Origin of the sequence: Nesterenkonia pannonica (genome assembly GCF_019575955.1) — a bacterium.
Taxonomy (GTDB): domain Bacteria; phylum Actinomycetota; class Actinomycetes; order Actinomycetales; family Micrococcaceae; genus Nesterenkonia; species Nesterenkonia pannonica.
The window spans coordinates 1365474-1586695 of record NZ_CP080575.1 but is presented as its reverse complement, the minus strand read 5'-3'; the positions used below and the strand labels follow the sequence as shown (position 1 = coordinate 1586695).

The window sequence follows — 221222 nt, the reverse complement described above, 5'->3', positions numbered from 1 at the left end:
GCTCCTCCAGGCTGGAGACCTCTCCGCGGGTTCGGACGATCACGGTCAGGGGCCCCTGGCGCCGGGTGCGATGAGATCGACGTGCTCCGCGCCTGAGAAGTCCCAGCCGAAGACGGGCGATTCGGTCAGAGCCTCCACCGCCAGAGGCATATCGGAAATGGGTATGACCTCGTGCTCCCGATGGGGATGCATACCCAGCTGACCCTCTGGGGTCACGGCGAAGTCCGCGCGTGTGCGCCAGTGCAGCCCGTCGCTGGAGCCGTCCAGGGCTGTCACCCGGGGCTCTCCCTCGGCGGTGAGATGGTCTCGGTCGAACCCGCCCAGCAGTGTTCGGTCGAGGGTGAGGTCGCCGATGCGCGCGAGCTGATCGCGGAAGACGTGGGCCTTCAGGCGTCGCTGATGGGCAAGGCTGATGTGGCCCAGCTCCGCACCACCCACCGGCAGAGCTCCGGAGGCGTGCGCCGTGTGGGCATCGGCAGCTGGCCAGGGGTGCGTGCGCCGATGCTCCGAGCGCTCGATCACGGACACCGCGTCGGCCCGCCAGAACTTCGCGGACGCTCCCCTTGGGTCACCGCTGCTCGAACGGTCTCTCCCGGAATGGCATGCCGCACAAACACGACGCGCCCCTGGTGCCGGGCGACGCAGTGACCGCCGTGGGCCATCGGGCCCACCTCAAGGGTGAGCAGGTCAGTCACGGACGGGCTCGCGGTCATCGCGTGCGGCCGAACCTTCGTCGGTGTCGGCTGCTTCTCCTGCGGACTCAGGCCGTGTGATCATCCAGCCCAGCCAGAGGCCGAGGGCCCACAGAGGCACACCCATCACCAGACGCGAGGTCCCCAGCGGGCCGAAGGCATCGGCCACGTAGAGCGGAACCTGAACTGCGAAGCGCGCGACCATGATGGCCACCAGGATCCAGGTGGCCAGTGCGTAGCGACGCCTGAGATTGGCCTGATGGCGCCACGCGACCCCTGACCGCGGATGAACCCGAAGAGCAGCCCCACCACAGGCCAGCGCACCGCGATCGAAATGACGAATGCCGTGGTGTAGACGACGTTGACCAGGATTCCTAGAACGTAGAAGTCACGGGCCTCCCCGGTCTGCTGCGCGACGAGCGCACACAGTCCCACTCCCACTATTCCGGAGACGGACTGGACGAGCGTGCCCCGCTGGATGAGCCGGGCGATCCCGAAGGCGCCGGCCACGAGCAGTGAGCTCAGCAGGGCTGGGCCCAGCTCCTCCGTGAACAGGAAGACAAGGAGGAAGGCGGTAGGCGGGAGGGTTGCTTCAGCGAGGCCTCTCCACCCGCCGAGGGAGCTCCACACCTCAAGGGACCCGTCGTCCCGGGCGTGCAGCTTGGAGGCCGCCTGGGCAGACAGCTGCTCCCCCACCTCATCGGCGCGGCTCTTATCTTCGTCGGGCGTCTCCGCCTGTCGGCTGCTCTGCTGATCCGCCATGGTCAGTTCTGCGCGTTTCCAGGTGATCCGGGGTGCACTCCGTTGGTCGGCGTCGCATTGCCTCGCTGTCCGGCCTGTCCTCTGCGGGGCACACGCACGCGCTTTGCGCCCTCGGGAGGATTCAGCGGAAGGAGCTCACGAGGGAAGGGGCTCGTCGCCGCGGTTGACGACCAAGTGGGAGAACAGCGTCTCGACCCCGGCTGCGGCCTTCCGGTCAATCGCCCTTTGCCTCCGATCACGCCGCGCAGGAACCAGCGGCGACCTTCGAAGCCGATGAACCGGGCAGCTCGCCAGCCCTGCCTGCCGTCCTTCAGAGTGGTGGGCACCCGGGCGTGCAGCTCCTTGCCGAAGGGTCCGTCGACGTGCTTGGCCCGCCCCTTCTGCTTGACGACCGACTCCTCGATCTGGCTTCGGACGTGATCCCATGTTCCGCCGGACTTCGGCGCCGAGAAAGCCTGGACCTGCAGGCTGGCCTCGCCGATCCTGATAGTCAGCGACACGATCTTCTTCGACTTCTGGTCGATGTCCAGCCGTACCTGCTGGTTCTTCACTCCTGGCACCAGGAGCGAGCCGAAGTTGATGTATCCCTTCGTCGACGTCAGGTCCGAGACGTCGCGCGGTGTCCGTTCGGAGAGGATCGACGCTGCCCGCTGAGCACCTTCCTCCCCGGCGGCAAGCTGCTGAGGGTCCGGCGAGGACACCACATCTGCGTCATCGTCAGGACGCCCGGCATCAGCCTCTGTGATGTCCACCTGGTCGGCGGGGTCCTCGGCGTCGTGGGCGAGGGCCTCCCTGATGGTTGCGGGTTTGTTGGCCGAGTCTTTGCTCTTCCTGCCGAAAAGCGCCATGGTCTCTCCTTCGCTGTATGTCTCTGCCTGGCCGTTCTGTTCGGCCGTGAAGCGTGTGGTCAGCGTCCGCTGGAGCCAGAATCCGCCTGTTCCCCGCTCGCTGCCGGGCAGCTCCTCGACTGTCCTGAAGACTGCCTGGCCTACGCGCTGAAGCACCAGCTGGGCGATGCGGTCTCCGCGGGCCAAAGCCGCAGACTCTGCCCTGTCGGTGTTCAGGAGGAGGACCTTGATCTCACCGCGGTAGCTGGCATCGATCGTCCCTGGCGCGTTGACCAGCGCGATGCCGTGCTTGGCCGCAAGGCCGGAGCGCGGGTGGACGAGGCCTACCCACCCTGGGGGGATGGCGAGGGCAACGCCTGTCGGCACCATGCGCCGCTCCCCGGCTGCAGAACAATGTCTTCCGTGCTTCGGAGATCCGCGTAAGCGTCGCCCTCGGACGCATAGGAGGGCGGAGGAAGCTCAGAGTCCAGGAGGCGGAGCGGGACGTCGACGGCGTCGTACGGGGTGGTCACAGGAATGAGTCTACTGGCCGAGGCGAGCTGATCGTCGAGGAGATCGTCAGCGCCGGGCTCAGAGTGTGCCGGGCGATGCAGTCCGGCCGGACTCTGCCGCACCGGCGAGGGCCGATGCCAGAGCCTCGGGCTGGCGGGTGGATACGAGCCAGTACGGCGTCGGGTCCTTGGGATCTGTGATCTCGGCCGTCAGGACCGAGCCGATCCAGCCTCGCACGCACTGGTAGGACCGCGCGTCGAAGCCCGGTCCCAGCTGATTCCGGGCCGCGTCTCCGGTGTGGCCGACGATTCTGCCCAGGTGCTTCCGCTCGATGCGGGCGCGACCCGCGCGCAGATGCGTCTCTGTCACCTCCACCCGGGGTGGTGATGATGAGCGCAAAGACGCATAAGGCGATGCCTACGATCATCGCCAGGACGCCCCAGAACACATCGATCGGGAAGAAGATGGTCGAGAAGCTGGCCCCGATGATCACAGCTGCTGTCCAGAGCCACCAGGCTGGCCAGAGCTTCTCCGAGTAGATCGGGTCCTCGGGCATGGGTGCTCAGGCCTCGCAGTCGGCGCAGATCAGCACGCCGTTGCGCTCCACAGCCTGGGAGCGGTGGCGGACCAGGAAGCATGATCCGCAGGTGAACTCATCGGTCTGCGCAGGAAGGACGCGTACCTGGAGCTCCTCGTCGGAGAGGTCGGCTCCGGGCAGCTCGAATCCTTCCGCCGCCTCCGCTTCGTCCTCATCGACGACGGCGGACTGACGACTGCCGGAGCGGTTCTTCAGCTCCTCGATGGAGTCTTCGTTGGACTCGTCGTCGTTCTTGCGCGGCGCGTCGTAATCGGTAGCCATATCTGCTGCTCCACTCGTGAGTCCGGACGCCCCGCACAGGTCGGTGCACCGGTGGGGGACACTTCAGGTCGCACAGATTGTGTCTTATGAGCCGTGCAGGGACAAATCCATTCTGTCAGGGGCGAAATGAAGGGACGCCGGACGGCCTCAACCTCGGCTTGAGCGGCTCAGGTGTGGGCTGCGCTTGGCGGAGTATGGTGGCCCATCAGGACGGTCTGCCCGCGGAGGCGGCCGTGCCTACACCAGTTATTGCACGCCTTCATGGGGAGGTCCGTTCAGGATGCAGCAGCTCCGGATAGTCGGGGTCGAGTCGCAGCAGCGCCCCGGTCCTACTGCTCTCTGACAAGGACGGCGTCGAGTACAGCGTGGAGATCAGCGAAGCGCTCCGCGCAGCGGTGGGGGCACCGGCGCCCATCGTGCCGCGCGGGTTGAGGAGCCCGGAGCCTTCGGGCCTCGAGAGATCCAGGCGCGCCTCCGAGTAGCGCCTCTGTCGAGGAGGTCGTGGAGGCAAGCGGCCATGATCGTGAATATGTCATCCGCTTCGCAGGACCCGTGGCCGACGAGCGGGCCTTCCACGGTGCTCGAGCTCGAGCCGCTGTCATTGCCCGCAGCTCCTCATCGGAGAATCATCGACTGGCCTTCGGCGACGCTCCGGCGACGCTGGAGGCGATGGTGCGCGTGAGGCTGCGCGCAGTCGGCGCTCCCCTGGAACGGCTTCGTGGGACGCGTGGCGCCGGGAGGACGGTCTCTGGACGGTCAGCTGCGACTTCGATCTGGACCCGGCGACGGCTCACTCCGAGAGCGTGGGCGAGCAGCCGCCACCCTGTGGAGCTACGACCCGACCACCCGTGCCCTCCATCCTCAGAACAAGTGGGCTGAGGCGCTCTCCTCACTTCCTCGGGATGCCTCGCGCAGGCAGCCGGGCCGTCGACTGGCTGCCGTGGAGGAGCCTTTCGACGTCGATTCGGCGTCGGCTCCGGCTTCGCGCAGGGTTCCTGATGCGGGGGCAGGCCATGAGATGCCTGCAGGCGCGGACGCGGAGGACCTTCTGGACATTCTGCGCGCGCCGCGGACAGAGACTCGGCACCGACGAAGCCGCGGACGACAAACTGGCGACCCTCATCACGCGTGATGAGGAGGCGACTGAGGCGCCGCGGCTGCAGCCCGTCGAACCGGTGGAGGATGAGGATCCGGAGGAGCACGTCACCGAGACCCTCCCGGGCCTGGACGAGATCCAGCGACGGGGAGGGTCCGAAGAAGCTGGTGCGACTGAGGCCGAGACCGGCTCCGAGGCTGAAGTAGGCCTCAGGTGCTCAGGACGTCGACGCCTGGGGCTTCAGCTACGCAGATGATCAGGAGACGACTCCTGGAACGGCCCGGGGCGGACGCTGGTGCGGAGGCAGGCACGGAGGCGGACGACGCGCCGAAGCGGGGCCGGAGGAAGAGCCGTCGTCCTCGATGCCGAGCTGGGACGACATCCTCTTCGGCAGCAAATCAGACTGAGGCCGGTGGTCAGACGGGGGTCGTAGGGTCGAAGGTGCGGCCTGTGAGCTCCAGGAGAGGAACCTTCCTCTCCAGCTCTGTGAGCGATCCGTGCTGGCCGACCATCTCGCGCACTCCTTGGCCGCTGCGCCTCGTGTCGAAGAAAGCGATGTCATCGCGCGCCGCGATGATGACATTTCCGATGCGCGGCAGGGCCGTGTCGGTCACGGGGCCGAACCATCCCGCGTCGACGGCTTCCTGACGGGTGAGCACCCAGGCGGACTCTCCGAGGGCGCGGCGCCATAGGTCGGCGATCTGCCCCGGATCGGCGTGGGGAAGCGTGTGCAGGTACATCATCCGTGGGTCTCCGGCTGTGTGCTCGACTCCCCGAGCAGGTCCTCGCGCTCTGCGACGTCTATGCCCGCAGCGTGCGGCACGTCGACCATGCCGTGGTCCGCCGTCAGCAGCACGGTCGCCCTCTCGCCGAACCGCTGCGCCAGCTGCATGCTGAATCGCTCGGCCGCGGCGTTGAGTCCCTCAAGGTATTCGCGCCAGCGCGGTGAGGCTGTTCCTTCTCGGTGGCCTGTTCGGTCGAGCTCGTCGACGTAGAGGTACACCAGCAGCGGGGTGGCTAAGCCCGCGCCGAGTTCCCTGACTTCCGGTGCCCGCCGATCCAGTCGGCGGCGGCGGCGAATCGATGCTCGATGCGCTCAGCGCCCCGGAACTCTCCGCCTGAGAGTGATGCGCGGGTCAGCTGGGAGCTCCGGAACTGCGGCCGTGAGACGGTGAGGACCTCAGCCCCCGCGGACTGCGCCCTCTGGAGCACCGTGGGATGGGGCTGCCAGGATGAGGGGTCGAGGTCGTCGGGCCAGCCGCTGAGCATGTTGACCACGCGCCCCAGATGTGGGGCGTAGAGGTCGTAGCCGAGCATTCCTGTCTCCCCGGGGTGAGCCCTGTGCCGAGGGAGGTCAGTGAGACGGCCGTGGTGGCTGGAGCCCCCACATCCAGGGTTCGGGCGCTTCGGCCGCTTCGCCAGGCTGAGGCGAGAAAGCGTGCGTGCCCGGTGTGCCGAGCCAGGTTGTCGTCGCCGAGCCCGTCGACCATGACGACGACGGCGATGCTGGACTCGGGAACTCCGAGCCGGTTCTCAAAGCCCTCCACGCCCAGAGCAGCGGCTGCGGACGTCATGACGTGTCGCAGGTGGGCGCCGGCGTAGTCGGGCGGAGCCGGAAGTGCGGTGGCCATCAGCGGGTCTGGTGCACCTGGGCCCGCCGCAGGGCCCGGACGAACGCCCGGGCCTCCCGGACAGCTGTGTCGCCCTCGGCCGTAGAGGCGATGCGCAGGGTGATGTCCTCGGGAGACACGTTCCCTGTGTCGCCGTGATCAGCCATGCACTCCGGGTTGCCGCAGTCCGCAGGCATCGTGTCGAGCCGAGCGCCGCCGGACCAGTTCATCGTCAGTGTGACTTCGACCAGGCCTCGGTCCGGCCGGAAGTTCTGGGGGCTCCTGTGGACTTCGGAGAGGATCACTGAGCCCATTCGGGCCACCGGCACCACCTCTGTCGAAATGCGCGCCACAACCTCCCCGAGCTGCGTCTTCCGCCGTCGTCGTGGGCGAAGTTGGGATCTTCGTCGGCGTCGTGATCGTCCAGGTGTGCGACGACCACCACATTGTCGGCCAGGGCGAGCACGGTGATGTGGCGGTGGACCTCCTCCATATCGAAATGGGTGTCCACGTGAACGATCTGGTGGCTCGCTTCACGTCCGTCGAGAGCCTCGGCGACCGTGTGGTGCACCAGGTCGGGGTAGAAGCCGCCTCGATCGATAGCCTCTTTGAGGCTCCGGGTCAGAGTCATAGAGGCCATCGTATCGCCGCCGCTCGGCCCCGAGGATCTGCGCTGAGCAGAAAGGGCGCGCCAAGTTCGCTCCGGCAGGGGGCATTCTGGATAATGGCGGGGTGCTTCAGACCCGACCAGCCTCCTCCCCAGCCGCACGCTCCATGCGCATGGGAACGCCACGTTCCACCACCGCAACGCTGCCCTTCTCTCAGTGACGGAGGTTGAGGCGCCGGTCGTCGTATCGTCCAAGGATCTCGACGCACGCCTGGCCGACGCCCGCAAGCGGCTGAAGCTTCCGGCAGGACTGCTCCAGCGCGTCGCCGGGGTCCGGGCGCGGCGCAACTGGCGCAGCGATGACGAGGTCCGCACGGGCACCGTTGAGGCCGCGCGCCGAGCGCTGAAGGCGGCTGGGATATCCGGCGAAGACGTCTCCGTCATGATCAACACCTCGGTCACTCGGGAGCACTTGGAGCCATCGGTGGCGGTAGGCGTCCATCATGAGCTGGGCCTGCCGAGCTCCGCGATGAACTTCGACATCACGAATGCGTGCCTGGGCTTCGTCAATGCTATGACGCTGGGCAGCTCGCTGATCGATGCGGGCCAGGCGCGCTATGTCCTCATCGTGAATGGAGAGGACGCTCGCCGAGTGCAGGATGCCACGATCGAGCGCATCAACACCCTGGAGCACGTGGCCCGCGACGACTTCATGAAGGAGTTTGCGTCGCTGACGCTTGGGTGCGGCGCCGCCGCAGCGGTGATCGGGTAAGCGGACGAGCATCCGGAGGGTCACCGGATCAAGGGCGGAGTCACGCGTGCGGCCACGCAGCACCACGAGCTCTGCGTCGGCGACCATCGGGGTATGTTCACCGATGCCCGAGGCCTTCTTGAAGGCGGCCTGGAGCTGGTCATGGACGCCTGGGAGGACGCTCAGGAAGACTTCGACTGGAACGGCATGGATTCCTATGTGACCCATCAGGTCTCCCAGCTGCACACGTCGTCGATCATCAAGGCGGCGAAGCTGGACAAGAAGAAGGTGCCCGTCACCTACCCGGAGCTGGGAAACGTGGGGCCCGCATCCCTGCCGATCACGTTGGCGAGGGAGGAGGCCGCAGGCCGCCTGGAGAGGGCTCGCGCGTCCTCTGCATGGGGTAGGGTCGGGTCTCAACACAGCAATGGTCGAGATCGAATGGTGAGGCACTGATGGCGAGCTTCCCTGGTGGCGCAGCATTCCGGCTGCCTCTGCGCGGCTGCCCTTCAAGACGCTCACCGAGACTCCCTGCCGGGGCTCGACCCCGCCTGGTCGCGGCTCGTGACAGCCAAGACCGACGACGGGGAGCACACCTTCCACGTCCTTGACACGGGCCCTGAGCTCGCTGCCCGGGGATTGAGGCCACCGGCACCATCCTGGCTGTGCACGGCAACCCGACCTGGTCATACCTGTGGCGCAGCGTGCTGGCGGCGTCGCTGCAGCAGGCACGTCCCGGCCACGCGTGGAGAGTCATTGCGCCGGATCAGCTGGACATGGGGTTCTCCGATCGCCTCGAGCACACTGAGCCTCCCTCCGCCTTCGCCTCCGGGTATCGGCGTCTCGAGGAGCGGCTGGGGATCTTGACGGGCTCATGGACGAGCTCGACGTCGACGTCTCACATCCCTTGGTGACCCTCGGCCACGACTGGGGCGGAATCATCTCCTTGGGTTGGGCCGTCCGGCACAGCAACGTGGTCGACGCCGCCGTCTCGCTCAATACTGCGGTCGATCACCCCTCGGGCGAACCGGTTCCATGCGCGCTGAGGGCGGCAATGTCCCCTGCGGTGCTTCCTTCGGCCACCGTGCTCACAGATGCGTTCCTGCGCACGACGTTGGCCCTCGCCGCACCTCAGGGATCGGCCAAGGGGCTTCCTCCGGAGGTGGCTGCCGCGTACCGCTCCCCTATGTCTCCCGACTGGGTCGAGGCGGCATCGGAGGATTCGTGGCCGATATTCCGGCGCTGGCGGCACACAGCTCCAGGACGGTTCTTGAGGAGATCTCCAGCGGTCTGAGCGCCTGGGACAAGCCGACGCTTCTTCTGTGGGGGCCCAAGGATCCCGTCTTCCGGGATCGCTATCTCGCCGACCTGCGTGAACGCGTCCCGCACGCTGACCTTCACCGCTATGAGGGTGCGAGCCACCTTCTCATCGAGGATCGAGACCTGACCGGCCCGCTCTTTCAATGGTTGGGGATGTCTTCGGCGCATCTCACGCACCGGCTGAGCAGCGCCAGTCCCCTCCCCGGCAGGTGAGGTCACCCCGCTCCACCACCAGCTGACTGAGCTGACGTTCACGTGGCGCCGCACCGAGCCTGCTGCGGTCGACATGACTCGCAGCGGCGAATCCGTGACCTGGGGTGAGCTTAGGGAGAAGGTTGAGGCTCTGGCCGTCGGCCTGCACGAGCAGGGTGTTCGACGCGGGGACCGTGTGTCGCTGCTGGTGCAGCCCGGCAACGATCTGACCGTCATTCTGTATGCCCTGCTCCGCCTCGGGGCGGTGGCTGTGGTTGCTGATGCTGGGCTCGGAGTCAAGGGTCTGACGCGGGCAGCACGCAGTGCGCGCCCCGCGTGGGTGATCGGTGCGCGACCGGGTCTGGCGGCCGCGCGTGCGCTGGGCTGGCCGGGCCGCAGGATCAGTGTGTCGGCCCTGTCCGACCGCCAGTCCGCCCTGCTGGGCACTGAAGCGTCCGTGGAGAGGCTGCTGCGACGTCACGCCGGCGCGCTTCTGGATCAGGTGCCGCGTCCTGAGCCCAGCGATGACGCCGCGATCCTCTTCACCTCCGGCTCAACAGGGTAGAGCCAAGGGCGTGCGATACACCCATGCGCGGCTCGGTGCTCTGGTGGCCCTGCTTCGTCAGACCTTCGACGTGAAGCCGGGCGCCTCGCTGATTGCAGGCTTCGCTCCCTTCGCTCTGCTGGGTAAGCCATCAGGGCCACCTCGGTGACGCCGGACATGTCGGTGACCAAGCCCGCGACTCTGACCGCGTCTGCGGTGGCTGATGCTGCCCTGGTAAGCGAGGCGACGATGTTCTTCGGATCCCCTGCGGCACTGCGGAATGTGGTGGCGACTGCCGGCGACCTGTCGGCGAAGCAGACCAAGGCGCTGAGGCACATCAGGCTTGTCCTTTCGGCGGGCGCACCCGTGCACCCGGACATTCTCGACTCGGTGCAGAGCATCTTCCCCTCAGCGGAGATTCACACCCCTACGGCATGACCGAGGGTCTGCTCAAGCGGACATCACGCGCGATGAGGTGCACGAAGCGATGTCCACAGGCCAAGTAGGCGTCTGTGTGGGCCGACCGGTGAAGGGCGTCCGCTTCGCCGTGGCGGCTTTGGATGAGCTGGGGAGGCCCTCTGAGGAGCTCAGCGCCCCGAGGATGCCGTCGGCGTATTGGGCGAACTGGTGGTCTCCGCCGCTCACCTCAAAGCGGGCTACGACAGGCTGTGGCACACCGAGCGTCGGTCGTCCCGCGATGACGCCGAGGGCTGCGCTGGCATCGCACGGGCGACGTCGGCCACGTCGACGCAGCTGGTAGGCTGTGGATCCAGGGCCGCCTGCAGCATGTGATGACGACAGCCGAGGGTCCCTTCGGCCCCGGCGTGGTGGAGACCCCGTCGATTCGTTGGACGGCGTCGCCCGCTCGGCCACGGTCGGGGTGGGGCCCGAGGGCGCCCAAGCTGTCGCAGTGATCGTGGAGCCGGAGTCCGGCGCCTCTCTCTCGTATGGGTCCTCGCCTCTGGCCTCGCCCGAATTCTCAGCCCGCGTGCGCGAGATTTCCCCCTCGCGGTCTCTGCGGTGCTGGTGGTCGAGGAGCTTCCACCGACATCAGGCACAACTCGAAGATCGAACGCGGAGTCCTCGCAGAGTGGGCCGAACGGGTCCTGGCGGGAGAGAAGGTGGGTTCGCCATGAGTCCGGCATTTGCTTCTGAGCTGCCTGTGGGCTCCCGAGTGCTGGTGACCGGCGCTTCGGGGCTGCTGGGACGCAGCGTCGCCCGTGGGCTCATCGAAGCGGGCTTTGAGGTGCGGACGTTCCAGCGGTCCGCGTCCGGCGTCGATGGGGCCGAGGACGTCCGAGGTTCGCTGACAGAGCCGGTCGATGTGGCGTCTGCTGTCCACGGCCAGGACGCTGTGGTCCATATGGCGGCCAAGGTGTCGGTCTCCGGCAAGCACGAGGACTTTGAGAACGTCAATGTTCGCGGCACGGACACACTCTTCGAGGCTGCCTGGGGCGCCGGGGTGGAGCACGTGCTGCACGTGTCCTCCCAAGTGTGGCGCATGCCGGTTCGTCGCTGATCGGGGCCGAAGCAGGGCGCCCGGATCCTGAGCATGCTGAGGGAAGCTACGCCGTGACGAAGGCGCAGGCTGAGCTGATCGCCGAGTCCTACGCCGAGGTGGGCATGAAGGTGCTGGTTCTGCGTCCTCACCTGGTGTGGGGTCCCGGCGACGGTCAGCTCACCAAACGGATCGTCGATCGTGCGCGCTCAGGAAGGCTTCCGCTGCTCGGCACGGGCGCGCCGCTGGTGGACACCCTGTACATCGACAATGCCGTGGATGCGTTCGTCGCGGCCTCCGACGCCTGCCGCAGATTGCCAAGGGGCCGGTGGAGGACCGCAGGCTTGTCGTCACCAACGGCGAGCCGCGGCCGATCGGTGAGCTTCTGGCGGGCATCGCCCAGGCCGGTGGCGCGAAGGCTCCCTCTATGAGGGTTTCGCTAAGCTGCGGCGAAGGCTGCTGGCTGGGTGGTCGAGAAGCTGTGGGCTGCCACGGGTCCGCACGCCGATGAGCCGCCTATGACCCGTTTCCTTGCTGAGCAGCTCTCCACAGCACACTGGTTCGATCAGCGACGCACGCGTGCGATCCTGGACTGGACGCCGCAGATCACCCTCGACGAGGGGCTGGAGCGCCTGGCCCGTCATGTGCGGCGAACTGGGCAGGTCCTCTGATCCTCAGGCCGTGACGAGGATTCCGTCCTCGTCGCTCCACAGCGTTGCTCCGGGACGGAACGTCACGCCTCCGAAGCTGAGGACCGAGTCCGCTTCTCCTACGCTCTGCTTGGCCGACTTCCTCGGATTGGTGCCGAGCGCACGGACTCCTATCGTCAGCTGCGACAAGGCGGTTTTGTCCCGCACCGCACCGTTGATGACCACTCCAGTCCAGCTGTTCGCCAGCGCGGCCTCGGCGATCATGTCCCCATCAGGGCAGACTCGAGCGACCCGTCTCCGTCGACCACCAGCACGGCGCCGTCACCCGGACCGTTGAGGATGGACTTCAGCAGGCCGTTGTCGCGATAGCAGCGCACGGTGCGGATCGGGCCGGTGAAGCGCTGCAGACCTCCGAGGTTCTGCATCTGCAGGGCAGGGACTGCAGGGATTCGTCCTCATCGTAGAGGTCGCAGGTGCTGAAGTCTGAGTTCATGGCTTCCCTTCTCGACGTCTTTGTCGTACCCCGCATATTACATACGACGCTCAGTATCTGGAGATCACCCGGCGTGGAGAATCGGTGCGCTGGTCCGGCTCGCGCAGGTGCACCGACGCGTGAAGAACACGGACCCCCTCCGGCGAGGCCAGCAGAGGAGTGAGCTCCAGTCGCGAGACTTCCGAGTGGTTGTCCTTCAGCGAGGCGATGCGCTGAACCACGTCCTTGACTGACTCCATGTCCACGCGGGGCAGTCCGCGGTGGCCTGTCAGCTTGACTGCGGCCTTCGGTCCTGTGACGAGCTGGTCGAGGTCCTGATCGGTCATCGGAGGGACTGCGTACGCCCAGTCCTGGAGCAGGTCGGACGCATCGCCCGACATGCCGAATGACACAACGGGTCCGATGAGCGGGTCCTCGAGTCCACGGACCGTGCAGGCCTGCCCGGTGGGAGCCATCGCCTGAACCTCCAAGTCAGGCTCATCGGCAGCATTCGATCCTGTCAGCGGCGCCAGTGTGCGGCGCATCTCGACGACAGCGCGACGCAGGTCCGCCTCGTCCTCCAGTCCGAGCTGGACTCCCCGAGGTCGAGCCGCTGCCTCAGGTACGGATGCGTCGTCTTCAGGGCCACAGGGAACCCGATTCGGCGGGCGGCATCGCAGGCCTCGTCAGCTGTGGCCACCCGGGCTGCACCCATGAGCTCGATTCCGTAGAGGCCGAGGAGCTCCTGCGTCTGCTTCTGATCGAGCAGGGTCTCCCCCTCTGCAGGGACCCAGTCGGCGATGAGTGCCTCTGCCGCGCGGTAGGCCGCCGAACCCTCCAGCCCCTCGGGCACGACGGGCTCGCCGACTCCGCGCTCGCGCCAGGTGCGGTAGGCCGCGATCTTGCTGAGCACAGTCACCGAGCGTGTAGGCGAGGAGAAGACAGGGACTCCCTGCTGCAGGGCACCGTCTTCGATGACGGGTCCGGCGTTGCCGATGAAGTTCAGAGGCACATGCGGATCAGTGACCCCGATGAGGACATGACCATGGGCTTCGTCTGCTGACGTGCTACGTCGGAGATGGCGCGATAGAAATCATGCTGCGCGCCGGGGATGGTGGGCTGCAGGCAGAGCGCCACCGCGTCGACTGAGTCGTCGTCGAACTGCGCCTGCAGCGCCTGCTGAAGGGCGGCTCGAGCCTCGTCCTCAGTGCCTTCGATGCACAGGTCCGGGTCCACGCGGGTGGGGTCGAGCCCTTCGGCTTCGGCGGAGTCGGCCAGAAGTCGGCCCATGGAGGGCGAGTTGGTGAGGATGCCGAGTCGCGGGTAAGCGGGTATGGGCTGAGTGGCGAGCACTTGGAGCACGTCCATGAGCGAGTCGCTGTTGGCTGTCTGGATGACGCCCGAGCGTTCGAGCATGGCGTCGACTGCCGCGGGCGGCGCCGCGGTGGTGCGTGTCTCATGGCCGGGAGGCACCCGCACACCCATCAGCTCCGACTTTGAGACGACCACGGGTTTCGCCTGCGAGAGTCGTCGGGCGATTCGCACGAATTTTCTCGGGTTGCCGAAGGATTCGAGGTGGATGCCTACGGTGCGTGTGGCTGAGTCGTCTTCGAAGTGCTGCATGGCGTCGTTGCCGGATACGTCGGCCCTGTTGCCTGCCGAGATCGCCGATGTCACACCCAAAGAGCGTCTTTGAGCCTGAGCTATGAGGGAGAGGCCCATGGACGCCGATTGGCTGAAGATTCCGGCTCCTCCGCGGATGGGCATCTGAGGCAGCCGCGAGGCGTTGAGCCGCACGTCGGGGTCAGTGCTGATCAGTCCCATGGACGCCGGGCCGACCAAGCGCATTCCGTAGCTGCGCGCCAGCCGGACGAGTTCGCGCTGATGGTCTCCGCTGGTCTCCGTCACGATCAGCACGCCTTTGACGCGGCCCGGCCGCAGTCGGTGACGGCGGCGATCATCCGGTCAGGCTCGGCGGCGATCACCGCGAGATCAATCTTTGGCTCAATGTGGTCCAGCATCGAACGCGACGACGCATCGTCGTCAGTTCGTTCGTACGCTTCGGGGCTGACCGAGTGCACGCCGCCTGTGAACCGTGCCTCCATGAGGTGATGGAGGAGGTGGTAGCCCACGGAGCCGTAGAGCCGGGAGCTGCCGATCACCGCGACCTGCTGCGGATTCAGCAGCTGAGCCACGCTCTGAGCCTCGGCCCGATGCTCCCGTGCTTCCATGACCTGGCGGGAGCGGTCATTGGGATCGATGCTGAAGCCGACGAGTATGACGTCCTCCTCGAAGCTGCGATCGATCTCGTAGCCCGCCTCATGGAACACGGAGAGCATCTTCCGGTTGGCGGGGAGGACTTCCGCTGAGAAGCGGGTGAGTGCGCGCTCTCGGCCTGCCGCGGCGAGGTGCTCCAGAAGGATGGAGCCCACGCCCCGCCCCTGGTGCGCGTCGGAGATGTAGAAGGAGACTTCTGCCTCGTCAGTGGAGCCGATGCGGTCATAGCCGCCCACACCGATGATGTCGCTTTCGCCGGAGCGGTCAGCCACCAGAACGACCAGGCAGACCCGATCCGCATGGTCGACGTCGGTGAATCGCTCCAGCTCAGCAGCTGAGAGGCTCGGCTTGTAGGAGAAGTAGCGCAGGTATCGTGACGACTCCGACTGCTCCGCGTGCATCCGCTGAAGCCGCGGGGCATCCTCCTCCCAGACAGGGCGCAGCTGCGCCGCAGCGCCGTCGCGCAGGACGACATCGGCCTCCCAATGGGCCGGATATCCACGCCGAGCTGCCGTTGAACCCATACGATCAACTGTAGCCGCCGCCGCCGCGGCGTCATCGTCTGCGATGATCGAACACGCCGAACCTGAGGGATCTGAAGCACCAGCCTATGGCCCGCCGCAGCACTGAGACCGCACCCCGGTGACCCCGGAAGACAACATCACCGACATCGACGTCTCTTCGGAGATGGAGACCTCATTCCTCGAGTACGCGTACTCGGTGATCTACTCAAGGGCCCTTCCCGACGCAAGGGACGGCCTGAAGCCGGTGCAGCGCCGCATCCTGTACATGATGTCCCAGATGGGTCTTCGCCCCGAGAAGGGTCATGTGAAGTCGGCGAGGACCGTCGGTGAGGTGATGGGCAAGCTCCATCCCCACGGCGATTCCGCCATCTATGACGCTCTGGTGCGCATGGCGCAGTCCTGGGCGCTGCGCCTGCCGCTGGTGGACGGCCACGGCAACTTCGGGTCCCTGGATGACGGCCCGGCCGCTTCGCGCTACACCGAAGCGCGTATGGCTCCCGCTGCCCTGGCGATGACCGCGGACCTCGATGAGGATGTCGTGGACTTCGAGCCCAACTACGACAATCAGCTCACGCAGCCGTCTGTTCTTCCCAGCGCATTCCCCAACCTCCTGGTCAACGGGGCCAGCGGCATCGCTGTGGGCATGGCGACGAACATGGCCCCGCACAATCTCCGGGAGGTGGTGTCGGGGCCAAGCACCTCATCCTTCACCCCGAGGCGACGCTCGAAGAGATGATGGAGCTGATCCCCGGCCCGGACTTCCCCGGAGGCGGACGCATCGTCGGCCTGAACGGCATCCGAGATGCTTACAGGACGGGGCGAGGGTCCTTCAAAGTCCGCTCGAAGACGCGTATTGAGCAGGTCTCCCCCGGCGAACCGGCATCATCGTCGATGAGCTTCCCTACATGGTGGGGCCCGAAACGGTGATCGAAAGGTCAAGGAGGCGGTGCAGGCCAAGAAGCTCGCGGGGGTGTCGGATGTTCTGGACCTGACGGACCGCAAGCACGGACTGCGCATGGTCATCGAGCTCAAAGTGGCTTCAATCCCCAGGCGGTCCTCGCGCAGCTGTACAAGCTCACGCCTCTGGAGAACAGCTTCGGCATCAACAATGTGGCTCTGGTGGACGGGCAGCCTCGCACCATGGGCCTGCTCGAGCTGCTGCAGGTCTACGTGGATCACCGCATCGACGTGGTCCGGCGTCGCACAGCGTTCCGCCTCTCCAAGCGACGGGACCGTCTGCATCTGGTCGAAGGGCTGCTGATCGCCATCGTGGACATCGATGAGGTCATCCAGATCATTCGTGCCGCTGAGGACGGACCTACGGCGAAGCAGCGGCTCATGACGGTCTTCGATCTCTCCGAGGCGCAGGCTGAGCACATCCTGGAGCTGCGGCTCAGGCAGCTCACTCGCTATTCGACTCTCGAGCTGGAGAAGGAGAAGCAGCGGCTTGAGGAGGAGATTGCACACCTCGCCGCGATCTTGGACTCTGAGGAGGTCCTGCGGACCACTGTGGCTGACGAGCTCGACAGCATCGCCGACAAGTACGGCGACGAGCGTCGGACTGAGCTGGTGGAGACGGAGGACGCGGAGCCTGTGCCTGCTCTCACATGCGGCCAAGGGTGAGGATCCTGAAGCCGCGCTGCGGATCCCGGACGCTCCGTGCTGGGCTGTGCTCTCCACCTCCGGCATGCTCGCTCGCACCGCTGATCGTGCGCAGCTGGTGCATCCGGGACGGCGCAGAAAGCACGACGCGCTGAGCTCGCTGGTCCCGGCGACCGCTCGTGGGGCAGTCGGCGCCATCACCACGGCAGGTCGGATGATCAGGCTCTCTGTGATGGACATGCCCGTTCTGGAGGTTGCAGGCGGCACCATCAGCCTGAACCAGGGCGGAAAGGCGAAGGACTATTTCAGCCTGGCGCGCGGGGAGCAGGTGGTCGGGCTCGTGCCGCTTGAGAAGGTCTTGGCGGTGGCCACGGCCCAGGGGCGCATCAAGCGGATCAATCCTGACTACCCGGCTAACCGGGATGAGTGGGAGGTCATTGCCCTGAAGGAGAAGGACACGGTGGTGGCTGCCGTCCCGTCCGCTGATGAGTCCGACCAGATGGTTCTGATCACTGCGGGCGCTCAGCTGCTCAGATTCGGCGCCGACAAGGTTCGTCCCCAGGGGCGCACCGGCTCGGGCATCGCGGGCATCAAGCTCGCGCCGGGCGACGAGGTGATCGGCTTTGGCGCCATCCCCGCTGCCGTGGCCGATGCTCCCGGTGCCGCGGTGGTGGTGACGGCGGCAGCCGGTGACGGCACCCTGGAGGGCCTGGAGAGCGGGACGATCAAAGTGTCTGAGCTTTCTGAGTTCCCCATCAAGGGCAGGGCGACGGGAGGTGTGCGGGCACATCGGTTCCTGCGCGGCGAGGAGCGCCTGATGCTCGGCGCGGCCGTTCTTGCGGCTCCTATGGCTGCGGACAGCTCGGGCTCCGCGCGCACACTCCCGGCGGAGATGGCCAGGCGCGACGCTTCGGGCGTGGCTCTGGAGCAGCGGATCACCGCGGTGGCGTCGAGTCCTGAGGCGCTCTCATCGGTCTATGCCCCGAGGCATAGGTAACATTCGACACACTTTTACTACAGAGCGTAGAAGAATGGTGATTTCAGCAGTATCGTAGTAGTGCGTTGCTGAAAGGAGCACCGAATGATGGCCAGTCTCGGCGAACTTGAGCGTCAGGTGATGACATTGCTGTGGGACACGGGCTCCCAGCTGTCGGCCAACGATGTGCGTGATGAGCTGGATGACGCCCTCGCTGTCACCACAGTCCTCACGGTGCTTTCCCGTTTGGAGAAGAAGGGCCTCGTCCGGCGTGACCGCGGGTCTCGCCCCCACCGCTACACGGCAGAGGCTTCACGCGAGGACCACACCGTGGAGATGCTCAACGAGGTGCTCGGCCAGGCCGGTGACCGCGAAGCGGTCCTCGCTCGGTTCATCGGTGGCGTTTCGGAAGAGGAAGCGGCTGCGCTGCGCCGCATTCTGAGCTGACGCACGGCCCTCACCTCAGCAGATAGAATCTTCGCTCAGTGGAGATTCTTGCCCTTGGCCTCGCCCTTCTAGCCGTTGCCCTTGCTGTGCCCGTTCCTATGCTCCTTCATGAGGCGCTTAGCCAGGGCACGCTCTCCATGGGTCTGGATGGTGCTCTGGCAGGCTATTGCGCTGAGCGGCGGACTGTCCATGGTGGGCTCGCCGATCATCTACGGGCTCTCGCCGTTCGGATCATCGTTCCCGGAGGCAGTTGGGACTGCGGTCGAGGCTGACCACCGCAGAGGACTACGAGGCCCTGGCGGCCATGGATGTCCACCCCTGGCACATCTTCGCTCTCTGCCTGGGCCTTGTGCTGGGGGCCATCTGCTGCTGACTCTGGCCCGGACGTTCTACCGGGTGCGCAGGGCCCGAGCGCGTCACCGCCAGATGGTTCAGCTCCTCTCGACGCCGCTGCGCTCCCCTCCTTCGGAGAGATGACGAGCGTTCCCGACTTCGATGCCCAGGTGATCGAGCACGACGCTCCCCTGGCCTACTGCCTTCCCGGGCGGACGAACGCTTAAGCTCGGTGACTGTGCTCTCGCGAGGCCTCCTGGACCAGCTCACCGATGCTGAGCTTGCCGCGGTGGTCGCGCATGAGCGGACGCACCTTCGTCAGCGGCACCACCTGCTGACCATGGCCTTTGAGGCGTGGTACCGCGCTCTCCCTGGCTTCCGACGACCCGCTACGGTCGTGAGGCCGTTCTGGAGCTCACCGAGATGCTGGCCGACGACGGTGCGTTGGCCGAGCACGGCAGTGATGTGCTTCTGCGGTCCATTGCCACCACAAGCACCTCAGGCGACGGAACGCGGGCCGATCTTCAGCCAGGCGCTTCGGGACTCATCACCGGCATCAGGCTGCAGCGGCTGCTCACGCGGCCCCGTCCTCTGGCGTGGCCTGCGTCAGTAAACCTGCTTGCGGTGAGCGCTCTGCTTCTCGTGGGGCCGACGACGCTGATCCTTGTCAGCTGACTGCACAGTCTGGCGGAGGCTCTAGTGATCGGGGCTGTCGGACTGCTTTCGTTCGTACCGCCAGGCGAAAAGACCGATCACGGTCCATATGACGGCGAAGAGGCTCAGAAACACCGGGGCGAAGCTGAGCCCCAAGTCAGGGTGAGGTTCAGGAGCACCATTCCGAGCGCCCCCAGCCCGAAGAGGACCGCGAGGGTGAACAGGCGCCGCACTTGGCTCTCTTGGGGCGGGGCTGCTGCGTCATGATGATGTCTCAGGTGTTGTTGGCCAGGAAGTCCTCAGCGCCGCCCACCAGCTCCGTATGGGCCTGCTCGAGACCCTCTCGGTTCACGATGGAGGCGATCTCGGCCGCGAACTCCTCAACGGTGTAGAGGCGGTAAGCCGCGTCGCGGCGGGCTTCGAGAGCGCCGGGCTGTGCCCGATCAAGGAGGGTCGCAGTGATGGTGCCTTCGATCATGTCGCCGGAGACCACTGTCAGCGAGACGCCCTTCTCATCGAGCTCAGGCGTCATCTCCCGGAGGGCATCCTCACCAGCGCGCTTGGAGCGGGCCACGGGCTCGTATGCGTCCATCGTTGCTGTCTGGTTGATGAAGTGGGCCTGGTGGCTGGTGACGAACACAATCTGGGAGCCGCGCGGCATGACCTCAAGTGCGGTGCGCACCAGGTTCACCTGCGCATCGCGGTTGAGCATGAGCGCGTAGTCCTCACCCCGGTCGGACTCCATGCCCCGGACGCGTTGAGGATGAGCAGGTCGAGACTGCCGAAGTTTTCGACGGCCGCGTCGACAAGAGCCTGTGCTCCCTCGGCCTCGGTGATGTCGGCCTGGACCGGGACCGCGCGGCCGCCTAAGCCTCCTCAATGCCCTTGACAACCTTCTTGGCGCGCGGCGCCTTGGCGCGATAGTTGACGACAACGCCTGCGCCGCGCTCTGCCACGAGCTGAGCGGTGGCGGCGCCGATGCCGCGGGAGGAGCCGGTGATGACGGCTCCCCTGCTTAAGCGAGATCCTGTGAAGTCATGCGATCAGTCCTTTCGAGATTCTGTCAGTGACCCATGCCGAGGCCGCCGTCGACCGGGATGACGGCCCCGCTGATGTAGGCGGCGTCGTCGGAGCCGAGCCAGGCGACAACTTTGGCGACCTCTTCGGCTTCGGCGAACCGTCCGGCAGGGATGGACTCCAGGTATTTCTTCTGGGTGTCCTCGTCCAGTGCATCAGTCATGTCCGAGCGGACGAATCCGGGCGCCACCACGTTGGCTGTGATTCCGCGGCCGCCCAGCTCTCGAGTCAGGGACCTGGCCATGCCCACCAGGGCCGCCTTGGAGGAGGCGTAGTTGATCTGCCCGGGCGTGCCGTAGAGGCCCACGACGGAGCCGATCAGCACGATTCGCCCCTTCTTCTGCTTCAGCATGCCCTTATTGGCGCGCTTGACGACGCGGAAGGCTCCGGTGAGGTTGGTGTCGAGAACCTCGGAGAAGTCGTCCTCGCTCATACGCATCAGAAGCGTGTCACGAGTGATGCCCGCGTTCGCAACCAGGACCTCGACTGGACCGTGGGCCTCCTCGACCTGTTTGAAGGCGGTGTCGATGCTCGCAGAGTCGGTCACATCTGCTGCGACCCCGAGGGCTCCCTCCGGGGCTTCGCCGCTGCGTGTGGTGACGGCGACCTTGTCGCCGTTGGCGATGAAGGCTTCGGCGATCGCCCGGCCGATGCCGCGATTTCCGCCGGTGATCAGTATGGATCGATCGCTCATGTGTCTCCTGCTTCGTGTCTGCCGGTCTGCCGGTGCTCACCCTATCGGGGCCGCAGGGGTGAGCGGTAGAATAGGACGGATGTCAGAACCCGTTTACTCCGTCACCGACGCGCCGATGCGCCACAGTGTGGAGCAGAGATCACGGATGGTGGCTTACACCGTCCAGATGAGCCTGCGCATGGTGTGCTTCCTGCTCGCGGGTCTTACAGCGGTGGTCTGGCAGTCATGGTGGGCCGCCGTCTTCGTCGTCGCAGCCATTATTCTGCCCTACACCGCGGTGGTCGGCGCCACGGCCAGCGGGGATCGGTACCTCAGGGCTGCCCGCGAAGGCGTTGATCCGCAGCGGCAGCTGACCGCGGAGCATGAGGAGCCCGAGGATGAGCCCCGCCAATGGTGGGAGGAGCAGCCCGAGGAGCCCGTGGGCGTGCAGAGCGGGGACACAGTCATTGAAGGTGAGATCGTTTCCGGCGAGGTGGAGAGGGTGAGCCGTAATGGATCTGCTGGGCTCCCTCTCGTCTGGCGCTGAAGGCCCTCAGGCGCCGGAATGCTCCCGCAAGGGATGCCGCGAATCTGCCGCGTGGAAGGTTCTGTGGAACAACCCCAAGATTCACGACGCAGAGCGTCGCAAAGTATGGCTTGCATGTGGCGAGCATAGGGAATGGCTGGAGCAGTTCCTGCAGGCTCGGCTGTTCTGGCGATCCACTGAGCCGCTTGAGGCTGAGCCGTCCCAGGCTGTCCAGGGACTCAGGAGTGACGGACTTTCGTCAGCGGTATTCGTTCTTGGCCTCACCCACCTGGATCGGGTGGTTCGCGGTCTGCATCCTCTTCATGGTGGTCTGCTACTTCTTGGGCCAATGGCAGTGGGACCGCAGAGATGCCGCATTGGATGAGATCGGGACCATCCAGGCCAACTACGATCAGGACCCCATTTCCTACTCAGAGGCCCGGGACATCTTCGCCTCTGCTGATGAGGACGATGAGTGGAAGAGCGTGGAGCTCGTCGGCGAGTATCTGGCGCAGGACCATCTCTTCGCCCGCAACCGTGCGAACTCCGGGCAGGTCGGCTACGAGCAGGTCGTGCCCTTCCGTGAGGCCTCGACGGGTGACGTGGTGATCATTTCCCGGGGCTGGCTTGCCCCGGGAAGCGAGGACGGATCGCTGCCTGCGTCAGAACCCTGAGCCGCCGAGCGGGCAGGCCGAGGTGACGGTGCGGATCAAGCCCGGCGAGCCTGAGATCGGCCGTGATGCGCCCGAGGGCCAGCTGGCGTCCATCGAGCCTGACGAGATTGAGGATCAGGTCGGCTACAGCGTCATGGGCGGCGCCTACGGAGAGATGTCATCGGAGTCTCCGCAGTAAGCTGAGCAGCCCCGAGGGTTCGCTCGTCCCAGCGTGGATGAGGGACCGCACCTGGGCTATTCGATGCAGTGGATCGCGTTCGGAATGCTCAGCTTTGTCGGCTGGGGCTATGCGGCCCGTCTGCAGGCCCGGAGCAATGACGTGGCCTATGCGGAGGAGGACGACGGTGAGCTGCCTGCGGGCATACCTAAGCGTGAGGTTCTCAGGCGCGCACGGGCCGAGCGGATGCGTCAGCAGGGACGCCTGACGGATGAGGATGCCGAAGACGCCTGGGTCGACGAGCATATGGCGGGCCGGTGAGGACGGGCCTCACTCCAGCTGGATGAGGTCCTCGTACTCCGCTGTGTAGAGGTCTTCGACGCCGTCGGGAAGCAGCACGACGCGTTCGGGGTCGAGCGCTTCAACGGCACCGGGGTCGTGGGAGATGAGGACGACCGCGCCTTCGTAGGTCCGCAGCGCCGCGAGGATCTCTTCGCGGGAGGCTGGGTCGAGGTTGTTGGTCGGCTCGTCGAGCAGCAGCACGTTGGCCCTGGAGGCCACGAGCGTGGCCAGGGCCAGGCGCGTCTTCTCGCCTCCTGAGAGCACTGACGCCGCTTTGCGGTGTCGTCCCCGGAGAAGAGGAAGGATCCGAGGATCTTTCGCTGATCTGTGTCGTTGAGGAACGGTGCTGCCGTCTTCATGTTCTCCAGCACGGAGCGCTCGGTGTCGAGGGTGTCGTGCTCCTGGGCGAAGTATCCGAGCTTGAGCCCGTGACCGGAGATGATGTTCCCGGTGTCGGGCTCGGCGGTTCCTGCGAGCAGCCGCATGAGCGTTGTCTTGCTTAAGCGCCGTTGTATCCGAGGATGACGACGCGTGAGCCGCGGTCGATGGCCAGATCGACTCCGGTGAAGATTTCGAGGGAGCCGTAGGACTTCGAGAGAGATTCCGCCATGAGCGGGGTCTTGCCGCAGGACTGGGGCTCTGGGAAGCGGATTTTGGCGACCTTGTCGGTGGCCCGCTCTCCTTCGAGGCCGCGCATCATGCGCTCAGCGCGCTTGAGCATGGATTGGGCGGCAGTGGCTTTGGTCGCGGTGGCCTTCATCTTGTCGGCCTGCTGCCGCAGCTGGGAGGCCTTCTTCTCCGCGTTGGCGTATTCGCGCTTGCGCCGGGATTCGTCCTGCTCACGCTGGACGAGGTACTTCTTCCAGCCCATGTTGTAGACGTCCACCGTTTGGCGCATGGCGTCGAGGTACAGAACCTTATTGACGGTGTCTTCGATGAGGTCGACGTCGTGGGAGATCATCAGCACTCCGCCGGGAAGTTTTTGATGTGTTCGCGCAGCCACGTGATGGAGTCGGCGTCGAGGTGGTTGGTGGGCTCATCGAGCAGCAGCGTCTCGGCTTGGGAGAACAGGATGCGGGCGAGCTCGACGCGTGGCGCTGACCGCCGGAGAGCGTGTGCAGCGGCTGGGTGAGGATGCGTTCAGGGAGGTCGAGGTTGGCGCAGATGGTTGCTGCTTCGGCCTCGGCGGCGTACCCCCGCCTGCCTGGAATTCGTCCTCGAGCCGGGCGTAGCGCTTCATGGCCTTCTCTTGGACGGCCCCGTCCTCTGAGGCCATGCCCTTCTCTGCCTCACGCAGCTTCGTGGTGACCTGGTCGAGGTTTCGGGCCGAGAGGATGCGCTCGCGCGCGAGCTGGTCCATGTTCTCGACCTTGGGGTCCTGGGGCAGGTACCCGATCTCTCCGCGGCGTTCGACTGTGCCGTCGGTGGGCTGCCCGGCTCCGGCGAGGATGCGGGTCATGGTGGTCTTTCCCGCCCCGTTTCGGCCGACGAGACCGACTTTGTCCCCTGCGTCGATCCGGAAGGAGACCTCGTCCATGAGCAGGCGCGCGCCGACGCGCAGTTCGAGGTTGGACACGCTGATCAAGGGTTCTGCTCCAAGGGGTTGTTGAGGGTGCGGGAGGCCCGTGTCAGTGTACCGGGCTGGGGTTGGTGCGTTCCGGGCACGACAGCGGCCCGGTCCCTGTCGGGAGCCGGGCCGCATGTGCGCGGTTTCAGTGTGAGGCGTGGAGCCTGATCAGATGTTGAATCCGAGGGCCCGCATCTGCTCGCGGCCGTCGTCGGTGATCTTCTCGGGGCCCCATGGCGGCATCCAGACCCAGTTGAGCCGCCATTCGTCGACCATGGTGCCGATGTTCTGCCCGACCTGCTCCTCGAGCACGTCCGTGAGGGGCATGCGGCGGTGGTGAGTGTCATGTCGATCACCAGCGCGCCGTCCTCCTCGTAGCGGAGGCCGTAGAGCAGTCCGAGGTCTACGATGTTGATGCCGAGCTCGGGGTCGATGACGTCTTTGAGCGCCTCTTCGACGTCCTCAAGCGGCGCCTGTGTTGCGGTGTCAGTCATGTACCGCTCCTTTCTCTGCATTCAATCCTGCGCGTCATAACGATGTCGCACAAGGGTTGATTCCTCGTTGAGGGAAATCAGGCGGCTGCGAGGAACCGGTCGTAGCCGTTGGCTTCGAGCTCGTCTGCCAGCTCGGGGCCTCCCTGCTCGGCCACTCGACCGTCCACGAAGACGTGGACGTAGTCGGGCTTGATGTAGTTGAGGATGCGCGTGTAGTGGGTGATCAGCAGCGTGCCCATGCTGTTGCTCTCGTGGGCGCGGTTCACGCCTTCGGAGACCACGTGCAGGGCGTCGATGTCGAGGCCTGAGTCCGTTTCGTCCAGGATGGCGAACTTGGGCTTGAAGAGCTCCAGCTGGAGGATCTCCACGCGCTTCTTCTCACCGCCGGAGAAGCCTTCGTTGACGTTTCGGTTGGCGAAGTCGGCATCGATCTTGAGCTTCTCCATGGCGTCCTTGACCTCTTTGGTCCAGGTGCGCAGCTTGGGCGCTTCGCCTTCGATGGCGGTCTTGGCGGTGCGCAGGAAGTTGGTCATGGTGACACCGGGAACCTCCACGGGGTACTGCATGGCCAGGAAGAGTCCTGCCTGGGCCCGCTCGTCGGGTCCCATCTCCAGGACGTCCTCACCGTCTAGGGTGATGGAGCCGGAGGTGACCTCGTACCGGGGTGGCCTGCGATGGTCGAGGCCAGGGTGGACTTGCCGGAGCCGTTGGGCCCCATGATGGCGTGCTTCTCACCTGAGGTGATGCTCAGGGTGACGCCCTTCAGGATCTCTTTGGAGCCCTGCTCGGTCTCGATGGAAACGTGGAGGTCCTTGATCTCAAGGGTAGACATGTGAGTGTCCTTTTCTGTGTCTGGGCAGTGTGCGGGCGACCGGGGATGAGGTCAGTTGCCGTGGATCTTGAGCTCGTTCTCGAGGTCCTCCTGGAGGAGCCTCTTCGATGGCGGGCACGCCGATCTTCTGGATGATTTCGTGGAGGAATCCGCGGACCACCAGCTGACGGGCGATCTCTTCGGGGATGCCGCGCGCCATGAGGTAGAACAGGTGGTTCTCGTCGAAGCGTCCGGTGGAGGATGCGTGGCCTGCGCCGTCGATGACGCCGGTCTCGATCTCCAGGTTGGGCACGGAGTCCGCTCGGGCGCCGTCGGTGAGGACCAGGTTTTCGTTCTTCTCGTAGGAGTCGGTGTTCTCTGCCTCTTTGCGGATGAGAACGTCGCCGATCCACACGGTGCGTGCCGTCTGCCCTTGGAGCGCGCCCTTGTAGAGCACGTTGGACTTGTTGGACGGCGAGTTGTGGTCCACGAAGGTGCGGTGCTCGATGTGCTGGCCGGAGTCGGCGAAGTAGAGCCCGTACATTTCGGCTTCGGCGCCTTCTGCGGCGTAGCGGAAGTTGACGTTGAGCCGGACGATTTCGCCGCCGAGGCTGATGGCCACGTGCTTGTACTTCGCGTCGCGTCCCACTTCGGCGTCGTGCTGGCCGGTGTGGATGGCGTCGCTGTTCCAGCGCTGGAGGCTGATGACTTTGAGGTCTGCGCCGTCACCGACTTTGATCTCGACGTTGCCGTTGAAGATCGCGGATCCGCGGTGCTCGAGGACGATGGTGCCTTTGGCGTGCGCGGCGGCTTCGAGGACGATGTGGCTGTTGGCCCGTTTGCCTGCTTCGACTCCGGTGATGTCGACGCGAATGGGCGCTTCGATCTCGGTGTCGGCGGGGATCTGGATGTAGAGAGCTTCCGGCGTCTGCTTGGAGGCGATAGCAGCTGCGCGGTCGGCAGGCTGCAGCACGGATCCGCGGGGGCTGGTGTCGGCGGTGAGGATGACACTGCAGCGGTTTCGGGGCGGAGATCTGGTAGTCGACAGGAGCGCCCTCGGTGGGGGTGTCTTCGAGGACTGAGGCCAGCTTCTTCAGCGGTGAGAAGCGCCACTCCTCTTCCTGCCGGTGGGCTGCGGGTAGTCGGCGGGGTCGAAGCTCACGGTGCGCTTGGCGCGCGAGCTTACGCCGGAGGTGATCTCCTGGCTTTCGCCGAGGCCGCCGTGGCTGTGGCTGTCGTCCATGGTCTCGGCGAGGTTCTCGCCCTCTTCGGTGAAGCCCGGAATGGAGATGCGGCGTTCGCCGACGTCTACTCCGGCGACTTTCTCCTCCTGCTCGGCAGGGGTGTTGGTCATCGTTTTCTCTTCCCTCTGTGGTGTGTGTTGACGCGGTGTCAGGGGTGAGGACTGAGTGAGCCTCTCACAGCTCGTCCGCGGCCCCAAGGGTGGGACCGCGGACAGCGTGTGATGGGGTCGTCAGCCCACTGAGCCTTCCATCTGCAGCTCGATGAGCCGGTTGAGCTCAAGGGCGTATTCCATGGGCAGCTCACGGGCGATGGGCTCGATGAAGCCGCGCACGATCATGGCCATTGCTTCGTCCTCTGCCATGCCGCGTGACATGAGGTAGAACAGCTGGTCCTCGGAGACCTTGGAGACGGTGGCCTCGTGTCCGAGGGTGACGTCGTCCTCCCGGATGTCGATGTACGGGTAGGTGTCGGTCTTGGAGATGGTGTCGACCAGCAGCGCGTCGCAGACCACGGAGTTCGCTGAGTTCTTAGCCTCCGAGTTGATCTGGACGAGTCCGCGGTAGGAGGCCCGCCCCGGAGCGTGCCACTGACTTGGACACGATGCTGCTGGAGGTGTTGGGGGCCATGTGCACCATCTTGGAGCCGGTGTCCTGGTGCTGACCTTCGCCTGCGAACGCCACCGAGAGGGTTTCGCCCTTGGCGTGCTCACCGGTGAGGTAGACGGCTGGGTACTTCATGGTGACCTTGGATCCGATGTTGCCGTCGATCCACTCCATGGTGCCGCCCTGGTCCACCACGGCACGCTTGGTGACGAGGTTGTACACGTTGTTGGACCAGTTCTGGATGGTCGTGTACCTCACGCGGGCGTTCTTCTTCACGACGATCTCGACGACTGCGGAGTGCAGTGAGTCAGTGTCGTAGATGGGTGCGGTGCAGCCTTCGATGTAGTGGACGTAGGAGTCTTCGTCGGCGATGATCAGCGTCCGCTCAAACTGGCCCATGTTCTCCGTGTTGATGCGGAAGTAGGCCTGGAGGGGATCTCGACGTGGACGCCCTTGGGAACGTAGACGAAGGAGCCGCCTGACCACACGGCGGTGTTGAGGGCGGCGAACTTGTTGTCGCCCACGGGGATCACGGAGCCGAAGTACTCCTCGAAGAACTCGGGGTGCTCCTTCAGGGCGGTGTCGGTGTCCATGAAGATGACACCCTGCTCCTCCAGGTCCTCGCGGATCTGGTGGTAGACCACCTCTGATTCGTACTGGGCTGCCACGCCGGAGACGAGGCGGTCGCGCTCTGCCTCAGGGATGCCGAGGCGCTCGTAGGTGTTGCGGATGTCTTCGGGGAGGTCCTCCCAGGTGCGTGCCTGCTTCTCAGTGGAGCGCACGAAGTACTTGATCTGGTCGAAGTCGATGCCGGAGAGGTCCGCGCCCCAGGTGGGCATGGGCTTGCGGTCGAAGTACTTCAGGCCCTTCTGGCGGAGCTTGAGCATCCACTCGGGCTCGCTCTTCTTGCCGGAGATGTCGGCGACCACTTCGGTGCTGATGCCGCGCTTGGCGGCGGCGCGCGGCGTCGGAGTCTGACCACCCGTACTCGTAGCCTTTGCCGAGGTCTTTGAGCTCGGGGTTGGACTCGAGGATCTCGGAGATGACTCCGGGGTCGTCGGTGTTCTTGAGGTCTCTTCAGCCTTCTGAGTGTCCGTCATGACAGCCTCTCTTGTTGACGCGGGGAGATTACGATTCGCTTCCGGCCGCCCCTTCTGGGTGCGGCGGTGGTCTGTGGTCCCTGTTCTGCACGGGCTCTGCGTTCAGCAGCGAGCTTCTCGCGTCCGACCGGGACGTGTGTTGTGCATACATGTGCTCCCGCGGCCTGGGTTGAGAGCCGCCGGACATCGACCTCCAGCAGTCGGGAGATCATGGCGGTCTCTTCCTCGCAGAACACCGGATGGGCGGCGGCTATTTCCCGGACGGGGCAATGACCTTGGCAGAGTTGGGTGGACTGCATGGCCAGAAGGGGTTGTCGCGGCCCACAAGCCGGGTGAAGCCGGAGAATCCGTCGTCGTTGAAGAGCTCGGCGAGCTTCTCGGAGCGTTCGTCGAGGTCCTCGATGCTGCTGAGCTGCTCCCAGTAGCGGGCCTCGAAGCCGGAGAAGTATTCCTTGGCGAGGTGCGTGCCCCGTAGGAGTCGGCGGCCGCTTCCTGACGGGTATCGATCCCGGCTTGGTCCACGGGCGTGAGCTGAGGGTCGGCTCCTGCTTCTGCGAGTGGCTCGCCGGAAGCGTGCTGGTCCAGCACCTGGAGAGCGGCCCGGACGAGGTTCAGGTAGTCGTCGCCCAGGATCTGCTGCCCGCGGGAGGACAGCACGTAGCGGCGCGAGGGCCGTCCGGCCGCGCGCTTGGATCCTGTGACGGTTTTGATCTCGACGATGCCCTGCTCGGTCATGGCGTCGAGTGTTAAACGGACCGCTGCGGGGGTGAGGCTGAGCTTCTTGCCGAGCTGGGCCGCAGAGATTGGCCCCTCCTCCACGACGAGCTGCAGAACCCGCTCACGGGTGGACCCGTCCGCTTCGGGCGCGAGGGTCTCCGCTGCTGGCGCTGGAGTGCTTAAGCTTCCGATTGCATAAGTCAATTCTGACCTATTCGCATCTGCGGCACCAGCAAGGCAGGCCTTAGTGGTGGCCTTCAGCGCGTCTCCGCCCGGTAAGGTCTGCTCACCACCGGATTCTTCTGGGAGTGCATCCGTGATGTCTGCGCTCCCCGCCCTGACATCCACGTCTCCCCTTGGAGGTGATGGTTCCGGCTTCAGCCGGTATGTCCGGGGCAGCATCGTCAGTCATGGCGGGGTCATATGGGAACCAGCCGTAGGTCAGAAGAGTCGGAGGATGTATACGCGACTGTGGCCCTGGTCGCCGCGGACGGCAGGATGTGCTCGCCTCCGTGGACTTGTTCCTCGCCGAGACTGGGTCATTTCTGTCCCAAATGTGCCTGTGTGGGGACCCATTCCGGCTGGGAACTGAGCGAATCTGGCGAGGTCTAAGGCTCCGGCGACCCGCAGGCATCTCCAACCCTCGGCCGGACCACCCCATGCCTCGGGTCCCAGAACGTCCGCCCCAGGGGACTATCTGTCAGTAGAAGGGCAAGGAGACTGAAATCATGCCAGCGCGAAAATTCGCTCCCCGATTTGCAGTTGTAATGCTGGGAGGGAGCGTTGGTTACCTGCTTCTCAAAGTTCTCCTGCCCAACACCAACTGGGCCCCGGCTGACGTACTACCAGCGCTCTTCATCATTTTCCTCGGTGCGCTGGTCAATGCCTGGAGTCGGCCGCCAAGCAGATGCTCTGCGGGTGCGGGAAGAGAACGGAAGTCCCCTACCGAAGGTGTCAAGATGAAGCATACAAAGACAACTAGCCGCAGCCTGGCCGCAGTCCCGCTGATATCAGTCTTGGCGGTCCTTTTCGGAGGTCCGCCTGCCTATGCAGGCGCGGCAAGCGCGAAGCCCGAAACCCAGCAGACCTCCACCGAGACCCTTTCAGAAGAGCAAACATTCAGCTCCGAAGAAGTACACCTCTCGACAGCGGACTTGGCATCGATCGAAGGGACCTTAAGGACACAGGAGCTTCATACACCGTCACTCAGTCTGATGGCACTACTTTTCACGAGTATTCGCTGACTGACGGAAGCGTCTTCGGCATCTCTCAGAACGCTTCCGCTCCTCCCACTGAACCGGGGCACGTCACGCCAGATCTGAGCTTCGGCGACACAGATCAGGGTTCTACATTCTGCTCAATCAAACAGACCAGAGCGCGATTAGAGTGGCTCAACAGCTGTCCTGACCGCCTCAATCTGTGCCATTAACGTGGTGGCTTGCGTCGTGGCATCTGGTGCTATTGCGTCAGCCAGCGAGTACATACGCGAAGTTGGAAGCTGTCCGGGCGGGCGAAACCTCCGCATTGATGTCCAGGTTGGGGCGGAGCACCGGCCCCAACTGGGGCGCGTTGCGTCTAAGATCACGGGCTCAGAAATCAACGCTCGCGTCCCAACTTCGGCAGCGCCCTTCCGCAGAGCGAGTCACGGCCACTCGTGTTGAACGGCAGGAAGAGGGATGCTTGCTAAGACGCTTCGAATACGCGGAAATGGGCGCATGCGTTGGGCGCCAAGGTCGTTATAGCGGCAATTCAAGCAGTGCTAGATATGGGTCTCCGCGTAGGCCCAGGACAGCGGCGAAGGCTGGTTCAGTCTTCATACCGCTGCTCTTCAGCTGCCGAATCTGTTCGCGGAACTCCTCACCGTGTCGGGTGAGCAGCACGTATTCAGCCACTAAGTGCCTGAAGGCCCGCTGTTTCCTGACGGGAGTGGGTTGGATGAAGAATTCGATCGGGTATGTCCCCATGGTGAAGGCTGCGCACCACGCACCTGCTTCACGGCCATGTGCCCACGAGCTGAAATCGGACCGATGGGAGAAGCAGGTCGTGAGGTCATCGCGAACCTTCGCGGGCTGGCTGGTCGATATAAGGATGTCAGGTCGGAGTTCGGGAGATCGATGTCCAGCGGCACGGTGCCTGCTAGGGCCCATTCCTCGACCTGCGGCATCGAATCGAGGGCAGCTGGTCAGAGTCCGGGCAGCGCGCTGCTGCCTGCTGTTCCCCTTGCGCAGATAGTCACTGGTTAAGAGCTGTCGCTCAGCCTCTGCTGCAGTCATGCAGGGTGCCTCAGTCATGCGGGGTCGCTTTCAGGGAAAAGAACAGCCTCGGCACGGGCGCCATGAGTTCAGGGCCGTTGTTGCGCACATTGCCGACCTCGGGGCCGACCGGGTGAATCTCCCAGAGGCGTGCCACCTCAGGCACTCCCCGCGCACTTCGTCGAGAAGCTCTTCCAGCTCTGTGCTGGTGGGCTCGCCGGGCTGAACCCATTGGTCGGCAAGTGTGGGCGTCATAGCCAGTGGGGTGCGGTCGTGCAGGGCACCGAGCTCACGCAGGACTGCGTCATCAGCTGTGGGTGCTGGGCCGGTGAGAATGGTGGTGGAGACGATCGTCTCCTCTCCGTCCGTCCAGCTCTCCCAGAGTAGGCGAACAGCATGAGAGAGCCGTCGGCGGGTCTGATGAGGTGCGGGGTCTTCGTCCGCCCCTCGGTGCGCCATTCGTAATAGCCCTCGGCTGGGACGATGGCGCGCTTGCGCCGTACTGCGGAGCGGAAGCTGGGTTTGGTGGTGACGGTTTCAGAACGGGCGTTGAAAGTTCTTGAGGAGAAGGTTCTGTCCTTGGCCCACGGGGGCAGCAGTCCCCACCGGGCGGGGCCGAGGCGCCTCAGGATTTCTCCGTCGACGAGGGTTTCCACAACGATGGGGACTGTATCGGTGGGTGCGATGTTCCAGCTGGGCTGGTGCTGGTAGTCGGGGTCGTGGTCGGCGTGGAGTGCGGCGGCGAGATCGCCGGTGGCTCGAGCTTGGACGTAGCGGCCGCACATGCTGTCAGCTTACGTGTCAGGATCTGGTTCTACTCTTGTTTCTATGAGCGCTGAGACTCTGGAGACTGGGCAGCAGGTGCGCACCGCACAGGTGTGGACCACTGCGGGTGGTGCCCCGCTGAAGTTTATCTTTGAGGATCGCCGGTTTGTGGTCTGTTCGCGGCCCATTTTTGGATCGGCCGCCATGAGGGTGGTGGACCAGGGTCCGCCGTCTGCCGAACCGACGCGGCGAAGCTGCTGGAGCGCCCGATGTACCAGGTCAGGCCAAAGATATAGACAATGGCGAGATCCTCACCTTCGACCTCGAGATCAGCGAGGCACGGGAATGGGCCGTCGATACGGTGCGCCCGTGATCTGAAGTCTCACGTCACCGGTGGTCGCGGTTTCGCCTGTATGTGGCCTTCTGGTCGGACCATTCGAAATCGGGCACATACGGGCGAAGGTACTCGCGGAGGTTGTGATCGCACACGTAGACGAATGTTCCACGGCGGCCGCGAGTGAGCAGAACGTAGTAGACATTGCGGACCCACTCGAGGAGCTCCTCAGGAGTCCAGTCTCGTCCCTTCTGCTTATTGCGATAGATGGCCCGCTTGTCGAAGAAGCTGCTTCGGTCGAACCATAGCGAGTCCTCATCCGGGTCGTATCGCAGATCGGGGCCGATGATGACCCCGGCGTAGTTGAGGTCATAACCCTGAAGGGTATGGATGGAGCCGACCTCCTCGAGCGAGCCGGGTGAGTCCACCCAATCCTTCACTCGCGAGTTCCAGCGCGCCTGGTAGTCACCAATGCGGATGTCGGTGAGCGACCCGTCCTTCTTGCTCACCCACTCCCACGCGTAGCCCGCTGCCATGCGGGCGAGCCCGAACTCCTGATTGCGTTCACGGATCACGTGGTGCATCTGCGCCGGATCCTCGAACATGGTGAACTCGTAATCGCTGCCGAAGCGTGTGGGATGACGAGGGGTTCTCCGCCGACGAGCGACTTGATGTACTTGATGTAGTCGTTGCCGCCGAGGACTCGCATCTGGGAGCGGAGCCTGTGGTGTTTGCCCTCCCCCTCGGCTTTGGCAATGACGCCGCGAAGGTGCTCCTGGGCAGGTCCGAGGCGTGAACGGTCTGCGACAGATCAGCAAGCAGGATCTGGTGGTCGCTCAGCCGCTGCACAGTCCAGCTGCGTCTTAAGTGCCCCGTCGGGCTCATCCCCGAAGAGTCGACTGTTGATGTCGCGGTAGGTTCCGTTCAGCGGGCCCGACGCTTGCGCAGCTTTCTGAGAGAGGCGATGCGTCTCGTCGACAACGAGCAAGGAATAGCGGGTGTCGGAGTTCCCCACTGTGAAGGGACTGACCACCATGTCCGCACGGAGATGCGGGATTCGCCGGAACACCCGTTGTATCGATTCGCGCAGCGACTGCTGAGGACTACTAGGCCGATCCGTTACCGGTCTCCAGGAGGGACCTGATGGCCAGCCGGTTCTCTCGGGTGAAGAACTCGCTGAACTCTGACCCTTCACCTTCCTCCTGCACGGGATCGGTGTCAGCAGCTGTGCCGATGTCTACGAGCAGTTTGAGGAGGAAGACTGCGACGATTGTCTTCCCCGTCCGGGTCTCCTTCGACGACGATGGAGCCTGCCGCGGTCCTACCGCTGAGACTTCTCAGCAGCAGCGAGACAATGTCTCGAACAGCTCGTTCTTGGTTTTCCTCAAGTGATTTGAACGGGGAGAGTTTGTACAGGTCGTCGTTTTCGATCTCTTCGATGCTCTTGCGAAAGATCTCATGCTGTCTGAGCTGATCGAAAAGCTGGCCGCGGAATCGAGCTTGGAAGCTGTTCTTGCCGTGGTAATTGCGATCGACAATGCCGTCATTGCGATTAAGCAGGTGGTACTTGCCGTCTCCCGCGAGGTGTTGGATGAGGAAAGCCTCAAGATCCAGGGCGGCCGACTTGTTGAACTCGTCGTCAAGATGACGCGCGACTCTCTGGCGCGTGAACCATGCAGCGCCCTGAGCTTGGTCTTCTCATGGTTGGCGTAGTGCTGGCTGATGCGTTTGGAAACATTAGTGGATTCGCCGACGTAGATGGTGCGGTTCTGCTCGTTCCTGATCAGGTAGACGGTAAGCCAGTTCTGCAGGCGGGTTCCTTCTTCGCGGAGTTTGTGCTCAGCCCCAGGAGCAAAGTCGAAGGAGATGATGTCCAGGGTTTCCGACGTCTTCGTCATGGCGACCCCAAAAAGGTCGGGGCAGGCTGGCGCAGATGCGCCGCATCCTCGCCGTCATCATTCTGTCAGCCTACCCGCGGCGTACGCCGCTCAGCGCGACATTGGCTGTTTCGGTCGTCAGGAGGCTTCCTGGTCGACTGCGACGATGACGGATTTGGTGCGTGTGTAGGAGGCCAGCGCTTCAGGCCCTGACTCCCTCCCCATCCGGAGTCGCCGACTCCGCCGAAGGGCACTGCCGCATCGAGCATGCCCCAGCCGTTGACCCAGACGATGCTTAGGCGTCGAGCTTCGCCGAGACTCTGTGCGCGCGGCTGATGTTCTGCGACTGGAGCCCGGCCGCGAGACCGTAGGGGTGCTGTTGGCGAGCCGAATGGCCTCCTCCTCCGTGCTGAATGACTGCACGGTGAGGACCGGCCCGAACACCTCTTCCTGGATGATTGGCGCGTCCTGGGGAAGGTCGGCGAGCACCGTGGGCTCAAGTAGAAGCCGCCGTCCTGCTCCAGGCGCGAACCTCCGGTGATGAGCCGCCCGCCCTGATCCAGCGCCTGCTGGATCTTGGCCTCGACGCCTTCGAGCTGGGACCTGCTGATGAGCGGGCCGATCACGGTTCCGGGGTCGCTGGGTCGGCCGACCGGAACGTGCGGCACGGCGCCTTCCAGAATGTTCAGGACCGCTTCGTAGGCGGACTCTTGGACCAGGAGTCGGGTAGAAGCCATGCAGAACTGGCCGGTGTTGAAGATGAACCCGCTGATGGCTGTGTTGACCGCCGCCTCGAGGTCCGCGTCTTCGAAGATGATGTTCGGACCGTTGCCGCCGAGCTCCGCGACCACAGGCTTCAGGTGCTCCCCGCGGTCCGTGCCACCTGGCGGCCGACAGCGGTTGAGCCGGTGAACGCGATGGCGTTGACGTCAGGATGCTCCACCAAGGCCGCACCGAGCTCCGGGCTGGGCCCAGTGAGGAGGTTGTATACCCCATCAGGCACACCCGCCTCCTGGAGGATGCTTAGGCGAGCAGCTGAGCGGTCTGCGGAGTCTGGGGTGCGGGCTTGTGGACCACCGTGTTGCTTAAGCCGCAAGTGCGGGGGCGATCTTTGAGCAGCTGAGGATCAGAGGGAAGTTGTAGGGGCTGATGGCTGCGACAACCCCGTGGGGTTCGCGGCGAGTGTAGGCCAGCGCCGGAAGCGGAGTGTTCCTGACGGACCCATCGAGCTGCTGGGCAAGCGCCCCGTAGTACTCGAAGTGGTCCGCGGCGTTCGGTACGTCGATGTTCCGCGCAAAGGTAATGGGTTTGCCGACGTCGAGGCTCTCCGCCTGGGCGAGCTCCTCGGTGTGCTCACGCATCAGGGATGCGGCTCTGAGCAGAATGCGGGAGCGCTCCCGCGCGGGCATGCCTGACCATCGCTGGTCGTCGAAGGCTGCGCGTGCTGCTCGCACTGCCGTGTGTGCGTCAGTAGGCGAGGCGGCTGCGGCCTGGCCGACCACCTTGCCTGTCGCGGGGTCTTCTACGTCGTAGGCCGTCCCTTCTGCCGGGGCGACCCATTGTCCGTTGATCAGAGATTGTTCCGGATGTTCCCTTGCTCTGACACGATCGGGCTCCTCACGCGAAATGTGACTTGGATCATAGATCTGCGGTCGAGGGGCTACAAGAGTCGTTCTTATCCTGTGGGACTCCTCTCCGCGTGTTGCCGCAGCAACGATGAACACACGTATGCCCCCGATGCGAATGAGCTCCTCATGTCTGGTCACGTAGATGCTGTGGTGCTCGATGTGCTCGAGACTCTGCTCGACCTTGCCCCATTGGAGAACGGCTCGAGGAGGTGGGATAGCATGCTTCCATGTTGGAACCGTTCATTATGCGGTTCCAACGGCTGGAAGGTGAGCTTGGCGAAGTCTTCCTCGCGCCGGACGTTCGGGGCGACGACCTCGTTGACGTGGTCGATGGGCTGCTTGCACTCTGACGCACACGCCGCTTCGGTCCAGATCAGTCTTCGGACGTTCTATCGCTGGCGGACAGAGACGCACGAAAAAGACCCGCCACACCGGGCGGGTCTTTTTCCAGATTAATGGAGCATATCGGACTCGAACCGATGACCTCCTGCATGCCATGCAGGCGCGCTACCAGCTGCGCCAATGCCCCATTTTCCTGCTTGACTGCTTCAGCATCTCTGCGTCGGCAACCCCTATATATTACACCTGCTCAGAGCCGGGAGCCAAATCAAGGTCCACCACCGGCACGTCTGCGTAGAGGCGGTCCAGTCCATACAGGGAACGCTGCTCCTCGTTCTGAATGTGGACCACCATGTGCCCGTAGTCCAACAGCACCCAGGTCCCGGAGTCCTTGCCCTCACGCCGCAGAGGCGAGGCCGTGCTCCTGCTTCACCTTCAGCTCAATCTCATCGGTGATCGCATTGATCTGCCGCTCCGACGGCGCAGAGCAGATCAGGAACGCATCGGTGATGCCGAGCCTCTCCCCACATCCAGGCCGGAGATATTCGTCGCCAACTTCTCCAGACGCGGCGTGCGCCGCGGTCCGCAGTTCAGCAATCACATTGTCAGGAACAGTCATCACACCAAGCCTCAAAGCACCACAGTAAACAGAACAACAACGGCGGCTGCGAGCAGCAGCGCCAGAACAATCACCAGCCACAGCATCACGTTGGGACGGTTCGCCTCCTTGGAGGTCTCATCGACGAGCTTGTCGATATCAAGCCGTGGGCCCCGCGAGCTTCGACCGGTTCGATGCTGCCCGACGGCAGCTCCACGTAGTCGTGCTCGGAGTCCATGGCATCGCGGACCGTCTTGGAAGCAATGACGTCGGACTCCGGGGGTGGTGACGACGCCACCGCCGCTCCTCGGCCTCCCTCGCTTCGCGCTCCGCCTGCTCCTGACGCAGACGCGCCTGGTTGGCCTGCATCGCCTTCGCGGCGAAGGCCTGCTGGCGGCGCAGCAGCTCAGGGTCCACGTTCTCCGGATCGTCGTGGAGCTTGATCTCGCTGGTGAGCTCATCCAGCTCTGCGAGCATGTCCTCATCGAGCCGGGGAATGCTCGACGTTTCCCGCAGCAGGCGCCGGGCCCGGCGCGATGCCGGAATAGGGGCGACTTCACCGCTGTCGGCCTGCGGGTACGTGATCAGCTCTGTGGAGGCACCGGAGTCAGGCTCATCGTTCGCCTCCGGCTCGGAGGAGTCCTGCTCCTCGAAGCTCGGCACGTGGTCGATGTCACCGAGGCCCCAGGTGTCCTCGCCGAGAGCATCGGCGACCTCTTCTTCGGGCCGTGACTGGTCCGGCTCCGCGGGCTCAGGCAGCGGCGCCTCGGGGCATCTTCCGGAGCTGCCCAGGAGGTCTCCTCCTCAGCTTCGTCATCGTCACGCTCCGCCGGTCGGGCTGGCCGAAATGAGACCCCGAGTAGGAAGGTGCCGCTTCGGTCTGCTCCTCGTCGGGCCATTCGGCGTCGTGCGCCACCTGCTGGACAGGTGCAGTGACGTAGTCGCCGGGCTGAAACTCCTGAGTGGCTTCGGGATCCTCATCCAGTGGACGCTCCGCCTCGAGCGCCTCCTCGGAATCGGCCTCCTGAGCCTCCCGCTCTGCCTCCGCCAAGTCACCGGCGGCGGGATCCTCCATGGTCTGCACGTCGCCAGAGCGTGCGGGCCAGTTCGTCCTCACCGGCGTCGTCCGGAACCCCAGGCACCTGCGCCTCCACAGATGCCTCAGGCTCCGGCGCTGCTGTCGCGTCCGTCTCCGGAGGTCCAGCTCGTCCGCCGCCGCGTCAGCCTCTTCGAAGGCGCCGCGGTGCACGGCCAGCTCGGCCTCACGACGGCGCCGCAGCTCCTTGCGGGAGACCGGCAGATAGCGCTCACGGAGATTGTCTCCGCCGCTGATCTGCTCGGGGATTGAATCACTCATCGTGACGCCTCCTGATCGTTTTGGTCCATGCTATGCCCCACTGCGTCGCTGGAGGGGCACCATGGGCGTGTGTGGCCGAGTCAGGGCGGTACAGCCTGTGCTTCGCGATGTACTGAACCACCCCGTCGGGCACCAGGTACCAGACCGGCTTTCCCGTTTCGGCACGCTCACGCAGGTCAGTTGAGCTGATCGCCATGGCCGGAATCTCCATCAGGGACACCTGGTCGCTGCGGCCCAGATCCGCGTTGATGTAGCCCGGCCTGCTCACCGATACGAAGTGAGCGAGGCTCCACAGCTCCTCGACGTTCTTCCACGACAGGATCTGGGCCATCGCGTCGGCCCCTGTGATGAAGAAGAGCTCGGCCGTCGGATACATCTCGCGGAAATCGCGCAGCGTATCAATGGTGTACGTGGCTCCGCCGCGGTTGATGTCTGCCCGGGAGACCGTGAAGCGCGGATTGGACGCCGTGGCGATGACCGTGAGCAGGTACCGGTGCTCCGGAGGCGTGACGTCGCGCTCCTGCTTCTGCCACGGCTGCCCGGTGGGCACGAAGATAACCTCGTCGAGGCCGAACTCCGCCGCAACCTCGCTCGCAGCGACGAGGTGACCATGGTGAATGGGATCGAACGTCCCTCCCATGATCCCCAGTCGAGGTAGGCTGCCCGGGTCGGGAGTGGTGGAGGTGTGAGCCAAGCTGGTCAGTGACCATGCGGCCTCGGGGTCAGCCTGAGGTGAGCGGTTCTTCTGCGCGAAGCTCAGAGCCACCAGCATAGCCAGCATCAGGAATGCGAACATCAGGATGCCGAACCAGAGTAGGCATGAACAGCGCCTCGCTGTGCTCCTCGGCGAGCAGGGTCAGAACAGGAAAACTCATGGGCGCTAGTCTACCCACATCGCGGACCTACGGACGGATCTGACCCTCGCCGCGCAGAATCCATTTGGTGGTGGTCAGCTCGCCCATACCCATCGGACCGCGGGCGTGGATCTTCTGAGTGGAGATTCCCACCTCGGCGCCCAGTCGAACTGACCGCCGTCGGTGAACCGCGTCGACGCGTTGACCACCACAGCGGCTGCGTCGACCTCCGCGATGAACTTCTCTGCGCTGCGCACCGAGTCGGTCACGATGGCTTCGGTGTGGCCTGTGGAGTATCGAGCGATGTGATCGATGGCCTCATCGAGTGAGGAGACCACCCCGACCGCCATCTCCAGGCCCAGGAACTCGGTCGAGAAGTGTTCGCTGCTGACCTCGTGGACCTCGCCGTAGTCGTTGGGCGAGACCAGGTCGGGGCCGTAGTCCGGCAGCCACTGGCGGGCACGGGGGTCCACATGGAGAGTCACCCCGCGCGGTGCAGCGCCCGGAGCGCCTCGACGGCCGCTCCTTCGGCGCCTTCGTGGATCAAAGGGTCTCAGCGGCATTGCAGACGCTGGGCCGCGACGTCTTTGCATTCATCGCGACGTTGCGAGCAATGTCAGGGTCCGCACTCTCGTCCAGGTAGACGTGGACGTTGCCTTCGCCGGTTTCGATGACGGGGACCCTGGCGTTCTGCACCACGTGCTGTATGAGGTCGCTGCCGCCGCGGGGAATGAGAACGTCGACGCTGCCTCGGGTATTCATCAGGGCGGTGGCGCCCTCCCGGCCGTACTCGTCGATGGACTGCACCGCGTCCACGGGAGCTGAGCAGGCTCGGAGAGCATTGCGAATGATGCTCAGGAGCATCTCGTTGGTGTGGGACGCTGCGGAGCCTCCCCGGAGAATCGCGGCGTTGCCGGACTTCAGTGCCAGGGCGGCGATGTCCACGGTCACGTTGGGCCGCGCTTCGTAGATGACTCCGATGACGCCCAGAGGGACAGTCGTCTGGGTCAGCCTGGCGCCGTTGGGGAGGTTCGGCCGTTCAAGACACGTCCGATGGGGTCTTCCAGGGCCATGACGTCCTCGACGGCCTCCGCCAGAGCCTCGATGCGAGCCTCGCTGAGCTGGAGGCGATCCAGCAGCGGCTTGGAGAGCCCGTTCTCACGCCCCTCCTCCAGATCCTGCCGATTGGCTTCGACCAGTGAGGCGACGGACTCGCGGAGACCGCGCGCGAGGGCAAGGAGTATGCGGTCCTTGTGCTGACGGTCCATGGAGCCCAGCGGACGCGCACCTTCTCGGGCGCGACGGCTCACCTCGGCGACGCCCTGGGTGACCTCGGTGCTCAGCTCGTCGGACGTCTCGGCGCTCATACGCTCCTCACTCGTGCCATGTCATCAGTATGGACCACTGCCCGCTCGTAGTCAGGGCCTAGCTTGTCGGCCAGCTCTGCCGTGGACCGGCCCATCATCTGGGGCAGCTCCTCCGCAGAGTACCCGGTGACGCCGCGGGCGTGAACCGTTCCGTGGGCATCGACCACTTCAATCACGTCGCCGGATTCGAAGTCGCCCTCCACGGCGGTGATGCCTGCGGCAAGGAGGGAGCTTCGGCCTACAGCGACAGCTCGCACCGCTCCCTCATCCACCACGATCCGACCCTTCGTCGATGCGAGGTGAGCGAGCCATGCGGTGCGCGCACCACGACGCCGACCCCTGGGGTGGAAGAACGTGCCGACCTCTTCTCCCGCCAGCAGCCTGGGGGCGTTCTTCGCGGAGGTCAGCATCGCAGGAATCCCGTGGGCCGTGACGATTCGCGCCGCCTCCACTTTGGTGACCATGCCCCCGGTGCCTACAGCCAAGCTCGGCCGCGCGGGCCGAGGTGACACCTGTCAGATCCTGCTCCCCGCGAACGTACCGAAGGGGACTGCCGCCCTGCGAAGGTGGGCCGTCGAACAGTGCGTCGACGTCGGAGAGCATCACCAGGGCGTCGGCGTGCAGGAGGTTCGCGGTCAGCGCCGCGAGTCGGTCGTTGTCGCCGAAGCGGATTTCGGCTGTGGCCACCGCATCATTCTCATTGACCACGGGCACAGCGCCCAGGGCAAGCAGCTTCTCCAGGCTGCGCAGCGCATTGGTGTACGTGGCCCTGCGGATGAGGTCCTCCACTGTCAGCAGGACCTGAGCGACCGGTGAACCGTGGCGCGCGAACCCCTGCGTGTAGTGAGCCAGGAGCAGGCCCTGTCCCACAGCAGCGGCCGCCTGCTGCGCCGCCAGGTCGGTGGGGCGGCTGGGCATGCTCAGCGGCGCCAGTCCGGCTGCGATCGCACCCGAGGAGACCAGCACCACTTCGGTGCCGCCGTCTCGCAGCTGCTGGCAGGCGTCGACCAGGTGCAGCAGCGCCTCAACGTTGATTCCGTCATCGACGGTGGTCAGCGATGAGGAGCCCACCTTGATCACGATGCGGCGCGCCGCGGGAGCTCCGCCGCTGAGCTCACCACGCCAAGCAAGCTTGGTCCTCACCGAGACTCCTGCTCGTCATCTTCGGCGTCGGGATCCCAGTGGCTGTACACCACTTCAGTGCCGCTGGTGTCGTCCTGGTCGTAGAACGCGGCCATCTCCTCGCGTGTGAGGGCCTTGGCCGCACGACGATCGGCCTGCTCCTGCTTCTTCTCGGCGCGAGTGGGCCTGTGCAGGTCGTCGAACCTCACGTCGGTGCCGCGCGGACCGGCGAGGTGCTCGGCACCGGCTGCCATGGTGGGCTCCCAGTCGAAGACCACCCCGTCGTCGTCGGAGCCGATGACGACTGAGTCACCTGGGGCGGCCCCTGCTTGAACAGCTCGTCCTCGATGCCGATGGCCGCCAGACGATCCGCCAGGTAGCCGACTGCCTCATCGTTGTTGAAGTCCGTCTGGTGAATCCACCGCTCGGGCTTTGCGCCGCGCACTCGCCACAGCGGTGCCGCGTTCTTCTCCTCACGGGAGATGCTGAAGCCCTTCTCGTCCACCGGCTTCGGTCGAACCGTGACCTGGACGAGGGCGTGCTCGGTCTCGCGCTGGGCGCGCGCGGCCTCCACCAGTTCGGCCATGGCAAAGCCGAGCTCGCGCAGGCCTTGGCGTGCCACTGCGGAGACCTCGAAGACCCTCCAGCCGCGCCCTTCAAGCTCGCCGCGGACCATCTCGGCCATGGCCTGGCCGTCCGGAAGGTCCGTCTTGTTCAGGGCGATCAGCTGGGGCCGCTCGTTCAGCGGGAGGGACTCCACGCCGTAGGACGCGGATCCGGTGATCGCGTCGGGGGCGTACGCGGCCAGCTCTTTCTCGATGGCGTCGAGGTCCCCAAGGGGTCACGGTCGGTTTCGAGGCTGCCGCAGTCAGGACGTGGACGAGGGCTGCGCAGCGCTCCACGTGGCGGAGGAACTGGTGGCCCAGCCCCTTGCCCTCGGCGGCGCCAGGGATCAGTCCGGGCACGTCAGCCACGGTGAATCGGGTGGGTAAGCCTCGACGACGCCGAGGTTGGGGACCAGGGTGGTGAACGGGTAGTCGGCAATCTTGGGGCGGGCCGCAGACATCGCGGCAATGAGGCTCGACTTGCCTGCCGAGGAAGCCCACCAGGGCGATGTCGGCCACGGACTTCACCTCGAGCTCGATCTCCACCTGCTCGCCCGGCGTCCCCAGCAGCGCGAAGCCGGGGGCTTTGCGCTTCTTCGAAGCCAGGCGTGCGTTGCCGAGCCCGCCGTGTCCTCCTTCGGCGATGCGGATCCTGGAGCCGATGCCGACGAGGTCGGCCAGCACGTTGCCTTCGCGATCTTTGACCACGGTGCCCTCGGGGACGGGGAGCTCGAGGTCTCTCCCTTGGACCCGTGACGGTGGTCGCCCTCTCCGACGCCGCCGTTGTTAAGCGCGCCGGTGCGGCCGGTGGTGGTAGTCGAGCAGCGTGGTGGTCTGCGCGTCGGCGACCAGCTCGACGTGCCCGCCGTCGCCGCCGTCGCCGCCGTCAGGGCCGCCCAGGGGCTTGAACTTCTCTCGGTGGACGGAGACGCATCCGTGTCCGCCGTTTCCGCCTGCGGCGTGCAGGACCGCGCGATCAACAAAATGCGCCACTGGAACCTCCCGTCGACGAGAATCCTCGTCTTGTCACAGCCACCTGCTGGTGCGCTGACCTTACGTGCCTGAACAGGGCGTCAGCCCTGAAACACCGAAAGCCCCGCCAGCCGTGTGAGCTGCGGGGCTTTCGGTGTGTGGTCAGCTCTCACTGACCGGTTGGCCGCTGATTCTGATCAGAGGCCGAGACCAGCACTGCCGCTCAGGCGGCTGCTGGAACGATGTTGACGACCTTGCGGCCGCGACGGGAGCCGAACTCTACGGATCCGTCTGACAGGGCGAAGAGAGTGTCGTCGCCGCCGCGTCCGACATTGCTGCCGGGGTGGAACTTGGTGCCGCGCTGGCGGATGAGGATCTCGCCTGCGTTGACGGTCTGGCCGCCGAAGCGCTTGACGCCCAGTCGCTGGGCGTTGGAGTCGCGACCGTTGCGAGTCGAGCTCGCACCTTCTTATGTGCCATAGCGTTTTGCCTGCCTCTCGCTTAAACCTGTGTCAGGACGATTCTACGGCTCAGGCCGCGATATCGGTGATCTTGACCCGCGTGAGCTCAGAGCGGTGGCCCTGGCGCTTGTGGTAGCCGGTCTTGTTCTTGTACTTGTGGATGACGATCTTCTGGCCGCGCAGGTTGCCCTGCACCTCGGCCGAGACCGTCACCTTGTTGAGCTCGTCAGCTCCGGTGGTGACCTTGTCGCCGTCGACCAGCATCACTGTAAGCAGCTGAATGGTGCTGCCTTCCTCGGCGTCGACGCGGTCAAGGGTCACCAGATCTCCGACGGAAACCTTTTCCTGGCGGCCGCCTGCGCGGACAATCGCGTACACCACTTGGACTCACTTCTCTCGTTGAACGTGCAATAAATACGTGCGCGGAGCGCACAAAAAGACTTTGGGCGCAATAGCACCAGCCGTCAATCCTACGCGGTTCTACTCCGATTTGCCAATCTCATCGGCGGACACGCCCACTCCGAGCATCATCGGAGCGGTGTCAGCCTTGGCCGCCGACTTCTCATCGGCGCTCTTCTGGGGAGCTGCGGCGGAGAAGCTGGCACTCTGCTGCTCCTTCTCCGCAGACTGCACCTGGTGCACCTCTCCCCGGAGCCCTGTGCCGACCCCGCCGCGCGACGGCGACGTCGAGCAGGTGCACTGCGCCGCGGCTGCTCGCTCCGCGAGGCCAGCGCCTCCTCCAAGGAGTCGAGGGAGGAGGTCTTGGGCTGCTCCGCAGGCTCCTCTGCGCGCTTCTGCGCGCCGGACTTCTCACCGCGCGGAACCTCGACCGGCTCGCCGCCGATCTTCAGCGTCGACTGCCCGCTCTTCGCCTGATCCTCATTCTTGGAGCTGCTGGGCGTCCGCCGACGGCGCCTGCTCGTCGTTCTTCTCGGACTCACCAGCTCCGGCGGTGGCCGCGGCGACCTTGGCCATGCCCGCGCTCGCCCGCTCGAGCTTCTTCAGCTCCCTGGGGTCGGTCTGCCGCCCGGAGTCGTCGTCCTTCTTGGGCTTGTTCTTGCGCTTCTTGGACTTCTTGCTGCCGTTGGACCGCTGCTCGCCCTGCGAGTTGAAGGCGGGCTGGTGGTGGATCGGCTCCTCGTGGGTGACGATGCCGCGTCCTGCGCAGTGCTCACACTCAGAGGAAGACCTCCAGAAGCCCGGTGCCCATGCGCTTGCGCGTCATCTGCACGAGGCCGAGCGAGGTGACCTCGGCGACCTGGTGCTTGGTGCGGTCCCGGCCCAGGCACTCCACCATTCGGCGAAGGACCAGGTCGCGGTTGGACTCCAGGACCATGTCGATGAAGTCGATGACGATGATCCCGCCGATGTCGCGCAGCCGGAGCTGGCGCACGATCTCTTCGGCGGCCTCAAGGTTGTTCTTGGTGACCGTCTCTTCGAGGTTTCCGCCGGAGCCGGTGAACTTGCCCGTGTTGACGTCGACCACGGTCATCGCCTCGGTGCGGTCGAAGACCAGGGAGCCGCCGGACGGCAGCTTCACGTTGCGTCCGAGGGCCTTGTTCAGCTGCTCGTCGATGCGGTGGTGGGCGAAGATGTCCTGCCCGTCATGCTCGGCGGGGTCCCACTTCTTCAGGCGGTCCAGCAGGTGCGGCGCCACGTAGGTGACGTAGGCCTCGACGTTGTCCACGTCTCGTCGTCCTGGATCTCCATGGAGGAGAAGTCTTCGTTGAAGACGTCGCGGACGACCTTGATGGTGAGATCGGGCTCGGCATAGAGCATCTCAGGGGCCAGGACCTTGCGGTCGTTGGTCTGGTCCTGGATGGAGTCCCACAGTGCGCGAAGCCTGTTGATGTCGTTGGTGAGCTCCTCCTCGGAGGCGCCCTCAGCGGCGGTGCGAACGATGACCCCGGAGTTCTGGGGCATGTTCTCCTTCAGGATCTTCTTCAGCCGCGACCGCTCCGTGTCCGGGAGTTTGCGGCTGATGCCCGTCATGGATCCCCCTGGCACGAACACCAGGTAGCGTCCGGGCAGGGAGACCTGGCTGGTCAGCCAGGCGCCCTTGTGCCCGACAGGGTCCTTGGTGACCTGCACCAGGACGGAGTCGCCGGACTTCAGGGCGTTCTCGATCTTTCGGGGTGCGTTGCCGATCTTAAGCAGACTCCCAGTCCACCTCACCGGCGTAGAGCACGGCGTTGCGGCCGCGTCCGATGTCGACGAAGGCAGCCTCCATGGAGGGCAGCACGTTCTGGACTTTGCCGAGGTACACGTTGCCGATCAGGGAGTCCTGGGTGGTGTGCGAGACGTAGTGCTCTGCCAGCACCTCGTCCTCCAGCACTCCGATCTGGATGCGTCCGTCGCGGTGGCGCACGATCATCTTCCGGTCCACGGACTCCCGGCGGGCCAGGAACTCCGCCTCGGTGACGATCCCGCGACGGTTCGACTGACGGTTCCCGCGTCGGCGCTGGCGCTTGGCCTCGAGCCGGGTGGAGCCTTTGACGGAGAGACCTTGTCCGAGGCGTCGGAGCTTGCTTCGCGTCCGGAGCGCACCCGGGTCACGGTGTGGCCGTCCTCGTCCTCGATCTCCATGTCTGAGGAGCCGCGGCGCCGCTTGCGGGTCCGCCGGACTACAGTGCCGCTCTCATCAGTCGACTCGGCGCGGGCCTCGTCGTCGGAGCCGGAAGAGCCGTCTGCGTCGGATGAGTCAGACTTCTGCTCAGAGCGGTCGCCCCCGCCCGAGGAATCGTCATCAGGCCCTGCGATGACTCGTCGGCGCTGCGTCCGCGGTTGCGCCCTCCCTGCGGCGCTTCCGCCGGGACCTCCTGCCGCCGTCGCCGCCGGAGTCGGCGTTCGACCGCTGGGAGGACTCCTGGTCTGAGTCGTCCTCGGCATCGTCGCCGTCGTCGTGGGGCTCCGGCTCAGGCTCCTTCTCCTTCTTCGGCGTCCGCTTCACGGACGAGAGGTCAGGGGCCTGGAACAGGACGTCAGAGGGTCTTCGGTAAGCTCCGGGTCAGCGGGCCGCTTCGGCGACGCGTCCGCCCCAGGGTGACCGGGCTCAGGAACGGAGAATGGGCTGTAGACCTCCTCCGCCGTCTCGGCGGAGGATTCTGTGGAGTTTTCGTTGCTCATGGTGGGCCAATGCATTTCCGCCGACCTCCAGCGGAGCCACACTCAACGCCGGACGACGGCTCTGTCTCGTCCTTCGAACGCCCGACCTGCTCCTCCCCGGGCGCTGCCTCCGCTGTGTGAGGCGCGCTCTGCGCGAGAGCCCGATGCCGGACTATGGTCTGCGCAGCATCTGCGGCGGCGACTTGCTCTGTGGCTTTCCGTGCGTACCTTCGTTCTGGTGGTTCACGACGGGCGCCTGCCGCAGCTCTGCATTCAAAGCTTTCTCAAGGATCAGGTGTGGTCTGCCCTCGATGTCTTTCAGTATGGCACATGCACATCTATGACCAGGTGAACGGCATAGCATGGGGCATGTCGCATCTTGTGAAGGACCGCGCCTACGGGGTGTGGCTGCTGGTCAGCGCGCTCGTCGGAGCTGCGGCCAGCTTCCTCCTCCTCCATGAGCGGGTGATGCTGTGGGGATCCTGACCACGTCACGGCCTGCGATGTGAACCCGTGGGTCTCGTGCGGCGAGGTGATGAACGCCTGGCAGGCCTCCACCTTCGGATTCCCGAACATCTTTCTGGGCGTCGTCGGCTTTCCCTGATGGTGCTCGTCGCGGTGACGATCCTTGCCGGAGCGAAGCTCCCGCGCTGGTATCACTGGGGCGTGCAGGCCGGGGCGACGTTCGCCTTCGGCTTCTGCATCTGGCTCTGGTACTCGGCCGTGTATGTCATAGGGGTTCTGTGCCCCTACTGCATGGTCGTGTGGTCGGCCGTGATCCCTCTCTTCGTGGTCGTGACGACCCGCAACATCCTCACCGGGGTGATTTCGGTGCCTCCCCGCGTCCGCGAGCTCACGGCAGCGTGGTGGTGGGCACTGGTGGCTCTGGTCTTCCTGGGCGCCTTCGCGAGCATCGTGATTCAGTTCTCCTGGGCGTTCACCGGCTGAGCAGACGCATCGGCTGATCGTCCCCGTCAGCGGCGAGGCGCGTCTCACAGAGGAAAACGATCGAGTCGGTGGCGGTGCCAATGGTTGAATGGGATTTTCAGGCTCCCCGCTCAAGGAGAACACCGTGCCTCAGACCGTCAACGCAATCGTCGCTCTCACCAAGAACGCACCGGCCACGGTGGAGAAGATCGTGATCCCTGATCCCGGACCGGGAGAAGTGGTCGTCGACGTTCTCACCTGCGGGGTGTGCCAGACCGACCAGCACTTCCAGCAGGGTGAGGTCGGGGACAACTTTCCCTACCTGCTCGGCCACGAAGCCACTGCCCGCGTCTCCGAGATCGGTGAAGGCGTGACCAACATGTCCGTGGGCGACAAAGTCATTCTGAACTGGCGTGCCGTGTGCGGCGAGTGCCGCGCATGCCGGAAGGGTCAGCTGCAGTACTGCTTCGACACCCACAACGCGTCCCAGAGGATGACGCTGGAGGATGGCACTGAGCTCGAGGCCGCCCTGGGCATCGGCGCCTTCGCGGAGAAGACGCTCGTGGCCGCCGGACAGTGCACCGTCGTCGACGACGTGGACGAGGCCTCCAACGCCGCGGTGGGGCTGCTCGGCTGCGGGGTGATGGTAAGCATCGGTGCTGCCATGAACACCGGCGAGGTCAAGCGCGGCGAGTCGGTGGCCGTCATCGGTGTGGGAGGCGTGGGCACCGCAGCGGTCGCAGGTGCGAAGCTCGCAGGTGCCACAAAGATCATCGCCGTGGACCTGGACCCCGGAAGCTGGAGACCGCCCGCAGACTCGGCGCCACCCACACCATCAACTCCGGGGAGACAGACGCGGTCGAAGGCATCCGCGAGCTGACCGGCGGCTTCGGCGCCGACGTCGTCATCGACGCGGTCAGGGTGCCCGCCACCTACAAGCAGGCCTTCTACGCCCGGGACCTCGCCGGGCGGGTCGTGCTGGTCGGCGTCCCCGACCCCTCCCTCACCTTGGAGCTTCCCTGCAGGACTTCTTCAGCCGGGGCGGCTCCCTGAAGTCCTCCTGGTACGGCGACTGCCTTCCCTCCCGCGACTTCCCCATGCTGGTGGACATGTATCAGCAGGGTCGTCTCGACCTCGACGCCTTCGTCACCGAGAGGTCCGCCTCGAAGACGTTCAGACCGCCTTCGACACCATGAACCGCGGCGAGGTACTGCGGTCCGTGGTCGAGATCGACGCCTGAGATCAGCAGCCAAGCCGCATATGCAGCACCACCACTACGGATACGAGAGGACGACCTCATGAGCGCACGCATTGAGCACCTGGAGACCTCCGGAACCTTTTCCCTGGACGGAGAGACGCACAACGTGGACAACAACGTGTGGTTCGTCGGCACGGAGGAGGAGGTCATCATCATCGACCCCGCGCACGATGCCGACGCGGTGGAGAAGCAGGTGGGCGGCCGTCGGGTCGCAGCGATCCTGCTGACCCATGCCCACGACGACCACATCCGACAGGTCCGGGATGTCCAGTCCCGCGTCGGCGGCGACATTCACCTGAACTGGGACGACAAGGTCCTCTGGGAGCAGGTGTACGGAGATGCTGAGCCCGAGGTCAAGATCGCCGACGGAGACACCTTCACCATCGGCGAGACGGTCCTGACGGCCATTCACACACCTGGCCACTCCCCGGCTCCACGTGCTACTACGCAGAGAATCTCGACGGCGAGCCTGTCCTCTTCTCGGGCGACACGCTGTTCAACGGCGGCCCCAGGGGCCACCGGGCGCTCCTACAGCAGCTTCGAGACCATTGTGGATTCCATCAAATCCCGCCTGTTCGAGCTCCCGGATCAGACGCAGGTCAACACGGGGCACGGGCCGTCCACCACCATCGGCACGGAGAAGCCCAACGTGGAGGAGGCGCTCAAGAGCGCCGAGTGATCTGACGCTCCCGCGGACCCGCCCGGGTCTCCTTACGCATGACGCGTGGGGGCCCGGGCGTTTCTGTGTCTGGGGCCTGGTCAGCCGATAGGTTCGAGCACGTTCCAGTATGTGCTGTACGTCTCGAGGATGGCCTGTTCGACGCTGTGGACGGTGAGCTCGGGGTTGAGCTCGTCGGCTGATCCTGCGGTCAGCGGGTCCCACTCCAGCCCGAGCGCGTCATACACCTCGGCGAGCACGCGCCGGATGCGTGGGCCGTCTTCGATGACGATGGAGGTGGAGAACAGCCACCCGCTGGCCACCTGTCGCTGGGCGGTGCCGACCAGCTTCAGCCGGACGTCGGCCTGGTCGGGTGGATGCCATGCACGGAGTGGTCTCCGTAGCAGTACTCGGCGGGAAGGGGCGCCATCACGGCATCCAGTCCGGCGTTCTGCAGCGCGTCGGCGAAGAGCTCTCCGAATGCCACGAATCGATCTTGGGATTCGCGGATGGGGTCTGCGTCCGGCTCGATGTGGTCCACCACGAGGACCCGGGGCTGTAGGCGGCTGCCCGTCCTCCGGCTCGACGGACGAGGGCTCGAACCCGAGGGCGCGGCTGCGGCGTGCGGCTTCTTCGAAGCCGGGGAGCTTCGCGTCCCGCTGCCCGAAGGCGACGGTCGGCTGGGGCCGGTAGATGCGCAGCATCGGCCCCACGTCTGGCTCGCGTGTGCTCTGCAGCAGGTCGAGGGCCCGCTGGAGGTCTGCTTCCGCGCCGAGGCTCGAGGTCTGCCGGATCAGCTGCAGCTGGGGGCCGCGGGGGCACTGCGGCGCCCCGAGCGGCCGTTGTCGGAGGAGCTCATCGGCGTGCGTGCGGGGTTGCGGCGTGCAGGGCGTGCCACCCACAGTGGGCTCAGGTGCTTCGCTGGTGGAGTGGATCGCTGTCACGCCGCACGAGTTTACCCATAGGCGCAGCACCTCAGCGGCAGATATCGGTCGCGGCAGGTTTAGAGAGCCGATTCTATGGAGTCGGCAAGGTCTTCAGGTTTGGTCTGAGGTGAGAACCGTTGGACGACTTCCCCATTGCGATTGATCAGGAACTTGGTGAAGTTCCATTTGATGGATTCCGCCGAGGAGCCCGGAGCGCTCGTCCTTGAGCCATTGGAAGAGAGGGTGCGTGTGCTTGCCGTTGACGTGCACCTTGTCGAACATCGGGAAGCTGACCCCGTAATTGACCTGGCAGAACTCCTCGATGTCACTGCTGTCCCCGGACTCCTGGGCGAAATCGTTGGAGGAAGCCCAAGATGGTCAGCCCCGATCGCTGTAGGTCTCGTGGAGCTTCTGCAGGCCTTCGTACTGCGGCGTGAGGCCGCACTTGGAGGCTGTGTTGACCACCAGCACCACGTCACCGTCGAAATCGGCGAGCGCTCGGTCCTCTCCCTGCAGAGTCGTGGCGGTGAAGTCCGTGAGCTTGGTCATAGGTCATTGTCTCACCCGCACCACTTTGAGGCACGGACTCCTGTCTGCCTCATAGGCGGGGGCTGCGGGCATCCCGTGACGCGGCACAGTCCGTCCCTCTCAGGTCAGGGAGCATCTGGCCACTCGTCATGGTCGTAGAGCGGCTCCTCCTCGCTCTCCTCGCCCTCCAATTCGGCGAGGGCCTCTTCCATCTCTTCAGGTGTTCTCGGGATGTCGTCCTCCGCAGGTTCCGCAGAGCCTGGGGGTCGCTCCACCACTGAGGCGAGGTGACGCGGAGCGCAAACCGCTCCCCGCTGTCGTTGATGCGCAGCTCTGCCCCGTTGGCGTGCTCGTAGTCCGTGGCAGGTTCGACGAACGACGCAGCTGGCTCCCATCCGGAACCGGTGAGCGCTTCATGAACCTGTTCGAGAACCTCATCGTCCAGGGATATGTCCTTGGAGAAGTGAAGGGACAGGTAGTAGATGTCGAATCCGGTGGGTGAGCGCTCCGCGTCGTAGCCGTCCAGCCGGGCCGTCGCCTCCCAATCTTCCGCGGAGACCGCCTCCCGCACAGGCACCACTGATTCTTGGAGCTCGAGGTATCGGGACTCGTAGCGCTCACGCTGCTCGTCCGTCGACAGCTGACGCACCACGGTGGGGCGGTCCCCGGCGGCGTCCTGCTGGGATGCGCTGTCCGCTGCGGCGATCACCACGCCCAGAGCAGCGAGCGCCGGCGCTGCAGCCACGGCCGCGTACCCGGCAGCGAGTCCGAGACGCACCTGGCGGGGTGGCCTCTTCGACGCCGCACTGACCAGAATCGCCGCCCAGCTGAAGATCAGAACAGCGAGAGCAACCATCTGAAGAGTGTCCTGGCTTTCGTGCGAAAGTCCGACCGGGAGCATATGGGTGAGCAGCGAGGGGACAGGGCCATCGGTGACGTCGCGAAAGGTCAGGATGATCGGTATCCATGACCACCAGTGCAGGATGAGCAGCCACAGCATTCCTGCGGGCGCGGAGGTGTGCCCGGCCCGCCGGAGCAGCATTCTCGGCAGTGAGCCCAGCAGTCCCGCCCCGCCCACGATCACCGGTGACAGGAGAAGAAGCACCAGAGCGTGCCACCCTCCCCCTGGAGGCGATATTGCAGGGAAGAAGACGATGAGCACGGGCATACCCCAGCTCATCAACGGCCACAGGCCCCAAATGGCGTCCGCGAGGCCTTGGGAACGAGGAGTGTCCGTGCGGCGCTCGGACTCAGGCAGGGCTCTCTCGTCCATGCCTCCGGACTCTATACGCCGAGGGTGCTGGCAGTGAGCTCTTCGTCACTCACGCAGGTCGAACTCTGTGACCGGAATGTCTTCCAAGCGCCAAGGGTTGACCCCGACCTGCCGGAGGAACCAGTCGGTGCCCTCATGCTCGCCCGGTGACTCCAGGGTCAGCTCCTCGCCCCCAATATCTGGATAGACGAGGTAGGCGACTGCCGAGTCACCTTCGTCATAGTCCCGGTAGCTGCCGAAGAGCACGTCGGTGAGCCGGTGATAGTCCCGACCTGAGACGTCGGACTCTTCGGGATCCTCTTCGTCGACCTCCACGTCGGTGACGAAGTACCGCAGCGGTTCGCCCCAGTGGTCCCCTGCCACCAAGTACGGCAGGTCCACTGAGCCGACCTGGCTGACACCAGCCCGGTGCGCTCCTCCGGCCCCAAGGGCGAAGGGCCAGTTCAGGTTCGCGCCCTCCTCGGTCGCCTCGGCCCGGATGCCCGCCACCATCAGGCCATCATGCCGCTCCAGCGAGTCCACGCTGAGAATGACCTCTTCGTCGGCATGGGGACCCCTGTCACCGGCGTTGACGGTGATGCTCTCGTCAGCAGTTCCGACTGGTCCTTCCGGTTCAGGAAGCTCTCCCTCCACCGCCCGCTCGTCAGGCTCGGTCACCGTGGTGAAATGCAGCTCCACTCGTCGGTTCATGGCACGGCCCTCGTCGGAGCTGTTGTCCGCGATGGGCTCGCGGAAGGACTCCCCGTAACGGATACGTCGTCGAAGGCATCGAGGTCGGCGATCTCCTCGAGCTGATCGTGCACGGCCTCGGCTCGCTCCTCCGACAGGGCCTGGTTGTACTCCTCGTCCAGGACGTCATCGGTATGCCCGACAATCCGCAGCTCTCCGCCCTCGGTGCCGGCCATCTCTTCCGCCGCCGTCTGCAGCGCCTCCTCCGCATCGGAGGACAGATCCGAGGAGTCGACGTCGAAGAGCACGTCGGAGGGAGGCTGACGGTCGTCTCATCCCCTTCGATCTCGACGGTGTACTCGGGGTATCACGCCAGCTCACCAGCTCATGGCTCTGACCGGCCACATCCGAAGGGTCGAGGCTCTCGTCGGTGGAGTTGGCCTCGTCCAGATCTCCCTCCATCACCGGGACGTCGGACACCAGGCCGAAGTGCGGCAGCAGAACGCTGACAGTATCGCTCTCGGGTGCGGCGAAGACGCCGTACCAGTTCAGGGTGTCGCCTGGTTCCGCCCGCCCTGCAGCGCGGTCACCGGAGGAACCGGACGCAGCAGCGATGCTCCCTTCGCCCTGCTCCGTCCTGGCCAGCTCGGCCACCGTCATCGCGTCCGGGTCGATCAGTCGCACCTGGCCATAAGCTCGGCTGCCGTCGGCCACTCCGGCTAGGCCGTGGAGGACGTTGATGGTGCTCAGCGTATCCTCGCCCTCCTGGTAGTCGAAGTCCATGGAGAGGGCCGCAAGATCACCGTCGCGCACCACTGGGCCGATGACGGCCTCCAACGTCACATCGCCTGAGAGGCTGCCTCCGTAGTGCGGGAAGAAGGTCGCCGATGCGGCCACGCCGTCAGCCTCCGCGGTTTCCGGGTCAGCAGGTTCGACGCTCTCCTCCGTCTCCTGGCCCTCGGCCTCGTCCTGCTCGCTCTCCCCTGTGCCCTCCGCGGGTTCGGGACTGCCGGCGGGATCTGCATCTTCGAACGAGGCCTGCTCCTCAGAGCCGCAGGCTGAGAGGCCCAGAAGTGCTGCGAGTGCGGCGGCGCTGATCGTGGCGGACTGGTTCTTACGAATCATCGGTCCTCTTCTCATGGCTCGTTCCGTGGAGGCCACCACGGGGTGCTGCCCATGAGTCGCCCGCAGCGGCGAAAAAGTTGCATCCGACTCGATGAATATAGCCGCATATCCACAATGATGGCCGTCATCGAACCGATATAGCCCCTATTGACCAAGGTGTTTGAGCGGCCTAATCTGAAACGACTCCGGCGCTATCCGCAGGGCACAGACCATATTGGACGCGCACGAACGCCTCTGACACATGCGCATCAGTAAGCTATATGCGCTGCTGCCGAAGACGGTCCCGCTCCCCGACCGTGAAAGCCAGCATCATGCCCGTCATCTCCGTCACCACAGACTCTGAGAACCTGACGATGAACGTCGTCGCTGACTTTCCCGTTCCGGTGCGTCGACTATGGGATGGCTACGCCGACCCTCGCCAGATCGAGAGATTCTGGGGACCGCCGGGATACCCAGCAACCTTTACCAGGCATGATCTCTTTCCCGGCGGGCGCAGCGAGTACTTCATGACGGGGCCGGACGGCACGCGTTCGTTCTACTTCTGGGATTTCCTCGCCGTCGAGGAAGGCCATTCTTTCGAGGTGCAGGACGGCTGGACCGACGAGGATGGTACGCCCTCGTCCGACATGCCATCGGTTCGGGTGCTGTTCGCACTCGGCGAGACGCCGGACGGCTCACGGCTCACCAGCACCGCCACCTTCCCTCCCCGGAAGCCATGGAGAAGTTGGTCTCTATGGGTGTCGTCGAGGGCACAAAGGCTGCTATGGCTCAGATAGACCAGGTCGTCTCGGACCCGGTGACCTTCGCCCCGGAAGGGCACTCGAATGGACCCTGATAGGGGACGATCGGGTTCGGATCACCAGGGTGCTCCGCGGCACTCTCCAGCAGGTATGGCACGCCCACCACGACTCTGAGCTGATACGCCGATGGATGTATGGGCCTGAGGGCTGGTCCATTGCCGAGTGCACTCCAGCCGTGCACGTCGGCGAGCACTACCGGTACGTGTTCGAGCCCAGCCCGGGCGTGGAGGGCCACACCTTCGCGATCGGGGTGAGCTCCTCGAGAGCGTTCCACCGCGCCGGGAAGTATCCCTGGAGAGCATGGAGGGAATCGAGGGACCGCTGGCACGCAATGAGCAGACATTCATCCCCGTCGGGGCGGGACGCTGCTGTCACTGGTGATCACATACGCCAGTGCAGAACAGCGCGACATGGTCCTGGGAACCGGTATGACTGACGGAATGGAGATCACCTACGCCCGTCTGGACCAGCTGCTGGCAGCCTGATGCGCAGCGTGTGCATCACCGCGTTCGTCTCACTGGATGGAGTGATGGCACGATGAGAAGCCTCCACCTTAGTGCGGTGATCGCACGCGATGCTGCGGAGGTGTATGCGTTCGCTGCTGACCCGGAGAATCTGCCGCGGTGGGCAGCTGGACTGGCTCAGAGCGATGTCCGCAGAGGAGGCTCCGCTCTGGTCGCCCAGTCCCCGATGGGCGAGGTGTCTTTCACGTTCGCGCCCCACAACGCATTCGGCGTGCTGGACCATGACGTACGACTGCCCTCGGGACAGGTGGTGCACAATCCTCTGCGGGTCATCCCTCACCCTGAAGGTTCTGAGATCGTCTTCACACTCCGCCAAAGGGACCTCACTGATGAGGAGTTCGAGCGGGACGCCGCAGCGATCCGGCAGGATCTGGAACAGCTGAGGGCGCTGCTGGATGAGGGCGTCTGAGGCGACGCATCGGGTCAGCTCGGCTACTCGGGCTTAGCAGACTTCTGCCCCTGCAGTCGGCGCCGAAGTGCACGGGCCTTCTTGCGCAGCTGCGATGCGTTGTCGGGGTAAGCTGCACGGTGGCAGGGTCGGCTTCTCGCAGGGGCGCTTTCTCCCCCGCCGATGCATCGGCAAACATGGCGTCGATCAGCATGCTGGCGACGTCTCTGCTCTGGCCCACCCATGGATAGTGGTGGCCGGTGATCATGGCGTTGCTGTTGACCTCGAGCACGTAGGGCTTCTCGCCGTTGCCGTTGCGGGGAAGAAGCATGTCGATTCCTGCCACGCGCAGTCCTGGGATTGCTTGGGCCACGGATTCGGCCAGGGCGATCTCCTCTTCGGTCAGTTCGTCGGTCGCGTCGACTCCATCGCCGCCGCTATGTACGTTCGAGTTCGGCCTCAGCCACACCTGCTGGCCGTCTTCCGGCACGGACTCCAGTTCGAGCTGCTGCTTCTCCAGCTCTTTGACGACGATGTCGTCCACGAGAATCTGGTAGTGGACGGGATTCTGCGACTCGGTCCTGAGCCGGTTCTTCTCATCGACCAGCTCCGTCACGGTGGAGGTGCCGTCGCCGATCACGTTGGCGGGCACTCGCCTGGCGGCGGCTGCGACCTTGCCGGAGATGAGGAGGACGCGGTGTTCCACACCGTCGACGAATCGCTCGACCAGCACGTACTCAGACTGGTCTGCCACGTCGTGGAACGCCTTTTCGAAGTCTGCGAACTCAGTGATGCCGATGTGGACGGAGGCGCCCATTCTCCCGTTGTGCGGCTTAACCACTACGGGTATCTGGTGCGACGCCCAGCTCCAGGCCTCGTGGAGCTGGTCACGTCTGAACGCGACGTTCTCCGGTGCCCGCACACCTTCGTTGAGCAGAAGCCGGGTGGTCACGTCCTTGTAGCGTGTGCAGCGCCGGGCGAGGCGGTCGTTGAGGTTGGAGTGTGCGCCTTCGAACCGGACGCGGCGATTGCTTACTTTCATGATGAGCCGGTTCCTGTGGTCCGCAAATATGGGGACGCCCTTTTCCATGGCCCGGTTGGCCAGCAAGGTGGTGGTGAGCCCAGCCTTGATGCCCTGCTCGAGCAAGTACTTTCGGGTTTCTTCTAGCTCTACGATCGTCTTTGACCTCTCATCGAAGCGCCCTAGGTTTCGTTCCATGGGTAGACGGCCGGGGGCGCAGGCGTCCAAGGGTAAGTCTAGGGGCTTCAGCCATGGCTGAGTTGCTGCGACCTAGAGCCTGCCGTTTGGCTTTGGGCACAGAAGAGCCCGGACCTGCAGACAACTGCGGATCCGGGCCCCTTATCAGGCCTTACGGCGACAACTCAGGACATCAATCTCAGAAGTCCCAGTCGTCGTCTTCGGTCTCGACGGCTTTGCCGATGACGTAGCTGGAGCCGGAGCCGGAGAAGAAGTCGTGGTTCTCGTCGGCGTTGGGGCTCAGTGCCGAGAGGATCGCGGGATTCACCTCCGTGAGCTCGGGCGGGAACATGGCCTCATAGCCGAGGTTCATCAGCGCTTTGTTGGCGTTGTAGTGGAGGAACTTCTTCACGTCCTCCGTCATGCCCACACCGTCGTAGAGGTCCGCGGTGTACTGGATCTCGTTCTCGTAGAGCTCCATGAGGAGGTCGTAGGTGTAGGCCTTCAGCTCCTCCTGACGCTCCGGGCTTTCCTGCTCCAGTGCCCGCTGGTACTTGTAGCCGATGTAGTAGCCGTGGACGGCCTCATCCCGGATGATCAGACGGATGATGTCCGCGGTGTTCGTCAGCTTCGCCCGCGAGGACCAGTGCATCGGCAGGTAGAAGCCGGAGTAGAAGAGGAAGGACTCCAGGATGGTCGAGGCCACCCGCTTCTTGAGCCCATCGTTGCCGTGGTAGTAGTCCATGACGATCTGAGCTTTGCGCTGCAGGTTTTCGTTTTCACGGGACCAGCGGAATGCCTCGTCGATCTCCTTGGTGGAGCACAGGGTGGAGAAGATCTGCGAGTAGGACTTCGCGTGGACTGACTCCATGAAGGCGATGTTGGTGAGCACCGCCTCCTCATGCTGGGTCAGCGAATCCGGGATCAGCGCCACCGCGCCGACAGTGCCCTGGATGGTGTCCAGCAGGGTCAGGCCGGTGAAGACCCGCATGGTGAGGGTCTTCTCCTCCTCCGTGAGAGTCGCCCAGGACTGCACATCGTTGGACACCGGCACCTTCTCAGGCAGCCAGAAGTTATTGACCAGGCGATTCCAGACCTCGCCGTCCTTCTCGTCCTGCAGACGATTCCAGTTGATCGCGTCGACGTGGTCCAGCAGACCCGAAACGGTCTGCGCCTCTGCTGATGTCGTCATAGTTCCTTCAGCTCGTGTGATGATCTCTCACGGTAGGCGCCGACGGCGGGGCCTGTGTATGTTCTCGAAAACCAATGCTCTCCGCGCTCAGCGCGCAGGAGGGCTACAGCATGCAGGAGACGCAGCCTTCGACCTCTGTGCCCTCGAGGGCCAGCTGCCGCAGACGGATGTAGTAGAGGGTCTTGATGCCCTTCTTCCACGCGTAGATCTGCGCCTTGTTGATGTCACGGGTGCTCGCAGTGTCCTTGAAGAACAGTGTCAGGCTCAACCCCTGGTCAACATGCTGGGTGGCTGCGGCGTAGGTGTCGATGATCTTCTCGTAGCCGATCTCGTACGCGTCCTGGTAGTACTCCAGGTTCTCGTTGGTGAGATACGGCGCCGGGTAGTACACGCGGCCCAGCTTGCCCTCTTTGCGGATCTCGATCGGGGACGCCACCGGGTGGATCGACGAGGTCGAGTTGTTGATGTAGCTGATCGAGCCCGTCGGCGGCACAGCCTGCAGGTTCTGGTTGTAGATGCCGTGCTTCTGCACCTCAGCCTTCAGCTCACGCCAGTCCGCCTGAGTCGGCAGGGTCACGTGGCCGAACAGCTGACGCACCTTCTCCGTCTTCGGCTCCCACGACTCATCGGTGTACTTGTCGAAGAACTCGCCCGAGGCGTACTGGGAGCGCTCGAAGCCGTCGAAGGCCCGGCCCGTCTCCTTCGCCAGCAGGTTCGAGGCCCGCAGGCAGTGGTAGAGCACCGTGTAGAAGTAGATGTTGGTGAAGTCCAGGCCCTCTTCTGAGCCGTAGTGGACCCGCTCGCGCGCCAGGTAGCCGTGCAGGTTCATCTGACCCAGGCCGATGGCGTGGCTGCGCCGGTTGCCCTCAGCGATCGAAGGGACCGAATCGATGTAAGACATGTCCGAGACCGCAGTCAGGGAGCGGATGGCCGTCTCGATGGTCTGGCCGAAGTCCACCGAGTCCATCGTCTTGGCGATGTTCAGCGAGCCCAGGTTGCAGGAGATGTCCTTGCCGATCTGCGCGTACCCCAGGTCAGCCTCGTAGACCGAAGGCTCAGAGACCTGCAGGATCTCGGAGCACAGGTTCGACATCGAGATCCGGCCGTCGATCGGGTTCGCCCGGTTCACCGTGTCCTCGAACATGATGTACGGGTAGCCGGACTCGAACTGGATCTCAGCGAGGGTCTGGAAGAACTCGCGAGCGTTGATCTTGGTCTTGCGGATCCGGCCGTCGTCGACCATCTCGTAGTACTTCTCCGTCACCGAGATCTCGCTGAACGGGGTGCCGTAGACGCGCTCCACGTCGTACGGGCTGAAGAGGTACATGTCCTCATTGCGCTTGGCGAGCTCGAACGTGATGTCCGGGACCACGACGCCGAGGCTGAGGGTCTTGATCCGGATCTTCTCGTCCGCGTTCTCCCGCTTGGTGTCGAGGAACCGGTGGATGTCCGGGTGGTGGGCGCTGAGGTACACGGCACCGGCGCCCTGGCGGGCTCCGAGCTGGTTCGCGTAGGAGAAGGAGTCCTCCAGCAGCTTCATCACCGGGATGACGCCCGAGGACTGGTTCTGGATCTGCTTGATGGGGGCGCCGTGCTCACGCACGTTGGTCAGCGACAGCGCCACTCCCCCGCCGCGCTTGGACAGCTGCAGGGCGGAGTTGATCCCGCGGGCGATGGACTCCATGTTGTCCTCGATGCGCAGCAGGAAGCAGGACACCAGCTCGCCGCGCTGCTTCTTGCCCGAGTTCAGGAACGTGGGAGTCGCTTACTGGAACCGCCCAGAGATGATCTCCTGCATGATGCGGGTGGCCAGGTGCTCGTCACCCTGGCCCAGGTGCAGCGCGACCATGCACACGCGGTCTTCGAGCCGCTCCAGGAAGCGGTTGCCGTCGAAGGTCTTCAGCGCGTACGAGGTGTAGAACTTGAAGGCGCCCAGGAAGGTGGGGAAGCGGAACTTGTAGGCGTAGGCCTCATCCCACAGGCGTCGCACGAACTCGCGGGAGTACTGCTCGAGAGTCTCAGGCTCGTAGTAGTCGTTCTCTACGAGGTAGTTGAGCTTCTCATCGAGGTCGTGGAAGAACACCGTGTTGGTGTTCACGTTGTCCAGGAAGTACTTGCGCGCAGCCAGCTGATCGGCCTCGAACTGGATCTTGCCGTCCGGGCCGTAGAGGTTCAGCATGGCGTTGAGCTCGTGGTAGCTCAGGCCCTCCCACTGCGGGGGACGCTCTTGGCGAGTGCCGGTTCGGCTACGCGGCTGAGAGGCTTGACTGCTGTTTCCAAAATTCTTCCAATCCCTTCAGCACTGTCGAGACGTCCCTCTCAGTGCCCATGAGTTCAAAGCGGTACAGGTGCGGCACGCTGCATTTGGCGGCGATGATGTCGCCTGCAACGCAGTAGCTCTCCTGAAAATTCGTGTTGCCGGACCCGATGACGCCGCGCAGCAGCCGCCGGTTGGACTCCACATTGAGGAACGTGATGACCTGCTTGGGCACCGAGCCCTTGCCGCCGTCTGCCCCATAGCTGGGAGTGACCAGGACGAACGGCTCAGTGGCCTGCAGAGTCTCCTCGGTGGTGCGCAGCGGCAGCCGCGCCGTCTCGCCCTCAGGCAGGCCCAGCTTCTCCACGAACCGGTGCGTGTTGTTCGACACCGACGAGAAGTAGATCAGCGTGGCTGAGGTGAGCACAGGAACTCCTGCTGGATCGTCAGGCTGCGACTGCCTGCGCTTCGGCAGCCAGCTCGCTGATCTTGTCGGGGCGAAAGCCGGACCAGTGGTCGGCGTCGGTGATGACGACGGGGCCTGCATGTAGCCCAGAGCGCGAACCCGCTCGAGAGCCTCAGCGTCCTGGGAGATGTCGACGGTCTTGTAGGCCACGCCGTTCTTGTCGAGAGCGCGGTAGGTGGCGTTGCACTGGACGCATGCTTACTTGGTGTAGACGGTGACGCTCATGGGGAAGACTCCTCGATCCATTTGCTGCGGGATAAAACGTGGTGCGGAATAAAACCGGATCCGCGGTGACCAGGCGGCTCTTCGCCCTGTTCCCTGCGGACTTGCTCAATACTACATCTTGGGTTTGGCCCCGTCACCAACCACTAGATGATGTACTCACATCGATGTAGTTCCCCACACCGAACTGCACAGGACCTGTGGAGGGCCTTTCAGCGCAATACCGCGGATCCATGGCTCTCCTGCACCTGTCCTCCACAGGTGTGCACTCTTCTGATCCCCAACCCAGGCCGGGCGTGTCGCCACAACATGTGGTGCGAACGGCAAGGGTCCCCGCCACATGATGTGGCAGGGACCCCATTTTCGCAGGCTGGAACTACAGGCGCAGAAGCACCTTTCCGCTGCTCTGAGCGTCGCGGGCCGCCGCAAAGGCCGCCTCGGCCTCGTCGAGGCCGAATTCATGCGTCAGGAGCGCATCTGCTGCATCGTCGTCGGCGAGGATCCGCACGGCCTCGTGGATTTCGTCCTTGAAGCGGAACGTGCCCAGAAGCGTCAGCTCCTTGGAGATATAGGGCGCCAGGCTCACCGGGCGCGCCTGGCCGGGCACCATTCCCACCTGCACCACAGTGCAAGCAGGCCTGGCGGCGGCCAGGGCGGCTGAGATGGCAGGTGCCGCCCCTGAGCACTCCAGCACGACGTCGTAGGCGCTGACGGGCACTGCCTGCTCGGCCACGTTGATGACCTCGTCAGCACCCATGGCCTGAGCCCGCTCCAAGGGCCCCTGCAGCACGTCGCTGACATGCACGACGGCGGCCCCTCGGGCACGGGCCGCCACCAGCGCCAGCAGGCCGATCGGCCCTGCGCCGGAGACGAACACCTTCCTGCCGGTGAGATCTCCCGCACGGTAGGCGCCGTGGAGCGCCACCGCCAGCGGCTCTGCCAGCGCCGCTCGGCGCACTGAGAGCGCATCCGGCAGCGGCACCACCATGTCGGCGGCCACCAGCAGCTGCTCCGATGCCGCGCCCTGGGTGTGCGGCCAGGTCGAGGCGCTGCCGAGGTATGAGCCTCCAGGCCACAGATGCGGACTGTCGGGGTACTCGGCCTGCTGCTGGCCGAACCTCGCCGGGTGGACCGTGACGGGCTGGCCCGCCTCGAACCTGCCGGACGGGTCCTCGGCCACGCGCCCGCTGAGCTCGTGTCCAGGGATCAGCGGCTCACGGACGGTGAACTCCCGTTGGTTCCCTCATAGAAGTAGTGCAGATCCGACCCGCAGATCCCCACATACTCCACATTGATCAGCACCTCACCCGTCTTCGGCTGTGGGGCCTCCACGGTTCTGACGGCGGCCTTCTCAGCCGCATCGATATACAGCGCACGCATGGGGCGTCCTTTCTGGGTGCCGAGGATCAGACCACGGCTGTCATGCCGCCGTCGACGAAGATGTTCTGCCCCGAGACGAAGCTCGACGCATCCGATGAGAGGAACAGCAGGGCGCTAACCAGTTCATCGAAGCTGCCCCATCGTCCCGCTGGGGTGCGAGCCCGCAGCCAAGAGTCGAAGGTCTCGTTCTCCACCAGGTCCCGATTCATCTCGGTCGCGAAGTACCCGGGCGAGAGAGCGTTGACCTGGATGTTGTGCCGGGCCAGATCGGCGGCCATCCCTTGGTCAGCTGCGCCACGCCGCCCTTGCTCGCCGAGTAGGGGCGATGGTCTGGCGAGCCAGGTGCGACTGGACTGAGGCGATGTTGATGATCTTGCCGGAGCCGCGCTCCACCATGGCTTAAGCGTCACGAATCGGGACACGTAGAAGGCGCTCGAGAGATTGGAGGCCAGCACCGCGTCCCAGTCGTCCGGGTCGAACTCGTGGATCGGGGCCCGTCGCTGCAGCCCCGCATTGTTGACCACGATGTCCGGGACTCCGTGGTCCTGGATCAGCTCAGCGATCCCCTGCTTCACGGCGTCTTTGTCGGTGACGTCGAAGCGGACTGTGCCCGCCGACCGCTGGCCGCTCTCCTCGATGAGCTGGGAGGTCTCTGCCAGAGCTTCAGCGCTGCGTCCGTGGAGGATGACCCGGGCACCGGCCTCGGCGAGGGTGAGGGCCAGCGCTCGGCCCAGACCTCGGGAGGAGCCGGTGACCAGCACGAGCTACCGGTGACGTCGAACAGCTGGTTCACTCGTGTGCCGGTCACAGCAGCGAGACTCCCGCGTAGACCACCGAGACCATGCCGAAGCCGATGAGGGACTGCAGGCCCTGCTGGACGGTCCAGACCTTCAGGGTGGTCTTGACGTCCATACCCATGAGTCGGCCGACCAGCCAGAAGCCGGAGTCATTGACGTGCCCGGCGAAGACCGAGCCAGCAGCGGTGGCGAGCACGATGCAGGCCACCTGCAGCTCGCTGAAGTCGCCTGCGATCACGGCGGGGCAGCCAGGCCTGCGGCGGTGACGAGGGCGACGGTTGCCGAGCCCTGAGCCAGACGGATGGCGACAGCGATGAGATAGGCCGCCAGGATCACCGGCATGCCGGTGCCGGAGAGGGTCTCCGCGATGGCTTCGCCGATGCCGGAGGCCCGGAGGACTCCGCCGAACATGCCATGCGCGCCGGTGATCAGAATGACCGAGCAGATGGGGCCCAGGGCGGAGTCCAGCAGCTTCTCGATGGCGGTGCCGTTCTCACCGCGGCGGTAGCCGAGGAAGAAGCTGGCAAGAAGCACGGTGATCAGCAGGGCGATACCGGAGTTTCCGAAGAAGGACAGAGTCTCGACCCACAGGTCCTCCCCGTCGACCACACCTTCGGTGGCCAGGGTGTTCAGACCCGTGTTGAACAGGATCAGGACCATGGGCGTCAGCAGCAGGCCGATGACGGTGCCGACCCGGGGAGGGTTGGAGGGCTGGTCGTCGTCGCGCTCACCGAAGATGGTGGGGGTGGGGATGAAGATGCGGTCGCCGACGTAGCGGCCCCACATGTAGCTCTACCACGTGCCACAGCGGGTAGGCGATGATCAGACCGATGAGCAGCACCAGCCCGATGTTGGCGTCGTAGAACTCCGGGCTCGATGCCGTCACAGGGCCAGGGTGGGGCGGCAGGAACACGTGCATGACCGAGAAGGCGGCCGCAGTGGGGATGCCGAAGACCAGGACGGACTTCTCCGAGATGCGGCGCGCCACGGCGAACACGATGGGAAGCATCATGACCAGGCTAGGCGTCGAAGAACATCGGAAAGCCCAGCAGCAGCGAGGCGATGCCCAGCGCCATCGGGGCACGCTTCTCGCCGAACCGTGAGATCAGGGCGTCGGCGAGTGCCTTGGCGCCGCCGGAATGCTCAATGAGCCGCCCCAGCATCGCGCCCAAGGCGACCAGCAGGGCGACCCCGGCAAGTGTGGAGCCGAACCCGTCGGTCATGACCTCGAACACGGCACCCATCGGCACCCCGGCAACCACGGCGGTGAGCGCCGAGACGATGATCAGGGTGATGAAGGCGTGGACCTTGAACTTGATGATGAGAAGAAGAATGAGCGCGATGGCACCCACTGCGATGGCAAGCAGCGGCGCGGTGCCCATTGTCTGGGACCAATCGTCCATGAGAATCTCCGTTGAATCTGCAGGATCTCGTGATGAGCGGCAGGCACTTCTGTGGCAACCGTCACACGACCGAACGGCAGAAGCCTGCCACAAACGTCATACCTTTTGCAATCATTAGGCACATCTGTGGTCAGCGCGTGTGATCCTGACGCCATAGTGTGGAGTCGGTCAGCGTGTCCCCTGACCCCGAGCAGAAAGCAGAGCCCTTGCAGCCCTCACACGATTCCGTGCTCGATGACCTCGGACGACGCATCGCGGCGGCGAGATCCCACCGGGAACTGTGCTGACCCTGGCAGGCCTCGAGGCGGAGTACCGGGTGTCCCGCACCGTGATCCGGGAGGCTGTCCGCGTGCTGGAGTCCAAGAGCATGGTCGAGTCCAAGCGTCGCGTGGGCGTGACCGTCACCTCGATGTCGCGCTGGAGCGCTCTGGACTCGACGCTCATCTCCTGGCGACTGGACTCCCTGCCCGACCCCAGCAGCTGGTGGCGCTGACCGAGCTGAGGCTGGCGGTGGAGCCTGCAGCAGCCCGCCTGACGGCCCTGCGCGCCACAGAGGAGACGCGCGCCGAGATGGGCCGACTGGCCCAGGTGCTGCAGACCCTGGGGAACGCAGGCAAAGGAGACACGGAGGAGTACCTCGCCGCGGACATCGCCTTCCACAACCTCCTCTTAGAGGCATGCGGAAACCTGATGCTCACGGCCCTGAGGGAACCCGTGGCTGAGATGCTCAGCGGCCGCCACAACGCGGGGCTCACCCCGCGCAGCCCGTGGAGGAATCACTCCACAACCACGTCGAGGCCGCCAACGCGATCGTCAGGGGTGACACCGAGGCCGCCGAGAAGTTCGTGCGGGCCTACTGCGAATCGATCCTGAACGAAGTGCGCACCCTGGGCTGAGCCCAGCGTAGGCCCCTGGGGGTGCGCCGGGCGCCGGCGGAGCGTCAGACGATGGCGCCTGCAGGCTCCTCGCCGCGCAGCACCGCCAGGAGGCTCTCCACCGCTGCGGAGGCGGTGCGCGCCACTGATTCCTCACTGTGCGCCCCCGAGTGCGGGGTGGCCACCACCCTGGAGTGGCCGATCAGCGGAGAACCAGTGGGCGGCTCGGTCTCGTACGCATCCAGCCCGATGCCGTGCAGCTGCCCGGAGTCCAGAGCCTCGACCGCTGCCTGCTCATCGAGGAGTCCGCCCCGGGCGGTGTTGATGATGATCCCGCCCCGCGGCATAACAGCGATCCTCTCCGCAGACACCAGGCCGCGTGTGTGCTGGTTCAGAGGGATGTGCAGGCTGATGACATGGCACTGGGAGAAGATCTCCTCCTGCCCCGCCGGGGTCACGCCCAGGCTGACCATCTGCTCATCCGTCAGCCCCGGATCGAAGCCGCGGACCTCCATGCCGATTCCGGCTGCCATCGACGCCAGCGATCGTCCGATGAAGCCCATGCCCAGGACCCCGAGGGTCCGGTAAGCCAGCTCAATGCCCTGGAATCGCGGCCACTCCCCGGCCGCAACGGCCGCCGACGTCTGAGGAATCTGTCGTGCTGTCGAGAGCATGAGGCCCAAGGCGAGCTCCGCCACCGAATGCCCGTTGGCGCCCGGGGCGTTGGTCACCCGAATCCCTGCCTGCTGGGCGGCAGAGAGGTCGATCCTGTCGTAGCCCACCCCGTAGCGGGCGATCACCCGCAGCTCCGGAGCCGAGGACAGCGTCTCTGCGGAGAACTCGTCCAACCCTGCGATGACCCCCTTCACGCCCTGCAGAGCGACCGCCAGCTCCTCCGGGGTCATGGGGCGCCCGTGAGGGTTGAACGCAAGCTCAGCCCCTGCTTCTCGCAGGACATCCAGAGCCGGGTGCTCCGGCTGTCGGGAGAGGGAGGTAGGGGTGATCAGCAGCTTCACAGGATGGGCTCCTTCGACGGGTGGGTGCGGCTGTAGCCTTCGAGGTAGCGCTCGAACTCAGCCGCGTAGTAGTCGGCGAACTCTGGCCGCGGCCTCACGACCTCCCGATTGTTCTCCCGGAAGGCAGGCTGATCCTCATCCATGCCTGATGCCCGCAGCCCCATCCTCACCGCACCCACGACGGAGCTGTGCTGCAGCTCCGAAAGCTCCATGGGGGTGCCGAAGACATCAGCGACCAGCTGCGTCCAGAACGGTGAGGAGAGCACTCCCCGGAGAGGATGATGCGGTCCGGGGTGCCGTTGAGGTCGGTGAGCTCCCGATAGCAGTGGTACAGCGACAGCGTCACTCCGTGCAGCACCGCCTGGTAGAGATCCGCCCGAGTGTGGGAGGGGTGCAGCTCAAGGAAGCCTCCGCGGCGCTGATCCTGCCAGCCGGGGCATCGCTCGCCGAAGAGGAACGGCATGAACAGGGGCAGGTCCCGCGGCTGCTCGGAGAGCTGCGGCTCGATGTCTGCGTAGGTGGTGCCCGGTTCGAACAGCCGATCCTTGGCCCAGTCCACACAGTTGGTGCACCCAGAGGCTGCTGCCCCGGAGAGCCATCCCACCGGGGAGCGGTAGGACCACGTGCTCATCCGTGGTGAGAAGGCAGGCGCCTCAGCGGCCAGGCGCAGCGCCCCGGAGGTTCCCATGGAGAAGGTCATCTCGCCCGGACTGGTGGCGGCGTTGCCCACTTGGTTCATGCCGCCGTCGGGACCAGGGATCAGCACAGCCGCCCCGGGCTCCAGCCCGAGCAGTGCGGCTGCTTCGGCATTGAGCGGGGCGGTGACCTCGGCGCCGACCAGTTCGGGCAGCTTCACATCCTCCAGGCCGAGCCGCCGCAGAATCTCCTGATCCCACTCGCACGTCTCCGCATTCAGCAGGCCTGTGCCTGAGGCCTGCGAGACGCTGGTGGCCCGCCAGCCCGTCATGCGCGCGAACGTGTAGCTGCTCTGATCCAGCGCCAGACCCCGGAGATGTCGACGCCGGTGCGCCTGAGCAGCATCAGCTTGAAGGCGGGGTAGATGGCGTTGACCATGCATCCGGTGCGCCGGTAGAACCACTCGGTGAACTCCTCATCCTCCCTCAGCCCCGCGCACAGGTCCTGAGCCCCGGCGTAGGACCATTCCTGCACCGGCGAGATCTCGGCGAGCTGCGCGTCGCGCACTGTGAGGCCGTGCCAGGTCCCCGAGAGCGCGATGAGGCCGACCTCTTGGCCCACGGCAGCTTCACGGCCTAAGGCCATCAGCTGGGAGTAGATGCTCTCGGCATTGCGCACCGAGGTGTCCGGGCCGTCCACCTCGAAGCGCCGGGTCTCGACCACGCTCTCCTGGGTCTCTGTGTCGAAGAGCATCGACTTGGCTGAGGTGGTGCTCGCTTCGAGCGCGAGAATCTTCATGCAGTCGCATCCTTGAGTCTGCCGAGCCGGAAAGGTCTGCGCTGCGCGTCCGCGGCACGAGACTCGCGGCACTGCACAGCACCTCCAATGGTATGATCATTTCGGCGAAAAAGTGAAGTGCAACACAGAAAAGGCCAACGATGTCCTCCAGCAGCACACTCCTCGACAGCCTCGCAGCCATAGGCGTCATCCCCGTTGTGACCGTCGAGGATTCAGCCCACGCCGCACCCATGGTGCAGGCGCTCGCCGAGGGCGGCCTGCCCGCCGCGGAGATCACCTTTCGCACCCCTGCTGCGGCCGAGGCGATCGCCGAAGCCGCCGCGGCCCACCCTGAGGCCCTCATCGGTGCGGGCACGGTCATCACCGAGAAGCAGGTGGACGCCGCCGCAGAGGTAAGCGCGAAGTACGTGGTCTCTCCCGGCACATCGGCGCGAGTGATCGAACGCGCCCAGCACCACGGACTTGCCGTGCTTCCGGGAGCAGTCACGGCCACCGAGATCCAGGCGGCCATGGAGCACGGCATCCGCACCGTGAAGTTCTTTCCGGCGGAAGCCTCCGGCGGTGCGGCGGCCCTTCGTGCGCTGGCCGGACCATTCGGCGACGTCACCTTCGTGCCCACAGGGGTGTGAATCTGCAGAACCTCGAGGACTACCTGAGCCTGAAACAGGTGCGAGCCGTGGGCGGCACGTGGATCACCCCTCAGGAGGCCCTGAGCGGCGGGGATTTTGACCGGATTCGCCGCCTGTCAGCTGAGGCATCGGCGGCTGTGTCGCACATCCGCGGCTGACCGCTCAGCGCAGACAGCCTTCACATTCGCACCCCAATCGGGAGAGAATCATGGCCATGGAGCCAACTCAGGCACTCACCTCACCCGATGAGGCCCTCGGCGGTGCGGGAAACCCGTACCGCAAGCTGCTGGACCAGCTGACCACCAACGCCGACTCCAAAGGGTCAGGCAGTCACCTGGACCGGATGATCGACATTCGCCTACAGCTCACAGAGTTTCAGCTGCACTACAAGTTCGGGATGGACGAGGTCCTGACCAAGATCAACGTGCTGCGCGAAGAGTTCGAGCACACCCGGGACTACTCCCCATTGAGCACGTCAACTACCGGCTGAAGACCCTGGAGCGGATCCTGAGAAGACCGACCGGTACGGGTGCGAGCCCACCCTGGAGTCCATCCGGCACAGCATCCGAGACATCGTAAGCATCCGCATCACCTGCAGCTTCGTCTCCGATGCGTACTGGGTCGCGGAGATGCTCTGCTCGCAGCCTGACCTGCGCGTCGTCGAGGTCAAGGACTACATCAACAGGCCCAAGCTCAACGGCTACCAGTCTCTCCACGTGATCCTTCAGGTGCCGGTGTTCCTCTCCAACCGGACGGAGTTCGTCTACGTGGAGGTCCAGATCCGCACCGTCGCGATGGACTTCTGGGCCTCGCTGGAGCACAAGATCTACTACACCTATGAGGGTGAGGTGCCCTCCGAGATCCTCGACGAGCTGCGCGACGCCGCCGAGAAGGCATCCGCGCTGGATGCCCAGATGGCAGACATTCGGGACAAGGTCACCGCCCTGCGTCAGCAGGCACCACGGGCTGATGAGCCGGACCCGGCCCAGTGGTTCTCCGATGAGGGCCGCCCGGTGTGGAACTGGGAGGACATCGACCCCACGAACGTCCTAGGACCCCTGGCCCCACACGCGGCACCTTCGAGAACCCGGGCACTCCCCGCGACCCTCGGCGAACTAGCAGTCCGCGCTGTCGTTCATGAGCTGCCTGATGTGAGGAAATGGGCGGCCAGAGCCTTCAGGCCGGTCGCGCCCGAGCCTTTGATGAGGACGACGTCTCCGGGCCGCAGGGTTGAGGGGAGGTGGGATATGAGCTCCTCGACGGTTGACCAGCACTGGACGTCGGAAGCGAGGTGCGGGTTGCCGCGCTGCATCGCGTGCATGTTCTCTCCGACAAGATGCAGGCTGTCGAGGTGAGCGGCACGGATGTCTGGGACGAGGGACTGGTGGACCTCCTCGTAGTGCGTGCCCAGCTCGAGTATGTCGCCCAGGACCGCTATTCGCCGGCTCTGCGGAGCCGATTCCCCAGACTCGCCAAAGCGGCCCGCATCGATGCCGGGTTGGCGTTGTAGGACCCATCAAGGAGCGTGAACTCTCCCCGCCGGACAGCGGAACGGCCGCTTCTTGGCCTCTGCCGACCGGCGGTACGAACGATTCCAATGACGCCATGCCGGATTGCCAGTCGAGGCCCAGATCTCTGAGCGTGGCCAGTGTGGCCAGGCTGTTCATCGCAAGGTGCTTACCCTTGGCGGAGAGCGTGTATTCAACCTCTGACTCGCCAATGCTGGCGCGCACTCTGCCTGTTTCCAGGTCATAGTCTTTGAGGCGCAGGTCAGCGTGGGGGCTTTCGCCGTAGGTGATCAGCTTGGCACCCTCAGACTGCGCCTTAGCGACGAGAACCTCTGAGTACGGGGTGTCAATGTTGATGACTGCTGCACCGTCAGGTGGGGGTTCTTGAAGATGTTCGACTTGTCTCTGGCCACCCCAGCGAGGTCGCCGTGGGCCGCAAGATGCGCTTCTGCGATGGACGTCACGATCGCCACGTCCGGTGAGATCGCATAGTGGTCCCAATCATGGGACAGCGCCGCTCCGGATATTTCGAGCACTGAGTGCGCGTACCGGTGCGTGCGGGTTTGGTAGGCAAGCGCCCAGTGCAGGAAATTCCGGTTCCGGTCGTTGTGCTGGATCGAGCTTTCAGGATCTAGAGCCTGCAGGCAATGGGCGATCATCGCCGTCGTCGTGGTCTTCCCCGCTGATCCGGTCACGGCGATGGTCCGGCGTCCCCGGATCAGCCGTCGCTGCGCTTCAATGAGTCGACATGTGAAGTCGATCGTGCTCGGGGTGAAGAACACGTTCATGCCTTCAAGCAGCGGCGAGTCCTTGTACTCCGGGCCGCAGATGACGCCTTCGGCTCCCCATTCGATCGCCGCGGCGAGATCTCCCTCGGCGCTCGACGCAGAGCCCCGATAGACGTCCCGACGGCGTCGCGTCCAGTCACGGTCCCGAACCACCCAGAACCTTCGGCGGACCTCTCCTCGGCGGAGGGACGTGGCCGCACCACGGAACAGCTGCTCGGCGTTTCCCCGATACTCGAAGCTCACGGTGTCATCGAGCGCCTCGATGACGTCTGCCACCGTCATTCGATCAGGTCGGGACAGTGTGACCACATGGGGCGGTTTTCGACGCGAGAAGGCTGCCATCGGACGACCCTTCCTGTAAGAGGTGAGGTCATTGTGCCCCATTCATGTGCGAGTGGCCTTCATGCCGCACTGCATGGGTTGGGCGATCAGAGTCGCGCCCGGCGCCTGCGCTCGGCCTGCCCCTCAGGAGGCGACTCCTAGTACTTCGCCCCGTGGTGGATCGGTCCGCTTCCACGGCCGACGTCGAGCTGGTCAGCCTGCTGCAGAGCTGCAGTGACCCAGGGCTTGACCCGGTCAAGGCCCTCCTGCCACGAGAGTCCTTCGGCGCGCAGGGCCGTGAACGCGGCCGAGACGGAGCATCCGGTGCCGTGGGTGTTCTTCGTGTCCACCTTGGGCGAGCTGAGGCTGTAGGACGCGGGTCGCCCCTGGGCGCCGAGGGGAAACACCAACGTGTCGACGATGGCGCTCTGCGTCAGGTGGCCTCCTTGGCGAGGACCACCACATCGTGAGTGTCCGCGACCGCTTCCGCCTGCTCCACCAGCTGGTCAGTGGTCTCCGCCTCGTCGGCGCCTACCAGCAGTGCGAGCTCCGGGGCGTTGGGGTGATCAGGTCGGCGTGGTTAAGGAAGGTGATCAGGGCACGCTCTGCATCCTTCTCCAGCAGCCGGTCTCCGCTGGTGGCGATCATGACCGGGTCCACCACCAGCGCGGGCCTCTCACCCTCGGGGTAGGTGCCCTCCCACCAGGAGGTGATGGTCTCGATGATCGAGGCTGTGCCGAGCATGCCTGTCTTCACCGCGTCGACGCGGACGTCATCGGAGACCGCATCGAGCTGGGCGCGCAGGAAGCTCACCGGTGGTGCGTGGATCTCCCGCACACCTTGGGTGTTCTGGGCGACCAGAGCCGTCACCACACACATGCCGTAGGCACCGAAGGCTGAGAAGCTCTTCAGATCAGCTTGGATGCCTGCCCCGCCCGTGGGGTCCGTGCTTGCGATGGACAGGACATTCGGAATTGCAGGTGCAGAGGAGCTCATGGCGACCTTCCCTTCGCGAGTACTAACTCACAGGTTCTGCGGGTGTGCTCTCAGCCCGATGACGCGGGCACCCCGAGGTGTTCAGCGTTGAGCCGTGCCCATCCGGGGCGCTAAGCCGTTCCAGCCTACTCCAGGATGGAGAACGAGCCGTCGCGCCGAGAGTCCTCCGCGCCGGTCAGCTCGCCCGTCTCGTAGTCGATCTCCAGCAGCTGGACAGAGCCGAAGCTGGCGGCGTCCCACTGCTCCGGCTCCCAGCCCTCCTGGGCCAGCTCCTCGTAGAGCTCCTCGTCGTGGCCCTCCTCCAGGTAGAGGAAGGCTCGGCGCCCCGGAAACGGAGAGCATCCACTGCCTCCTGGGGGCTGTAGTCGTGAAGGTATCGCAGGATGAGGACGTGGGCGGTCGCGGGCAGGATCTGTGCGCCCCGGGGTGCCGATGGGCATGATCGGACGACCTTCCTCATCGAGCACTGTGGTGGGGTTGGACCAGGTCGCAGAACGACGCCCGGGCTCAGGCTGATTCTGCTCCGAGTCGAAGGTGTCGAAGCGCAGCAGCGCGTTGTTCATGAAGTAGCCGTCCACGCCCTGACCGGAGCCCCAGAAGTCGGTGACGGTGTTCGTCATTGACACGGTGAGGCCGTCCTCGTCGACCACGACGAGGTGAGTGGTGTTCGGCGCGGAGCTGTCCGGGTCGCCGGACGCGGGTCCAGTGCCGGAGAGGTCAGCCTGGGCGTTCATGCCCGGGTCCGTGAACCGGCTGGCATCGATGTCGACGAAGTTGGGATCGCCGAGTTCGGTCTGCATGGTCTCCTCCCCGACGGCCCATGCCTCAGAGAGGGTGTCAATGTACTCGGCGGAGCCGGCTCCATCTGATCGATGCCGCGGCTCTCCGCGATCTGCAGCATCTGTATCAGTGCCACACCCGGCAGCGAGGGGCGGAGGAGGCGATCTCGTACTCGCCGAACGACCCGGTGACCGGCTCGCCCTGAACGACTTCGTAGTCGGCGAGCGACTGGGCGTCGATACCCTCCACCTGGCTGGCCACGGACTCTGCTAGCTCACCGGTGTAGTAGCCCTCCCAGCCGCTGTCCATCAGCTGCTGCATCGTCTCGGCGAGGTCTGGCTGCACGAGCTGGTCTCCAGCTTCCAGGGGTGATCCTCCAGGGCTGAAGGCCTCCAGCTCGGCGAGGTATTCGGGGCCCATGCCGCCGCCGATGCGATCGGAGAGGTAGTCGCTGACCTCGAAGCCCTCCTCAGCGAGATCCCGTGTGGGTTCGAGCAGCTCGGCCCATTCTCGGGTCCCGTAGTCCTCGTGCAGCTGTCCCATGCCGGCGACGAAGCCGGGAATCCCGGTGGAGGAGTCGGGCACCTCACCGTCGTTGTTCACGACCTCCCTGAAGTCATAGAAGACGGGCTCCCCGTCGGGCCCTGCGAGGATCACCGACCCTCCCCGCCGATCCCGGAGGTAAGGCGGCTCCACGGCGCCCACGGCAAAAGCCACCGCGATGGCGGCGTCGACGGCGTTGCCGCCATCGGCGAGGACCTGCTCCCCACCTCGACGGCGAGCGGGTGGTAAGCGCTGACGCCTGCTTGGCCCAGGACGGGCTCGTCCTCCGGCTCCTCGTCCCCGGTGTCCTCCTCCTGGGTCTCCTCGGTCTCTGCGTCGGGCGCGTCCTCGTCAAGGTCCTGGCCAGGGTCGGCCTCGTCGGTGCTGTCCGGCTCTTCGACAGGCTCTTCGGCGGGCTCCTCCTCAGGCGCCCCGCACGAGACTCCCACGAGTGCGATCATCGCGGCGGCGGCGCTGAGTCTCAGCCCGGCGGTCTTCGGCTGTGGTCTCGGCATCTTCGCGACCCTTCCATGCGTTCAGCTGTGCAGTCCATCGGGCAATGCCCAGCAGTGTATAGGTGCCGCCTTCCGGATGGGAACGCGCGCACCGTCAGAGAAGCACCCATCCGGCCAGACCGGCGACGAGCACGACGGCCCACGCGGGAACCTTCCAGCTGTTCAGGGCGACGAATGCCAGCACAGCGATGATCAGCGCCGGGGTTCCCACTTCGAGGACGCCGACGGTGAAGACTGGATCATAGAGTGCGGCGCCGAGGATGCCGACGACCCCGGCGTTGAAGCCGAGCAGGACGCGCTGAGCCGTCGGGTTGTACCGCAGCCGCTCCCAGTAGCGCAGGCACCCGATGACGAGCAGCGCGCCGGGCAGGAAGATCGCCACCAGCGCAATGGCCGCACCGAGCAGCCCGTCGGTGCCGCTGGCGTCGGGGGCAGCGCCGAGGAACCCTGCGAAGCTGAACAGTGGCCCGGGCATCGCTTGGGCGGCGCCGTACCCGGCGAGGAATACGTCCGAGTCTACGACGCCTGTCTCAACGGTCTCGGCCTGCAGCAGGGGCAGCACCACGTGCCCGCCGCCGAAGACGAGTGCGCTAAGCCCGGTAGAAGGTGTCCGCGACGGCTGCCGGGCCTGCGGCCCCTGCCCAGATCAGCAGAGGCAGGCCTGCCAGGAGCAGGAAGAATCCTCCTATGGCCGTCCAGGAGGCCCATCGGGGAATGCTGACGGCGAAGGCATCCTCAGCGGTGCGGGCCTGCGGCTCAGGGCGCAGCCACACCAGGCCGATGAGACCGGCTGCTGCGATGGCGGCAACCAGCACCAGAGGGTGCGGGAAGAGCAGGACCGCAGCCGGCGGCGAGGGCTGCGATGGTGGCTCGTGCGGCGTCGGGCGTCATGGTTTTGGCCATGCCGAGCACCGCGTGGGCGACGACGGCGACGGCTGCGGCTTTCAGCCCCTGCACCCATCCGGCTTCGGCGAGGTCCCCGGCTGCGGTGACCCCGTAGGCGAAGGCGATCATCAGCGCCGCGGAGGGCAGGGTGAAGGCGACCCAGGCAGCGAGCATGCCTCCGGCGCCGGCCCGTTGCAGGCCCAGGGCCATGCCCACCTGGGAGGAGGCGGGCCCGGGGAGAAACTGACAGAGAGAGACGAGGTCTGTGTATGCCTTGTCGGTGAGCCACCGGCGCCGCTCCACAAAGGCTTCACGGAAGTAGGCCAGGTGCGCGACGGGTCCGCCGAAGCTCGTCAGACCCAGGCGCAGGAAGATCAGGAAGACTTCCAGCACGCTGCTTAAGAGGTGTAGGCGGGCTCTTCTGGTCGGACGGCTCAGACATGCGCTCCATCCCATCGGGCCAAGGTGAACACCAAGAAAACTACACGAGTTGCAGTTCAGCGATCAGAGGCAGAAGGATCGGACTAGGCGCGGGTGCGTGCCATCTGCCCGGGGCCTAACCGTCGCGGAAGGTGAGGCCCTTCTCTTCCATTGTCTCTTTCATGATGCGGATGGCCTTGGGCCCCACACCATGAATGGCCAGCAGTTCTCCTTCGGTATACGCACTGGCCTTCTGCAGAGAATCTATTCCTGCACGCTGCAGCTCGCGAGTTGCCGTTTTTCCCATCGAGTGGGGAAGGTCACCCACGGGCCTCACGTCTGGCGTGCTGCTCATCCCGTTGTCTGCTCCTCCCATGTGGACATAGATCAATGCTCTCCCGGTCGACCATAGCGAGGAAGCTCATGCTCATTCACGACGCCAGTTTATTGAATCTGGGGCCAGAGACTTGGCCATTGTGTCGGGCGACGCCCAGCATCGCTGCTATCTCTTTCTCATGGCCTAGCTCAGCATGAACTCAGCGATCAGGGGCAGAGTGATCAGGCTCAGGGCCGTGGATGCGACGAGGATCGCCGCAGCCAGTCGGCCGTCGCCGTCATACTCTTCGGAAAAGAGGAACACTGTAGTGGAGGACGGTGTAGCCGCGATGATGATGAGCACCCCGGCCCAGATCGGCCCGATGGAGTCGTAGAACGGCAGGATTGCCAACCATGTGGCGGTAAGCAGTGCGATGAGCTTGACGACGGTAGCCAGAGCGATCGGTGTTTTCGGCACGCCGCCGCTGCGCACGCCCTCAAGGGCGGGGTGCAGGGCCAGGCCCACGCAGAAGAGCGCGAGCGGGACGGCCGTCTCACCCAGCAGCGCGACCGGCTCGTCGAAGAGGGTGGGCATCTGCAGGGGGTGAACACCACCAGCAGCGCCAAAGCGATGAAGAGCATGACAGGGTTCAGCAGCACGGCACGTTTGAGGATCGGCCAGACCACTTTGGCCCACAGCTCGCCGATGCTGCCCAGCTTTCCCCGGAGGCCCGCAGCGTATTCGCAGTGGTGCGGACCAGCGGGTAGCCGTTCATGTACAGAATGTTGTGCAGCGTGTGAACGATCCCGGCGACCAGCCCAGCCTCCGGGCCCAGCACGCCGATGCTGATGGGGATGCCGAAATACCCCACGTTGCCGAAGGTGGCCGACAGGGAGGTGGGGGCGGCCATGGCGTCCGGGGCCGCACCAGCGGGGACGCGGGAACGAGTCATCCACCGGGCGAGCACATAGACGAGCACAGAGAGCACCGGGGTCACCACCAGCGGGATGACCATCGCCATCACTGGATACTCGTCGACCGGCGGGGCGGTGACCATCGCTGTGTAGACGAAGGTCGGCAGGGCGAAGAAGAAGACGAAGGCGTTGAGGTGCGGCCCGGCCTGACGGAACCGGCGGATGAACCCGGAGCCGAAGTAAGCCACGATGACCAGAAACATCGGGCCGATCACAGTGAGCATTTCAAGCATGCGCCCTCACCCTCACCACTGCAGCCTCAGCCGGGTAGGCTGGCCCCGGCCCGGGAGGGTGAAGACGTCCTGCTTACCGGTGACGGTTCCCGCTAGCGGGTCCTCACCGCCGTGGGCGGCACGCACCACATCGCTGTCGGGGCGGAGGATGTCCCGGACCACGAGAACCATGATCCAGATGACCGCGGCCATGTGCGCTGCGATGCCGGTGCCGTAGGCGACCTCGATGAGGTGGTGTCCGCCGCCGATCTCACCGCCGGAGGTGATCTTCGCGCTCATCAGCCATACCGCCGCCCAGTGGAACGCTTCGACGGCCATCCAGATGATGAAGACCCTCACCCGGGGCAGCGCCAGCACGAACAGTGGGATCAGCCACATCACGAACTGCGGCGAGTAGACCTTGCCCAAAAGAATGAAGCTCGCCACGATCAGGAAGCACAGCTGGGCAGCGCGCGGCCGACGCGGAGCCGCCCAACCCAGCCATGCGATGGCCAGGCAGCAGATCAGGAACAGGCCATTGGACAGCAGGCTGAAGCCCTCCCCGTCCAAGGGCAGCCACGTGAAGGCCAGCCACATGGACGAGAAGCTGACTTCCCGCTCGGAGGAGAACCGGTAGAAGGTCGCCCACTGGTCGAACTGAGTGAGCATGAACGGCAGGTTCACCGCCAACCAGGAGGCCACGCCGGTGATCAGCACGACGACGAGGTCACGGATTCTCCCGGCGCGGACGGCGAGCACCAGGATCGCTCCGAGGAAGAACAGAGGGTAGAGCTTCATCGCTGCCCCGAGGCCCAGCAGCACACCAGCCCAGCCGGGCCGCCCCCTCCCCAGAGCAGCAGACCGGCTCCGCCGAGGAAGACCGCCCACATGTCCCAGTTGATCGACAGGAAAGGATGATCCCCGGAGCCAGCGCCACCATGAGCGCGTCGCGCCGTCGCGACCGGGCCGTGGACAGGGCGGTGATGAGCACCACCCCGACCCAGCAGGCCACGGCGGCCAGGTGGTTGAGGTCATAGAAGGCCAGCGTCCGGGCATCAGTGGCCCCGCTTCCGGGCATGATGAGATCCACGGCCGCGGCCATCACTCCGGCCACCACAGCGATCAGCACCGGATACTCCATCACCTGACCGTCCGGCACGTCGTCCACGAAGGGGAACAGTCCGTCGGCGAGGCCGCGCTCGCCGTAGAGCAGGGCGAAGTCGGAGTAGCACATGGCCAGGTGCTGGTCCGGGTCAGTCCATCCGTTGACGCGGCACCATTGGACGGCGAGCAGGGACAGGGCTGCCCCACGGCTGCGGCGGCCAGCAGCCCCCACAGCAGTCTGGATCTCAGATTCACGTACTGGCTTTCTGCTCAGAGGTCCCCTGGTGAATGTCTGCCGCCCGCCAGGAGGTCTCGGGCGTCGACAATTCTCTCAGCTTCAGCCACCCGTCGGCGGCATTCCAGCGTTCGGAACGGTGGCGGAAGGTGAACATGCGTGAGGTGGAGGGTCGAAGACCGCGAGGTAGACCAGGTAGAGGGCGCCGACGCCGTGCGGCGGCCCTCGGACGGCCCATTGGTCCATCCATTGGGGCACGGAGAGCTGACCCACGATGGCCAGCAGCACCACCACGGTGATGAGCAGGATGATCCCGGTCATCACTCGTCCGCGGTAGGAGTGGACCACCGCGTAGAGGGGCAGAAGCCAGAGCAGGTACCAGGGCTGAATGACGGAGGAGGCCAGCACCACCACGGTCAGTCCATAGGCCGACCAGAGCATCGGGTTGCCCAGCCGGGGCTTCAGGAGGATGGCTGCGAGCACCAGCGCGGAGAGCAGCCGGGCCAGGTCGTAGACGGTCACGGCGACTGCGTCGGAGTCGAGATCCGACATGAGGGCTGCGAGTTCGCCGATGCCGATGCCGGTCAGCCCGACGGGGGCCGCCTGCATCACGGCGGATCCTGCGGAGAGGGCGGCGGTGAACCATCCCAGGCCCACTCCGAGGGCCAGTCCCCACCGATGAGCAGCGCCCCGGAGAGGCCGCCGCCGAAGGCCCATTCTCTGATGCGAAGGAGGTAGCTGCGGGTGTCGGGCAGGGCGAGCAGGACGATGAACGGCAGCAGCACCATGGCGATGGGCTTCACCGCAACGGCGGCTGTGATCAGCAGGACGGCGGCGAGGCGGCGGCGCCTGAGGGCGTACCAGGCGCTGGCGAGCACCAGCCCGATCATGAGGGGGTCGTTGTGGGCTGCGGGGATGAAGACGATGAGGCTCAGGGGGTTGAGCAGGCAGAGCCATATTGCCCATGCGGGGCGCGCGCCGAAGGCGGAGGCCAGCTTGGGGATGTAGGTGACCATGAGGATGACGCCGAGGACGGAGAGGGCGCGGAAGGCCAGGATGCCCAGTTCGGGGCTGCCATCTGTGGCATACCAGACGGTCTGGGCGATGAGGAGGAATAGCGGCCCGTAGGGCGACGGGGATTCGGCCCAGAGGCCGTCGGCGCCTTCGGCGTACCAACCGGGCAGTTCAGAGACCCCTGATTCGTAGGGGTTGAGCCCCGCGTGGAGCACGCGTCCCTGGGCCATGTAGGAGTAGACGTCGCGGGAGAAGATCGGCAGGCATAGGAGCATGGGTGCGCTCCACATGATCAGCGCCTTCCGCATGGCGGGCACGGCCTGGGGGCCGCGGATGTCGATGCGCTGGACGAGCCGCAGCCAGGAGCGCATCAGCAGCAGCGCACCGATGACGAGCAGGATCGCGGAGGTGATGGCTCCTTCGTCGGTGGTGCGCAGCGGGAGGACAGCCGGGTGAACGGCGACGGCGGCGTGCATCGGGATCCAGCCCCCCACGAGCCGACCATGATCATCAGGGAGGCCAGGAGGCCTTGGCGCATGGTGTGGGACGCCTGGCCCTCGGGTCCGCCGATGAGCCATCGGGTGAGCAGAAATCCGCTCATCCATCGCCTCAGGGCGTTGACGCCGCGCGTGATCCGGAACCCCTGCGGCTCTTTGGGGCGCCCATGGTCGAGATGGGTCCGGTCTTCGGGTAGAACCGTCCGTCAGGCACTGGACTCTGGCTGGTGTCGAGCGGGCTGGGGCTGCGGGTGGTCGGGCGTCGCGTCGGAGACTTTCCCACGACGGGGTGGACCCCGGTCTGATCGGCGGCAGGCTGCGGTGGCGCCATCCGGTCCAGATGAGCCACCGGGTTCCGGGGTCTACCAGTGCCAGCACCACCAGGCAGGTGTATGAGATGGCGAGGGAGAGCATCTCCATCTGCTGATCGAGGCCGAGGAACTGGTGAATAGAGAGCTGATCGGCCGCGCCGAAGGTGAGGAAGAAAGCGACGGTGAACGCGACCCATTTGAGCTGCCAGTTCGACCTGATCCCGGTGATGGCGAACAGGGGAAGCAGCCAGAGCAGGTACCAGGGCTGGATGATGGGTGAGAACACCACCAGCGCGGTGAAGGCCCACATCATGCGTTGGGTGATGCGGTCGTCGCGGCCGCGGAACATCAGCCAGAGGACGACGAGGATGCTGGTGAGGCGGCCGATGAGCTGGAGGGTGTCGAGGGTCCAGTAATGGGTGAGCCCCAGGTTGCTGAGCACCCCGGAGAGCAGCCCGTCGGCGATGCCGACCGGGGACCAGAAGACCGCACCGGTGCCGGTGCTTACCATGACTTCGACCCAGCCGAAGCCGTACCCCTGGGCGAGGCCGATGGCGAACAGCATGGCGCTAAGCCAGTGCGGCGGTGGCGAACCAGCAGCGAAACTTCCTGGCCCAGTCGGAGCCCGGTCCGGCCCATAGCAGTCCGATGAAGGGCAGCAGCACCAGGGTGATGGGCTTCATGCCGATGGACAGGACGATCAGTGAGGTCGCCAGGACTCCGCGGCCGTGGGCGGCATACCAGACCCCGGCGAGGGCGAAGCCGATCATGAGGGCGTCGTTGTGGGCGCTGGAGATAAAGCTGATGATCAGCAGGGGTTGGCCAACGCGATCCATTGGGCACGCGCACCGTCGACTCCGTGCAGCACGGCCAGCTTGGGAAGGTAGATCATGACGAGCACGACGCCGCCGACGCAGGCGAGCCGGAAGAGGAGGATCGCGAGGTCTGGGGCGTCCCCGGCGATGCGCATCACGGCGGCTTCGATCCAGAGGAAGAGGGGGCCGTAGGGGTTTCGTCCTCTGCCCATAGGGGTCGGTCCCGAGGTGGAACCAGTTCTCGAGGGTTGAGACCCCGGAGACGTAGGGATCCTGCCCGGCGAGGACGAGGCGGCCTTGGTTGAGGTAGGCGAAGACGTCCCGGGAGAAGATCGGCACGACGATCAGCTGCGGCAGGCTCCAGAGGGCCACTGCGATGTTGACGGTCTTCAGGGCCCCGGCGGCCACTGGACTTTGCTTCTGCCGTCAGCGGGCTGGTTCTGCGTGGCGACGTCGTCCTGCTGCTGGTGAAGCTTGGCTTCGCCCAGGGCTTTGCCGAGACGCAGCCAGGCGCGGAACATGATCCAGCAGCCGAGGGTGAGGATCACCGTGGAGAGGATGACGCCGTCGGATTCGGTGCGCAGCCTGATGACCCAGTCCATGCGTGCAATGGGCGAGGCGGTGATGAGCCAGCCGACCCCGAATGATCCGAGGAGGATGAGAAGGGAGCCGATGAGCCCTTCGACGAGCGGTCCCCGGGTGCCCGAGAGCACGTGCGGGGCGCGTTCGGACGTCGGGCTCGTCATTGTCCATATCCTACCGGGGTCCAGCCGAAGCTCTTGTGTTCGAGGTCCCGCCTGTGGAGTGTTCACGCACGCTGACTCTGTCAGGCGGGGATCCAGGCGGGTTGGCAGTACGGACAGACGTAGATGGAGCGGTCTTCGATGGCGCGCTCCCGGAGCTCCTCTTCGCCGAGTTCGGAGCGTTGGATCCGTGTGCCGCAGCGCAGGCAGGTCTTCTTCGCGCGTCCGTAGACCCAGTAGTTGATGGAGGAGACGGCGTCGCCGGTGGTGGCGCGTCGGGGCCGGAGCTTGTTGACGGTGAGCAGCCGGTGGGAGAGCTCGATGATGCGGTCGAGGTCGGGGACTTCGGCGACGGGTGTGAGGGGCTGAGCCGGGCGAGGAAGCAGATTTCGCTGCGGAACACGTTGCCGACGCAAGCGAGGTTGCGCTGGTCGAGGAGGGCGACGCCGATGCTGCGCTGCGGCTCTTCCATGATGCGGCGGCGAGCTTCGTCGGGGTCCCAGTCGGGGCCGAGGAGGTCGGGGCCGAGCCCGGAGAGCAGGTCGTCCTCCTGCTCGCGGGTGAGGACGCGGAGCTCGCCGAGGAGAAGCCGACGGCTTGGGTCTCTGCGGTGGTGAGCACGCAGCGGGCGGTGTGGGCTGGCCGCCGCCACCGCGGGGCTTGCTGGCCGGTGCGGGTGTAGGTGTGCCAGAGCCCTTCCATCTTCAGGTGGGACTGGATGGTGGTGTCCCCGACGCGGATGATGAGGTGCTTGCCACGGGAGATGACCTCATCAACGGCGCGGCCGCTGAGGTCCACGGTGGCGTATCGGGGCACCCGGAAGTCAGTGGATTCCAGTACGCGTCCGGCTAGGGCGTCGCGCAGCTGGGCTGCGTGGCGGTAGACAGTATCTCCCTCAGGCACAGTGGACGGCTCCTTCCCGTGCCCGACAGCGTAGTTCAGGATCCCGGCGCGGCATGGACCGGGAGCGCTGATCAGTACGCTGCGTCGGCGCCGTACTGAGCCTGCTCCGCAGTGAACCCTTCGAAGATGAGCTGATCGATCAGCCCCTGCTGTGAGAAGGACATGAATTCCAGGTAGGACTCGGCAGACCGCACAGCCTGTTCGTTCCAATCAGGGTCCACCGCATCGACGGCATACTCTGCATCTTCTCGGCTGTAGCCCTCGAATTCGAGCTGTTCGATCAGGCCTGACCGTGAGAAGCCCATGAACGCGAGGTAAGACTCGGCTGAACCTCTGGCGTTCCTCTGCCCGGAGGTCTCGGCATCTGCGGCTTCCTGCTCCGCCTGCTGCTCGGCTTCGAGAGCATCCTGCTCCTCGCGCTCGCGCTGGGCCTCGGCTTCACGCTCGGCCTCCTCCTCGGCCGCCAGTTCCGCCTCTTCCTCAGCCTGGCGCTCGGCCTCCTCCTCAGCCTCACGATCACGCTCTGCCTCTGCCTCGTCTTCAGCCTGCTGGCGGGCCTCTTCCTCTGCTTCGGCCTCCTCCGCCTCCCGCTGAGCCTCCTCCTCCGCTTCCTGCGCGGCGCGATCAAGAGCTTCCTGCTCTTCGCGCTCCTGCTCCTGCTCCGCCCGGATCTCCTCCATACCGTCCGGGTCGATGATCAGAATCATCGTTCCGAGGGCTATGAGGCCCCGACGAGCACCACGAGCCCGCCGCAGCCCAGTGTTGCCACCCGCGCAATGAGCGGCCACCGTTTGAACCGCTGCCACAGGGAGAGCTTCTCGGTTGGCTGGATTGGATACTCGGACATGACCCCTCCATGAATGTGATGTGCGTCACACTCTATCCTGGCTCGCCGCACCTGTCCCGCGCCACGGGATCATGGTCAGCTGCTCGCCGTCGATTCAGCCGCGGTCTATGGGGACACGCTGGACTCGACCCCACGAGCGCGGTCGTGGCCTCCCATAGGGCTGATGCCCTACGCGGAGCGCGTGCGGCGGCCGAAGGTCTGCGGATTGTGGGGTGCCCCTTGATGCTCGCGATCCCGTCAGGCCCGACATAGGAACCGCCTGGGATGTCTTGGGTGGCTGCGTAGAGAGTGGGCAGGGCGCCGTGCTCGACGTCATTGAGGAGCCCAACGAATTGACCCGGCCGAAGATGCCGGGGTCGTGTGCGACCAGCCCTGTACGCGCAATGCCGGGGTGCGCGGTGACTGAGCGAACTTTGCTGCCTGCCGCGACAAGGCGTCGCTGAAGTTCGTTGGCGAAGAGGACGTTCGCGAGTTTGGAGTCGGAGTACGCGGCGGCCGGACTGTAAGGGCGCTTTCTGAAGTTCAGGTCATCAATCCGCAGTAGGCTGATGCGGTGGAGCTGAGAAGAGAGTGACACAACCCGGTCGCTGATGTGCGGCAGCAGCGCGTTGGTCAGGGCGAAGGCGCCGAAGTAGTTGGTGGCCATCTGCAGCTCGAAGCCATCCTCGGTGTGCTGCAGCGGCACCAGACTGATGCCTGCATTGTTGATGAGCACGTCCAGGGGCTCTGTCCATTCCTGGGCGAACTCCCGCACGGATGCCAGGCGAGCAAGATCCAGGTGACGCACTTCGATCTCACCGCGGGTGTGCCCGATCCTCCGAACCACGTCAGCGGCCTTTGCTTCGTTGCGAACCGCCATCACTACCCGTCCCCGGCCTGCGAGAGTGCTCGTGCGGTGACCTCGCCCAATCCCGCTGTCGCTCCGGTGACGATGAAGGACTTTCCGGTGAGGTCTGGAATGTCTGCCTCGGTCCATTTCCTGCTCGTGCTCTGTGTCTTCCTGTTGATGTCCATGGCTACGAGAATGCTCGGGTCGCTGGCCTGGAGCCAGGCCGCTTTGTTCAGTGACCTGACAGGTCCTGTCTGGGCCGACCGGGAGTGGGGAGGATGGACTGCATGGACCGATCAGCGTTTGCCAGCTTCCTCCGTGCGCGGCGGGCATCGCTGCGCCCCCAGGACGTTGGGCTGAGTCCAGGTGCTCGCCGACGAGTCCGCGGCCTCCGCAGAGAGGAGGTGGCGCATCTGGCTTCAATCTCTGTGGACTACTACAGCCGCCTCGAGCGCGGCAGGGGGTCCAGCCCAGCCCTCAGATGCTCACAGTCCTTGCGCGGGTGCTTCACCTCACGCTTGATGAGCGTGACCACCTGTACCGGCTGGCCGGGCACAATGCCCCGATCGTCTCTCGGGCGATATGCACGTCGCCCCGGCCCTGCAGCGGGTCATGGACCGCCTGCAGGACACTCCGGCGATGATCATCTCTGATCTCGCCGAAACCTTGGTTCAGAACAGGTTGGCGGCAGCGCTCTTCGGCGACGCCTCGGGACTCAGCGGGCTCGCCCGCAGCGGTGTGGCCAGGTGGTTCCTCCATCCCGAGGTCGAGCGTGAGCTCTACCCGGAGCAGGACCGCGCACGGCAGGGGCGTGCTTTGGTGGCCGCGCTGCGCACTGCCGTCGGACGACGCGGGCCGACGTCGGCGGCCTCCAGGCTGGCGGGTGAACTGCTGCAGCGCAGCGACGAGTTCGCTGAGCTGTGGGAGCTCCAGGAGGTCGGCACCCGATATGAGGATCACAAAGTGCTGGTGCACCCGGACATCGGCCCGCTGGAGTTCGACTGCCAGGCACTGCTCACTGAGGATCAGTCGCAGACGCTGCTCGTCTTCACCGTTCCGCCGGGCAGCGCGGCGCAGGAGAAGCTGGAGCTGCTCGCCATCGTCGGCGCCACGAGATTCGCAGCCTCACCACTGTCCGACCCCAGCGATCAGGATCGCCGCAGCGCCCCTGATGTCGGCACGGCCGCAACGAAACAGTCCCACATGAGAACGAGGTCGGACGTCGTCCAAGTCTGTTTCCTTGGACGACGTCCGGACCTCGTTCGTTCGGGGTGAGTGACGGGGCTTGAACCCGCGACCCTCGCGACCACAACGCGATGCTCTACCAGCTGAGCTACACCCACCATGTGCTTCTTTGAAGGTGTTCCCTCCGAAAGCAACCAATACATCATACAACTTGGATGCCGATCCGGCACATCGGCGCGCCGATGCGGATCCGGCGGTCTTTCCCGGACGGACTAGTCCTGTCGGAACATAGATTCCCGGTAGTACTTCAGCTCGTCGATGGAGTCCTGAATATCACCCAAGGCGCGGTGGTTGCCCGTCTTCGCCGGGCGGCCCTCATACTGCTTCGGATACCAACGGCTGCCCAGTTCCTTGATAGTGGACACATCAATGATCCGGTAGTGCAGATGCTCCATCAGCTGCGGCATGCCGAGTCGCAGGAACGCCTTATCGGCGTGAACCGAGTTGTTTACCAATGGGGCCGTGTTCGCCTCAGGCACCCAGTCCTTCACGTATTTCAGGACCCTTGACTCGGCCTCCCCAGACTCACTCCCAACTCCAGCTCGTCCAACAATCCTGAGTCCGTGTGCATCCGCCGCACGAAGGAACCCATGGCATCCAGCGCGCCCGACTCCGGCTTGATGACTACCTGGACGCCCTCCCCAGGATGTTGAGCTCTGAGTCGGTGACCAGCGCAGCGACCTCGAGGAGGACGTCCCGCTCAGGGACAAGTCCCGTCATCTCGCAGTCGATCCATACCAGCCGCCCGGACCAGTCGCCCCGGGAGTCTTGTCAGAGGTGTTGCTCGCAGAAGAAGTGTTGTTCGCAGTCACGGGAACACTGTAGTCAACGATGACGCTGCCGCACCCCGGGCCGCTCCTCAGACCTCTGCTGGTTCCGGAAGCGTCGAAATGTCGATGACGTAGCGGTATCGGACCTTTGAGGCCAGCACGTTCTCCCAGGCCTCGTTGACCTGCGAAGCATCGATGATCTCCACTTCGGGTGTGATGCTGTGCTCGGCGCAGAAGTCCAGCATCTCCTGGGTCTCAGCGATGCCGCCGATCATGGAGCTAAGCCATCGCCCGGCGGTTCGTGAAGAGCGTGCCGGTGTCGATGCTCAGGGGCTGATCGGGCACGCCCACATTGACCAGGGCACCGTCGAAGCGGAGCATGCTCAGGAACGCGTTGAGGTCCACGCTGGCGGAGACTGTGTTGAGGATCAGGTCGAACTGGTTGCGGAGGTCCGTGAAGGTGGACTCGCCGCTCGTGGCCCGATAGTCGGAGGCGCCAAGGCGCAGGCCGTCCTCCTTCTTGCTCAGCGTCTGCGACAGCACCGTCACCTCTGCTCCCATGGCGTGGGCGATCTTCACCGCCATGTGGCCCAGGCCGCCCATGCCGACCACTGCTACCTTCTTGCCGGGCCCGGCACCCCAGTGCTTCAGCGGGGAGTATGTCGTGATGCCGGCGCACAGCAGCGGCGCAGTCTCCTCGAAAGGAAGGGACTCCGGGATGCGCAGCACGAAGTCTTCGGTAACGACGATGCTGCCTGAGTAGCCGCCCTGAGTGATGGTCCCGTCACGGTCCTCAGCACCGTAGGTGCCGACCATGCCCTTCTCACAGTGCTGCTCGAACCCTGCCCGGCAGGCTTCGCACTCACGGCAGGAGTTCACCATGCAGCCCACGCCCACACGGTCGCCGACCTGGTGACGGCTCACCTTTTCGCCCACGGCTGTGACGACACCGGCGATCTCGTGGCCGACGGCAAGTGGGTACGGTGCTGGGCCCCACTCGCCGCGGGCGGTGTGGATGTCTGAGTGGCAGATGCCGGACCAGTGGATGTCGATCTGCACGTCGTGCGGGCCGGGCTCTCTGCGCTCGATGGTCCCCAGGGTCAGGGGTGATTCGGCGGACTCAGCTACATAGGCAGATACCAGTGTCACGGGTGCTCCTTCGTCTGGACGGTGAACGGCGCACAGCCCATCACTCTCACCTGAACGCCTACCGATACTGGTCAGAGCTGATCGAGGGCGTACAGGCCGAGGACGCCCAGCAGCCCGGCCCAGATGTAGCTGGCGAGCGTGCCGATGATGAACCGTTCAGTGGCCTTGGCCCGGTGCTCTGCCCTGGCCGCGCGCAGCTCGGGGTAGCGGCCCAGACCCTTCACGGCCAGCACCACCGCGACGGCCTCCGGGTGCCCCGCCAGCACAGACCCGGTGATGGCCAGACGCTCCAGCACACCGATCCATGTGCCACCGCGCAGCACCCCAGGGCCTGACCCTGCAGGCTCCACCCAGCGCAGCAGTCCGCCCACCACGGCAATGCCAGCGGCCGAGGAAAGGGCCAGAGCGACCAAGGTGACGGAGACAGAGATCAGAATGTCCACTCCTCCATCTTCGCCGAACCGCATGACATGCTCTACGACCCGCCTGCGCAGACGCTCATGAGGCGGGCGGCCACGGGCCTCACCCTCTGCTCCTCCTGAACGAGGGCTGCCCTCATGCGCTGACCCACCGCCTGGGGGCTGATGCCCAGCTCCTCGGCAATCTGGTTCTGCCGCTTGCCGGCAGCCTGACCATCAGCCACCTCCCATCCCTCGGCTGAGCGGCGGCGCAGGATCGCCCCCAGCAGCTGCACTACAGCCGTCGCCTCGCCCGCTGCCTCAGCCTGCTCCCCATGATCACCAGCGGCACCGGCTCCCCCGGCCGCGGGCCCGCTCCACGGCCTCCCGGGCGTGGAAGAACGCCTGGCCGCTGCTCTGGCGAGCGCTGGGCCCCAGGGGCGTCTCGACGGGTCCGGCGCCTACGCCTACGGCCCAGTCGGCTCGGCGCATCAGGTGCAGGGCGAGGTCCAGGGCGGGTTCTGCATGGGTGAGGAGGATCTGCACTTCGTCGCCGACGGTTCGCTCCATGGGCAGTGCGATGGCGTCCTGGTGGCTGCTGAACCAGGGGTGAGCCCTTTGAGGAGCGTGGGCACTCGGTCGCCAGTGCTGCGGCTGCGGTGCTGATCTGCCGTCACAACAAACATAGGTAAAGGCTAGGCGCTTGAAGGCGCCACATCAAGCCTTAGGGGTTTATTGATGTTCAGTGGTCAGGGACCGTCGGTGAGGCGGTCGCATCCCCGCCGCCCAGAAGCGACTCGATCACCTGCGCCACGCCTTCCTCACTGCAGGACGGCGCCACATGGTCCGCTTCGGCTCGGACTGAGGCGTCCGCGTCAGCCATCGCGTAGGAGGTCCCGGCCCAGCGCAGCATCGGGAGATCGTTGGGCATGTCCCCGAACGCGACCACATCTCCGCGCGACACGGCAAGATCCGCACAGAGCCCGGCGAGCGCGCTCGCCTTGGTAATCCCATGGGCGCTGATCTCCACCAGCCCGGGCCCTGACCAGGTCGGGACTCCCCGGTTCCCACTGCGTCCTTCACCAGCTCACGGAATCTCTCATCGCCCAGACCTGGGTTGCGTGCCAGCAGCTTCACCGCCGGGGCGTCCCAGATCTCGGAAAAGGCGCCCCGGGTCGGAGGGGTGGAGCTTGGGCGCTCGTACACGAAGTGGGGTCCAGCCGGATTCCGTCGACGCATTCGATGGCGAAGACGGTCTCAGGGGCCGCCTGGGTGATCGCTTCGACCAGCTCCAGCCCCAGCCCAGGCTCGATGCCGTCGACTGCCAGCGTCCTGCGCTCGTGGGCGTCGTAGAGGATCGCGCCGTTGGAGACGACGGCCTTGCCGTGCGCTCCGACATGGGGCCACATCTCGCTCATCCAGCGCAGCGGCTTACCGGTGACGAAGACGACGTGGATGCCGGCGGCGTCGGCGCGGCGCAGCACCTCGGCGGTGTAGCCGCCCATGCGCGCGCTGCCGTTCGGGACGAGCGTCCCATCCAGGTCCGTTGCAATGAGCACTCTCGAACCATACCCACACCCGGGCCGATCACCCAGGTCCCTGCGAGCGCGGCGTCCTCGGAACATCTGGGCGCCCGTTCGGGTTGCGGTGCGCGTGAGGCTTTCTCTTCTTGACCGGTCGCGGACCCGGCTGGGCTATGCCCCTGGGGTTGCCCTGCACCACACCGTGGAGCGGGCCGTGCGGGCCGAGAGGCTCGGCTACCACCGCCTGTGGGCTGCCGAGCACCATGCGGTGCCCGGGGTGGCATCGGGGCGCTTACTGTGGTGCTCGCAGCTGCGGCGTCCAAGACCTCCCGCATTCGGCTGGGGTCCGGCGGGGTGATGCTTCCCACCACCAGCCCCTCGTCGTCGCAGAGCAGTTCCTCATGCTGGAGAGCCTCCATCCCGGGCGCATCGACCTGGGCCTGGGACGATCCCTCGGGTTCACTCCCCGGTGCGGCGTGCGCTGCGTCAGGAGTCCGGGGAGGCGGAGGATTTCACGAACGATCTGCGTGAGCTCAGCGCGTACCTCCAGGGCACCGCTGAGGTCACCGCCCAGCCCACGGTGGGTGAGCCGCCGCCGATGTTCCTGCTCGCCACCGGGAAGGGCATCAGCCTCGCCGCGGAGCTGGGCCTGCCCGTCGTGGTGGGAGGCCCTGTCCTGCACAGCGAGGAGCTCACCGACATGCTGCGCGACTACCGCCGGACGTTCCGTCCACGCGCGCAGGCTGCCAAGCCTGAGGTGATCATCTCCCTGGACATCTATGTCGCAGACACCGCCGAAGAGGCTCAGGAGCTTGCGCTGCCGGAGATCTGGGCTATGGCCCGGTCCCGAGAGACGGGCGAGTTCGGGCCGCTGGAGGCCCCAGAGACCATTCGGGCCCAATCATGGAGCCGGAGGACAGCTGAGCGCGTCGAGGAGGGGCTCCACCAGGCGGTGGCCGGATCGGCGAGCGCGGTGGGGCCTCAGCTGGAGGCCCTGGCGGAGCGCACAGGGGCCGCCGAGATCATGGCCTCGACCTCAACACATGACCTGCAGGCCCTGGGCGAGCTGGACGGGGCCCTTTCTGAGCTTGTTCTCGGGCGTGCCCCGTAGCCTGATGAGTATGACGAAGCACCCGGTGTATGAGATGCCCTTCGGCAAGGTCTACCCGCATTATGTGACCAAGGCCGAGCGCAAGAATCGGACACAGGCCGAGGTGGATCAGATCATCTGCTGGCTCACCGGCTATTCGCCTGAGCAGCTGGCCGAGCAGCTGGCGGCGGGGACCAGCTTCGAAGCATTCCTCGCGCAGGCGCCTGAGCTGAACCCGAACCGCTCTCTCATCACTGGTTCGGTGTGCGGGGTGAAGGTCCAGGAGGTTCCGGAGGAGACGATGCGGGAGATCCGACGGCTGGACAAGCTGATTGATGAGCTGGCCAAGGGCAAGGCTATGGAGAAGATCCTGCGTGGGTGAGCCCTTCGGCTCGGGCCGCATCGAGCACGTTGATGTGGTGGTGATCGGTGCGGGGCAGGCTGGGCTGTCTGCGGGGCATCATCTGCAGCGCACTGATCTGGATTTCGTGGTGCTGGATGCCGAGGACGCCCCGGGCGGGCGTGGCAGCACCGGTGGGAGTCGCTGCGCATGGGGACCGTCAATGGGATCTTCGGCCTTCCGGGCTTCCCCACACCGCCTTTGGACGATGCTGAGCCCAGCCGCAGTGCGGTTCCTCGATACTTCGCTGACTTTGAGGACGACCGGCAGCTGCCCATCCGGCGGCCGGTGAGGGTCAGTCGCGTCGAGGAGGCGGCTGAGGGCCACTGCGGGTGCACGCCGATGCCGGTGTCTGGGTCACCCGGGCGGTGATCAACGCCACCGGGACATGGAACAACCCGGTGCTGCCCCAGTATCCCGGCACCGAGAGCTTCGCTTACCGACAGATGCACACCCGGGACTATGTCTCCGCCGAGGAGCACGCCGGGCATCGAGTCGCCGTGGTCGGCGGCGGGATCTCTGCTGTGCAGCTGCTCACGGAGATCTCCCGCCATGCCACCACGTTCTGGTACACCCGGCGCGAGCCCGTCTTCCGGGAGGAGGGATTCCGCCCGGAGGTGGAGGGCCGGGAGACTATCGAGAGGGTCACCGCCGCTGCGGAGGCGGGCCTGCCGACCCAGAGCATCGTCTCCTACACCGGCCTGGTCTGGTCTGACGAGGCCCGCGAGGCCGCCGCACGCGGGGCCCTGGACCGGCGACCCATGTTCACCGGCATCGAGCCCCACGGTGTGCGGGAGGCCGACGGCACGCTCACCACCGTGGACACCATCCTGTGGGCCACCGGATTCCGGCCGTCGCTGGAGCACCTGGCACCGCTGAACCTGACCAACGAGCAGGGAGGAATCGCTGTGCGCGGCACCGAAGTCCGTGCCGATCCGCGCATCCACCTGATCGGCTTCGGACCCTCCCAGTCCACCGTGGGCGCCAACCGGGCAGGACGGGCCGCAGTGGGGCTCTGAAGCGACGCCTGGCCGGCAGCCCGCAGTCTCTGCAGAGAGTGTGAGCTACAGGCCCTGGCCTGCGTCCCAGAGGCGCTCGGAGGTGCCTGCCAGCAGGCCGTCCAATGAGGTGGCCTGCGCGTCTGTCAGCGAGGCCACGTAGTCGATGATGCCGCGGCCCTGGGCCTTGCGCAGCAGGCTGGGCTCATCGACCGCGTCGAGCAGCTCCGGGGACTCCCGGCGCAGGGTGAGCATGTCCTGAGCAGCCAGCTCCACCAGATCCAGCAGACGGCGGGGAGCGCGTGAGGCGTCGTCCTCATCCTCCAGCCATGCCGAGAAGCCCAGCACCAGGCGTTCGATCAGGCGGGCCTGGCCGCGTTGGTAGACGGTCAGGTCAGCCCGCCCGAGGATGAAGCGCTGATGGAGGAACTTCAGCACCGCCACCTCGTGCCAGGCCTGCTGGTTCAGGTTCACATGGCCTGAGCGGACATTGGGCTCAGCATGCAGCTCCACCGAGCTCTGCAGGTGGGTGATCCACTCAGCGGTGAACGTCGCCAGCGACCGCTCCGCCTCCCGCGAGCCGTCGAAGGGCGACATCAGCAGCCCCTCCACCACATCTTCGGAGACCCTCTCGACCGCGGCGAGGAAGGCATCCCCGTCGGCGATCCACGGGTCCTTGCGGTGCAGCTGCCGCCACAGCAGCTCCAGACCCCGTCCCGGGTGTGCGAGACGCGCCGCAGCTGACCCTCCGAGGCCGCGGAGAGCTCCGCGCGCGCTTCCTTCCACGCACTGAACTCCGCCGAGATCGCCGTCTGGTTCAGCAGACCGGCCCGGTAGAAGTCATCCAGGTCATGCAGCGAGTAGGCGATGTCATCGGCAGTGTCCATCACCGAGCACTCCACCGTCTGCTGAAGCTCCCCGATGCCCGGGTAAGCCGCCCGGGCCTGACGCATGCTGTGCAGATCCAGCGTGTAGACGGCGAACTTTCTGGCACCAGCGCCGTTGGGATCCGGGGACAGGCCCTGCGGCGTCTGCGGGCCGCCCGGACGCCCGAACCCCTCAGCACGAATCCACGGGTACTTCAGCACTGCCGAGCGCACTGCCGCGGTCAGGTTCAGCCCCGCCCCGTCACGGTCGTACTCATCCAGTCGCGTCAGGATTCGGAAGGACTGGGCGTTGCCCTCGAAGCCCTCAGCCAGGCCGAAATGTCCGCGAGCCAGGCGGTCCAGCGCCAACTCCCCAAATGGCCGAAGGGCGGGTGCCCCACATCATGGGCGCAGGCCGCGGCCTGGACCACCGCCGGGTTGCAGCCCCCAGCGACTCCAGCAGCTCACCGGCGCGTCCGCCCTCCGCCGACAGGCCCACCGCGATCGCCCGGGCCACTGCGGCCACCTTCAGCGAGTGGGTGAGCCGATTGTGGATGGCCATGCCCGCCCCCGTCTGCGAAATCACCTGAGTGACCGCCGAGAGACGGGAGAAGTACGGGGAGAACCGGATGCGCTCCAGATCCGCACGGAAGTCCGGCGAGCGCTCCAGCTGCTGGGAGGCGTCGAGAGTCTCCGGGACGCTGCGCGCAGTGCGCGGATCGTAGGCGGGGGCGGCGCTCATGGACACCACCCTAAGCGCAGAGCGCAGGCCCGCCTGTTCGAACCTTCCCGCAGGACTTACACTCTATTCGAAAGTATGTTCGAACAGGAGGTGCCTTCGGATACCGTGCGCTTCACCCACCTGCACGCCTGCAGCGTGTTCTCCGCACACCACGGCACCGCCCGGCCCGAAGAGCTGGTCCAGGCCGCGGCGGACCATGGCGCCCCGCAGCCGCCATCACCGACAGGGACGGCCTCTACGGGTCCGTCCGCCACATCCGGGCCTGCATCGAAGCGGGCCTGGCCCCCATCGTGGAGTCAGCCTCCAGGTGCGCGAGAAGCCCCGCAAGGGCGCCGCAGAGGCTGCTCCCACCGAAGTGACAATCCTGGCCCACGGCCGCAACGGCGGCGCTTACTGGGCCGGACTGGCCCGACTGGTCTCCTCCGCCCACGCACCCAAACGCGGAGCCCGACGCCGCACCTCGGCCCGCCACGGCTCCACCCACCGTGAAGCATTCATCGACAAGCGCCGACCCGCGGTCTTCCTGCAGGACGACTCAGGCCCCACCGGCACCGTGCTGCTGGGACCCCACTCCGATGTGGGCCACGCCGTCCTGGCCGCAGACATGCCCGCCGCGCAGAAGCTGCTCAGCCAATGGTGCGACCTGCTGCCCGGAGGCGTGGCCTTAGAGGTCGTCTGCCACAGCACCCAGCCCGGCCAGTCGGCAAGCATGCAGCACGCCGCGGACATGCTGAGCCTGGCCCACACCTGCGGAATCCCGGCAGTGCTGACCAACGCGGTGCGCTACCTGCAGCCCGACGACGCCCTCACCGGCGACGTGCTCGACGCCGCCGCGCACCTGCTGCCCCTGGGAAGCTTCGCCCCCAGCCCAACGGGCAGGCATGGCTGAAGCCGCCCGAGACGATGCACCAGCTCGCCTTCGCCCTGGCTGAGCACGCCACCTGCGCCGAGAGCAGGCCGTGGACATGCTCTCCGCCACCGAGCGCCTCGCCCGGACATGCCAGCTGGACCCCGAGACCGACCTGCGGTGGCGCCACCCCAAGGTCCCCGAGCTGGAGATCCTCGGCATCGCGGACGACCCCGCCGACGTGCTGGCCCGCCGATGCCGATCCGCGCTCGCCGAACGCTACCCGCACGCCGCCTACCAGGAGCTCACGGACCTCAACGAACGCCTCGACATGGAGCTGGGCACCATCGGCGCCTTCGGCTTCAGCACCTACTTCCTGGCCGTCGCAGACACGGTCGACATGATCCGCGACATGGGGTTCGCGCCCAGGCCCGAGGCTCCGGCGCCGGAAGCCTGGTGACCTACCTGCTGCGCATCTCCAACGTGGACCCGGTGGAGCATGACCTGCTGTTCGAACGGTTCCTGGGCAGCAAGCGCAGCACCCTGCCGGACATCGACGTCGACATCGAATCCGCCCGCAGGCACGAGGTCTACCACGCGATCTTCGAACGCTACGGCCACGATCAGGTCACCCTGCTCTCCATGCAGAACCGCTACCGCGCCCGCGGCGCCGCCCGGGACGCGGGCCTGGCCCTGGGCATGGAGGAGCATCGCATCGACCAGATCGCCGAGAGCCTCTGGCGGTTCAACGCCCGCGAATTCCGGCAGGTCCTGGACTCCAAGCCGGAGCTGCGCGACATCGCCGAGCTGGTCTCCGCAGAACCCCAGGTGGACCTGCTGGTGGACCTCACCGAACGCCTCGACCGACTGCCCCGCCACATCTCCATGCACTCCTGCGGAGTGATCCTCGGCGACGAAGGGCTGCTCTCCACCACACCCACCCAGCCCTCCGGCATCGGGCTGCCGATGAGCCAGTTCGACAAGGACGACATCGATGACATGGGGCTGCTGAAGCTCGACGTCCTCGGGGTGCGGATGCAGTCGACCCTTGCCTACGCGGTCGACGAGATCCAGCGCATCAACGGCCCGGCAGCCGCGGTGGAGGGCGGCCTGGCTCCAGATGCCCCTACGTCTCCCGAGGGCCGCATCGACCTGGACTCACTGCCCAAGGACGATGAGGCCACCTTCGCGGCTATCCGCACCACCCACACCCTGGGGATGTTCCAGATCGAGTCCCCGGCCAGCGCGAGCTCATCGGCAAGCTGCAGCCGGACCGCTACGAGGACCTCATCGCCGACATCTCCCTGTTCCGACCGGGTCCGATGAAGGCAGACATGGTCACCCCTTCGTGGAGCGCAAGCACGGCTTCCGCGGGATCGACTATCTCCACCCGCGCTTCGCACCCTTCCTGCAGGACTCCTACGGGGTAGTGCTCTACCACGAGCATGTGCTGCGGATCCTCGCCGACACCATGCGCATCTCCCTGGCTGAGGCCGACGAGCTGCGCCGCCGGATGGAGAAGGACGCCGAGCAGATCGAAGGCGAGTTCAGGGAGCGCACTGCCCGGAACACCGACGAGGACAACAACCGCATCTTCAGCGACGCCGACATCGACAGGCTCTGGAAGGCTCTGCGCAGCTTCGGCAGCTTCGGGTTCTGCAAGGCTCACGGCGCCGCGTTCGCCCTGCCCACCTACCAGTCCGCCTGGCTGAAGACCCACTATCCGGTGGAGTTCCTCACGGCCATCTTCGAGCACGACCCCGGCATGTACCCCCGCTTACTGCTGATGGCCGAAGCTCGCCGCATGCTCATTCCCCTGCTGGGCATCGACATCAACGCCTCCGACGCTTGGCTACCGCACTGAACGGATCACCGCCGAGGAGAAGGGCATCCGGCTCGGCCTCCGCGACATCCGCGGCATCAGCGACGCCGAAATCTCCCGCATCATCGAACACCGTCCCTACACCTCCATCTACGAGGTCTATCAGCAGGCTCGCCCCTCCCGGGCCCTGATGATGCGGCTGGCGAAGCTGGGCGCATTCGACAGCCTCAGCGCCGAAGACCACACCAGCACCCGCGGCAGCATCATCACCTACGTGCGGCAGCTGACAGCCTCCCCGCAGAAGCAGCGCGGCCCCGCATGACCCGGACCAGCCCCAGCTCTTCGAGGAGGCAGCCCTGATGGACGCCTCCGTGCCGGACCCCACCGCCGGAGAGCGCACCGCCGATGAGCTCCAGGAGCTCTCCTCAGAGATCAGCGAACACGTCATCGAGACCTACCGGCCCATGCTGCAGGAGTTGGGCGTCACCGCCGCCGCAGAGCTGCGACACGCACGCAACAACACCGAGGTGCTCGTCGCCGGAATCCGGGTGGCCACCCAGACCCCGCCGATGCGCTCCGGGAAGCGGACGGTGTTCATCAGCCTCGACGACGGCACAGGCTGTGCCGACACCACGTTCTTCGAGGACGCACAGGAAACGGCCCCCTGCTCTTCGGCACCCGCCTGATGATCATCCGCGGGCGCATCCGCCGCACCGGCGCCCGAGGAGTCTCCTGCAGGCCGAAGAGGCATGGGACCTTAAGCACATGTGGAACGAATGGCAGCGCAGCGGCACACCATTGTGAGATTCACAGTTTTCTCACATAAAACAAGATAACAGGTTGATAACAGCCCCGCATCCCCGCGATTCCGGGGTTTTTGCCGACTTTTACCGCATTGCGGGGGTTTGACGCAATCGAATTGAGACATTTGAATGGTCTCCGAACAACTCGTGACCTGGGTGTGACCCAGGCCTTCCCATCCCGTTCACTCGTTGAAGGAAACAAAGAACAACTATGCAGACTTCTAAGCACTCCACATTCAAGAGGCTCATCGGCGGAGGCATTGCCGCAGCAGCCATCTCCGGCGGCGCAATCGTGGCCCAGGCTCCCGTGGCCTCTGCCTCTAACGTCTGGGACCGCCTCGCTGAGTGCGAGTCCAACGGCAACTGGTCCATCAACACCGGCAACGGATACTACGGTGGCCTGCAGTTCTCCCAGCAGTCATGGCAGGCCGTAGGCGGAAGTGGACTGCCTTCGCAGGCTTCCAAGGCCGAGCAGATCAGCCGCGCCCAGCAGCTTCACGCCATTCAGGGGTGGGGTGCATGGCCGTCATGTGCTTCCCAGCTCGGCCTTTACGGTGAGAGCCCGAACGCCGGCGCGACCAGCTCTGGTTCCAACACGGGCGGTCAGAGCCAGCAGCAGGCTCCCAGCAGCAGGAGCAGCAGTCCGCTCCTCAGCAGCAGGCTCCCCAGCAGTCCGCTCCGCAGCAGGAGCAGACTCAGCCTGCACCGCAGCCGCAGCCAGAGCCAGAGCCCCAGCCCGAGACTCAGCCCCAGCCAGAGCCGCAGCCTGAACCAGAGAGTCAGTCCAACGGCTACTCCGCTGCCTACTCCGCTGAGCCGAACACTGACGTTGAGGTCTCGGACGAGACCTACACCATTCAGTCGGGCGACACCCTCGCTCAAATCGCCGACGAGCTCGGCCTCGAGTGGACCGACCTGTGGGGCGCCAACACCGACCAGGTGGAGGACCCCAACCTCATCTTCGTCGGCGACGAGCTGAAGCTCCCCGTCACCCAGGGCTGATCACCGCAGCCACCGCCCCGGCCACCACGGCCAGGGTCACCTTCTCCCACCTCCGTGGTGCTCTCCTGCCGATGAGCAGACGCGAGAGCACCACGGAGCCGGAGAGGTACACCAGCACCAAACCCAGGCCCACCGGCCCTCGGGCCACGGCGCCAACGCCTGCGGCAGACCCGCGAACGTTCTGCCGATCACGGCAATGCCCGCAGCCGGGAACCCCGCACACCACAGCAGCGCCTGACTCAGCCACGGCACAGCCGTGGACAGCACTGCGGCCAGCGTCCCCGGAACGGTGACGAAGGGCAGCAGCGGACCAGCTGCAATGTTCGCCGGAATGCTGTAGGTGTTCACCCCCGCGGCGATCGGCAGAAGCACAGGGTCACAAACAGCTGGGAGGACGCCGCCAGGGCCAAGGGCCCTGCCACAATCCCCGGCATACGCTGCTCGAAGATCTCCTTCATCGGCTGACCCGTCAGCACAATCCCAGCCGTGGCCGTCACGCTCAGCTGAAACGCTTACTCCGTGCTGAAGTATGGGTCATAGAGCAGCAGGATCACAGTGCACAGGCACAGCAGCGCCGATGAGGCCCTCCCCTGTAAGCGAATACCGCCAGCGCCCCGATGCTGCCCATCACTGCTGCTCGGATCACACTCGGCGCAGGCTGCACCAGCAGCACAAAGAGGATCAGGCCCACGACGATCAGCACCGGTGAGCACCACCTGGGCAGCTTAAGCACATGCGAATCAGCCCCAGCAGCGCACCGACGATCAGCGAGCAGTGCGTCCCCGACACCACCGTCATGTGAGACAGCCCCGAGGTGTACATCGCCTCCGCAAGATCCTCATCCATCGCGGTGCGATCCCCAGAATGACACCCGGCAACAGCCCGGACGCGTCCCCACCGCACCGCCAGAGGCTGCCTTCGTCGCCGAACGCAGATCATTGAAGACACCGGTGAACCGCGACCATCTATCCTCCGGCAGCCGGTCCAACCCATCCCACTCAGGGAAGATCAGGGCCGTGGCCCGCTCCCCGCATCGGTCGGCGCCGTCCGCACCGTCCCGGTGTACCTCTGACCGGCTTCAAACATCCAGCTCGGATGGGCGCCGAACGGAACCTGACTGATCAGCACCGTCTCGGCATTCACCTCCGTGAAGTGGTCCTGACCGGGCAGCTGAGCACTGTCGATCACGGCGCGAACCAGAATGCGCTGCTGGCCGCCCCACCCCGGATCCGCCAAGGGTCTGACGTCCTCGGTGATCCGCAGGACCGCATCCATCTCCGCGCGATCCTGCACTGCTGCATCCCAGCCGGACTCCTCATGCACTGCCACTGCCAAAGCCGCCTGGGCGCACACCGCAGCGGCCAGCACCGCACAGAACATCCACTGGACGCCGAAGGCACGGCCACGGCCCGGCCCCAGGCTGAATGCCAGGACCGCTGCTGCCCCGCCTGTTGCCGCAGCGAGCCCGGCCAGATGCCAGGCACCGGCGACAGGGAGGTGCACTGCCCCAAAGCGGCGGCGAATGCCACCACAGCTGCGGGCAGCAGCCGCAGATCCAAGCTCGCGCGCGCAGCTCTTCCCTCCTTTGAAGAATCGGCGGCCGCGGCGTCACCAGGTGACGTCATCGGCGATGTTCTCCAGAATCGCCGGACCGATGCCGCTCACGCGGCCCACATCCTCCAGGGACTCGAACGCGCCGCTGCTTTCGCGGTGGGAGATGATCCGTTCGGCCAAGGCTGGGCCGATGCCCGTCAGCTCTTCAAGCGTTGCCGCATCGGCGGTGTTGAGATTGATCGGCCCGCCGCCGTCGCCCGTGCCGTCCGGGGCGGCCGCCGCGGCAGGCGGGGCACTGCCCTCCTCGAGCTCCTCCTGGGTCGGTATCCACACGTGACTGCCGTCTTCAGCCACGGCGGCGAGATTGACCCCGGCCGCAGCAGCCTCGTCGGTCATGCCGCCGGCAGAGTCCACCGCGTCCATGACCCGGGCGCCCGGTGAGAGAACCACGACCTGCGGCTCCTGCACAGCCCCGCTGACGTGTACGACGACATCGTCCTGGGTATCCTCGTTCGCCGAGACTCGGTCGGCCTCATGCTCGGAGGGTGTTGGGCCTCAGGCGGGTCGGGCAGCTCCTCGGCTGAGGCGTCCGCTCCCGAGGGTGTCGAGAGCCAGGCGACCGCGAACCACGTGAGGATGCCGACGAGCACCACCAGCACAGCACCCAGACGAAGCCGAACACGCGCCGGAGCCCGATGCGCCTCGGCGCGCTCAGCCCGGAGCCGGTCACGCCGAGTGCTGAGGCGATCCAGATCGTCGTCATACTCGAGGCTCTCACCATCGCCCGGCTTCTGCGGCAGATCACTGATGCGCTCCATGGCCTCAGGCTAGGAATCCCCGCCACGGCCGAGGTCGCTGGGCACCTGCATGTGAGACTCTCGGAGTGCCCGACGGCCGGATCCATGACTCGGTGGAAGAAGGACGCCTCCGTGCAGCCAGCGCGCGCACCGTGCATATGAGAACGTATAGGCAGAACGCGCAGGAAAGGCGCGCAGGAAAGGTGTTGATGCTAACCGGCAAGGAGATCGCGCAAGTCGCGGGAGTTTCTCAGGCCACGGTGTCCCGAGTGGTGCAGGGCTCCACGCGTGTCAGCGAGGAGAGCAGACGACGCGTCGAAGAGGCGATGGCGACGTTCGGCTACGTCCCCAACGCCCAGGCACGAGCCATGCGCACGCAGCGTTCCGGAGCGATCGGGGTGGTTGCTTACGAGTTCACCAACCCCTGGTACCCCGTGATGATGTACGCACTCAGCCGCGAGATCACGCAGGCCTACCTGCGAGTCAGCTTCTGGGTCTCTGACGGCGACAACAGCGAGCAGGCGGCCATCGAGGCGATACGGTCCAAACTCATCGACGGTCTCGTCTTCACCACCGCCACGCGGGAATCGCAGTCCCTTCGGGCCGCCCTGGAGATGGGGCTGCCGGTCGTCCTGGTAAACCGCAGCCTGGAGGGCGTCACCAGTGACCGAGTCACCGGCGACAACCTGGCAGGAGGAGCGGCAGTCGCCGACTACTTCCTTGCTCATGGCAGAACCGACGCGGCCGTCGTCGGCGGAGGATCGTGGGCCAGCACAGGCCGTGAGAGGCGTGAGGGCTTCACCCAGCGCTTCGCCGAAGCTGGATTCCCACTGACGGAGGCCCACCAGCCCGAAACCCCCTTCACCCACGACGCAGGCTTGGAGGCTTGGCAGGTCTCTTCTCAGACAAGACCCTCCGCAGGCGGTCTTCTGCACCACAGACGTGGTGGCCTTCGGCGTGATCGATGCGGCGCTGGAGCACGGCCTGAGGGTCCCTGAGGACCTATGGGTCGCCTACTATGACGATATCCCTATGTCTGCTTGGAAAGCGCTGAACCTCACGACTGTTCGTCAGCCGATCGATGAGATGGCTGAAGTGGCTCTGAAGATTCTTCTGAATCGGATAGGCGACAACGCAGCCCCCATTCAGCAGGAACGCTTCACTCCCGAGCTCGTGGTGCGCGGGTCCACCGGCCACATGCCCACCACCCCGAGGGCTGACGACGCCGGAGCACGACAGGCCGCACTCCGGACGGGACGTGCGTCTGTTCGGGCAGGGGGTCAGTCGGTGAGCAGCTCGAAGTCCAGACGATCCTGGATCTCCTCGGCGCTGAGACCGTAGGCCTGACGCAGCCTGACCCCACCGTCTTCGATGTGGAAGACACCATGATCGGTATAGACCCGACTCACACACCCCAGCCCCGTCGCCGGATACCCCAGCTGCGGAACAATCTTCGCCGTACCGTCCTTGGCGAAGAGGCTCATCATCACAAACACATCCTTAGCCCCGATCGCCAGATCCATCGCACCGCCCACCGCCGGAATCGCATCCGGGGCACCAGTGGACCAATTGGCCAGATCCCCACCAGCAGAGACCTGAAAAGCACCCAGCACACAGACGTCCAGGTGCCCCCGCGCATCATCGCGAAGGAATCAGCATGATGGAAATAGCTGGTCCCCGGCAGCTCCGTGACCGGGATCTTGCCCGCATTGATCAGATCACCATCGACCTCATCCCCTGAGCCGCCGGGCCCATCCCCAACATCCCATTCTCGGTATGCAGAGTCACCCCCTGCTCCGGAGTCAGATAATCCGACACCGTCGTCGGCTGACCGATCCCCAGATTCACATACGAACCCGCCGGAATATCAGCCGCCACCAACTCAGCCAACTGCTGCCGTGAGAGCTTCTCGTCATATCGTGCGGTGATCATCCTTGAGTCTTCCTTCCCTGCTCGCAGCCTCACCGGACGCGGTGGGCACCTCCACCACAGTGTCCACATAGATACCGGGAGTAATGACGTTCTCAGGATTCAGCGACCCGGCGGGAAGCACCTTCTCCACCTGCACCGCCGTATGCTCAGCAGCTGCGGCCATGACAGGACCGAAATTTCTGGCGGTCTTGCGGTAGGTGAGGTTTCCGCGCTCATCGGCCGCAAAAGCTTTGATCAGCGCCAGGTCCCCGGAGCGGGTGCTCCAGCACGTAGTTCACACCGTCGATCCGGCGCGTCTCCTTGCCTTCGGCCAGCGTGGTTCCGTAGCCGGTGGGGGTGAAGAAGGCCCCGATGCCCGCACCCGCTGCGCGCAGCCGCTCAGCCAGATTGCCCTGGGGCACAAGCTCCAGCTCAATCCGACCAGCCCGGTAGGCCTCATCGAAATGCCACGAATCCGACTGCCGCGGAAACGAACAGATGATCTTCCCCACCCGGGACTCCTTGACCAGCAGCGCCAACCCCGCATCACCCTGACCGGCATTGTTGCTCACCACCGTCAAGTCCTTGGCGCCAGAGTCCAGCAGCGCATCAATCAGCTCATGAGCCTGCCCAGCATTGCCGAACCCACCCAGAAGCACCGTCGCCCCATCACCGACTCCAGCCACAGCCTCAGTCGGTGAGGCAGCAATTCTCATTGTCATAGGTGTCACGCACTCCCGAATTGTCAGTTGGTGTTCTCGAGGACTATGGCCAATCCCTGCCCCACACCGATGCAGAGAGTGGCCACCCCCAACGCGCTCCGGTGTGCTGCATCCGGGCAGCCAGGGTAGACAGGCAGCGCACGCCGGAAGCGCCCAGCGGGTGGCCCACAGCGATGGCGCCGCCCCACGCGTTGACGATGGTGGGGTCGATGTCCCAGGCCCTGATGCAGGCCAGCGACTGCGCGGCGAACGCCTCGTTGAGGTCTACCGCTTCGACGTCCGCCCAGGTGATGCCCGCATGAGCGAGAGCCCTGTTCGAGGCCTCGACAGGCGCATAGCCGAAGAATTGGGGCTCATTGGCAGCCGCGCCCCAGCTTACGATGCGAGCCTGAGGCTTCAGGCCCAGCCTCTCCCCGCCCCGGGACCCGATCCACGCAGCCGACGCACCGTCATTCATGGGAGAGGCGTTTCCGGCCGTCACCGTGCCGTCCTCCTTGCGGAAGACGGTCCTCAGCCCGGCCAGCGCCTCCGGCGTGGTCTCCGAGCGGATCGTCTCGTCCTGGGTCAGGTCAGCACCAGGGACCTGAACGGTGAGCTCGTCATAGTGCCCGTCCTCCCACGCCTGAGCTGCCAGCCGGTGAGACGCCGCTGCGAACTCGTCCATGTCCTCTCGGACGATCCCGTACTTCTCCCGAAGCTGCTCAGTGGCCTCACCCAACGAGACTGTCCACTCCGCAGGCATTCGAGAGTTGATGAGGCGCCAGCCCAAGGAGGTGTTGGTCAGCTCAAGGTTCTTCATGGGAAGGGACGCTCCGTCTTCGGCAGCACCCACGGCGCTCGAGACATCGACTCCACGCCCCCGACCAGCACAGCATCACTCTCGTCGAGCTTCACCTGGCGGACCGCTTGAATCGCTGCGTCGAGGGAGGAGCCGCACAGGCGGTTCACGGTGCTGGCCGGAACACCTGTGTCCCCGCCAGCCAACAGCCAGGCCATACGAGCGACATTGCGGTTCTCCTCACCCGCACCATTGGCGTTGCCGAAGATCACCTCGCCGACGACTTTTCCGGACGTTTCGGCGCTGATGCCGGGCGCGCGGCTGACCAGAGTGCTGATCACCAGCTCCGCGAGGTCATCCGGACGCACCCCGCCAGGGCCCCGCCCATCTTGCCGAAGGGGTGCGCACACCGTCGAACACAAACGCCTCAGTCATCTGGAGCGCTCCTCCTTCATCGTCGTCGAACTGCTTGTCGTTGCCTCAGAGCTTTCGTCCCAGTAGGCTGTCTCTACTCGCTGCTGAGGAAGTCAGCCACAAATGCCGTATTGAATTCGCCGCTGCGGAAGACCTCACTGTCGAGGATCGCAGCGTGCAGAGCTGCGGTGGTCGTAATGCCGTCGACGTGCATCTCATTCAGGGCCCGAAGCGCCCGAGATATCGCTTCGTCGCGGTTGTTTCCCACACGATCAGCTTCCCGATCATCGAATCGTAGAAGGGAGGAATCGTGTACCCGCTCTCCACATGCGAATCCAGACGAACCCCGAAGCCGCCGGGCGCCCGGAAGGCCTCAATCCGTCCAGGGCTGGGCCTGAAGCCTTCAGCAGGATCCTCAGCATTGATGCGGCATTCGATGGCATGGCCTCGGATGCTGATGTCCTCCTGGGCGAACGGCAGCGGGTTTCCTGCTGCGATCTCCAGCTGAAGCTTGATGAGATCGATGCCGGAGACCATCTCCGAAACGGGGTGTTCGACCTGGATCCGCGTATTCATTTCGATGAAATAAAATTGGCGCTCTATGTTGTCGAAGACGAACTCAACTGTTCCCGCGTTCCTGTAGGCGACCTCCCGGCATAGGGCCACCGAGGCCGCTGCCAGCTGCTCCCTCAGCTGCGGATCAAGGACCGGGGAAGGGGCCTCCTCCACAAGCTTCTGATTGCGCCGCTGCGCGGTGCAGTCACGCTCGCCGAAATGAACCGTCGAATCACCGTCCGACATCACCTGAATCTCGATGTGACGGATATCAGTGAGGTACCGCTCGAGATAGACGGAACGATCCCCGAAGGCAGTCTCCGCCTCCGACATGATCTGAGCGAGATCGCTCTCGAGCGTCTCAGCAGACTCGACCACGCGCATGCCTCGTCCGCCGCCTCCGGCGGACGCCTTGATCAGGAGCGGATATCCGACGTCCCGGGCGACCGCTACGGCCTGATCATAGTCATCGATGGCCCCGTCGGAGCCCGGGACAACAGGGACGCCTGCCCTGCGGGCAATCTTCTTGGCTTCGATCTTGTCGCCCATGCTGCGGATGATGCTTGCGGCAGGTCCCACGAAGCCCACACCCTCGGCCTCGCACATTTCGACGAAATCCGGCTTCTCGGACAGAAAGCCGTATCCGGGGTGGATGGCATCGACTTTGTAGGCCAGCGCCGCACTGATGATGGCACGGGGTCCTGATAGCTCTTCGCCGAGCTGGCGGGCCCGATGCAGACGGCCTTGTCCGCGAGCTTCACGGCAAGCGTGTCCAGATCGGCTTCGGAGTATGCAACGACGCTGGTCACGCCGAGCTCCTGACAGGCCCGAACGATGCGCAGCGCGATCTCCCCGCGATTTGCGATCAGTACGCTGCTGAGCTGCTTATGAGTCACGCGTGATCACCACCAGGGGCTGACCGAACTCGACCGCCTGGTTGTTCTCCACGAGGATCTCCGAAACGACTCCCTCGACCCCGGCTTCCACGTTGTTCATAAGCTTCATGACTTCAAGGATGCACAGCACCGAATCAGCGGACACTCGATCGCCGACCTTCACGAACGGCTCAGCTCCTGGGCTCGGAGCCTCATAGAACGTGCCGACCATGGGTGCTGTGACCGTCACCTCGTCCGCACCTCGCTCGGTCGACGCCGGTGCCGGTGGGGCGGAGGCCTACCCAGCATCCTCCGTGGGTGCGGCAGCGGGAGGGGCCTGGTTGGCCGTCGAGCTCGCCGCCGGTGCTGATGGGGCCGCGGCCTGGGCATCGGGCGCAGACCCATGGCCGCTGTTCTCGTTGCGTGAGACGAAGAGCTCGACGTCGCCGTACTTGACGGACAGTTCGCGCACGTCAGAGGCGGTGTTCATCCACTCCACGAGCGCCTTCAGCTCTTTGATGTCAGGCTTTTCCAGAGTCATGCGTGGTTCTCTCCTTTGAGGATCGTTATTTTCAAGTCCCCGGCAGCGAGGCGATTCACTCCGGGTTTGGCGCTTTCGTTCAGGGTCTCCACCAGGTCCAGAAGCGGCATTGGAGCCTGTTCGCCGCTGCGACCCTCGGCCACAGCGGCCTTCATGTCGTCGACCTGGCTTCCCGCAAACATCGCACGCAGCAGATGCAGATCTGTGGACTCTTCCGGGAAGCGGCCAGCGATCGCATCGAGCATCGGCTGAGGCTCCGAAGGCTCGAGGGGAATGTCCGAGGCGCCGTTCTCCACGATCTTCCGGTGGATCTCGGGATCGATATCGGTGAGCAGCTTGCCGTAGTAGCCCAGCGCGTACTTCTTGATCTCGTTGGGGACCATCTTGTACCGCTCACCGCTGGCCACATTCATAGCCGCCTGGGTTCCTACGAACTGGGCGAAGGGGTGATCATGATCGGATAGGCCAGCTCGGCCCGCACCCGGGCAATTTCGATCAGCAGCTCCTCGTACCTGTCCTCCAGGCTTAGCGGTCGCCAGCTGCGAACGGAAGTTGGACAGCATTCCGCCCGGTGTTTGGTGCATGAAGTGCATGCCGTTGTACTCAACGGGCTCCCCGACGGGCTTGCCCTCAGCCTCAGCAATCGACCGCAGTGTGTCGCTGATGCGGCTGACGGCTGCGTCATCCACGTTGACTCTGTAGCCCAGGGCGCGAAGATCCCGCGTGACGTTCTGCACAGAAGGCTGGCCGTTGCCCGCAGCCAAGGGCGCCACGGACAGGTGCAGGGAATCTGCACCTGCCTCTGCGGCCTCCAGGCACACCAGAGGAGCGAGCCCAGTGAGCGAGTGCGTGTGGACTTCCAGCGGACGCTCGCCCATGACTGCCTTCAGGGCGGGGACAAGGGACCGAATGCGTTCGGGCGTCAGGAGCCCTCCAGCGTCCTTGAGCATAATTCGGTCGACGTCGGCCTTCTCAATGAGCTCCTGCGCCTTGGAGACGAACAGCTCATCGGTGTGAACGGGGCTTTCGCTGAAGGACACGGCACCGAAGGTCTCTGCGCCGAGCTCCTTGGCGCGTCGCAGTCCCGGCGCAATGTTGTCCACATCATTGAGGCCGTCGAACGAGCCGATGACCCGGAATCCGTTGGCGTAGAGACGTTCGACCCAGGCGGTGATGACATCATCGGGCAGGAAGTCGAATGCCGCAATGTTCTTGGACCGGATCAGCGCTCGAAACTTCGTGTTCGGGGCCAGCTCATGGGCTTTTCGCACGCGCTCCCAGGGATCCTCCTGGAGATAGCGAACGGCGACATCGAACTGAATCGGAGCCATGAGGTCCACATGTTCGTAGCCTGCAGCATCGAATTCTGCTGCCAAGTCGACGATGTGCTCGGTCCTCATTCGAGTAGCCCATAAACTCTGGTGACCATCTCTCAAAGTGGTGTCGATGATCTTTATTTCTCGTTCGCTGTTCGGTGGTCGCCCACCGCCGCTCATCACGGAGGCAATGCTAGGAGTGTCTTGCGTCATCTTCGACCTCACTTCTGACCAACCACTGTGTTGGGACATCGTGCAAACGTATTCACCTCCATGAAATCGTACTCATACGCTGTCGTCAAGGAATCATGGTGAAGTGGATCACAGGCTAGTGTGACTCTTGACACATTCTGGCGAACAGTGAGAGCGTCGCTTTCATCCGGTGCAATCGAATGCACAGCAGCTCCGGAACCCCGAGCGAGGGCACTCTCTATGCTTCCCTCCGCTTCGCGACACTCTGTATTACAGGGATGCTCACTGATCGCCTTATTTCATACTCCGAGGAAAGACACTATGTCTGAGTCACACATTGGCAATACCGATCAGGCCAGATCGCACACACGAAAACAAGGCGATCCGGTCGACCCCAAGGCGAAGAAAGCCGCACACGGCGCTTTCTCAGGGTTCTTCATCGATATGTACGATATTTATCTTCCCGTCGTCGCCCTGGGCCCGGCCATGGTCTACTTCCTCTCGCCGCATATGCCGGCAAGCCAGGCCGCGATCGTGTCATCGCTCATCTTTGTCTCGACCCTGCTGGGACGTCCCCTCGGGGCGCTCATCGGCGGCCGCTATGCCGACCGCATCGGGCGCAAGAAGGTGAACATCGTCGCGGTCTCCGGCTACGGCGTCATGAGCTTCGCCATGGCGGCCATGCCGGGCTACGCCACCTGGGGCATCGCAGCGGTTGTTCTCTTCATCATTCTTCGGCTCGTGGACGGCGTCTTCGTCGGCGCGTCATATTCCTCCGCGAGCCCGCTCGCCATGGAGCGGCTCCCCGGCACAAGCGAGGAACCTGGGGCGCTTACATCATGCTCGGCTTCCCCTTCGCGTTCGTCGCCATCTCCCTGCTGACTCTCCTGATGCTCCAGATTGCACCAGCAGACGGGCTCGGCTCTCCCTATGTGCAATGGGGCTGGAGAATTCCGTTCATCATCGGAGGACTCATCGCGATCGTCTACGTGTGGTGGTACATCGTCAACGTCGACGAGTCTGAGGTCTTCAAGCGAGGCGGCGGGACGAAAGCACCGCTGAAGGAGCTCTTCGGAACGCGCCGCAACCTGGTCGCCTTCCTCCAGGTGTTCATCATGATGAGCGGATTCTGGCTGACGCTGAACACCGTCACCGCAATTCTCCCGAGCTCTTTGGAGAACGTCGTGGGACTCTCATCGACGGAAGTGACCGTGCTCCTGTCTGTGACATTCCTCGTCCTGGGCGTCGGCTATATGGTGGCGGGAAAGGTGAGCCAGATCGTCGGACGACGGCCATTCCTGATCGTCTCAGGCCTCGGTGCTGCGATTCCCGGCGCCTAGCCTCTACTACTGGCTGCTCACCTCGCCTCCCAGCACCTTCATCGGCACTGTGATTCTGGCTTACGCCATGATCTGGATCGTTGTGTGGTTCTGGGGCCTTGCCACCACGTACCTGAACGAGCGCTTCCAGACCGGCGTCCGAGCCAGCGGGTTCGGACTGGGATACAGCCTCGCGGTCATCCCCCATCGTTCTACGCTTTCTACCAGGTGGGACTCGAGAGCCTCATGCCCTTTGAGCTCACCGTCCTGCCTCTGCTCGTCATCGGCGGACTGCTCGTCGCACTCGGAGCTTTCCTCGGACCGGAGACGAGAGACACGGAGTTTGCCAAGGATCTCAACACTGATCCCGAAACGAAGGGAACCGCGGTCGTCTGATGGAAAATATGAAAGCGATGAGAATCGTCTCCGAGCAGAACGGAGACGGGGGCAGCTTGGAGCTGACCCGCACACCACGGCCCGTGCCGCAGCACCGTGAGGTTCTGATCCAGGTGGTCGCTGCGGGAGTGAACCGCGCCGACGTGATGCAGCGGCAGGGCAACTATCCCCGCCTCCGGGAGCCAGCGAACTGCCCGGTCTTGAAGTCAGCGGGCGCATCGCCGCCCTCGGACCCGGCTGCGACAGTGATGAGCTGCCCATCGGGCTCGAGGTCTGCGCGCTCCTGACAGGCGGCGGCTACGCCGAGTATGCGGCTGTGCCCGTCGACCACGTCCTGCCCGTTCCAGCAGGCCTGTCGCTGCCTGAGGCGGCTGCGCTTCCTGAGGTCGCCTGCACGGTCTGGAGCAACCTGGTCATGGAAGCTGGGCTCAGCCGCGGCGAAACCGTCCTGATACACGGTGGATCGAGCGGCATCGGCACTCTTGCGATCCAGGTTGCCTCCTCCTTGGGAGCGCGCGTCATCGTGACCGCAGGCTCACAGGAGAAGCTCCGTGCCTGCGCAGACCTCGGGGCCGAGGTCCTGATCAACTACCGGGACGAGGACTTCGTGGAGAAGGTGAAATCAGCGACCGAGGGTCGGGGCGCGGACGTCATACTCGACGTCGTCGGCGCCAAGTACCTCGAGCAGAACGTGCGGGCACTGGCTCCCGACGGGAGACTGGTCGTGATCGGACTGATCGGCGGACGCAAGGCTGAGGTCGACCTGGGAGCGCTTCTCGTCAAACGGGGCCGCATCATCGCCACGTCACTGCGCAGCCGCTCGGACGAGGCCAAGTCAACCATTGTCAGGCAGACCAGAGAAGCTCTCTGGGACGCGTTCGGCCCAGACCAAGCAGATCCGATGAGACTGATCGTCCACTCCCGCTATCCCCTCGAGGACGCGGCACAGGCGCACCATGAGATGGAGACGAGCACGCACATAGGAAAGATACTCCTCGACGTGTCGTCCTGACACAGCCTTCCCTACCGCGTCAGGTGGCACGTTTTTGATGGAGAGTGCTCTTCTTCCCATAGCAGTCGCTGTGCTGACCCTTGCCGTCAGCGCCATGCAGAGAGTCATCGGCTTCGGCTTCGGCTTGGTCATGGCACCTTTCATGGTGCTCCTTCTGCCACCGCATGAAGGCGTCATGCTCGTAAACTTTCTGAGCACGATCGCACCGGCCCTCATCTGGTGGCAGCTGCGCAGCTACGTGGAGTGGAAGAAGCTGCTGTGGCTGATGTGGTAAGCGCTTGCCATCATGCCCGCCGCCGCGTGGCTGACCGTCGCCACCCCTTCAGGAGTGCTGTACATGGTGGTAGGGGCGGTAGTCGTCCTGGGGCTGGCTGTATCCGCAGCAGTCCGGCGTTCGGGCCGCAGGTTCGACAGCCGCATGCTCCAGGTCGCGGCAGGGTCGGCAGCTGGTGCCGGGACGGCCATTGCTTAAGCGTCGGCGCACCTGCCACGACCGTGTACACGGTGCTTTCCGGGTGGCCGCTGCTGAGAATGGTGGCGACCCTTCAGCCTCTGTGGATGGCCGTCTCAGCCATGGCCTTTCTGCTGAAGTGGCAGATCGACGACGGGCAGCTGCCGCACCTGCCGTGGTGGGGCTGGGTCAGCTCCGCGGCTGCAATCTTCGTGGGCGTGCAGCTGGGGCGATTCGCCCAGAGCCGTGTGCCCGAGCGAATGATCTCGCGGGCTGTGATTGCTGTGGCCGTCCTCGGCGCCGCTGCTGCATTCGCAACCGGTGTGCGGATGACGATCTGGTAGTGCAGCTCGTCGATGAGTGTCGAGAGAGGCGTGCGTGCCGTGTCAGCGCCTGACAACCCGCCTCACGTGTGGCTATTCGCCCTCAAAGCGGCGGCTGTTCTGGCCGCCGCGATGGGGCTGGGACGATTCGCCTACACGCCGATCCTTCCCCTCATGGAGTCGCAGACGGCACTCACAGCGCAGAGTGCGAGCCTGGTGGCCACGGCCAACTACCTGGGCTACTTGGTCGGCGCCGTCATAGGAATGCTGGTTCCGCGCTGGGGCCGGGTCCGGCGCACCCTGCAGGTAAGCGGCCTCCTGCTGATCGCTTCCATGCTCCTGATGCCTCGCGGAGCGGACAGAGCTGTGGCTCGCTCTGCGCTTCGCAGCCGGAGCAGGCAGCGCCGCGATCTTCATCGTGGCGGGCAACGTCGTCCTGACCACTCTGGCCCGGCGCGACCGACGCACCGTCGGCTGGGCCTACGGCGGCATCGGTGTCGGAATCGCGGCATCCGGCCTCCTTGTCGCCGCCGTCACCTCTGTGGGCGACTGGCGAGCTGCGTGGATCGCCTCCGGCCTTGCGACCGCGGCCCTGATTTTCGTCGGCTGGGACCTCGGCCCCGGGGCGGCACCGCAGCGAAACGACGAGCACGACCCGCTGAGAGGAGGCGCCGACGGCTGCTTACTACCTACTGATCTTCTCCTACTTCCTCGAAGGCGCGGGCTACATCATTCTCGGCACCTTTCTGGTCGCTGTGGTGGGCTCCACGCAGGCGGAGCTCTCCGGCGGCGGCGTGTGGACCTTGGCTGGGCTGGCCGCGATCCCGTCAGTCGTCCTGTGGACGTGGATGAGCCGCCACGCATCCAGGCCTGCGCTCCTCACATGCGCCCTGCTGCTCCAGGCACTGGCCAGCATACTGCCGGTGATCTCAGCATCCTCGTGGGCTGCGGTGCTTGCGGCGGTCCTCTTCGGGGGCACATTCGTCGGCATCGTCACGCTCACACTGGCAGCCGCGGCGGAGCTGGGGTGCCCGGCGGAGTCGCCACCCTCACCGCGGCCTACAGCGTGGGGCAGGTGCTTGGGCCCCTCATCGTGGTTCCGGTCCTCGGAGGCGGATACGGCCCTGCCCTGGTCCTGGGGCAGCCGTCCTGCTGCTGGCAGCGGCCTGCACAGCGGTCCTCACCGTGAGGAAGCCCCTCCCTTCGCGAGAGCAGGGCCCCTGCGTAGGAGCGGGTCAGCCGGTGACGACGTTGACCAGCTTCGGGGCGCGGACGATGACCTTGCGCACACCGCCGTCCGCCTCGACGTAGCTCTGGATCTTCGGCAGCGCGAGCGCCTGGGCCTCGAGCTCCTCCGCCGTGATGTCGGCCGGGACCTCCATGCGGTCACGCAGCTTGCCCTTGACCTGCACCACAGCGGTCACGGTGTCCTCCACCAGCAGGGACTCGTCATAGGCCTAGCCACGCCGAGTTCGCCACGGACGCCTCCCGGCCCAGCATCGACCACATGTCCTCCGCGGTATAGGGAGCGACCAGCGACAGGATCTGAGCGGCCGTCTCAGCAGCCTCCCGCACGGCGGGGTCTGCGGGCCTACTCCGCTGTCGATCTCCTTGCGGACCGCGTTGACCAGCTCCATCAGACGCGCCACCACCACGTTGTAGCGCTGGGCCTCAAGAAGCTGCTCAGCGTCGGCGATCGTCCGGTGGGTCACCGCACGCAGGTAAGCCGCGCCTTGGGCCGGGTCAGCCCCAGTCTCACTGGTGACCTCCTGTGCGATGCGCCAGGCACGCGCGAGGAACTTCGCGGAGCCCGATGGGCTCACGTCGGCCCAGTCCACGTCGTCCTCCGGAGGCGAGGCAAAGATCATGGTGAGCCGGACCGCGTCGACGCCGAACGCGTCGAGCTGCTCCGCCAGATCCACCCCGTTGCCGAGCGACTTCGACATCGCCTTGCCGCCGTTGAGGACCTGCCCCTGATTCATCAGCGACTTGAAGGGCTCGGTGAAGTTCACCAGGCCCATGTCATAGAGAACCTTGGTGAAGAAGCGCGAATACAGCAGGTGGAGGATGGCGTGCTCCACTCCCCGACATAGTGGTCCACCGGCAGCCAGCGGTTCACCGTCTCGGTGCTGAAGATCTCCTCGTCGTTCTTCGGCGCCAGATACCGCATGTAGTACCAGGAGGAGTCCACGAAGGTGTCCATGGTGTCGGTGTCCCTGCGCGCGGAGCCGCCGCATGCCGGACAGTCCACATTGGCCCACTCGTCCAGACCCGCCAGCGGCGACTTGCCCTTCGGCGAAAGCTCTTCACCGCGCACGTCGGTGGGCAGACGCACGGGCAGCTGCTCGGCAGGAACCGGGACTTCGCCGCATGCCTCACAGTGAATGATCGGGATGGGCGCGCCCCAGAAGCGCTGGCGCGACAGCAGCCAATCCCTCAGCCTGTAATTGACCTTCGCCTCGCCGGTGCCCTCGGAGGACAGCACGTCGATGGACTTCGCAATGGCCTCCGTCTTTGCCAGGCCCTCCCACGCCGGGGAGTTGACGAGCGTCCCTCGCCAGCTGTGGCCGTGCCGCTGACGCTGGGATCCTCTTCGCCGGTGTCCAGCACGACTCTGACCTCAAGCCCCATGGCACGGGCGAACTCCAGGTCACGCTGATCGTGGGCAGGCACGCCCATCACAGCACCCGTGCCGTAGTCGGCGAGCACATAGTCCGAAGCCCAGATGGGAAGCCGCTCACCGGTGAGCGGGTGAGTCGCGTACCTGCCGAGGAAGACGCCCGTCCGTTCCCGGTCGGCCGACTGACGCTCGATCTCGGTCACATTCCCCAGGCCGTCGCGGTACCGGTGAAGCTCATCATGATGCTCCTCGGTGACCAGGTCCAGAGCCAGCTGGGCGTCGGCGGCGACCACCATGAACGTCACGCCGTACAGCGTGTCGGGACGTGTGGTGAACACGTCGATGCTCGTCTCCGCAGCGCCCTCGGCAGCTTCGATGCGGTAGGTGACCGACGCGCCGGTGGAACGGCCGATCCAGTTGCGCTGCATCGCCAGCACCCGCTCCGGCCACGCGCCCTGCAGCTGCTCCATGTCATCGAGGAGCCGGTCAGCGTAGTCGGTGATCTTGAAGTACCACTGGTTCAGCGCCTTCTTCGTGACGGGTGTCTTGCACCGCTCACAGACTCCCTCACCGATGACCTGCTCGTTGGCGAGGACCGTCTGGCAGGAGGGGCACCAATTGACCGGAGAGTCTTTCCGGTATGCCAGCCCCTGCTCGTAGAACTTCAGGAACAGCCACTGGGTCCATCGGTAGTAGGACTCATCCGAGGTGTGCAGACGAGTCGACCAGTCCGCGCTGATCGCGTACCGCTTGAAGCTGGCCGCCTGAGTCTCGATGTTCCGGTAGGTCCACTCGGCGGGGTGGGCGTTGTTCTTGATCGCCGCATTCTCCGCCGGGAGGCCGAAGGAGTCCCAGCCGATCGGGTGCAGCACGTTGAAGCCTCGAAGCCGCGCATAGCGGGCAGGCACGTCGCCGATGGCAAACGCCTCAGCGTGCCCCATGTGAAGGTCCCCGGATGGATACGGGAACATGTCGCAGACATATTTGGTGGGGCGGGAAGAAGCTTCCAGGTCCACGGCGAACGTTGCGCCCTCATCCCAGAATGGCAGCCAGCGGGCTTCGATCTCCTGGAAGTCGTAGCTCTTCCTCTGGCCGTCGGGCTGAACGTCTGCAGCAGTTTCGGACACCGTGCGGGCACCTTCGATCGATTGGGGGACAACAGAACCCGACCAGTCTAAGCGGCGGCGCCCCTGCGGCGATCTCGTAGGCTGGCACACGTGAAGAGTCCCGTCCAAGATGTCCCTGCCTGGTCCGGATACCCGCACCGTGAAGGCATCTCCGAGCAGCTCAGCCTCACCCTCAGCCTGAACGGCAGGACGCTTCATGCCGAGGCGCACCTATGGCGATTCCCCGCAGCTCCCGGTCCGCTCGCACACGCCTCGGACGGTGCTCAGAGCAGAGCCGCACCTCGGATGCTCATGATCCACGGCTTTCGAGGCGATCACCACGGGCTTCAGCTCATGGCCGATGCGCTGCCCGAGTTCGAGCTCATGGTCCCTGACCTGCCCGGCTTCAATGCCGCACCCCCGTCACAGACGACGCAGGCAGTCGCGTCGAGCACACCCTGGAGGTCTACGCGGCGTATGTCTCCGCCGTGAGTGAGGCACTGCGCCTGGGCTCCGGGGATCTTCTGCTGGGCCACTCGTTCGGAACCATCGTCACCGCGGCCCACGCCGCACACACTGAGCTGCCCTGGGCTGGTCTCATCCTCAGCGCACCCGTGAGCGAGACCATCTTCAGATGGCCCGCCATGGTGGGAGCGGCGGCCGTCGAGGCCTACTACCAGCTCAGCCGGATCCTGCCCGAACGGGCAGGACACGCGCTGCTGCGATCCGAGACGATCATGGAGATCACCAATGTCTCCCTCATCAGCAGCCGCGACCCGGCCCTGCGCGAATACGTGCGCGATCAGCACCGCCGCTTCTTCGGGGCTACTCCGACATTGCGACGCTCCTCGACGCCTACCGGGCCTCAAGCAGAAGCACAGCCGCTGACTTCGCCGAGGGTCTGAGCCTGCCTGTGCTGCTGGCTGCCGGAGCGGAGGACAGCCTCGGCACCCCTCAAGGGCGACGTCGGCTGCGTGATGCGCTCCCCAAGGTCACCTCGAGCTGGTGCGCGGAGTGGGGCACCTCATTCATTACGAGAAGCCCGCTGAGCTGGGACGCTCCGTACGACGCTTCGCCCGCTCGCTGCAGCTGCTCTGACACAGGACTGCAGGCATGCTCAGATCTGCAGGCTCTCCGCATCGTCGACCGCAATGCGCAGGGACCTTCCTGCCCGCTCCGCGCCGCTGAGGCACTGGTGGTGCGACGCACCCTGCGGACTTCGCCCACCACCTGCTCCGCCTGAGCGAAGCTGAAGAACAGCAGCCAGCGGAGCTCTCCATTGTCCGTCGACGCTGGCCCCACCCAGTCCAGCCCGGCCGGAAGGCTCAGCGCAGCCACGAAGTCCTCCGCCTCGGCCCGCTGGCCCGTCAGACTGAGCATCCGCACCGCGGGCGGCAGGCCCAGGTCTCGGCGTCGGTGCAGCTCACGGCGCGCAAAGCCCACCGGATCCCAGCGAACCAGGGCCCCGTGAGCTCCTCGTCAGCCGCCGTCACCACCACCGTCCCTCCCTCAGCGTGAGGGCGCACCAATGACGCAGCTCGAAACCACCGGGCCAGGACTCTGCGAGGCACGTCCAGTCCCTCTCGCTGCAGCTGAGCGTCCCCGTCCAGGAGCAGGGCAGAGGCGTACCCCTCCTCCGCCACCGGCTCCACACCGGGAGTGGAGACGACGATCGCAGGCCGATCGCCGATCGGTTCGGCGGGCTGATCGCCGGTTGAGGAGATCACAGGAATGTTCGGAAACGCACGTCCGAGCTCCTGGGCGGTGCGCTCAGCGCCGCGCACTGCGGCTCGCAGCTCCGTGGAGCCGCACTCAGCACACCGATGGTCACGGTGGTGCAGCCCGCACCACCGGCAGCGCAGCGTCCGCGACTGGCCGTGGTGCGGGGAAGAGCGAGCGGACCATGGCAGTTCGGGCACTCCTGGCGACTCCGGCATCGGGCGCACAGCACCGCCGGAACAAATCCGCTGCGTCCGACCTGAACCAGCACCGGCCCGCGCTCGAGACCCTGTCGCGCCGCACGGTAGGCCACCTCCGGCATCCGGGCCCGCTGAGCTGCCGGATCCCGGCTCTGCTGGTACGAGTCGGCCGAGGCGATGATCTGAGGACTCCACGCCCTGCGCTCGGTGCGGTCCGGAGCCTCCTCAGCCAGCCACCCGCGCTCTACGAGCCGCTGCACCTCAAGGCTGCGATGAGCCGAGAGGAACGTGACGTCCGCGCCGGTCTGGACAGCTCGCAGCAGGGCCACATCACGAGCGTGGTGGTAGGGCGCCCGAGGCTCAGCGTGCGAGGGATCATCGTCATCCAGCATCACGATGTGACCCAGATCAGCGACCGGTGCGAACATCGCAGACCGGGTGCCGACCACTATCCGCGCCTGCCCGCAGCGCACCCGCAGATACGAGCGGTACCGCGACGTCGGACCCATATCGGAAGTCAGCTGAGCGACCAGGTCGGCCCCGAAAGCGGCCTCCAGCGCAGCGAGCGCGGCCTCGGCATCGCGCTGATCGGGCAGCACCACCGCCGCACCCGGTCCCTGCCCAGGGTCGGAGACTCCCCCACCGTCCGCTGCACAGCCGCGACAATCTGCTGCGGCCACGCCGCAGAGCCGTAGGACTTCAGAACCAGATGAGCCGTCCGCTGAGGCTCGAGGGCCTGTTAGCCGGTGGTGGCCGCTGCCGCAAAGTCCTCCGGTACGAACTCAAGCTCAACACGAGCGGCCCGTCGGGGCACGGCGGCGCGAAGCACATCGGACGTCACCCCGCCGCAGCGCCGGGCCACCTGGCCTGCCAGCTCAATGACCTCCGCAGAGAGAACAGGAAGCGCCGAGACAACCTTCGTGATCATGCTCAGACGTGCCCCAGTGCTCGCCTCCTGCCGGCGAGCCAGCACCCACGCAGAGAACTCGCGCCCGGAGAACCGCACCTTGACCCGTCCGCCCGGGACCACAGTCTCTGAGAGATCCATGGGCACGGCGTAGTCGAACGGCCTGTCCAGGTGAGGCACAGGAGAGTCCAAGAGCACCTGGGCGATCGGCAGCTCCTCCGTCGCGCCCGCCGGAAGACGAGCCGCCGACGGGGCGGGCGCGTCCAGCAGCGCCGGCTGAGAGGCAGAGCGTTCCATCACCCCCGATGCTATGCCCTGGCGCGGACACATCCTGAGGTTTCAGCCGCGGAAGGCGCTGTGGCCTGTGATCTCCCGCCCCACGATGAGGCTGTTGATCTCATGGGTGCCCTCGAAGGTGTAGAGAGCTTCAGCATCTGCATGGAAGCGCGCGAGGTCGTTCTCCAGGAGCACGCCGTCCCCGCCGAGCAGCTCGCGGCCCCAGGCGGCGGTCTCGCGCATGCGCGCGCAGACCCACGACTTGCCCAGAGCTGCCTGCGCGTGGCTCACCGCGCCGTCGGCGCCGCCCTGCTGCTCAGCGAGCTCGGCGAGCTGGACTGCCATTCCCAATGAGGCGGTGACGTTGCCGAGCATGCGCACGAGCTTCTCCTGCACCAGCTGGAAGCTGCCGATGGGCCGTCCGAACTGCTGGCGCCGCTTCACATACGCCAGAGTGTGCTCGTAGGCACCGGCCTGCAGGCCGACGGCATTCCAGACCACGTCAGGCCGGAGGGTGCGGAAGGCCGAGCCGAGCTCCTCGAAGGAGGAGATGCGCGGCAGCCGGTCCGCCTCAGACACCTCCACATCGTCGAGAAAGATGTGGGCGTTGTGGACCATGCGCACGGCGGTCTTGCCCTGGATCTTCTCAATCCGCACTCCGGGCGCGTCGGTGCGGACCAGAAACACCCGCAGCTCCCCTGTCGAGGAATCCTTGGCGGGCACCAAGGCGTACTGCGAATAGGCAGCGTTGCCGATCCACCGCTTCTGGCCGTTCAGCACCCACCCATCGCCCGCAGGCTGAGCCGAGGTGCTGAGCCCTCCGGCGATGTCCGAGCCGTGCTCCGGCTCCGTCAGAGCGAAGCATCCCGTCATGCGGAAGCTCTCGATGTCTGCCTGCACCGACGAGTACTGCTCGGGTGTGAGCCCCATGCGCATCACACCGTTGAACATGCCGATCTGACCGCCGATGAGTATCGCCAGAGAGCTGTCCGTCCGCGAGAGCTCCAGATTGCGGAAGCCCACGAAGAGCGGACGCACCTCCTCCCCGCTTCTCGCAGCTCCCACGAGTTCACGAAATCACCGGCTGCGAACTCGTGCCGGAGAAACTCCGGGGCGTCGCCGACTCCCAGTGCTCGGCGAGAATGGGTTCCGCACGTTCGCGCAGGAAGGTGCGGAGCCTGCGCAGCGCAGCCTTTTCGGCGACCGTCAGGCGGTCCGCGAATCCGTAGAAGTCCCCAGGACCCACGGGATTCAGCTCGGACTGGTCGGGCATCATGTCTCCTGCGACGCGGCTTCTCGCGCCGTCTCTTTCACAGCCTTCATGTTGACTTTCCCGGCCGGAGTGCGATCCAGACTCTGCCGGACAGCCACGATCCGAGGCTTCTTGTAGCTTACCAGGCGCTCCCGCACCCATGCACGCAGGTCGTCGGCGGTGATGGAGCTGACGTCCTCGACGCCCACCACAGCACAGACCTGCTCGCCCATGCGCCTATCCGGCAGGCCGAAGACCACCGCGTCGTGGACGGCCGGGTGCTCCAGGAGCGCCTGCTCCACCTCGGCGGGGTACACCTTCTCGCCTCCGGTATTGATCACCGCAGAGCCGCGGCCGAGGAACTCGATGTGCCTGTCCTCGTAAGCCTCCACGTAGTCGCCCGGGCGCACGTGGCGGACCCCGTCGATCACCGGGTATGTCTCCAGGCTGCGCTCCGGCTCATTGAGGTAGCCCTTCGGGAGGGCTCCCGGAAGGCCAGAATGCCGGTGGATCCGGGCGTGTCCTGCACCTGGTTGTTGCCTTCGTCCAGGACCACACCCCCTCTGTGAGACGGAACCGCGTGGCAGATCCGCCTCTGAGCGGGTGATCGCCATGGCGTAGGGCCCGCCCTCGCTGGAGGCGAGGATGTCGAAGATGCTCAGGGCGCCACACGGTGGAGCCGGGCCTTGGTCTCGTCGCTGAAGCGCATTCCTGAGCTCAGCACCGACTGGACGGCCAGCTCGTCCCGATCCGGGTGCTCCTCGAAAGCCTCCACGGCGGGAAGAGCGACCGCATCGTAAGCGACGATCAGCTGCGTGACATGCTCTCTGATCGCCAGGTCCGCGGCAGCTCGTGCGTCGAGGCTCGCGTTGGGGTTCACCACCACAGTGCCCCCGACGTTCAGGGTGTTCGTGGACATGAACAGAGCCGTGGCGTGGATGAAGGGGGCCAGCGGAAGTGTGTTCACCTGAGGCGTGGACTCGCTGGTCGCGATGCCGACGGCCTGCTCGAGCGTCTCGGGTATGTCTAGGCCGATGGGCGGATAGGTTGAGCTGCCCTGAATGTCCATCAGGCCGCCTATCTCCCACACCACCGCCTTGGGCCTGCCCGTGGTGCCGCCGGTGAAGATGTACAGCTCACCGTCAGGGCTGATGGGCCCCGAATCCTCGTGCCTCGGACCCTGCAGCAGCTCGTCGAAGCTGATGGCCCCCTCAGGGCCGCGGCCCTGAGGGGCTGAGTCATCGTCGATCTCCACCCACAGGGCCGGGGCGCTCTCATCGAGGAGACGCTGCGCCTCGGCAGCCTCCTCCCGCGAGGCCGCCCGGTACAGCATGGCCTTGGGCTGGGACGTCTGCACCAGCTCCGCCACTTCGGCGCCGCGATACCGGTAATTCATCGGCGCCGGGGTGGCACCCAGCTTCAGGCATGCGTAGAAGGCGATAAGGAACTCGGCGGTGTTGTGCAGATAGAAGCCGACCGCATCGCCGGATCGCACCCCGTGGGAAGACAGCGTGCCCGCAGCCTTTTCTGCGAGCTGCTCGAACTCCTCGTAGGTGTACCGACGATCGCCTGAGACCAGGGCGATCTTCTCCGGGCGGGTGCGCGCTATCTGCTGCCAGATGTTGGCGTGATTCTCGCGCACAGCGTCATCCCCTGTCTCCTGATGGGGCACCGGCCGGGTGCTCAGTGGGATCGGGCTTGGGACCCATGCCGGACGGCTGGGCCTTGGAGGCCAGCTGCTCCTGCCAGGTTCTGCCGAGGGCTTCGACGTCCCAGCCTTCGGATGCGTCGACGGTCTCCAGCTCCGCGGGGTGGGAGTAGAGGGTGAGCCGGTCGCCGCCGAGGCCGATGGCCTGCCCTGTGACCTCCTGTGCCTGCTCGCTGGCCAGCCACACGATCAGAGGGTGACGTCCTCCGGGCTGCCCAGAGCGTGGTCGGTGCGCGCAACCTTCGGCAGCGGCAGACCGTTCTCGTAGGCCTCGGCCCACTCCTTGTAGACAGGAATGGTGGCGGTCATGGCTGTCATGGCGGTGGGGACCACTACGTTCACCGTGATCTTGTCCCTCGAGAGCTCCATGGACCATGTGCGGGCCAGCGCCACGATGCCCGCCTTGGCAGGGGCATAGTTGGACTGGCCGAAGGACCCGAACTGGTAAGCCGGGGAGCCGATGAGGATCAGACGCCCGCCCTCGCCCTGAGAGCGCATCTGCTGCAGGGCCGCCTTGCCGCAGGTCCACGTGCCCTTCAGGTGCGTGCCGATGACGGCGTCGAAGTCCTCCTCCGACATCTTCCACGACACGCGGTCCCGCAGGATTCCGGCGTTGGTCACCATGATGTCCAGGCGCCCGTACTCGGCGACGGCGGTCTCGACGAGGCGCTGGGCCTCGGCCTCCGGCCCGACGCGGCCCGGAGCGGCGATCGCCTTGCCGCCTCCTTCAGTGATGTCCGCAGCGGCCCCTTCGGCGGCCTTCTCGTCGGCGTCGTTGACGACGACCGAGGCGCCGGCAGCAGCCAGTGCCAGGGCATAGCAGCGGCCGAGGCCTCGACCCGCGCCGGTCACGATGGCAACTTTGCCGTTCAGCTCAGCTGATCCGACCTTCTCCCGCAGCTCTGCGAGTGTCTTGTGCTCGTTCATGGACGTTCCTCTCATCGGTAGTAGCGCAGGACCTGCTGTGCGAAGCAGGCTGGCTTGTCGTTTCCTTCGACGTCCCAGGTCAGGTCGGCGTGCACCTGGTAGCCGCCTGAGATCTCCTTGACCTGGGTCACCGTGCCGTGAACGCGGATGCGGCCCTCAGCGGGCACGGGTGCGGGGAACCGCAGCTTGTCGAGCCCGTAGTTGATGCCGGAGCTGATGTCTTTGACCTCAAAGACCTCTGCCATCAGCGGGACGACGCGGCTGAGGGTGAGGTAGCCGTGTGCCACGATGGTGCCGAACGGGCTGCGGGCCGCAGCCTCGGCGTCCACGTGAATGGGGTTGTGGTCGCCTGAGATGTCTGCGTACCGACTGATGTCCTCCTGGGTGAGGGTCTCCCAGCTGGACGGGCCGAAGCTCTGGCCCTCGATGCTGGGCAGATCCTCGATGCTCACGGAAATGGGGTTCTGGGGAGCGGATGACATGTGTACCTCCATAGCTCGACGAAAAAACTTGACCTGGGTCACATTGAGTATCAGGTAGCCTTAATCATGAGGTCAAATCCTTGTCTCGCTGGATGAGATCTGATCACGAGGAGGTGACGGCTATGCTGAGCGGACTCCTGAACACCGAGACTGTCGCGAGGACGTATGGACCAGATCACTTCAGAGGATCCCGGGGCGGGATGGTTTCTGTACATGCTGAAGCTCATCGAGACCGGGTTCCGCCCCTCGCTGGAGCAGGCCCTCTCCGCGCACGGCCTCAGCGCCGCCCAGTACACGGCGCTGTCCGTGCTGCGCACACGCCCCGGGATCACCTCATCGGAACTGGCTCGTCGCTCATTCGTGAGAGCGCAGTCGATGGCCGAGACCGTCTCCGTGATGCAGGAGCGTCGCTGGATCACCCGCGACCAGGACCCCACCCACGCGCGGCGCCTGCTGCTCCACACTGCGCCCGAGGGCCTCCGGGTCCTCGCAGCGGTCGAGGAGCCCGTCTCACGCACCGAGGCCCAGCTCCTCGAAGGACTGAGCCGGGAGGCCGCCGACCAGCTGGCTCTGACCCTTCGCACCATGCGCCGGAACCTGCGGCAGCTCAACAACCAAGCACCCTGAGCCCCTAAGGAGCACTATGAACACCTCCCTGCCAGAGAACATCGTGGCCATCGACGTCCACACCCACGTCCTCGCCTCGGCCGATGTCCCCGACGACTCCGCCGAGCACGCAGAGCACAACGAGGCGATGCAGAAGTACTTCGGGCGAGACTTCAAGAACCCCACCGTCCACGACCTCGCTGCCACCTACCGCGAGCAGAACATGATGTGCGTGGTCTTCTCCGTGGACACCAGCTGGGCCACCGGCGAGCCCAATCCGGTCACCAACGATGAGATCATCGAGCTGGCCGCCCAGTACCCGGAGACCATCATTCCGTTCTCCAGCGTGGATCCCCACGGCGGAATGCGCTCCGCACGCGAAGTGCGCCGACTGGCCGAGGCCAGAACCCGCGGCTTCAAGTTCCACCCGAGCTACCAGGCCTTCTACCCCAACGACCGCAGCTTCTACCCGATCCTCGAGGCGATCGAGGAGACCGGCACCGTCGCCCTGTTCCACAGCGGCCACACCGGCGCAAGCGTACGTAGCCGGGCGGCGGCGGCATCCGGCTGAAGTTCTCCAACCCCATGCACGTCGACGACATCGCCGTCGACTTCCCGGATCTGAAGATCATCCTCGCCCACCCGTCGTTCCCGTGGCAGGACGAGGCTCTGTCCGTGGCCCTGCACAAGCCTCATGTGCACATCGACCTCTCGGGCTGGTCGCCCAAGTACTTCCCACCGAACCTCGTTCAGCACGCCAGGACGCTGCTCAAGCACAAGATGCTCTTCGGCACTGACTTTCCGCTGCTGACGGCTGAGCGCTGGATGAGGGACTTCGACCAGCTCGGGTACGACGACGACGTGAAGCGCCTCATCTACCTCGAGAACGCAGCCCGTCTCTTCGGCTTCTCTGACGGCAGCTGACAGGGTCGCCCGCGTAAACAGACGATCGGGTGCATCGGCTTGACTTGATCAACAGGTAGCCTGATACTGAATGTGGCATGAGTCACAAGTAGTAGTGACCTCTCCCCTGTCCCGAGGAATTCGGAACGGGCATCTCCAGCGACTCAACGAGGGATCCCCATGAAACACAGACTCAAGACAACCGGCGCTCTCTGCTCCCTGGTGGCCTTGACGCTCACCGCTTGCGGAGGCAACGGCGACGGCGGCGACAATGGCGGCGCAGCCAACGGCGACGACGCCGCCGACGGCGAGCTCACGGAGATTTCCTGGGGTTCTCTCCATCGCACCCTCCGCCGCGGTCCAGTACGGCCTCGACAACGACATCTTCGAGGAGCACGGGTTCGACGTGACACTCACGCCGGGCCAGGGCGCGGCCGCGATGCTCCCAGCCGTGCAGACCGGGGACATGGACTATGCCATCGGCAACGCGCTCTCAGTGCTCGTCGCCGTCGACCAGGGCCTGGACATGCGAATCCTCACCGGATACTCGCACTCCTATGCTGAGGGCGACGACATCAACGGCGTCGTGGTGCGATCCGATGACGACGTCGAGTCGTGGGTAGGCCTCGAGGACCTCTCCGTGGCGGTCAACGTGCTCAACGGTCAGGAGACCTCACCATCATGGAATCCGTCGCTGAGGACGGCGGAGACCCGGATGCGCTGGGACTCACCGAGGTGGACTTCCCGGACATGGCCGCGCAGCTCGAGCGCGGCAACATCGACGCCGCCTGGCTGCCGGAGCCCTTCCTCTCGCAGGCTCTGGCTGAGGACGAGTTCGAGCTCCTGGGCTATCCCAACCAGGAGGTCATTCCCGGCCTGCCCACCATGATCAGCTTCACCTCCGGGAGCGGGCAGACGCAGAGCCCGAAGAGGTTGAGCAGTTCCAGGACGCTCTCACGGACGTCCTCGAGCAGGCTGAGGGAGACCCCGAAGGCGTGGCTTCGTCACTGGCAGAGTTCCTCGACCTGCCTGAGGAGGCGGCCGCCAACGTCAACATGGAAGAGTTCGACGGCGACCCGCGGCAGGACCAGCTCAGCGACATGGTCGACCTCATGGTGGAGTACGACTTCATCGATGAGGAGATCGATCTCGACTCGGTCATCGTCGAGTAGCAGCGCAGCTGCTGAGCAGGCCCCGTGCTCCCCCACCGTCCCAGGACGCGTGGACCGCACGGGGCCTGCTTCGCTGTGCAGTCCCTCTGGAGCGCCGACTACGCAGACGCCGCTGCGGACGCTGCGAGCAGCTGCGACGCGAGCTGAACGATCGACTCTGCGGCCTGCGCCTTTGTTCCTGTGACTGTTCCGGCCTCACCGAGAGGTCGAGGTCCGCTCCGCGGCCGTGGAGGCGAATACCTGGATGCTCGTTTCGTCCTGGCCGAACACGAGACCCTCGCCCACTTGGTTGAGCACGAGGAGATCGCATCCCTTGCGCTGAAGCTTCTCGCGAGCAAGATCTGCGGGGTCTGCATCGGCTGAGCCTGTCTCAGCGGCAAAGCCTACGATGACCTGAGGAGCGCCTGAGCTCTCCCGGCGGCGCACGGCTTCGGCGAGAATGTCGGGGTTGCGCTGAAGCTCGATCACCGGCGACGTTCCGTCGTCAGTCTTCTTGATCTTCGCCTCGGCGTATGCCGCGGGCCTGAAGTCCGCGACCGCTGCGGCCATGAGAAGCACGTCGGAGGTAGGCGCAGAGGCGAGGACCGCGGCCAGCATCTGGTCCGCCGTCTCTGTTCGCTCCACCACAATGCCTTCGTCTGCATGCGGCACCGTCGTCTCCGCCGTGCCCAGAATGAGCCGGACGTCGGCGTAAGCAGCAGCAGCTGCCCGTGCCAGTTCGATGCCCTGCTTGCCGGAGGACCTGTTGCCCAGGAAGCGCACTGGGTCCAGCGGCTCCCGTGTGCCGCCTGCGGTGACGACGACGGCGCGTCCGCGCAGAGGTGTGGAGCGGAGATCTTGGGCCTCTTCATCACGCACGGCCGCAGACGGAGCGGCCCGGATCCCTGCAAGGTGCTTCTGAGCGCGTTCGAAGATCTCGTCGGGCTCGGGCAGTAAGCCCTTGCCGGTGTCTTTTCCGGTCAGGCGCCCCTCCGCCGGTTCCATCACGTCGAAGCCGCGCTCGCGCAGGACACTGACGTTCTCGGTCGTAGCTGGGTTGCGCCACATCTCCGTGTGCATCGCGGGGACGAGCAGCTTGGGCGCCTCGGAGGCCAGGATGCTCGATGTGAGCAGATCGTCTGCTCGGCCTCCCCTGATCTTGGCAAGCACGTCCGCAGTGGCCGGGGCGACCACAATGAGGTCGGCTTCCTGGCCCAGCCGCACATGCCGGACCTCATCCACGCCCTCGAACACCCCTGTGGTGACGGGGCGGCCGGAGAGTGCCTCCCAGGTGGCCTTGCCGACGAATTCCAGCGAGGAGGGAGTGGGAACCACGTCGACCTCACAGCCGGACTCCCTCAGCAGTCGCAGAAGGGTCGCGCTCTTGTAGGCTGCGATGCCCGCTGTGACGCCGAGAAGTACGCGCATAGGCGCTGGGTCAGCCCTCTTCGCCGTAAGCCTCGACGAACTCAGCCTGCGGGGCGCTGAACGCAGCGGCTTCGTCGTCGGCAGTGCGGGGCCGCATCACCAGGAGGTCCTCGTGGACCTCGCGCAGGGCGATGGAGAGCGGCTTCTCGTTGAGCTTGGTCTCGACGAGAGGGCCGATGTGCTCGAACAGGCCCTGGTGCAGCTGGGCGTAGTAGTTGTTGATCTGACGCGCACGCTTGGAGCCGAAGAGGACGAGGGCGTACTTGGAGTCAGCCTTCGCGACGAGCTCGTCGATAGGTGGGTCGATGATGCCTTCAAGCTGGTTCACGGAGAGATGCTTCCTTTAGACGTCGATTTCTGGGTCCAGGCCCATGCGTGAGATGAGTTCACGGGCGGCACGGTCGATGTCATCGTTGACGATGGTCACATCGAACTCGGATTCTGCCGCAAGCTCTATCCTAGCGGTTTCGAGGCGCCGCTGTCGCTCCTCCTCATCCTCGGTGCCTCTGCCGGCGAGCCGAGAGACCAAGTCGTCGAAGCTGGGAGGCGCCAGGAAGACGAACTGCGCACCCGGCAGTAGGCTGCGCACTTGGCGGGCCCCTGCAGGTCGATCTCGAGGAGCACGCGCTTGCCTGCGGCAACAGCCTGCTCGACGGTGGACTGCAGCGTTCCGTAGCGGTGACGGCCATGGACGGTGGCCCACTCCAGAAACGAATCGGCCGCGATGAGCTCGTCAAACTCCTCGGGGCTGATGAAGCGGTAGTCCTCACCGTCGACTTCAGCGGCGCGCGGCGGCCGTGTCGTCGCCGAGACTGAAAAGTGCACCTGCGGGTAGTGCGTACGAATGTGCTTGCTCAGCGTCGACTTGCCCACCGATGTGGGTCCGGCGAGAACCGTGGCCTGGGGAGCTTCTGACATTGGGCCGATTGTGCCATACCTGCCGCGGCCCCACTGTCCCGACACCTCTGACCGGCTACGCGAAGGAGGCAAGCCGGTCGGTCAGCGCACGGCGCTGCTTGACTCCCAGTCCGCCCAGCCTCCGATTCACCGAGACGCCGAGCTCATCGCAGATCCTGACCGCAGTGACTCGGCCGATCCCCGGGAGGGCTTCGAGAAGCTCTGTGCACCTGAGTCGAGCGATCGCCTCCTCCGCATCGGCCCGCTCGAGGACCTGCGTGAAGCTGAGGGCGCCTGCGCCGAACTCACGTTTGACCTGCGCCCGTGCGCTTCGGGCCTCAAGGCCTTTTCCCGTGCGCGGTCGCGCTCTTCCTGGCTGAGCTGTCGAAGTGCCACGGCGCTCTCCTCGAAAGGTGGGGTCTTCCCGTACGGACATGTTCTGTTCGCTGAATGTAGCCGCAATCGATGTAAGGGGCAACATGTCCGGACGGTGACCGCGCCGATCGGCACCAGTCGCGACGAAGGGCGCTCTCGCCCGTCAGCGGTCCAGATCCTTTCGGGCGCGTTCCAGCGCGTCGACCAGGGCCGCCGGGTCTGGACCCCGGCCCAGAATCTCCCGGGAGGAGTTCACCAGAACCTGGGGCCAGGCGGGGCCGAAATCCTCGCGCATGCGCCCGGCTGAAGCCCCTGAGCTCCGTACCCAGGAGCGAGCACGGGCGGCCTACCGATGGTGAGGTCGATGTCGTACTCCTGGGCGTACCGGGCGGTGGTGGCGCCCACGACCAGGCCCACGTCTCCGAGGCTGCCGTCGTCATTGCCGGACGCGGCGTTGGCCTGCGCAGCGGCAGCCACCACCGAACCGGCCGCAGTTCTGCCGTCCGCACCTCGAGCAAGCTGCAGCGCCGCGCCTTCGGGATTGCTGGTCAGCGCGAGCGCAAAGATTCCCGTCCCGTAGGTCCGTGCGGCATCGACGGCTGGCTGCAGCGCGCCGAATCCAAGATATGGGCTGACCGTCAGGGCGTCAGCTCCCAGAGGAGCCGCGGGGTTCAGCCACGCCTGCGCGTAGGCAGCCATGGTCGATCCGATATCCCCGCGCTTGGCATCGGCGATGACGAGGAGTCCCGCATCCTGCGCGGCCTGCTGAACCTCCGCGAGCACGGACAGCCCCTCCGGCCCGTACGCCTCGAAGAACGCCACCTGGGGCTTCACGACACCCACGCGGCCTGCGGCTGCCTCCACCGTTCGCAGACCGAACTCGCGCAGCCCGTCCGGCGAGGCCCCAGACCCCACGCCTGCAGCAGTGAGGCGTGAGGGTCGATGCCCAGGCACAGGCGCCCGTGCTCCCCATCGCCGCCTCCAAGCGCCTCCCGAAGCCGACCGTCATACGCGTTCCGCCACGGCGGCTATATCTTCACGCGTGCTGAACCCCGCTTCGTGCAGCCTCTCGGCGTGCTCCTGGAGGAGGTGACGGACCATTCGAATCTGCCCAGCGCTTCGATGGCCTGCAACGGCTGCGCCCAGCTCGGCGACGGTGGTGATGACGGGCACGCCCAACGAGGTTGCTGCCGCGCGGATCTCGTAGCCGTCGGAGCGCGCCTCCCCGCCTGACGGCGTGTTGATGATCAGGTCGATGCGCCCAGCCTCCACCACGTCGAGGATGGTCTCGGTGCCGCTGTCATCGCCTATTTTGGCGACCTCCTCGCACTGGACCCCGTTGCGCCGCAGGACGTCGGCGGTGCCGCCGGTCGACACCAGCGAGAAGCCCAGGTCCGCGAGCCGCTTGATCGGCATGATGACCCCGCGCTTGTCCCGGTTGGCCACAGAGACGAACACCTTCCCGCTCACCGGCAGCGGATTGCTGGCCGCCTGCTGAGACTTTGCGAAGGAGGTGTCGAAGTGCTTGTCGATGCCCATCACCTCACCGGTTGAGCGCATCTCCGGGCCCAGCAGAGAGTCGACGACGCGACCCTCCGGAGTGCGGAACCTCGCGAATGGAAGCACAGCCTCCTTGACCGCCACCGGCGCTCCGGGAGGAAGCAGCGAGCCGTCTCCCTGAGCCGGGAGCAGACCCGCGCGGGGATGCCCCGAGCCGGTGCGCAGCTCGGCGATGCTCACCCCAGTGCCGATCAGTGCGGCGGCCTTCGCGAGCTGCACACCGGTGGCCTTCGACACGAAGGGCACCGTGCGCGAGGCCCGCGGATTGGCCTCGATGACGTACAGCACGTCAGCAGCGACGGCGAACTGGATGTTGATCAGTCCTCGGACGCCCACGCCTTCTGCGATCGCGGCGGTGGCTTCCCGGACTCGGGCCAGCACGTCCGGGCCCAAGGTGATGGGCGGCAGCGCGCAGGCGGAGTCGCCGGAGTGGATGCTTAAGCCTCCTCGATGTGCTCCATGATGCCGCCGAGGTAGAGCTGGGACCCGTCATACAGTGCGTCCACATCAACCTCGATGGCATCCTCGAGAAAGCGGTCGACAAGCACGGGGTGCTCGGGAGTGACCTCAGTGGCGTTGGCGATGTAGCGCGCCAGCCCCGGCTCGTCGTAGACGATCTCCATCCCGCGGCCGCCGAGGACGTACGAGGGGCGGACGAGCACCGGGTAGCCGATCTCGTCAGCCACTCGCTTTGCGTCCTCGAAGCTCACCGCCGTGCCGTTCTTCGGCGCGGTCAGTCCAGCCCGCTGCAGGACCTGGTCGAACTCGCCGCGCTCCTCCGCCAGGTCGATGGCCGCGGGGCTGGTGCCCAGAATCGGCACCCCCGCATCGGCGAGCTGCTGAGCGAGCTTGAGCGGAGTCTGCCCGCCCAGCTGAACGAAGACTCCGACGACTCCCCGGTCTGCTCCTCGGCGTGGATGATCTCCAAGACATCCTCGAGGGTGAGCGGCTCGAAGTAGAGCCGGTCCGAGACGTCGTAGTCGGTCGACACCGTCTCAGGGTTGCAGTTGACCATCACCGTCTCCCAGCCGGCGTCGCGCAGGGCCATCGTGGCGTGGACGCAGGAGTAGTCGAACTCGATCCCCTGGCCGATGCGGTTGGGGCCTGAGCCGAGGATGATCACCGAGGGCCGCTCATGCTCGGCGATCTCGTTCTCGAAGTCGTAGCTGGAGTAGTGGTAAGGGGTGAAGGCGGGGAACTCGGCTGCGCAGGTGTCCACCGTCTTGTACACCGGTCGCACCCCAGAGCGTGGCGCACTCCGCGCACCACGGCCGGGTCCATGTGGCGGAGCTAACCGATCTGCTCATCCGAGAATCCGTGGCGCTTGGCCAGTCGCAGCACATCCTCGTCGAGCTCCGGGGACGTTCTCAGCGTGTGGGCGGTCTCGTTGATGAGACTGATCTGATCCAAGTACCACCGGTCGATCTTGGTGATGCCATAGACCGTCTCCATGTCAGCGCCGGCATTGAGCGCCTGCTGCACCTGGTAGAGCCGCTCCGTAGTGGCCGTGGCCATAGCGTCGAGGAGCGGCGACACGTCCTCAGGTGCGTCGAAGGCGAACTCGCTGTCCCGCTGCTCGAGCGAGCGCAGCGCCTTCTGCAGGGCTTCGGTGAAGCTGCGCCCTATCGCCATCGCCTCTCCGACGGACTTCATGGTGGTCGTCAGCGTGGGGTCGGCTGCCGGGAACTTCTCGAACGCGAAGCGCGGAATCTTCACCACCACATAGTCCAGCGTGGGCTCGAAGCTCGCGGGCGTCTTCTGCGTGATGTCGTTCGGGATCTCATCGAGGGTGTAGCCGAGCGCCAGCTTGGTCGCGATCTTCGCGATGGCGAAGCCCGTTGCCTTCGACGCCAGCGCCGAGGAGCGCGAGACCCTGGGGTTCATCTCAATGACCACGACGCGACCGGTGTCAGGGTCCACCGCGAACTGGATGTTGCACCCGCCGGTGTCGACGCCGACTTCGCGGATCACGTTGATGGAGATGTCTCTGAGCTTCTGGTACTCCCGGTCGGTGAGCGTCATGGCCGGAGCCACGGTGATGGAGTCGCCTGTGTGGACGCCCACGGGGTCGAGGTTCTCGATCGAGCAGACGACGACCACGTTGTCGTTGGCGTCGCGCATCATCTCCAGCTCGTACTCCTTCCACCCGAGGATCGACTCCTCCAGGAGCACCTCCGTGGTGGGTGAGTACTGCAGGTAACGCTTACGATGCGGTGAAGGTCCTCCTCGTTGTAGGCCATGCCCGAACCGAGCCCGCCCATGGTGAAGGAGGGGCGGACAACGACCGGATAGGCCGAGATCCTGCACGGCGTCGAGGGCTTCGTCCATCGAGTGCACGATGGTGGAGCGCGCCGACTCGCCGCCGGAGCGCTCCACGACGCCCTTGAACTTCTGACGGTCCTCGCCCAGCTCGATGGCTTCGATGTTCGCACCGATGAGCTCCACCGAGTACTGCTCGAGGGTGCCGTCCTTGTCCAAGGCGATCGCCGTGTTCAGGGCCGTCTGGCCGCCGAGGGTCGGCAGCAGGGCATCTGGGCGCTCCTTGGCGATGATCTTCGCCACCACGGCCGGGCTGATGGGCTCCACATAGGTGGCGTCGGCGAACTCAGGGTCCGTCATGATGGTGGCCGGGTTGGAGTTCACGAGGATGACACGGATGCCCTCCTCCTTCAGGACGCGCAGGGCCTGGGTCCCCGAATAGTCGAACTCGGCAGCCTGGCCGATCACGATCGGGCCGGAGCCGATCACCATCACGGATTTGAGGTCCTGGCGCTTAGGCATGGGCGGCGTCTCCTGTGGTCGGTGCGGCTTTGTTCTCAGCGTCGAGCTCAGCGCTGGGGCGTCGGTCTGCGGGCGGGAGCGTGTCGGCACCGGTCGCCGACTCTCCGGACTGCGCAGCGCGTATGAGCTCGACGAAGCGGTCGAAGAGGTAGGCGGAATCGTGCGGGCCTGCCGCCGCCTCCGGGTGGTACTGCACGCTGAATGCCGGGATGTCCAGGCAGCGGAGCCCCTCGACGACGCCGTCGTTCAGAGAGCTGTGGCTGACCTGGACTCTCCCGAACTCATGCTGAGGCGCGGTGATCGTCTCACCCACGGGGGCGTCCACGGCGAAGCCGTGGTTCTGGCTGGTGATCTCCACCTTGCCTGTGGCGTGGTCCATCACAGGCTGGTTGATGCCTCGGTGGCCGAACGGCAGCTTGTAGGTGCCGAAGCCCAGGGCCCTCCCCAGGATCTGGTTCCCGAAGCAGATCCCGAAGAACGGGGTGCCAGTGCCGAGGACTTCGCGGAGCATGCCGACCTGGTAAGCCGCGGTCGCCGGGTCCCCGGTCCGTTCGAGAGGAATACGCCGTCGGGGCGGATCGACTGGATCTCCTCGAAGGTGGACGTGGCGGGCAGCACATGCACGCGCAGCCCCCGCTCAGCCATCCGCACCGGAGTCATCGACTTGATGCCCAAGTCGATGGCGGCGACCGTTCCCACAGGTTCCTCGTTCCACCCATGGTCGGTGGCTCCACCACGTACGCGTGCTCGGCGGTGACCTCTTCGGCCAGGCGCGCTCCGAGCATGCCCGGCTGGCTGCGGACCTGCTCCAGCAGCTCCGGCAGCGGCGCTCGGGCCGCCTCGCCGGAGAAGATGCTTACCTTCATCGACCCCTGGTCACGGAGCCGTCGGGTGATCGCCCGGGTGTCGACGTCGCTGATGCCCACGACCTCCTGGGCGGCCAGCTCATCGTGGAGGCTGCGCTCGGACCGCCAGTTGGAGGGACGGCGGGATGCGTCCCGGACCACGTAGCCCGCGACCCAGACCCGGCGAGACTCTGGATCCTCATCGTTGATGCCGGTGTTTCCGATGTGCGGAGCCGTCATCACCACGATCTGACGCGCGTAGCTGGGGTCCGTGAGGGTTTCCTGATAGCCGGTCATTCCGGTGGAGAACACAGCTTCGCCGAGGGTGGTGCCCTCGGCGCCGAAGGCCCGGCCCGAATACGAGGAGCCGTCCTCCAGGAGGAGGAGTGCTGGGGATGAGGTGCTCATGAGGTGGGGTTCTCTCCTGTTCTGGGATGCAGGACATCAAGCAGTCGTTGGGCCTCGGCGGCATGGCGGGGCGGAATGCGGTCTCAACCTCGTAGCCGCCCAGGGACCATCCGATGATGATCGCTCCGTCGCGCTCGACGAATTTGCCGACCACTCCGCGATCGGTGCGGACGTGGTGCAGGTCGTCGGCCGGTATGAGGAAGTTGGCGCTCCCGGCCCGGAATACGGCCACCCCGGCGTCGTGGACCTCCAAGCGTCCGCCGGTGCGCAGTCCGAGCTGGTGGACGGCGATGCGGTCGAGGTAGTCGGAGGCGCTGACGGTGCCGATCACCATGCCTTCGGCAGCCGCTGCTTAGCTCGGCCTCGAGGATCTCCGCAGGAACGTCGCCCGGAGCCGGAAGATCTCCTGGCGGCGCTTGCGCCCGCGCCACCCCCACCACAGCAGCAGGCAGATGACGAGGATGACAGCCCCAGAGACCCACAGGTAGTTGAGGTATGTGCCCGTCATGTCCAGCTGACGGACGGCCGCGTCAGCCGTCAGCAGCGACCCTGCCATCATGCGGTCCTCCCGGTGCGGGAGGTGGCGAGCTGCCCGTCAAGCACCGTGGGGTGGCCGCCCAGGAAGGTGGCGATCACCTGGCCCGGCAGTTCGACTCCGCGGAAGGGACTGTTGCGGCCCTTCGTAGCGTGCTCCTCGGGCACGACGACGCGGCGGGCCTGCGCATCGACCAGAATGAGATGTGCAGGCTCACCCGCTGCCAACGGGCGCCCCTGATGCTGGTGCCCGTAGATCTCTGCGGGTCGCTCGGCGGTGACTTCGGCGAATCGTCGCCAGCCGATGAGGCCGGTCTCAATCATGGCGCGCTGAACGCCGGACAGTGCCGTCTCCAGGCCGGTCATGCCCATCGCTGCCTGCTGCCATTCGCATTCCTTGGCCTGAGTCGGATGCGGAGCATGGTCGGTGCCCACGACGTCGATGGTGCCGTCGGCCAGACCTTCGCGCAGCGCCTCAGCATCAGCTTCGGTGCGCAGCGGGGTTGACTTTGTAGACGGGGTCATAGCTGCGGACGAGCTCGTCGGTCAGCAGCAGGTGATGGGGCGTCACCTCGGCGGTGACGCTGATGCCGCGCTGCTTCGCCCAGCGCACGATGTCCACCGACCCCTTCGTCGAGACGTGGCAGATGTGGAGCCGAGAGCCCACATAGTCGGCGAGCAGCACGTCGCGGGCGATGATCGCCTCTTCGGCCACCGAGGGCCAGCCCGGCAGCCCCAGCACCGCCGAGACCTCGCCCTCATTCATCTGGGCGGCGTTCGCCGTTCCCCACGAGGTCAGGCTCGGATCCTGCGCATGCTGAGCGATGAAGCCGCCGAAGGACTTGACGTATTCGAGGGCTCGACGCATCAGCTGCGGGTCGGCGACGCAGTGTCCGTCGTCGGAGAACATGCGCACCTGCGCCTCAGATGAGGCCATGGCTCCCATCTCGGCGAGCCGCTCCCCTCCAAGCCGACGGTGACGGCGCCGACCGGATGCACCTCCGCCCAGCCGGACTCCTCGCCCAGCCTACGGACCTGCTCCACGACCCCAGCGGAGTCCGCCACGGGGAACGAGTTGGCCATCGCGTGGACAGCCGTGAAGCCTCCCTTGGCCGCAGCGCGGGTCCCTGTCTCCACCGTCTCCGCATCTTCGCGTCCGGGCTCGCGGAGATGAGTGTGCAGATCCACCATTCCGGGCAGAGCGACCATGCCTGAGGCATCGATCTCGACGACGTTCTCCATCTGGGACGCCCGGGATCCGGCGCGCTCACCGATCTCAGCGATCACTCCATCGGCGATCAGCATGTCGGCAGGCTCCTCCCCGTAGGGTCGAGCTCCAGAGATCAGGTATGAGTCAGACATCGGGGCCTCCTGTGAGCAGCAGGTGAAGCACGGCCATCCGAACGGACACTCCGTGGGCCACCTGATCAGTGATGCGGGATTGGGCCGAGTCAGCCGCTGCGGCCGAAATCTCAACCCCTCGGTTCATGGGGCCGGGGTGAAGAATGATGGCGCGACGATCAGCGTCTCCCATCCGGAGCCGCTCGACGACCTTCAGCCGCTCGTCGGTGAGCCCCCATCTGCTGCTGTACTCGGCGGCGTGAGGGAAGTAGGCGCCTCCCATGCGCTCCGCCTGGACGCGCAGCATCATCACGGCGTCCGGTCCCTCGGCCAGCGCGTCGTCGAGGCTGTACCGGACGGTCACCGGCCACCGTCCCACAGACTGGGGCAGCAGGGTGGCCGGGGCGGCGAGAATGACCTCCGCGCCCAGAGTCTGCAGCAGCCAGATGTTGGACCGGGCGACGCGGGAATGCACGACATCGCCGACGATCAGGACCTTCATGCTTACCAGGTCTGCCCCGCGCGGCGTCTCGGCCCCTGGGCAGCGCTCCAGTCCCGACGCAGCGTGAGGGCGTCGAGGAGGGCCTGGGTGGGGTGCTCATGCGTTCCGTCTCCGGCGTTCACCACGGCGGCATCCGTCCAGTCGCTTGCGGCGAGCTGCGCGGCTGCGCCCGAGGCGCTGTGCCGAATGACGACGGCGTCCGCCCCCATCGCCTCCAGCGTCTGGACGGTGTCCTTGAGGGATTCGCCCTTGACACGGAGGAGCCTTTGGCGGAGAAGTTGACGACGTCGGCCGAGAGCCTCTTGGCCGCCGCCTCGAAGGAGACGCGTGTTCGCGTGGAGTCCTCATAGAACAGGTTCACCACGGTCCGGCCGCGCAGAGTAGGCAGCTTCTTGACCTCCCGCGCGGAGACGGCAGCCATCTCCTCTGCGGTGTCCAGGATCGCGAGAGCGTCCTCGCGGCTGAGGTCTGCGGTGGAGAGGAGGTGCTTCATCGTTCGATCACCACGGCTTCGTCGGCGCGACTGACCCCGTCCACGCCGTGGAGCCGCACCTGCACGCGCTCATCGCGCGCGGTGGGAAGATTCTGCCCACGTGATCGGCGCGGATCGGCAGCTGCCGGTGGCCTCGGTCCACGAGGACGGCCAGCCGCACCGACCGAGGACGGCCCAGATCCGAGAGCGCGTCCAGAGCGGCTCGCACCGTCCGGCCGGAGTAGAGGACGTCGTCGACCAGGATCACCGTCGCCCCGTCGATGCCGGTCTGAGGAAGCTGGGTGGGTTCGGGGTTCGTGCGGCGCGGCTTCGCAGATCATCGCGGTACATCGTCACGTCCAGGGCCCCGGATCGAGCGTCCGCGTCGAAGTCTGGGTCGATGCTCTGAAGACGTTCGGCAAGCCGTGAGGCCAGGGGACGCCCCTGCGGGGTATCCCCAGCACGATCAGGCTCTCAGTGCCGCGCTGGGCTTCCACGATTTCGTGGGATATGCGGGTCAGGGCACGATCAATGTCAGATGCGCCCATGACCTGGGTCGTCTCAGGTGACTCGCTCACCGTATTGACTCCTTCCTCGCCTCACAGGACGATCATTAAAGGAGTTGGCTAGTGGGCTCAGCCTATCGCAGGCTCAGCCCTCACCGTCCCCGAGACTCGGCTTCAGCTGCTGCAGGCGCCCCAGAAGCCCGTTGACGAACTGCGGGGACTCGTTGGTGGACATCTGACGCACCAGAGCCACTGCTTCGGCCACGGCCACCCCATCGGGAATATCTGGGTTGTGGAGCAGCTCCCAGGCCCCAATGCGCAGTGCCATCACATCGACCCGCGGCATACGCTCCAGCGTCCAGCCGCGGGCGTAGGTGGAGAGCAGCTCGTCGATCTCGGCCTGATGCTCTGTGACACCGTTGAGGATCTCGGTCACATACTCGTTGGACGTGAGCTCCGAGTGCTGGGTCCGAGCGGCCAGCACCTGATCGGGCGCCATGCTCCGCTGCTCGGCCTCGAAGAGAATCTCGAGCGCCCGAAGACGAGCTCTGCTGCGTTTAGCCAAGGAGGATCAGACCCGCCCCAGGTATTCGCCGCCACGCGTGTCGACTTTCACTGTGGTGCCCTGATCGACGAAGAGCGGCACCTGGATCTCCGCGCCCGTCTCCAGAGTGGCTTACTTGGTGCCCGCCTTGGAGCGGTCGCCCTGAATGCCCGGCTCGGTGTATGTGATCTTCAGCTCGACCGAAGGAGGCAGGTCCAGGTAGAGCGGAGTGCCTTCGTGCATGGCAATCGTTGCCGTGGCAGATTCGAGGAGATAGTTCGCCGAGCTGCCGACGACCGAGGCGGGCACGATGATCTGGTCGTAGTCCCGCATGTCCATGAAGACGAAGTCATCACCATCCTGGTACAGGTACTGATAGTCCGACCGGTCCACCGTGGCGAACTCCACCTTTGCCCCGGCGTTGAAGGTCTTGTCGACCACTTTGCCCGACCTGATGTTCCTCAGCTTGGTGCGGATGAACGCGCCGCCCTTGCCGGGCTTGACGTGCTGGAACTCCAGCGTGTTCCACAGCTGACCCTCGAGCTTCAGCACGGAGCCGTTCTTGATGTCGTTGGAGCTTGCCACAGGTTCCTCTCAGCCTTGCGCAGAGTGTTCGACTCGATTCACGAATACCAGCAGGCCATCCTACAGGGAGACGGTCTGCGTCGGCTCCTCGCCGATCTCCTGGTAGGCGGCAAACAGCAGCGAAGCATCTGGGATCTCCACTGTGGAAGCCGAGCCCACACCGTTGAGGAGCACAAACCGAAGGGTGTCGCCGCGGTTCTTCTTGTCCCGACGTATCCCCTCGAGCAGCTGGTTCCAGCGATCGTCGCGGTAGGTGATCGGCAGGCCCAGGGAGGAGAGGACGGACCGGTGACGGTCGACCTCCTCGTCCGTGAGTTTACCAAGCTCCTCGCCACCTCGGCGGCGAAGACCATTCCGACCGAGATCGCGGCGCCGTGACGCCACTGGTACCTCTCAGCAAGCTCGATGGCGTGACCGAGGGTATGCCCGTAGTTGACCCTCTCACGGACCCCTGCCTCGTGGGCGTCGACCGAGACGACGTCGACCTTGACCTGGATCGCACGTGTGATCAGCTCACGCAGCTGGGGCGAATGCGGGTTCTGCGCAGCCTCCGGAGAGGCCTCGATGATCTCGAGGATGCGCTCGTCGGCGATGAAGCCGCACTTCACGACTTCGGCCAGTCCCGCCACCAGCTCGTTGCGGGGAAGGGTGATGAGTGTGTCCAGGTCGGCCAGAACTCCGGCGGGCTGGTGGAAGGAGCCCACCAGGTTCTTGCCCTCGGCCGTGTTGATTCCGGTCTTTCCTCCGATGGCGGCATCGACCATGCCCAGCAGCGTGGTGGGCATGTGGATCACCTTCACGCCGCGGAGCCATGTGGCGGCGACGAACCCTGCTGCGTCGGAGACCGCGCCGCCGCCGACGGACACGACGGCGTCTGAGCGGGTGAAGTCGTTCTGCCCCAGAACCTGCCAGCAGAAGGCGGCCACCTGGATATGCTTGCCCTCCTCAGCGTCCGGGATCTCAGCGACAAGCGCCGTGTAGCTTACCTTCTCCAGGTCCTCGCGCACGACGTCGCCGGTGGCGCGCAGCGCGCGCGGGTGGATGACGAGCACCCGCTCCGGGCCCGGGCCGATCATGTCCGGCAGCCGCGAGCAGGCCGTTGCCGATCACCACGTCGTAGCCGAGCTCCTGCCCGCCGGTGCCGGCACCCTCCCCACACGTATCGCTGCGGGCTCTGGGGCGCCGCCGTCGCCGGGCGACCCGGCGCCCTCCCCAGTGCAGGGTCTTCGGCCGTGTGGTCAGTTGTGCTGCTCATGCTTAGGATCTCAGCTCCTCGCGAGACGGAAGTTCTTTCTCGATGGTATCGACCCGGGCCTCGACGCTGTGGTGCGACGCATCGATGACGAGGTCTGCGCACTGGCGGTAGAGGTGCTCCCTCTCCTGGTAGATGCCCTTCCAGACCGCAGCCGGGTTTCCCTTCAGAAGGGGACGCGTGACCGCATCGCCGATGCGTGCCAGAGCCTGCTCCTCCGTCACATCGAGCATGACGACGAAGTGGCGGCGCAGCCGTTCCTCGTCGCCTCGGAAAGAACCGATCCCCGCCGAGACTGATCACCGACGGGCGCGGCGAGGCCAGAAGCTCGGCCACAATCGTCTCCTCGGCTCGGCGGAACGCCTCCTCTCCGTGCGCAGTGAAGAAAGCGGCCACTGAACCGTGCCGTGCCACGAAGAACTGGTCGGAGTCCACGTGCGGACGGCTGAGTCGCCGAGCGAGAGCGGCCCCCACGCTGGACTTTCCCGATGCCATGGGGCCGATGAGCACCACGTTCGGCTGCGCCATGGGACCGGTACAGGAATCTGTTCAGGCATAGCGATCAGCGACTGAGCGTCTCGTCGAATCCGGCGGGCGCCTGCAGCGGGTCCCCGTCGCCTCCGGATGAGGAGCCGGTCCCGAGCTGCGGCAGGGTGGCTCGATATGTCGCCATATTGCGCTGCACCTCATCCACGCTGTCGCCGCCGAACTTCTCCAGCACAGCATCCGCGATCACCAGCGCCGTCATGGCCTCGGCGACCACTCCGGCTGCAGGCACCGCGCACACGTCGCTGCGCTGGTGGTGAGCCGTAGTCGGCTCCTGTGGCCATGTCCACGGTGCGAAGCGCCCTGGGCACGGTGGCGATGGGCTTCATACCAGCACGTACGCGCAGCGCGTCGCCGATGCTCATGCCGCCCTCAATGCCGCCGGCACGATTGGTGCTCCGTATGATCTGACCGGCCTCGTCCAGCTCGATCTCGTCATGAGCCTCAGAGCCTCGACGCGCGGCGGTGCGGAAGCCGTCTCCGACCTCCACTCCCTTGATCGCCTGAATGCCCATCAGTGCGCCTGCCAGGCGAGAGTCCAGCCGCATGGTCCCAGTGGACGAATGAGCCCAGGCCGGGCGGAAGGCCCTCGACAATGACCTCTACCACGCCTCCCAGCGTCTCCCCGCCTTATGGGCAGCGTCGACCTCGGCGACCATCGCTTCTGAGGTGGCTGCATCGAAGCATCGGAGCGGGTCCGCATCCAGGTGGTCCACGTCAGCCGCGCCGGGCAGGGCTGCCCCTCCGGGGCGGAGACGGCGCCCACGGCGACAGTGTGGGACACCGTGGTGATGCCGAGCTCGCGCAGGAGCTGCTGCGCGGCGGTGCCCAGCGCCACGCGGGTGGCGGTCTCACGCGCCGAAGCGCGCTCCAGCGCAGGCCGCGCTTCCGCGAAGCCGTACTTCTGCATGCCTGTGTAGTCGGCGTGACCGGGGCGGGGGCGCGTCAGGGGCGCGTTGCGGGCCAGTCCCTCCAGGGCGGCGGGGTCAACAGGGTCCGCAGACATCACAACCTGCCACTTGGGCCACTCGGTGTTCTCCACCTCGATGGCCAGCGGACCGCCCATGGTCCGTCCGTGCCTGACGCCCCCAGCAGATTGACCTGATCCTGCTCAAACTTCATCCGGGCGCCCCGGCCGTAGCCCAGGCGTCGGCGAGCGAGCCTCTCCTGCACGTCCGACGTGGTCAGGGACACTCCGGCTGGCAGGCCTTCGAGTATGCCCACGAGCGACTTGCCATGTGATTCTCCGGAGGTGAGCCAGCGCAACATGCAGAACATCCTATATCTCGTAAGGGGTCAGGTACTCAGCGGGTCAGCCGAGACCGACGGCGCCGCGCATGCTCCGGACCATCTCAGTCCGGTCGGCGGCAGACAGGTCCCCGGCCGGATTCCTGCTCTCGGCGGTGAAGAGCTCCACCTGACGAACCGCCTGGTGCAGAAGCATGACAAGCCCGCTGACGACGGGCCAGCCGTTGCGGGTCCACCCAGCGGCGATCACAGAGGGCCAGGGCTCATAGGCCGCGTCAAGAAGCACGGGACCCTCCGCTCCTGGGAGCACCGTCTGGGCCGCAGCATCGGCCGCCCCAGGCGGCAGGGTGGAGACGAGCGCGGCGAGCCGCTGTGCTTGGATGTCCGCCGCCAGCGCCTCGAGCGGGAAGGCACGAAGTGTCAGGCCCAGACGCTCTGCGACCGGTTCCAGAGCAGCGGCACGCTCCGGGGAGCGGGCGTAGACGCGCACCTCGTCGAATCCGAGCTCCGCCGCCGCAACCGCGGCAGCCGAAGCCGTCCCTCCGGCGCCGAGGATGCCGAAGGCCCCGGCCCGCCGCTCGAGCACGCTTACTTCCGTGAGCGCGCGCACGATTCCGTCGACATCGGTGTTCTCGCCGTGGAGACGGCCGCCCTCGCCCGAACCCAGGACGACAGTGTTGAGCACGCCGAGAGAGCTGACCCGCTCCGAACATGTGTCGACATGCCTCGCCATGGCGGCCTTGAGCGGCATGGTGACGGACCATCCGACCCAGTCCGACGCGGACCCCTCACCGTGGAGAAAGGTCTCCAGCGAATCCTGGTTCACATCCCTCCGCGTGTACTCGATGTCGAGGCCGAGGAACGCATAGGCGGCGGCGTGCAGCTGGGGCGACCGCGAGTGGCTGATGGGCGAACCCAGAACACATGCGCGTCGGGGCCCGCCGGAGGCCCCGGCGCTCACAGGTCGAGCTCCTCTTCGGCTGCATCCACGTCGCCGGGGCTGCAGACATCCGGGTTGTCGGCGCAGTATGCGAGGAACTCCTGCTCGTACTGCTCATGCTGTGCCAGGTCCTCGGCGAACTCGGTCTCGCCCGTCTCGATGTTGACGGTCACCCAGTAGTGGTAGTCCGTGTCGGGCGGGTCGATCGCTGCCTCAAGGGTCGCCCGGGTGGGAGCACCGATGGGGCCCGGGGCAGACCAGGGTTGGTCCTCGTGTTGTAGGGGTCCTCCGGGCTGTGCTCAGCGGCGATGTGCAGGTCGTGCTCGCCCAGGGCGTAGTTGCTGGTGGCGTCGATGTAGAGGTAGCCGTCGGTCTCTGGATTGTCCGGCACCAGACGGTTCTGGATGGCACTGGACATCAGGTCATAGTCCTCAGGGTTGGCATGGTTCGCCTCTGCGGTGATGAGGGAGGCGATGGTCACTGTCTCCCACTGCTCCTCCTCGTCCTCAATGCCCAGGTCGTCCAAGCGGGAGAACGTCTCGTCGACCATGTCCTGCAGAACTTCTTCGGCCGAAGGCTGGTCGTCGACCTCCCAGGTGTACTCGCCGGGAGCCAGATAGCCTTCGAGCGTCTCCGCCTCGTCAGGAGCCCATACGCCTGGGGGTCGGCTGCTGCGTCGTCGATCTCCTGGCGGTTGAAGGGGTTCGCGCAGCGATCTCGTCGAGGGCGTCATCGATCCAGATGCCTGGGGCGATGCCCACGACGAGCTGAGCCGGGCCCTCCGCGAACAGAGCCTCGATGGCCTCGTCCGCAGGCATCTGCTCCTGCATCTGGTACTCGCCGGGCTGAAGGGTTCCCATCTCCCCGTCGGCATCAGCGGCCTGGAAGGCGCCGGAGAGGGCATCCCAGGAGGCCACGATGTCCTGCTCGATCAGGCGGTTTCCGACGGTCTCGAATCCATCGCCCTCCCGGACCTCGAAGTCAATCGTCTCGCCGGAGGCCTGCTCATAGTCCGTCACGGCCTCCTCTCCTCCGAGGAAGCTCTGGACCACGGCGACGACGCCGATGACCATGGCGGCGAATACGCCCAGCACGAGGGCCAGGGTGATGTTGCGACGACGGCGCTTCGCCTTCTTCGCCTTCAGTGCGGTGAGGCTCATACGCCCTTCCATAGGCTGGACTGTCTGGTAGCCGCGGCCGAAGTCCGACGCCGCGACGAGCACCGGAGCACCGGTTTCGTCGTACTCAGGCAGTCCCGCTTCAAAGTCGTCCCAGTCAAGCTCTTCGAAGCCGTTGAGCTCGTGGAAGCTCTCATCGTCCTGATGAGCATCCTCATAGAAGTCCTCGCCCTGCTCAGCGTCTGACGGGGAGCCCGCGACCACCTCGTCAAAGGGCGTGGAAGGCACAGCGGTAAGCACAGCCTGAGTGGGGTGCGGGTCGTCAGAATCGGCCCTGGGGAGCCGCTCGGCAACTGGGATGCGCGTGCAGGCTCCGGCTGCGGGGATCTGCGGGGCGGGGCGGCCTCGCCCGAAGCTGCCGATGGCTGCGCGGCTGCGGGAAGGGCTTCTGGCGCTGCCCGTTCGGCTCCGCAGGCTGTTCCGACGGCATCTGCTCGCGCCGAATGCCGGCTGGGGCCTCTGCTCCCGGCGGAGGGACAGGCTGCGGAGCGGAGCCCTCTCCATTCCACTCCGCGTCGAGCCCGGAGCCCGCGTAGAAGGCTGCACCGCGAGGCGCGGCGGCTCGTTCCGCGGCCTCCTGCTCCGCCTTCTTCCGCTCGGCAAGCCGCTGGTTCAGGGCTGCCTGACGCTCGCGCTCCTGCTGCTCGCGCCGCGCCCGTCGCGAAGCTGCTCCGGCAGCGTCGGCGCTTGAGGCTGAGGCGGCTGTGCGTTCGCGAAGCGATCCTGAGCGCTGACCGTCGAGGGGCTCACCGCGGCGGCGCCTGCGCTCCAGCTCCTCCTGGTCGAAGAGCGGAGGGGTCTGGCGCTCGGAGGATGGAGTTGAGGTGCTCAGCCTTCGAACTGCCGACTCGCTCTCGCGCTCGGCCGCACGTTCGCGTTCCCGCGCCTCGCGGATTTCGCGGCGACGACGCCTGGAGCCCGCCTCAGGGGCTGTTCATCGCTCACGCAGAATCCTCACAGGGGCACGGTCGGGGACATGGACAGGCGCACGGAGATCGATGCCAGCTGATCCCAGGGCGCTCATAATTGTAATATCTCCGTTACTTTAAGCCGATTTCAGCATTTGGAGCCAACTCCGGCGTGCCGCGAGAGCCTCCTCTGCCTCGCTGATGGCCTTGGAATCGTTGCTTTCGCGAGCGTGTGCGAGGTCCCTTTCGAGGCTTGGCGATAGTGTCCTCCAGCTGTGCGAGCATGGCCTCCTGCCGCTCGTCCTTCGGCGAGGCCGACTCCGCTTTGGTGGTGGAGCTGGCCTCACGGAACGCATCCTGAACCTCCGCCAGGGATCGCTCCATGCGCTTCACGTCCTGCCGGGGCACTTTGCCGGCGGCATCCCACTCGTCGATCAGTTTGAAGTAGCGCTCCCTGACGGCGGCAGGCTTGGTGAACGGCATCAGCTCACGCAGCTTGGAGAGGATGTCCTCCTTCACCCGGAGGTTCTCGGCGAATTCAGCATCCGTCTGAGCGTTGGCCTGGTCTCTGGCGGAGAAGAAGACATCCTGAGCGGCCCGGAATCGCTTCCATTGGGCATCCTCCGTTTTGCGGGGCCGCGCCCCAAGGCCTTCCACTGGTCCATCAGGCGGTGGTACGCCTTGGTCGTAGGCCCGAAGTCGCGTGAGGCACTGAGCTTCTCCGCCTCGGCGATGATTTCGTCCTTGGCCTTCTTGATCTCAGCGGCGTCCTTGTCCCGCTTGACGAAGAATGCCTTGCGGCGACGCTCGAAGGTGGAGCGGGCTTCGCGGAAACGCTTCCAGAGCGGGTCCTCCTGCGCCTTGCTCAGGCGGGGCGTGGTCCGCTGCTCGGCCTTCCACGCTTCGAAGAGCTCGGCCATCCGCGCCTGGGCGTTCTTCCAGTGCGTGCTCTCCTCATCCCCAGCGGCCAGCTGCTCGGCCTCCGCGACGATCTCCTCGCGAGCCGCGAGCCGCTCCTCAGCAAGAGCCTGGTGCGCCTTGTCCTCCTCAGCCGCGATGCTCTCAATGCCGCCTTCGATCTCGGCGAGCAGAGCGCGAAGGGCACTGACGTCCCGACCCAGGCGCCGTCATCCAGCTCCTTGAGGAGCGCGATCCGGCTCGCGCGCAGCGACTTCGCGCCGTCGGCCTGGGTGGCCACCCGGGCGCCGAGAAGCAGGGCGCGGTTGTAGAGCTCGTCGAACTTGCGCGTGAAGTAGGCCAGTGCCTGCTCCTCGCCTGCCGCAGAGTACTGGCCGACGTAGATCTCCTCGCCTCCCTCTTCGGGGGCTTGAGATAGACGTGCCCTTCCTCATCGACTCGGGCACGCTCACGGGCCTCATCGAGTGAGGTCTGGTGGTATGTCGGCTTCACGGCAGCGCGGCTCATAGATTCCAGCGTAACCGGAACGCGTCCCCAGCACCTCACCACCGGTATGATTGCCACGCCCTCACGCCCCACGCACAAGGAGTCCTGAGCACATATGGCCCGTAATGCCTCCCTCTCCGGCTATCTGGAGCTGCTGCTTACCGAACGGCTGGTGGAGGTGCACATGCTCGACACCCTGCGCAGAGTATTCGAGTCCCACGGCTTCGCGAACATCGAGTCCCGTGCTGTCGAGACCCTCGACACGCTCCTGAACAAGGGCGAGGTGGACAAGGAGGTCTACACGATCTCTCGGATCCACGACGAAGGGTCAGACAGGGGCGCCTGGCCCTGCACTTCGACCTCACCGTGCCCTTCGCCCGCTACGTCGTGGAGAACGCGGGACACCTGGCGTTCCCATTCCGCAGATATCAGATTCAGAAGGTGTGGCGCGGGGAGCGGCCGCAGGCCGGACGCTTCCGCGAATTCACCCAGGCGGACGTAGACATCATCGGGGACGGGTCGCTGCCGTTCCGCGCGGACGCCGAGCTGGCAGTCGTGATCGCCAAGGCTCTGCAGGCCCTCAAGATCGGTGAGTTCACCCTGCGCCTGAACAACCGCAAGCTCTCCGCCGGGTTCTACACGGCCATCGGCATGGACGACGCTCCTGCCGTGCTCCGCATCGTGGACAAGCTGGACAAGATCGGTGCGCAGCAGGTCGAGTCTGAGCTCGCCGATGCAGTGGGAGCTTCGCGGAAGCAGACGAAGAAGGCGCTGGCGCTGGCGCAGATCCGCACCACCGACGCGAGCTTCGCCGAGCAGGTGCGCGACCTGCTCGAGGGCACCGAGAGCAACGAGCTGCTCGAGGAGGGCCTGTCTGAGCTGACAGAGGTGATGAACGCCCTCAACGAGCAGGCGCCCGGCACCGCTGCGGCCGATCTCTCCATTGCCCGAGGCCTCGACTACTACACGGGGACCGTCTACGAGACCGTGCTGAAGGGGTACGAGCACCTCGGGTCCATCTGCTCCGGAGGCCGCTACGAATCACTGGCATCCGCAGGCCGGAAGTCCTATCCGGGCGTGGGGCTCTCCATCGGCGTGACCCGCCTGCTCTCGGCCCTGCTCGACTCAGAGGCCCTCAGGGCGTCGCGCCAGGTGCCGACAGCGGTGTACGTCACCCTCCGCACCGACGACGACTGGAACGCTGCGACAGCGACCGCCGAGCAGCTGCGGGAACGCGGCATCAGCGCCGAAGTCGCCTACAGCGCCGACAAGTTCGGCAAGCAGATCAAATACGCCGACCGGCGCGGCATTCCCTTCGTGTGGTTCACTGACGCGGAGGGACGCCACGAGGTCAAGGACATCCGATCGGGTGAGCAGCACGCAGCTGACCCGATGACATGGTCCCCACCGGCTGAGGATCTGCGTCCGCAGGTCATCAGGGGCTGACCGCCCCGTCCCGGCACCAGCCGGGCATCCATCCGCTCGAACTGCACCAACAACGACGAGGAAACCCGTGCTCCGCACTCACAACGCCGGCGAGATCAGCGCCGAGCTCATTGGCCAGACCGTGACCCTCTCCGGGTGGGTCGCCCGCCGACGCGACCACGGCGGCGTCGCCTTCCTCGATCTCCGGGACGCCTCCGGAGTGGCCCAGGTCGTCGTTCGCGACGAAGAGGACTTCGACCCGCTGAGGAACGAGTGGGTGCTGAAGATCACCGGCGCCGTCGCTAAGCGCCCAGAGGGCAATGAGAACCCCAGCATCGCGTCCGGCGAGGTGGAGATCCTCGTCTCTGAGCTTGAGGTGCTCAACAAGGCCCAGGCCCTGCCCTTCCAGGTGGACGAGCATGTCGAAGTCGGTGAAGAGGCGCGCCTGAAGCACCGGTATCTGGACCTGCGCTTGGCCGGGGCCCGCCCGCGCGCTGCGGCTGCGCTCCGAGGCGAACCGGGTGGCCTGAGAGTTCCTGCACGAGCAGAGCTACACCGAAGTCGAGACCCCACACTGACCCGCTCCACCCCAGAAGGGGCACGCGACTTCCTGGTGCCCGCGCGACTGGCCCCGGATCCTGGTACGCCCTGCCCCAGTCGCCGCAGCTGTTCAAGCAGCTCCTCCAGGTCGGCGGTGTCGAGAAGTACTACCAGATCGCCCGCTGCTACAGGGACGAGGACTTCAGAGCCGATCGGCAGCCGGAGTTCACCCAGCTGGACATCGAGGCCAGCTTTGTCGAGCAGGACGACATCATCTCGCTGGTGGAGGAGCTTGTCCGTCGCCTGTGGAGGCTCATCGGCACGGATATCGACACCCCGATCCCCACATCACCTACCGGGAAGCGATGCGGAGGTTCGGAACCGACAAGCCCGACCTCCGATTCGGCCTTGAGCTCACCGAACTCACCGAGTACTTCAGCAGCACGCCCTTCCGCGTGTTCCAGGCGCCCTATGTGGGCGCGGTGGTGATGCCCGGAGGGGCCGACCAGCCCCGACGGACGCTGGACGCGTGGCAGGAGTGGGCCAAGCAGCGAGGCGCCAAAGGCTTGGCATACGTGCTGGTGCAGGAGGACGGGACGCTCGGAGGCCCTGTCGCCAAAAACCTCTCAGAGGAGGAGAGGGACGGTCTGGCCGCAGCGGTCGGCGCGGAGCCGGGCGACTGCGTCTTCTTCGGCGCGGGCGAGGCAGCACCTTCGCGGGCGCTGCTGGGGGCGGCGCGCAACGAGATCGCGCAGCGACTGGGTCTGATCGAAGAAGGCAGCTGGTCCTTCGTGTGGGTGGTCGACGCTCCGATGTTCGAGTCCGCCGCCGCGGCGACTGCGGTTTACGACGTCGCCGTCGGCGGCGGCAGCTGGACCGCAGTGCACCACGCGTTCACCGCGCCCAAGCCGGAGTTCATGGACACATTCGACACCGACCCCGGAGAAGCCCTGGCCTATGCCTACGACCTGGTGTGCAACGGCAACGAGATCGGCGGCGGCTCGATCCGTATTCATCGGCAGGACGTCCAGGAGCGGGTCTTCAACGTCATGGGCATTCCCGAGGACGAAGCACAGGAGAAGTTCGGATTCCTGCTCGATGCCATGAAGTACGGGGCTCCACCGCACGGCGGCTTCGCATTCGGCTGGGACCGCACCGTGGCATTCCTCGCCGGAGAGGATTCGATACGCGAAGTCATCGCCTTCCCGAAGACCGGCGGCGGCTTCGACCCCTGACCGCCGCCCCGGCCCCCATCACGAGCCAGCAGCGCAAGGAGGCTAGGCGTGGACCACAGGCCGGAGCCTAAGGCCGCAGATACCGCCGGGGACAGCCAGAAGTCCTAGTGGGCGCCGCAGGAAGCTGAGCGGGCTGGCTCAGAATCCCAGCCTGTTCAGCTTCTTCGCGTCACGCTGCCACTCCTTGGTCACCTTCACGCGAAGGTCCAGGTGCACCGGGGTGCCCAGGAGCTTGGTGATCCCCTGACGCGCCTGGGAGCCGATCTGCTTCAGCTACTTACACCCTTGCCGATGATGATCGCCTTCTGCGAGTCCCGCTCCACATGAATGGTGGCGTATACGTCGAGCAGGGGCCTGTCGTCCGGCCGCCCCTCGCGCGGCGTCATCTCCTCAACGGTGACGGCGATGGAATGGGGAAGCTCGTCGCGCACATCCTCCAGGGCCGCTTCCCTCACCAGTTCGCCGATCATGACAGCCTCCGGCTCATCCGTCAGCTCGCCCGTGGGGTAGAGCGGCGGTGAGATGGGCATCATCTTGGTCAGCTCATCAGCCACCGTGTCCACCTGGGTCCCGTCGACTGCCGAGACCGGAATGATGGCGGCGAAGCCGTCCGCCTGCTTCTTCTCACCCGCGAGGTGCTCACGTCCCAGCTGGTCGGCTGCGATGAGCTTCTCCGGCACCTGAGAGGGGGCAACCGTGTCGATCTTGGTCACCAGAGCGACCACAGGCTTGTGCGAGACCTTCGCCAGCTGAGCGGCGATGAACCTGTCCCCGGGCCGACCTTCTCATCCGCGGGCAGGCAGAAGCCGATCGCATCGACCTCGCTGAGCGTGTCCACGACCAGATCATTCAGCCGGGACCCCAGCAGGGTGCGCGGCCGGTGGAGACCAGGCGTGTCCACGAGCACCAGCTGTGCGCCCTGGCGCGTGACGATTCCGCGGACGGTGTGCCGCGTCGTCTGAGGCTTCGACGAGGTGATGGCCACCTTCTCCCCACCAGCGCGTTGGTCAGGGTGGACTTGCTTACGTTGGGACGACCCACGAATGAGGCGAATCCGGCGCGGTAGTTCTCGTCGTGCTCGGGGAATTCGTCGAGCAGCACGCCATCTGTCATCGGGCTCTCTCACTCTCTGTCGCGGAGGGACTCTCCTGGTGGTGGTCGTCTGTCAGCGCCGACTGCTCATCGGCCGTGCCCACAGCGCCCCGGGCGCCGCGGTGGCGCTCGGACTCCCAGGCCAGCACGTGGCTGACTCTGTTGCGCCGCCCGGTGAGCCGGTCCGCGTGGAGCACCACGGTCGTGCCGTTCCTGCGCGGTATCTCCACCTCAGAGTTTGCTGATGGGGACCCTGCCCAGATGCTTGGCCAGGAGCCCGCCCACGGTGTCGACGTCTTCCTCATCCTCAAGGTCTATGGCAAACGCGTCGGCGAAGTCGTCGATGCTCATCCGCGAGGAGAGCCTCAGCCTAAGCCGTCCTCCAACGGCTCGAGCTCGGCGTCCTCATGGTCATACTCGTCGACGATCTCCCCACAAGCTCCTCGATGAGATCCTCCATCGTCACCATGCCCGCGGTGCCGCCGTACTCGTCGATGACGATCGCCACGTGGGTGGTTTCGCGCTGCAGCTCAGAGAGGAACTCACCGACCGCCTTGGACTCCGGAACGTAGCGGACATCGCGCTGCAGCTCCTCGGCGGTGATGGTTTCAGGACCCCGGGAGGAGAAGTGCTCGGGCGCACGACCGATGCGGAGCATGTGCTCCAAGTAGGCGACATCCTTCAGATAGATCATCCCGGTGATGTCGTCTGCGGAACCGCGAATGACAGGGACCCGGGAATAGCCCGACCGGAGGAACAGGGTCATGGCCTCTTCCAGTGTGGCGTCCGCATCGATCGTCACCATGTCTGTGCGGGGCACCATCACGGCTCTGACCCGCGTGCTGGACATCTCGAACACCGACTGGATCAGCTCAGCCTCGGCGTCCTCAATGACGTCGGACTCGTTGGCCCGAGCGATGTACTCAAGGAGCTCGTCGTCGTCGAAGAAGCCCTGGTCGCCTCCGGCCGTCCCGGGAAAGAGCTTCACACCCGCAGCGGAGAGCCACTGCGGGATGGGCCCCAGGCTCATGCGAAGGCCTCGGACCATACGCGCTGTGGCCGCGGAGATGAATTCGTGCTGCGCCCGGCCCACCTTGCGCGGAGAGATCGCAGCGGACACGAATCCGCTCAGCGTCAGGGCCAGCGCAGCCACGATCGCGCCCACCACCAGGTCGCTGAACAGGATCACCGCCGTAGCGGTGATCAGCACCACGGCAATGGTGGTCAGGACCCATCGCCACATTTGGAGTGCCAGCGTATGCGGCACAGGCTCCTCGAGGATTCGGTGAACGGCGCGGGAGCCCAGCCTCTCCGCGATCTCCTCCGCCTCCTTGCGCGTCAGCCGAATGAAGGCTGCCTCTGCGGTCGACAGCAGGAAGGCCAGCGCGGCCGCTGCCAGCGCTCCGAGGAGCAGGAGGGTGACGATCATGCTGAGCCGGGGTCGCTCTCTGTGGGAACCGGGGCATCGCGGCCCAGGAAGTCCTCGAGGAGAACCCTCTGGAGGTGGAACATCTCGGAGCGCGCCTCGGGGGTGTCGTGCTCGTATCCCAGGAGATGAAGCACCCCGTGGACGGTCAGCAGGCACAGTTCGTCGAGGACGCTGTGGCCGTGGGCTTCGGCCTGCGCCGCAGCCACCGTCGGGCAGAGCACAATGTCTCCGAGGGTGCCGATCTCCACGACGTGGCCGGGCAGACCGGGTGAGAGCTCGTCCATGGGGAAGCTCATCACGTCGGTGGCGCCCGGCAGGCTCATCCATTCCTGGTGCAGCTGCTCCATGCGCGACTCATCGCAGAGGGTGACCGCCAGCTCCACCTCCCTGCCCAAGTGCATCTGCGCGTAGAGGAATGCGACGAGGTCCGTGAGCTCGGCCAAACCTTCGGCAGAGACCGTCTCCTGCCCCGATTCGTCGCTGATGGAGACGCTCATCAGCGCTCCTCTCGCCCACGCCGTGCGGGCTGCTGGTCAGCCTGGTGCCGCTCGTACGCGTCGACGATGCGGCCCACCAGCTCATGGCGAACCACGTCTTCGGACGTCAGGCGGGTAATGGTGATGTCGTCGACGCCGCCGAGGATGTCCAGCACGGTCCGAAGCCCGGAGTCGGTCCCGTGGGGCAAGTCGACCTGAGTGATGTCACCGGTGACGACGATCTTGGAGTTGAAGCCGAGACGGGTGAGGAACATCTTCATCTGCTCAGCGGTGGTGTTCTGCGCCTCGTCCAGGATGATGAAGGAGTCGTTGAGGGTACGGCCCCTCATATACGCCAGAGGCGCGACCTCGATGGTGCCTGAGGCCATCAGCTGCGGGATCGACTCCGGTTCGAGCATGTCGTGCAGCGCGTCATACAGCGGACGCAGATAGGGGTCGATCTTCTCGTTGAGCGACCCGGGCAGGAAGCCCAGCTTCTCCCCGCCTCCACGGCGGGCCGAGTGAGGATGATTCGGTTGACCTCTTTGGCTTGGAGGGCCTGAACCGCCTTCGCCATAGCCAGGTACGTCTTTCCGGTGCTTACTGGCCCGATGCCGAAGACCACCGTCGATTCGTCGATCGTCTCCACGTACCGCTGCTGATTGGCGGTCTTGGGACGGATCGTTCGCCCCTGTGGGAGAGGATATTCGTCGAAACCATACGTGCCGAGGTCGTGGAATTCTGCGATCGAACCATCGTGATGATCTGCTCGGCCAGCTCCTCGGTGGCAGTGGTGCCGGACGCGGCGAGCGTCCTCAGCTGCGTGAGGACCTCGACGATCTGGGCCACCTCGCTGGTGCGGCCTCTGACCGTGATCTGCCGCTCACGCAGTCCGATGCTCGCATCGGGGTATATGCTTAAGCAAGAATGCGTACAGCCAGATCCTGCACGCCCAGGGTGCGGAACATCGTCTCGGCGTCTGCGAAGGTGACCTGTCGCTCGGCCTGAGGGGCCTCGCGCTCTTCAGCATTGGGGTCGCGGTAATGAGCAGCCTCACTTGTCATAGTCGACATCGTCACAGATCAGGATAGCGGGAGGTCCCAGCGCCCGAGTAGGAGCTGGACCGCGGCCAGCGCAGCAGGGCCTGCGGTCGAGGAGCGGAGCACGTGCGGACCCAGCCTGCAGGGATGGGCTCCAGCGTCTCGCAGCCGACCCAGCTCCTCGGGACTGATCCCGCCCTCCGGGCCGACGACGAGGTGAAGCTCATCCGGACGGGGCTGCCGTCCTGCAGTGCGCCGCACCGCCTGAGAGCGTCGTGGAGACTGACCTCGTCGGCCTCGTCGAGCACCAGAACCGCAGCGTTCGGATCGGCGGCGATGCGCTGGACGTACTGCCGCGACGTGCACATCGGCTCCACGACTGGGACGCGTATCCGCCGAGTCTGCTTGGCCGCCGGTTTAGCGGTGCCTGTCCACTCCGCATGCTTCTTCTGCTCGCGCCCGGCCTTCCAGCGTGCCACGGAGCGGTCCGCCTGCCATGGGATCACACGATCGACCCCCAGTTCGGTGGCGGACTCCACGGCTTGGAGGTCGCGCTTGTCCTTCGCGAGGGCCTGAACCAGGACGAGTTCGGGCACCTGCTGAGGTTCGGTGCGGGTCGCCACCACCTCGACCATGAGCCGCCCCTGCCCCGATTCCAGAACGACACCGGTGACCAATGTGCTCTGCGTGTCCGACAGCAGGACGTCCTCGCCCGCCTGCAGGCGCATCACCGTCGCTGCGTGGTGGCCCTCCGCCCCGTCAAGCAGCACCGGGGAGCCGACCTGGGCCTCATCGAGAGAGCCAGGCGGCATATGGAACAGCGGAGCGGTCACAGCCCCGCCTGCGTCACGCTCACAGCGACTCCCAGGCCTCGCGGAACTTCTTGAACATTCCCTTGTGCTCCGTAGAGGATTCGCCGGGCTTGTCGCCGCGCTCCTCGGCCAGCATCTTCAAGAGCTCGCGCTGCTTGTCGTTGAGCTTGGTGGGCGTCTCCACCTTCAGATGAACCTTGAGGTCCCCGCGCCCTGCGCCGCGCAGGTGAGCAACGCCCTTGCCCCGCAGGGTGATGACCTCGCCCGACTGGGTTCCCGGCTTCACGTCGAGATCCTCGACGCCGTCGAAGGTCTCGATCGTGGTCGTCGTGCCCAGGGCTGCCGAAGCCATCGGGACCGTGACAGTGGCGTGCAGGTCGTTTCCGCGACGGGTGAACACATCATGGGGACGGACGTCCACCTCGATGAAGAGGTCGCCCGGAGGCCCTCCGGCGACGCCTGCCTCTCCCTCACCGGCCAGGTGGATGCGATTGCCGCGATCTACGCCGCCGGGGATCTTGACCTTGAGGGTCCGCCGCTCGCGCACGCGGCCCTGCCCGTCGCACTCCTTGCACGGGTCCTCGATGATGTTGCCGAAGCCGGTGCAGCGCGGGCACGTCTGCGTCTGGACCACGGTGCCGAGGATGGAGCGCATAGGGCGCTGAATCTGACCCTGCCCGTGGCAGTCGGGACAGGTGCTGGGCTTGGTGCCCGGCTGCATGCCCGAGGCGTCGCACACCGAGCAGCCCACGGCCGTCTCGACCTCGACCTCTTTGGTGGTGCCGAAGACGGCGTCGCGAAGGTCGATGCGGACGCGCACCAGCGCGTCCTGCCCCCTGCGGGTGCGGCTTGCCGGACCTGCCGCGCCTCCGCCGAAGAACGTCTCGAAGATGTCGCTGAAGCCTCCGAAGCCTCCTCCGCCGCCGCCGAACCCGGACGGCCTGCCCTCCGGGTCGCCCGTGGCATCGTAGTTCTGGCGCTTCTGGGGTCGGAGAGGACCTCGTAGGCGGTGCCGAGGAGCTTGAACTGATCCTCGGCGTCCTCCGCACCGTTGACATCGGGGTGGAGCTTGCGAGCCCGCTTCCGATATGCCTTTTTGATCTCCTCGGTCGAGGCGTCCCGGGAGACGCCGAGCGCCTCGTAGTAGTCAGAGCTCATCAGCTGTGAATCTCACCCTTTGTGGTTCTCTATTCGGACAGAATGCGCGAGAGGTACCGCGCAGTGGCCCGCACGGCCGACATCGTTGAGGTGTAGTCCATCCGGGTTGGGCCGACGATGCCCAGCTTGGCTCCGTCGCCCCAGCTCGGGAGGACACATATTCGGCGGCGACCACGGAGGTCTCCGCCAGCGACTGGTGCGAAGTCTCCTGACCGATGCGGATGGAGACGCCCCGCCGATCCTGCTGCATCTCGTGCAGCAGACGCAGCAGGACGACCTGCTCCTCCAGAGCTTCGAGGATCGGAGCGATGGAGGGGCCGAGGTCGCCGCCTGACTTGGCGAGGTTAGCAGTGCTTACCATGATGATGCGATCCACCCGCCCTGACTCCAGAACGCCCTCCAGGGCGTTGGCGATGATCGCCATCACTGGCTGCAGAGCAGGCTCCACAGAGGCCATGAGGCTCTCCGCGGGCAGGGGCACGGCAGAGGCTGGGCGTCCCGAGAGCTTCTCGCTGAGCCTGAGGCCGATGGTGTGCAGCGAATCCTCAGGCACGGGCTCGGCCAGAGTGACCATGCGCTGCTCCACCTTGCCGGTCGAGAGGATCACGATCACCACCGTCCGCATCTCCGTGACAGGAATCACATCCACGTGGCGGATCTTCGCTGAGCTCCTCTGCGGATACTGAGCGACGGCGACCTGATTCGTCAGCGTAGCCAGGAGCCGCACCGTCTGCTCCAGCATGGCCTCGTGATCATCAGTGGTCTCTGCGAGCAGGTCCATGGCCCGCCGCTCAGCTCGGGACAGCGGGCGGACCTCTGAGATCCGGTCCACGAACAGCCTGTAGCCGGAGTCGGTCGGAATGCGTCCGGCCGACGTGTGCGGCGCTGCAATGAGCCCGTCCTCCTCCAGCTGAGCCATGTCGTTCCGGATCGTCGCCGGAGAGACGTCCAGATTATGACGCTCCACCAGTGCCTTCGATCCCACAGGCTCCCGGGTGTGGACGTAGTCCTCCACGATGGCTCGCAGCACCTGCAGCCGACGGGTATCAGACACCGCGCACCTCCTTAGCACTCTACGATCTCGACTGCTAATTATACGGGTGACTGCGGTGCCCCCATGGCGTGCCGCCCGCAGCCCTTCATGCCGCCTCAGTAGAGTTCTGCATCATGCCTATTGATTCGTGGGGCCCGCAGGATCTGACCGCGCAGCGACGCCCGAGCCTGCCGACGCATGATGCCGAGCCCGGCGCCGTCGTGGAGGAGCGGGAGACCGGCTGGGTGGGCGCCGTGGTCGGGCTGGAGCAGGTCCACGGGGTCCCCAGCGTCCGACTCGAAGATCGCCGAGGAGCTGTGCGCACCTTCCCTCTGGGGGCAGGCTTCCTGGTGGACGGCAGGCCTGTGGAGCTTCGCGCTCCCCAGCGCGGGTCCGCGGAGACCGTCCGACGGCGCACCGCCTCAGGCTCCTTCGCCGCTCAGGGCGGTCCGCCCAGGGCGCGCACCGCCCGGGCCTCCCGCATATGGGTCGAAGGCACACATGATGCTGAGCTGGTGGAGAAAGTGTGGGGCGATGACCTTCGGGGCGAGGGCATCGTGGTCGAGCCTCTGCACGGCGCTGATGACCTCGCCGGTGCGGTCGCAGACTTCCAGCCTGCTCCGCACCGCAGACTCGGCGTGCTGCTGGACCACCTCGTGCCAGGTTCGAAGGAGACTCGCATCGCCGAGGAGACGATGGGACGGCCCGGGGCTCGCGGGAACGTCCTCATCCTCGGACACCCCTATGTGGACGTGTGGCAGGCAGTGAAGCCCGAACGAGTCGGGCTCCAGGCGTGGCCGCACATCCCCGCGGAACGGACATCAAAGTCGGCACCCTCAAGGCTCTGGGACTCCCCACGCTGACCAGCGCGACATCGCAACCGGCTGGAAGCGGATTCTGGGCCGGGTACGGAGCTACGCAGACCTGGAGCCCTCACTGCTGGGACGGGTCGAGGAGCTCATCGACTTCGTCACTGTCGAAGACGCCTGACGATCCATGACACGCCGTTTCGGGCGCGGCCATGGGATCAGCGCACGTTCAGCCGAAGAGACGTAAAATGAGGGACATGCCGCAGTCGCACCCTTCCCGTCCCACCGCCTCCCAGCTCATGCGCGGCTCCGATTCCTCGGCTCCTCCTCTTACGCCTGAGGAGGATCGCCGGTGGGCGACTCTGTCGCATTTCGGCGGCATCGCAGGATGCCTGCCCTCTGCGGCCATCTATTTCATCTTCAGGGACCGCGGCCCCTTCACGGCGCAGGAGTCCCGGGAGGCGCTGAACTTCACGCTCCCGCTCACCGTGGTCCTCGTCGTGCTCTTCGCACTCGGGTACCTCCCCGCCGTGGGCTGGATCTTCAGCCTGGTCGCCGTGTTCCTCTGGGCCATCATGGCCATCACAGGATTGGTCGCCTACGCAGAGTGCAACAAGGGACGGCCCTACCGCTATCGCTTGAACTTCAGGTTCATTCAGTAGCGGCCGCGGGCGCCAGGCCCATAAATTGCTCCTCCGAGGGCGCCGCGAGGGCTCAGCTCGAAAGCTGGTGAGTGACGGCGTCCGCCAGCAGCCGACCGTTCAGTGTGAGGACGGCTCGGCCCGCCGGGTGCTCCGGTGTGGGGTGAGAGCCTCCCGCTCGATGAGCCGCTGCGCGGCCAACTGATCAAGACGGGCGGAGCTGATCTCCTCAGCGCCAGGCAGGCGGCTGTACTGAGCAATGTCGAGACCCTCGGCTATGCGCAGGCGCAGCATGAGGTGCTCCAGTGCCAGGGATTCCTCGTCGAGCGTTTCGCGGCCGTGACCAGGCGTGGTGCCTCCATGGAGCCGCTGGGCGTAGGCGGCGGGGTGCTTGACGTTCCACCAGCGCAGCCCGGCCATGTGGGAATGCGCACCCGGTCCAGCCCCCACCAGTCAGAGTCCAGCCAGTAGTTCAGGTTGTGCTCGGACCTGGTCTCCGGCGAACGCGCCCAGTTCGAGACCTCGTACCAGTCGTATCCCGCTGCCCTCAGCAGCTCATCGGCCAGCATGTACTTGTCAGCGTGATCATCGCCGTCGATATCCGGCAGCTGACCCCTCTTCACAGCGGCGGCCATGGCGGTCCCCTCTTCCACGATCAGCGAATAGGCCGACACATGGTCAGGTGACATGCTGATGGCTGCCTCGAGGCTCGCTCGCCAATCCTCGAGCGACTCGCCGGGAGTTCCGTAGATCAGATCAACACTGACTTCCAGTCCCGCTGAGCGGGCGGCATCGACAGCCGCAGGAACGTTGCGAGGATCATGCGTGCGGTCCAACGTGCGCAGGACGCGCGGAACAGCCGACTGCATGCCCAGGCTGATGCGCGTGAATCCCGCCTCGGCCAATGTTCTCGCCGAGTCGAGGGTCACCGTATCCGGGTTCGCCTCCGCAGTGATTTCGGCGTCGGCCCGGAACCCGTAGAGGTCTCTTGCCGTTCCCAGGATGCGGCCGAGCTCCTCTGCAGGCAGCAGCGTTGGAGTGCCGCCGCCGAAGAACACGGTGGAGAGCTCCCGGGCGGGTGCGGCGGCGGAGTCAAGACGCCGCGGGAGAATCTCAGCTCCTCAATCAGCGTGTCCGGGTATGACTGGCGTGACGCTCCCGGCCCCAGGTCCTCAGCCGTATACGTGTTGAAGTCGCAGTACCCGCACCGCACGGAGCAGAACGGGATATGCACGTAGAGGCCCAGGGGATGTCGGCTCTGGCCTGAAGAGCCTGGCGGATGGTCAGGGAAAGGATCCGTCAGCTGGGACAGGGTCGCCCACAGGCAGGGCGGAGGGTGCCACCTACTTCTTGCCCGCCTTCTCCTTGCCGGCGTCCTCGTCGGAGCTCAGCGCGGCGATGAAGGCTTCCTGCGGAACTTCTACGGTGCCTACCATCTTCATCCGCTTCTTGCCCTCCTTCTGCTTCTCGAGCAGCTTGCGCTTGCGGCTGATGTCCCCGCCATAGCACTTGGAGAGGACATCCTTGCGGATGGCGCGGATATTCTCGCGGGCGATGATGCGGCTTCCGATCGCTGCCTGAATGGGGACCTCGAACTGCTGACGCGGAATGAGCTCCCTGAGCTTAGAGGCCATTCTGACCCCGTAGCTGTAGGCCTGATCACGGTGCGTGATGGCGGAGAATGCGTCCACCTTGTCGCCCTGAAGGAGGATGTCCACTTTGACGAGGTCCGCGACCTGTTCGCCGGTCCCCTGCCAGTTCAAGGACGCGTACCCCTTGGTGCGCGATTTGAGCTGGTCGAAGAAGTCGAAGACGATCTCGGCCAGCGGCATGACGTAGCGGATCTCCACCCGCTCTTCGGAGAGGTAGTCCATGCCCTTCATTTGGCCGCGGCGGGACTGGCACAGCTCCATCACCGGGCCGATGAACTCGGCCGGGACGATGACGGTGGCGTCAACGATCGGCTCGCGAATCTCCGAGATCTTTCCTTCGGGGAACTCTGATGGGTTGGTCACCTGGTGGTGCTCCCCATCCTCCGCGGTCACTTGGTAGATCACGTTCGGCGCGGTGGAGATCAGGTCCAGGCCGTACTCCTGCTCGAGCCGCTCCCGGGTGATCTCCAGGTGGAGAAGGCCGAGGAATCCCACACGGAAGCCGAATCCGAGGGCGGTGGAGGTCTCGGGCTCGAAGTTCAGCGCAGCGTCGTTCAGCTGCAGCTTCTCCAGGGCCTCACGCAGTACGGGAAGTCTGAGCCGTCGATGGGGAACAGCCCGGAGAAGACCATCGGACGGGGCTCCTGGTAGCCGCCGATGATGCTCCCCGCAAACTTGTTGGCAGCCGTCACAGTGTCACCGACTTTGGACTGGCGCACATCCTTCACACCTGTGATCAGGTATCCGACCTCACCGACTCCGAGACCCTTGGTGGGCTCCGGCTCGGGCGAGGAGACGCCGATCTCAAGAGCTCGTGCGTCACCCCGGTGGACATCATCTGGATCTTCTCCCGGTGGCCCAGAGAGCCGTCCACCACGCGCACGAACGTCACGACGCCCCGATACGTGTCATAGACAGAGTCGAAGATCATCGCTCGGGCCGGAGCATCCTCGTCCCCACCGGAGCAGGAACCTCCTCGACGATCTTGTCCAGCAGGTCTTCGACGCCTTCGCCGGTCTTCCCCGAGACGCGGAGCACATCTTCGGGCTCGCAGCCGATAAGCCCTGCGATCTCCGCTGCGTACTTGTCGGGCTGGGCTGCGGGGAGGTCGATCTTGTTGAGGACCGGAATGATGGCCAGCTCATGCTCCATAGCCAGGTACAGGTTGGCGAGGGTCTGCGCCTCGATGCCCTGTGCGGCGTCGACCAGCAGAACCGCGCCTTCGCAGGCGGCGAGTGATCTCGACACCTCGTATGAGAAGTCGACGTGGCCGGGGGTGTCGATCATATGGAACGCGTACGTGCCGTCGTTGTAACCCCAGGGCATGCGGACAGCCTGGGATTTGATGGTGATGCCGCGGTCTCGCTCGATGTCCATCCGGTCCAGGTACTGGGCCTTCATGTCGCGAGGCTCGACCACTCCGGTCAGCTGAAGCATCCGGTCTGCCAGGGTGGACTTGCCGTGGTCGATGTGGGCAATGATGCAGAAGTTGCGAATCGACGCAGGGTCCGTCCTGGCAGGCACCAGTGGGGAGCTGGCCTTGGGTGACACGAGGTGGGACATCCTTTGCTCGGCGGCGGGGAGAATCAGTGCTCCATAATACGCCGAAGGCTCCGCCCCAGTGAGGAGCGGAGCCTTCGAACGGCAGAGCGGGTGATCAGAGAGCGTTCACCTTGGCTGCCAGACCAGACTTGCGGTTCGCCGCCTGGTTCTTGTGGATCACACCTTTGGAGGCGGCCTTGTCCAGCTTCATGGCCGCGTAGCGGTGAGCTGCGACGGCCGCGTCCTTGTCACCGGAGGCAACAGCGTTGCGAACCTTCTTCACAGCTGTCTTCAGCTCGGACTTGACGCCCTGGTTGCGCTGCCGGGCCTTCTCGTTGGTGAGGATGCGCTTCTTCTGAGACTTGATGTTTGCCATCGCGGTTATTCCTGTTCTGTGTGCGTCGTTGACGGGCTGCGCGTTCCCGATCCATGACGGCTGAAGACTTCAGTGGTGTGGGGCACCATGGCGATAAGACCTGCGGCCCGTCGGGTAGAGGGCCCTGAGCCGCAGGCGCTGATGCCGTCGTCGGGCGCGCTGAGATCCTTCTACAGACCTCAAGACACTAATTTTCTACTTTATCAGAGAGGAGAGCCATTTTCGCGAGCGCGCATCGTCAGCGCCCAGCGTCGGCTGCGATCGCGGCAAGGGCCCGCTCCACCGAGTACTCGGGGTGCGCGCGGCGCCCTTCGCCTCGGCGTCGGCACGGGCAATGGCCTCAACTGCACGGGCCGCCGCGCGGGGCGTCCATCGGCGTGCGGTCTCGGCACTCTGCTGCAGCTGCCACGGCGCAGCTCCCAGGGCGGATGCGAGCTGGTCCGGGCGTCCGCGATGGTCGACGAGGGCCGCCACTTGGCGCCCCTTGCGGGCAAGTGCAGCGGTCACCGCCACGGGCGCCACTCCCGTGGCAAGAGCGTGCCGGTACAGCCGCATGGCGGCCTCACCGCGCCCTTCGAACGCCGCGTCAGCCACTTTGAATGCGCTGGCTTCGACGCGACCGCCGAAGTATTTGTCCACATGCTCCGCGGTCACATCCCCGGGCACATCGCGCATCAGCTGCTGCGCGGCGGCGCCGAGGTCCGACAAGGTTCCTCCGGCGGCCGCGACGAGGGCCCGGGCGGCGTCGGGATGGATGGTGCGCCCCGCCCCTTTGAACTCCTGGCGGAGAAACTCGAGCTTGTCGGTGTCTGACTTCACGGCGGCGCAGTCGACGACGACCGCTCTCCTGCTGAGTGCATCGAGGAGCTTCTTGCCACGATTTCCGCCGGTATGGCGAAGCACGAGCGTGACGTCCTCATCGACTGGCTGTTCGAGGAATGTGAGGGCATCCGACAGGAACGCATCGCTCGTCTTCGCGACGTCTTCGGCGAGGATCAGCCGGGGCTCCCGAACAGAGACGGAGATGCGAGGGTGGACAGCTCGCCGACGACCGCCTCCGACACGTCCATGCGCGCGTACTCGAGCTCGGAGTGCTTTTCACGCAGCGCGGCCTTGATGCGATCGAGAGCACGCGAGGCGAGGTAGTCTTCGGCGCCGCGCAGAAGAACAACGGGGGCGGGCTCGGCGGTGCGGAAGCTGACCGCCCCGCCCTTCGGTCCACCGGCTCTCCCGGCGCTGCGCACAGCCACAGCGGCTTAGAACAGCGCCCGTGCGAGGCTGCGGCGCGAAGTCGCCACCCGAGGGTCGCTGTCCCCACGATGCTGTAGAGCTCGACGAGGTGCTTGCGCGCGGCCTCACGCTCCTCACCAGGATGAGCCTGGATGAAGCGGACGAGCCTGGCGAAGGCATCTTCGACGTGGCCGCCCAGGACGTCCACATCCGCGGCGGCTGTCTGAGCCTCCACACTGTCAGGCTCATCGGCAGCGCGCTGCCGCACCTCGCTGAGGTCCGCGCTCTGCGTGCGCTGCATGAGCTTTGCCTGCGCCGCGCCGAGCTTGGCATCCTCATCGGCCGGGTTCTCCTTCAGCGCCTGCTCATACGCAGCGACAGCACCGTCGAGGTCACCTCCCTCGAGCGCATCGACCGCCTTCTGGTGCAGGGGTGGAAGCGGTGCCTCCTCCTCGCCCTGCTGGTCCCCACCGCGGCGAGACTGAGCTTAAGCACGGTGCCGCTCACCCCGTTCTGGGTGGCCATCTGCAGGATCTGGTCCACCACCTGGGGCAGCTGTTCGACGGGTGCGCTCGAGTCGAACTCCCCACGGGCTGCCCCGAGATGAAGGCGGTCACCACGGGAGCTGGCCCGCCTGCTGAGCGAGCTGCGGGTTCGCAGCCGCGTCGATCGTCGCCAGGACGGCACGACCGCCCTTAGCATCCACCGCTTGGGAGAGCGTGTCTCGGAACTTCTGAGACGTCGGGTCGTCAGAGTGGATCAGCACCAGCAGGGGCACCCGCGAGGAGAGCTGGACGACCTCCTGCAGGCGCTGCGGCTCGGCCTCTATCACCCAGGAGTCGTTGCTGCCCGGGGCAGAGGACGGCTGCTGCTGTCCTGATGGTGAGGCTCCCGAAAGGGCAGAGAGGTCCACCGCCCCCTGGTGTTCACGCTGGACCCGGCACCGCCGGTGTGCTGCTCCGTCATTCGATCAGTCCTCTTCGTCGGCGTCAGCGTCGTCGTCACCATTATCGTCGTCTTCGTCCTCGGAGGCATCCTCGTCGTCTTCGGAGTCCTCGTCCTCAGACTCGTCCTCGTCGGAGGCCTCTTCGTCCTGCTGCTCGTCCTCCTCCTCGGCGGCTTCCTCGTCGTCGACGTCCTCAGCCTGGTCCTCCGGCGGCAGGGCTGCGTCATACTCGTCCGCCCAGTCGGGAACGTCGATGTAGGCAGACTCGTCCACCTCGTGGACTCCCAGGAGGGTGATTCCCTCGTCGTCGGCGCCTTCCTCGGGGTCGAACCCGGCAGGCACGTGCAGAAGCACCGAGTGAACTGTTGTCATACGGGTGGTCCACGTAGTCCAGTCCGTGCCGACGAATGCTTCGATCAGGTCGTTGTCCAGGTAGATGGTGTCACCGGACTCCTGGGGTGAACTCCATGGTGCGGGAGAAGTTGCTTACCAGCAGCTGGGATCCGTCAGGCAGCTCGAGGCCTGTCATCTCCTCGGAGACTTCGTCGAGCGAGAAGTCGATGTCCACGGCTTCCGCGCCTTCGTCGATCTCCTCGTAATAGGCGTGGACGTCGTCGATGTAGATGCTCTCTTCAACGTTCTCGCCGTATTCGTGCTCCGCGTCCGAGAAGTACTCGGCGAGACCCGTGAGAAATCCTTCGCCCTGGAGCGAGACGGAGCTGATCCCGCCCTCTTCGGGGAGATGGCCGAGAACTCAGTGCCCGGCGCCATGGTCGTCAGATGAATCAGGCGGTAGTTCTCGTGCACGTCCTCCTGCTCCAGGACCAGGATCTGAGGAACCTCCTGATCCGGATGCTCGGTCATAACGACAGCCTGACGAGGGAACGTCTGATCGCTGGTCACTGCGGCAGAGACAATCTCCGTGCCGATGGGCAGGGGCAGATCACTGTCGGCGATCTCGTGATTGCGATACTCCAGCTCGCGGGTTTCGAGCGCCTGCTCCGCGACTCTCGGCTCCATCAGGTCTGCGTCCTGGGCCTCATCGGCCTCCTCGACCGAGTAAGCGACATCCTCCAGAATTCGGTCGAGCTGTGACTGCAGCAGCACGGAGTAGCCCTCTGAGGGCATATCGCCGTCTACTTCGGTGTCCGCATCCTCATCCTCCGGCTCTGCCGCAGAGGCTGACTGCGGTCCGGGCAGTGCAGTCAGTCCCAGGCTCAGAGCGGCGACCGCTGCAAGCGTGGTCGCTGCTCCGCCCCGGCCCGAGGCGCGGCTCTCATCGGCGCTCTCAGCGGTCGCCTCCGTGCCTTCAGGCGATGCGTCTGTGGTGTCCATGTCGTCCTCGTCCTTTCCGCGGCGGCGAGCTGCCATAGCCCAGTAGAACAGGCCGACGGATACCAGGAGCAGAAGCCCGCCGCCGACAGTGAGCCAGATGGCCTGGTCACGGGAGAAGAGCTCCGTCTCGGTCGTTGTGATCGTTGCAGGTGCGGCCTCTTCGCCGTCACGGAAGATCAGAAGGGCCCAGTCACCGGACTCATCAGGTGTGCTCCACCTGTAGAGGATCTCCCCCTCCTCCTCCTGGACGGCCACCCAGAGGTCCGAATCGGCGGGGTTCTCGATCGCCTCCTCGCCTTCGATGTGCTCGGCCTCGACGTAGGAGTCGACGTCTGGATCGTCCGACTCAGCGACGCCGAGGAGGCGGTTGTGCGTCACGCCCTCCAGCCAGGCGTCGATATCGTACGTGCGTCCCAGTGCCAGGGTGTATTCACCCTCCGCCTCGATGGTGAACTCCTCGCGGCCCTCCTGCTCGTCGATGAGGTCCTCCGTGACAACGGTGAAGGGAGCTTCTTCGACGCCTTCGGGATAGACGGTGTGGGACTCTTCGGCGGTGAAGCCGGTGAGCTCATTGACGCCCAGCGCCAGCAGCACGAGGTAAGCGATGAAGGCTGCGACAGCAGAAAGAAAACGCACGTGGGGTTCCTTGGGATGGGAGGAATGTCCAGCGGCATATCATACCGAATATAACGAAATGGTTACAATTCGAGGTCTGCAGTCAGGAGATCCGCCAGCAGTTGAGGTGCCAGTGTCTTCGCTGCTCGGCGGCATACCGGTCCCCCAGGACGAAGTCTGCGCGCCACGCCACGATGTGGGCCGTACCGGGGGCGATGCTCAGCCTGCAGCCAGGGCAGGTATATGACTTAGACGCAGCTGTGCCTGGAATGTGCCGGACGTGGTACTCGCCGTCCCGGCGTCTGACCGTGCTGGAGGTGTGCCGGTCGGACGCGAGGAAATGAGTGCGAGCGGCCGCGCCTCTCGCTGCCACTTGTTCCTCTTCCGGTGTGCCATGCTTCTATTCTCTGCAGCCTGGGGGTCTCAGAACAGCCGCGGCTCTCCTGATTCTTCGCCCTTCATATCCGCGTAATCCAAGAGGACGCACCGGATACCGCGGTCCTCTGCCAGGGTACGCGCCTGCGGCTTGATCTGCTGCGCGGCGAACACGCCGCTGACCGGTGCGAGCATCGGGTCGCGATTGAGAAGGTCGAGATAGCGGGTCAGCTGCTCCACGCCGTCGATGTCGCCGCGACGCTTCAGCTCGACCGCTACGGTTCCGTCGGGCCCTTTGGCCAGGATGTCGACAGGGCCTATGGGCGTCGAATGTTCGCGTCGTATCAGGCGGTAGCCATCTCCCAGCCTGGTCATCTGGTCTGCGAGCAGCCGTTGGAGATCAGCCTCCACTCCGTCCTTCACCAGACCAGGGTCGGCGCCGAGGTCGTGGGCGGAGTCGTGGTGGATCTCTTCGATCAGAATGCTCAGGGTATCGTCGCTTTTCTCAGCGCTGACGGTCCACACGTCTGTGATCCCGGCCGCGGCTTCTTCGCCGGTGGGCTCGGTACGACGCAGCGAGGCTGGTGGGGACATCCAGTTGAGCGGCTTGTAGGACCCTCCATCAGAGTGGACGAGCACAGCACCGTCGGACTTGATCATGATGGTAAGCAGGCCAGTGGGAGGTGGGCGTTGAGACGTCCGGTATAGGTGACGGAACAGGTGGCGATGACGAGGCGCACGGTCGAAGATCCTATCGCAGAGACGAAATCCCCGGCAGCTCAGGGCGCCGGGGATTTCTTTCGAGTGAATGGGGCTGGGCCTGCTCAGCCCTCGGTGGTGAGACTGGCGTCGTCTGCGACGATCGTGATCCTGTCATCGTCGACGGAGAAGAATCCTCCGCTGGCATGCGCCTTCACCGTGCCGTGGTCGATGGACCGAATCACAACTTCGCCTTCGCCGAGGATCGCCAGGACGGGCGTGTGGCCGGGCAGTATGCCAATGGAGCCTTCAACGGTGCGAGCGCTGATCTCGGTGGCTTTCCCATGCCATACGGCATGGTCACTGGCAACGATCTGGACATCCAGCTCAGCCATGGCCGATCAGGACTCCTTCTGCATCTTGGCGTAGTTGCGCTCGACGTCGTCGAGTCCGCCGCTGTTGTAGAACGCCTGCTCGGGGATGTGATCAAGGTCACCGTCTGCGATGGCGTTGAAGCCCTCGATGGTGTCCTTGATCGGCACAGTCGATCCCTCCACACCCGTGAACTGCACAGCGGTGTACGTGTTCTGCGAAAGGAACTGCTCGATGCGGCGCGCCCGCGAGACAAGGATCTTGTCCTCCTCGGAGAGCTCGTCCACACCCAGGATGGCGATAATGTCCTGCAGTTCCTTGTTCTTCTGCAGAATCTGCTTCACCCGTGTGGCGCAGTCGTAGTGCTCGCGCCCGATGTACTGCGGGTCGAGGATCCGGCTCGTTGAGGTGAGCGGGTCGACGGCTGGGTACAGGCCGCGGGAGGCGATGGCACGGTTGAGCTCCGTCGTTGCGTCAAGGTGCGCGAAGACGTTGGTAAGCGCAGGGTCGGTGTAGTCATCTGCGGGCACATAGACGGCTTGCATGGAGGTGATCGAGCGGCCGCGGGTTGAGGTGATGCGCTCCTGGAGCACACCCATCTCATCCGCAAGGTTGGGCTGGTAGCCCACTGCGGAGGGCATGCGCCCCAGCAGCGTCGAAACCTCGGGTAAGCCTGCGAGAAGCGGAAGATGTTGTCGATGAAGAGCAGAACGTCTTGGTCCTGCTCGTCACGGAAGTACTCCGCCATGGTGAGGGCCGAGAGGGCCACTCGAAGACGTGTTCCTGGCGGCTCGTCCATCTGGCCGAAGACCAGCGCAGTGTCCTTGAGGACGCCAGCCTCCTCCATCTCCACCCAAGGTCGTTGCCCTCACGGGTGCGCTCCCCCACACCGGCAAACACCGAAGTGCCGCCGAAGTTGCGGGCCACACGCGTGATCATCTCCTGGATGAGGACGGTCTTGCCGACACCCGCACCGCCGAACAGTCCGATCTTTCCGCCCTTGATGTAAGGGGTAAGCAGGTCGATGACCTTGATGCCGGTCTCCAGCATCTCGGTCGAACCTTCGAGCTGCGCGAAATTGGGAGCCTTGCGGTGAATCCCCAACGCTCCTGAATGTCCAGCTCGGAGCTGTCCACATCGAGGCTCTCGCCGAGCACGTTGAAGATGTGACCCTTGACGACGTCGCCCACGGGCACCGATATGGGCCCGCCGGTGTCCTGCACCGGCACTCCGCGGACCAGACCGTCGGTGGCCTGCAGCGCAATGGCACGCACGATGTTGTCACCGAGGTGGGCAGCGGTCTCGAAGGTGATCGTGCGCCGCTGGTCGCCGAGGGTGAGCTCAGCGGTGAGGGCGCTGTACATGTCCGGGACGGCGTCGGCCGGGAACTCGATGTCCACGACCGGGCCGATGACGCGGGCGACACGACCGGTCGCGCCGGGAGTCAGGGCCCCGGCGGGGCGCGGTTCTGCAGTAGTGGCAGTCATCACTTTCTCACTTCACTCGATTGTGCTTGATGTCTTGTGTGCTGATCAGGAGGCCAGCGCATCTGCGCCGGCAATAAGCTCGGACAGCTCCTGCGTGATCTCGGCCTGGCGCGCGTTGTTGCGCAGACGGGTGTACTTCTCGATGAGCTCGCTGGCGTTGTCGTAAGCGGACTTCATCGCCCTCTGGCGTGCTGCGAGCTCAGACGCAGACGCCTCGAGCATTGCCGAGAAGATGCGCGACTCGATGTAGCGAGGCAGCAGCTCGTCGAGAACGTCGGCAGGATTCGGCTCGAAGTCATATTGGGGTACGTATCCCCGGCCTCGTCGGTCTCCTTCGCAACGCTCAGAGGGAGGAGTCGTCGCACCACAGGATCCTGGCTCACCATGGATTCGAACTGCGTGTAGACGAGATAGATCTCATCAACGCCGTCCTGATCCGTCTCCTGCGTGAAGCGATTCACGAGGGTGCGACCAATCTCCTGGGACCGGGCCACCTCGGGCTTGTCCGTGCTGCCGGACCACACCCCGTCATACTCACGGTCGCGGAAGTCGTAGAACTGCTGAACCTTGCGCCCATACAAATACGGACGAGCTTCGATTCCATCTTCCTTCAGACGCGCCAAGAGCTGCTCGGAGCGCTTGATCACATTGGTGGAGTAGGCCCCGGCGAGACCGCGGTCTGAGCTCATGATGAGCACTGCGGCCCGCCGTGGGCTCTCCGCCTTCTGGGTCAGGACATGCTCAATCTCTCCCTGACCGGCAACAGCCGCAACTGCTCGGGTGATGGCCTCTGCGTAGGGCGTGGAGGCTTGGGCGCGGTCGCGTGCCTTAAGCACGCGGGACGTCGCGATCAGCTCCATCGCCTTGAAGATCTTCTTCATCGACGATGTCGACTTGATCTTCTGGCGATAGACCCGGATCTGGGCTCCCATGTAAGTCCTTTCTCAGTCGGAGGAGGGCACGACTCCCGGCTCAGGAAGTCTTGATCTCTTCCTGATCGATGTCCTGGTCGCTGAGGGCTTCCGTCTCTTCGTTGCCAACGAGGGAATCTTTGCCTTCAGCCTGGAACTGACGCTTGAACTCCTCCATGCCGCTCTTCAGGGCAGCGACGGTGTCGTCCTCCAGCTTCCCCGTCGCAGCGATGTTGGTCAGCACGGAGGTCTTGCGCTTCAGGTAATCGATCCACTCGGTCTCGAAGCGGTTGACGTCCGCCGTCTCAATGTCGTCAAGGTGGCCCTGGGCGTAAGCCCAGATGGAGGCCACCTGGTCCTCGACACGGTATGGGGTGTACTGCGGCTGCTTGAGGAGCTCAGTCTGCCGCTCACCACGGGTGAGCTGCTTTCGCGTGGCTGCGTCCAGGTCCGATGCGAACATCGCGAACGACTGCATGTCTCGATACTGAGCCAGGTCGAGCTTCAACGTCGCCAAGCGACCTTCTTCATCGCCTTGACCTGAGCGGCACCGCCAACTCGCGACACCGAGATGCCCACGTCAACGGCTGGGCGCTGGTTCGCGTTGAAGAGGTCTGATTGGAGGAAGATCTGGCCGTCGGTGATGGAGATGACGTTCGTGGGGATGAACGCACCCACATCGTTGGCCTTAGTTTCGATGATCGGCAGGCCCGTCATCGATCCCGCACCGAGCTCGTCAGAGAGCTTTGCGCAACGCTCCAGCAAGCGTGAGTGGAGGTAGAACACGTCGCCAGGGAAGGCTTCACGTCCGGGCGGACGGCGCAGCAGAAGCGAAATCGCACGGTACGCTTCCGCCTGCTTCGACAGGTCATCAAAGATGATCAGCACGTGCTTCCCGCCGTACATCCAGTGCTGCCCGATAGCAGAGTAAGCAAAGGCGCCAGGTACTTGAATCCGGAAGGGTCTGACGCAGGGGCCGCCACGATAGTGGTGTAATCAAGTGCACCGTTGTCTGCCAGAGTCTGACGCACACCAGCAATGGTCGACGCCTTCTGCCCGACAGCCACGTAGATGCAGCGGACCTGCTTGCTGACGTCGCCCGACTCCCAGTTCTCCTTCTGGTTGAGAATCGCGTCGATGCCGATGGCAGTCTTTCCGGTCTGCCTGTCACCGATGATGAGCTGGCGCTGGCCACGACCGATCGGGATCATGGCGTCGATGGCCTTGATTCCGGTCTGCAGGGGCTCGCCGACGGACTGGCGCTGGGTCACTCCCGGCGCCTGCAGCTCGAGCGCTCGTCGGCCCTCTGCTTCGATGTCGCCGAGATCGTCGATGGGGTTGCCCAGGGGTCCACGACACGGCCGAGGAACTTGTCGCCCACGGGCACTGACAGCACCTCGCCCGTGCGCGTCACTTCCTGCCCCTCCTCGATGCCGGAGAACTCGCCGAGCACGACGACGCCGATCTCACGGGTGTCAAGGTTCTGGGCAAGGCCAAGCGTGCCGTCCTCGAAGCGCAGCAGCTCGTTCGACATGGCCGAGGAAGGCCCTCGACACGTGCGATGCCGTCTGCCGCCGAGATCACGCGACCAACTTCGGTCTTCTCGGCGCTGCCCGGGTCGTAGGACGCGGCAAACTCATTCAGTGCATTGCGGACGTCATCGGCGTTGATGGTCAAGTCGGCCATCGGCGTCTCCTGCTCTCCTTGGTCATCAGGCCTGGGGTCAGGCCCTGAGGGGTCTGTAAAAACTTCTGTTGCCTACCAGGCTAAGCCCGGTCAGCTGGTGATGTTTCGGGTGAGGCTGTTCAGTCGGCCAGCCATGGTCGAGTCGACCACTTCATCGCCGACCTGGACTCGGATGCCGCCCACCACTCGGGGTCGACGGCGACGTCTAAGCGCAGCTCTCGTCCGAAGTAGCGGTTCAGACCTGTCGAAAGCTTCTCGAGGTTGGAGCCGTCGAGGCTCTTCGCCACGGTGACCTGGGCAATCCAACGATGCTGCCGCGCAGCCACCTGCTCCGCGAAGCGTGCCAGCAGCGCTGCCGGGCGCAGACCACGGGGGCCGTGACCGTTCGATCGATCAGAAGGCGAGCTTCGGACGAGGCCTGAGGACTGAGCCGTGCGGCCAGCTTCTGCTTGGCCTCGTCAGGCGCCTGTCCGTCAGCCAATGCGCGCTGCAGCTCATGGGACTCGGAGACGGTCCGGCGGAAGCCGAGCAGCTGAGCCTCAAGCTCTTCAAGGCCGTGAAGGCCTCCGCGCTCGGCAACAGCCGCAACGGTGGTGACGGCGAGCGTCTCCACCGCGTCAGAGAGATCTCTCGCCCTGCTCCAACGCCGAGACGCGACAGCCTCCAGGACCGCCACCGTGGTGCTCGCCGCTTTGTCGCCGAACAGTCGTCGGACGACAGCCGGCACGCTCTGCGGGCTCCCTCGAAGGTCCGTCAGCGAACGGCGAAGCGACGCGGATGTGTCCATGACGTCCACGGCCGCGAACAGCTCGTCGGCGACCTTCAGATCGGCAGCACGAAGGGTCTCTGCGAGGTCTGACTGCAGGCTCGCGAGGGATTCCGTGGTCACCGTTGCCATTACTTGGAGGCTCCTGCCTGCTCAGCGTCAAGATCAGCCAGGAACCGGTCGACCACGCGCTGCGAGCGAGCGTCGTCCTCAAGAGCCTCGCCGACGATCTTGCCCGCCAGCTCCGAGGCAAGCGCACCGACGTCAGCCTTGAGAGAGGCTGCAGCTGCAGCCCGCTCCGCTTCGATCTGCGCCTGAGCCTGCTCGCGGATGCGGCCTGACTCAGCCGCAGCCTTTTCTTGGGCTTCAGCCACGATCTGGGCCCCCTCGGCACGAGCCTCTTCTCTGATCTGCGACGCCGCGGCGCTGATTCAGCGAGGTTCTTCTCGTATTCGGCCTTCAGTGCTTCGGCCTCGGCCTTGGCCTCTTCGGCTTCGCTTATGCCGCCTTCGATGGCAGCCACACGCGCTTGGTAGGTCTCCTCGAACTTGGGCGCGACGTACTTCATGATGATGAAGAGCAGCACCAAGAAGGAGACAGCCGCAGTGCTTAAGCCTCCCACCAGTTGGGGACCAGTGGGTTTCCGCCGTAGTCATCGGCTGCGCGGATCACGTCTGCGCTGATCATGTCTACACCTGTTTCTCTCAAGGGTTTCGTCTGGGACTGATTGCGGTGCGGGGCTCCAGCGAGCCGAGCACCTCAAAGCGAGCCGGACGAACTGCTAGACGACCAGAACCAGAACGAATCCGAGAATGGCCAGCGCCTCGACGGCAGCGAAGCCCACGAAGAGCAGGGGCTGCAGGATGCGCGACACCTCGGGCTGACGAGCGACTGCCTGGAAGTAAGCGAAGAAGATCAGAGCCACGCCGACGCCGGAGCCAAGGGCCGCGATGCCGTACCCGATCAGGTTGAGTGAGCCTTCCATGTTCTCTCTTTCTGTGAGATAGCCGACTTTTCCATGGCGGGGACACTTGTACTGCTTGCTATTCAGTTAGAAGTTTGGATGTGGTGCGAACGCGTCAGTGAGCGTCGACTTCGATGGCCTGCTGGATGTACACCGCAGTGAGCAGCGTGAAGACCAGCGCCTGGATGACCATCAGAAGGATTTCGATGAAGTACATGGGAATCGCGCCGACGATCGCGGCGACGCCGCCGATGGTCAGCAAGCCACCCTGACTGATCATGTACTCCGCTCCTACAGCGGCAACCAGCATGATCATGTGGTAGGCGAGCATGACCGCCATGATACGAAGCGAGTGTGTGAGGGGCCGCACGATGTAGTTGGAGATGATCTCCAGCGGGACCAGAAGCAGAAGAATCGGCTTAGGCACGCCCGATGGGGCCACTGACAGCCAGAAGAACTTCGGGCCGTGCTTCTGCAGTCCCACGCCGATCCAGGTCACGTACATGATCGCCGCCATGGCATACGCCACTCCGGCGTGCGAGAAGGTGGGCATCTGGATCAGCGGAATAGCGCCGGTCAGGTTGTTCACCAGCACGAAGACGAAGACCGCGAATAGGAACGGAATCCACGGCTTGAAGTGCTTTTCGCCCAGCACGTCGCGACTGATCGTGTGACGGACGAATCCGTAGATCGACTCCGCAATGAACTGAGTTCGCGTAGGAACGAGCGACTTCCTGCGGATGGCCGTGTTGAAGAACCACACGATGAAGATGACCGAAAGGATGAGGACGAGCATCGCCTTCCCGAAGAAGGTTCCCATTCGGCTCCCCACGGAATGATATCCGGCAGGTGAGTGTCGTTGATCGTAGGCGGCTGGAACCCACCCTCATCGGCGGCTCTCAGGGCTAGCGATGACAAACGCTGGTCCTCTCGGTGGTCGTCGATGAGCCTGAGCAGATTCAGACCCATTTGAATGATGCGAGGAAAGTCGAGGCCATAAGCACTTCCCGGACTACCGCTGAGCCTATCAAAGACTTAGTGGTCCAGAGCACGCCCAGGCGCTCCCACAAACACTACTACAGGATGTAGAAAAACGGCACCGCGGCTCGGCAGGGCCCGTCACTGCTCCACGGTGGCGCGCATCTTCCACACGCCCAGCACCAGCATGGCCTGCCATACGAAGAGGAGCACAACCACTGTGACGGCCGTCCATACGGTGTCGAGCCAGTGAGGTATAGGCGCGAGGAGCAGCGTGCCGCCGATCAGCGCCACCTTCGCAATAAATGCGGCGAGCAGGACCATCGGACCCCACTCCGGCCGGTAGTGCTGAGCCAGGGCGAAGAGCACGAGAGACATCAGGAACATCAGCACCACTGCACTGCCCACCATCGCTGATGAGGCCGCTCCGGCGCCTCCTCCGAGAAGGGCGGCGAGTGCGACCATGAGCCCCAAGGCCAGCGCGGCGGAGCCCGTCGTCCTGATCACAATGCTTGTCCAGCTGTTCCTCACGGGGCACCTTTTCGTCGAATGAGACGGCGGAATCGCGGGGTGAATGTGAGCACCGCAGCTGCGGTGAGGCCGCCTCCGGCGCTGAGGACGACCCACTGCCAGGGAATGAAGTTGAAGGAGACTCCCCGAAGGCCACGATCGCCGCCCACATATACAGGAGCAGCACTGCTTGGGGATGCGAGTACCCAGCGTCCAGAAGCTTGTGATGGAGGTGGCCCCGATCTGGGGAGAAGGGCGATGCCCCGGGCGGTTCGGCGGGCTACGGCCATGACGAGGTCAAGCATCGGAAGGACCATGACGGCCAGCGGCAGCAGCACGGGCATATAGGTAAGCACGTTCATAAAGCGGAAGCTCTCCTCATAGAGCTCGAGAGAGGACGTCACCACCAAGGCTCCGGCTGCCATGACCGTGCCCAGCAGCATCGCCCCCGTATCTCCCATGATCACCGACGACGGATGGAAGTTGTGCGGCAGGAACCCGAGGCAGGCGCCTACCAGCACCGCCATCAGCAGCGTGGTCAGGTTGGAGACGGTGAACTCGTGGAGCTGCAGGGTCAGCATGTAGCTGTAGAGAAAGAACGCTGCCCCGCCAATGGCGGCCACCCCGCGGCCAGGCCGTCCAGACCGTCGATGAAGTTGAACGCGTTGATGGTTGCAACGACGACGAATACCGTCAGGACAGCCTGCAGCAGCCCGTCGTCCAGTTCGAAGCGGCCCATTGGGGCCACTTCGAGCCGAGTTCAGACAGGACGAGAATGATGGCCGCACCGACCTGAGCGGCGAGCTTTGTGACCCAGTGAATGTCCCACGCATCATCGGCCAATCCCGTCAGCAGGATCAGCGTCATGGCGCCGACGATCCCCGCTATGCGAGCGGGTTCCTCGAAGAGGCCGGAGAGGTAGGGGATCAGCGAGGCGGCCCCGAGGGCCACCACCATTCCGCCGTACATGGCGAGCCCGCCCCATCGAGGCTTCACCTGGGTGTGGATGTCCCGGGCGCGGATGGAGGTGTAGATTCCCAGGTGCATACCGGTAAGCGCACCGGCGGCGTCAGGACGAAGGTGACGACTGCCGAGATCGCCAGGACGATGAGGAAGTAGATCATGAAGCCGAAGCAGGCCCCTCGTCCAGCTCGCGCACCTCGGGGACGACGGCCCTGAGCTCCGCCAAGGAGATGGTCCCGTCTCGGACCACCTGAGGGTGTTCGCCCGTACAGTCCACAATGGTCGACGGCGGGATGCTGACTCGCTCTCCGTCGTCGAGGTAGACGGCGACCGATTCGGCGAGCATGGACTCAGCAGCCGCTGCCGTGGTCGCCGCCGGCATGCCCGTTCGGTTGGCGGAGGAGACGGCCATGGGCCCTACGGCTCCCAGCACCTCAAGGGCAAGCTCGTCGGCGGGCATCCGGAGCGCAACGGTGCCGCGTGTGTCCCCGAGGTCCCATGCGAGCGATCCTTGAGCCTGCAGGATGACTGTCAGCCCACCGGGCCAGAACGCCTCGGTGAGACTGCGCGCCGCGTCGGGAATCTCAGCGGCTAAGGCCTCCATCACTTCGGGCCTGGCGACGAGCACCGGCGGCGGCATGGAGCAGCCCCGCCCTTTGGCGGCGAGGAGGACTGCGACAGCCTGCGGCGAAAGGCGTCCACACCGATCCCGTAGACGGTGTCGGTCGGCACGACGACTGCTTGGCCGCGCTGAGCCGCCTCTTTGACGGCAGCTATCCCCGCTGTGCGGGCCTGGGGTCGGACGCGTCGAAGGTCTCACTCACGCGCGGTATTCTTCCACGCCTTCAGGCTTCCCGCTGTGAGCACGCTCCGACCTGCGGCGCGCAGACGTGGCCCGCGGCCTGCCCGTGAGGTCATGGTGCGTACGAACGTCACCGAGATCAGGCTCAGCCGCGCAGATGTCCAAAAGGGCCTCCGCCTGCACTTCTGCATGCTCCAGGATGAACCAGCCGTCGCGCGTCAGGACTCGCTGGGCCGCGGCGATCACCTCGCGGGGCATCTCGAGGCCGTCCTCTCCCCGCCGTAGAGGGCCGTTCTGGGGTCATGCTCGTGCACCTCGGGTTCGGTGGGCACCATGGACGGCGGAATATAGGGCGGGTTCGAAACGACCACATCAAAGCCGTCCTGCTCAAAATCACGAAGGTCCTGAACGTGGAGTCGCACTTGGGCAGCGTGCTGGGGCAGCCGCGAGAAGTTGAGCGCAGCCCACGCTGCCGCCGCCTCCGAGACCTCTATTGCATGCACGTCGCACTGCGGCCGCTCCGCGGCGATGGATGCCGCGATGGTGCCCGCTCCGGTCCCCAGGTCTACGATGCGAGGCACCGCGACCCCCAGGCCGAGCAGCCGATCGATCTCCGCGAGCGCTACGTCCACGACAGCCTCTGTCTCGGGGCGAGGCACGAACACTCCCGGCCCGACACGGAGCTCGAGTGTGCGGAATGGTGCCGATCCGGTCAGGTGCTGCAACGGCACTCGTCGCGCTCGCTCTTCGATCAGACGCTGAAATTCGCCAACCGAGCCGTGGTCCAGCTCCAGGCCCACCATCGCTTTGACCTGCACCTCTCCCTGCTGAGATTCAGTACGTGCGAGGCCAGGAGCTCAGCGTCCACCCGGGGCGTCGGCACACCCGCTTCGGCGAGTTCGGCGGCAGCGTTCTTGAGCCGTTGCTCCAGCTCAGTCCTCATGGTGCGCCAGGAGGCCAAACGCTCAGCCTCATCCAGCTGGATGCAGGACTGAACCACGGCTTCGAGATCTCCGTTGATGACAGAGTCGAGGTTGTACGCCTTGTAACCGGTCCGGTGGTCAGCAATCCGGTTCTCCGGAAAGTTGTAGGTGCGAATGCGCTCGGACCTGTCCATGGTGCGGACCTGCGACTTTCGGGCCTGGGCGTTCTCCGCGTCAATCTGCTCCTGCTGATGCGCCAGGAGCCGGGATCGCAGGACGCGCATCGCAGCTTCACGATTCTGCAGCTGCGACTTCTCGTTCTGCATGGACACGACAATGCCTGTCGGCTCATGGGTGATGCGCACTGCAGAGTCAGTCGTGTTGACACTCTGTCCTCCTGGTCCGGAGGATCGGAAATAATCGATGCGCAGATCGTTCTGGCTGATCTCCACCTCCTCCGGCTCCTCGACCTCGGGCATAACGAGCACTCCGGCAGCGGAGGTGTGAATGCGGCCCTGGGACTCCGTTTCGGGCACCCGCTGGACACGGTGCACTCCGCCTTCGAACTTCAGGTGCGCATAGACGCCCTCAGCCGGATCGTTCGAGCGCCCCTTGACCGCAATCTGAACGTCCTTGTACCCATGCGGCCTCAGACGGCGTGGCCGCGAGAAGCTCCGTCTTCCAGCCTTTGGCATCCGCGTAGCGGGAATACATGCGCAGCAGGTCGTAAGCGAAGATTGCTGCCTCATCCCCTCCGGCTCCGCCTTTGATCTCGACGATGGCATCGCGGGCGTCGTTCTCGTCACGTGGGATGAGCATGCGAAGCAGGCGTTCGGAGGCCTCCTCCATGGCGGTCTGCAGCTCAGGCACCTCCGCGGCAAAGTCCGCGTCCTCCTCCGCCATCTCCGATGCGGCGGCCAAGTCGCCCTGAAGCCTCTTCCACCGCTTATGAGCCTCCACCACTCCGTTCAGCTGGGCGTATCGACGTCCCAGGCGACGCGCAAGCGCCTGATCGTTGTGCGTCTCCGGGTCGGCCATCTGCTCCTGGATCTCGGCGTGCTCCTGAAGCAGCGCCTCGACGGAGTCGAACATCCGCGGGTTGTTCTCTGTGCTCATCAGTGACTTTCTGGCTGGTTCGGCGAAGGCGGGCAGATCCGAAAGACCCCATGCGGCGCATGAAGGCCGACGGGGTCTCTTTCGGAACGCTATTTGCCGTTGTCGCCCAGTGTGGTCTTCTGGGTCAGCATAAGGAACTCTGCGTTCGACTGCGTCTCCTTGAGCTTGGACATCAGCAGCTCGAGTCCCTGCTGCTGGTCCAGGCCGGAGAGCACCCTGCGGAGCTTCCACATGATCTTGACCTCATCAGGGCTGAGCAGGGCCTCCTCGCGCCGCGTCGAGGATGCGGTGACATCCACTGCGGGGAAGATGCGCTTGTCAGCCAGCTGGCGCGAGAGCCGCAGCTCCATGTTGCCGGTGCCCTTGAACTCCTCGAAGATGACTTCGTCCATCTTGGAGCCGGTCTCCACCAGGGCAGTAGCCAGGATGGTCAGCGATCCGCCGTTCTCAATGTTGCGTGCGGCGCCGAAGAAGCGCTTGGGCGGGTACAGAGCCGAAGCGTCCACACCGCCGGAGAGGATGCGGCCGGAAGCCGGTGCGGCCTGGTTGTAGGCGCGTCCCAGACGAGTCATGGAGTCAAGAAGGACGACGACGTCCTTTCCGAGCTCTACGAGACGCTTGGCGCGCTCGATGGCGAGCTCGGCCACCGTGGTGTGGTCATCGGCAGGACGGTCGAAGGTGGAGGCAATGACCTCACCGTCGACGGTTCGCTGCATGTCGGTGACCTCTTCCGGTCGCTCATCCACGAGCACCATCATGAGGTGGACCTCGGGGTTGTTCTGCTTGACCGCGTTCGCCACCGCCTGCAGGATCATCGTCTTTCCGGCCTTGGGAGGCGAAACGATGAGACCGCGCTGGCCCTTGCCGATCGGTGAGATCAGGTCAATGACTCGTGGACCGACGGCCTTGGGGTCGTTGGACTCCAAGCGCAGGCGCTCCTGCGGGTAGAGCGGAGTCAGCTTGTTGAAGTCGACCCGGTCGTCGTTGGACTCGACCGGACGGCCGTTGACCTTTTCGACCTTGACGAGGGCATTGAACTTCGCGCGGTTCTTGCCGCCCTTCTGGTTCCTGCCTCCGCCGCCCTGCGGCTGTTCAGTCAGGCCGCCTTCGCCTGGTGCCTTGATGAAGCCGGTGACGACGTCGCCCTTGCGGAGGCCGTTCTTCTTCACCTGCTGCATGGACACGTACACGTCGTTCTGCCCGGGCAGGTACCCCGAGGTCGAACGAATGCGTAGTTGTCGAGGACATCGATGATGCCGGCGATGGGGATCAGCTGGTCGTTTTCGCTGACCTGCTCCTCGCCGTCCTGCTCGGGTCCGCGGCCACGCTTGTTGCGGTCCTTGCGGTTGCGGTTGCGGCGGTTTCGATTGCGTCCGCCGCCCTCGCCGTCGCTGTCGCCGTCGCCGCGCGCGTCCTGGTCCCCGCCGCGGCGGTCACCCTGTGGGCGGCCGTTCGACTGGTCGCCGTCCTGCTCTCCGGATGCATCGCGCTCTGAGCCGTCCCGACCTTCGGCGCTCTTGGGCGCCTGCTCGCCCTTGGGAGACTGGTCGCTGCCGCCTTGGGAGTCGTTCTGCCCGTCGGAGCCGCCGCGTCCGCGGTTGCGGCGATTGCGGCTGCGACTGCGGCCGCCCTCTTCCTTCTCGCCGCCGGACTGGCTCTCCGAGGAGGACTCGTCGCCCTGCTGCGCGTGACCGTTGCGGCCATTCTTCTCGGAGCCGTTCTGCTCGGCGGCGCCGTGATCGGCTGCCGGTGCGGACTCCGACGCCTGCGGCTCTGCGGCGGGCTTCTCGCCCTCAGTCTTCTTCTCAGCGAAGCTGCCGCCCCGCTGGTGGGCGGAGATGGCCTGAACCAGGTCGGACTTGCGCATTCTGGAAGCGCCGGGGATGCCGAGCTGGGAGGCCAGAGTCTTCAGCTGAGGAAGCTTGAGTCCGGCGAGTCCCCATGCGGCTGCCGAGCTGCTGTCGTTCTGCTCAGCGTTGTCGACCTCTGGGGTCGCAGTGGTGGTTTCTGTCACGAAGGTTTCCTTCTCCCTCGTCGGGCAGGCTCAATGAGCGTCGTGGCATATATTGGCCTGCGGTCTCATCAACGGCGCGTCAGAAGGCGCCGTAGGAATTGCAAGATCAGCTCTCCCAAAAATTGATGCACGCTGCATGGGAGAGCCGCGATGATCCCCTGGTGCAGTGCTGCCAGCACATATTCTATGGTCCGGTCACATCACTGCGGGGTTGACTCCACTGTAACACCTGCATCCGTGATCGGCAGGATCTGGGGTGAAGCGAACGGCGTAACCTGCGACTCGTCCACGTTCGAATCCGTGCCGCTGCGTCGGGCGCGGCGCTCTCGGTGGTGATCACCAGGACCGTCGGCCCAGCGCCGGAAACGACCGCAGCCCATCCCTCCCCTCGGAGAGCGTCGACCAGGCTCATAGAGGTGGGGAAGGCCGAGCGGCGATACTCCTGATGCAGGGAGTCCTCTGTGGCCTCGAGCAGCAGGGTCGGATCTGCAGTGAGCGCGTGGACGAGAAGAGCAGATCGAGACGAGTTGCGGGCCGCCTGGCGATGCGGCACAAGCTCGGGAAGAAGCTGCCTGGCTTCCTTGGTCGACTGGGCAGAGTTGGGCACAGCGGCCACGCACGTGAGTGAGCTGTGCAGAGGAAGGCGAGCTGTGGCGAAGAGCCGGGCGCCGTTGGGGTCCGCTTGACGTTCCCAGGATACGGCCGCGCCGCCGCGAAGCCAGCCGGCACGTAGTTGTCAGGGTGACCCTCGAGGCGCGATCCGATCTGAAGCTGCTCGTCGGCGCTGAGCTCGCCGCGCACGGTCTCTGCAAGGAGCTGGGAGGCAAGCTCGACAGCCGTCGCGATGGCCGCCGCGGACGAGCCCAGACCCCGTGAATGGGGATGACGTTATGAGCGGTGACTACAAGGTCCGGCAGCCGGTAGCCGCGCTCGGCCAGAATTCGCTCTGCCACAGAGACCACCAGGTGCGATCCGTCCTGCGGGAGATCAGCGGCCCCCTCGCCGGTGACCGTCACGCGCACCTGAGCGGCATCGTGCACCCGACGCGGCTCGGCGAACACTTCGACCGTGTCGCGAAGGTCCAGAGCAATGCCCATGCTGTCGTAGCCGGGACCTAGGTTCGCGCTGGTCGCAGGCACCGTCAGAGTGAATCGGCGCGCTCCGATCAGCGGTTCGGGAGTTCCTCAGGCATCACTGACGATCAGAGGCCCAAGGTTCGGGCGATGGTCTCGACGTCGGTAAGCACCTGCGTCGTGAAGTCGCGCGCACCGTCCGCGCCCACGACCTCAGGGTTGTTGACTGCCCACTCGGGGTCCTTGAGCCCGTGGCCCGTCACCGTGATGACCCAGGTCTTGCCAGCGGGAACCTGCCCGGCCTCGTGCTTCGCCAGCAGCCCGGCCACGCCGGACGCGGAGGCAGGTTCGACGAATACTCCCTCCTTGGCTGAGAGCCACCGGTGGGCATGGAGGATCTGCTCGTCGGTGACAGCCTCGATGAGTAAGCTGACTCATCGCGTGCGGCCTCGGCGGCGTCCCATGAGGCGGGCTTGCCGATGCGGATCGCGGTCGCCACCGTATCCGGCTCCGTGATGGGGTGCCCGGCGACGATGGGGGCCGCGCTAACCGCCTGGAAGCCCCACATGATCGGCGTACGGGTCGCGGGCCCGTCTTCGCAGTACTCGCGGTATCCCTTCCAGTACGCCGTGATGTTGTTGGCGTTGCCCACGGGGAGGAGGTGGAAGTCGGGCGCATCGCCCAAGACGTCCACCACTTCGAACGCTGCGGTCTTCTGACCCTCGATGCGGCTCGGATTCACAGAGTTGACCAGGAAGACGGGGTAGGACTCCGAGAGCTTGCGAGCGATCTCCAAACCATCGTCGAAGTTGCCGTCGATCTGGATGATCTCCGCGCCGTGGGCCACAGCCTGGGAGAGTTTGCCCACCGCAATGTTTCCCATAAGCACAAGGACGGCGCAGGTGAGGCTAACCTGGGTGGCGTAGGCGGCTGCCGAGGCGGAGGTGTTGCCCGTCGATGCGCAGACGACCGCCTTCGCGCCGTCGGCCACCGCCGCGGTGATGGCCATCGTCATTCCGCGGTCCTTGAAGGAGCCCGTCGGGTTCATGCCCTCGACCTTGAGGCGGACGTCGCCCTGGACCAGTTCAGACAGGTGCGGCGCACGGACCAGCAGGGTCCCGCCTTCGCCCAGGGTGATGACCCTGGTGTCCTCCGTCACCGGGAGCCGGTCGGCGTATTCGTTGATGACTCCGCGCCACAAGTGCGCCATAGGGGTCTCCTTATTCTCCGACGCTGCGGACTACTGCTCGACTTCGACCCGAAGCACGGAGCTGATGGACTGCACCACGTCGAGGACTCCAGCGTCTCCACGGTCGCGCGGAGGTGCCGCTCCTGGGCCTTGTGCGTGACGATCTGGACCTGCGCGCCTGCGTCGCTGCTAAGCCGAGTCCTCGACCTCCCCTCGGGGCTGACTGAGCCAGGCTGCCGCATCGATTCGATGGAGACGCGGTGGTCGGCGAGGACGCGGGCGATCTCTGCGATCACACCCTCCTGGTCTGCCACCTGCATATCGATGTAGTACTGAGTCTCTGCGGCCTCGATGCTCAGCGGCTCCAGGTCTTCGGCGTCGGAGAGCAGCGGCGTCTCCGGCACTGCGGAGCGCAGGCGCCGGGCCACCGCGACGACATCGCCCATGATGGCGCTCGAGGTGGGAACCCCACCGGCCCCCTGGCCGTAGAACATCAGCTCTCCGGCGTTCTCAGCCACCACGAATACGGCGTTGAAGGCGCCGCGCACAGTCGCAAGGGGTGGGTGCGAGGCAGCAGCGTGGGTGCACCCGGAGCACTGCACCAGAGCTTCGCCGCTCCACAATCGCAAGGAGCTTGATCACGTAGCCGGACAGCGCCGCCGCTTCGATGTCATCGGGCGTGACATCGCTGATGCCCTGGCAGTAGACGTCGTCGATGGTGAAGGGGCGTGGAAGGCGAGAGTGGCGAGGATCGCGGCCTTGGCAGCGGCATCGTGACCCTCTACGTCTGCGGTGGGGTCCGCCTCGGCGTAGCCCAGCTTCTGCGCTTCGGCCAGGGCGTCGCCGAAGGCAGCTCCGGTGGTGTCCATCTGATCCAGCACGTAGTTGGTGGTGCCGTTGACGATGCCCATCACCTTGGTGATGCGGTCGCCCGAGCGAGTCCTCGATAGGACGAAGGATGGGGATGGCACCGCCGACGGAGGCTTCATAGCGAAGCAGCGCGCCCGCCTCGTCGGCCAGCGCGTGGAGCTGAGCGCCTCGGTCCGCCAGGAGGGCCTTGTTTCCAGTCACCACAGCGGTTCCCTGACGCAGCGCCCGCTCGATGAGTCCTGCGGCCGGATCGAAGCCGCCGATGAGCTCGATGACCAAGTCGACCTCGTCGACCAGACGCTCGGCGTCAGTGGTCAGAAGCTCTCGGGAATGCGCCAGTCGCGGGGATTCTCCACGTCGCGCACGGCCACAGCCGCCAGTCGGACCGGGGTTCCGACCCTGGCGGAGATGAGCTCCCTCTCCTCCACCAGCGTGCGTGCCACCTGCGCTCCGACGCTGCTTACTCCGAGCAGTCCGATAGTGATGGGCTCAGCCACGTTCACCCCTTCATCCGTTGCGGTGTGTATGTCTTCATCGCGCTTCAGCTGCGTAGCCGGTGTCCCGGGAGAGCATCATGTCGACTGTCTCGCGGCGGATGAGCACCTCAGAGCGACCTCCCGCGACACTGACGACGGCCGGACGTGTGAGGTAGTTGTAGTTGCTCGACAGCGAATGGCAGTACGCTCCCGTGGTAAAGCACAGCGAGAAGGTCTCCCCTGCTCACAGCCGTCGGCAAGTATACGTTTCGCACCACGATGTCGCCGGACTCACAGTGTTTGCCCACGATGCGAGACAGGCTGTGCTCTCCCTCCTGGGGCCGAGACGCGAGGCGCTGAATAGTCCGCGTCGTACAGAACTGGGCGAGCGTTGTCGCCCATTCCTCCGTCGACGGCGATGTATCGACGTGTCACCCCTGCTTCGACGACAACGTCTTTGGTCACCCCAGCCGTGTACAGCGTGACGCCGGCAGGTGGCGATCGCGCGGCCGGGCTCAATGCTGATGCGCGGAACATCCACCGCGCACTCGAGGCACGCCTCCTTGACCGTGCTGGCCAGTGCGGCTGCGATCTCCTGCGGATGCCGGGGTGTCCGCCTCGGTGTAGGCGATGCCGTGGCCGCCGCCGAGGTCGAGTTCGGCGAGCTCGACTCCGTGAGCGTCCCGCACGGCCGCGAGGAACTGGATGAGCCTTTGGGCCGCGAGCTCGAAGCCGTCCGGCTCGAAGATCTGCGAGCCGATGTGGCAGTGCACGCCGACCAGCTCCACGCCCGCAAGGTTCAGCGCAGCCTCTGCCGCCGCCCAGGCGGGTGAGCCTCGGTGCTGGCCGCTGTTCTGCACTGACTGATCGGCAGCGCCTCCCGCGGTGAGGGCAGACGCCTCAGGGCCCACCGGAGTGAGCGAGAGCCCGAATTTCTGGTCCTCGTGTGCGGTGGCGATGTGCTCGTGGGTCGATGCGTGCACTCCTGGAGTCAGCCGCAGCATGACGGGCGCCGTCACCCCGAGCCGGACGGCGAGCTCGGAGATGCGGGAGAGCTCGTCGAGCGAATCGGCAATGATTCTTCCGACGCCGACCTGCAGGGCGTGTTCGATCTCGGCGTCGGACTTGTTGTTCCCGTGCAGTCCGATCCGAGCCGGATCGACGCCTGCAGCGAGGGCCAGCGCCAGCTCGCCCCGCTGGCGGTGTCGATGTTCAGACCCTCCTCTGCGGCCCATCGTGCTGCGTGGGTCGTCAGGAAAGCCTTGCCGGCGTAGAACACGTCGACCTCAGCCTCGGGCGCAAATGCCTCCGAGAACGCTTCGCGGAAGGCACGGGCACGGGCGCGAAAGTCGGTCTCGGAGACCACGTAGAGCGGAGTGCCGTAGGTCGCGGCGAGCTCGGAGGCAGGTATCCCGCCGAAAGTCAGCTCTCCTGCTCGGAGCGGCCTGCATCCAAGGGAAGGAGCTTCTGCTCGAGATCCTCAGATGAGCTGCGAGGGGACAGCCACGAGGGGGCGAGGGGTGGGGCTGAACAGTCATGGTCGGTCTCACATCTTCTCTGGTGCGCTGACGCCGAGGAGGCTCAGCCCATTGTGGAGCACCTGCACGGCGGCATCGTTGAGCCAGAGTAAGCTGCGGTTGAGGTCGCTGACGGGATCGGTCGTTCCGTCCTGGTGGGTGGACGGGGCCATGCGGCATGCGGCGTACCAGCCGTGGTAGGCCGCAGCGAGCCCTTCGAGGTATCGCGCGACGCGGTGGGGCTCCCGCAGCTCGGCGGCTGAGGCGACCACTGAGGGAACTGCCCCAGGTGGGCCAGCAGCTCCTCCTCCGTCTGGTGCGTGAGGAGCGCGGCGTCGAACGTCTGCCGGTCCACGCCGTGCGCCTCGGCGTTGCGAGCCGCGTTGCATGCCCGGGCGTGTGCGTACTGGACGTAGAACACGGGGTTGTCGTTGGTGCGGGACTGCAGCAGGTCGGGGTCGACATCGATCGGTGAGTCCGCGGGGTAGCGCGCCAAGGTGTAGCGCAGGGCGTCGGTTCCGAGCCACTGAATGAGGTCGTCGAGCGCGATGATGTTCTTAGCGCGCTTCGAGAGTTTGGCGCCCTTGACGCTCATGAGCTGACCGATGAGGATCTCAATGTTCTTCTTGGGGTCATCGCCCGCACAGGCTGCTATGGCCTTGAGCCGTCCCACGTAGCCGTGGTGGTCTGCGCCCAGGAGATAGATCTTCTCCTCAAAGCCGCGGCTGCGCTTGGACAGGTAGTAGGCGGCGTCTGCGGCGAAGTACGTCGGCTCCCCGTCCGCCTTGATGAGAACGCGGTCCTTGTCGTCTCCGAAGTCGGTGGTCCGCAGCCAGATGGCCCCGTCGCGGTCCTCGACGTGCCCCTGCTCGCGCAGCGTGGCGATGGCGTCACTGATGTGCCCGCCGGAATGGAGGGTGCTCTCGGAGAACCATTCGTCGAAGTGCACGCCGAAGGCATTGAGCGTGCTGCGGATGAGCGAGAGCTGCTCCTGGTATGCCAGCTCTCGCACCAGGGGCAGCGCCTCGGCATCGGGCATGTCCCGCAGCTCTGGGCGCTTGGCTGCGGCGCTGTCGGCAAGCTCGACCACGTACTCGCCCGGGTAGCCCCCTCCGGGACGCTCTCCCCGCGGAGGCGTGCCAGGACGCTTGCGGCGAAGACGTTCATCTGGTTGCCGGCGTCGTTGATGTAGTACTCCGTGGTCACGTTCGCCCCTGAAGCTCGCAGGAGCCGTCCCACGGCGTCGCCCAGAGCGGCCCACCGCGTGTGCCCGATGTGGAGGGGCCCAGTGGGGTTGGCCGAGACGAACTCGAGGTTCACGGTGTGCCCGCTCAGGACCTCGTTGTGGCCGAAGGTCGCGCCCGACTCTACGATGGTCCGCGCGAGCTGGTAAGCGGCGGCGGCGTCTACGGTGATGTTGATGAAGCCGGGTAGGCAATCTCGACCGCGGAGATCCCTTCATGCTCGCGGAGCCTGGCAGCGAGGGTCTCAGCAAGCTGCCTGGGGGCATGTAGGCCTGCTTGGCCACCTGCAGCGCAATATTGGTGGCCCAGTCTCCGTGCTCGCGGCTCTTGGGCCGCTCCACTCGGATCTCGTCCGGGACGGTGAGGTTCAGCTCATGCGGCCTCGACGGCCTGGTGGAGCACGGTCTTCACGGCGGAGGAGAGTTCTTCGGGAGTCACCAGAACATCCTAAATGCTGTGCAGGCGCGCGGAGTCAGAGAAGCAGAGCCAGAGTCCCGGACACGGCCATGTACGCGCCCAGCGCCAGCAGGATCAGCCCACTGACCATCTCGATCCAACCGGTCACGCGGGGTTGGAGAGCCAGCGATTGGCCGCGTCGACGAGAAGGACCACTCCGATGAGATAGGCGTACATGGTGCAGGCGACGGTGCCGCCCATGACGACGACGGCGAAGAGCAGCGTGCCGTCCTCGGGCATGAACTGGGAAACAGCGCCAGGAAGAAGAGGGCGACCTTGGGGTTGGTCATGCAGGTGGCAAGCCCCGCGAAGAAGCCCGAACGCAGGGTGGGAGGCTTCTGGGCGCCTTCTTCAACGACCCGTGCAGCGTCGGGGCTGAGGCCCGGCCCGCCAGCTCCGACGGCCTGCAGAAGCGGCGCATTCATGCGGCGGCGCGCCGTGATGATCGTCCGTGTCGCCAGAAACAGGAGGTAGCTCCCTCCCACCGTGCGCAGTATGTCGTAGGCGACGGGCGACGCCTGAAAGACCGCAGCGAGGCCGGAGGCTGTCAGTGCCGCCCACAGGAAGATCGCCGTGCACGACCCTGTCGCTGCGCCGACCCCGGCCCTGCGCGAGGACAGCGCGCAGCGCAGGGAGAGCATCGTGTCGGGACCTGGGGTGACGGCAACGACGAAGGCCGCGGCAAGGAGGCCCGCATAGCTGGCAAGATTCACGTCGTTCATCCTCGCGGCAGAGATACATCGTGACAAGCAATCTTTTTCGAAGTATTGATCGGCAGTGACTAATAATAGATGGATGATGAACCCACAGCGCCTCCGTGTCCTGCAGGCCGTCGTCGCTGCGGGGTCATTCCAAGCTGCAGCGCGCAGTCTCCACTACTCCCCGCGACAGTCAGTCAGCACATGGCGGAGCTGGCCCATGAGACGGGGCTTGAGCTCTTTACGCGACGGGGCCGGGGCCTTCAGGCCACCGCCGCTGCGCTGCAGCTCTCAGAGCAGGCAGGGGATGCTCTGGCGGCGCTGCAGCGCGTGGAGCGCACCGCCGAGGACATGCGCCGCGGTCAGGGCAATCAGCTCACGCTGTCGTCGTTCTCCTCGGCCGCGAAGGAATGGCTCCCGCATGTGGTGGCGGCCGTGCGGCAGATCTCCCCGGGCATCGTGGTGGAGATCAGTCTCAACGAGGCAGCCGTAAGTAGCAGCCCGTTCCATCCGCCGGACATCGACGTGCGCCAGGAGAGCCTCGAAGCCCCTTCCGAGCACCTCCCGGATATCTCCGACGCCCCTTGGGCATCGAGGAGTTCGATGTGGCCCTGCTTACTGGTCATCACCTCGAGAGTCGGGACGTCGTTGCCGTGCACGAGCTGGCGGAGGAGCTGTGGGTCGACCACGACATCTTCGAGACCCCGGCCAGCAGGATCATCCGGTCCGCGTGCAGAGCGGTAGGCTTCACACCGAATGTGGTGGCCCGGCTCGATGATCACTACGCCGCCCTGAGCCTCGTGGAGGCTGGAGTTGGCATCACGGTGCTGACTCGTCTGGCTCTCCAGGACGCGGCCCCACGGGTGAGCATCCGCTCGCTGCATCGTCCGGCGGTCCAGCGCAGGGTAGTGGCTCACGTCCGGCAGGAGCGCGGAAGCACTCGATCGGTCAGCACGGCACTGAAGACGCTTCATAGGCTCGCCGCAGACGCTGGCCTGCGCAGTGAGGAGCCCTGAACGGACTGCAGACGCGCAAGGGCCCCGCCTCAACGACGGGGCCCTTGCTGCTGTTCGGCTCAGCCGAGAATCAGACGCTGAAGTACAGGTCGAACTCTGCGGGGTGGTCCGCATGCGGATCAGGTCGATCTCTTCTTCGTGCTTGTACTCGATCCATGCCTGAACGAGGCTCTTCGGTGAACACGCCGCCTTCGAGGAGGAAGTCGTGGTCGGCCTCGAGCGCGGCCAGGGCCTCTTCGAGGCTGCCCGGCGCCTGGGGATGTCCTTGAGTTCGTCGGCTGGGAGCTCGTAGAGGTCCTTGTCGACAGGCTCGTGGGGCTCGATGCGGTTCTTGATGCCGTCCAGGCCTGCCATCATCATGGCGGCGAAAGCCAGGTACGGGTTGCCCGAGGCGTCGGGCGCACGGAATTCGATGCGCTTGGCCTTGGGGTTGGAGCCGGTGATGGGGATACGGATGGCCGCGGAGCGGTTGCCCTGGGAGTACACCAGAGACCGGGGCCTCGTAGCCCTTCACGAGACGCTTGTACGAGTTGACGGTCGGGTTGGCAAAGGCCAGCACCGCATCGGCGTGCTTCAGCAGGCCGCCGATGTACCAACGAGCGGTGTCGGAGAGGTTCGCGTAAGCCGGCCTCGTCGTAGAACAGCGGCTCTCCGCCGCTCCACAGCGACTGGTGGCAGTGCATGCCGGAGCCGTTCTCCTCGAAGACTGGCTTGGGCATGAAGGTCGCTGCGTAGCCGTAGTTGGCAGCGGTGTTCTTCACGACGTACTTGAACTTCTGGACGTCGTCTGCGGCGAGCGTCAGAGTGTTGAACTTGTAGTTGATCTCCTGCTGGCCGGGCGCTGCCACCTCGTGGTGCGAGCGCTCGACGGACAGGTAAGCGCGCTCAAGGGCCAGGACGATCTCGTCGCGGACCTCAGCCGTCTTGTCCTGCGGGGTCACGGGGTAGTAGCCGCCCTTGGTGGCGAGCTTGTGGGCGTCCGGGACGCCGTACTCGCCGCTGTTGCCTGAGCCCCAGTAAGCTTCGCGTGCGCCGAGCTTGAAGAAGGACTCGTTCGGCGCATTGCTGTAGGAGACCTCGTCGAAGAGGAAGAACTCTGCCTCGGGGCCGAAGAAGGCGGTGTCTGCGATGCCGGAGGATGCGAGGTACTCCTCGGCCTTCTTGGCGACTCCGCGGGGGTCACGGGCGTACGGCTCGCCGGTGCGGGGTTGATGATGGAGAAGGTCATCACCAGGGTCTTCGCCACGCGGTACTCGTCGAGGAAGGCCGTGGTGGGGTCCGGAATCAGCTGCATGTCCGACTCCTGGATGCCCTGGAATCCGCGAATGGAGGATCCGTCGAAGAGCTGTCCGTCTTCGAAGAAGTCCATGTCCACGGTGTGCGCGGGGACGTTGAAGTGGTGCTGAAGGCCTGGCAGATCCGTGAAGCGGACGTCGACGAACTTCACGTCCTCGTTCTTGATGTAGTCGAGAACTTCCTGGGGCTGGAGAACATGCGGTACTGCTCCTCATCGTGTGAGTCGGTCATCGGACTCCTGAGCGGCAGCAGAAGCTGACTCAGGCAGACACGTGACACACTACCGACTCTCCGGTTTCCCGCTGGTCACGCAAATGTTTCCGGCATGTTAACGGAGGCTCTCAGACGTACACTTGTCGCCTGTGAGTCCAGATCGAGATGACGACGGATACCCCGGCGACGTTTTGGGGCTGCCAGCTGATGGTCCGGGCGCGATGGCGCCTTTCGGGCGGAGGGTGCTGGCCCTGTTCATCGATTGGGAATCGCCTCCCTGATCTCGCTCACCTTCTTCAGCTTCAATGAGCTCGCAACGCTGGGCATCTTCGTGCTGACGCATGTGGTGCTGGTGGGCCTGCTCGGTGTGACGATCGGCAAGCGACTCGTCCGGACGCAGGTGGTGCGACTGGGATCCGGGTCCGGCCCAGCCCTGCCGGGGCTCGCATGGTCCAGCCTCCGCACCGCCATGCTGCTGCTGGTCCTTCCCGTGCTGCTGATATCCCCGGATGGCAGGGGCGCCCATGACAGAATCGCGGGAACTGTCCAGGTCCAGATGTGAGGCATCATGACTGAATCCCGCCCGCTCCCCTGCGCCTGCTCATGCTCGGCGCCGGATTGTCCGTGATGCTCTCCGCATGCGGCGGTGACGACGAGGAGCAGTCAGCAGAGACCGAGCAGGAGAGCATCCCCAGCCCCACCCTTGAAGGCGACACCAGCGAGAGGGATGAGCAGGACGGCGGGGACGACGCTGACCCTGCGGACGAGGACGATGCTGTGCCCGGCGACGAGGAGATCCCTGATCGTCCCCATCGAACACCACAGGCTTCGCCTTCGCCGAGTCGATCACGGAGCCTTCGATCTTTCCCAAGTCGGTGGTGTCCAACGGTCGCGGCCTCGCCATCGCGAACAACATGATCTACAGGAACAACTCCACCCTGTATGACACCCAGGAGCGGGAGCTGGTCCAGGAGCTCGATGCGACGCTGAACCCTGCTGATTTCGGCGTCGAGGGCTACCCGGACGAGGTCACCGGAGCCCCGGTGGAGGCGGTGTGGACCGTGGACGGCGAGTACGCATACGTCTCTCAGTACCGCTTCCGCGACTACGGCGCGGACGCCTATGACGACTGCCGCAACGGTGACGCGGTGGAGCCGACTGCACTGTTCCGCTACAGCGTCGAAGAGGGCACCTGGGATGACTTCATCGAGGTGGGACGCGTGCCCAAATACCTGTCTGTGACGCCGGATGCCTCGACGCTGCTGGTGTCGAACTGGTGCGATCACGACCTGTCGGTAGTGGATGCCGAGTCCGGTGAGACCACCCAACGCATCCGCCTGAACTCGCAACCCCGGGGCATCGCTCCCATGCCGGACAACCGAACGGTGTATGTGACGGCCATGTACGCGAACGAGATCTACGAAGTGGACCTGGAGACCGGCGAGGCCGAGATGTTCTACAACCAGGGCGAGCGGCCCCGGCACTTGGTGCTCTCGCCGGAGGGCGGTGTGCTGTATGCGACCTTCTCGGGCTCAGATCAGATCGTCGCGTTCGACACCGACACCAACGACGTCATCGATTCGACGCCTACGGGCCGCGAGCCCCGCACCATGGACATCTCAGCCGACGGCACGGCTCTGTTCGCAGCGAACTATTACGACAACACGATCTCGAAGTTCGATGCGGAGACCCTGGATGAGATCGAGACGCTTCCCGCGGGCGAGTTCCCCATCGGGGTCACCTACGACGAACTGTCGGGGACCGTATGGGTGTCGAACTATCACGACGGCGGGGCGCTGATGATCTTCGACGACACCGTCGAGCAGTAGGCCCGGAAGGGTTCGGCGCTTCCGGGCGTTGTCAGGGGCGTCAGCACCACATCGACTCCCAGGAGGGCACCATGGCTCGAATCACTGTTCTCGGCGGCACCGGCTACAGCGCTCCCACATCGCGAGCGAAGCTGCGTCCCGCGGCCACGAGGTCACTGCCGTCTCACGGCGAGCCCCTGAGTCTCCGACTGAGGGTGTGAACTATGTGAGCGGGGATGTGAAGGACGAGGATTCCTTGCGGGCCTCATGGATGGCGCGGAGGTGATTCTGGTGGCGATTGCCCCGCGTGAGGACATGCTGGGGCAGGTGAAACAGGCGGCCGAGAGGCTGATCCCCATGGTGGAGAAGCACGGCGTGCGGCTGGGCGTGATCGGTGGGTAGGCTCTCTGCGGGTCTCGCCCGATGGGCCCCGTCTGATTGAGACGTCGAAGTTCCCGGAACAGGCCAAACCGGAGGCTTTCGAGATGACGGAGGTATGGGGGACCTTCAGCGCAGCGACGAAGCGCTGGACTGGTTCTTCGTCTCCCCTGCCGCGGGCTTCGGCGCGTTCAACCCTGGCGAGCGCCGCGGCACCTACCGGACGGATGATTCCGGTGTGCTGCTCACAGATGATGAGGGCCGGTCCGACCTGTCTGCGGCCGACCTGGCCATCGCTCTGGTGGATGAGGTCGAGGCCCCAAGGCACCACCGCACGCGCTTCGCCGTGGCGTACTGACCTTCTGCCCCGGTCGGCTCCATGGACCTGGATTCGAATCTGTGTTCGAATAGGTCGCATGCGGTGGGAGAACCAGAAGATTCACGAGGACGCAGGCACAGCAGCCGCGGCACCCTCATCCCCTGCAGGGTCTCGTTCGAAGTGTCCGCACTCCTGAGTTCGAGGGCATCACCTTCCACGAAGTGGCAGCAAAAACAGCACTGAACAAGGTTCCTGGCCAGTCGAATATGCCTTTCAGCTGGACCGTTAATCCCACACGTGGCTGCACCCACTCCTGCAAATACTGCTTCGCCAGAAAGACGCACAGCTACTTGGATATGGGAACGGGCGAAGATTTTGACACACAGATCGTCGTCAAGACGAACGTGGCAGAGGTGCTGCGCGCGGAGTTGTCGAAGCCCTCCTGGAAGCGCGAGCATGTGGCTCTGGGCACCAATACCGACCCCTATCAGCGCGTGGAGGGGCGATATCAGCTGATGCCGGGCATCATCCGGGCCCTCGCTGATTCTGGGACACCTTTCTCCGTCTTGACCAAGGGGCCGCTGCTGAAGCGAGATCTGCCTCTGCTCGTGGAAGCATCCGCGCAGGTCGACGTCTCTGTGGCCGTCTCCTAGCCATCATGGATCCTGACCTCCAGCAGGCCGTGGAGCCGGGCACACCGAACCCCACTGCTCGACTGAACCTGGTGAAGGCAGTGGCCGACGCTGGCCTGGACGTCAACGTCCTGGCGATGCCCATCCTCCCGTGGCTGACCGATTCGGAGCACCACCTGGACTGGCTGCATGGGGCGCTTCGCGGTAGGCGCGAATTGGGTCAGCACCGGTGCCCTGCACCTGCGGCCCGGTGCGCGCGAGTGGTTTATGCAGTGGCTGCAGCAGGAGCATCCTGCGCTCGTTACGAAGTACCGCCACCTGTACAGCGGCAAGAGGGTTTCGGCACCTACGCGTCGAAGGAGTACAAGCAGTGGCTCAGCGCCCGCGCAGCCGAGGCGCGGCGGCGCCATGGGTTCGTTCGGGACGGTGACCTGCGCTGGCGGGCGCGCATGTCCCCGGACGAGCCGACCAGGGCCTCAGCCCCTCCGGCGCCCAGGTGGAGATCCCAGGTCTGGAGCTCACCGGGACCAGCCAGAACGCACTGTTCTGATTCCGCCTGGGGTCCGCACTCGGGCGCCACGCCCGATAGACTCTCGGCATGGCTGACTCTCCTGTCATTAAGATCAACGCCATCACGGTGGCCGCTTAAGCTCAGGCGACGAGCTGGTAGAGCGCTTCGCCGCGCGCCAGGACTCCATGAAGGGCACACCTGGGTTCCAGGGCTTCGAGCTGCTGAAGCCCACCGACGAGCGCACGACGTGGCTGGTGGTCACGCGCTGGGACTCGGAGCAGGACTACGAGAACTGGCGCAGCTCAGAACGGTTCGGCGCCTCCCACGGTGAGAAGGACCAGGATGAGGCGCCCAAGCAGAAGCCGGTGGGCATGTCCGCCGAACTGTGGAGCTACGAAGTCTCAGTGAGCGCCTGACTCTGGTAATCTGTGTCGGTCGCTGAAAGCGATCCCCGCCTCCATAGCTCAGGGGATAGAGCGTCGGTTTCCGGTACCGAAGGTCGGAGGTTCGAATCCTCCTGGGGCACCATCGCGCCGCACATCTTCAGCAAGCGAGGCTTGATCAGCCACGTTGCGGAAGATACAGAGCTCCGAACCGCACTTGGTTCGGAGCTCGAGCTGTTTATAGGCAACGTGAGCCATCTTGTGGGCTCTTGCCCGAAGCAACACGGGGGTGTAACGCATGCACGCAGAGACGGATTTCACGAGGTACGTCCCGGACACTTGGACACGCGTCGGCCTGGAGTCCGCCGGGTACACCGGCTTCGTCCCATTCGAGAGACTCCGTGACGACCCTCCCCCGACCTGTGCAGGCGTCTACGCTGTCCTGCGCGAGTCCACCGAACCGCCTCAGTTCCTCGAACTGAGTGCGGCTGGCAAGACACGCGACGTCACCGCTCCGCCCGAGACCCTTCACCAGGAATGGGTCCCCGGCGCTCAGGTCTTGTACATCGGCAGAGCGACGAGCGGCAAGCGACGCAACGGTCTCCACCGGCGGCTGCAGCAGTATCGACGGACCGGCGCTGGGACTGCCGATCATCACAGCGGAGGTGTATGGGTCTTCCAACTCAATGATGCCGCGTCCCTGCTTCTGTGCTGGCGGACTGCGCACGACCCTCTGACGTGTTCGTCAGCGCCCTAGAACGACGGCTCATCACGGACTTCGCCGAACGGCGGAACACAGCAAGCGCCCGTTCGCGAACCGACTGGGCTGAACCTCGCGGCGCAGCGGCACGCTGCAGGCCCACCCGCTCCCTCTCACCCAAAAACTCGAAGGCTTCGGCTGTCGATATAGCCGATCGCCGTACGTCATGATGGTGTCGGGCGATCCAGTTCGGCGTACACCCACCCCTGGCCCAGGTGCCGGAGACAGCTGAGGAGAGACTCATGAAATACGCATTGCTGCTGATGGGCCGCATTGATGATCCGAACTGCGGTGCCGACGGCGGACCGAACCCTGAAGAATTCTTCGCCTTCGACCAGGAGATCACCGACGCTGGGGTGGTGGTTTCGTCTTTCGCACTGGAGGACCCGGAGCACGCAGTGAAGGTGGAGACTGGTGCCGACGGAGACCGTGTGGTTTCAAGCGGACCCTTCGCCGAAGTGCAGGAGTTCGTAGGCGGCACCTACATCATTGAGGTCGCTGACGTGGATGAGGCGATCTCGTGGGCCAAGAGGAGCCCGGGCTCAAAACCGGGCGGGCATGTGGAGATTCGTCCCGTGGCGCCTTACTAGGGACTGAGTCGTGATCCCCGCACTGTCCGACGATGAAGCTGGTGCGGCGGTGCGCAGCGCCCTGGAATCGCTGGGTCCCGACGGTCGAGCCCAAGTGCTTGCCGCGGTCGCCCGGCGGTTCTCCGACCTTGACCTGGCTGAGGAGCTGGTCCAGGAGGCGATGGTCCAGGCGCTGCGCACCTGGGGCGCGATGGGGTGCCCGAAGTGCCTGAGGCGTGGCTCATCACGGCGGCCAAGCGACGAGGAATCGACGCATTGCGCCGCGAGCAGGCGCAGGCACGGCTGATCCCGCGGTTGGGGGCCCTCAATGAGCGCGATCTCGCCTGGGGAACGGCGATCATTCCGCGGATAGCTTCTTAGACGAGAGCCCGGTCGCTGATGAGCGGCTTGGACTGTTCTTCGCCTGCGCGCATCCGGTGCTGAAGCACGAGGAGCGGATCGCCCTGACCCTGCGCTTTCTGGTAAGCCTGAGCACAGTGGAGGTGGCACACGGCCTGATGGTGCCGGTGACGACGATGCAGCAGCGCCTCGTCCGCGCTAAGCGACGGATCAGGACTATGGGAATCTCGTTCAGCGTGCCGCCTCGTGAGCTGCTCCCGGAGCGGCTGGCGGCGGTGCAGCGTGTGGTGTATCTGCTCTTTGCTGAGGGCTTTGCGCGGTCGGCAGGTGCTGCTCACGTGCGTGATGACCTCACGGAGGAGGCCATTCGCCTCACACGGATGCTGCGCCAGCTTATGCCTGGCTCAGCGGAGACGGTAAGCATGCTTGGTCTGCTGCTGCTGACCCAGGCGCGCAGGCCTGCCAGGACTGATGAGGGCGGCAGACCTGTTCCCCTGGCGGAGCAGGATCGCAGCCGCTGGGATGCGTCGCTTATTCATGAAGGTCTGAGGCTGGCCGAGTGGGCTGCCTCTGCGCCCGGTGCGGGACCGTACGCGATTCAGGCAGCGATTGCTGCGGTTCACGCGGAGGCCGTGGATTTCGACGCCACTGACTGGCCGCAGATAGCGGTGCTCTACCGCATGCTGGAGAGCTATGAGCCCAGTCCTGTGGTCCGCCTGGGGCGGGCAGTGGCCTGGGGCCGGGCACATGGCATGCACGAAGGATTGGCTCAGCTCGATGCGCTGTCAGGTGAGCCTGCGCTGGAGAGATTCCGCCCTTTCCACATCGCCCGAGCACTGACGCTTGAAGACATAGGCGACGCCGAGGCCGCTATGGAGGCCTACCGCCGGGCCTTACAGCTGCCTGGCAACGAGGCAGAGAGTGAGTTCCTCATCAGCGCGCTCGTCGGACTCGAAAGGCTTCAGGGAGGAGCAGCTGAGCCGATGAATGCCTACGCAAAGGGCTCCTCACGCTGCGCACCTGCGCTTTCTCCCAGGAGCGCGCGGATCCGCGACACGGCATGGTCGGTGATGTGGTGCTCACTATCGCGGTAGACGGTCAGCGTCGTCGCCTCAGCGAGTGCCTCGAACGCTGACGCCGTCTCCTTGGCCCGGTGCAGCGGCACCCAGGGGTCCTCATCTGCGCAGAACAGCTCGACCGACACCGTTCTGAGGGGTGCCCCGACAGCCGGCGCAAAGCTGCGCACATCGGGCCCCATGTACCCGCCGGTATGCAGGACCGCACCATCCACCGGCGGCTGTCGCGTCAGCAGGTACTCGGCCAGCAGACACGCCCCCTGGGAGAAGCCGAGCACCACCACGGGCGGCCCATGCGGCGTCGCGCTCGTCGAGCAGCCGCCCCAGTTGGGCATCCACGACAGCCAGCGCCTCCCCAGCTGCGGCTGGTTCTCCTCCTGATCGGCCATGAACCCGCCCGGGTACCAGGAATGATCCGCGGCAGACGGCATCACCCAGTGCAGCCCGGGCAGGTCCACGCGATCCGCCAGCTCCCGGATGAACTCGGGGCTCTGGGTGCGGCCGTGAACTCCGTAGACGACCGCGCCAGCATCGTCCGCGCGCTCACCATGCGTGATGGGGGCGATCTCGGAGTGGGAGCGCATCCGAGGGATCAGTCCTCCACGGTGATCGGCTCCAGCTGGGCCATGATCTTCTCGCGATCCTGCTCGAAGTGCGGCGGGATCATGAACTGCTTCCCCAGCTCCTCCGGAGACTCGTCGCAGTCCCATCCGCCGTCCTCATGAGTGACCGCCAGCTCGAACAGAGCTCCTCCTGGGGTCCGCACATAGTGCGACTTGAAGTAAGTGCGATCCTTCAGCTCTGAGACGTCGGTGTAGCCAGCACCCTCAATGTCGAACTTCACCGCCTCCTGGTTGTCCAAAGTGTCCAGGTTCCAGGCGAAGTGGTGGTAGGTGTAAACCGCGAAGCGCCACGTGCCCTGCTCATCAGTGCGATTCCCGCGCAGCTCCACCCAGTTGCCGTGCGCATCCGAGCCGAGACGGAAGCGCGCCACGTCCCCGGTCTCGCTGATCTCCCCGCCTTGAAGAAGACATCATCGACGAACTCGACCATCCGGTCCATGTCGTAGGCGTGAATGCCCATACCGTAGATGCCGTGCACCGCATGCTCCGGCGGAACACCGTGGCCCGGGTGACCGACGCGCGGATCACCCTCGGCGCCCACCAGCACGTACTCCAGGCCGCTCGGGTGGTTGAGCAGGATTCGACGCTCGTTGAAGAGCTCCTCCTGCGCAAAGTCGATGGCGAAGCTCTTCAGCCGCTCGGCCCAGAAATCCATGGAGGCCGCCGGAACGGAGAGCATCACCTCGCGAGCTTGGTTAGTTCCGCGCTTTCCGAAGACTCCCTGATGCCCCCAGGGAACGTGGTGACCACCGACGAGGGATCGCCGTTCGCATTGCTGTAGTAGAGGTGGTAGACGGGGATCGAACCGTCATAGAGGACGGTCTTCTTGATGAACCTCAGACCAAGGACCTTCGTGTGGAAGTCCACGTCCTCCTGTGCGCCCGCAACAGAAAGCGTGACGTGGTGAGAGCCGAGCAGGTACGTCATGGTGAGCCTCTCTTCAAGGGTGTGATTTACCTCACACCGCAAGGCTCATTTTACGCAAGCGTCCGACCACGTCAAGCATGATTCGGCGCCCTCGGACGAGGAATGCCGCGACGCACAAGCGGGACGCTGCCGCAGCCCGATCAGCGGCTCAGCGCCGCCGGATCCTCTCCCGCCCAGGCAGCACGCACGATGCGCCGCGCATCGGAGGCAGAGACAGGACGCGGGTTGCTGGAAGGGGCAGCGGCCAGCACCAGCTCCGCAGCACGGTCAAGATCGGCCTCCTCGAGGCCATGGTCGCGAAGGGCCCCGGGCGCGCCGATGGCTGCCCGCAGCGCCATCAGACCCTCCACCGGATCTTCAGCGCCGAAGGCCTCGGCAATGCGCTCCGCCGCAGATCGGGCCTCCGGCGCGTTGAAGGCAAGCACATAGGGCAGCATCACAGCGTGCGTCTCAGCGTGCGGGAGGTCGAACCCGCCGCCCAGAGCGTGGCAGATCTTATGATGCAGGGCTGACCCGGTGGAGGCGAAGGCCACCGCAGAGAGGTATGCGCCGTACTGCATCTGCTGGCGGCCAGGCTCGCTGGCACGCGGATCGCTCGCCACCTTCGGAAGTCCCTCAGACAGGGCGCGCATCGCCTCGCCGCCCAGGCGGTGTTGATCAGGTTGGCCCCGGGGCCCAGAGACCGTCGATGGAGTGGGCCAGAGCATTGAGGCCCGAGGCGACCGTGAGATCTGTAAACAGGTCGCGAACGAGCTCAGCGTCGTAGACGACAGCGGCCGGAAGCACGAAATCATCCGTCCCCGTGGTCTTTGTGCTTAGGCTTCAGTCATACCCCAGATGTTGGTGCCCTCGGAGCCGGAGTAGGTCGTGGGCACTGCGATGATCGGCAGCCGGTGGGTCAGTGCGACAGCCTTCGCCAGTCCGACGGCAGAGCCTCCTCCGATCGCCACCAGAAGGTCGGCCTCTGAGCGCTGCGCCTCGACGCGGGCGGCTTGGGCATCCTCCAGGGGCACATGACGGGCAGCACCACGATGGGAGTGGACCACCGGCAGGCCGCTGGCAGCCTCAGCGGCCGTATCCCCGGCGCTCTCTGCAGCGATGAGCATGACCCGTCGGGGAGCGCCCGTCGATTCGGCGAACCGTTCGACCTCCCCGCGAGATCAGACGCCGTATTGCCCACTCCGAAGCTCACTCGCTGACCGAGCGTCTGGTGACTGAACGCCATCGTGGCCACGTGTCCGCCTCTCCGTCAGATCACCGCAGGACGGTGCATGTCATGGGCCACAGTGTACTGCGCAATGTCCCGGCGTAGGGGGCACTCATGGCTCAGAGCCTATGCGGCCCACCGGTAGCGGTGCTCCGGGCGGTAAGCCGACCCGTACCTCATCTGCAGCTGAGCTCTGCCCTCGGCGCAGTGGTGCTCCAGATAGCGTCGGGCCGTCACACGGGCGACGCCGGTGCGGGCAGACACCTCGGCAGCGGAGAGATCCGTACCAGCTTCGCGAAGAGTCTCCGCGACCAGGTCGGCCGTTGCTGACGTCAGCCCCTTGGGCAGGGGCTGGCTCCTCCCCGCGGGCGCAGCAGACCCAGCAGACCGTCCACATCGTCCTGGGTGGCCGTACCCATCTGAGTCATCTTGCGCTGAGCCGCCGCGTAGCGCTCCAGCTGCTCCCTGAGCACAGACAGCGGAAAGGGCTTCAGAAGGTAGTACACCGCGCCGCTGTGCAGTGCCGTGCGCACGTGCTCCACGTTGCGCAGCGCCGTGATGACCAGGACATCCACGAGCCCCCTGAGCCTCCGCCTGCGGCCCGCGCAGTTCGTTGAGCACGTCCAGGCCCGAGGCATCGGGCAGGAACAGGTCCAGGAGCACCAGGTCTGGCTCGTGCTTCCTCACTGCGGCGAGCGCCTCATGCGGCGGTGTGGGCGGCGGCGACGACGGAGAAGCCGCTCATCGAGTCCACGAGCTCGAGGTGGTTCTGAGCCACGCGCACGTCATCGTCGACGACGAGGACACTGATGGTGCCTCTGCGGCTCACAGTGAGGCCTCCGCGGGGCGGCTGCGGCTTCGGCCGGGGCTGGTGCGGGGATGTAGGCGGTGAAGACAGTGCGTTCGGCAGTGTCCACTTCGACGTTTCCTCCCCATCGGCGGCATGCCTGGCGCACCAGGGCGAGCCCGAGGCCCCTGCGGTCGCTTCCTTGGGTCTGTTTGGTGCTGAATCCTGCCGCGAATATCTGCTGCGCAGTCTCGGGGCTCACGCCGGGGCCGGAGTCGGTGACACGGATCTCGACGAGACCTCGGGAGGGGCTCGGGTGATCGTGAGCGTCCCCGGCAACGGCGTGCTGCCGCACGAGAAGCTCCACCCATTCCCCGTCGCCTGTCGCTTCGAGCGCGTTGTCGACGAGATTGCCGACGATGAGCAGGAGGTCGTCGCGCAGGCGTCCCTCGAACTCACCTCCCAGCCAGCTCAGTGGTGATACGTCGAGCGCCGTTCCTGTTCGGAGGCTTGGACGGATTTGGCCAGGATGAGGGCGCTCAGAGTGAGGTCGCCGATGCGTTCGGTCACCTGCGCGTTGGCTCTGATCGTCGCTGCGGAGAGCTCGGTGAGGTAGTCCTTGGCGCGCTCGACGGCTCCCAGCTCCAGCATGCCTGCGACCGTGTGGATCCGATTGGCGAACTCGTGCCGCTGGGCGCGGAGGCCCCTAGTGACGGTGCGTGCGCCGTCGAGCTCGCCGGTGAGCTGGGTCAGCTCAGTCTGGTCGCGCAGGGTGATGACGGCACCTCCGTCGACCTCGCCGACGCGCACCGGGCGTCGGCTGCAGACGACGATCCTGTCTCCGATGCTCAGGAGCTCATCGCTGGAGGGGCCATCGCCGCTGAGCAGCTGGTCAGCCTCTGGGGAAGGCTCGCCTGTTCCGGCAGCTGACCTATGTCCTCGGCGCTCAGGCCCAGCAGACTGCGTGCCGCATCGTTGGCCAGGACGATTCGGCCGTCGTGATCGACTGCGATCACTCCCTCGCTGATGGCGTAGAGGAGGGCTTCGCGGCTGTCGAGCAGCTCGGTGATCTGATGGGGCTCCAGCCCGTGGGTGCGCGCGCGGATGCGCCGGGAGATCACGTAGGCACCCGCCCCGCCGAGAAGCAGGGCGGTCATAAGGGTCCCGGCAATGACGGGCAGCGCCTCTGAGATGGCTCCGTCGATGTCGGAGGTGAGGATTCCCACCGAGACGTACCCGATCACCTCGCCGTCCTCGCCCCATATGGGTGTCCGCGCCCTGAGTGTGAGTCCGGCAGGCCCCGCTCGACGCCTGTCCATTCGCTGTAAGCCAGCACGGAGGAGGCGTCGATGCTCGAGGGCTGGCCGATCGCGTCCTCAACAGGGTGGGAATGCCGGATGCCGTCCTCGTCAGCGACCACGATGTACTCGAACCCGGAGGCCTCGCGGAGCCTTTCGGCCATCGGGCCGAGCTCCTGGGAGGGTCCTCGGACGCCAGGCCGTCCCGAACGGCCGGCATGGCGGCGACGGACTGGGCCATCACCATGGCTCGTTCCTCCCCCTCAGCCTGAACCACACGGTGGTGATGGGCGAACCAGAGCGCTCCCACTGCAGCCACGGCGGCCGCGAGGAGAACCGTGTTGAGCAGGAAGAGGTAGGTCGTCAGCGAAAGTCGCACCAGACCATTCTGCCCCAGGGAGCTGCGACCAATATGACCAATATCACCCTATTGCGATTAAGCGCGTGACCTGCGCCACTTATGTCGGAGAGTGAGTGTGGCCCGGGTCACGGGCGGCACATACCTACACGGAGGACACATGCTCAGCCTAGTCGGCCTGGCGGTCATCGGGACTATGACGACATTGCTGATCCTGGGACGCATATCCCCAGTGGTGGGTCTCACGGTGATCCCCATCGTGGGCGCCCTCATCGCAGGCTTCACGCCCGGCGAGATCAGCGACTTCTTCGAGACCGGCCTCGGCTCGGTCATGGACGTTGCGGTGATGCTGATCTTCGCCATCATCTTCTTCGGGATCATGAATGATGCGGGCCTGTTCAACCCCTCATCAGCCTTACGGTGAAGCTCACGCGAGGAAACGTCGTGGCCGTCTCGGTGGGCACCGTGCTGCTGGCCGCCGTGTGCCACCTGGACGGCGCCGGCGCCTCGACCTTCCTCATCACCATCCCCGCGCTGCTGCCGCTGTACCAGCGGCTCGGGATGAGCCGATACCTGCTGCTGCTGCTCGTGGGCACCAGCATGGGCATCCTGAACATGCTCCCCTGGGGCGGTCCCGTGGGCCGATCCGCGGCAGCACTGGACCTGGACCCCGTCACCATCTGGCGCGACCTCATCCCCGTGCAGATCATCAGCCTGGTGCTGCTGGTCGGCATGGCCGTCATCCTGGGGTACCGCGAGAGGCCCGCATCGCTGCTCACCAGAAGGTCCTCGCCTACGCCGGCGGCGGATCCGGCAGCGACGCGAGCGACACCGGCATCGGCACCGCAGAGCCGGACACCGCAGCCAGCACAGACTGGGCGGCCGGGTCCGAGCAGCCCGCCGACGCCACCCGGACGAAGATGTGGCTCAACGCCGTCCTGGTCCTCACCGCCATGACTCTCCTCGTCACCGAAATCGTCCCCCGGCACTCTGCTTCCTCATCGCCCTGTGTGCGGCGCTCATCATCAACTACCCCAAAGTCTCCGACCAGATGGAGCGCATCCGCGCACACGGCGGAGCCGCCCTGGGCACCGGGGCGATCATCTTCGCCGCCGCATGCTTCCTCGGCATCCTGCAGGAGTCCGGCATGCTGGAGTCGCTCGCCTCAGACGCAGTCGGCCTCCTGCCCGAATCCTCCATCCCCTACCTCCACCTCATCGTGGGCGTCCTCGGACTCCCACTGGAGCTGCTCCTGAGCACCGACGCCCACTACTTCGCCCTGCTGCCCCTGGTCGAAGGCATCGCATCACAGGTCGGCGTGGACACCCTCGCTGTGACCTACACGGTCATCGTGGGCAACGTCATCGGCACCTACATCAGCCCCTTCAACGCATCCCTCTGGCTGGGCCTCGGGCTGGTAGGCGCGGACATCGGCAAGCACATCAAGTACTCCTTCTTCCCCATGTGGATCTTCAGCGTCGTGGTCCTGGCCGTCTCGCTCGGCGTGGGCGCGATCCCCTGGAGCTGGTAAGCGGCGGCGTTAGGTACGCTGACGGGGTGACACGCCCGGCACCCCAGAACGCACGCACCTCCCACGAGGCGGGTGTCTGAGGCGCATGCACCTGAAGTCCGAAGCGCAGGACCTCTACGCCGCAGCCCTCGGCCGACTCTCCGAGGAGCGCACCGAAGAGATCGGGGAGCAGTGGGAGACCCGCCTGGCCTGGCCGGTGCTCATCGCCGCGATCGTCTCGGTGCCGTCAGTGTTCCTGACCCTGTTCGATGAGCCCTTCGAAATGATCGGCCACGTCGGGCTGTGGGGCGCCAGCGTCGTCCTGGTCGTCGAAACAGTCGTCCTCTTCCTCGTCTCCCCCAAAAAGTCGACTGGGTCCGGCGCAACTGGTGGCTCATCCTGCTCACCGCGCTGACCATCATCGCCACCATCTTCAGCATCGGGCCCATGCAGATCCTTCGCATGCTCCGCAGCGTCGGCGCACTCAGAGTGCTCCGCGCCAAACAGGTCGCTAAGGTAAGCGAATCCCTGCAGAAGAGCGGCGGCTCCGCCTGGAAGCGCTACCTCGGCTCAGCGCTGGCAATCATCGTCGTCGGCGCCTTCGTCATCGCAGCACTCGCCGATCCGGAATCTCCTGCCCGGGATTTCCTGGAGGGCCTCTTCGGCGAAGAGGGCGCGATCGCAGCGTCCATCGGCGCGGGTGTGGTCATTATGGGACTGATGTTCCTGCTGGTGCGTCCCGACAAGAGCAGCCAGAACGAGTAGTGCCCGGACCTCGCAGGAGGCCCGGGCACCAGGTCGTGAAACGTTCGAGCGCTGTCAGGCGGTCGTCACCCCGCGGGAGACGCTGACCATCTCCTCACGAGCCACCACCTTGATCCGCTCACGGGCCTCCCCCGAGGGCAGGCTGTAGGACTCGCCGAGCTGACGCTCGTGCTCGTCCAGCGACAGCCACCCCTCCCAGGAAGTGGTCTGCACACCGCGGGACTCCAGAAGGTCCAGCACATCCGAATCGCGCTGCTCTGCGCTGGGCAGGTTCGGGAAGTCCTCCAGCAGGTGGTTGATCGTCTCCAAGGCGTCGCCCTTGGTGTGGCCGATCAGGCCGACCGGTCCCCGCTTGATCCAACCGGTGGCATAGATGCCCTCCACCGGGGAACCGGTCTCATCGAGCACCCGCCCCCGTCGTTGGGGATGATGCCCCGCTCGGAGTCGAACGGGATGTCTGCCAGCGGCGATCCGAAGTAGCCGACCGCACGGTAGACAGCCTGCACGGGATACTCCACGAACTCGCCGGTGCCCTGAGCTCGCGCGGTGCCGTCCAGCTCCATGCGCTCGAACTTGATGCCCGCCACCTTGCCGGTGCCCGAGCCGTCCTCGTTCCTGCCTTCGACGATCTCGACCGGCTGGTGCAGGAAGTGCAGGTGAAGCTTCCGCGAAGCCTCCTCGCTTCGCTCCTCCTGCTCGACCAGCCAGTTCGCCAGAGTGTTGACCATCGTCTTCACCTGGTTGTTGGTCTTGATGGACTCGTCCGACGCCTCGTCGAACTCAAAGTCCTCCTCATAGAGGACGATGTCGACGTCGCGGGTGTGGGAGAGCTCCCGCAGCTCCAAGGGAGTGAACTTCACCTGGGCCGGGCCGCGGCGGCCGAAGACGTGCACGTCCTGGACCGGGGAGGTCTGCAGCCCCTCATAGACGTTGTCCGGGATCTCGGTCTCCAGAAGGTCTTCAGCGTGCTTCGACAGCACACGAGCCACATCGAGCGCGACGTTGCCGTTGCCGAGCACCGCCACCTGCTCAGCGTTCAGCGGCCACTCGCGCGGGTAGTCGGGGTGGCCGTCGTACCAGGAGACGAAGTCTGCGGCGCCGTAGGAGCCTTCGAGGTCGATGCCGGGGATGTTCAGGGCAGCGTCGTCGATGGCGCCGGTGGCGAAGATCACGGCGTCGTAGTGCTTCCTCAGCTCCTCGAGGGTGATGTCGCGGCCGTAGTCGACGTTGCCGATGAACCGGATGCCTCCGCGCTCCATCACCTTGTGGAGCGCCTTGATGATGCCCTTGATCCGCGGGTGGTCCGGCGCCACGCCGTAGCGGATGAGCCCGAAGGGCGCCGGGTAGCGGTCGAACAGGTGATCAGAGCGCTGCAGGATGTCTGATGCATACACGCCGGCGGGACCGGCGCCTACGACGGCGACGCGCCTACGCGGGAGGGCGGAGGTGGTCTCGGTCATCTGGTATTCGGTCCTTTGTCCTTACGTGGTGTGCGGGATGCTGGCTAGGAGGACAGCCAGTCCTCCGCAGAGTCAGCACCCTGCTCTTCGGGGCCTCGGGCAGGATGATCAGTCCGGCGGCCAGTGTATTGCCGTCCGCTGGATCGATCAGCAGCGAGGCTCCGGTGCGCTTGGATGCGGTGTAGTCGTCCACGGGCAGCGCCGCGGCGAGCTTGATCGTGGCGGTTCCTATGTCGTTGAGCTCCAACTGATCAGAATTGTCCGCGTTTAAGGTGCTCAGGTCCAGTCGGGTACGGATTTCGCTGATCAGCGCCTTGACGGTCGTTGTCCCGTGCTTGAAGAGCACGCGGGTCCCCACCGATGCTTAGGCTTCTCGTGCAGCCACGCCAGACGGACCCGCACCTCGTCGAGCTCCTGCGCTTAGCTCTGCCTCAGCAGTGAGCACAGCGCCGCGGGAGACGTCGTACTGCCCGGCCAGCTCCACCACCACCGATTCGCCTGCGGCCGCTGCCTCACCTTCAGCGAGGTCTGCCTGCAGCCCGGTGCGTCGCACTGCCGTCACCTCGGTGACGTGCGCGCCCGGCTGAATCCTCACCCTGTCTCCTGGGCTGAGCCGCCCGGCCGCGAGCTGGTAAGCGTACCCGCGAAAATCTGCGAACTCATCGCCGGGCACGCCCGGTGCCAGGCCGCCCTGGGGCCTGATGACTGTCTGGACCGGAAGCCTCATCGGCTCCTCGAGGCGGTGCTGGGCATCAGCATCAGGGAGGTGCTCGAGGATCGGCAGCAGAGCCTGCCCGGCGTACCAGGGCGTCCTCTGCGAGACGGTGACTACGTTGTCGCCGCGCAGAGCGGAGACGGGCACCACGATCGGGTCCGCCGCATCGGGGCGGAGCGCGTCGCTGTGGCCGCGAAGCTCTCGTGCCACACGCAGGATCTCTGCCTCCACCGTGCGGAACGCCTCCTCGCTGTAGTCGAGGGCGTCGATCTTGTTCACGGCGATGATGATGTGCTCGACCCGAAGCAGAGCGGCCACTGCCAAGTGCCGGCGAGTCTGCTCGACGACGCCGTTGCGCACGTCGACCAGAAGGACCACCGCGTCCGCAGTGGAGCGCCGGTGACCGTATTCCGCGTGTATTGGACATGCCCGGGGCAGTCGGCGAGCACGAAGCTGCGCTGATCGGTCGCAAAGTAGCGGTACGCGACGTCGATGGTGATGCCCTGCTCACGCTCAGAGCGCAGCCCGTCCGTCAGCAGCGCCAGATCCAGGGGCTGGCCAGACTCATCGAAGGCCTCTCCGAAGCCGCGCTCGGCAGAGGTGCGGGCGACCGCTGCGAGCTGGTCGCTGAGGATGGCCTGCGCATCGTGGAGCAATAAGCCCACCAGGGTGGACTTGCCGTCGTCGACGCTTCCGGCAGTGGCGAGACGGAAAAGGGTGCCCGACGGCGTCGCCGTCCGCGGAGATTCAGCGCTCACAGTCATATCAGAAATACCCGTCCTTCTTCCTGTCCTCCATGGCCGCTTCGGAGAGGCGGTCATCGGCGCAGGTTGCTCCGCGCTCAGTGACCGTGGCCTCGGCAACCTCCTGCAGAACCAGCTCATTGTTCACGGCGGCCGAGTCCACTGCCCCGGTGCAGGACATATCCCCGACCGTGCGGTACCTCACCAGCCGGGTCTGCGTCGACTCCCCGGGGCGGGGTGGCTGAACAGGCCGACCGCCCGGATCATCCCGTCGCGGTGGAAGACCTCACGCTCGTGGGCGTAGTACAGAGGCGGCAGCTCGATGCTCTCGTAGGCGATGTAGCGCCACACATCCAGCTCAGTCCAGTTGCTGATGGGAAAGGCGCGCACGTGCTGGCCCGGCTTGTGCCGCCCGTTGTACAGGTTCCAGAGCTCAGGCCGCTGCGAGCGCGGGTCCCACTGCCCGAACTCATCGCGCAGCGAGATGATCCGCTCCTTCGCCCGGGCACGGTCCTCGTCCCGGCGAGCGCCTCCGAAGACGGCGTCGAACCGGTTCTCCGCGATGGTTCGCAGCAGGGGCACGGTCTGCAGGGGGTTCCGTGTGCCGTCAGCGCGCTCCTGGAGCTCGCCGGTGTCGATGAGGTCCTGGACCGAGCCGACCACCAGGCGCAGGCCCATCTGTTCGACGGTCCGGTCGCGGAAGTCGATGACCTCGGGGAAGTTGTGGCCGGTGTCGATGTGGACCACAGGGAATGGGACCCGGCCGGGCCAGAAGGCTTTGGATGCGAGGTGAAGCATCACCACGGAATCTTTGCCGCCGGAGAAGAGCATCGCTGGTCGGTCGAACTCTGCGACGACCTCGCGGATGATGTGGATGGCTTCAGCCTCCAGGCGTGCCAGCGCCGTGGTGTAAACGGCCGAGAGGACGCCGTCCTGCGCCAGCTGCTGTGCGGTGCGCTGGGCTTCGGGTGCGGTGGTGGTCATGGGTTCCTCGAGGGTGCTGGTCGGGGTGCGGTGCTGGTCAGGAGGTGGAGTCGGTGGTGTGGATGCCGCATTCGACCTTTCCGGTGCCGGCCCAGCGTCCTGAGCGGGGATCTTCGCCTGGTGCCACGGGGCGGGTGCACGGTCTGCATCCGATGGACGGGTAGCCGTGCTGCAGCAGCATGTTCACGGGGACGTCGTGGTCCGCGGCGTAGCCGACGAGATCGTCGAAGCTCCAGGTGGCCAGCGGGTTCACCTTCACCAGCCCGTGCATCTCGTCCCAGGTGATCAGGGGTGTGCCGCTGCGGGTCGGGGCCTCGTCCCGGCGGACTCCGGTGAACCAGACCCTGTACCCGGACAGTGTCTGTCCCAGCGGCTCCATCTTTCGCATGCGGCAGCAGGCGGCCGGGTCGCGGGCGAAGAGGTCCTTGCCGTACTGCTCGTCCTGCTCCTCCACGGTGAGCTTGGGCTGCACGTCGACGATTCTGACGTTCAGGCGGTGCTCGACGTCGTTGCGCGCAGCGATGGTCTCGGCGAAGTGGTAGCCGGTCTCGAGGAAGAGCACGTCCACCCCTGGAACCTGGTCGGCGACCAGTGCGGGCAGCACCGCGTCCTGCATGGAGCAGGCGACGGCCACGTCCGGAGTGTCGAAATGTGCGGCCACCCAGGCGACGACCTCTTCTGCGGGGCGTCCCAGGCCAGTTCCTCGGCACCGGATTCGGCGAGCGCTCTGAGCTGGTCGGGGTTCAGGGCGGCGGCGGTGCTCATGCGGAACGTCCTTCCCACTGGTGCTGGAGGACGTCGTCGTCGACCCGGTGCGCCCAGACCGCGAACGTCTCGGACGCGGACTCTCGGGTGCTCAGGTAGCGGCGGATGAGCTTCTCGACGTAGGCGGCCACCCCTCGCGGGAGACCTTCAGCCCGCGGACGGTGCGGCCGAGGCCCGCTTCCTCGTCGCGGTCGGAGGACGTGAGCCCGCCTCCGAGGTGCACTTGGTAGCCGGGGTCTGCTCTCCGTCGTCACCGGCCATCAGCTGGCCTTTGAGCCCGATGTCTGCGACCTGGATGCGGGCGCAGGAGTTGGGGCATCCGTTGATGTTCAGCGTGAGGCGCTCCGGCAGCTGGTCGGCGACATCGGCCAAGGCCTCTTCCAGCTGGCCGATCACGGTGATGCCCGTGGATTTGGTCTCAACGAAGGAGAGTTTGCAGAACTCGATGCCGGTGCATGCCATGGTGGACCGTCGGAAGACGCTTGGGCTGGGGTCAGGCCGAGCGCGGAGAGGCCGTCGCTTGAGGGATTCGACCTTCTCCGCGGCCACGTCGAGCACCACGATCTTCTGGTGGGGAGTGGTGCGCAGCCGCTGCGAGCCGTGAGCTTCGATGAGATCGGCCAGCTCCAGAAGAAGCTCTCCGTTGACGCGTCCGACGGCAGGGGCGGCTCCTATGTAGAACCTTCCGTCCTTCTGGGCGTGGACGCCGATATGGTCCCCGGGGCTGGTCGGCGTAAGCGGCTCGGGGCCGTCGGTGAGGGACCGCCCGAGGTATTCGTCCTCGATCACCTGGCGGAACTTCTCCGGGCCCCAGTCTGCGAGCAGGAACTTCAGCCGGGCTTTGGCGCGAAGGCGCCGGTAGCCGTAGTCCCGGAAGCACTGGGTGACTGCGTGCCACACATCAGGGGCCTCATCCTCAGTGAGGAAGACCCCGAGGCGCTCGGCCAGGCGGGGGTTCGTGGAGAGCCCTCCCCGACCCAGAGGTCGAATCCCGGCCCCAGTTCGGGGTGGACCACACCGACCAGCGAGAAGTCGTTGATCTCGTGGACGACGTCTTGGCTCGGATGGCCGGTGATGGCTGACTTGTACTTGCGCGGCAGGTTGGAGAGCTCAGGGTCGCCGATGTAGCGCCGAGAGATCTCCTGTATGACGGCGGTGGGGTCGATGATCTCGTCGGCGGCGATGCCGGCGACGGGCGAGCCGAGGATCACGCGCGGCGTGTCGCCGCAGGCCTCGGTGGTGCCCAGTCCGACCGATTCCAAGCGCCGCCAGATCTCCGGCATGTCCTCCACCCGCACCCAGTGCAGCTGAACGTTCTGCCTGTCGGTGATGTCGGCGGTGCTGCGCCCGAAGTCTCTGGAGAGCTCCCCGATGAGTCTGAGCTGATCTGTCGTCAGGGCGCCGCCGTCGAGGCGGATGCGGAGCATGAAGTACTCGTCGTCGACCTCTTCGGGGAAGAGAGTTGTGGGCACCTGGGGGTACGCCGGGGCGGCGCTGGGTGTAGAGACCCCACCACCGAAAGCGGCCGCGCAGGTCGTCAGGATCGATGGAGGCGAAGCCCTGCTTGGAGTAGATCTCCTCGATTCGCTGACGAACGTTGAGCCCGTCGTCCTCCTGCTTGAACTCTTCGTTGTGGTTGAGGGCTCCTGGCCGTCGACCTTCCATTGGCCGTTGGGCTTCTTCTGCCGCGGCGGCCGCGCGGGACGAGAACTGGTCTCAGTGGACATATTGAAACGGTACGCCTCTCCGCGGCTCAGAAAATAGCTGCGCGTAAGTTTTGTTCACATTCGCGTTCAGCGCTCAGGGGCGCAGGCCCACCATGACCGATCGCTGCTCATCGCGGGTCCACTGGCTGTAGCTAAGCCGAGTAGAGGACGGCGTCGAATCCGGCCAGCTCCAAGGCGATGACCGAGTGGGCCGAATGCAGGCCTGAGGTGCAGTAGACGGCGACCGGACGCTCCGGGTCGACACCGAGGCTCAGGTATCGTAAGCGCAGGTGCTCGGTAGGCAGAAAGCGTCCCTGAGCGTCCACGCTTCCGGTCGCCGGGGCGCTGATGGCCCCGGGAATGTGGCCCGGCCGAACGCTCAGCGGGTCATGGTCGCCGGTGTAGCGGTCCGTGGGGCGAGCATCCAGCAGGGTGGCCTCGTGCGCGAACGCTGCCGCTTCGTCGGCCTCCAGCAGCGGCAGCTGCCCGGGCCGGACCAGAGCACTGCCCGTCTCAGGCAGGTGCAGGGCGTCCGCGAGCGGGTACTCGGCGGCGGTCCACGCCCGCAGAGAGCCGTCGAGGACGCGGACGTCCGGGAAGCCTGCCCACTTCAGCAGCCACCAGGCTCGGGCCGAGGACAGGTTCTTCAGATCGTCGTAGACCACCACTGTCTCGCTGCCGCTGGGCCCCAGCGCTGCACCGTCTCCTGGAAGTCCGACGGTGCCGGCGGCGGGTGGCGGCCCTGCCCGTTGTTGGCTGACATGGGATCGGCGAGCTCGTAGTCGAGGTCGACGAACACAGCGCCGGGGATGTGTCCCTGCAGGTATTCGGGCAGGCCCTCGGGGCGATCCTGCCGCCACCGGACGTCGAGGATCTTCACCTGTGGGTCATCGATTCGAGCGTGCAGCTCAGCGGCGGACATCAGGTGAGGCAGTGTCTCGCGGTAGGCCATAGCGGCATATTGTATGCGAATATTTTGAACATAAAGAGCACCAGGTGATGCGGTGTGCGCACAGAGTGATCAGGTCGCTCGTTACGCTCGAGTCCAGGGTTCCTGGAGTTTCCCTGTAGATTCGCCCATTAATTTCCGTCTATGCCTGATAATGCGAAGCACGCCATTGTCGTTGGGGCGGGCCTGGCCGGACTGGCGGCCGCCGTGGATCTTGTCGACGCCGGCCACCGGGTCACGGTGCTTGAACGAGCCGAGCAGGTTGGGGGCCGGACCTCGAGCTGGAAAGCCGACGGCATGACCGTGGAATCCGGACTCCACCGCTTCATGAGCTCATTCACCGCAACGACAGACCTCATCCGACGCACCGGCACGGATCTCGAAGACATCGTGGTCTGGGAGGATGAGGTCGAGATCATCACCCCCGATGGCGGGCCCAAGGCCGAGTTCGGCGCGTCGGTGGTGCATCGGCCGATCAAGTCCGTCGGCGAGGCGCTGGGCAACAATGACTTCCTGCCCATGACGGAGAAGGCGAAGCTCGGCAAGATGCTCGCCGCCGCGGCGAAGCAGCACAGCAGGGAGGACGAGTCCCTCGACGGCCTCAGCGTCCAGGAGTTCGCGCTGAAGCACGGCCTGGCAGAGGCGACCATCGACCGCATCCTGGCGCCGCTGACCGACGGGCTCTTCAGCGTTCCGGCGGATCAGTTCTCGATGGCGACGTTCATGAACCTCACTTCCTCGTACTGGGACACCAGCCCATCATCGCGCGTGGGAGCCTTCGCAGGTCCCATGACGGAGGTCCTCGCGGAGCCCATCGCCGAATATCTGCGCACCAGGAGCGACAGTCCGGACCTCCTGCGCAGTCGAGCAGCTGGTCACTGACGCCGGTGAGGTCACCGGGGTGCGGACTGACGACGAGACGCTGGTGGCAGATGTAGTGGTGCTGGCCTCATCCATCGGCCCAGCTCAGGAGCTGGTGCGTCAGCAGCTGTCCGGCGAGCCGTCCTTCGACGCGTTCCTGAGCATGGAGCACTCCCCATCGTGAGCCTGCAGTTCGAGCTCGCGGAGCCGCTCCTGCCGCAGGACCGCTCCACATTCGGACCCGGCACCATGCTCGGGTGGTTCGCCGAACAGTCGCGCACCACGTTTGCCGACTCCAGGGGCCGGGTGAGCATTGTGTGCACCGAGCCGGAGGCACACCGCGGAACCGACTCATGGGAGCTGGCGAAGCAGGCCTTCGAGGAGGCCGACCGGCTGGGACTGGACCTGCGGCACAAGATGCTGGACTTCCGCAAGATCGTCATGCCTGAGGACTTCTACCCGCCCAAGCCCGGCAATGACGCCAAGCGCCCGAAGCAGCGCACCTCCATCAACGGCCTGGTGCTCGCAGGCGACTACACAGCGCAGAAGTACCTGGGCACCATGGAAGGGGCCGTCGTCTCCGGGCAGCTGGCCGCGCAGGCAGCCATGGCGCAGGAGCTCTCGGGCCGAGTCGCTGAGCCGTCAAACCTCATGTAGACTTTCGGGGTGCTTCCGCCGGGGTTCGCTTCGGCGCAGAGCACGTCTACGGGCTATAGCGCAGCTTGGTAGCGCGTCCGTCTGGGGACGGAAGGTCGTGGGTTCAAATCCCGCTAGCCCGACCAACATGCAGAGCCTCTGCTTCCTTGTAGAACAAGGGAAGCGGAGGCTTTTTGCTGACCCGGAATGGTCCCGGAGACGCCGTTTCGAAGGTCACTAGTGACGTGACAAGTAGACTTCTGCGCACACTGCCAGTGGTCGTTTATGGCCACGCATGGCGTCAATCGAGACCGTCCTGGTGGCCAGTCTCACCGCTCCCCTGACCGGCCCAAGCGAACCTCCAAAGCACTGCGTCAAAGACGCCTCACGGGTGCGGGCTCCAGACGCAATGGAGTCTCCCCAGCAGCTGTCCGGACCTGAGCTGGTAGACCACTCAGCAATCCTTGAATCTCGGAGTCGAGCATCAGTTCACGGAAGACGCACCAGTCATTCTCTCGGTCTCCTAGGTCCTGCATCCCAAGGAGTTTGCACACCTCACTGTCTCGGACAGGGAAGAGCTCAGGTCGTTTCCGTGCGGTGACCTTGCTAGCTGTGACCCAGGTGCTGGACGCCTTTGTCCCCGCCTTGGCTAGCGAATCCTTGACCAGGTCGTAGAACTCGCACCTCGCCCCGGAGTCCTGGGCTGCAGTCTCCTGCGTAGTTGCCTTCAGGGTTGTAAGAAATCCGCCAGACGCTGAGGCGTGCCAGCGTCGAGAAGAGCCGTAAGCGCCCGATTGCGAGCGAGATCGATAGTGTCTTGCTTGACCGCGGGAAGAATTTGAACTGTCACAGGGCCCGTCTCCTCGAATCGCGGGTTATGCATCTCCCGCGAACTCTGCTCAATTCGTCGACCTCAGCCGCTCACACTTCCCAGCCCTGGGCCGTGTCACAGCCACGCGACACCGTAACCTCATGAGGGCTCTTCGGCCGTCCCCCTCATGCTCATCCATGGGGAGCACAGCATCCCGCCCCACGAGGGCCGCCAGCCCGGTATCGACGCGCCCAGCGCGGTCCATGGAAGACGGTCGAGGATGTAGCCGGAGCCTCCATCAACCCCAGGGCAGCTCACCTGAACGATCATGCACACGTACGGATCTGCGTGGCCTGGGATCACGGGCTGCTCGTCCGTGAGATAGCGGAGAAGGTGGGAATCATTGAACGTGCGGCACAGCGCATCCGGGCCGAACTCCTCAACGAGGGGTACTTGGACCGAGAGCGTGTCGGACACCGGAATCGCTGTCGTGTGCACCCGGAGCTGCCCCTGCGGCACCCCTGGAGCGCCACCATCGGGTCGGCGAACTGCTGACCGCCCTCAACGATGGTGCTAATTGAGGCAGGAAAAGTTGGGTTCGAACCTCGGAGCCCTCGAGGGGATGACCATCTAGAGGCGGCCGATTACCACCCGCCGACGAACCCGCTCCTGACGGCTAGTGGCCGGAATTACCCGCAAACCTCCAGAGCACGGCATCGAGCAGCCTCAAGGGCTCTGGCTCAACAACTGGCCGGTTCTCCATCGAAGGTTCTTTAGTAGATGAAGCAAGCACTTCCAGACGTTCTAAAATCTCGGGGTCTCGCATGAGCTCGCGAAAAACCACCCAATCCTTCGCACGATCTCGCAGGTTATGGATACCCAGATATGTACATACGACGCTATCGCGGACAGGAAACAGGCCGGGACGTTTTCGTGCGGTGATTTTGCTGGCCGTTACCCACGCATTAGACGACGCCGTACCTGCGCGAGCTAACGAAGTTTTGATGAAATCGTAAAACTCGCTCATAGGAGCGAAGTCCGCAGGGTAGTGTTCTCCAGGGTGACATCCGGCAACGCATGCAGGAGGCGCGATAGTTCTTGAGCTGTGCCCTCCTCCCCAAGAAACCGGCGCACTGCCCGGGGAGGGATTGTCACGGATAGTGTTGCGGTAGCTACGAGGTCGACCGCCGTCACTGCACCGTGGTCCACTGGTCCCAGCTGCGTGAACGTCGCTCCAGCGTAATTAGTCTCCGGATCATAAAATTCGCGTAAAAGCCGGGGAGTCTTAGCGTCACGCAACGCGATAAACGCCTGCTCTCGTGCATGATCGACAACATTTTCTGACACGGACGGAAACTGGGATGCATTGTCCACGAGAGCTCCTTTTGATACCTGGGCTTACATCCTAACTATATGCTCACCAGAATTCTCCTATCCACGAGGCCTGTCTCATTCGGCTTCGTGTTGCTGAATAGGCTCAGAAGTCCTGCGAGGCTGCGCCTGCCCTCCCCGATGCGCGTGATGTGCATCCGGCGGGCGAGCCGGATGACTGGGCGGATGGGCAGCTGCATATTGCCGATCAGAAACAGCCACGTTCCAATAGTCGTCGTGGATTCACTCAAGAACAGGACGCTGCCGATGATGAACCACAGCGCAATGAGGATGTCGTTGATGATGCTCAGCGTCTCGTAGCGGCCACGGATGATCAGTTCTTCGTGGCCGATGCGCAGAGTCAGGTCGCTGGAGTGATCACTCAGGGATGTCACGATATCCATCGTCCGGAGCAACCGACGCGGCCCCATGGCTCCCTCTCAGCGTCCTGCGACCGCCAAGGGGACGCACGGGTTCGCTGGCTACGGTCGGATCATGATCATCAGGACGATTCTGCTGTGGGTAGGACGAAAGCTTTTTCGACGCTGGCAAGGCCGTGGTCAAGGCGGGCAGGCATCCGCTCACAGATAGCTCGCATGCAGCGCCTGAGGCGCACGCAAATGCGCCCTGCGCATAACCGGCACGTCGAGCACCTACTCGTTCGCGATGAGCGTACTGTCAGGTCATGGATACTCTCTTGACGGCTTGGGATGTCACGCTCCGCTGGTCGCTCATCGCCGGTCCGGTGTTTGTAATGATTGCTTTCGCGCTCTCCGGAGTGCACGTATTCCGGGAACGTTCACGGGTGTACGTCAGCAAATGACGTTCACGCCCTCAACACGCGAAAGGCTCCTGCGACCCGTGATGAAGGGTCGCAGGGAGCCTCTTCGCATCCCGCGCTCCTGAGCTTAGGAGGACACCATCCCATGCGGGTCAATGACAAACTTCCGGGCAACCCCGGAGTCGAACTGCTGGTACGCATCCGGCGCATCGTCCAGTGACACTGGGGTGGCGCTGACGACGTCCGCGATCCTCGCCTTGTCATGGATGATCGCCTTCATCAGCTGCCGGTTGTACTGCTTCACAGGGCACTGACCAGTGGCGAACGTGTGCGACTTCGCCCACCCGAGCCCCAAGCGGACACCCAGTGTGCCCTCCTTGGCGTTGTCATCCGCAGCGCCGGGGTCCCCGGTGACATACAGCCCGGGGATGCCGATTCCGGCACCAGCGCGAGCGACCTCCATACAGTCGTTGAGCACCGTCGCGGGAGCCTCTGCAGCGCCTTCACCATGACCGCGCGCCTCGAAGCCGACCGCATCCACGGCAGCGTCGACCTCCGGCTCACCAAGCACCTCAGCAATCATGTCCGGCAGGCTTCCGTCCCGGGTCAGGTCAATGCCCACGCACCCGAAGCTCTCCGCCTTGGCCAGGCGCTCCTTGTTCATGTCGCCCACCAGCACCGCACCTGCACCCAGCAGCTGAGCAGAGTGCGCGGCCGCAAGCCCCACAGGCCCTGCGCCAGCAATGTACACCGTCGAGCCCGTCGTCACGCCCGCGGTGTATACGCCGTGATAGCCGGTGGGGAAGATGTCCGACAGCATCGTCAGGTCCAGGATCTTCTCCAGCGCCTGATCGCGGTCCGGGAACCTCAGCAGGTTGAAGTCGGCGTAGGGAACCATGACGTACTCGGCCTGACCGCCGATCCAGCCGCCCATATCGACGTAGCCGTATGCGGCCCCAGCCCGGGCGGGATTCACGTTCAGGCAGATGCCGGTCTTTCCGTCATTGCACGTCTGACACCGCCCGCAAGCGATGTTGAACGGCACGGAGCAGATGTCCCCCTGCTTGGTGAACAGGACGTCCTCGCCGACCTCCACCACCTCACCGGTGATCTCATGGCCCAGAGTCTGACCCACAGGAGCCGTTGTCCGCCCTCGGACCATGTGCTGGTCGGAGCCGCAGATGTTTGTGGTGACCACCTTGAGGATCGCAGCATGCGGAGCCTTCTGCGAGATGCCGAAATGGTCCGCGACCTCCTTGGGAATCTCCAGCTTCGGGTAGTCCACGGACTCAATGGCGACCTCACCCGGGCCCTTGTAGACGACAACACGATTCGAGCTCATGACGGACTCCTGCCAGTCGACTGCACCGTGACGAACATCACGGCATGCAAGAACCACGGTAGCCCGAATAAACCCGAAGGTGAAGCACTTTTTAGAATTACAAAAAGACAGTAAATCTAATTTTAATGAGACTCATTTGCGACGCTTGCGCTTCTCACGCACACGCATCTGCACTTCGATCGGAGTGCCGGTGAAATCGAACGTCTCACGCAGCCGCCGAATGATGAATCGCCTATACCCGGGATCCAGGAAGCCCGTGGTGAAGAGCACGAACTTCGGAGGCCGGGTGCTCGGCTGCGTGCCGAAGAGGATCCTCGGCTGCTTGCCGCCGCGCACCGGGTGCGGATGCGCCGCCACCAACTCGCCGAGGAACGCATTGAGCCGCCCCGTGGAGATCCGCTGCTCCCAGTTGGTGAGGACGTGTTCAGAGTAAGCGCGAGCCTGTCCCTGTGCCATCCCGTAAGGGCCGATACGTTGACTCAGGGCGCCCAGGCCACATGCGCAAGATCGCGCTGGATCTCGCGCTCCAGGTAGTAGCGACGCTCCTCGTCCATGAGGTCCCACTTGTTGTAGGCCAGCACCACGGCACGGCCGGAATCGAGCACCATCTGGATGATCCGCACGTCCTGCTCGCTGACCGGCTCCTCCACCGAGACCAGCACCACGGCGACCTCTGCCTTGTCCAGGGCGCGCTGAGTCCTGAGCATCGCATAGTACTCAGAGCCCGCCGCCATGTGCTGACGACGTCTGATCCCCGCGGTGTCCACGAAACGCCACTGCTGCCCGCCGAGCTCGATGAACTCGTCGACCGGATCGCGGGTGGTGCCAGCCACGTCATCGACCACCACTCGGTCAGAGCCTAAGCCAGCTTGTTCAGCAGCGAGGACTTGCCCACATTGGGACGCCCGACCAGCGCCACACGCCGAGGCCCGCCCTGCGGGATCACACCCCGGTGCTGCGCCGTCTCCGGGAGGACTCTCAAGGCTGCGTCCAGCATGTCGCCGGTGCCGGTGCCGTGCAGCGCCGAAATCGGGAACGGCTCCCGAGCCCCAAGTTCCACAGGGCGTAGACCTCGGCCATCTGCGACGAGCCCTCATAGGTGTTGTCGATCTTGTTCGCGGCCAGAATCACCGGCTTGCGCTTGCGGCGCAGCATCTGGACAACGGCTTCGTCGACCGCCGTCGCACCCACCAGACCGTCGACGACGAACACCACGGCATCCGCCTCGTCTACCGCCATCTCAGCTTGGTCAGCGACCTGCTTGGCCATGCCTTTCGCGTCGGCCTCCCAGCCGCCGGTGTCCAAGAGCGTGAAATCTGTGCCGTTCCATTCCGCCTCGTAGGAAACTCGGTCCCGAGTGACGCCGGGGACATCCTCGACCACGGCCTCCCGCGCACGAATGATGCGGTTGACCATCGTCGACTTGCCCACATTGGTAGGCCCACCACTGCCAGCACCGGCGGCGCGGGAAGGTAGAGCTCCTCGGCCTCGCTCTCGACGAAGTCCTCAAGAAGGTCAGCATCGTCCTCCTCGAGCTCATACGCCTCAAAGTAGGCCCGCAGCGCTGCGGCGCGCGCCTGGGCCTCCTCCTCGCTGAGGCTCGCCAGCCGCTCCTCGATGCGGTCCTCACCCTCGGGCACGTACTCGCCCTCTGTGCGGTCACTCATCGCGAAGCATCCTGCAGGGTCTCCACACGGCCGATCAATGAATCCACGGTCTCCTCAAAAGTCAGGTCTGAGCTGTCAAGCACGGCCACCCCATCGGCGGCCTCGGTGAAGTTGGACGCGGCTGAGTCCCTGCGGTCCCGCTCGAGCACCTGGCGTCTCAGGGCTGCCTCGTCCTGCTCGGCGCCGGACTCGGCAGTGAGCTGCAGCCCGCGGCGACGCAGCCGCGCCTCCGCCGATGCCGTCAGCAGCACTCTCACCTGGGCGTCGGGAGCGACCACTGTGGTGATGTCGCGGCCTTCGGCCACGATGAATCCGGACTCGTCGATGATGCGGCGCTGCGCGTCGATCAGCACAGACCGAGCGCGACGGTTCGTCGCCACCTGAGAGACCGCCTCGGAGATCCGCGGCTCACGGATCGCGACGGACACGTCGGTCTCGCCCACCGTGACGCTCTGATGCTGCGGATCAGTGGACAGGTGCAGCGGCATCTCCTCTACCGCCACCGCCACTGCGGCCTCGTCGTCCAGATCCAGCTGCTGGTCCAAGCAGTACCAGGTCGCCGCCCGGTACATCGCCCCGGTGTCGAGATAGTCAGCGCCCAGCTGGGTCGCAGCCGCCCGGCACACGCTGGACTTTCCGCTGCCTGAGGGGCCGTCGACGGCAATGATCATCCGGGAATGTGGTTCAGCCATAACTAAGTCAGCACTACCTTCCATCCTATGTGCGTGAGCGCTTGAGCCAGCTCCTCGGCCCGGCCAGGCAGAACTGAAAGCTCCACCATACCCACCTCATGGCCTGCGGAGTGGTCCATGCGCATGTCTTCGACGTTGGTCCCGATCTCTGCGACGTCATTGAGCAGGGCGGCGATCTGTCCGGGACGGTCGTCGACGATGACGGTGACCACGGTGAATGACTGCGGCGGAGAGCCGTGCTTTCCGGGAATCCGCGCCACCCCGCGTTGCCCTCAGCGATCAGCTGAGCGATGTCGGCCTGACCTCCGGGAGCCCGCGGAGCCTCCAAGGTCCCGATGAGCTGGTTCACGTCCTCGCGCAGGCCATAGAGGATCTCCAAAACGGTAGGCGCGTTGTAGGTGAGGATCTGGACCCACAGGTTCGGGTCGGAGGCGGCGATTCGGGTGACGTCCCGCAGCCCATTGCCGGAGAGGCCCAGCGCCTGCTGGGGGCGTTCTGAAGCCGTGAGGCCACCAGAGAGGCCGCCACCTGCGGCAGGTGGCTGATCAGCGCCACCGACCCATCATGCTGAGCCGGAGTCATCCTGTGCAGACTCGCTCCGAGCAGGCGGGCCAGCTCCTCTGCAGCTGCGACGGTCTCCTCCGGGACGTCCTCGTGGGGGCAGATCACCCACGGCATCGACGTAAAGAGAGCGCCACGGGCGGCCACGGGACCAGAGCGCTCACGACCAGCCATCGGGTGAGTCCCCACATAGCGAGAGAGGTCGAACTCGCCGGGAAACTGGCGGAGCTCGTCCAGCACCGAACCCTTCACCGAAGCGATGTCCACCACGATCGCCTCAGGGTGACGCACCAGCGCCCGATGCACCTCCTCTGCGGTGGCCTCCGGCGGAGCCGCGACCACGACCAGGTCAGGGTGCCTTTCGTCATTCCACACCCTGCTTGGCGCCGATGTCGGCAGCGATGCTCACCGCCACCTGAGAAGGGTCCGAGAGCCATACTTCTTTTCCCGATGCGCGCAGGCCCAAGCCGATGCTGGTCCCCAGAAGGCCGGTGCCTCGTACGAGGACTGTCTGAAAGCTCACCGCGTCCCACCCTGTTCGTTCGGCTGGTCGCTGACGAGGTCGCGCAGGTGCCCCACCTCCCGCGAGGTCAGCTCCCGCACCGTGCCCTGCGCCTGGTCGCCGATGGCGATCCCACCGACGGCGGTGCGCACCAGCCGCGCCACCGGAGCTCCGAAGTGCTCGAAGATCCTCCGGACAATGCGGTTGCGGCCGGAGTGAAGAGTGAGCTGGACCAGCGTTCGTCCGCCGTTCGAGCCCATATGGTGGAAGTCGTCCACCACGATGGGGCCGTCCTCCAGCTCGATGCCTACCCGCAGCTGGGCCTCCGCCTTCCTGGGCAGATTGCCGCGCAGCTCGGCGAGGTAGGTCTTGGGAACCTCGTAGGACGGATGGGTGAGCTGGTGGGCCAGATCCCCGTCATTGGTCAGCAGCAGCAGACCTTCTGTCTCGAAGTCCAGACGGCCGACATGGAACAGCCGCAGCTTCTGCTGCTCCGGGGTCAGGAAGTCTCCGACGCACCGCCGCCCCTCCGGATCGGACATGGTGGTCATCACCCCTGCTTAAACTTGTTCAGCACGGCGTACTGGTGCTCCACGTCGAGGTTCAGCCGAATGCCGTCCACATGGATCGTGACCTGCTCAGGGACCACCCGAACTCCGGGCTCGATCACGGTGCGGCCGTCGATCATGACGCGCCCCTCCGCAATGAGATTCTCGCTGACCCGGCGGGAAGCCACACCGGCGGAGGCCAGAACCTTCTGCAGGCGGGTGCCCTCCGGGTCATGCACGGCCCGGAAGTTCTCCTCGGCCTCATCGGCGCGCAGCTTCACACGCTTGGGCTCGGAGGAGATCAGACGGTGCTTCGCCTGATTCGCGAAGGGACCTCCGGATGTGCCCGGCTTGGGGTGCGTGCGGCACGGGACGCTCTGGGCGCACGGCCGCCCGGACCCCTCGAAGACATGGCCGCCAGTCTACCGGCCACAGGGCGCACCGCAGTGCGCTTACTCAGAGGCCCGGCTCCTGCTCGCTGAAGTCTGCTTCGACGAGGTCCCCACGCCCGGCAGGTGCGGGCTGAGCTGCGGAAGATCATCCAGTGAGTCGAGCCCCAGACGTTCGAGGAATTCGGTGGTCGTCATGTAGAGCGTGGCCCCTGTGG

The 221222-nt window shown here is 65.3% G+C and carries 229 protein-coding genes, 4 tRNA genes, 91 pseudogenes and 1 riboswitch (2 of these 325 cut by a window edge); of the genes and pseudogenes, 98 read left to right on the top strand and 226 right to left on the bottom strand.

Annotated features, from left to right (window positions below):
• The 10 genes and pseudogenes from K0H76_RS11500 to K0H76_RS11455 form a co-directional block, all read right to left on the bottom strand.
• A protein-coding gene (locus K0H76_RS11500) for a hypothetical protein (protein WP_258933075.1) crosses the window boundary here: on the bottom strand, positions 1-43 show its start. 221 nt of this gene lie to the left of the window's left edge; the window shows 43 of its 264 coding nt (coding positions 1-43); the start codon lies at positions 41-43; its stop codon lies beyond the left edge, outside the window.
• A gap of 2 nt (positions 44-45) precedes the next feature.
• Positions 46-522, bottom strand: a complete 477-nt coding sequence (locus K0H76_RS11495; protein WP_258933074.1) for a hypothetical protein — start codon at positions 520-522, stop codon at positions 46-48.
• Positions 519-662 carry a TRAM domain-containing protein gene (locus tag K0H76_RS11490; protein ID WP_258935397.1) on the bottom strand — a complete coding sequence of 48 codons (144 nt, stop codon included), beginning with the start codon at positions 660-662 and terminating at the stop codon, positions 519-521. The genes K0H76_RS11495 and K0H76_RS11490 overlap by 4 nt, the downstream gene beginning before the upstream one ends.
• Before the next feature lie 25 nt (positions 663-687).
• Positions 688-819, bottom strand: a complete 132-nt coding sequence (locus tag K0H76_RS11485) for a hypothetical protein (protein ID WP_258933073.1) — start codon at positions 817-819, stop codon at positions 688-690.
• Positions 819-1454: a DUF3159 domain-containing protein gene (locus K0H76_RS11480; protein WP_258933072.1), complete on the bottom strand. Its 636-nt coding sequence runs from the start codon at positions 1452-1454 to the stop codon at positions 819-821. Before K0H76_RS11480 ends, K0H76_RS11485 begins: the two co-directional genes overlap by 1 nt.
• Before the next feature lie 2 nt (positions 1455-1456).
• The gene (locus K0H76_RS11475; RefSeq protein WP_258935396.1) at positions 1457-2302 is read right to left on the bottom strand and encodes a DUF3710 domain-containing protein; all 846 of its coding nucleotides are present in this window, start codon (positions 2300-2302) and stop codon (positions 1457-1459) included.
• 78 nt (positions 2303-2380) lie between these two features.
• Positions 2381-2820, bottom strand: a pseudogene (gene dut, locus K0H76_RS11470) (dUTP diphosphatase); the annotation flags it as partial.
• A 52-nt stretch (positions 2821-2872) separates the two neighbouring features.
• Positions 2873-3350 (bottom strand): annotated as a pseudogene (locus tag K0H76_RS11465) (DUF3093 domain-containing protein).
• A gap of 6 nt (positions 3351-3356) precedes the next feature.
• Positions 3357-3653: a DUF4193 domain-containing protein gene (locus K0H76_RS11460; RefSeq protein ID WP_146341739.1), complete on the bottom strand. Its 297-nt coding sequence runs from the start codon at positions 3651-3653 to the stop codon at positions 3357-3359.
• Positions 3654-3912: 259 nt separating this feature from the next.
• Positions 3913-4068 (bottom strand): hypothetical protein, encoded by a 156-nt coding sequence (locus tag K0H76_RS11455; protein WP_258933071.1) that lies wholly within the window; start codon positions 4066-4068, stop codon positions 3913-3915.
• Between the two features lie 86 nt (positions 4069-4154).
• On the opposite strand from K0H76_RS11455, the gene K0H76_RS11450 reads away from it, so the two are divergent.
• The gene (locus K0H76_RS11450; protein ID WP_258933070.1) at positions 4155-4532 is read left to right on the top strand and encodes a hypothetical protein; all 378 of its coding nucleotides are present in this window, start codon (positions 4155-4157) and stop codon (positions 4530-4532) included.
• Positions 4533-4555: 23 nt separating this feature from the next.
• Positions 4556-5005, top strand: a complete 450-nt coding sequence (locus K0H76_RS11445) for a hypothetical protein (protein WP_258933069.1) — start codon at positions 4556-4558, stop codon at positions 5003-5005.
• Positions 5006-5165: 160 nt separating this feature from the next.
• On the opposite strand, the gene K0H76_RS11440 is transcribed toward K0H76_RS11445, so the two are convergent.
• The 6 genes and pseudogenes from K0H76_RS11440 to K0H76_RS11415 all read right to left on the bottom strand — a co-directional run bounded on the left by K0H76_RS11440 (position 5166) and on the right by K0H76_RS11415 (position 6990).
• Positions 5166-5492: a hypothetical protein gene (locus tag K0H76_RS11440; protein WP_258933068.1), complete on the bottom strand. Its 327-nt coding sequence runs from the start codon at positions 5490-5492 to the stop codon at positions 5166-5168.
• Entirely contained in the window at positions 5489-5752 is a 264-nt protein-coding gene (locus K0H76_RS11435) for an alkaline phosphatase family protein (RefSeq protein ID WP_258933067.1), read from the bottom strand. The genes K0H76_RS11440 and K0H76_RS11435 overlap by 4 nt, the downstream gene beginning before the upstream one ends.
• Before the next feature lie 14 nt (positions 5753-5766).
• The gene (locus K0H76_RS11430) at positions 5767-6066 is read right to left on the bottom strand and encodes a hypothetical protein (protein ID WP_258935493.1); all 300 of its coding nucleotides are present in this window, start codon (positions 6064-6066) and stop codon (positions 5767-5769) included.
• A 68-nt stretch (positions 6067-6134) separates the two neighbouring features.
• A pseudogene (locus tag K0H76_RS11425) lies at positions 6135-6239 on the bottom strand (hypothetical protein); the annotation flags it as partial.
• Between the two features lie 140 nt (positions 6240-6379).
• Entirely contained in the window at positions 6380-6673 is a 294-nt protein-coding gene (locus tag K0H76_RS11420; RefSeq protein ID WP_258935395.1) for a DUF5998 family protein, read from the bottom strand.
• Positions 6661-6990: a DUF5998 family protein gene (locus K0H76_RS11415; RefSeq protein WP_258933066.1), complete on the bottom strand. Its 330-nt coding sequence runs from the start codon at positions 6988-6990 to the stop codon at positions 6661-6663. Before K0H76_RS11415 ends, K0H76_RS11420 begins: the two co-directional genes overlap by 13 nt.
• Positions 6991-7183: 193 nt before the next feature.
• Here K0H76_RS11415 and K0H76_RS11410 point away from each other — a divergent pair, with 193 nt between their 5' ends.
• From K0H76_RS11410 to K0H76_RS11375, 8 genes are all read left to right on the top strand, one after another.
• Positions 7184-7738 (top strand): hypothetical protein, encoded by a 555-nt coding sequence (locus K0H76_RS11410; RefSeq protein WP_258933065.1) that lies wholly within the window; start codon positions 7184-7186, stop codon positions 7736-7738.
• Between the two features lie 93 nt (positions 7739-7831).
• Positions 7832-8173 (top strand): hypothetical protein, encoded by a 342-nt coding sequence (locus K0H76_RS11405; RefSeq protein ID WP_258933064.1) that lies wholly within the window; start codon positions 7832-7834, stop codon positions 8171-8173.
• A 209-nt stretch (positions 8174-8382) separates the two neighbouring features.
• Positions 8383-8631: a hypothetical protein gene (locus K0H76_RS11400; RefSeq protein WP_258933063.1), complete on the top strand. Its 249-nt coding sequence runs from the start codon at positions 8383-8385 to the stop codon at positions 8629-8631.
• Positions 8592-9011: an alpha/beta fold hydrolase gene (locus K0H76_RS11395; protein WP_258933062.1), complete on the top strand. Its 420-nt coding sequence runs from the start codon at positions 8592-8594 to the stop codon at positions 9009-9011. The genes K0H76_RS11400 and K0H76_RS11395 overlap by 40 nt, the downstream gene beginning before the upstream one ends.
• Positions 8942-9250, top strand: a complete 309-nt coding sequence (locus tag K0H76_RS11390) for an alpha/beta hydrolase (RefSeq protein ID WP_258935492.1) — start codon at positions 8942-8944, stop codon at positions 9248-9250. Before K0H76_RS11395 ends, K0H76_RS11390 begins: the two co-directional genes overlap by 70 nt.
• A gap of 73 nt (positions 9251-9323) precedes the next feature.
• Entirely contained in the window at positions 9324-9794 is a 471-nt protein-coding gene (locus K0H76_RS11385; RefSeq protein ID WP_258933061.1) for an AMP-binding protein, read from the top strand.
• A 10-nt stretch (positions 9795-9804) separates the two neighbouring features.
• A complete protein-coding gene (locus tag K0H76_RS11380) occupies positions 9805-9942 on the top strand; it encodes a hypothetical protein (RefSeq protein ID WP_258933060.1) in 138 nt (45 codons plus the stop codon).
• Positions 9939-10211, top strand: a complete 273-nt coding sequence (locus K0H76_RS11375) for a hypothetical protein (RefSeq protein WP_258933059.1) — start codon at positions 9939-9941, stop codon at positions 10209-10211. The genes K0H76_RS11380 and K0H76_RS11375 overlap by 4 nt, the downstream gene beginning before the upstream one ends.
• 12 nt (positions 10212-10223) lie before the next feature.
• Here K0H76_RS11375 and K0H76_RS11370 read toward each other — a convergent pair whose 3' ends face one another.
• The gene (locus K0H76_RS11370) at positions 10224-10646 is read right to left on the bottom strand and encodes a hypothetical protein (protein WP_258933058.1); all 423 of its coding nucleotides are present in this window, start codon (positions 10644-10646) and stop codon (positions 10224-10226) included.
• Positions 10647-10905: 259 nt separating this feature from the next.
• Here K0H76_RS11370 and K0H76_RS11365 point away from each other — a divergent pair.
• Positions 10906-11942: pseudogene (locus K0H76_RS11365) on the top strand (NAD-dependent epimerase/dehydratase family protein).
• Positions 11943-11945: 3 nt separating this feature from the next.
• On the opposite strand, the pseudogene rraA reads toward K0H76_RS11365, so the two are convergent.
• From rraA to K0H76_RS11345, 4 genes and pseudogenes are all read right to left on the bottom strand, one after another.
• Positions 11946-12414, bottom strand: a pseudogene (rraA, locus tag K0H76_RS11360) (ribonuclease E activity regulator RraA).
• A 50-nt stretch (positions 12415-12464) separates the two neighbouring features.
• A pseudogene (locus K0H76_RS11355) lies at positions 12465-13246 on the bottom strand (acetate--CoA ligase family protein).
• A gap of 149 nt (positions 13247-13395) precedes the next feature.
• Entirely contained in the window at positions 13396-14310 is a 915-nt protein-coding gene (locus tag K0H76_RS11350; RefSeq protein WP_258933057.1) for a hypothetical protein, read from the bottom strand.
• Positions 14304-15194 (bottom strand): GNAT family N-acetyltransferase, encoded by an 891-nt coding sequence (locus tag K0H76_RS11345; RefSeq protein ID WP_258933056.1) that lies wholly within the window; start codon positions 15192-15194, stop codon positions 14304-14306. Before K0H76_RS11345 ends, K0H76_RS11350 begins: the two co-directional genes overlap by 7 nt.
• Positions 15195-15357: 163 nt before the next feature.
• On the opposite strand from K0H76_RS11345, the pseudogene K0H76_RS11340 reads away from it, so the two are divergent.
• From K0H76_RS11340 to K0H76_RS11325, 4 genes and pseudogenes are all read left to right on the top strand, one after another.
• Positions 15358-17793 (top strand): annotated as a pseudogene (locus tag K0H76_RS11340) (DNA topoisomerase IV subunit A).
• An 87-nt stretch (positions 17794-17880) separates the two neighbouring features.
• On the top strand, positions 17881-18219 hold the full coding sequence (locus K0H76_RS11335) for a BlaI/MecI/CopY family transcriptional regulator (protein ID WP_146342033.1): 339 nt from the start codon (positions 17881-17883) through the stop codon (positions 18217-18219).
• A gap of 250 nt (positions 18220-18469) precedes the next feature.
• On the top strand, positions 18470-18592 hold the full coding sequence (locus K0H76_RS11330) for a hypothetical protein (RefSeq protein ID WP_258933055.1): 123 nt from the start codon (positions 18470-18472) through the stop codon (positions 18590-18592).
• Positions 18593-18906: 314 nt separating this feature from the next.
• Positions 18907-19227: a hypothetical protein gene (locus K0H76_RS11325; protein WP_258933054.1), complete on the top strand. Its 321-nt coding sequence runs from the start codon at positions 18907-18909 to the stop codon at positions 19225-19227.
• 253 nt (positions 19228-19480) lie between these two features.
• Here K0H76_RS11325 and K0H76_RS11320 read toward each other — a convergent pair.
• Both K0H76_RS11320 and fabG read right to left on the bottom strand, forming a co-directional pair.
• Positions 19481-20207 (bottom strand): annotated as a pseudogene (locus K0H76_RS11320) (SDR family oxidoreductase).
• A 62-nt stretch (positions 20208-20269) separates the two neighbouring features.
• On the bottom strand, positions 20270-20977 hold the full coding sequence (gene fabG, locus K0H76_RS11315) for a 3-oxoacyl-ACP reductase FabG (RefSeq protein ID WP_258933053.1): 708 nt from the start codon (positions 20975-20977) through the stop codon (positions 20270-20272).
• A gap of 79 nt (positions 20978-21056) precedes the next feature.
• On the opposite strand from fabG, the gene K0H76_RS11310 reads away from it, so the two are divergent.
• The 5 genes and pseudogenes from K0H76_RS11310 to K0H76_RS11290 all read left to right on the top strand — a co-directional run bounded on the left by K0H76_RS11310 (position 21057) and on the right by K0H76_RS11290 (position 22634).
• Positions 21057-21503 carry a DUF3099 domain-containing protein gene (locus K0H76_RS11310; protein ID WP_258933052.1) on the top strand — a complete coding sequence of 149 codons (447 nt, stop codon included), beginning with the start codon at positions 21057-21059 and terminating at the stop codon, positions 21501-21503.
• A pseudogene (locus K0H76_RS11305) lies at positions 21469-21693 on the top strand (acetone carboxylase); the annotation flags it as partial. The gene K0H76_RS11310 and the pseudogene K0H76_RS11305, both read left to right, overlap by 35 nt.
• A 34-nt stretch (positions 21694-21727) precedes the next feature.
• Positions 21728-22156, top strand: coding sequence for an SURF1 family protein (locus tag K0H76_RS11300; protein WP_258933051.1), 429 nt, complete (start codon positions 21728-21730; stop codon positions 22154-22156).
• 28 nt (positions 22157-22184) lie between these two features.
• Positions 22185-22334 carry a hypothetical protein gene (locus K0H76_RS11295; protein WP_258933050.1) on the top strand — a complete coding sequence of 50 codons (150 nt, stop codon included), beginning with the start codon at positions 22185-22187 and terminating at the stop codon, positions 22332-22334.
• Positions 22335-22367: 33 nt separating this feature from the next.
• Positions 22368-22634, top strand: a complete 267-nt coding sequence (locus tag K0H76_RS11290) for a SurA N-terminal domain-containing protein (protein ID WP_258933049.1) — start codon at positions 22368-22370, stop codon at positions 22632-22634.
• A 9-nt stretch (positions 22635-22643) separates the two neighbouring features.
• Here K0H76_RS11290 and K0H76_RS11285 read toward each other — a convergent pair.
• The 8 genes and pseudogenes from K0H76_RS11285 to K0H76_RS11250 all read right to left on the bottom strand — a co-directional run bounded on the left by K0H76_RS11285 (position 22644) and on the right by K0H76_RS11250 (position 33360).
• Positions 22644-24240 (bottom strand): annotated as a pseudogene (locus K0H76_RS11285) (ATP-binding cassette domain-containing protein).
• Positions 24241-24390: 150 nt separating this feature from the next.
• Positions 24391-24716, bottom strand: a pseudogene (locus tag K0H76_RS11280) (metal-sulfur cluster assembly factor).
• A 77-nt stretch (positions 24717-24793) separates the two neighbouring features.
• Positions 24794-25548 (bottom strand): annotated as a pseudogene (gene sufC, locus K0H76_RS11275) (Fe-S cluster assembly ATPase SufC).
• A 51-nt stretch (positions 25549-25599) separates the two neighbouring features.
• Positions 25600-26770: pseudogene (gene sufD, locus K0H76_RS11270) on the bottom strand (Fe-S cluster assembly protein SufD).
• Positions 26771-27001: 231 nt separating this feature from the next.
• A pseudogene (gene sufB / locus K0H76_RS11265) lies at positions 27002-28418 on the bottom strand (Fe-S cluster assembly protein SufB).
• A 158-nt stretch (positions 28419-28576) separates the two neighbouring features.
• Positions 28577-29395 (bottom strand): hypothetical protein, encoded by an 819-nt coding sequence (locus tag K0H76_RS11260; protein ID WP_258933048.1) that lies wholly within the window; start codon positions 29393-29395, stop codon positions 28577-28579.
• Positions 29396-31474: 2079 nt separating this feature from the next.
• A pseudogene (locus K0H76_RS11255) lies at positions 31475-32228 on the bottom strand (SOS response-associated peptidase).
• Positions 32229-32595: 367 nt separating this feature from the next.
• Positions 32596-33360 carry a DUF2075 domain-containing protein gene (locus tag K0H76_RS11250; protein WP_258933047.1) on the bottom strand — a complete coding sequence of 255 codons (765 nt, stop codon included), beginning with the start codon at positions 33358-33360 and terminating at the stop codon, positions 32596-32598.
• A 640-nt stretch (positions 33361-34000) separates the two neighbouring features.
• Here K0H76_RS11250 and K0H76_RS11245 point away from each other — a divergent pair.
• Positions 34001-34255 carry a hypothetical protein gene (locus tag K0H76_RS11245; RefSeq protein WP_258933046.1) on the top strand — a complete coding sequence of 85 codons (255 nt, stop codon included), beginning with the start codon at positions 34001-34003 and terminating at the stop codon, positions 34253-34255.
• 250 nt (positions 34256-34505) lie between these two features.
• Here the strand turns inward: K0H76_RS11245 and K0H76_RS11240 are convergent, their stop codons facing one another.
• The 15 genes and pseudogenes from K0H76_RS11240 to K0H76_RS11170 form a co-directional block, all read right to left on the bottom strand.
• Positions 34506-35270, bottom strand: coding sequence for an aldehyde dehydrogenase family protein (locus K0H76_RS11240; protein ID WP_258933045.1), 765 nt, complete (start codon positions 35268-35270; stop codon positions 34506-34508).
• Positions 35271-35275: 5 nt separating this feature from the next.
• Complete coding sequence (locus K0H76_RS11235; protein ID WP_258933044.1) at positions 35276-35422, bottom strand: aldehyde dehydrogenase family protein; 147 nt, start codon at positions 35420-35422, stop codon at positions 35276-35278.
• Between the two features lie 82 nt (positions 35423-35504).
• Positions 35505-35921: an aldehyde dehydrogenase family protein gene (locus K0H76_RS11230; protein WP_258933043.1), complete on the bottom strand. Its 417-nt coding sequence runs from the start codon at positions 35919-35921 to the stop codon at positions 35505-35507.
• Between the two features lie 582 nt (positions 35922-36503).
• A tRNA-Ala gene (locus K0H76_RS11225) sits at positions 36504-36576 on the bottom strand.
• A gap of 50 nt (positions 36577-36626) precedes the next feature.
• Positions 36627-36761, bottom strand: a complete 135-nt coding sequence (locus tag K0H76_RS11220) for an RsfS/YbeB/iojap family protein (RefSeq protein WP_258933042.1) — start codon at positions 36759-36761, stop codon at positions 36627-36629.
• Between the two features lie 22 nt (positions 36762-36783).
• A complete protein-coding gene (locus tag K0H76_RS11215) occupies positions 36784-37005 on the bottom strand; it encodes an RsfS/YbeB/iojap family protein (RefSeq protein ID WP_258933041.1) in 222 nt (73 codons plus the stop codon).
• A 138-nt stretch (positions 37006-37143) separates the two neighbouring features.
• Positions 37144-37647, bottom strand: coding sequence for a hypothetical protein (locus tag K0H76_RS11210; RefSeq protein ID WP_258933040.1), 504 nt, complete (start codon positions 37645-37647; stop codon positions 37144-37146).
• Between the two features lie 88 nt (positions 37648-37735).
• The gene (locus K0H76_RS11205; protein WP_258933039.1) at positions 37736-38341 is read right to left on the bottom strand and encodes a hypothetical protein; all 606 of its coding nucleotides are present in this window, start codon (positions 38339-38341) and stop codon (positions 37736-37738) included.
• A complete protein-coding gene (gene nadD, locus K0H76_RS11200; protein ID WP_258935394.1) occupies positions 38334-38981 on the bottom strand; it encodes a nicotinate-nucleotide adenylyltransferase in 648 nt (215 codons plus the stop codon). The genes K0H76_RS11205 and nadD overlap by 8 nt, the downstream gene beginning before the upstream one ends.
• A gap of 262 nt (positions 38982-39243) precedes the next feature.
• Positions 39244-40463 (bottom strand): annotated as a pseudogene (locus tag K0H76_RS11195) (glutamate-5-semialdehyde dehydrogenase).
• 95 nt (positions 40464-40558) lie between these two features.
• A pseudogene (gene proB / locus K0H76_RS11190) lies at positions 40559-41705 on the bottom strand (glutamate 5-kinase).
• Positions 41702-43282: pseudogene (gene obgE, locus K0H76_RS11185) on the bottom strand (GTPase ObgE). Before obgE ends, proB begins: the two co-directional pseudogenes overlap by 4 nt.
• Before the next feature lie 202 nt (positions 43283-43484).
• Positions 43485-43682: a 50S ribosomal protein L27 gene (locus K0H76_RS11180; RefSeq protein ID WP_258935393.1), complete on the bottom strand. Its 198-nt coding sequence runs from the start codon at positions 43680-43682 to the stop codon at positions 43485-43487.
• 109 nt (positions 43683-43791) lie between these two features.
• Positions 43792-44103: a 50S ribosomal protein L21 gene (gene rplU, locus K0H76_RS11175; protein ID WP_258933038.1), complete on the bottom strand. Its 312-nt coding sequence runs from the start codon at positions 44101-44103 to the stop codon at positions 43792-43794.
• Between the two features lie 99 nt (positions 44104-44202).
• Positions 44203-44355, bottom strand: coding sequence for a hypothetical protein (locus K0H76_RS11170; RefSeq protein ID WP_258933037.1), 153 nt, complete (start codon positions 44353-44355; stop codon positions 44203-44205).
• A gap of 3 nt (positions 44356-44358) precedes the next feature.
• Between K0H76_RS11170 and K0H76_RS11165 the strand changes: the two genes are divergently transcribed.
• The gene (locus K0H76_RS11165; RefSeq protein ID WP_258933036.1) at positions 44359-44598 is read left to right on the top strand and encodes a hypothetical protein; all 240 of its coding nucleotides are present in this window, start codon (positions 44359-44361) and stop codon (positions 44596-44598) included.
• Between the two features lie 252 nt (positions 44599-44850).
• On the opposite strand, the pseudogene K0H76_RS11160 reads toward K0H76_RS11165, so the two are convergent.
• The 3 genes and pseudogenes from K0H76_RS11160 to K0H76_RS11150 form a co-directional block, all read right to left on the bottom strand.
• Positions 44851-46434 (bottom strand): annotated as a pseudogene (locus K0H76_RS11160) (Rne/Rng family ribonuclease); the annotation flags it as partial.
• Between the two features lie 34 nt (positions 46435-46468).
• Positions 46469-46672, bottom strand: coding sequence for a hypothetical protein (locus tag K0H76_RS11155; RefSeq protein WP_258935491.1), 204 nt, complete (start codon positions 46670-46672; stop codon positions 46469-46471).
• Complete coding sequence (locus K0H76_RS11150) at positions 46669-46848, bottom strand: hypothetical protein (protein ID WP_258933035.1); 180 nt, start codon at positions 46846-46848, stop codon at positions 46669-46671. Before K0H76_RS11150 ends, K0H76_RS11155 begins: the two co-directional genes overlap by 4 nt.
• Before the next feature lie 309 nt (positions 46849-47157).
• On the opposite strand from K0H76_RS11150, the gene K0H76_RS11145 reads away from it, so the two are divergent.
• The 4 genes and pseudogenes from K0H76_RS11145 to K0H76_RS11130 all read left to right on the top strand — a co-directional run bounded on the left by K0H76_RS11145 (position 47158) and on the right by K0H76_RS11130 (position 49691).
• Positions 47158-47313 (top strand): hypothetical protein, encoded by a 156-nt coding sequence (locus K0H76_RS11145; protein WP_258933034.1) that lies wholly within the window; start codon positions 47158-47160, stop codon positions 47311-47313.
• A gap of 132 nt (positions 47314-47445) precedes the next feature.
• On the top strand, positions 47446-47775 hold the full coding sequence (locus tag K0H76_RS11140; protein WP_258933033.1) for a hypothetical protein: 330 nt from the start codon (positions 47446-47448) through the stop codon (positions 47773-47775).
• A 124-nt stretch (positions 47776-47899) separates the two neighbouring features.
• Positions 47900-48994, top strand: a pseudogene (locus K0H76_RS11135) (S-(hydroxymethyl)mycothiol dehydrogenase).
• Positions 48995-49052: 58 nt separating this feature from the next.
• A pseudogene (locus K0H76_RS11130) lies at positions 49053-49691 on the top strand (MBL fold metallo-hydrolase).
• An 80-nt stretch (positions 49692-49771) separates the two neighbouring features.
• On the opposite strand, the pseudogene K0H76_RS11125 reads toward K0H76_RS11130, so the two are convergent.
• From K0H76_RS11125 to K0H76_RS11100, 6 genes and pseudogenes are all read right to left on the bottom strand, one after another.
• Positions 49772-50473, bottom strand: a pseudogene (locus K0H76_RS11125) (lipoate--protein ligase family protein).
• Between the two features lie 200 nt (positions 50474-50673).
• Positions 50674-51145, bottom strand: a pseudogene (locus tag K0H76_RS11120) (glutathione peroxidase).
• A 49-nt stretch (positions 51146-51194) separates the two neighbouring features.
• Positions 51195-52397 carry a hypothetical protein gene (locus tag K0H76_RS11115; protein ID WP_258933032.1) on the bottom strand — a complete coding sequence of 401 codons (1203 nt, stop codon included), beginning with the start codon at positions 52395-52397 and terminating at the stop codon, positions 51195-51197.
• 45 nt (positions 52398-52442) lie between these two features.
• The gene (locus tag K0H76_RS11110; RefSeq protein ID WP_258933031.1) at positions 52443-53075 is read right to left on the bottom strand and encodes a hypothetical protein; all 633 of its coding nucleotides are present in this window, start codon (positions 53073-53075) and stop codon (positions 52443-52445) included.
• Positions 53076-53083: 8 nt separating this feature from the next.
• Positions 53084-53323 carry an OmpA family protein gene (locus K0H76_RS11105; RefSeq protein ID WP_258935392.1) on the bottom strand — a complete coding sequence of 80 codons (240 nt, stop codon included), beginning with the start codon at positions 53321-53323 and terminating at the stop codon, positions 53084-53086.
• Positions 53253-54191, bottom strand: a complete 939-nt coding sequence (locus K0H76_RS11100; protein ID WP_258933030.1) for a hypothetical protein — start codon at positions 54189-54191, stop codon at positions 53253-53255. Before K0H76_RS11100 ends, K0H76_RS11105 begins: the two co-directional genes overlap by 71 nt.
• Positions 54192-54487: 296 nt before the next feature.
• Between K0H76_RS11100 and K0H76_RS11095 the strand changes: the two genes are divergently transcribed.
• Positions 54488-54967 (top strand): SRPBCC domain-containing protein, encoded by a 480-nt coding sequence (locus K0H76_RS11095; protein ID WP_258933029.1) that lies wholly within the window; start codon positions 54488-54490, stop codon positions 54965-54967.
• Between the two features lie 585 nt (positions 54968-55552).
• The gene (locus tag K0H76_RS11090; RefSeq protein ID WP_258933028.1) at positions 55553-55924 is read left to right on the top strand and encodes an SRPBCC family protein; all 372 of its coding nucleotides are present in this window, start codon (positions 55553-55555) and stop codon (positions 55922-55924) included.
• Here K0H76_RS11090 and K0H76_RS11085 read toward each other — a convergent pair.
• From K0H76_RS11085 to K0H76_RS11045, 9 genes and pseudogenes are all read right to left on the bottom strand, one after another.
• A complete protein-coding gene (locus tag K0H76_RS11085; protein ID WP_258933027.1) occupies positions 55839-57050 on the bottom strand; it encodes an ATP-grasp domain-containing protein in 1212 nt (403 codons plus the stop codon). The two genes, K0H76_RS11090 and K0H76_RS11085, sit on opposite strands and share 86 nt — an antisense overlap.
• 250 nt (positions 57051-57300) lie before the next feature.
• The gene (gene nrdF, locus K0H76_RS11080; RefSeq protein ID WP_146338397.1) at positions 57301-58293 is read right to left on the bottom strand and encodes a class 1b ribonucleoside-diphosphate reductase subunit beta; all 993 of its coding nucleotides are present in this window, start codon (positions 58291-58293) and stop codon (positions 57301-57303) included.
• A 103-nt stretch (positions 58294-58396) separates the two neighbouring features.
• Positions 58397-60472 (bottom strand): annotated as a pseudogene (nrdE, locus tag K0H76_RS11075) (class 1b ribonucleoside-diphosphate reductase subunit alpha).
• A gap of 67 nt (positions 60473-60539) precedes the next feature.
• Positions 60540-60977 carry a class Ib ribonucleoside-diphosphate reductase assembly flavoprotein NrdI gene (nrdI, locus tag K0H76_RS11070; protein ID WP_246836228.1) on the bottom strand — a complete coding sequence of 146 codons (438 nt, stop codon included), beginning with the start codon at positions 60975-60977 and terminating at the stop codon, positions 60540-60542.
• Between the two features lie 19 nt (positions 60978-60996).
• Positions 60997-61241 (bottom strand): annotated as a pseudogene (gene nrdH / locus K0H76_RS11065) (glutaredoxin-like protein NrdH).
• Between the two features lie 373 nt (positions 61242-61614).
• Positions 61615-62418, bottom strand: coding sequence for a zinc-binding dehydrogenase (locus K0H76_RS11060; protein ID WP_258933026.1), 804 nt, complete (start codon positions 62416-62418; stop codon positions 61615-61617).
• A gap of 26 nt (positions 62419-62444) precedes the next feature.
• On the bottom strand, positions 62445-62618 hold the full coding sequence (locus tag K0H76_RS11055) for an alcohol dehydrogenase catalytic domain-containing protein (RefSeq protein ID WP_258933025.1): 174 nt from the start codon (positions 62616-62618) through the stop codon (positions 62445-62447).
• A 26-nt stretch (positions 62619-62644) separates the two neighbouring features.
• Positions 62645-63379 (bottom strand): SDR family oxidoreductase, encoded by a 735-nt coding sequence (locus K0H76_RS11050; protein ID WP_258933024.1) that lies wholly within the window; start codon positions 63377-63379, stop codon positions 62645-62647.
• A 43-nt stretch (positions 63380-63422) separates the two neighbouring features.
• Positions 63423-64818 (bottom strand): annotated as a pseudogene (locus K0H76_RS11045) (GntP family permease).
• 280 nt (positions 64819-65098) lie between these two features.
• On the opposite strand from K0H76_RS11045, the gene K0H76_RS11040 reads away from it, so the two are divergent.
• Entirely contained in the window at positions 65099-65311 is a 213-nt protein-coding gene (locus K0H76_RS11040) for a GntR family transcriptional regulator (protein WP_258933023.1), read from the top strand.
• A complete protein-coding gene (locus K0H76_RS11035) occupies positions 65302-65691 on the top strand; it encodes an FCD domain-containing protein (protein ID WP_258933022.1) in 390 nt (129 codons plus the stop codon). The genes K0H76_RS11040 and K0H76_RS11035 overlap by 10 nt, the downstream gene beginning before the upstream one ends.
• Before the next feature lie 67 nt (positions 65692-65758).
• On the opposite strand, the gene K0H76_RS11030 is transcribed toward K0H76_RS11035, so the two are convergent.
• Genes K0H76_RS11030 through K0H76_RS11015 form a run of 4 tightly spaced genes read right to left on the bottom strand, consistent with a single transcriptional unit; the run spans position 65759 to position 68143 of the window.
• The gene (locus tag K0H76_RS11030; RefSeq protein WP_258933021.1) at positions 65759-66709 is read right to left on the bottom strand and encodes a phosphoglycerate dehydrogenase; all 951 of its coding nucleotides are present in this window, start codon (positions 66707-66709) and stop codon (positions 65759-65761) included.
• On the bottom strand, positions 66706-66921 hold the full coding sequence (locus K0H76_RS11025; protein ID WP_258933020.1) for a hypothetical protein: 216 nt from the start codon (positions 66919-66921) through the stop codon (positions 66706-66708). Before K0H76_RS11025 ends, K0H76_RS11030 begins: the two co-directional genes overlap by 4 nt.
• Entirely contained in the window at positions 66876-67676 is an 801-nt protein-coding gene (locus tag K0H76_RS11020) for an FGGY-family carbohydrate kinase (RefSeq protein ID WP_258933019.1), read from the bottom strand. The genes K0H76_RS11025 and K0H76_RS11020 overlap by 46 nt, the downstream gene beginning before the upstream one ends.
• Positions 67673-68143: an FGGY family carbohydrate kinase gene (locus tag K0H76_RS11015; RefSeq protein ID WP_258933018.1), complete on the bottom strand. Its 471-nt coding sequence runs from the start codon at positions 68141-68143 to the stop codon at positions 67673-67675. Before K0H76_RS11015 ends, K0H76_RS11020 begins: the two co-directional genes overlap by 4 nt.
• 140 nt (positions 68144-68283) lie before the next feature.
• On the opposite strand from K0H76_RS11015, the gene eda reads away from it, so the two are divergent.
• From eda to K0H76_RS10990, 5 genes are all read left to right on the top strand, one after another.
• A complete protein-coding gene (eda, locus tag K0H76_RS11010; RefSeq protein WP_258933017.1) occupies positions 68284-68772 on the top strand; it encodes a bifunctional 4-hydroxy-2-oxoglutarate aldolase/2-dehydro-3-deoxy-phosphogluconate aldolase in 489 nt (162 codons plus the stop codon).
• On the top strand, positions 68769-68930 hold the full coding sequence (locus K0H76_RS11005) for a hypothetical protein (protein WP_258933016.1): 162 nt from the start codon (positions 68769-68771) through the stop codon (positions 68928-68930). Before eda ends, K0H76_RS11005 begins: the two co-directional genes overlap by 4 nt.
• 56 nt (positions 68931-68986) lie before the next feature.
• Entirely contained in the window at positions 68987-69262 is a 276-nt protein-coding gene (locus K0H76_RS11000; protein ID WP_258933015.1) for a hypothetical protein, read from the top strand.
• A 97-nt stretch (positions 69263-69359) separates the two neighbouring features.
• Positions 69360-70127, top strand: a complete 768-nt coding sequence (locus tag K0H76_RS10995; protein ID WP_258935391.1) for a hypothetical protein — start codon at positions 69360-69362, stop codon at positions 70125-70127.
• Complete coding sequence (locus K0H76_RS10990) at positions 70124-70282, top strand: hypothetical protein (protein ID WP_258933014.1); 159 nt, start codon at positions 70124-70126, stop codon at positions 70280-70282. Before K0H76_RS10995 ends, K0H76_RS10990 begins: the two co-directional genes overlap by 4 nt.
• Before the next feature lie 288 nt (positions 70283-70570).
• Here the strand turns inward: K0H76_RS10990 and K0H76_RS10985 are convergent, their stop codons facing one another.
• The 22 genes and pseudogenes from K0H76_RS10985 to K0H76_RS10880 form a co-directional block, all read right to left on the bottom strand.
• On the bottom strand, positions 70571-71410 hold the full coding sequence (locus K0H76_RS10985) for a Mur ligase family protein (RefSeq protein WP_258933013.1): 840 nt from the start codon (positions 71408-71410) through the stop codon (positions 70571-70573).
• A 137-nt stretch (positions 71411-71547) separates the two neighbouring features.
• Complete coding sequence (locus tag K0H76_RS10980) at positions 71548-71796, bottom strand: bifunctional hydroxymethylpyrimidine kinase/phosphomethylpyrimidine kinase (protein WP_258935390.1); 249 nt, start codon at positions 71794-71796, stop codon at positions 71548-71550.
• Positions 71797-71920: 124 nt separating this feature from the next.
• Positions 71921-72385, bottom strand: a complete 465-nt coding sequence (locus K0H76_RS10975; RefSeq protein ID WP_258933012.1) for a bifunctional hydroxymethylpyrimidine kinase/phosphomethylpyrimidine kinase — start codon at positions 72383-72385, stop codon at positions 71921-71923.
• Positions 72377-72470: riboswitch (TPP riboswitch) on the bottom strand. (Overlaps the previous gene by 9 nt.)
• A 40-nt stretch (positions 72471-72510) precedes the next feature.
• Positions 72511-73227 (bottom strand): gamma-glutamyltransferase family protein, encoded by a 717-nt coding sequence (locus K0H76_RS10970; RefSeq protein WP_258935389.1) that lies wholly within the window; start codon positions 73225-73227, stop codon positions 72511-72513.
• Positions 73228-73291: 64 nt separating this feature from the next.
• Complete coding sequence (locus K0H76_RS10965) at positions 73292-73882, bottom strand: gamma-glutamyltransferase (RefSeq protein ID WP_258933011.1); 591 nt, start codon at positions 73880-73882, stop codon at positions 73292-73294.
• Entirely contained in the window at positions 73819-74223 is a 405-nt protein-coding gene (locus tag K0H76_RS10960) for a hypothetical protein (protein ID WP_258933010.1), read from the bottom strand. The genes K0H76_RS10965 and K0H76_RS10960 overlap by 64 nt, the downstream gene beginning before the upstream one ends.
• 94 nt (positions 74224-74317) lie before the next feature.
• Positions 74318-75564, bottom strand: a pseudogene (chrA, locus tag K0H76_RS10955) (chromate efflux transporter).
• 100 nt (positions 75565-75664) lie between these two features.
• Positions 75665-75856 (bottom strand): hypothetical protein, encoded by a 192-nt coding sequence (locus K0H76_RS10950; RefSeq protein ID WP_258933009.1) that lies wholly within the window; start codon positions 75854-75856, stop codon positions 75665-75667.
• A 192-nt stretch (positions 75857-76048) separates the two neighbouring features.
• The gene (locus K0H76_RS10945) at positions 76049-76438 is read right to left on the bottom strand and encodes an AEC family transporter (RefSeq protein ID WP_258933008.1); all 390 of its coding nucleotides are present in this window, start codon (positions 76436-76438) and stop codon (positions 76049-76051) included.
• Between the two features lie 55 nt (positions 76439-76493).
• Positions 76494-77051 carry an AEC family transporter gene (locus K0H76_RS10940; RefSeq protein ID WP_258933007.1) on the bottom strand — a complete coding sequence of 186 codons (558 nt, stop codon included), beginning with the start codon at positions 77049-77051 and terminating at the stop codon, positions 76494-76496.
• A gap of 12 nt (positions 77052-77063) precedes the next feature.
• Entirely contained in the window at positions 77064-77828 is a 765-nt protein-coding gene (locus tag K0H76_RS10935; protein ID WP_258933006.1) for a hypothetical protein, read from the bottom strand.
• Positions 77758-78366, bottom strand: a complete 609-nt coding sequence (locus K0H76_RS10930; RefSeq protein WP_258933005.1) for a hypothetical protein — start codon at positions 78364-78366, stop codon at positions 77758-77760. Before K0H76_RS10930 ends, K0H76_RS10935 begins: the two co-directional genes overlap by 71 nt.
• Positions 78367-78471: 105 nt before the next feature.
• Entirely contained in the window at positions 78472-78981 is a 510-nt protein-coding gene (locus K0H76_RS10925) for a hypothetical protein (RefSeq protein WP_258933004.1), read from the bottom strand.
• Positions 78978-80756: a polyprenol phosphomannose-dependent alpha 1,6 mannosyltransferase MptB gene (gene mptB, locus K0H76_RS10920; RefSeq protein WP_258933003.1), complete on the bottom strand. Its 1779-nt coding sequence runs from the start codon at positions 80754-80756 to the stop codon at positions 78978-78980. Before mptB ends, K0H76_RS10925 begins: the two co-directional genes overlap by 4 nt.
• Before the next feature lie 4 nt (positions 80757-80760).
• Positions 80761-81027 carry a hypothetical protein gene (locus K0H76_RS10915; RefSeq protein WP_258933002.1) on the bottom strand — a complete coding sequence of 89 codons (267 nt, stop codon included), beginning with the start codon at positions 81025-81027 and terminating at the stop codon, positions 80761-80763.
• Positions 81000-81218 carry a hypothetical protein gene (locus tag K0H76_RS10910; RefSeq protein WP_258933001.1) on the bottom strand — a complete coding sequence of 73 codons (219 nt, stop codon included), beginning with the start codon at positions 81216-81218 and terminating at the stop codon, positions 81000-81002. The genes K0H76_RS10915 and K0H76_RS10910 overlap by 28 nt, the downstream gene beginning before the upstream one ends.
• Positions 81219-81395: 177 nt before the next feature.
• On the bottom strand, positions 81396-81752 hold the full coding sequence (locus tag K0H76_RS10905; RefSeq protein ID WP_258933000.1) for a hypothetical protein: 357 nt from the start codon (positions 81750-81752) through the stop codon (positions 81396-81398).
• Between the two features lie 80 nt (positions 81753-81832).
• Positions 81833-82652 (bottom strand): annotated as a pseudogene (locus K0H76_RS10900) (Fpg/Nei family DNA glycosylase).
• 71 nt (positions 82653-82723) lie between these two features.
• Positions 82724-83359 carry an Ltp family lipoprotein gene (locus K0H76_RS10895; protein WP_258932999.1) on the bottom strand — a complete coding sequence of 212 codons (636 nt, stop codon included), beginning with the start codon at positions 83357-83359 and terminating at the stop codon, positions 82724-82726.
• A gap of 11 nt (positions 83360-83370) precedes the next feature.
• Positions 83371-83499 carry a hypothetical protein gene (locus tag K0H76_RS10890; protein ID WP_258932998.1) on the bottom strand — a complete coding sequence of 43 codons (129 nt, stop codon included), beginning with the start codon at positions 83497-83499 and terminating at the stop codon, positions 83371-83373.
• 94 nt (positions 83500-83593) lie between these two features.
• Positions 83594-84358, bottom strand: a complete 765-nt coding sequence (locus K0H76_RS10885) for an SDR family NAD(P)-dependent oxidoreductase (protein WP_258932997.1) — start codon at positions 84356-84358, stop codon at positions 83594-83596.
• Between the two features lie 2 nt (positions 84359-84360).
• Entirely contained in the window at positions 84361-84513 is a 153-nt protein-coding gene (locus K0H76_RS10880) for a hypothetical protein (RefSeq protein ID WP_258932996.1), read from the bottom strand.
• A gap of 102 nt (positions 84514-84615) precedes the next feature.
• Between K0H76_RS10880 and K0H76_RS10875 the strand changes: the two are divergent.
• Positions 84616-85438: pseudogene (locus K0H76_RS10875) on the top strand (helix-turn-helix transcriptional regulator); the annotation flags it as partial.
• Between the two features lie 160 nt (positions 85439-85598).
• On the opposite strand, the gene K0H76_RS10870 reads toward K0H76_RS10875, so the two are convergent.
• From K0H76_RS10870 to K0H76_RS10835, 8 genes and pseudogenes are all read right to left on the bottom strand, one after another.
• Positions 85599-85671, bottom strand: a tRNA-His gene (locus tag K0H76_RS10870).
• A gap of 114 nt (positions 85672-85785) precedes the next feature.
• Positions 85786-86293, bottom strand: a pseudogene (gene orn, locus K0H76_RS10865) (oligoribonuclease).
• 139 nt (positions 86294-86432) lie between these two features.
• Positions 86433-87492 (bottom strand): annotated as a pseudogene (locus tag K0H76_RS10860) (NAD(P)-dependent alcohol dehydrogenase).
• Between the two features lie 71 nt (positions 87493-87563).
• Positions 87564-87959 (bottom strand): hypothetical protein, encoded by a 396-nt coding sequence (locus K0H76_RS10855; protein WP_146338456.1) that lies wholly within the window; start codon positions 87957-87959, stop codon positions 87564-87566.
• A gap of 8 nt (positions 87960-87967) precedes the next feature.
• Positions 87968-88186 (bottom strand): hypothetical protein, encoded by a 219-nt coding sequence (locus tag K0H76_RS10850; protein ID WP_258932995.1) that lies wholly within the window; start codon positions 88184-88186, stop codon positions 87968-87970.
• A 43-nt stretch (positions 88187-88229) separates the two neighbouring features.
• Positions 88230-88460, bottom strand: a complete 231-nt coding sequence (locus K0H76_RS10845; RefSeq protein ID WP_258932994.1) for a SatD family protein — start codon at positions 88458-88460, stop codon at positions 88230-88232.
• 172 nt (positions 88461-88632) lie between these two features.
• Positions 88633-88920 carry an HAD hydrolase family protein gene (locus tag K0H76_RS10840; RefSeq protein WP_258932993.1) on the bottom strand — a complete coding sequence of 96 codons (288 nt, stop codon included), beginning with the start codon at positions 88918-88920 and terminating at the stop codon, positions 88633-88635.
• A 103-nt stretch (positions 88921-89023) separates the two neighbouring features.
• Positions 89024-89449, bottom strand: coding sequence for an HAD hydrolase family protein (locus K0H76_RS10835; protein WP_258932992.1), 426 nt, complete (start codon positions 89447-89449; stop codon positions 89024-89026).
• 94 nt (positions 89450-89543) lie between these two features.
• On the opposite strand from K0H76_RS10835, the gene K0H76_RS10830 reads away from it, so the two are divergent.
• From K0H76_RS10830 to K0H76_RS10810, 5 genes are all read left to right on the top strand, one after another.
• Positions 89544-89771, top strand: coding sequence for an LLM class flavin-dependent oxidoreductase (locus K0H76_RS10830; protein ID WP_258932991.1), 228 nt, complete (start codon positions 89544-89546; stop codon positions 89769-89771).
• A gap of 111 nt (positions 89772-89882) precedes the next feature.
• Positions 89883-90524 carry an LLM class flavin-dependent oxidoreductase gene (locus K0H76_RS10825; RefSeq protein WP_258932990.1) on the top strand — a complete coding sequence of 214 codons (642 nt, stop codon included), beginning with the start codon at positions 89883-89885 and terminating at the stop codon, positions 90522-90524.
• A gap of 10 nt (positions 90525-90534) precedes the next feature.
• A complete protein-coding gene (locus tag K0H76_RS10820) occupies positions 90535-90885 on the top strand; it encodes a DUF2200 domain-containing protein (protein ID WP_258932989.1) in 351 nt (116 codons plus the stop codon).
• Positions 90878-91195 carry an FAD-dependent oxidoreductase gene (locus tag K0H76_RS10815; RefSeq protein WP_258932988.1) on the top strand — a complete coding sequence of 106 codons (318 nt, stop codon included), beginning with the start codon at positions 90878-90880 and terminating at the stop codon, positions 91193-91195. The genes K0H76_RS10820 and K0H76_RS10815 overlap by 8 nt, the downstream gene beginning before the upstream one ends.
• Positions 91196-91271: 76 nt before the next feature.
• On the top strand, positions 91272-91922 hold the full coding sequence (locus K0H76_RS10810) for an FAD-dependent oxidoreductase (RefSeq protein WP_258932987.1): 651 nt from the start codon (positions 91272-91274) through the stop codon (positions 91920-91922).
• A gap of 45 nt (positions 91923-91967) precedes the next feature.
• Here the strand turns inward: K0H76_RS10810 and K0H76_RS10805 are convergent, their stop codons facing one another.
• Genes K0H76_RS10805 through K0H76_RS10795 form a run of 3 tightly spaced genes read right to left on the bottom strand, consistent with a single transcriptional unit; the run spans position 91968 to position 93509 of the window.
• Positions 91968-92516 (bottom strand): hypothetical protein, encoded by a 549-nt coding sequence (locus K0H76_RS10805; protein WP_258932986.1) that lies wholly within the window; start codon positions 92514-92516, stop codon positions 91968-91970.
• Positions 92498-93136: a hypothetical protein gene (locus tag K0H76_RS10800; protein ID WP_258932985.1), complete on the bottom strand. Its 639-nt coding sequence runs from the start codon at positions 93134-93136 to the stop codon at positions 92498-92500. Before K0H76_RS10800 ends, K0H76_RS10805 begins: the two co-directional genes overlap by 19 nt.
• Positions 93093-93509, bottom strand: a complete 417-nt coding sequence (locus K0H76_RS10795; RefSeq protein WP_258932984.1) for a hypothetical protein — start codon at positions 93507-93509, stop codon at positions 93093-93095. Before K0H76_RS10795 ends, K0H76_RS10800 begins: the two co-directional genes overlap by 44 nt.
• A gap of 307 nt (positions 93510-93816) precedes the next feature.
• Here K0H76_RS10795 and K0H76_RS10790 point away from each other — a divergent pair, with 307 nt between their 5' ends.
• From K0H76_RS10790 to K0H76_RS10750, 9 genes and pseudogenes are all read left to right on the top strand, one after another.
• Positions 93817-94398 (top strand): hypothetical protein, encoded by a 582-nt coding sequence (locus K0H76_RS10790; RefSeq protein ID WP_258932983.1) that lies wholly within the window; start codon positions 93817-93819, stop codon positions 94396-94398.
• 76 nt (positions 94399-94474) lie between these two features.
• Positions 94475-94816, top strand: a complete 342-nt coding sequence (locus K0H76_RS10785; RefSeq protein ID WP_258932982.1) for a hypothetical protein — start codon at positions 94475-94477, stop codon at positions 94814-94816.
• A complete protein-coding gene (locus K0H76_RS10780; protein ID WP_258932981.1) occupies positions 94813-95682 on the top strand; it encodes a hypothetical protein in 870 nt (289 codons plus the stop codon). The genes K0H76_RS10785 and K0H76_RS10780 overlap by 4 nt, the downstream gene beginning before the upstream one ends.
• Positions 95646-95786, top strand: coding sequence for a hypothetical protein (locus tag K0H76_RS10775; RefSeq protein WP_258935388.1), 141 nt, complete (start codon positions 95646-95648; stop codon positions 95784-95786). Before K0H76_RS10780 ends, K0H76_RS10775 begins: the two co-directional genes overlap by 37 nt.
• Positions 95732-96220: a hypothetical protein gene (locus tag K0H76_RS10770; protein ID WP_258935387.1), complete on the top strand. Its 489-nt coding sequence runs from the start codon at positions 95732-95734 to the stop codon at positions 96218-96220. Before K0H76_RS10775 ends, K0H76_RS10770 begins: the two co-directional genes overlap by 55 nt.
• A gap of 55 nt (positions 96221-96275) precedes the next feature.
• Positions 96276-96353, top strand: a pseudogene (locus K0H76_RS10765) (hypothetical protein); the annotation flags it as partial.
• A 15-nt stretch (positions 96354-96368) separates the two neighbouring features.
• Positions 96369-96500, top strand: a complete 132-nt coding sequence (locus K0H76_RS10760) for a hypothetical protein (RefSeq protein ID WP_258932980.1) — start codon at positions 96369-96371, stop codon at positions 96498-96500.
• A 37-nt stretch (positions 96501-96537) separates the two neighbouring features.
• Complete coding sequence (locus K0H76_RS10755) at positions 96538-96864, top strand: hypothetical protein (protein WP_258932979.1); 327 nt, start codon at positions 96538-96540, stop codon at positions 96862-96864.
• Positions 96865-97240: 376 nt separating this feature from the next.
• A pseudogene (locus K0H76_RS10750) lies at positions 97241-97543 on the top strand (transglycosylase family protein); the annotation flags it as partial.
• 41 nt (positions 97544-97584) lie between these two features.
• Here the strand turns inward: K0H76_RS10750 and K0H76_RS10745 are convergent.
• Complete coding sequence (locus tag K0H76_RS10745) at positions 97585-97863, bottom strand: hypothetical protein (RefSeq protein ID WP_258935490.1); 279 nt, start codon at positions 97861-97863, stop codon at positions 97585-97587.
• Here K0H76_RS10745 and K0H76_RS10740 point away from each other — a divergent pair, their 5' ends adjacent.
• Positions 97864-97983 (top strand): LysM peptidoglycan-binding domain-containing protein, encoded by a 120-nt coding sequence (locus tag K0H76_RS10740; RefSeq protein WP_258935386.1) that lies wholly within the window; start codon positions 97864-97866, stop codon positions 97981-97983.
• On the opposite strand, the gene K0H76_RS10735 is transcribed toward K0H76_RS10740, so the two are convergent.
• From K0H76_RS10735 to K0H76_RS10710, 6 genes and pseudogenes are all read right to left on the bottom strand, one after another.
• On the bottom strand, positions 97970-98230 hold the full coding sequence (locus K0H76_RS10735; RefSeq protein ID WP_258932978.1) for a hypothetical protein: 261 nt from the start codon (positions 98228-98230) through the stop codon (positions 97970-97972). The genes K0H76_RS10740 and K0H76_RS10735 overlap by 14 nt on opposite strands.
• A 97-nt stretch (positions 98231-98327) precedes the next feature.
• Complete coding sequence (locus tag K0H76_RS10730) at positions 98328-98480, bottom strand: hypothetical protein (RefSeq protein ID WP_258932977.1); 153 nt, start codon at positions 98478-98480, stop codon at positions 98328-98330.
• Positions 98481-98533: 53 nt separating this feature from the next.
• Positions 98534-98805: pseudogene (locus K0H76_RS10725) on the bottom strand (ComEC/Rec2 family competence protein).
• A 186-nt stretch (positions 98806-98991) separates the two neighbouring features.
• Entirely contained in the window at positions 98992-99486 is a 495-nt protein-coding gene (locus K0H76_RS10720) for a hypothetical protein (RefSeq protein WP_258932976.1), read from the bottom strand.
• A gap of 105 nt (positions 99487-99591) precedes the next feature.
• Entirely contained in the window at positions 99592-99987 is a 396-nt protein-coding gene (locus tag K0H76_RS10715) for a ComEA family DNA-binding protein (RefSeq protein ID WP_258932975.1), read from the bottom strand.
• The gene (locus tag K0H76_RS10710) at positions 99930-100355 is read right to left on the bottom strand and encodes a hypothetical protein (protein ID WP_258935489.1); all 426 of its coding nucleotides are present in this window, start codon (positions 100353-100355) and stop codon (positions 99930-99932) included. The genes K0H76_RS10715 and K0H76_RS10710 overlap by 58 nt, the downstream gene beginning before the upstream one ends.
• A 188-nt stretch (positions 100356-100543) precedes the next feature.
• Between K0H76_RS10710 and K0H76_RS10705 the strand changes: the two genes are divergently transcribed.
• Entirely contained in the window at positions 100544-101332 is a 789-nt protein-coding gene (locus K0H76_RS10705) for a LacI family transcriptional regulator (RefSeq protein WP_258932974.1), read from the top strand.
• Between the two features lie 282 nt (positions 101333-101614).
• Here K0H76_RS10705 and K0H76_RS10700 read toward each other — a convergent pair.
• From K0H76_RS10700 to K0H76_RS10670, 7 genes and pseudogenes are all read right to left on the bottom strand, one after another.
• Positions 101615-102266, bottom strand: a pseudogene (locus K0H76_RS10700) (3-oxoacid CoA-transferase subunit B).
• Positions 102247-102967 (bottom strand): annotated as a pseudogene (locus K0H76_RS10695) (3-oxoacid CoA-transferase subunit A). The pseudogenes K0H76_RS10700 and K0H76_RS10695 overlap by 20 nt, the downstream one beginning before the upstream one ends.
• A gap of 23 nt (positions 102968-102990) precedes the next feature.
• Positions 102991-104180: pseudogene (locus K0H76_RS10690) on the bottom strand (thiolase family protein).
• 73 nt (positions 104181-104253) lie between these two features.
• Positions 104254-105263 (bottom strand): annotated as a pseudogene (locus K0H76_RS10685) (ATP-grasp domain-containing protein).
• 336 nt (positions 105264-105599) lie between these two features.
• Complete coding sequence (gene accB / locus K0H76_RS10680; protein ID WP_258932973.1) at positions 105600-105839, bottom strand: acetyl-CoA carboxylase biotin carboxyl carrier protein; 240 nt, start codon at positions 105837-105839, stop codon at positions 105600-105602.
• A 48-nt stretch (positions 105840-105887) separates the two neighbouring features.
• A complete protein-coding gene (locus K0H76_RS10675) occupies positions 105888-106130 on the bottom strand; it encodes a hypothetical protein (RefSeq protein WP_258932972.1) in 243 nt (80 codons plus the stop codon).
• A complete protein-coding gene (locus K0H76_RS10670) occupies positions 106127-107530 on the bottom strand; it encodes a hypothetical protein (RefSeq protein WP_258935385.1) in 1404 nt (467 codons plus the stop codon). The genes K0H76_RS10675 and K0H76_RS10670 overlap by 4 nt, the downstream gene beginning before the upstream one ends.
• Before the next feature lie 552 nt (positions 107531-108082).
• Here K0H76_RS10670 and K0H76_RS10665 point away from each other — a divergent pair.
• The 8 genes and pseudogenes from K0H76_RS10665 to K0H76_RS10630 all read left to right on the top strand — a co-directional run bounded on the left by K0H76_RS10665 (position 108083) and on the right by K0H76_RS10630 (position 112328).
• The gene (locus K0H76_RS10665) at positions 108083-108520 is read left to right on the top strand and encodes an MFS transporter (protein WP_258932971.1); all 438 of its coding nucleotides are present in this window, start codon (positions 108083-108085) and stop codon (positions 108518-108520) included.
• The gene (locus K0H76_RS10660; RefSeq protein WP_258932970.1) at positions 108478-108978 is read left to right on the top strand and encodes an MFS transporter; all 501 of its coding nucleotides are present in this window, start codon (positions 108478-108480) and stop codon (positions 108976-108978) included. The genes K0H76_RS10665 and K0H76_RS10660 overlap by 43 nt, the downstream gene beginning before the upstream one ends.
• A 207-nt stretch (positions 108979-109185) precedes the next feature.
• The gene (locus K0H76_RS10655) at positions 109186-109353 is read left to right on the top strand and encodes a hypothetical protein (RefSeq protein ID WP_258932969.1); all 168 of its coding nucleotides are present in this window, start codon (positions 109186-109188) and stop codon (positions 109351-109353) included.
• A gap of 8 nt (positions 109354-109361) precedes the next feature.
• Positions 109362-110365, top strand: a pseudogene (locus K0H76_RS10650) (NAD(P)H-quinone oxidoreductase).
• 70 nt (positions 110366-110435) lie between these two features.
• Entirely contained in the window at positions 110436-110639 is a 204-nt protein-coding gene (locus tag K0H76_RS10645) for a hypothetical protein (RefSeq protein WP_258932968.1), read from the top strand.
• A gap of 12 nt (positions 110640-110651) precedes the next feature.
• Positions 110652-110837 (top strand): hypothetical protein, encoded by a 186-nt coding sequence (locus tag K0H76_RS10640; protein ID WP_258932967.1) that lies wholly within the window; start codon positions 110652-110654, stop codon positions 110835-110837.
• Positions 110838-110860: 23 nt separating this feature from the next.
• Complete coding sequence (locus K0H76_RS10635; RefSeq protein WP_258932966.1) at positions 110861-111160, top strand: hypothetical protein; 300 nt, start codon at positions 110861-110863, stop codon at positions 111158-111160.
• Between the two features lie 397 nt (positions 111161-111557).
• A complete protein-coding gene (locus K0H76_RS10630) occupies positions 111558-112328 on the top strand; it encodes a hypothetical protein (protein WP_258932965.1) in 771 nt (256 codons plus the stop codon).
• A 46-nt stretch (positions 112329-112374) separates the two neighbouring features.
• On the opposite strand, the pseudogene leuS reads toward K0H76_RS10630, so the two are convergent.
• Positions 112375-114886: pseudogene (leuS, locus tag K0H76_RS10625) on the bottom strand (leucine--tRNA ligase).
• Positions 114887-114976: 90 nt separating this feature from the next.
• On the opposite strand from leuS, the gene K0H76_RS10620 reads away from it, so the two are divergent.
• Genes K0H76_RS10620 through K0H76_RS10610 form a run of 3 tightly spaced genes read left to right on the top strand, consistent with a single transcriptional unit; the run spans position 114977 to position 116108 of the window.
• Entirely contained in the window at positions 114977-115357 is a 381-nt protein-coding gene (locus K0H76_RS10620) for a hypothetical protein (protein WP_258932964.1), read from the top strand.
• Positions 115354-115770: a lysophospholipase gene (locus tag K0H76_RS10615; protein ID WP_258932963.1), complete on the top strand. Its 417-nt coding sequence runs from the start codon at positions 115354-115356 to the stop codon at positions 115768-115770. Before K0H76_RS10620 ends, K0H76_RS10615 begins: the two co-directional genes overlap by 4 nt.
• An 8-nt stretch (positions 115771-115778) precedes the next feature.
• Positions 115779-116108 carry a hypothetical protein gene (locus K0H76_RS10610; protein ID WP_258932962.1) on the top strand — a complete coding sequence of 110 codons (330 nt, stop codon included), beginning with the start codon at positions 115779-115781 and terminating at the stop codon, positions 116106-116108.
• Between the two features lie 124 nt (positions 116109-116232).
• Here the strand turns inward: K0H76_RS10610 and K0H76_RS10605 are convergent, their stop codons facing one another.
• From K0H76_RS10605 to K0H76_RS10560, 10 genes are all read right to left on the bottom strand, one after another.
• Positions 116233-116592: a hypothetical protein gene (locus K0H76_RS10605; RefSeq protein WP_258932961.1), complete on the bottom strand. Its 360-nt coding sequence runs from the start codon at positions 116590-116592 to the stop codon at positions 116233-116235.
• Positions 116589-117386 carry a hypothetical protein gene (locus K0H76_RS10600; protein WP_258932960.1) on the bottom strand — a complete coding sequence of 266 codons (798 nt, stop codon included), beginning with the start codon at positions 117384-117386 and terminating at the stop codon, positions 116589-116591. The genes K0H76_RS10605 and K0H76_RS10600 overlap by 4 nt, the downstream gene beginning before the upstream one ends.
• Positions 117387-117523: 137 nt before the next feature.
• Positions 117524-117988 carry a hypothetical protein gene (locus tag K0H76_RS10595; RefSeq protein ID WP_258935384.1) on the bottom strand — a complete coding sequence of 155 codons (465 nt, stop codon included), beginning with the start codon at positions 117986-117988 and terminating at the stop codon, positions 117524-117526.
• A 42-nt stretch (positions 117989-118030) separates the two neighbouring features.
• The gene (locus K0H76_RS10590) at positions 118031-119005 is read right to left on the bottom strand and encodes an acyl-CoA dehydrogenase family protein (RefSeq protein ID WP_258932959.1); all 975 of its coding nucleotides are present in this window, start codon (positions 119003-119005) and stop codon (positions 118031-118033) included.
• A 31-nt stretch (positions 119006-119036) separates the two neighbouring features.
• Complete coding sequence (locus K0H76_RS10585) at positions 119037-119243, bottom strand: hypothetical protein (RefSeq protein ID WP_258932958.1); 207 nt, start codon at positions 119241-119243, stop codon at positions 119037-119039.
• Positions 119240-119833 (bottom strand): hypothetical protein, encoded by a 594-nt coding sequence (locus tag K0H76_RS10580; RefSeq protein WP_258932957.1) that lies wholly within the window; start codon positions 119831-119833, stop codon positions 119240-119242. The genes K0H76_RS10585 and K0H76_RS10580 overlap by 4 nt, the downstream gene beginning before the upstream one ends.
• A 44-nt stretch (positions 119834-119877) precedes the next feature.
• Positions 119878-120861 (bottom strand): AMP-binding protein, encoded by a 984-nt coding sequence (locus K0H76_RS10575; RefSeq protein ID WP_258932956.1) that lies wholly within the window; start codon positions 120859-120861, stop codon positions 119878-119880.
• Positions 120862-120865: 4 nt separating this feature from the next.
• A complete protein-coding gene (locus K0H76_RS10570; protein ID WP_258932955.1) occupies positions 120866-121114 on the bottom strand; it encodes a hypothetical protein in 249 nt (82 codons plus the stop codon).
• A 2-nt stretch (positions 121115-121116) separates the two neighbouring features.
• Positions 121117-121854 (bottom strand): SDR family NAD(P)-dependent oxidoreductase, encoded by a 738-nt coding sequence (locus K0H76_RS10565; RefSeq protein ID WP_258932954.1) that lies wholly within the window; start codon positions 121852-121854, stop codon positions 121117-121119.
• Between the two features lie 11 nt (positions 121855-121865).
• Positions 121866-122306 carry a MaoC family dehydratase gene (locus K0H76_RS10560; RefSeq protein ID WP_258932953.1) on the bottom strand — a complete coding sequence of 147 codons (441 nt, stop codon included), beginning with the start codon at positions 122304-122306 and terminating at the stop codon, positions 121866-121868.
• A gap of 195 nt (positions 122307-122501) precedes the next feature.
• Between K0H76_RS10560 and K0H76_RS10555 the strand changes: the two genes are divergently transcribed.
• From K0H76_RS10555 to K0H76_RS10535, 5 genes are all read left to right on the top strand, one after another.
• Entirely contained in the window at positions 122502-122963 is a 462-nt protein-coding gene (locus K0H76_RS10555; protein ID WP_258932952.1) for a MarR family transcriptional regulator, read from the top strand.
• 16 nt (positions 122964-122979) lie between these two features.
• Positions 122980-123513, top strand: coding sequence for an amidohydrolase family protein (locus tag K0H76_RS10550; protein ID WP_258932951.1), 534 nt, complete (start codon positions 122980-122982; stop codon positions 123511-123513).
• Between the two features lie 14 nt (positions 123514-123527).
• Positions 123528-123866, top strand: coding sequence for an amidohydrolase family protein (locus tag K0H76_RS10545; RefSeq protein ID WP_258932950.1), 339 nt, complete (start codon positions 123528-123530; stop codon positions 123864-123866).
• A 250-nt stretch (positions 123867-124116) separates the two neighbouring features.
• On the top strand, positions 124117-124734 hold the full coding sequence (locus tag K0H76_RS10540) for an ABC transporter substrate-binding protein (protein ID WP_258932949.1): 618 nt from the start codon (positions 124117-124119) through the stop codon (positions 124732-124734).
• Positions 124735-124840: 106 nt separating this feature from the next.
• Positions 124841-125017: a hypothetical protein gene (locus K0H76_RS10535; protein ID WP_258932948.1), complete on the top strand. Its 177-nt coding sequence runs from the start codon at positions 124841-124843 to the stop codon at positions 125015-125017.
• 195 nt (positions 125018-125212) lie between these two features.
• Here the strand turns inward: K0H76_RS10535 and coaBC are convergent, their stop codons facing one another.
• The 21 genes and pseudogenes from coaBC to K0H76_RS10430 form a co-directional block, all read right to left on the bottom strand.
• Positions 125213-126424 (bottom strand): bifunctional phosphopantothenoylcysteine decarboxylase/phosphopantothenate--cysteine ligase CoaBC, encoded by a 1212-nt coding sequence (gene coaBC, locus K0H76_RS10530; RefSeq protein ID WP_258932947.1) that lies wholly within the window; start codon positions 126422-126424, stop codon positions 125213-125215.
• 10 nt (positions 126425-126434) lie between these two features.
• The gene (rpoZ, locus tag K0H76_RS10525; protein ID WP_258932946.1) at positions 126435-126752 is read right to left on the bottom strand and encodes a DNA-directed RNA polymerase subunit omega; all 318 of its coding nucleotides are present in this window, start codon (positions 126750-126752) and stop codon (positions 126435-126437) included.
• 15 nt (positions 126753-126767) lie between these two features.
• Positions 126768-127342: pseudogene (gmk, locus tag K0H76_RS10520) on the bottom strand (guanylate kinase).
• 55 nt (positions 127343-127397) lie between these two features.
• Positions 127398-127717: pseudogene (locus K0H76_RS10515) on the bottom strand (DNA-binding protein).
• A gap of 142 nt (positions 127718-127859) precedes the next feature.
• Positions 127860-128652: pseudogene (pyrF, locus tag K0H76_RS10510) on the bottom strand (orotidine-5'-phosphate decarboxylase).
• 49 nt (positions 128653-128701) lie between these two features.
• A pseudogene (gene carB, locus K0H76_RS10505) lies at positions 128702-132037 on the bottom strand (carbamoyl-phosphate synthase large subunit).
• A pseudogene (carA, locus tag K0H76_RS10500) lies at positions 132030-133290 on the bottom strand (glutamine-hydrolyzing carbamoyl-phosphate synthase small subunit). The pseudogenes carB and carA overlap by 8 nt, the downstream one beginning before the upstream one ends.
• Before the next feature lie 352 nt (positions 133291-133642).
• The gene (locus tag K0H76_RS10495; protein WP_258932945.1) at positions 133643-133849 is read right to left on the bottom strand and encodes a hypothetical protein; all 207 of its coding nucleotides are present in this window, start codon (positions 133847-133849) and stop codon (positions 133643-133645) included.
• Positions 133846-135186: pseudogene (locus K0H76_RS10490) on the bottom strand (dihydroorotase). The gene K0H76_RS10495 and the pseudogene K0H76_RS10490 overlap by 4 nt, the downstream one beginning before the upstream one ends.
• A pseudogene (locus K0H76_RS10485) lies at positions 135179-136160 on the bottom strand (aspartate carbamoyltransferase catalytic subunit). Before K0H76_RS10485 ends, K0H76_RS10490 begins: the two co-directional pseudogenes overlap by 8 nt.
• A pseudogene (gene pyrR / locus K0H76_RS10480) lies at positions 136157-136687 on the bottom strand (bifunctional pyr operon transcriptional regulator/uracil phosphoribosyltransferase PyrR). The pseudogenes K0H76_RS10485 and pyrR overlap by 4 nt, the downstream one beginning before the upstream one ends.
• A gap of 103 nt (positions 136688-136790) precedes the next feature.
• Positions 136791-137210, bottom strand: coding sequence for a transcription antitermination factor NusB (gene nusB / locus K0H76_RS10475; protein WP_258932944.1), 420 nt, complete (start codon positions 137208-137210; stop codon positions 136791-136793).
• 6 nt (positions 137211-137216) lie between these two features.
• A pseudogene (efp, locus tag K0H76_RS10470) lies at positions 137217-137774 on the bottom strand (elongation factor P).
• Positions 137775-137834: 60 nt separating this feature from the next.
• A pseudogene (gene aroB / locus K0H76_RS10465) lies at positions 137835-138887 on the bottom strand (3-dehydroquinate synthase).
• 144 nt (positions 138888-139031) lie between these two features.
• The gene (locus tag K0H76_RS10460; protein WP_258932943.1) at positions 139032-139259 is read right to left on the bottom strand and encodes a hypothetical protein; all 228 of its coding nucleotides are present in this window, start codon (positions 139257-139259) and stop codon (positions 139032-139034) included.
• A 329-nt stretch (positions 139260-139588) separates the two neighbouring features.
• A pseudogene (gene aroC, locus K0H76_RS10455) lies at positions 139589-140841 on the bottom strand (chorismate synthase).
• A 43-nt stretch (positions 140842-140884) separates the two neighbouring features.
• Positions 140885-141781, bottom strand: a complete 897-nt coding sequence (locus K0H76_RS10450; RefSeq protein WP_258932942.1) for a shikimate dehydrogenase — start codon at positions 141779-141781, stop codon at positions 140885-140887.
• Positions 141778-142493, bottom strand: a pseudogene (locus K0H76_RS10445) (endolytic transglycosylase MltG). Before K0H76_RS10445 ends, K0H76_RS10450 begins: the two are co-directional and overlap by 4 nt.
• Positions 142402-143178, bottom strand: a complete 777-nt coding sequence (locus K0H76_RS10440; protein ID WP_258932941.1) for an endolytic transglycosylase MltG — start codon at positions 143176-143178, stop codon at positions 142402-142404. Before K0H76_RS10440 ends, K0H76_RS10445 begins: the two are co-directional and overlap by 92 nt.
• Positions 143179-143978: 800 nt before the next feature.
• Positions 143979-144503 carry a DUF349 domain-containing protein gene (locus tag K0H76_RS10435; protein ID WP_258932940.1) on the bottom strand — a complete coding sequence of 175 codons (525 nt, stop codon included), beginning with the start codon at positions 144501-144503 and terminating at the stop codon, positions 143979-143981.
• 32 nt (positions 144504-144535) lie between these two features.
• Positions 144536-144766, bottom strand: a pseudogene (locus tag K0H76_RS10430) (DUF349 domain-containing protein); the annotation flags it as partial.
• Between the two features lie 21 nt (positions 144767-144787).
• Here K0H76_RS10430 and K0H76_RS10425 point away from each other — a divergent pair.
• From K0H76_RS10425 to aspS, 3 genes and pseudogenes are all read left to right on the top strand, one after another.
• Positions 144788-145075 (top strand): hypothetical protein, encoded by a 288-nt coding sequence (locus K0H76_RS10425; protein ID WP_258932939.1) that lies wholly within the window; start codon positions 144788-144790, stop codon positions 145073-145075.
• A gap of 290 nt (positions 145076-145365) precedes the next feature.
• Positions 145366-146696 (top strand): annotated as a pseudogene (hisS, locus tag K0H76_RS10420) (histidine--tRNA ligase).
• A gap of 67 nt (positions 146697-146763) precedes the next feature.
• A pseudogene (gene aspS / locus K0H76_RS10415) lies at positions 146764-148558 on the top strand (aspartate--tRNA ligase).
• 30 nt (positions 148559-148588) lie between these two features.
• Here the strand turns inward: aspS and era are convergent.
• The 11 genes and pseudogenes from era to hrcA all read right to left on the bottom strand — a co-directional run bounded on the left by era (position 148589) and on the right by hrcA (position 155511).
• A pseudogene (gene era, locus K0H76_RS10410) lies at positions 148589-149563 on the bottom strand (GTPase Era).
• A complete protein-coding gene (locus K0H76_RS10405; protein ID WP_258932938.1) occupies positions 149560-149742 on the bottom strand; it encodes a hypothetical protein in 183 nt (60 codons plus the stop codon). Before K0H76_RS10405 ends, era begins: the two are co-directional and overlap by 4 nt.
• A gap of 31 nt (positions 149743-149773) precedes the next feature.
• On the bottom strand, positions 149774-149893 hold the full coding sequence (locus tag K0H76_RS10400) for a hypothetical protein (RefSeq protein ID WP_258932937.1): 120 nt from the start codon (positions 149891-149893) through the stop codon (positions 149774-149776).
• A 19-nt stretch (positions 149894-149912) separates the two neighbouring features.
• Positions 149913-150971, bottom strand: coding sequence for a CBS domain-containing protein (locus K0H76_RS10395; RefSeq protein ID WP_258932936.1), 1059 nt, complete (start codon positions 150969-150971; stop codon positions 149913-149915).
• Positions 150968-151468: an rRNA maturation RNase YbeY gene (gene ybeY / locus K0H76_RS10390; RefSeq protein ID WP_258932935.1), complete on the bottom strand. Its 501-nt coding sequence runs from the start codon at positions 151466-151468 to the stop codon at positions 150968-150970. The genes K0H76_RS10395 and ybeY overlap by 4 nt, the downstream gene beginning before the upstream one ends.
• Positions 151468-152173, bottom strand: a pseudogene (locus K0H76_RS10385) (PhoH family protein); the annotation flags it as partial. The gene ybeY and the pseudogene K0H76_RS10385, both read right to left, overlap by 1 nt.
• Before the next feature lie 191 nt (positions 152174-152364).
• The gene (locus K0H76_RS10380; RefSeq protein WP_258932934.1) at positions 152365-152511 is read right to left on the bottom strand and encodes a hypothetical protein; all 147 of its coding nucleotides are present in this window, start codon (positions 152509-152511) and stop codon (positions 152365-152367) included.
• A gap of 18 nt (positions 152512-152529) precedes the next feature.
• A complete protein-coding gene (locus K0H76_RS10375; protein WP_258935383.1) occupies positions 152530-152748 on the bottom strand; it encodes an RsmE family RNA methyltransferase in 219 nt (72 codons plus the stop codon).
• 71 nt (positions 152749-152819) lie between these two features.
• A pseudogene (locus K0H76_RS10370) lies at positions 152820-153215 on the bottom strand (16S rRNA (uracil(1498)-N(3))-methyltransferase); the annotation flags it as partial.
• Between the two features lie 124 nt (positions 153216-153339).
• Positions 153340-154457, bottom strand: a pseudogene (gene dnaJ, locus K0H76_RS10365) (molecular chaperone DnaJ).
• Positions 154458-154486: 29 nt separating this feature from the next.
• Positions 154487-155511, bottom strand: a pseudogene (gene hrcA / locus K0H76_RS10360) (heat-inducible transcriptional repressor HrcA).
• Between the two features lie 113 nt (positions 155512-155624).
• Between hrcA and K0H76_RS10355 the strand changes: the two are divergent.
• Positions 155625-156480: pseudogene (locus K0H76_RS10355) on the top strand (DUF3097 domain-containing protein).
• Positions 156481-156556: 76 nt separating this feature from the next.
• On the top strand, positions 156557-156961 hold the full coding sequence (locus K0H76_RS10350; RefSeq protein WP_258932933.1) for a DUF4870 domain-containing protein: 405 nt from the start codon (positions 156557-156559) through the stop codon (positions 156959-156961).
• A 52-nt stretch (positions 156962-157013) separates the two neighbouring features.
• Here the strand turns inward: K0H76_RS10350 and hemW are convergent.
• The 30 genes and pseudogenes from hemW to K0H76_RS10200 all read right to left on the bottom strand — a co-directional run bounded on the left by hemW (position 157014) and on the right by K0H76_RS10200 (position 179809).
• Positions 157014-158283: pseudogene (hemW, locus tag K0H76_RS10345) on the bottom strand (radical SAM family heme chaperone HemW).
• A pseudogene (gene lepA / locus K0H76_RS10340) lies at positions 158284-160143 on the bottom strand (translation elongation factor 4).
• Between the two features lie 106 nt (positions 160144-160249).
• Entirely contained in the window at positions 160250-160510 is a 261-nt protein-coding gene (gene rpsT / locus K0H76_RS10335; RefSeq protein WP_146338638.1) for a 30S ribosomal protein S20, read from the bottom strand.
• 195 nt (positions 160511-160705) lie between these two features.
• Positions 160706-161413 (bottom strand): hypothetical protein, encoded by a 708-nt coding sequence (locus K0H76_RS10330; protein WP_258932932.1) that lies wholly within the window; start codon positions 161411-161413, stop codon positions 160706-160708.
• A gap of 92 nt (positions 161414-161505) precedes the next feature.
• Positions 161506-161760: a hypothetical protein gene (locus K0H76_RS10325; protein WP_258935488.1), complete on the bottom strand. Its 255-nt coding sequence runs from the start codon at positions 161758-161760 to the stop codon at positions 161506-161508.
• Between the two features lie 116 nt (positions 161761-161876).
• Positions 161877-162041: pseudogene (locus tag K0H76_RS10320) on the bottom strand (tetratricopeptide repeat protein); the annotation flags it as partial.
• A 53-nt stretch (positions 162042-162094) separates the two neighbouring features.
• The gene (locus tag K0H76_RS10315) at positions 162095-162286 is read right to left on the bottom strand and encodes a hypothetical protein (protein WP_258932931.1); all 192 of its coding nucleotides are present in this window, start codon (positions 162284-162286) and stop codon (positions 162095-162097) included.
• Between the two features lie 67 nt (positions 162287-162353).
• Positions 162354-162653, bottom strand: a complete 300-nt coding sequence (locus K0H76_RS10310; RefSeq protein WP_258932930.1) for a hypothetical protein — start codon at positions 162651-162653, stop codon at positions 162354-162356.
• Between the two features lie 57 nt (positions 162654-162710).
• Complete coding sequence (locus K0H76_RS10305) at positions 162711-163058, bottom strand: hypothetical protein (RefSeq protein ID WP_258932929.1); 348 nt, start codon at positions 163056-163058, stop codon at positions 162711-162713.
• A 70-nt stretch (positions 163059-163128) separates the two neighbouring features.
• Entirely contained in the window at positions 163129-163254 is a 126-nt protein-coding gene (locus tag K0H76_RS10300) for a hypothetical protein (protein ID WP_258932928.1), read from the bottom strand.
• On the bottom strand, positions 163212-164657 hold the full coding sequence (locus tag K0H76_RS10295) for a hypothetical protein (RefSeq protein WP_258932927.1): 1446 nt from the start codon (positions 164655-164657) through the stop codon (positions 163212-163214). Before K0H76_RS10295 ends, K0H76_RS10300 begins: the two co-directional genes overlap by 43 nt.
• A 402-nt stretch (positions 164658-165059) precedes the next feature.
• A pseudogene (nucS, locus tag K0H76_RS10290) lies at positions 165060-165751 on the bottom strand (endonuclease NucS).
• A gap of 84 nt (positions 165752-165835) precedes the next feature.
• Entirely contained in the window at positions 165836-166105 is a 270-nt protein-coding gene (locus K0H76_RS10285; protein WP_146338650.1) for a F0F1 ATP synthase subunit epsilon, read from the bottom strand.
• A gap of 6 nt (positions 166106-166111) precedes the next feature.
• Positions 166112-167569: pseudogene (gene atpD, locus K0H76_RS10280) on the bottom strand (F0F1 ATP synthase subunit beta).
• A 45-nt stretch (positions 167570-167614) separates the two neighbouring features.
• Positions 167615-168501 (bottom strand): annotated as a pseudogene (locus tag K0H76_RS10275) (F0F1 ATP synthase subunit gamma).
• Positions 168502-168541: 40 nt separating this feature from the next.
• Positions 168542-170166, bottom strand: a pseudogene (gene atpA / locus K0H76_RS10270) (F0F1 ATP synthase subunit alpha).
• Positions 170167-170401: 235 nt separating this feature from the next.
• Complete coding sequence (locus K0H76_RS10265; protein ID WP_258932926.1) at positions 170402-171055, bottom strand: hypothetical protein; 654 nt, start codon at positions 171053-171055, stop codon at positions 170402-170404.
• Positions 171056-171063: 8 nt separating this feature from the next.
• A pseudogene (locus tag K0H76_RS10260) lies at positions 171064-171619 on the bottom strand (F0F1 ATP synthase subunit B).
• A 94-nt stretch (positions 171620-171713) separates the two neighbouring features.
• A complete protein-coding gene (locus tag K0H76_RS10255) occupies positions 171714-171917 on the bottom strand; it encodes an ATP synthase F0 subunit C (protein ID WP_146338668.1) in 204 nt (67 codons plus the stop codon).
• 94 nt (positions 171918-172011) lie between these two features.
• A pseudogene (atpB, locus tag K0H76_RS10250) lies at positions 172012-172814 on the bottom strand (F0F1 ATP synthase subunit A).
• A gap of 201 nt (positions 172815-173015) precedes the next feature.
• The gene (locus K0H76_RS10245; RefSeq protein WP_258932925.1) at positions 173016-173405 is read right to left on the bottom strand and encodes a hypothetical protein; all 390 of its coding nucleotides are present in this window, start codon (positions 173403-173405) and stop codon (positions 173016-173018) included.
• On the bottom strand, positions 173402-174007 hold the full coding sequence (locus tag K0H76_RS10240) for a hypothetical protein (protein ID WP_258932924.1): 606 nt from the start codon (positions 174005-174007) through the stop codon (positions 173402-173404). Before K0H76_RS10240 ends, K0H76_RS10245 begins: the two co-directional genes overlap by 4 nt.
• 70 nt (positions 174008-174077) lie before the next feature.
• Positions 174078-174431, bottom strand: a complete 354-nt coding sequence (locus tag K0H76_RS10235; protein WP_258932923.1) for a hypothetical protein — start codon at positions 174429-174431, stop codon at positions 174078-174080.
• Between the two features lie 73 nt (positions 174432-174504).
• A pseudogene (locus K0H76_RS10230) lies at positions 174505-175124 on the bottom strand (L-threonylcarbamoyladenylate synthase).
• Between the two features lie 43 nt (positions 175125-175167).
• Positions 175168-175407, bottom strand: a complete 240-nt coding sequence (locus K0H76_RS10225; RefSeq protein ID WP_258932922.1) for a hypothetical protein — start codon at positions 175405-175407, stop codon at positions 175168-175170.
• Positions 175392-175952, bottom strand: coding sequence for a peptide chain release factor N(5)-glutamine methyltransferase (locus K0H76_RS10220; RefSeq protein ID WP_258932921.1), 561 nt, complete (start codon positions 175950-175952; stop codon positions 175392-175394). Before K0H76_RS10220 ends, K0H76_RS10225 begins: the two co-directional genes overlap by 16 nt.
• The gene (locus tag K0H76_RS10215; RefSeq protein WP_258935382.1) at positions 175901-176092 is read right to left on the bottom strand and encodes a hypothetical protein; all 192 of its coding nucleotides are present in this window, start codon (positions 176090-176092) and stop codon (positions 175901-175903) included. The genes K0H76_RS10220 and K0H76_RS10215 overlap by 52 nt, the downstream gene beginning before the upstream one ends.
• Before the next feature lie 27 nt (positions 176093-176119).
• A pseudogene (prfA, locus tag K0H76_RS10210) lies at positions 176120-177164 on the bottom strand (peptide chain release factor 1); the annotation flags it as partial.
• A gap of 113 nt (positions 177165-177277) precedes the next feature.
• Positions 177278-179100: pseudogene (gene rho, locus K0H76_RS10205) on the bottom strand (transcription termination factor Rho).
• 286 nt (positions 179101-179386) lie between these two features.
• Positions 179387-179809: a hypothetical protein gene (locus tag K0H76_RS10200; protein ID WP_258932920.1), complete on the bottom strand. Its 423-nt coding sequence runs from the start codon at positions 179807-179809 to the stop codon at positions 179387-179389.
• Positions 179810-180092: 283 nt separating this feature from the next.
• Here K0H76_RS10200 and K0H76_RS10195 point away from each other — a divergent pair, with 283 nt between their 5' ends.
• The gene (locus K0H76_RS10195) at positions 180093-180320 is read left to right on the top strand and encodes a hypothetical protein (RefSeq protein ID WP_258932919.1); all 228 of its coding nucleotides are present in this window, start codon (positions 180093-180095) and stop codon (positions 180318-180320) included.
• 83 nt (positions 180321-180403) lie between these two features.
• Here K0H76_RS10195 and thrC read toward each other — a convergent pair.
• From thrC to K0H76_RS10170, 5 genes and pseudogenes are all read right to left on the bottom strand, one after another.
• Positions 180404-181485, bottom strand: a pseudogene (gene thrC / locus K0H76_RS10190) (threonine synthase).
• A 30-nt stretch (positions 181486-181515) separates the two neighbouring features.
• Positions 181516-182837 (bottom strand): annotated as a pseudogene (locus K0H76_RS10185) (homoserine dehydrogenase).
• A 28-nt stretch (positions 182838-182865) separates the two neighbouring features.
• Positions 182866-184313: pseudogene (gene lysA / locus K0H76_RS10180) on the bottom strand (diaminopimelate decarboxylase).
• A gap of 43 nt (positions 184314-184356) precedes the next feature.
• Positions 184357-186009, bottom strand: a pseudogene (gene argS, locus K0H76_RS10175) (arginine--tRNA ligase).
• 123 nt (positions 186010-186132) lie between these two features.
• On the bottom strand, positions 186133-186267 hold the full coding sequence (locus K0H76_RS10170; RefSeq protein WP_258932918.1) for a hypothetical protein: 135 nt from the start codon (positions 186265-186267) through the stop codon (positions 186133-186135).
• Between the two features lie 333 nt (positions 186268-186600).
• Between K0H76_RS10170 and K0H76_RS10165 the strand changes: the two genes are divergently transcribed.
• Positions 186601-186726, top strand: a complete 126-nt coding sequence (locus K0H76_RS10165) for a hypothetical protein (RefSeq protein WP_258932917.1) — start codon at positions 186601-186603, stop codon at positions 186724-186726.
• Positions 186727-187330: 604 nt separating this feature from the next.
• Positions 187331-187741, top strand: coding sequence for a LysR substrate-binding domain-containing protein (locus K0H76_RS10160; RefSeq protein ID WP_258935381.1), 411 nt, complete (start codon positions 187331-187333; stop codon positions 187739-187741).
• 159 nt (positions 187742-187900) lie between these two features.
• Here K0H76_RS10160 and K0H76_RS10155 read toward each other — a convergent pair.
• The 3 pseudogenes from K0H76_RS10155 to K0H76_RS10145 all read right to left on the bottom strand — a co-directional run.
• Positions 187901-188300: pseudogene (locus K0H76_RS10155) on the bottom strand (glutamine synthetase); the annotation flags it as partial.
• Positions 188301-188424: 124 nt separating this feature from the next.
• Positions 188425-188871 (bottom strand): annotated as a pseudogene (locus K0H76_RS10150) (type I glutamate--ammonia ligase); the annotation flags it as partial.
• Positions 188872-189005: 134 nt separating this feature from the next.
• Positions 189006-189188 (bottom strand): annotated as a pseudogene (locus K0H76_RS10145) (glutamine synthetase); the annotation flags it as partial.
• Between the two features lie 324 nt (positions 189189-189512).
• On the opposite strand from K0H76_RS10145, the gene K0H76_RS10140 reads away from it, so the two are divergent.
• From K0H76_RS10140 to K0H76_RS10090, 11 genes and pseudogenes are all read left to right on the top strand, one after another.
• Positions 189513-189812 (top strand): hypothetical protein, encoded by a 300-nt coding sequence (locus K0H76_RS10140; RefSeq protein WP_258932916.1) that lies wholly within the window; start codon positions 189513-189515, stop codon positions 189810-189812.
• Between the two features lie 41 nt (positions 189813-189853).
• Entirely contained in the window at positions 189854-190168 is a 315-nt protein-coding gene (locus K0H76_RS10135) for a hypothetical protein (protein WP_258932915.1), read from the top strand.
• Complete coding sequence (locus K0H76_RS10130; RefSeq protein ID WP_258932914.1) at positions 190126-191079, top strand: YncE family protein; 954 nt, start codon at positions 190126-190128, stop codon at positions 191077-191079. Before K0H76_RS10135 ends, K0H76_RS10130 begins: the two co-directional genes overlap by 43 nt.
• A 246-nt stretch (positions 191080-191325) precedes the next feature.
• Positions 191326-191460: a hypothetical protein gene (locus tag K0H76_RS10125; RefSeq protein ID WP_258932913.1), complete on the top strand. Its 135-nt coding sequence runs from the start codon at positions 191326-191328 to the stop codon at positions 191458-191460.
• A gap of 94 nt (positions 191461-191554) precedes the next feature.
• Complete coding sequence (locus K0H76_RS10120; RefSeq protein WP_258932912.1) at positions 191555-191794, top strand: hypothetical protein; 240 nt, start codon at positions 191555-191557, stop codon at positions 191792-191794.
• Positions 191795-191852: 58 nt separating this feature from the next.
• Positions 191853-192800: pseudogene (locus tag K0H76_RS10115) on the top strand (Rv2578c family radical SAM protein); the annotation flags it as partial.
• Positions 192801-193083: 283 nt separating this feature from the next.
• The gene (locus K0H76_RS10110) at positions 193084-193314 is read left to right on the top strand and encodes an antibiotic biosynthesis monooxygenase (RefSeq protein WP_258932911.1); all 231 of its coding nucleotides are present in this window, start codon (positions 193084-193086) and stop codon (positions 193312-193314) included.
• Positions 193315-193351: 37 nt separating this feature from the next.
• Positions 193352-193426, top strand: a tRNA-Arg gene (locus K0H76_RS10105).
• Between the two features lie 857 nt (positions 193427-194283).
• The gene (locus K0H76_RS10100; protein WP_258932910.1) at positions 194284-194631 is read left to right on the top strand and encodes a YciI family protein; all 348 of its coding nucleotides are present in this window, start codon (positions 194284-194286) and stop codon (positions 194629-194631) included.
• Between the two features lie 10 nt (positions 194632-194641).
• Positions 194642-194917: a hypothetical protein gene (locus K0H76_RS10095; protein WP_258932909.1), complete on the top strand. Its 276-nt coding sequence runs from the start codon at positions 194642-194644 to the stop codon at positions 194915-194917.
• A gap of 130 nt (positions 194918-195047) precedes the next feature.
• Positions 195048-196064, top strand: coding sequence for an RNA polymerase sigma factor (locus tag K0H76_RS10090; protein ID WP_258932908.1), 1017 nt, complete (start codon positions 195048-195050; stop codon positions 196062-196064).
• Here K0H76_RS10090 and K0H76_RS10085 read toward each other — a convergent pair.
• The 9 genes and pseudogenes from K0H76_RS10085 to K0H76_RS10045 form a co-directional block, all read right to left on the bottom strand.
• Complete coding sequence (locus K0H76_RS10085) at positions 195962-196630, bottom strand: phospholipase (protein WP_258932907.1); 669 nt, start codon at positions 196628-196630, stop codon at positions 195962-195964. The two genes, K0H76_RS10090 and K0H76_RS10085, sit on opposite strands and share 103 nt — an antisense overlap.
• An 8-nt stretch (positions 196631-196638) precedes the next feature.
• Positions 196639-196998, bottom strand: coding sequence for a VOC family protein (locus K0H76_RS10080; protein ID WP_258932906.1), 360 nt, complete (start codon positions 196996-196998; stop codon positions 196639-196641).
• Complete coding sequence (locus K0H76_RS10075; RefSeq protein ID WP_258932905.1) at positions 196887-197348, bottom strand: hypothetical protein; 462 nt, start codon at positions 197346-197348, stop codon at positions 196887-196889. Before K0H76_RS10075 ends, K0H76_RS10080 begins: the two co-directional genes overlap by 112 nt.
• A complete protein-coding gene (locus K0H76_RS10070) occupies positions 197348-197596 on the bottom strand; it encodes a VOC family protein (RefSeq protein ID WP_258932904.1) in 249 nt (82 codons plus the stop codon). Before K0H76_RS10070 ends, K0H76_RS10075 begins: the two co-directional genes overlap by 1 nt.
• 140 nt (positions 197597-197736) lie before the next feature.
• Positions 197737-198382: pseudogene (locus K0H76_RS10065) on the bottom strand (iron-containing alcohol dehydrogenase).
• 29 nt (positions 198383-198411) lie between these two features.
• Positions 198412-198702, bottom strand: coding sequence for an iron-containing alcohol dehydrogenase (locus K0H76_RS10060; RefSeq protein ID WP_258932903.1), 291 nt, complete (start codon positions 198700-198702; stop codon positions 198412-198414).
• Positions 198703-198929: 227 nt separating this feature from the next.
• Positions 198930-199067, bottom strand: coding sequence for a hypothetical protein (locus K0H76_RS10055; RefSeq protein ID WP_258932902.1), 138 nt, complete (start codon positions 199065-199067; stop codon positions 198930-198932).
• Positions 199068-199135: 68 nt separating this feature from the next.
• A complete protein-coding gene (locus tag K0H76_RS10050) occupies positions 199136-199378 on the bottom strand; it encodes a hypothetical protein (protein ID WP_258932901.1) in 243 nt (80 codons plus the stop codon).
• A gap of 125 nt (positions 199379-199503) precedes the next feature.
• The gene (locus K0H76_RS10045) at positions 199504-199632 is read right to left on the bottom strand and encodes a hypothetical protein (RefSeq protein ID WP_258932900.1); all 129 of its coding nucleotides are present in this window, start codon (positions 199630-199632) and stop codon (positions 199504-199506) included.
• Here K0H76_RS10045 and K0H76_RS10040 point away from each other — a divergent pair.
• Positions 199613-200071: a hypothetical protein gene (locus K0H76_RS10040; protein ID WP_258932899.1), complete on the top strand. Its 459-nt coding sequence runs from the start codon at positions 199613-199615 to the stop codon at positions 200069-200071. The genes K0H76_RS10045 and K0H76_RS10040 overlap by 20 nt on opposite strands.
• On the opposite strand, the gene K0H76_RS10035 is transcribed toward K0H76_RS10040, so the two are convergent.
• From K0H76_RS10035 to K0H76_RS10025, 3 genes are read right to left on the bottom strand one after another with little or no spacing between them, the layout of a single operon-like run.
• Positions 200062-200400, bottom strand: coding sequence for a Spo0B domain-containing protein (locus K0H76_RS10035; RefSeq protein ID WP_258932898.1), 339 nt, complete (start codon positions 200398-200400; stop codon positions 200062-200064). The genes K0H76_RS10040 and K0H76_RS10035 overlap by 10 nt on opposite strands.
• A gap of 38 nt (positions 200401-200438) precedes the next feature.
• Positions 200439-200834 (bottom strand): PAS domain-containing protein, encoded by a 396-nt coding sequence (locus tag K0H76_RS10030; RefSeq protein WP_258932897.1) that lies wholly within the window; start codon positions 200832-200834, stop codon positions 200439-200441.
• A complete protein-coding gene (locus tag K0H76_RS10025; RefSeq protein ID WP_258932896.1) occupies positions 200831-201052 on the bottom strand; it encodes a hypothetical protein in 222 nt (73 codons plus the stop codon). Before K0H76_RS10025 ends, K0H76_RS10030 begins: the two co-directional genes overlap by 4 nt.
• A gap of 122 nt (positions 201053-201174) precedes the next feature.
• Here K0H76_RS10025 and K0H76_RS10020 point away from each other — a divergent pair, with 122 nt between their 5' ends.
• The 6 genes from K0H76_RS10020 (at position 201175) to K0H76_RS09995 (ending at position 203521) form a co-directional block, all read left to right on the top strand.
• Positions 201175-201336 carry a hypothetical protein gene (locus K0H76_RS10020; RefSeq protein WP_258932895.1) on the top strand — a complete coding sequence of 54 codons (162 nt, stop codon included), beginning with the start codon at positions 201175-201177 and terminating at the stop codon, positions 201334-201336.
• A gap of 70 nt (positions 201337-201406) precedes the next feature.
• Complete coding sequence (locus tag K0H76_RS10015; RefSeq protein ID WP_258932894.1) at positions 201407-201670, top strand: hypothetical protein; 264 nt, start codon at positions 201407-201409, stop codon at positions 201668-201670.
• Between the two features lie 20 nt (positions 201671-201690).
• The gene (locus tag K0H76_RS10010; RefSeq protein WP_258932893.1) at positions 201691-202203 is read left to right on the top strand and encodes an SLC13 family permease; all 513 of its coding nucleotides are present in this window, start codon (positions 201691-201693) and stop codon (positions 202201-202203) included.
• The gene (locus K0H76_RS10005; RefSeq protein WP_258932892.1) at positions 202169-202777 is read left to right on the top strand and encodes an SLC13 family permease; all 609 of its coding nucleotides are present in this window, start codon (positions 202169-202171) and stop codon (positions 202775-202777) included. Before K0H76_RS10010 ends, K0H76_RS10005 begins: the two co-directional genes overlap by 35 nt.
• Before the next feature lie 85 nt (positions 202778-202862).
• Positions 202863-203171: a hypothetical protein gene (locus tag K0H76_RS10000; protein WP_258932891.1), complete on the top strand. Its 309-nt coding sequence runs from the start codon at positions 202863-202865 to the stop codon at positions 203169-203171.
• Positions 203172-203203: 32 nt separating this feature from the next.
• Positions 203204-203521 carry a hypothetical protein gene (locus K0H76_RS09995; RefSeq protein WP_258932890.1) on the top strand — a complete coding sequence of 106 codons (318 nt, stop codon included), beginning with the start codon at positions 203204-203206 and terminating at the stop codon, positions 203519-203521.
• A 54-nt stretch (positions 203522-203575) separates the two neighbouring features.
• Here the strand turns inward: K0H76_RS09995 and K0H76_RS09990 are convergent.
• From K0H76_RS09990 to K0H76_RS09955, 8 genes and pseudogenes are all read right to left on the bottom strand, one after another.
• Positions 203576-204981: pseudogene (locus K0H76_RS09990) on the bottom strand (FAD-dependent oxidoreductase).
• A gap of 106 nt (positions 204982-205087) precedes the next feature.
• Positions 205088-206460: pseudogene (locus K0H76_RS09985) on the bottom strand (GTP-binding protein); the annotation flags it as partial.
• A gap of 1 nt (position 206461) precedes the next feature.
• Positions 206462-207381, bottom strand: a pseudogene (gene cysD / locus K0H76_RS09980) (sulfate adenylyltransferase subunit CysD).
• 79 nt (positions 207382-207460) lie between these two features.
• Positions 207461-208188 (bottom strand): annotated as a pseudogene (locus K0H76_RS09975) (phosphoadenylyl-sulfate reductase).
• On the bottom strand, positions 208185-208319 hold the full coding sequence (locus tag K0H76_RS09970) for a hypothetical protein (RefSeq protein ID WP_258932889.1): 135 nt from the start codon (positions 208317-208319) through the stop codon (positions 208185-208187). Before K0H76_RS09970 ends, K0H76_RS09975 begins: the two are co-directional and overlap by 4 nt.
• An 8-nt stretch (positions 208320-208327) precedes the next feature.
• Positions 208328-209915: pseudogene (locus K0H76_RS09965) on the bottom strand (nitrite/sulfite reductase); the annotation flags it as partial.
• A 131-nt stretch (positions 209916-210046) separates the two neighbouring features.
• Entirely contained in the window at positions 210047-210559 is a 513-nt protein-coding gene (locus tag K0H76_RS09960; RefSeq protein ID WP_258932888.1) for a rhodanese-like domain-containing protein, read from the bottom strand.
• The gene (locus tag K0H76_RS09955) at positions 210541-210846 is read right to left on the bottom strand and encodes a rhodanese-like domain-containing protein (RefSeq protein WP_258932887.1); all 306 of its coding nucleotides are present in this window, start codon (positions 210844-210846) and stop codon (positions 210541-210543) included. Before K0H76_RS09955 ends, K0H76_RS09960 begins: the two co-directional genes overlap by 19 nt.
• A 141-nt stretch (positions 210847-210987) precedes the next feature.
• Between K0H76_RS09955 and K0H76_RS09950 the strand changes: the two genes are divergently transcribed.
• The 4 genes from K0H76_RS09950 to K0H76_RS09935 all read left to right on the top strand — a co-directional run bounded on the left by K0H76_RS09950 (position 210988) and on the right by K0H76_RS09935 (position 212486).
• A complete protein-coding gene (locus K0H76_RS09950; RefSeq protein WP_258932886.1) occupies positions 210988-211725 on the top strand; it encodes an FAD-dependent oxidoreductase in 738 nt (245 codons plus the stop codon).
• Positions 211715-211888 carry a hypothetical protein gene (locus K0H76_RS09945; protein ID WP_258935380.1) on the top strand — a complete coding sequence of 58 codons (174 nt, stop codon included), beginning with the start codon at positions 211715-211717 and terminating at the stop codon, positions 211886-211888. The genes K0H76_RS09950 and K0H76_RS09945 overlap by 11 nt, the downstream gene beginning before the upstream one ends.
• On the top strand, positions 211885-212361 hold the full coding sequence (locus K0H76_RS09940; protein ID WP_258932885.1) for an FAD-dependent oxidoreductase: 477 nt from the start codon (positions 211885-211887) through the stop codon (positions 212359-212361). The genes K0H76_RS09945 and K0H76_RS09940 overlap by 4 nt, the downstream gene beginning before the upstream one ends.
• A gap of 49 nt (positions 212362-212410) precedes the next feature.
• Positions 212411-212486: transfer RNA gene (locus tag K0H76_RS09935), tRNA-OTHER, on the top strand.
• A gap of 824 nt (positions 212487-213310) precedes the next feature.
• Here K0H76_RS09935 and K0H76_RS09930 read toward each other — a convergent pair.
• The 10 genes and pseudogenes from K0H76_RS09930 to K0H76_RS09885 all read right to left on the bottom strand — a co-directional run.
• A complete protein-coding gene (locus K0H76_RS09930) occupies positions 213311-213628 on the bottom strand; it encodes a hypothetical protein (RefSeq protein ID WP_258932884.1) in 318 nt (105 codons plus the stop codon).
• A 199-nt stretch (positions 213629-213827) separates the two neighbouring features.
• On the bottom strand, positions 213828-214178 hold the full coding sequence (locus tag K0H76_RS09925; protein WP_258932883.1) for a DUF6308 family protein: 351 nt from the start codon (positions 214176-214178) through the stop codon (positions 213828-213830).
• A 481-nt stretch (positions 214179-214659) separates the two neighbouring features.
• A pseudogene (locus K0H76_RS09920) lies at positions 214660-214926 on the bottom strand (YrhK family protein); the annotation flags it as partial.
• 504 nt (positions 214927-215430) lie between these two features.
• Positions 215431-216645 carry a formaldehyde dehydrogenase, glutathione-independent gene (fdhA, locus tag K0H76_RS09915; RefSeq protein ID WP_258932882.1) on the bottom strand — a complete coding sequence of 405 codons (1215 nt, stop codon included), beginning with the start codon at positions 216643-216645 and terminating at the stop codon, positions 215431-215433.
• A 132-nt stretch (positions 216646-216777) separates the two neighbouring features.
• Positions 216778-218312, bottom strand: a pseudogene (gene der / locus K0H76_RS09910) (ribosome biogenesis GTPase Der).
• Complete coding sequence (gene cmk / locus K0H76_RS09905; RefSeq protein ID WP_146338771.1) at positions 218309-219004, bottom strand: (d)CMP kinase; 696 nt, start codon at positions 219002-219004, stop codon at positions 218309-218311. The pseudogene der and the gene cmk overlap by 4 nt, the downstream one beginning before the upstream one ends.
• A 2-nt stretch (positions 219005-219006) precedes the next feature.
• Positions 219007-220088 (bottom strand): annotated as a pseudogene (locus K0H76_RS09900) (prephenate dehydrogenase).
• Positions 220085-220618 carry a pseudouridine synthase gene (locus K0H76_RS09895; RefSeq protein ID WP_258932881.1) on the bottom strand — a complete coding sequence of 178 codons (534 nt, stop codon included), beginning with the start codon at positions 220616-220618 and terminating at the stop codon, positions 220085-220087. Before K0H76_RS09895 ends, K0H76_RS09900 begins: the two are co-directional and overlap by 4 nt.
• The gene (locus tag K0H76_RS09890; RefSeq protein ID WP_258932880.1) at positions 220618-220896 is read right to left on the bottom strand and encodes a S4 domain-containing protein; all 279 of its coding nucleotides are present in this window, start codon (positions 220894-220896) and stop codon (positions 220618-220620) included. The genes K0H76_RS09895 and K0H76_RS09890 overlap by 1 nt, the downstream gene beginning before the upstream one ends.
• 171 nt (positions 220897-221067) lie before the next feature.
• Positions 221068-221222: pseudogene (locus K0H76_RS09885) on the bottom strand (SMC-Scp complex subunit ScpB) (its annotated part continues 396 nt past the right edge of the window); the annotation flags it as partial.

Excerpts from the sequence above, each read along its gene's own strand:
- K0H76_RS10915 (WP_258933002.1), bottom strand. The coding sequence starts at position 81,027 with ATGGATCGCGTTGGCCAACCCCTGCTGATCATCAGCTTTATCTCCAGC.
- nadD (WP_258935394.1), bottom strand. The coding sequence starts at position 38,981 with ATGGGAGGGACGTTCGATCCCATTCACCATGGTCACCTCGTCGCTGCG.
- K0H76_RS10075 (WP_258932905.1), bottom strand. The coding sequence starts at position 197,348 with ATGCTCTCCGTTCCGGCGGCCTCCATGGATTTCTGGGCCGAGCGGCTG.
- K0H76_RS10255 (WP_146338668.1), bottom strand. The coding sequence starts at position 171,917 with ATGGAAGGCTCACTCAACCTGATCGGGTACGGCATCGCGGCCCTTGGC.
- K0H76_RS10305 (WP_258932929.1), bottom strand. The coding sequence starts at position 163,058 with ATGACAACAGTTCACTCGGTGCTTCTGCACGTGCCTGCCGGGTTCGAC.
- K0H76_RS10540 (WP_258932949.1), top strand. The coding sequence starts at position 124,117 with ATGGCGGCGCAGCCAACGGCGACGACGCCGCCGACGGCGAGCTCACGG.
- K0H76_RS10460 (WP_258932943.1), bottom strand. The coding sequence starts at position 139,259 with ATGCTCGATGTGACGGAGGAGCAGGCTCTGGCACGCATCGGCGATGCG.
- K0H76_RS11475 (WP_258935396.1), bottom strand. The coding sequence starts at position 2,302 with ATGGCGCTTTTCGGCAGGAAGAGCAAAGACTCGGCCAACAAACCCGCA.
- K0H76_RS10215 (WP_258935382.1), bottom strand. The coding sequence starts at position 176,092 with ATGAGGACTGAGCTGGAGCAACGGCTCAAGAACGCTGCCGCCGAACTC.
- K0H76_RS11055 (WP_258933025.1), bottom strand. The coding sequence starts at position 62,618 with ATGCGTGCGCTGTATATCGATGCGGCTGAGAAGGCCGCCGTCAGAACC.
- K0H76_RS11000 (WP_258933015.1), top strand. The coding sequence starts at position 68,987 with ATGGAGCCAACTCAGGCACTCACCTCACCCGATGAGGCCCTCGGCGGT.
- cmk (WP_146338771.1), bottom strand. The coding sequence starts at position 219,004 with ATGGCTGAACCACATTCCCGGATGATCATTGCCGTCGACGGCCCCTCA.
- K0H76_RS11345 (WP_258933056.1), bottom strand. The coding sequence starts at position 15,194 with ATGGGTTCAACGGCAGCTCGGCGTGGATATCCGGCCCATTGGGAGGCC.
- K0H76_RS11415 (WP_258933066.1), bottom strand. The coding sequence starts at position 6,990 with ATGACTCTGACCCGGAGCCTCAAAGAGGCTATCGATCGAGGCGGCTTC.
- K0H76_RS10890 (WP_258932998.1), bottom strand. The coding sequence starts at position 83,499 with ATGTCCGAGTATCCAATCCAGCCAACCGAGAAGCTCTCCCTGTGGCAG.
- K0H76_RS10940 (WP_258933007.1), bottom strand. The coding sequence starts at position 77,051 with ATGCTTGAAATGCTCACTGTGATCGGCCCGATGTTTCTGGTCATCGTG.
- K0H76_RS11440 (WP_258933068.1), bottom strand. The coding sequence starts at position 5,492 with ATGATGTACCTGCACACGCTTCCCCACGCCGATCCGGGGCAGATCGCC.
- K0H76_RS10195 (WP_258932919.1), top strand. The coding sequence starts at position 180,093 with ATGAGCGGTGACTACAAGGTCCGGCAGCCGGTAGCCGCGCTCGGCCAG.
- K0H76_RS10705 (WP_258932974.1), top strand. The coding sequence starts at position 100,544 with ATGCTAACCGGCAAGGAGATCGCGCAAGTCGCGGGAGTTTCTCAGGCC.
- rpsT (WP_146338638.1), bottom strand. The coding sequence starts at position 160,510 with ATGGCAAACATCAAGTCTCAGAAGAAGCGCATCCTCACCAACGAGAAG.
- K0H76_RS10785 (WP_258932982.1), top strand. The coding sequence starts at position 94,475 with ATGCTCTCCGCCACCGAGCGCCTCGCCCGGACATGCCAGCTGGACCCC.
- K0H76_RS10060 (WP_258932903.1), bottom strand. The coding sequence starts at position 198,702 with ATGCTCATCGCTGCAGAGAGCGCCGGGGATACGGCCGCTGAGGCTGCC.
- K0H76_RS10595 (WP_258935384.1), bottom strand. The coding sequence starts at position 117,988 with ATGGAACGCTCTGCCTCTCAGCCGGCGCTGCTGGACGCGCCCGCCCCG.
- K0H76_RS11455 (WP_258933071.1), bottom strand. The coding sequence starts at position 4,068 with ATGGGCGCCGGTGCCCCCACCGCTGCGCGGAGCGCTTCGCTGATCTCC.
- K0H76_RS10845 (WP_258932994.1), bottom strand. The coding sequence starts at position 88,460 with ATGGAGCGAACCGTCGGCGACGAAGTGCAGATCCTCCTCACCCATGCA.
- K0H76_RS11420 (WP_258935395.1), bottom strand. The coding sequence starts at position 6,673 with ATGGGCTCAGTGATCCTCTCCGAAGTCCACAGGAGCCCCCAGAACTTC.
- K0H76_RS10910 (WP_258933001.1), bottom strand. The coding sequence starts at position 81,218 with ATGGGCAGAGGACGAAACCCCTACGGCCCCCTCTTCCTCTGGATCGAA.
- mptB (WP_258933003.1), bottom strand. The coding sequence starts at position 80,756 with ATGCTGTTCGCCATCGGCCTCGCCCAGGGGTACGGCTTCGGCTGGGTC.
- K0H76_RS10710 (WP_258935489.1), bottom strand. The coding sequence starts at position 100,355 with ATGGAGCGCATCAGTGATCTGCCGCAGAAGCCGGGCGATGGTGAGAGC.
- K0H76_RS10675 (WP_258932972.1), bottom strand. The coding sequence starts at position 106,130 with ATGACTCTGGAAAAGCCTGACATCAAAGAGCTGAAGGCGCTCGTGGAG.
- K0H76_RS11485 (WP_258933073.1), bottom strand. The coding sequence starts at position 819 with ATGGGTGTGCCTCTGTGGGCCCTCGGCCTCTGGCTGGGCTGGATGATC.
- K0H76_RS11445 (WP_258933069.1), top strand. The coding sequence starts at position 4,556 with ATGCCTCGCGCAGGCAGCCGGGCCGTCGACTGGCTGCCGTGGAGGAGC.
- K0H76_RS09995 (WP_258932890.1), top strand. The coding sequence starts at position 203,204 with ATGCAGATCCTTCGCATGCTCCGCAGCGTCGGCGCACTCAGAGTGCTC.
- K0H76_RS10975 (WP_258933012.1), bottom strand. The coding sequence starts at position 72,385 with ATGAGCTCCTCTGCACCTGCAATTCCGAATGTCCTGTCCATCGCAAGC.
- K0H76_RS11335 (WP_146342033.1), top strand. The coding sequence starts at position 17,881 with ATGGCCAGTCTCGGCGAACTTGAGCGTCAGGTGATGACATTGCTGTGG.
- K0H76_RS10015 (WP_258932894.1), top strand. The coding sequence starts at position 201,407 with ATGCTCAGCCTAGTCGGCCTGGCGGTCATCGGGACTATGACGACATTG.
- K0H76_RS10945 (WP_258933008.1), bottom strand. The coding sequence starts at position 76,438 with ATGCCCACCCTCTTCGACGAGCCGGTCGCGCTGCTGGGTGAGACGGCC.
- K0H76_RS11020 (WP_258933019.1), bottom strand. The coding sequence starts at position 67,676 with ATGACGGGCTGGCGGGCCACCAGCGTCTCGCAGGCCTCAGGCACAGGC.
- K0H76_RS10960 (WP_258933010.1), bottom strand. The coding sequence starts at position 74,223 with ATGCCGAGACCACAGCCGAAGACCGCCGGGCTGAGACTCAGCGCCGCC.
- K0H76_RS10935 (WP_258933006.1), bottom strand. The coding sequence starts at position 77,828 with ATGAAGCTCTACCCTCTGTTCTTCCTCGGAGCGATCCTGGTGCTCGCC.
- coaBC (WP_258932947.1), bottom strand. The coding sequence starts at position 126,424 with ATGCGCGTACTTCTCGGCGTCACAGCGGGCATCGCAGCCTACAAGAGC.
- K0H76_RS10040 (WP_258932899.1), top strand. The coding sequence starts at position 199,613 with ATGGTGCCTCTGCGGCTCACAGTGAGGCCTCCGCGGGGCGGCTGCGGC.
- K0H76_RS11100 (WP_258933030.1), bottom strand. The coding sequence starts at position 54,191 with ATGATTCGTAAGAACCAGTCCGCCACGATCAGCGCCGCCGCACTCGCA.
- K0H76_RS10880 (WP_258932996.1), bottom strand. The coding sequence starts at position 84,513 with ATGGACATCAACAGGAAGACACAGAGCACGAGCAGGAAATGGACCGAG.
- K0H76_RS11385 (WP_258933061.1), top strand. The coding sequence starts at position 9,324 with ATGACTCGCAGCGGCGAATCCGTGACCTGGGGTGAGCTTAGGGAGAAG.
- K0H76_RS10085 (WP_258932907.1), bottom strand. The coding sequence starts at position 196,630 with ATGCGCTCCCACTCCGAGATCGCCCCCATCACGCATGGTGAGCGCGCG.
- K0H76_RS11205 (WP_258933039.1), bottom strand. The coding sequence starts at position 38,341 with ATGAGTGATTCAATCCCCGAGCAGATCAGCGGCGGAGACAATCTCCGT.
- K0H76_RS09925 (WP_258932883.1), bottom strand. The coding sequence starts at position 214,178 with ATGAGCGAGTTTTACGATTTCATCAAAACTTCGTTAGCTCGCGCAGGT.
- K0H76_RS10100 (WP_258932910.1), top strand. The coding sequence starts at position 194,284 with ATGAAATACGCATTGCTGCTGATGGGCCGCATTGATGATCCGAACTGC.
- K0H76_RS10395 (WP_258932936.1), bottom strand. The coding sequence starts at position 150,971 with ATGATCGTCACCCTCCTGCTCCTCGGAGCGCTGGCAGCGGCCGCGCTG.
- K0H76_RS09950 (WP_258932886.1), top strand. The coding sequence starts at position 210,988 with ATGCCTGATAATGCGAAGCACGCCATTGTCGTTGGGGCGGGCCTGGCC.
- K0H76_RS11015 (WP_258933018.1), bottom strand. The coding sequence starts at position 68,143 with ATGAAGATTCTCGCGCTCGAAGCGAGCACCACCTCAGCCAAGTCGATG.
- K0H76_RS10380 (WP_258932934.1), bottom strand. The coding sequence starts at position 152,511 with ATGACAAGTGAGGCTGCTCATTACCGCGACCCCAATGCTGAAGAGCGC.
- K0H76_RS10350 (WP_258932933.1), top strand. The coding sequence starts at position 156,557 with ATGCCGCAGTCGCACCCTTCCCGTCCCACCGCCTCCCAGCTCATGCGC.
- K0H76_RS10545 (WP_258932950.1), top strand. The coding sequence starts at position 123,528 with ATGCACGTCGACGACATCGCCGTCGACTTCCCGGATCTGAAGATCATC.
- fdhA (WP_258932882.1), bottom strand. The coding sequence starts at position 216,645 with ATGAGCTCGAATCGTGTTGTCGTCTACAAGGGCCCGGGTGAGGTCGCC.
- K0H76_RS10000 (WP_258932891.1), top strand. The coding sequence starts at position 202,863 with ATGCACCTGAAGTCCGAAGCGCAGGACCTCTACGCCGCAGCCCTCGGC.
- K0H76_RS09895 (WP_258932881.1), bottom strand. The coding sequence starts at position 220,618 with ATGACCACCATGTCCGATCCGGAGGGGCGGCGGTGCGTCGGAGACTTC.
- K0H76_RS10125 (WP_258932913.1), top strand. The coding sequence starts at position 191,326 with ATGGATGGCGCGGAGGTGATTCTGGTGGCGATTGCCCCGCGTGAGGAC.
- K0H76_RS10020 (WP_258932895.1), top strand. The coding sequence starts at position 201,175 with ATGGGCGAACCAGAGCGCTCCCACTGCAGCCACGGCGGCCGCGAGGAG.
- K0H76_RS10580 (WP_258932957.1), bottom strand. The coding sequence starts at position 119,833 with ATGGCGATCACCCGCTCAGAGGCGGATCTGCCACGCGGTTCCGTCTCA.
- K0H76_RS10110 (WP_258932911.1), top strand. The coding sequence starts at position 193,084 with ATGAAGGGCACACCTGGGTTCCAGGGCTTCGAGCTGCTGAAGCCCACC.
- K0H76_RS10025 (WP_258932896.1), bottom strand. The coding sequence starts at position 201,052 with ATGGCCGAAAGGCTCCGCGAGGCCTCCGGGTTCGAGTACATCGTGGTC.
- ybeY (WP_258932935.1), bottom strand. The coding sequence starts at position 151,468 with ATGAGCGTCTCCATCAGCGACGAATCGGGGCAGGAGACGGTCTCTGCC.
- K0H76_RS10760 (WP_258932980.1), top strand. The coding sequence starts at position 96,369 with ATGATGCGGCTGGCGAAGCTGGGCGCATTCGACAGCCTCAGCGCCGAA.
- K0H76_RS11430 (WP_258935493.1), bottom strand. The coding sequence starts at position 6,066 with ATGCTCGGCTACGACCTCTACGCCCCACATCTGGGGCGCGTGGTCAAC.
- K0H76_RS10895 (WP_258932999.1), bottom strand. The coding sequence starts at position 83,359 with ATGATTCTGATCATCGACCCGGACGGTATGGAGGAGATCCGGGCGGAG.
- K0H76_RS10220 (WP_258932921.1), bottom strand. The coding sequence starts at position 175,952 with ATGGTGGGCCTGGAGCTGGACCACGGCTCGGTTGGCGAATTTCAGCGT.
- K0H76_RS10670 (WP_258935385.1), bottom strand. The coding sequence starts at position 107,530 with ATGAGGACCGAGCACATCGTCGACTTGGCAGCAGAATTCGATGCTGCA.
- K0H76_RS10400 (WP_258932937.1), bottom strand. The coding sequence starts at position 149,893 with ATGAGCATCGACGACTTCGCCGACGCGTTTGCCATAGACCTTGAGGAT.
- K0H76_RS10855 (WP_146338456.1), bottom strand. The coding sequence starts at position 87,959 with ATGCGGTTCGGCGAAGATGGAGGAGTGGACATTCTGATCTCTGTCTCC.
- K0H76_RS10285 (WP_146338650.1), bottom strand. The coding sequence starts at position 166,105 with ATGGCTGAGCTGGATGTCCAGATCGTTGCCAGTGACCATGCCGTATGG.
- K0H76_RS10640 (WP_258932967.1), top strand. The coding sequence starts at position 110,652 with ATGCCCGCCGCCGCGTGGCTGACCGTCGCCACCCCTTCAGGAGTGCTG.
- K0H76_RS10820 (WP_258932989.1), top strand. The coding sequence starts at position 90,535 with ATGACGAAGCACCCGGTGTATGAGATGCCCTTCGGCAAGGTCTACCCG.
- K0H76_RS11310 (WP_258933052.1), top strand. The coding sequence starts at position 21,057 with ATGTCAGAACCCGTTTACTCCGTCACCGACGCGCCGATGCGCCACAGT.
- K0H76_RS11245 (WP_258933046.1), top strand. The coding sequence starts at position 34,001 with ATGCTGTCTGAGCTGATCGAAAAGCTGGCCGCGGAATCGAGCTTGGAA.
- K0H76_RS10795 (WP_258932984.1), bottom strand. The coding sequence starts at position 93,509 with ATGAGCGCCGCCCCCGCCTACGATCCGCGCACTGCGCGCAGCGTCCCG.
- K0H76_RS11490 (WP_258935397.1), bottom strand. The coding sequence starts at position 662 with ATGGCCCACGGCGGTCACTGCGTCGCCCGGCACCAGGGGCGCGTCGTG.
- K0H76_RS10120 (WP_258932912.1), top strand. The coding sequence starts at position 191,555 with ATGGGGGACCTTCAGCGCAGCGACGAAGCGCTGGACTGGTTCTTCGTC.
- K0H76_RS11115 (WP_258933032.1), bottom strand. The coding sequence starts at position 52,397 with ATGGACGAGAGAGCCCTGCCTGAGTCCGAGCGCCGCACGGACACTCCT.
- K0H76_RS11025 (WP_258933020.1), bottom strand. The coding sequence starts at position 66,921 with ATGGAGCTTTCGGAGCTGCAGCACAGCTCCGTCGTGGGTGCGGTGAGG.
- K0H76_RS11395 (WP_258933062.1), top strand. The coding sequence starts at position 8,592 with ATGGACGAGCTCGACGTCGACGTCTCACATCCCTTGGTGACCCTCGGC.
- K0H76_RS10495 (WP_258932945.1), bottom strand. The coding sequence starts at position 133,849 with ATGATGGCAGGGTCGCTGCTGACGGCTGACGCGGCCGTCCGTCAGCTG.
- K0H76_RS10170 (WP_258932918.1), bottom strand. The coding sequence starts at position 186,267 with ATGCCCGAGGACGGCACGCTGCTCTTCGCCGTCGTCGTCATGGGCGGC.
- K0H76_RS10905 (WP_258933000.1), bottom strand. The coding sequence starts at position 81,752 with ATGACGAGCCCGACGTCCGAACGCGCCCCGCACGTGCTCTCGGGCACC.
- K0H76_RS10565 (WP_258932954.1), bottom strand. The coding sequence starts at position 121,854 with ATGAACGAGCACAAGACACTCGCAGAGCTGCGGGAGAAGGTCGGATCA.
- eda (WP_258933017.1), top strand. The coding sequence starts at position 68,284 with ATGTCCTCCAGCAGCACACTCCTCGACAGCCTCGCAGCCATAGGCGTC.
- K0H76_RS10555 (WP_258932952.1), top strand. The coding sequence starts at position 122,502 with ATGGACCAGATCACTTCAGAGGATCCCGGGGCGGGATGGTTTCTGTAC.
- fabG (WP_258933053.1), bottom strand. The coding sequence starts at position 20,977 with ATGAGCGATCGATCCATACTGATCACCGGCGGAAATCGCGGCATCGGC.
- K0H76_RS10755 (WP_258932979.1), top strand. The coding sequence starts at position 96,538 with ATGGACGCCTCCGTGCCGGACCCCACCGCCGGAGAGCGCACCGCCGAT.
- K0H76_RS10235 (WP_258932923.1), bottom strand. The coding sequence starts at position 174,431 with ATGCACCTGGGAATCTACACCTCCATCCGCGCCCGGGACATCCACACC.
- K0H76_RS11405 (WP_258933064.1), top strand. The coding sequence starts at position 7,832 with ATGTTCACCGATGCCCGAGGCCTTCTTGAAGGCGGCCTGGAGCTGGTC.
- K0H76_RS09955 (WP_258932887.1), bottom strand. The coding sequence starts at position 210,846 with ATGGCCTACCGCGAGACACTGCCTCACCTGATGTCCGCCGCTGAGCTG.
- K0H76_RS10550 (WP_258932951.1), top strand. The coding sequence starts at position 122,980 with ATGAACACCTCCCTGCCAGAGAACATCGTGGCCATCGACGTCCACACC.
- K0H76_RS10660 (WP_258932970.1), top strand. The coding sequence starts at position 108,478 with ATGCTCGGCTTCCCCTTCGCGTTCGTCGCCATCTCCCTGCTGACTCTC.
- K0H76_RS11215 (WP_258933041.1), bottom strand. The coding sequence starts at position 37,005 with ATGACTGTTCCTGACAATGTGATTGCTGAACTGCGGACCGCGGCGCAC.
- K0H76_RS11145 (WP_258933034.1), top strand. The coding sequence starts at position 47,158 with ATGCACATCTATGACCAGGTGAACGGCATAGCATGGGGCATGTCGCAT.
- K0H76_RS10225 (WP_258932922.1), bottom strand. The coding sequence starts at position 175,407 with ATGCCCCGCGAGGTGATCGCCGCGGCCCAGCGAGTCCTGACGCGCGAC.
- K0H76_RS11480 (WP_258933072.1), bottom strand. The coding sequence starts at position 1,454 with ATGGCGGATCAGCAGAGCAGCCGACAGGCGGAGACGCCCGACGAAGAT.
- nrdF (WP_146338397.1), bottom strand. The coding sequence starts at position 58,293 with ATGACGACATCAGCAGAGGCGCAGACCGTTTCGGGTCTGCTGGACCAC.
- K0H76_RS10135 (WP_258932915.1), top strand. The coding sequence starts at position 189,854 with ATGCTCGGCGCCGGATTGTCCGTGATGCTCTCCGCATGCGGCGGTGAC.
- K0H76_RS11150 (WP_258933035.1), bottom strand. The coding sequence starts at position 46,848 with ATGAGCAACGAAAACTCCACAGAATCCTCCGCCGAGACGGCGGAGGAG.
- K0H76_RS10665 (WP_258932971.1), top strand. The coding sequence starts at position 108,083 with ATGTACGATATTTATCTTCCCGTCGTCGCCCTGGGCCCGGCCATGGTC.
- K0H76_RS10885 (WP_258932997.1), bottom strand. The coding sequence starts at position 84,358 with ATGGCGGTTCGCAACGAAGCAAAGGCCGCTGACGTGGTTCGGAGGATC.
- K0H76_RS10985 (WP_258933013.1), bottom strand. The coding sequence starts at position 71,410 with ATGGCAGCCTTCTCGCGTCGAAAACCGCCCCATGTGGTCACACTGTCC.
- K0H76_RS11460 (WP_146341739.1), bottom strand. The coding sequence starts at position 3,653 with ATGGCTACCGATTACGACGCGCCGCGCAAGAACGACGACGAGTCCAAC.
- K0H76_RS10585 (WP_258932958.1), bottom strand. The coding sequence starts at position 119,243 with ATGATGCCCGACCAGTCCGAGCTGAATCCCGTGGGTCCTGGGGACTTC.
- K0H76_RS10070 (WP_258932904.1), bottom strand. The coding sequence starts at position 197,596 with ATGACGTACCTGCTCGGCTCTCACCACGTCACGCTTTCTGTTGCGGGC.